212 protein-coding genes and 3 tRNA genes (2 of these 215 cut by a window edge) are annotated in these 224,258 nt (G+C 63.7%); 106 read left to right on the top strand and 109 right to left on the bottom strand.

Features of this window, described 5'->3' with window-relative positions; genetic code table 11:
* Positions 1 to 503 carry the 3' end of a Y-family DNA polymerase gene (locus MRBLMC3_RS05570; protein WP_363826458.1) on the top strand. 1,087 nt of this gene lie to the left of the window's left edge, so the window shows 503 of its 1,590 coding nt (coding positions 1,088-1,590); the start codon falls outside the window, past its left edge; its stop codon occupies positions 501 to 503.
* Positions 500 to 4,078, top strand: a complete 3,579-nt coding sequence (locus MRBLMC3_RS05565; protein WP_363755173.1) for an error-prone DNA polymerase — start codon at positions 500 to 502, stop codon at positions 4,076 to 4,078. Before MRBLMC3_RS05570 ends, MRBLMC3_RS05565 begins: the two co-directional genes overlap by 4 nt.
* Positions 4,079 to 4,164: 86 nt before the next feature.
* Here the strand turns inward: MRBLMC3_RS05565 and MRBLMC3_RS05560 are convergent.
* Both MRBLMC3_RS05560 and recJ read right to left on the bottom strand, forming a co-directional pair.
* Positions 4,165 to 4,240, bottom strand: a tRNA-Glu gene (locus tag MRBLMC3_RS05560).
* 120 nt (positions 4,241 to 4,360) lie between these two features.
* Positions 4,361 to 6,127, bottom strand: coding sequence for a single-stranded-DNA-specific exonuclease RecJ (gene recJ / locus MRBLMC3_RS05555; protein WP_363826455.1), 1,767 nt, complete (start codon positions 6,125 to 6,127; stop codon positions 4,361 to 4,363).
* A gap of 137 nt (positions 6,128 to 6,264) precedes the next feature.
* Here recJ and MRBLMC3_RS05550 point away from each other — a divergent pair, with 137 nt between their 5' ends.
* Both MRBLMC3_RS05550 and MRBLMC3_RS05545 read left to right on the top strand, forming a co-directional pair.
* Positions 6,265 to 8,358: an autotransporter assembly complex protein TamA gene (locus MRBLMC3_RS05550; protein WP_363826452.1), complete on the top strand. Its 2,094-nt coding sequence runs from the start codon at positions 6,265 to 6,267 to the stop codon at positions 8,356 to 8,358.
* Positions 8,358 to 12,545 carry a translocation/assembly module TamB domain-containing protein gene (locus MRBLMC3_RS05545; protein ID WP_363826449.1) on the top strand — a complete coding sequence of 1,396 codons (4,188 nt, stop codon included), beginning with the start codon at positions 8,358 to 8,360 and terminating at the stop codon, positions 12,543 to 12,545. Before MRBLMC3_RS05550 ends, MRBLMC3_RS05545 begins: the two co-directional genes overlap by 1 nt.
* 66 nt (positions 12,546 to 12,611) lie before the next feature.
* Here MRBLMC3_RS05545 and MRBLMC3_RS05540 read toward each other — a convergent pair whose 3' ends face one another.
* Positions 12,612 to 13,250 carry a hypothetical protein gene (locus tag MRBLMC3_RS05540; protein ID WP_363734457.1) on the bottom strand — a complete coding sequence of 213 codons (639 nt, stop codon included), beginning with the start codon at positions 13,248 to 13,250 and terminating at the stop codon, positions 12,612 to 12,614.
* A gap of 103 nt (positions 13,251 to 13,353) precedes the next feature.
* Positions 13,354 to 14,802, bottom strand: a complete 1,449-nt coding sequence (locus MRBLMC3_RS05535; protein WP_363734458.1) for a sigma-54-dependent transcriptional regulator — start codon at positions 14,800 to 14,802, stop codon at positions 13,354 to 13,356.
* 170 nt (positions 14,803 to 14,972) lie between these two features.
* Between MRBLMC3_RS05535 and MRBLMC3_RS05530 the strand changes: the two genes are divergently transcribed.
* The 7 genes from MRBLMC3_RS05530 (at position 14,973) to MRBLMC3_RS05500 (ending at position 20,559) form a co-directional block, all read left to right on the top strand.
* Positions 14,973 to 15,080, top strand: a complete 108-nt coding sequence (locus tag MRBLMC3_RS05530) for an aa3-type cytochrome c oxidase subunit IV (RefSeq protein ID WP_363734459.1) — start codon at positions 14,973 to 14,975, stop codon at positions 15,078 to 15,080.
* A 214-nt stretch (positions 15,081 to 15,294) separates the two neighbouring features.
* Positions 15,295 to 15,564, top strand: a complete 270-nt coding sequence (locus tag MRBLMC3_RS05525) for a proton-translocating transhydrogenase family protein (RefSeq protein ID WP_363826447.1) — start codon at positions 15,295 to 15,297, stop codon at positions 15,562 to 15,564.
* Positions 15,561 to 16,373, top strand: a complete 813-nt coding sequence (locus MRBLMC3_RS05520; RefSeq protein ID WP_363826444.1) for an NAD(P)(+) transhydrogenase (Re/Si-specific) subunit beta — start codon at positions 15,561 to 15,563, stop codon at positions 16,371 to 16,373. The genes MRBLMC3_RS05525 and MRBLMC3_RS05520 overlap by 4 nt, the downstream gene beginning before the upstream one ends.
* 59 nt (positions 16,374 to 16,432) lie before the next feature.
* Positions 16,433 to 17,125 (top strand): aspartate/glutamate racemase family protein, encoded by a 693-nt coding sequence (locus MRBLMC3_RS05515; protein WP_363734462.1) that lies wholly within the window; start codon positions 16,433 to 16,435, stop codon positions 17,123 to 17,125.
* A gap of 159 nt (positions 17,126 to 17,284) precedes the next feature.
* Positions 17,285 to 18,742: an IMP dehydrogenase gene (gene guaB / locus MRBLMC3_RS05510; protein WP_133652362.1), complete on the top strand. Its 1,458-nt coding sequence runs from the start codon at positions 17,285 to 17,287 to the stop codon at positions 18,740 to 18,742.
* A 45-nt stretch (positions 18,743 to 18,787) separates the two neighbouring features.
* A complete protein-coding gene (locus MRBLMC3_RS05505; RefSeq protein WP_363826441.1) occupies positions 18,788 to 19,963 on the top strand; it encodes an RsmB/NOP family class I SAM-dependent RNA methyltransferase in 1,176 nt (391 codons plus the stop codon).
* A 77-nt stretch (positions 19,964 to 20,040) separates the two neighbouring features.
* Positions 20,041 to 20,559, top strand: coding sequence for a tetratricopeptide repeat protein (locus tag MRBLMC3_RS05500; protein WP_363826438.1), 519 nt, complete (start codon positions 20,041 to 20,043; stop codon positions 20,557 to 20,559).
* A 54-nt stretch (positions 20,560 to 20,613) separates the two neighbouring features.
* Here MRBLMC3_RS05500 and MRBLMC3_RS05495 read toward each other — a convergent pair whose 3' ends face one another.
* Together MRBLMC3_RS05495 and MRBLMC3_RS05490 are read right to left on the bottom strand one after the other, a co-directional pair.
* Positions 20,614 to 21,765 (bottom strand): hypothetical protein, encoded by a 1,152-nt coding sequence (locus MRBLMC3_RS05495; RefSeq protein WP_363826435.1) that lies wholly within the window; start codon positions 21,763 to 21,765, stop codon positions 20,614 to 20,616.
* 65 nt (positions 21,766 to 21,830) lie between these two features.
* The gene (locus MRBLMC3_RS05490) at positions 21,831 to 21,989 is read right to left on the bottom strand and encodes a hypothetical protein (RefSeq protein WP_363826432.1); all 159 of its coding nucleotides are present in this window, start codon (positions 21,987 to 21,989) and stop codon (positions 21,831 to 21,833) included.
* Here MRBLMC3_RS05490 and crcB point away from each other — a divergent pair.
* From crcB to MRBLMC3_RS05460, 6 genes are all read left to right on the top strand, one after another.
* Positions 21,988 to 22,371: a fluoride efflux transporter CrcB gene (crcB, locus tag MRBLMC3_RS05485; protein WP_363755057.1), complete on the top strand. Its 384-nt coding sequence runs from the start codon at positions 21,988 to 21,990 to the stop codon at positions 22,369 to 22,371. The genes MRBLMC3_RS05490 and crcB overlap by 2 nt on opposite strands.
* Positions 22,368 to 23,690 (top strand): RluA family pseudouridine synthase, encoded by a 1,323-nt coding sequence (locus tag MRBLMC3_RS05480; RefSeq protein ID WP_363826429.1) that lies wholly within the window; start codon positions 22,368 to 22,370, stop codon positions 23,688 to 23,690. Before crcB ends, MRBLMC3_RS05480 begins: the two co-directional genes overlap by 4 nt.
* Positions 23,687 to 24,361: an HAD-IA family hydrolase gene (locus tag MRBLMC3_RS05475; RefSeq protein ID WP_363734468.1), complete on the top strand. Its 675-nt coding sequence runs from the start codon at positions 23,687 to 23,689 to the stop codon at positions 24,359 to 24,361. The genes MRBLMC3_RS05480 and MRBLMC3_RS05475 overlap by 4 nt, the downstream gene beginning before the upstream one ends.
* Positions 24,358 to 24,615 carry a hypothetical protein gene (locus tag MRBLMC3_RS05470; RefSeq protein ID WP_363826426.1) on the top strand — a complete coding sequence of 86 codons (258 nt, stop codon included), beginning with the start codon at positions 24,358 to 24,360 and terminating at the stop codon, positions 24,613 to 24,615. The genes MRBLMC3_RS05475 and MRBLMC3_RS05470 overlap by 4 nt, the downstream gene beginning before the upstream one ends.
* Positions 24,612 to 25,307 carry an ATP12 family chaperone protein gene (locus MRBLMC3_RS05465; protein ID WP_363826423.1) on the top strand — a complete coding sequence of 232 codons (696 nt, stop codon included), beginning with the start codon at positions 24,612 to 24,614 and terminating at the stop codon, positions 25,305 to 25,307. The genes MRBLMC3_RS05470 and MRBLMC3_RS05465 overlap by 4 nt, the downstream gene beginning before the upstream one ends.
* Positions 25,308 to 25,380: 73 nt before the next feature.
* Positions 25,381 to 26,130, top strand: coding sequence for a hypothetical protein (locus MRBLMC3_RS05460; protein WP_363826420.1), 750 nt, complete (start codon positions 25,381 to 25,383; stop codon positions 26,128 to 26,130).
* Between the two features lie 99 nt (positions 26,131 to 26,229).
* Here the strand turns inward: MRBLMC3_RS05460 and MRBLMC3_RS05455 are convergent, their stop codons facing one another.
* The 3 genes from MRBLMC3_RS05455 to MRBLMC3_RS05445 all read right to left on the bottom strand — a co-directional run bounded on the left by MRBLMC3_RS05455 (position 26,230) and on the right by MRBLMC3_RS05445 (position 28,809).
* Entirely contained in the window at positions 26,230 to 26,910 is a 681-nt protein-coding gene (locus MRBLMC3_RS05455; RefSeq protein ID WP_363826417.1) for a murein L,D-transpeptidase catalytic domain family protein, read from the bottom strand.
* Positions 26,911 to 27,049: 139 nt separating this feature from the next.
* A complete protein-coding gene (locus MRBLMC3_RS05450; protein ID WP_363734473.1) occupies positions 27,050 to 27,334 on the bottom strand; it encodes a hypothetical protein in 285 nt (94 codons plus the stop codon).
* A gap of 5 nt (positions 27,335 to 27,339) precedes the next feature.
* Entirely contained in the window at positions 27,340 to 28,809 is a 1,470-nt protein-coding gene (locus MRBLMC3_RS05445; RefSeq protein WP_363826414.1) for a L,D-transpeptidase family protein, read from the bottom strand.
* 58 nt (positions 28,810 to 28,867) lie between these two features.
* Between MRBLMC3_RS05445 and MRBLMC3_RS05440 the strand changes: the two genes are divergently transcribed.
* Complete coding sequence (locus MRBLMC3_RS05440; RefSeq protein WP_363826659.1) at positions 28,868 to 29,791, top strand: histone deacetylase family protein; 924 nt, start codon at positions 28,868 to 28,870, stop codon at positions 29,789 to 29,791.
* Between the two features lie 98 nt (positions 29,792 to 29,889).
* Here the strand turns inward: MRBLMC3_RS05440 and MRBLMC3_RS05435 are convergent, their stop codons facing one another.
* The 7 genes from MRBLMC3_RS05435 to hisB all read right to left on the bottom strand — a co-directional run bounded on the left by MRBLMC3_RS05435 (position 29,890) and on the right by hisB (position 34,021).
* Complete coding sequence (locus MRBLMC3_RS05435) at positions 29,890 to 30,465, bottom strand: hypothetical protein (protein WP_363734475.1); 576 nt, start codon at positions 30,463 to 30,465, stop codon at positions 29,890 to 29,892.
* 76 nt (positions 30,466 to 30,541) lie between these two features.
* A complete protein-coding gene (locus tag MRBLMC3_RS05430; protein WP_363755049.1) occupies positions 30,542 to 30,862 on the bottom strand; it encodes a phosphoribosyl-ATP diphosphatase in 321 nt (106 codons plus the stop codon).
* Positions 30,863 to 30,904: 42 nt separating this feature from the next.
* Entirely contained in the window at positions 30,905 to 31,144 is a 240-nt protein-coding gene (locus MRBLMC3_RS05425) for a PEP-CTERM sorting domain-containing protein (RefSeq protein WP_363735353.1), read from the bottom strand.
* A gap of 160 nt (positions 31,145 to 31,304) precedes the next feature.
* Entirely contained in the window at positions 31,305 to 32,069 is a 765-nt protein-coding gene (gene hisF / locus MRBLMC3_RS05420; RefSeq protein WP_133652348.1) for an imidazole glycerol phosphate synthase subunit HisF, read from the bottom strand.
* A complete protein-coding gene (gene hisA, locus MRBLMC3_RS05415; protein ID WP_363755047.1) occupies positions 32,066 to 32,803 on the bottom strand; it encodes a 1-(5-phosphoribosyl)-5-[(5-phosphoribosylamino)methylideneamino]imidazole-4-carboxamide isomerase in 738 nt (245 codons plus the stop codon). Before hisA ends, hisF begins: the two co-directional genes overlap by 4 nt.
* Before the next feature lie 16 nt (positions 32,804 to 32,819).
* On the bottom strand, positions 32,820 to 33,437 hold the full coding sequence (gene hisH / locus MRBLMC3_RS05410; RefSeq protein ID WP_363826411.1) for an imidazole glycerol phosphate synthase subunit HisH: 618 nt from the start codon (positions 33,435 to 33,437) through the stop codon (positions 32,820 to 32,822).
* On the bottom strand, positions 33,434 to 34,021 hold the full coding sequence (gene hisB, locus MRBLMC3_RS05405) for an imidazoleglycerol-phosphate dehydratase HisB (protein WP_133652346.1): 588 nt from the start codon (positions 34,019 to 34,021) through the stop codon (positions 33,434 to 33,436). The genes hisH and hisB overlap by 4 nt, the downstream gene beginning before the upstream one ends.
* 99 nt (positions 34,022 to 34,120) lie before the next feature.
* On the opposite strand from hisB, the gene MRBLMC3_RS05400 reads away from it, so the two are divergent.
* From MRBLMC3_RS05400 to gmk, 4 genes are read left to right on the top strand one after another with little or no spacing between them, the layout of a single operon-like run.
* Positions 34,121 to 34,597 carry an SspB family protein gene (locus MRBLMC3_RS05400; RefSeq protein WP_133652345.1) on the top strand — a complete coding sequence of 159 codons (477 nt, stop codon included), beginning with the start codon at positions 34,121 to 34,123 and terminating at the stop codon, positions 34,595 to 34,597.
* 52 nt (positions 34,598 to 34,649) lie between these two features.
* On the top strand, positions 34,650 to 36,050 hold the full coding sequence (fumC, locus tag MRBLMC3_RS05395; RefSeq protein WP_414714621.1) for a class II fumarate hydratase: 1,401 nt from the start codon (positions 34,650 to 34,652) through the stop codon (positions 36,048 to 36,050).
* A gap of 49 nt (positions 36,051 to 36,099) precedes the next feature.
* Entirely contained in the window at positions 36,100 to 36,441 is a 342-nt protein-coding gene (locus MRBLMC3_RS05390) for a hypothetical protein (RefSeq protein ID WP_363826406.1), read from the top strand.
* Between the two features lie 53 nt (positions 36,442 to 36,494).
* Positions 36,495 to 37,160 carry a guanylate kinase gene (gmk, locus tag MRBLMC3_RS05385; protein ID WP_363734479.1) on the top strand — a complete coding sequence of 222 codons (666 nt, stop codon included), beginning with the start codon at positions 36,495 to 36,497 and terminating at the stop codon, positions 37,158 to 37,160.
* Between the two features lie 17 nt (positions 37,161 to 37,177).
* Here gmk and MRBLMC3_RS05380 read toward each other — a convergent pair whose 3' ends face one another.
* The 4 genes from MRBLMC3_RS05380 to MRBLMC3_RS05365 form a co-directional block, all read right to left on the bottom strand.
* The gene (locus MRBLMC3_RS05380; RefSeq protein ID WP_363826403.1) at positions 37,178 to 38,245 is read right to left on the bottom strand and encodes a class I SAM-dependent methyltransferase; all 1,068 of its coding nucleotides are present in this window, start codon (positions 38,243 to 38,245) and stop codon (positions 37,178 to 37,180) included.
* Complete coding sequence (gene lgt, locus MRBLMC3_RS05375) at positions 38,235 to 39,137, bottom strand: prolipoprotein diacylglyceryl transferase (protein WP_363734481.1); 903 nt, start codon at positions 39,135 to 39,137, stop codon at positions 38,235 to 38,237. The genes MRBLMC3_RS05380 and lgt overlap by 11 nt, the downstream gene beginning before the upstream one ends.
* Before the next feature lie 228 nt (positions 39,138 to 39,365).
* Entirely contained in the window at positions 39,366 to 39,965 is a 600-nt protein-coding gene (gene wrbA / locus MRBLMC3_RS05370; protein ID WP_363734482.1) for an NAD(P)H:quinone oxidoreductase, read from the bottom strand.
* Between the two features lie 125 nt (positions 39,966 to 40,090).
* Complete coding sequence (locus MRBLMC3_RS05365) at positions 40,091 to 40,810, bottom strand: pirin family protein (protein ID WP_363826401.1); 720 nt, start codon at positions 40,808 to 40,810, stop codon at positions 40,091 to 40,093.
* A 108-nt stretch (positions 40,811 to 40,918) separates the two neighbouring features.
* Here MRBLMC3_RS05365 and MRBLMC3_RS05360 point away from each other — a divergent pair, with 108 nt between their 5' ends.
* Positions 40,919 to 41,812, top strand: a complete 894-nt coding sequence (locus MRBLMC3_RS05360; protein WP_363826398.1) for a LysR family transcriptional regulator — start codon at positions 40,919 to 40,921, stop codon at positions 41,810 to 41,812.
* A 209-nt stretch (positions 41,813 to 42,021) separates the two neighbouring features.
* On the top strand, positions 42,022 to 42,729 hold the full coding sequence (gene ctrA / locus MRBLMC3_RS05355; RefSeq protein ID WP_025549663.1) for a response regulator transcription factor CtrA: 708 nt from the start codon (positions 42,022 to 42,024) through the stop codon (positions 42,727 to 42,729).
* A 111-nt stretch (positions 42,730 to 42,840) separates the two neighbouring features.
* Here the strand turns inward: ctrA and MRBLMC3_RS05350 are convergent, their stop codons facing one another.
* The 3 genes from MRBLMC3_RS05350 to MRBLMC3_RS05340 all read right to left on the bottom strand — a co-directional run bounded on the left by MRBLMC3_RS05350 (position 42,841) and on the right by MRBLMC3_RS05340 (position 45,569).
* Positions 42,841 to 43,185, bottom strand: coding sequence for a hypothetical protein (locus MRBLMC3_RS05350; protein ID WP_363734484.1), 345 nt, complete (start codon positions 43,183 to 43,185; stop codon positions 42,841 to 42,843).
* Between the two features lie 349 nt (positions 43,186 to 43,534).
* A complete protein-coding gene (locus tag MRBLMC3_RS05345; RefSeq protein WP_363826395.1) occupies positions 43,535 to 44,218 on the bottom strand; it encodes a hypothetical protein in 684 nt (227 codons plus the stop codon).
* Between the two features lie 100 nt (positions 44,219 to 44,318).
* Positions 44,319 to 45,569, bottom strand: coding sequence for a S8 family serine peptidase (locus MRBLMC3_RS05340; RefSeq protein ID WP_363826392.1), 1,251 nt, complete (start codon positions 45,567 to 45,569; stop codon positions 44,319 to 44,321).
* A gap of 163 nt (positions 45,570 to 45,732) precedes the next feature.
* Between MRBLMC3_RS05340 and MRBLMC3_RS05335 the strand changes: the two genes are divergently transcribed.
* Positions 45,733 to 46,221 (top strand): RNA polymerase sigma factor, encoded by a 489-nt coding sequence (locus tag MRBLMC3_RS05335; protein WP_363755029.1) that lies wholly within the window; start codon positions 45,733 to 45,735, stop codon positions 46,219 to 46,221.
* The gene (locus tag MRBLMC3_RS05330; RefSeq protein ID WP_363826389.1) at positions 46,218 to 46,916 is read left to right on the top strand and encodes an anti-sigma factor family protein; all 699 of its coding nucleotides are present in this window, start codon (positions 46,218 to 46,220) and stop codon (positions 46,914 to 46,916) included. Before MRBLMC3_RS05335 ends, MRBLMC3_RS05330 begins: the two co-directional genes overlap by 4 nt.
* A 19-nt stretch (positions 46,917 to 46,935) precedes the next feature.
* Here the strand turns inward: MRBLMC3_RS05330 and MRBLMC3_RS05325 are convergent, their stop codons facing one another.
* From MRBLMC3_RS05325 to MRBLMC3_RS05305, 5 genes are read right to left on the bottom strand one after another with little or no spacing between them, the layout of a single operon-like run.
* Positions 46,936 to 47,700 carry a metallophosphoesterase gene (locus MRBLMC3_RS05325; protein WP_363826386.1) on the bottom strand — a complete coding sequence of 255 codons (765 nt, stop codon included), beginning with the start codon at positions 47,698 to 47,700 and terminating at the stop codon, positions 46,936 to 46,938.
* A gap of 43 nt (positions 47,701 to 47,743) precedes the next feature.
* Positions 47,744 to 48,298 (bottom strand): dCTP deaminase, encoded by a 555-nt coding sequence (dcd, locus tag MRBLMC3_RS05320; protein ID WP_133652330.1) that lies wholly within the window; start codon positions 48,296 to 48,298, stop codon positions 47,744 to 47,746.
* 6 nt (positions 48,299 to 48,304) lie between these two features.
* On the bottom strand, positions 48,305 to 48,763 hold the full coding sequence (locus tag MRBLMC3_RS05315) for a cytidine deaminase (RefSeq protein WP_363826383.1): 459 nt from the start codon (positions 48,761 to 48,763) through the stop codon (positions 48,305 to 48,307).
* On the bottom strand, positions 48,760 to 49,425 hold the full coding sequence (locus MRBLMC3_RS05310; protein ID WP_363826380.1) for a glycoside hydrolase family 25 protein: 666 nt from the start codon (positions 49,423 to 49,425) through the stop codon (positions 48,760 to 48,762). The genes MRBLMC3_RS05315 and MRBLMC3_RS05310 overlap by 4 nt, the downstream gene beginning before the upstream one ends.
* 32 nt (positions 49,426 to 49,457) lie before the next feature.
* The gene (locus tag MRBLMC3_RS05305; protein WP_025549400.1) at positions 49,458 to 49,940 is read right to left on the bottom strand and encodes a UPF0262 family protein; all 483 of its coding nucleotides are present in this window, start codon (positions 49,938 to 49,940) and stop codon (positions 49,458 to 49,460) included.
* 135 nt (positions 49,941 to 50,075) lie between these two features.
* Between MRBLMC3_RS05305 and MRBLMC3_RS05300 the strand changes: the two genes are divergently transcribed.
* Positions 50,076 to 51,557, top strand: coding sequence for a replicative DNA helicase (locus tag MRBLMC3_RS05300; RefSeq protein ID WP_363734492.1), 1,482 nt, complete (start codon positions 50,076 to 50,078; stop codon positions 51,555 to 51,557).
* A 38-nt stretch (positions 51,558 to 51,595) separates the two neighbouring features.
* Here MRBLMC3_RS05300 and MRBLMC3_RS05295 read toward each other — a convergent pair whose 3' ends face one another.
* From MRBLMC3_RS05295 to MRBLMC3_RS05260, 8 genes are all read right to left on the bottom strand, one after another.
* Positions 51,596 to 51,991, bottom strand: a complete 396-nt coding sequence (locus MRBLMC3_RS05295; protein WP_133652326.1) for an MAPEG family protein — start codon at positions 51,989 to 51,991, stop codon at positions 51,596 to 51,598.
* Positions 51,992 to 52,167: 176 nt separating this feature from the next.
* Positions 52,168 to 52,959 carry a phosphoadenylyl-sulfate reductase gene (locus MRBLMC3_RS05290; RefSeq protein ID WP_133652325.1) on the bottom strand — a complete coding sequence of 264 codons (792 nt, stop codon included), beginning with the start codon at positions 52,957 to 52,959 and terminating at the stop codon, positions 52,168 to 52,170.
* Entirely contained in the window at positions 52,952 to 53,392 is a 441-nt protein-coding gene (locus MRBLMC3_RS05285) for a DUF934 domain-containing protein (RefSeq protein ID WP_363734494.1), read from the bottom strand. Before MRBLMC3_RS05285 ends, MRBLMC3_RS05290 begins: the two co-directional genes overlap by 8 nt.
* A complete protein-coding gene (locus MRBLMC3_RS05280) occupies positions 53,385 to 55,016 on the bottom strand; it encodes a nitrite/sulfite reductase (RefSeq protein WP_363755018.1) in 1,632 nt (543 codons plus the stop codon). The genes MRBLMC3_RS05285 and MRBLMC3_RS05280 overlap by 8 nt, the downstream gene beginning before the upstream one ends.
* A gap of 3 nt (positions 55,017 to 55,019) precedes the next feature.
* Positions 55,020 to 55,316 carry a DUF2849 domain-containing protein gene (locus MRBLMC3_RS05275; protein WP_133652322.1) on the bottom strand — a complete coding sequence of 99 codons (297 nt, stop codon included), beginning with the start codon at positions 55,314 to 55,316 and terminating at the stop codon, positions 55,020 to 55,022.
* On the bottom strand, positions 55,313 to 56,101 hold the full coding sequence (gene cobA, locus MRBLMC3_RS05270; protein WP_363755016.1) for a uroporphyrinogen-III C-methyltransferase: 789 nt from the start codon (positions 56,099 to 56,101) through the stop codon (positions 55,313 to 55,315). Before cobA ends, MRBLMC3_RS05275 begins: the two co-directional genes overlap by 4 nt.
* A 108-nt stretch (positions 56,102 to 56,209) precedes the next feature.
* Positions 56,210 to 57,643, bottom strand: coding sequence for a succinylglutamate-semialdehyde dehydrogenase (astD, locus tag MRBLMC3_RS05265; protein ID WP_363826377.1), 1,434 nt, complete (start codon positions 57,641 to 57,643; stop codon positions 56,210 to 56,212).
* A gap of 62 nt (positions 57,644 to 57,705) precedes the next feature.
* Positions 57,706 to 59,100, bottom strand: coding sequence for a protein adenylyltransferase SelO family protein (locus tag MRBLMC3_RS05260; RefSeq protein WP_363826374.1), 1,395 nt, complete (start codon positions 59,098 to 59,100; stop codon positions 57,706 to 57,708).
* Between the two features lie 40 nt (positions 59,101 to 59,140).
* Here MRBLMC3_RS05260 and MRBLMC3_RS05255 point away from each other — a divergent pair, with 40 nt between their 5' ends.
* The 5 genes from MRBLMC3_RS05255 (at position 59,141) to MRBLMC3_RS05235 (ending at position 63,597) form a co-directional block, all read left to right on the top strand.
* The gene (locus MRBLMC3_RS05255) at positions 59,141 to 60,010 is read left to right on the top strand and encodes an alpha/beta fold hydrolase (protein ID WP_363826372.1); all 870 of its coding nucleotides are present in this window, start codon (positions 59,141 to 59,143) and stop codon (positions 60,008 to 60,010) included.
* Between the two features lie 15 nt (positions 60,011 to 60,025).
* Positions 60,026 to 61,177, top strand: a complete 1,152-nt coding sequence (locus MRBLMC3_RS05250; protein ID WP_363826369.1) for a glycosyltransferase family 4 protein — start codon at positions 60,026 to 60,028, stop codon at positions 61,175 to 61,177.
* Between the two features lie 94 nt (positions 61,178 to 61,271).
* A complete protein-coding gene (locus MRBLMC3_RS05245) occupies positions 61,272 to 62,675 on the top strand; it encodes an NAD(P)H-dependent flavin oxidoreductase (RefSeq protein ID WP_363735355.1) in 1,404 nt (467 codons plus the stop codon).
* The gene (locus MRBLMC3_RS05240; protein ID WP_133652316.1) at positions 62,675 to 62,887 is read left to right on the top strand and encodes a DUF2093 domain-containing protein; all 213 of its coding nucleotides are present in this window, start codon (positions 62,675 to 62,677) and stop codon (positions 62,885 to 62,887) included. The genes MRBLMC3_RS05245 and MRBLMC3_RS05240 overlap by 1 nt, the downstream gene beginning before the upstream one ends.
* A gap of 554 nt (positions 62,888 to 63,441) precedes the next feature.
* On the top strand, positions 63,442 to 63,597 hold the full coding sequence (locus tag MRBLMC3_RS05235; protein WP_166666310.1) for a hypothetical protein: 156 nt from the start codon (positions 63,442 to 63,444) through the stop codon (positions 63,595 to 63,597).
* A gap of 310 nt (positions 63,598 to 63,907) precedes the next feature.
* Here MRBLMC3_RS05235 and rplI read toward each other — a convergent pair whose 3' ends face one another.
* The 3 genes from rplI to rpsF are packed head-to-tail and all read right to left on the bottom strand — an operon-like array spanning position 63,908 to position 65,166.
* On the bottom strand, positions 63,908 to 64,504 hold the full coding sequence (rplI, locus tag MRBLMC3_RS05230; protein WP_133652315.1) for a 50S ribosomal protein L9: 597 nt from the start codon (positions 64,502 to 64,504) through the stop codon (positions 63,908 to 63,910).
* 13 nt (positions 64,505 to 64,517) lie between these two features.
* Positions 64,518 to 64,742: a 30S ribosomal protein S18 gene (rpsR, locus tag MRBLMC3_RS05225; protein ID WP_004212076.1), complete on the bottom strand. Its 225-nt coding sequence runs from the start codon at positions 64,740 to 64,742 to the stop codon at positions 64,518 to 64,520.
* A gap of 13 nt (positions 64,743 to 64,755) precedes the next feature.
* On the bottom strand, positions 64,756 to 65,166 hold the full coding sequence (gene rpsF / locus MRBLMC3_RS05220) for a 30S ribosomal protein S6 (RefSeq protein WP_363734501.1): 411 nt from the start codon (positions 65,164 to 65,166) through the stop codon (positions 64,756 to 64,758).
* A gap of 326 nt (positions 65,167 to 65,492) precedes the next feature.
* Here rpsF and MRBLMC3_RS05215 point away from each other — a divergent pair, with 326 nt between their 5' ends.
* Positions 65,493 to 66,896: a GntP family permease gene (locus MRBLMC3_RS05215; RefSeq protein ID WP_363826366.1), complete on the top strand. Its 1,404-nt coding sequence runs from the start codon at positions 65,493 to 65,495 to the stop codon at positions 66,894 to 66,896.
* 73 nt (positions 66,897 to 66,969) lie between these two features.
* Here MRBLMC3_RS05215 and MRBLMC3_RS05210 read toward each other — a convergent pair whose 3' ends face one another.
* From MRBLMC3_RS05210 to MRBLMC3_RS05190, 5 genes are all read right to left on the bottom strand, one after another.
* Complete coding sequence (locus tag MRBLMC3_RS05210) at positions 66,970 to 67,329, bottom strand: RcnB family protein (protein ID WP_363826363.1); 360 nt, start codon at positions 67,327 to 67,329, stop codon at positions 66,970 to 66,972.
* A gap of 166 nt (positions 67,330 to 67,495) precedes the next feature.
* On the bottom strand, positions 67,496 to 68,701 hold the full coding sequence (locus tag MRBLMC3_RS05205; RefSeq protein ID WP_363734504.1) for an ABC transporter permease: 1,206 nt from the start codon (positions 68,699 to 68,701) through the stop codon (positions 67,496 to 67,498).
* A gap of 64 nt (positions 68,702 to 68,765) precedes the next feature.
* Positions 68,766 to 69,467, bottom strand: coding sequence for an ABC transporter ATP-binding protein (locus MRBLMC3_RS05200; protein ID WP_363826360.1), 702 nt, complete (start codon positions 69,465 to 69,467; stop codon positions 68,766 to 68,768).
* Positions 69,468 to 69,472: 5 nt separating this feature from the next.
* Positions 69,473 to 71,026: an efflux RND transporter periplasmic adaptor subunit gene (locus MRBLMC3_RS05195; RefSeq protein ID WP_363826357.1), complete on the bottom strand. Its 1,554-nt coding sequence runs from the start codon at positions 71,024 to 71,026 to the stop codon at positions 69,473 to 69,475.
* Positions 71,019 to 72,488, bottom strand: a complete 1,470-nt coding sequence (locus tag MRBLMC3_RS05190) for an efflux transporter outer membrane subunit (RefSeq protein ID WP_363826354.1) — start codon at positions 72,486 to 72,488, stop codon at positions 71,019 to 71,021. Before MRBLMC3_RS05190 ends, MRBLMC3_RS05195 begins: the two co-directional genes overlap by 8 nt.
* 127 nt (positions 72,489 to 72,615) lie before the next feature.
* On the opposite strand from MRBLMC3_RS05190, the gene fabD reads away from it, so the two are divergent.
* The 13 genes from fabD to MRBLMC3_RS05125 all read left to right on the top strand — a co-directional run bounded on the left by fabD (position 72,616) and on the right by MRBLMC3_RS05125 (position 82,732).
* The gene (gene fabD, locus MRBLMC3_RS05185) at positions 72,616 to 73,551 is read left to right on the top strand and encodes an ACP S-malonyltransferase (protein ID WP_363755264.1); all 936 of its coding nucleotides are present in this window, start codon (positions 72,616 to 72,618) and stop codon (positions 73,549 to 73,551) included.
* Positions 73,548 to 74,378, top strand: a complete 831-nt coding sequence (locus MRBLMC3_RS05180) for a crotonase/enoyl-CoA hydratase family protein (RefSeq protein WP_363734507.1) — start codon at positions 73,548 to 73,550, stop codon at positions 74,376 to 74,378. Before fabD ends, MRBLMC3_RS05180 begins: the two co-directional genes overlap by 4 nt.
* Position 74,379: 1 nt before the next feature.
* A complete protein-coding gene (gene fabG / locus MRBLMC3_RS05175) occupies positions 74,380 to 75,120 on the top strand; it encodes a 3-oxoacyl-[acyl-carrier-protein] reductase (protein ID WP_363734508.1) in 741 nt (246 codons plus the stop codon).
* 220 nt (positions 75,121 to 75,340) lie between these two features.
* Complete coding sequence (locus MRBLMC3_RS05170) at positions 75,341 to 75,574, top strand: acyl carrier protein (protein ID WP_007689016.1); 234 nt, start codon at positions 75,341 to 75,343, stop codon at positions 75,572 to 75,574.
* Between the two features lie 179 nt (positions 75,575 to 75,753).
* A complete protein-coding gene (gene fabF, locus MRBLMC3_RS05165) occupies positions 75,754 to 77,013 on the top strand; it encodes a beta-ketoacyl-ACP synthase II (RefSeq protein WP_363734509.1) in 1,260 nt (419 codons plus the stop codon).
* Positions 77,014 to 77,023: 10 nt separating this feature from the next.
* Positions 77,024 to 77,995 (top strand): endolytic transglycosylase MltG, encoded by a 972-nt coding sequence (gene mltG, locus MRBLMC3_RS05160; RefSeq protein ID WP_363826351.1) that lies wholly within the window; start codon positions 77,024 to 77,026, stop codon positions 77,993 to 77,995.
* Between the two features lie 183 nt (positions 77,996 to 78,178).
* A complete protein-coding gene (locus MRBLMC3_RS05155) occupies positions 78,179 to 78,457 on the top strand; it encodes a hypothetical protein (RefSeq protein ID WP_363826348.1) in 279 nt (92 codons plus the stop codon).
* 49 nt (positions 78,458 to 78,506) lie between these two features.
* Positions 78,507 to 78,962: a periplasmic heavy metal sensor gene (locus MRBLMC3_RS05150; RefSeq protein ID WP_363826345.1), complete on the top strand. Its 456-nt coding sequence runs from the start codon at positions 78,507 to 78,509 to the stop codon at positions 78,960 to 78,962.
* A complete protein-coding gene (locus MRBLMC3_RS05145; protein WP_363826342.1) occupies positions 78,959 to 79,540 on the top strand; it encodes an RNA polymerase sigma factor in 582 nt (193 codons plus the stop codon). The genes MRBLMC3_RS05150 and MRBLMC3_RS05145 overlap by 4 nt, the downstream gene beginning before the upstream one ends.
* A gap of 31 nt (positions 79,541 to 79,571) precedes the next feature.
* Entirely contained in the window at positions 79,572 to 81,326 is a 1,755-nt protein-coding gene (locus MRBLMC3_RS05140) for a copper resistance system multicopper oxidase (RefSeq protein WP_363826656.1), read from the top strand.
* Positions 81,323 to 82,255 carry a copper resistance protein B gene (locus MRBLMC3_RS05135; RefSeq protein WP_363754998.1) on the top strand — a complete coding sequence of 311 codons (933 nt, stop codon included), beginning with the start codon at positions 81,323 to 81,325 and terminating at the stop codon, positions 82,253 to 82,255. Before MRBLMC3_RS05140 ends, MRBLMC3_RS05135 begins: the two co-directional genes overlap by 4 nt.
* Positions 82,256 to 82,336: 81 nt before the next feature.
* Positions 82,337 to 82,525, top strand: a complete 189-nt coding sequence (locus tag MRBLMC3_RS05130) for a DUF1328 domain-containing protein (protein ID WP_007688211.1) — start codon at positions 82,337 to 82,339, stop codon at positions 82,523 to 82,525.
* Between the two features lie 3 nt (positions 82,526 to 82,528).
* The gene (locus MRBLMC3_RS05125; protein ID WP_363754996.1) at positions 82,529 to 82,732 is read left to right on the top strand and encodes a DUF5818 domain-containing protein; all 204 of its coding nucleotides are present in this window, start codon (positions 82,529 to 82,531) and stop codon (positions 82,730 to 82,732) included.
* A 22-nt stretch (positions 82,733 to 82,754) separates the two neighbouring features.
* On the opposite strand, the gene MRBLMC3_RS05120 is transcribed toward MRBLMC3_RS05125, so the two are convergent.
* Positions 82,755 to 83,021: a hypothetical protein gene (locus tag MRBLMC3_RS05120; RefSeq protein ID WP_363734515.1), complete on the bottom strand. Its 267-nt coding sequence runs from the start codon at positions 83,019 to 83,021 to the stop codon at positions 82,755 to 82,757.
* Positions 83,022 to 83,432: 411 nt separating this feature from the next.
* On the opposite strand from MRBLMC3_RS05120, the gene acnA reads away from it, so the two are divergent.
* The 3 genes from acnA to MRBLMC3_RS05105 all read left to right on the top strand — a co-directional run bounded on the left by acnA (position 83,433) and on the right by MRBLMC3_RS05105 (position 87,352).
* Positions 83,433 to 86,102, top strand: coding sequence for an aconitate hydratase AcnA (gene acnA / locus MRBLMC3_RS05115; RefSeq protein WP_363734516.1), 2,670 nt, complete (start codon positions 83,433 to 83,435; stop codon positions 86,100 to 86,102).
* A 126-nt stretch (positions 86,103 to 86,228) separates the two neighbouring features.
* A complete protein-coding gene (locus MRBLMC3_RS05110; protein ID WP_363734517.1) occupies positions 86,229 to 86,468 on the top strand; it encodes a CBU_0592 family membrane protein in 240 nt (79 codons plus the stop codon).
* A 173-nt stretch (positions 86,469 to 86,641) separates the two neighbouring features.
* Positions 86,642 to 87,352: a glutamine amidotransferase gene (locus MRBLMC3_RS05105; RefSeq protein WP_363734518.1), complete on the top strand. Its 711-nt coding sequence runs from the start codon at positions 86,642 to 86,644 to the stop codon at positions 87,350 to 87,352.
* 42 nt (positions 87,353 to 87,394) lie between these two features.
* On the opposite strand, the gene MRBLMC3_RS05100 is transcribed toward MRBLMC3_RS05105, so the two are convergent.
* Positions 87,395 to 88,051, bottom strand: coding sequence for a glutathione S-transferase (locus MRBLMC3_RS05100; protein ID WP_363826339.1), 657 nt, complete (start codon positions 88,049 to 88,051; stop codon positions 87,395 to 87,397).
* Positions 88,052 to 88,178: 127 nt separating this feature from the next.
* Between MRBLMC3_RS05100 and MRBLMC3_RS05095 the strand changes: the two genes are divergently transcribed.
* Complete coding sequence (locus MRBLMC3_RS05095) at positions 88,179 to 89,402, top strand: polyhydroxyalkanoate depolymerase (protein ID WP_363826337.1); 1,224 nt, start codon at positions 88,179 to 88,181, stop codon at positions 89,400 to 89,402.
* A 49-nt stretch (positions 89,403 to 89,451) separates the two neighbouring features.
* On the opposite strand, the gene MRBLMC3_RS05090 is transcribed toward MRBLMC3_RS05095, so the two are convergent.
* From MRBLMC3_RS05090 to MRBLMC3_RS05070, 5 genes are all read right to left on the bottom strand, one after another.
* On the bottom strand, positions 89,452 to 89,805 hold the full coding sequence (locus MRBLMC3_RS05090; protein ID WP_363826334.1) for a YbaN family protein: 354 nt from the start codon (positions 89,803 to 89,805) through the stop codon (positions 89,452 to 89,454).
* Positions 89,805 to 91,109, bottom strand: a complete 1,305-nt coding sequence (locus MRBLMC3_RS05085; protein WP_363826653.1) for a sensor histidine kinase — start codon at positions 91,107 to 91,109, stop codon at positions 89,805 to 89,807. The genes MRBLMC3_RS05090 and MRBLMC3_RS05085 overlap by 1 nt, the downstream gene beginning before the upstream one ends.
* 162 nt (positions 91,110 to 91,271) lie before the next feature.
* Complete coding sequence (locus MRBLMC3_RS05080) at positions 91,272 to 91,937, bottom strand: response regulator transcription factor (RefSeq protein WP_044662519.1); 666 nt, start codon at positions 91,935 to 91,937, stop codon at positions 91,272 to 91,274.
* A 50-nt stretch (positions 91,938 to 91,987) separates the two neighbouring features.
* A complete protein-coding gene (locus MRBLMC3_RS05075) occupies positions 91,988 to 92,326 on the bottom strand; it encodes a hypothetical protein (protein ID WP_414714620.1) in 339 nt (112 codons plus the stop codon).
* A 139-nt stretch (positions 92,327 to 92,465) separates the two neighbouring features.
* A complete protein-coding gene (locus MRBLMC3_RS05070; protein WP_414714619.1) occupies positions 92,466 to 93,206 on the bottom strand; it encodes an SIMPL domain-containing protein in 741 nt (246 codons plus the stop codon).
* Positions 93,207 to 93,344: 138 nt separating this feature from the next.
* Here MRBLMC3_RS05070 and MRBLMC3_RS05065 point away from each other — a divergent pair, with 138 nt between their 5' ends.
* The 4 genes from MRBLMC3_RS05065 to MRBLMC3_RS05050 all read left to right on the top strand — a co-directional run bounded on the left by MRBLMC3_RS05065 (position 93,345) and on the right by MRBLMC3_RS05050 (position 97,151).
* A complete protein-coding gene (locus MRBLMC3_RS05065; RefSeq protein ID WP_363826331.1) occupies positions 93,345 to 95,123 on the top strand; it encodes an ABC-F family ATP-binding cassette domain-containing protein in 1,779 nt (592 codons plus the stop codon).
* 71 nt (positions 95,124 to 95,194) lie between these two features.
* Positions 95,195 to 95,920 carry a VIT1/CCC1 transporter family protein gene (locus tag MRBLMC3_RS05060; RefSeq protein WP_363734523.1) on the top strand — a complete coding sequence of 242 codons (726 nt, stop codon included), beginning with the start codon at positions 95,195 to 95,197 and terminating at the stop codon, positions 95,918 to 95,920.
* 36 nt (positions 95,921 to 95,956) lie between these two features.
* Positions 95,957 to 96,502 (top strand): glutathione peroxidase, encoded by a 546-nt coding sequence (locus tag MRBLMC3_RS05055; protein ID WP_363734524.1) that lies wholly within the window; start codon positions 95,957 to 95,959, stop codon positions 96,500 to 96,502.
* 16 nt (positions 96,503 to 96,518) lie between these two features.
* Positions 96,519 to 97,151 carry a trimeric intracellular cation channel family protein gene (locus MRBLMC3_RS05050; protein WP_363826328.1) on the top strand — a complete coding sequence of 211 codons (633 nt, stop codon included), beginning with the start codon at positions 96,519 to 96,521 and terminating at the stop codon, positions 97,149 to 97,151.
* Positions 97,152 to 97,205: 54 nt separating this feature from the next.
* Here the strand turns inward: MRBLMC3_RS05050 and MRBLMC3_RS05045 are convergent, their stop codons facing one another.
* A complete protein-coding gene (locus MRBLMC3_RS05045; RefSeq protein WP_363826325.1) occupies positions 97,206 to 97,511 on the bottom strand; it encodes a plasmid stabilization protein in 306 nt (101 codons plus the stop codon).
* A 128-nt stretch (positions 97,512 to 97,639) separates the two neighbouring features.
* On the opposite strand from MRBLMC3_RS05045, the gene MRBLMC3_RS05040 reads away from it, so the two are divergent.
* The 5 genes from MRBLMC3_RS05040 to MRBLMC3_RS05020 all read left to right on the top strand — a co-directional run bounded on the left by MRBLMC3_RS05040 (position 97,640) and on the right by MRBLMC3_RS05020 (position 101,094).
* A complete protein-coding gene (locus MRBLMC3_RS05040) occupies positions 97,640 to 97,981 on the top strand; it encodes a hypothetical protein (RefSeq protein WP_363826322.1) in 342 nt (113 codons plus the stop codon).
* Complete coding sequence (locus MRBLMC3_RS05035; RefSeq protein WP_363734528.1) at positions 97,978 to 98,226, top strand: hypothetical protein; 249 nt, start codon at positions 97,978 to 97,980, stop codon at positions 98,224 to 98,226. Before MRBLMC3_RS05040 ends, MRBLMC3_RS05035 begins: the two co-directional genes overlap by 4 nt.
* A 133-nt stretch (positions 98,227 to 98,359) precedes the next feature.
* A complete protein-coding gene (locus tag MRBLMC3_RS05030) occupies positions 98,360 to 99,289 on the top strand; it encodes a DUF808 domain-containing protein (RefSeq protein WP_363734529.1) in 930 nt (309 codons plus the stop codon).
* A 3-nt stretch (positions 99,290 to 99,292) separates the two neighbouring features.
* Entirely contained in the window at positions 99,293 to 100,669 is a 1,377-nt protein-coding gene (locus MRBLMC3_RS05025) for an MATE family efflux transporter (protein WP_363734530.1), read from the top strand.
* A 104-nt stretch (positions 100,670 to 100,773) separates the two neighbouring features.
* Complete coding sequence (locus tag MRBLMC3_RS05020) at positions 100,774 to 101,094, top strand: hypothetical protein (RefSeq protein WP_133652280.1); 321 nt, start codon at positions 100,774 to 100,776, stop codon at positions 101,092 to 101,094.
* A 132-nt stretch (positions 101,095 to 101,226) separates the two neighbouring features.
* On the opposite strand, the gene rnr is transcribed toward MRBLMC3_RS05020, so the two are convergent.
* Together rnr and sppA are read right to left on the bottom strand one after the other, a co-directional pair.
* On the bottom strand, positions 101,227 to 103,536 hold the full coding sequence (gene rnr, locus MRBLMC3_RS05015) for a ribonuclease R (RefSeq protein WP_363826650.1): 2,310 nt from the start codon (positions 103,534 to 103,536) through the stop codon (positions 101,227 to 101,229).
* Between the two features lie 274 nt (positions 103,537 to 103,810).
* The gene (sppA, locus tag MRBLMC3_RS05010; RefSeq protein WP_363826319.1) at positions 103,811 to 105,709 is read right to left on the bottom strand and encodes a signal peptide peptidase SppA; all 1,899 of its coding nucleotides are present in this window, start codon (positions 105,707 to 105,709) and stop codon (positions 103,811 to 103,813) included.
* A gap of 155 nt (positions 105,710 to 105,864) precedes the next feature.
* Here sppA and gpmA point away from each other — a divergent pair, with 155 nt between their 5' ends.
* From gpmA to MRBLMC3_RS04970, 8 genes are all read left to right on the top strand, one after another.
* Complete coding sequence (gene gpmA / locus MRBLMC3_RS05005; RefSeq protein ID WP_363734532.1) at positions 105,865 to 106,551, top strand: 2,3-diphosphoglycerate-dependent phosphoglycerate mutase; 687 nt, start codon at positions 105,865 to 105,867, stop codon at positions 106,549 to 106,551.
* A gap of 125 nt (positions 106,552 to 106,676) precedes the next feature.
* Positions 106,677 to 107,171 (top strand): 5-(carboxyamino)imidazole ribonucleotide mutase, encoded by a 495-nt coding sequence (gene purE, locus MRBLMC3_RS05000; RefSeq protein ID WP_363754982.1) that lies wholly within the window; start codon positions 106,677 to 106,679, stop codon positions 107,169 to 107,171.
* A 1-nt stretch (position 107,172) separates the two neighbouring features.
* Positions 107,173 to 108,243: a 5-(carboxyamino)imidazole ribonucleotide synthase gene (locus tag MRBLMC3_RS04995; RefSeq protein WP_363754980.1), complete on the top strand. Its 1,071-nt coding sequence runs from the start codon at positions 107,173 to 107,175 to the stop codon at positions 108,241 to 108,243.
* Between the two features lie 98 nt (positions 108,244 to 108,341).
* On the top strand, positions 108,342 to 108,875 hold the full coding sequence (locus MRBLMC3_RS04990; RefSeq protein ID WP_363826316.1) for a dihydrofolate reductase: 534 nt from the start codon (positions 108,342 to 108,344) through the stop codon (positions 108,873 to 108,875).
* An 8-nt stretch (positions 108,876 to 108,883) separates the two neighbouring features.
* Positions 108,884 to 109,822 (top strand): bifunctional riboflavin kinase/FAD synthetase, encoded by a 939-nt coding sequence (locus MRBLMC3_RS04985; protein WP_363826313.1) that lies wholly within the window; start codon positions 108,884 to 108,886, stop codon positions 109,820 to 109,822.
* Between the two features lie 33 nt (positions 109,823 to 109,855).
* Positions 109,856 to 112,747, top strand: coding sequence for an isoleucine--tRNA ligase (ileS, locus tag MRBLMC3_RS04980; RefSeq protein ID WP_363826310.1), 2,892 nt, complete (start codon positions 109,856 to 109,858; stop codon positions 112,745 to 112,747).
* A gap of 143 nt (positions 112,748 to 112,890) precedes the next feature.
* Positions 112,891 to 113,403, top strand: coding sequence for a signal peptidase II (gene lspA, locus MRBLMC3_RS04975; RefSeq protein WP_363735363.1), 513 nt, complete (start codon positions 112,891 to 112,893; stop codon positions 113,401 to 113,403).
* Positions 113,403 to 113,813, top strand: coding sequence for a DUF3035 domain-containing protein (locus MRBLMC3_RS04970; RefSeq protein ID WP_133652272.1), 411 nt, complete (start codon positions 113,403 to 113,405; stop codon positions 113,811 to 113,813). Before lspA ends, MRBLMC3_RS04970 begins: the two co-directional genes overlap by 1 nt.
* A 14-nt stretch (positions 113,814 to 113,827) precedes the next feature.
* Here MRBLMC3_RS04970 and MRBLMC3_RS04965 read toward each other — a convergent pair whose 3' ends face one another.
* From MRBLMC3_RS04965 to MRBLMC3_RS04930, 8 genes are all read right to left on the bottom strand, one after another.
* Positions 113,828 to 114,157: an ArsR/SmtB family transcription factor gene (locus MRBLMC3_RS04965; protein WP_363826307.1), complete on the bottom strand. Its 330-nt coding sequence runs from the start codon at positions 114,155 to 114,157 to the stop codon at positions 113,828 to 113,830.
* Positions 114,144 to 114,599, bottom strand: a complete 456-nt coding sequence (locus MRBLMC3_RS04960; protein ID WP_363826304.1) for an SRPBCC family protein — start codon at positions 114,597 to 114,599, stop codon at positions 114,144 to 114,146. Before MRBLMC3_RS04960 ends, MRBLMC3_RS04965 begins: the two co-directional genes overlap by 14 nt.
* A gap of 64 nt (positions 114,600 to 114,663) precedes the next feature.
* Positions 114,664 to 116,598 carry a 1-deoxy-D-xylulose-5-phosphate synthase gene (gene dxs / locus MRBLMC3_RS04955; protein ID WP_363826301.1) on the bottom strand — a complete coding sequence of 645 codons (1,935 nt, stop codon included), beginning with the start codon at positions 116,596 to 116,598 and terminating at the stop codon, positions 114,664 to 114,666.
* A 46-nt stretch (positions 116,599 to 116,644) separates the two neighbouring features.
* On the bottom strand, positions 116,645 to 117,112 hold the full coding sequence (locus MRBLMC3_RS04950; RefSeq protein ID WP_363826298.1) for a Fur family transcriptional regulator: 468 nt from the start codon (positions 117,110 to 117,112) through the stop codon (positions 116,645 to 116,647).
* Between the two features lie 52 nt (positions 117,113 to 117,164).
* On the bottom strand, positions 117,165 to 117,491 hold the full coding sequence (locus MRBLMC3_RS04945; RefSeq protein ID WP_363826296.1) for a DUF423 domain-containing protein: 327 nt from the start codon (positions 117,489 to 117,491) through the stop codon (positions 117,165 to 117,167).
* Positions 117,488 to 119,308 (bottom strand): monovalent cation:proton antiporter-2 (CPA2) family protein, encoded by a 1,821-nt coding sequence (locus MRBLMC3_RS04940; protein ID WP_363734543.1) that lies wholly within the window; start codon positions 119,306 to 119,308, stop codon positions 117,488 to 117,490. The genes MRBLMC3_RS04945 and MRBLMC3_RS04940 overlap by 4 nt, the downstream gene beginning before the upstream one ends.
* The gene (locus tag MRBLMC3_RS04935; protein ID WP_363734544.1) at positions 119,308 to 119,730 is read right to left on the bottom strand and encodes an iron-sulfur cluster assembly scaffold protein; all 423 of its coding nucleotides are present in this window, start codon (positions 119,728 to 119,730) and stop codon (positions 119,308 to 119,310) included. Before MRBLMC3_RS04935 ends, MRBLMC3_RS04940 begins: the two co-directional genes overlap by 1 nt.
* Positions 119,731 to 119,851: 121 nt before the next feature.
* Positions 119,852 to 121,930, bottom strand: a complete 2,079-nt coding sequence (locus MRBLMC3_RS04930) for a transglycosylase domain-containing protein (protein WP_363826293.1) — start codon at positions 121,928 to 121,930, stop codon at positions 119,852 to 119,854.
* 109 nt (positions 121,931 to 122,039) lie between these two features.
* Here MRBLMC3_RS04930 and MRBLMC3_RS04925 point away from each other — a divergent pair, with 109 nt between their 5' ends.
* On the top strand, positions 122,040 to 122,234 hold the full coding sequence (locus MRBLMC3_RS04925; protein ID WP_363734546.1) for a hypothetical protein: 195 nt from the start codon (positions 122,040 to 122,042) through the stop codon (positions 122,232 to 122,234).
* A 75-nt stretch (positions 122,235 to 122,309) separates the two neighbouring features.
* On the opposite strand, the gene MRBLMC3_RS04920 is transcribed toward MRBLMC3_RS04925, so the two are convergent.
* Positions 122,310 to 123,605 carry an MFS transporter gene (locus MRBLMC3_RS04920; protein WP_363734547.1) on the bottom strand — a complete coding sequence of 432 codons (1,296 nt, stop codon included), beginning with the start codon at positions 123,603 to 123,605 and terminating at the stop codon, positions 122,310 to 122,312.
* 157 nt (positions 123,606 to 123,762) lie between these two features.
* Here MRBLMC3_RS04920 and pgsA point away from each other — a divergent pair, with 157 nt between their 5' ends.
* The 3 genes from pgsA to MRBLMC3_RS04905 are packed head-to-tail and all read left to right on the top strand — an operon-like array spanning position 123,763 to position 125,027.
* Positions 123,763 to 124,326, top strand: a complete 564-nt coding sequence (gene pgsA, locus MRBLMC3_RS04915) for a CDP-diacylglycerol--glycerol-3-phosphate 3-phosphatidyltransferase (protein WP_133652261.1) — start codon at positions 123,763 to 123,765, stop codon at positions 124,324 to 124,326.
* A gap of 3 nt (positions 124,327 to 124,329) precedes the next feature.
* Positions 124,330 to 124,590, top strand: a complete 261-nt coding sequence (locus MRBLMC3_RS04910) for a MoaD/ThiS family protein (RefSeq protein WP_363826291.1) — start codon at positions 124,330 to 124,332, stop codon at positions 124,588 to 124,590.
* Complete coding sequence (locus tag MRBLMC3_RS04905) at positions 124,587 to 125,027, top strand: molybdenum cofactor biosynthesis protein MoaE (RefSeq protein WP_363734549.1); 441 nt, start codon at positions 124,587 to 124,589, stop codon at positions 125,025 to 125,027. Before MRBLMC3_RS04910 ends, MRBLMC3_RS04905 begins: the two co-directional genes overlap by 4 nt.
* A gap of 84 nt (positions 125,028 to 125,111) precedes the next feature.
* Here the strand turns inward: MRBLMC3_RS04905 and MRBLMC3_RS04900 are convergent, their stop codons facing one another.
* Positions 125,112 to 126,038 carry a hydrogen peroxide-inducible genes activator gene (locus MRBLMC3_RS04900; RefSeq protein WP_133652258.1) on the bottom strand — a complete coding sequence of 309 codons (927 nt, stop codon included), beginning with the start codon at positions 126,036 to 126,038 and terminating at the stop codon, positions 125,112 to 125,114.
* Positions 126,039 to 126,077: 39 nt separating this feature from the next.
* Positions 126,078 to 126,851, bottom strand: coding sequence for a sulfite exporter TauE/SafE family protein (locus MRBLMC3_RS04895; protein ID WP_363734550.1), 774 nt, complete (start codon positions 126,849 to 126,851; stop codon positions 126,078 to 126,080).
* Between the two features lie 160 nt (positions 126,852 to 127,011).
* On the opposite strand from MRBLMC3_RS04895, the gene epsC reads away from it, so the two are divergent.
* The 3 genes from epsC to MRBLMC3_RS04880 all read left to right on the top strand — a co-directional run bounded on the left by epsC (position 127,012) and on the right by MRBLMC3_RS04880 (position 129,236).
* On the top strand, positions 127,012 to 127,722 hold the full coding sequence (gene epsC, locus MRBLMC3_RS04890; protein ID WP_363734551.1) for a serine O-acetyltransferase EpsC: 711 nt from the start codon (positions 127,012 to 127,014) through the stop codon (positions 127,720 to 127,722).
* The gene (locus MRBLMC3_RS04885; RefSeq protein WP_363826289.1) at positions 127,722 to 128,081 is read left to right on the top strand and encodes a DUF2794 domain-containing protein; all 360 of its coding nucleotides are present in this window, start codon (positions 127,722 to 127,724) and stop codon (positions 128,079 to 128,081) included. The genes epsC and MRBLMC3_RS04885 overlap by 1 nt, the downstream gene beginning before the upstream one ends.
* 225 nt (positions 128,082 to 128,306) lie before the next feature.
* Positions 128,307 to 129,236, top strand: coding sequence for an NAD(P)H-dependent flavin oxidoreductase (locus tag MRBLMC3_RS04880; protein WP_363754964.1), 930 nt, complete (start codon positions 128,307 to 128,309; stop codon positions 129,234 to 129,236).
* Between the two features lie 71 nt (positions 129,237 to 129,307).
* Here the strand turns inward: MRBLMC3_RS04880 and MRBLMC3_RS04875 are convergent, their stop codons facing one another.
* Both MRBLMC3_RS04875 and MRBLMC3_RS04870 read right to left on the bottom strand, forming a co-directional pair.
* Complete coding sequence (locus tag MRBLMC3_RS04875; RefSeq protein WP_363734554.1) at positions 129,308 to 130,180, bottom strand: alpha/beta fold hydrolase; 873 nt, start codon at positions 130,178 to 130,180, stop codon at positions 129,308 to 129,310.
* Positions 130,181 to 130,317: 137 nt separating this feature from the next.
* Positions 130,318 to 132,273 carry a hybrid sensor histidine kinase/response regulator gene (locus MRBLMC3_RS04870; RefSeq protein WP_363754962.1) on the bottom strand — a complete coding sequence of 652 codons (1,956 nt, stop codon included), beginning with the start codon at positions 132,271 to 132,273 and terminating at the stop codon, positions 130,318 to 130,320.
* A 164-nt stretch (positions 132,274 to 132,437) separates the two neighbouring features.
* Between MRBLMC3_RS04870 and MRBLMC3_RS04865 the strand changes: the two genes are divergently transcribed.
* Together MRBLMC3_RS04865 and MRBLMC3_RS04860 are read left to right on the top strand one after the other, a co-directional pair.
* The gene (locus MRBLMC3_RS04865; protein ID WP_363826287.1) at positions 132,438 to 133,370 is read left to right on the top strand and encodes a sugar kinase; all 933 of its coding nucleotides are present in this window, start codon (positions 132,438 to 132,440) and stop codon (positions 133,368 to 133,370) included.
* 62 nt (positions 133,371 to 133,432) lie between these two features.
* Positions 133,433 to 133,506, top strand: a tRNA-Gly gene (locus MRBLMC3_RS04860).
* 57 nt (positions 133,507 to 133,563) lie between these two features.
* On the opposite strand, the gene MRBLMC3_RS04855 is transcribed toward MRBLMC3_RS04860, so the two are convergent.
* Both MRBLMC3_RS04855 and pobA read right to left on the bottom strand, forming a co-directional pair.
* A complete protein-coding gene (locus MRBLMC3_RS04855; RefSeq protein ID WP_363754855.1) occupies positions 133,564 to 134,616 on the bottom strand; it encodes a RelA/SpoT domain-containing protein in 1,053 nt (350 codons plus the stop codon).
* A 188-nt stretch (positions 134,617 to 134,804) separates the two neighbouring features.
* Complete coding sequence (pobA, locus tag MRBLMC3_RS04850) at positions 134,805 to 135,974, bottom strand: 4-hydroxybenzoate 3-monooxygenase (protein WP_363826284.1); 1,170 nt, start codon at positions 135,972 to 135,974, stop codon at positions 134,805 to 134,807.
* Between the two features lie 108 nt (positions 135,975 to 136,082).
* On the opposite strand from pobA, the gene MRBLMC3_RS04845 reads away from it, so the two are divergent.
* Complete coding sequence (locus MRBLMC3_RS04845) at positions 136,083 to 136,967, top strand: helix-turn-helix domain-containing protein (protein WP_363826281.1); 885 nt, start codon at positions 136,083 to 136,085, stop codon at positions 136,965 to 136,967.
* On the opposite strand, the gene MRBLMC3_RS04840 is transcribed toward MRBLMC3_RS04845, so the two are convergent.
* The 8 genes from MRBLMC3_RS04840 to MRBLMC3_RS04805 all read right to left on the bottom strand — a co-directional run bounded on the left by MRBLMC3_RS04840 (position 136,962) and on the right by MRBLMC3_RS04805 (position 143,906).
* The gene (locus MRBLMC3_RS04840; RefSeq protein WP_363826278.1) at positions 136,962 to 137,978 is read right to left on the bottom strand and encodes an aldo/keto reductase; all 1,017 of its coding nucleotides are present in this window, start codon (positions 137,976 to 137,978) and stop codon (positions 136,962 to 136,964) included. The genes MRBLMC3_RS04845 and MRBLMC3_RS04840 overlap by 6 nt on opposite strands.
* A gap of 52 nt (positions 137,979 to 138,030) precedes the next feature.
* Positions 138,031 to 138,969 (bottom strand): Gfo/Idh/MocA family oxidoreductase, encoded by a 939-nt coding sequence (locus tag MRBLMC3_RS04835; RefSeq protein ID WP_363754849.1) that lies wholly within the window; start codon positions 138,967 to 138,969, stop codon positions 138,031 to 138,033.
* Between the two features lie 30 nt (positions 138,970 to 138,999).
* On the bottom strand, positions 139,000 to 139,374 hold the full coding sequence (locus MRBLMC3_RS04830) for a hypothetical protein (RefSeq protein WP_363734562.1): 375 nt from the start codon (positions 139,372 to 139,374) through the stop codon (positions 139,000 to 139,002).
* Between the two features lie 94 nt (positions 139,375 to 139,468).
* Positions 139,469 to 140,365 (bottom strand): class III extradiol dioxygenase subunit beta, encoded by an 897-nt coding sequence (locus MRBLMC3_RS04825; protein ID WP_363754847.1) that lies wholly within the window; start codon positions 140,363 to 140,365, stop codon positions 139,469 to 139,471.
* Positions 140,365 to 140,787, bottom strand: coding sequence for a protocatechuate 4,5-dioxygenase subunit alpha (gene ligA / locus MRBLMC3_RS04820; protein ID WP_133652244.1), 423 nt, complete (start codon positions 140,785 to 140,787; stop codon positions 140,365 to 140,367). The genes MRBLMC3_RS04825 and ligA overlap by 1 nt, the downstream gene beginning before the upstream one ends.
* Positions 140,784 to 141,806: an amidohydrolase family protein gene (locus MRBLMC3_RS04815; RefSeq protein ID WP_363826275.1), complete on the bottom strand. Its 1,023-nt coding sequence runs from the start codon at positions 141,804 to 141,806 to the stop codon at positions 140,784 to 140,786. The genes ligA and MRBLMC3_RS04815 overlap by 4 nt, the downstream gene beginning before the upstream one ends.
* Complete coding sequence (locus MRBLMC3_RS04810) at positions 141,803 to 142,690, bottom strand: NAD(P)-dependent oxidoreductase (protein WP_363826647.1); 888 nt, start codon at positions 142,688 to 142,690, stop codon at positions 141,803 to 141,805. Before MRBLMC3_RS04810 ends, MRBLMC3_RS04815 begins: the two co-directional genes overlap by 4 nt.
* A 64-nt stretch (positions 142,691 to 142,754) precedes the next feature.
* Entirely contained in the window at positions 142,755 to 143,906 is a 1,152-nt protein-coding gene (locus tag MRBLMC3_RS04805; RefSeq protein ID WP_363754843.1) for a LysR family transcriptional regulator, read from the bottom strand.
* A gap of 105 nt (positions 143,907 to 144,011) precedes the next feature.
* Between MRBLMC3_RS04805 and ligK the strand changes: the two genes are divergently transcribed.
* Genes ligK through MRBLMC3_RS04790 form a run of 3 tightly spaced genes read left to right on the top strand, consistent with a single transcriptional unit; the run spans position 144,012 to position 146,627 of the window.
* Positions 144,012 to 144,686 carry a 4-carboxy-4-hydroxy-2-oxoadipate aldolase/oxaloacetate decarboxylase gene (gene ligK / locus MRBLMC3_RS04800; RefSeq protein ID WP_363734568.1) on the top strand — a complete coding sequence of 225 codons (675 nt, stop codon included), beginning with the start codon at positions 144,012 to 144,014 and terminating at the stop codon, positions 144,684 to 144,686.
* Entirely contained in the window at positions 144,679 to 145,743 is a 1,065-nt protein-coding gene (locus tag MRBLMC3_RS04795) for a 4-oxalomesaconate tautomerase (protein ID WP_363826272.1), read from the top strand. Before ligK ends, MRBLMC3_RS04795 begins: the two co-directional genes overlap by 8 nt.
* Positions 145,740 to 146,627, top strand: a complete 888-nt coding sequence (locus MRBLMC3_RS04790; protein WP_363826270.1) for an amidohydrolase family protein — start codon at positions 145,740 to 145,742, stop codon at positions 146,625 to 146,627. The genes MRBLMC3_RS04795 and MRBLMC3_RS04790 overlap by 4 nt, the downstream gene beginning before the upstream one ends.
* Positions 146,628 to 146,683: 56 nt before the next feature.
* Here MRBLMC3_RS04790 and MRBLMC3_RS04785 read toward each other — a convergent pair whose 3' ends face one another.
* Positions 146,684 to 147,808 (bottom strand): mannitol dehydrogenase family protein, encoded by a 1,125-nt coding sequence (locus tag MRBLMC3_RS04785; protein ID WP_363826267.1) that lies wholly within the window; start codon positions 147,806 to 147,808, stop codon positions 146,684 to 146,686.
* A 430-nt stretch (positions 147,809 to 148,238) separates the two neighbouring features.
* Here MRBLMC3_RS04785 and MRBLMC3_RS04780 point away from each other — a divergent pair, with 430 nt between their 5' ends.
* A complete protein-coding gene (locus tag MRBLMC3_RS04780) occupies positions 148,239 to 150,131 on the top strand; it encodes an NPCBM/NEW2 domain-containing protein (protein ID WP_363826265.1) in 1,893 nt (630 codons plus the stop codon).
* 200 nt (positions 150,132 to 150,331) lie between these two features.
* Here MRBLMC3_RS04780 and MRBLMC3_RS04775 read toward each other — a convergent pair whose 3' ends face one another.
* A complete protein-coding gene (locus MRBLMC3_RS04775; RefSeq protein ID WP_363826262.1) occupies positions 150,332 to 151,402 on the bottom strand; it encodes a glycoside hydrolase family 5 protein in 1,071 nt (356 codons plus the stop codon).
* A 705-nt stretch (positions 151,403 to 152,107) separates the two neighbouring features.
* On the opposite strand from MRBLMC3_RS04775, the gene MRBLMC3_RS04770 reads away from it, so the two are divergent.
* From MRBLMC3_RS04770 to MRBLMC3_RS04740, 7 genes are read left to right on the top strand one after another with little or no spacing between them, the layout of a single operon-like run.
* Positions 152,108 to 153,124 (top strand): aldo/keto reductase, encoded by a 1,017-nt coding sequence (locus MRBLMC3_RS04770; protein ID WP_363826259.1) that lies wholly within the window; start codon positions 152,108 to 152,110, stop codon positions 153,122 to 153,124.
* Positions 153,125 to 153,129: 5 nt separating this feature from the next.
* Complete coding sequence (locus MRBLMC3_RS04765; RefSeq protein ID WP_363826256.1) at positions 153,130 to 153,960, top strand: amidohydrolase family protein; 831 nt, start codon at positions 153,130 to 153,132, stop codon at positions 153,958 to 153,960.
* Positions 153,953 to 154,264, top strand: coding sequence for a UxaA family hydrolase (locus MRBLMC3_RS04760; RefSeq protein ID WP_363734576.1), 312 nt, complete (start codon positions 153,953 to 153,955; stop codon positions 154,262 to 154,264). Before MRBLMC3_RS04765 ends, MRBLMC3_RS04760 begins: the two co-directional genes overlap by 8 nt.
* Positions 154,261 to 155,484, top strand: a complete 1,224-nt coding sequence (locus MRBLMC3_RS04755; RefSeq protein ID WP_363826253.1) for a UxaA family hydrolase — start codon at positions 154,261 to 154,263, stop codon at positions 155,482 to 155,484. The genes MRBLMC3_RS04760 and MRBLMC3_RS04755 overlap by 4 nt, the downstream gene beginning before the upstream one ends.
* Positions 155,481 to 156,227: an SDR family oxidoreductase gene (locus MRBLMC3_RS04750; protein WP_363826250.1), complete on the top strand. Its 747-nt coding sequence runs from the start codon at positions 155,481 to 155,483 to the stop codon at positions 156,225 to 156,227. Before MRBLMC3_RS04755 ends, MRBLMC3_RS04750 begins: the two co-directional genes overlap by 4 nt.
* Positions 156,228 to 156,278: 51 nt before the next feature.
* The gene (gene fucP / locus MRBLMC3_RS04745) at positions 156,279 to 157,586 is read left to right on the top strand and encodes an L-fucose:H+ symporter permease (RefSeq protein ID WP_363826247.1); all 1,308 of its coding nucleotides are present in this window, start codon (positions 156,279 to 156,281) and stop codon (positions 157,584 to 157,586) included.
* Positions 157,586 to 157,930 (top strand): L-rhamnose mutarotase, encoded by a 345-nt coding sequence (locus tag MRBLMC3_RS04740; protein WP_363826245.1) that lies wholly within the window; start codon positions 157,586 to 157,588, stop codon positions 157,928 to 157,930. The genes fucP and MRBLMC3_RS04740 overlap by 1 nt, the downstream gene beginning before the upstream one ends.
* A gap of 180 nt (positions 157,931 to 158,110) precedes the next feature.
* On the opposite strand, the gene MRBLMC3_RS04735 is transcribed toward MRBLMC3_RS04740, so the two are convergent.
* Positions 158,111 to 158,890, bottom strand: a complete 780-nt coding sequence (locus MRBLMC3_RS04735) for an IclR family transcriptional regulator (RefSeq protein ID WP_133652229.1) — start codon at positions 158,888 to 158,890, stop codon at positions 158,111 to 158,113.
* A 243-nt stretch (positions 158,891 to 159,133) separates the two neighbouring features.
* Here MRBLMC3_RS04735 and MRBLMC3_RS04730 point away from each other — a divergent pair, with 243 nt between their 5' ends.
* The 5 genes from MRBLMC3_RS04730 (at position 159,134) to MRBLMC3_RS04710 (ending at position 168,471) form a co-directional block, all read left to right on the top strand.
* A complete protein-coding gene (locus MRBLMC3_RS04730) occupies positions 159,134 to 160,579 on the top strand; it encodes an alpha-L-fucosidase (protein WP_363826242.1) in 1,446 nt (481 codons plus the stop codon).
* Between the two features lie 57 nt (positions 160,580 to 160,636).
* Complete coding sequence (locus tag MRBLMC3_RS04725; RefSeq protein ID WP_363754829.1) at positions 160,637 to 161,647, top strand: zinc-binding alcohol dehydrogenase family protein; 1,011 nt, start codon at positions 160,637 to 160,639, stop codon at positions 161,645 to 161,647.
* A 264-nt stretch (positions 161,648 to 161,911) separates the two neighbouring features.
* Positions 161,912 to 165,313 carry a TonB-dependent receptor gene (locus MRBLMC3_RS04720; RefSeq protein ID WP_363826241.1) on the top strand — a complete coding sequence of 1,134 codons (3,402 nt, stop codon included), beginning with the start codon at positions 161,912 to 161,914 and terminating at the stop codon, positions 165,311 to 165,313.
* Between the two features lie 114 nt (positions 165,314 to 165,427).
* Entirely contained in the window at positions 165,428 to 166,957 is a 1,530-nt protein-coding gene (locus tag MRBLMC3_RS04715; protein ID WP_363826239.1) for a tryptophan halogenase family protein, read from the top strand.
* Entirely contained in the window at positions 166,954 to 168,471 is a 1,518-nt protein-coding gene (locus MRBLMC3_RS04710; protein WP_363754823.1) for a tryptophan 7-halogenase, read from the top strand. Before MRBLMC3_RS04715 ends, MRBLMC3_RS04710 begins: the two co-directional genes overlap by 4 nt.
* 218 nt (positions 168,472 to 168,689) lie before the next feature.
* Here the strand turns inward: MRBLMC3_RS04710 and MRBLMC3_RS04705 are convergent, their stop codons facing one another.
* Positions 168,690 to 169,412, bottom strand: coding sequence for a hypothetical protein (locus tag MRBLMC3_RS04705; protein WP_363734586.1), 723 nt, complete (start codon positions 169,410 to 169,412; stop codon positions 168,690 to 168,692).
* Between the two features lie 71 nt (positions 169,413 to 169,483).
* Between MRBLMC3_RS04705 and MRBLMC3_RS04700 the strand changes: the two genes are divergently transcribed.
* From MRBLMC3_RS04700 to MRBLMC3_RS04690, 3 genes are all read left to right on the top strand, one after another.
* Positions 169,484 to 170,242 (top strand): hypothetical protein, encoded by a 759-nt coding sequence (locus tag MRBLMC3_RS04700; RefSeq protein ID WP_363826236.1) that lies wholly within the window; start codon positions 169,484 to 169,486, stop codon positions 170,240 to 170,242.
* A 314-nt stretch (positions 170,243 to 170,556) separates the two neighbouring features.
* Positions 170,557 to 173,172 carry a glycoside hydrolase family 2 protein gene (locus tag MRBLMC3_RS04695; protein ID WP_363826234.1) on the top strand — a complete coding sequence of 872 codons (2,616 nt, stop codon included), beginning with the start codon at positions 170,557 to 170,559 and terminating at the stop codon, positions 173,170 to 173,172.
* 20 nt (positions 173,173 to 173,192) lie between these two features.
* Positions 173,193 to 174,770: a GH39 family glycosyl hydrolase gene (locus MRBLMC3_RS04690; protein WP_363826232.1), complete on the top strand. Its 1,578-nt coding sequence runs from the start codon at positions 173,193 to 173,195 to the stop codon at positions 174,768 to 174,770.
* A gap of 10 nt (positions 174,771 to 174,780) precedes the next feature.
* Here MRBLMC3_RS04690 and MRBLMC3_RS04685 read toward each other — a convergent pair whose 3' ends face one another.
* Positions 174,781 to 176,304: a carboxylesterase/lipase family protein gene (locus tag MRBLMC3_RS04685; protein WP_363826230.1), complete on the bottom strand. Its 1,524-nt coding sequence runs from the start codon at positions 176,302 to 176,304 to the stop codon at positions 174,781 to 174,783.
* A gap of 29 nt (positions 176,305 to 176,333) precedes the next feature.
* On the bottom strand, positions 176,334 to 178,238 hold the full coding sequence (locus tag MRBLMC3_RS04680; RefSeq protein ID WP_363826227.1) for a sialate O-acetylesterase: 1,905 nt from the start codon (positions 178,236 to 178,238) through the stop codon (positions 176,334 to 176,336).
* 259 nt (positions 178,239 to 178,497) lie between these two features.
* On the opposite strand from MRBLMC3_RS04680, the gene MRBLMC3_RS04675 reads away from it, so the two are divergent.
* Positions 178,498 to 180,072, top strand: coding sequence for an alpha-L-fucosidase (locus tag MRBLMC3_RS04675; RefSeq protein WP_414714626.1), 1,575 nt, complete (start codon positions 178,498 to 178,500; stop codon positions 180,070 to 180,072).
* Positions 180,073 to 180,147: 75 nt separating this feature from the next.
* On the opposite strand, the gene MRBLMC3_RS04670 is transcribed toward MRBLMC3_RS04675, so the two are convergent.
* The 4 genes from MRBLMC3_RS04670 to MRBLMC3_RS04655 form a co-directional block, all read right to left on the bottom strand.
* Positions 180,148 to 183,006: a TIM-barrel domain-containing protein gene (locus MRBLMC3_RS04670; protein ID WP_363754809.1), complete on the bottom strand. Its 2,859-nt coding sequence runs from the start codon at positions 183,004 to 183,006 to the stop codon at positions 180,148 to 180,150.
* 20 nt (positions 183,007 to 183,026) lie between these two features.
* Positions 183,027 to 184,670, bottom strand: a complete 1,644-nt coding sequence (locus MRBLMC3_RS04665; RefSeq protein ID WP_363826225.1) for a DUF5597 domain-containing protein — start codon at positions 184,668 to 184,670, stop codon at positions 183,027 to 183,029.
* A 24-nt stretch (positions 184,671 to 184,694) separates the two neighbouring features.
* Positions 184,695 to 187,124 carry a glycoside hydrolase family 3 protein gene (locus MRBLMC3_RS04660; protein WP_363826222.1) on the bottom strand — a complete coding sequence of 810 codons (2,430 nt, stop codon included), beginning with the start codon at positions 187,122 to 187,124 and terminating at the stop codon, positions 184,695 to 184,697.
* A 147-nt stretch (positions 187,125 to 187,271) separates the two neighbouring features.
* Entirely contained in the window at positions 187,272 to 189,149 is a 1,878-nt protein-coding gene (locus tag MRBLMC3_RS04655) for a glycoside hydrolase family 97 protein (RefSeq protein ID WP_363826221.1), read from the bottom strand.
* A gap of 406 nt (positions 189,150 to 189,555) precedes the next feature.
* On the opposite strand from MRBLMC3_RS04655, the gene MRBLMC3_RS04650 reads away from it, so the two are divergent.
* Complete coding sequence (locus tag MRBLMC3_RS04650) at positions 189,556 to 190,296, top strand: FadR/GntR family transcriptional regulator (RefSeq protein WP_363826219.1); 741 nt, start codon at positions 189,556 to 189,558, stop codon at positions 190,294 to 190,296.
* Between the two features lie 284 nt (positions 190,297 to 190,580).
* Positions 190,581 to 192,110 (top strand): alpha-N-arabinofuranosidase, encoded by a 1,530-nt coding sequence (locus MRBLMC3_RS04645; protein WP_363826216.1) that lies wholly within the window; start codon positions 190,581 to 190,583, stop codon positions 192,108 to 192,110.
* Positions 192,111 to 192,286: 176 nt separating this feature from the next.
* On the opposite strand, the gene galA is transcribed toward MRBLMC3_RS04645, so the two are convergent.
* Together galA and MRBLMC3_RS04635 are read right to left on the bottom strand one after the other, a co-directional pair.
* Positions 192,287 to 195,181 carry a beta-galactosidase GalA gene (gene galA, locus MRBLMC3_RS04640; RefSeq protein WP_363826213.1) on the bottom strand — a complete coding sequence of 965 codons (2,895 nt, stop codon included), beginning with the start codon at positions 195,179 to 195,181 and terminating at the stop codon, positions 192,287 to 192,289.
* A gap of 53 nt (positions 195,182 to 195,234) precedes the next feature.
* Positions 195,235 to 196,188 carry an alpha/beta hydrolase gene (locus tag MRBLMC3_RS04635; protein ID WP_363826644.1) on the bottom strand — a complete coding sequence of 318 codons (954 nt, stop codon included), beginning with the start codon at positions 196,186 to 196,188 and terminating at the stop codon, positions 195,235 to 195,237.
* 314 nt (positions 196,189 to 196,502) lie between these two features.
* Between MRBLMC3_RS04635 and MRBLMC3_RS04630 the strand changes: the two genes are divergently transcribed.
* Positions 196,503 to 197,180: a polysaccharide deacetylase family protein gene (locus tag MRBLMC3_RS04630; protein ID WP_363826211.1), complete on the top strand. Its 678-nt coding sequence runs from the start codon at positions 196,503 to 196,505 to the stop codon at positions 197,178 to 197,180.
* Positions 197,181 to 197,220: 40 nt separating this feature from the next.
* On the opposite strand, the gene MRBLMC3_RS04625 is transcribed toward MRBLMC3_RS04630, so the two are convergent.
* The 6 genes from MRBLMC3_RS04625 to MRBLMC3_RS04600 all read right to left on the bottom strand — a co-directional run bounded on the left by MRBLMC3_RS04625 (position 197,221) and on the right by MRBLMC3_RS04600 (position 204,911).
* The gene (locus tag MRBLMC3_RS04625) at positions 197,221 to 198,450 is read right to left on the bottom strand and encodes a glycoside hydrolase family 27 protein (protein ID WP_363826208.1); all 1,230 of its coding nucleotides are present in this window, start codon (positions 198,448 to 198,450) and stop codon (positions 197,221 to 197,223) included.
* A gap of 33 nt (positions 198,451 to 198,483) precedes the next feature.
* The gene (locus tag MRBLMC3_RS04620; protein WP_363826205.1) at positions 198,484 to 201,414 is read right to left on the bottom strand and encodes a TIM-barrel domain-containing protein; all 2,931 of its coding nucleotides are present in this window, start codon (positions 201,412 to 201,414) and stop codon (positions 198,484 to 198,486) included.
* Positions 201,415 to 201,671: 257 nt separating this feature from the next.
* Complete coding sequence (locus tag MRBLMC3_RS04615) at positions 201,672 to 202,031, bottom strand: Arm DNA-binding domain-containing protein (RefSeq protein WP_363735366.1); 360 nt, start codon at positions 202,029 to 202,031, stop codon at positions 201,672 to 201,674.
* Positions 202,032 to 202,178: 147 nt separating this feature from the next.
* A tRNA-Glu gene (locus MRBLMC3_RS04610) sits at positions 202,179 to 202,253 on the bottom strand.
* Between the two features lie 290 nt (positions 202,254 to 202,543).
* Complete coding sequence (locus tag MRBLMC3_RS04605) at positions 202,544 to 203,332, bottom strand: SapC family protein (protein WP_363754793.1); 789 nt, start codon at positions 203,330 to 203,332, stop codon at positions 202,544 to 202,546.
* Between the two features lie 139 nt (positions 203,333 to 203,471).
* Positions 203,472 to 204,911, bottom strand: coding sequence for an FAD-binding oxidoreductase (locus MRBLMC3_RS04600; RefSeq protein ID WP_363826202.1), 1,440 nt, complete (start codon positions 204,909 to 204,911; stop codon positions 203,472 to 203,474).
* 78 nt (positions 204,912 to 204,989) lie between these two features.
* Between MRBLMC3_RS04600 and MRBLMC3_RS04595 the strand changes: the two genes are divergently transcribed.
* Together MRBLMC3_RS04595 and MRBLMC3_RS04590 are read left to right on the top strand one after the other, a co-directional pair.
* Entirely contained in the window at positions 204,990 to 205,424 is a 435-nt protein-coding gene (locus MRBLMC3_RS04595) for a hypothetical protein (protein ID WP_363754789.1), read from the top strand.
* Positions 205,425 to 205,534: 110 nt separating this feature from the next.
* Positions 205,535 to 206,869 carry a DEAD/DEAH box helicase gene (locus MRBLMC3_RS04590; RefSeq protein WP_363826199.1) on the top strand — a complete coding sequence of 445 codons (1,335 nt, stop codon included), beginning with the start codon at positions 205,535 to 205,537 and terminating at the stop codon, positions 206,867 to 206,869.
* Between the two features lie 84 nt (positions 206,870 to 206,953).
* Here MRBLMC3_RS04590 and MRBLMC3_RS04585 read toward each other — a convergent pair whose 3' ends face one another.
* The 7 genes from MRBLMC3_RS04585 to cyoA are packed head-to-tail and all read right to left on the bottom strand — an operon-like array spanning position 206,954 to position 213,715.
* The gene (locus MRBLMC3_RS04585; RefSeq protein ID WP_133652204.1) at positions 206,954 to 207,484 is read right to left on the bottom strand and encodes a response regulator transcription factor; all 531 of its coding nucleotides are present in this window, start codon (positions 207,482 to 207,484) and stop codon (positions 206,954 to 206,956) included.
* Positions 207,481 to 208,803: an ATP-binding protein gene (locus MRBLMC3_RS04580; RefSeq protein WP_363826196.1), complete on the bottom strand. Its 1,323-nt coding sequence runs from the start codon at positions 208,801 to 208,803 to the stop codon at positions 207,481 to 207,483. Before MRBLMC3_RS04580 ends, MRBLMC3_RS04585 begins: the two co-directional genes overlap by 4 nt.
* The gene (locus tag MRBLMC3_RS04575; RefSeq protein WP_363826194.1) at positions 208,800 to 209,525 is read right to left on the bottom strand and encodes an SURF1 family protein; all 726 of its coding nucleotides are present in this window, start codon (positions 209,523 to 209,525) and stop codon (positions 208,800 to 208,802) included. The genes MRBLMC3_RS04580 and MRBLMC3_RS04575 overlap by 4 nt, the downstream gene beginning before the upstream one ends.
* Positions 209,522 to 209,959, bottom strand: coding sequence for a cytochrome o ubiquinol oxidase subunit IV (gene cyoD / locus MRBLMC3_RS04570; RefSeq protein WP_363734608.1), 438 nt, complete (start codon positions 209,957 to 209,959; stop codon positions 209,522 to 209,524). Before cyoD ends, MRBLMC3_RS04575 begins: the two co-directional genes overlap by 4 nt.
* Positions 209,956 to 210,579, bottom strand: coding sequence for a cytochrome o ubiquinol oxidase subunit III (cyoC, locus tag MRBLMC3_RS04565; protein WP_133652200.1), 624 nt, complete (start codon positions 210,577 to 210,579; stop codon positions 209,956 to 209,958). The genes cyoD and cyoC overlap by 4 nt, the downstream gene beginning before the upstream one ends.
* 5 nt (positions 210,580 to 210,584) lie before the next feature.
* Entirely contained in the window at positions 210,585 to 212,588 is a 2,004-nt protein-coding gene (cyoB, locus tag MRBLMC3_RS04560) for a cytochrome o ubiquinol oxidase subunit I (RefSeq protein WP_363826191.1), read from the bottom strand.
* Positions 212,589 to 212,593: 5 nt separating this feature from the next.
* Positions 212,594 to 213,715, bottom strand: a complete 1,122-nt coding sequence (gene cyoA / locus MRBLMC3_RS04555; protein WP_363826188.1) for a ubiquinol oxidase subunit II — start codon at positions 213,713 to 213,715, stop codon at positions 212,594 to 212,596.
* Between the two features lie 188 nt (positions 213,716 to 213,903).
* Here cyoA and MRBLMC3_RS04550 point away from each other — a divergent pair, with 188 nt between their 5' ends.
* On the top strand, positions 213,904 to 215,235 hold the full coding sequence (locus MRBLMC3_RS04550) for an MFS transporter (protein ID WP_133652197.1): 1,332 nt from the start codon (positions 213,904 to 213,906) through the stop codon (positions 215,233 to 215,235).
* Between the two features lie 125 nt (positions 215,236 to 215,360).
* Here MRBLMC3_RS04550 and MRBLMC3_RS04545 read toward each other — a convergent pair whose 3' ends face one another.
* From MRBLMC3_RS04545 to MRBLMC3_RS04535, 3 genes are all read right to left on the bottom strand, one after another.
* Positions 215,361 to 216,215, bottom strand: coding sequence for a glycosyltransferase (locus tag MRBLMC3_RS04545; protein WP_363826185.1), 855 nt, complete (start codon positions 216,213 to 216,215; stop codon positions 215,361 to 215,363).
* Entirely contained in the window at positions 216,212 to 217,489 is a 1,278-nt protein-coding gene (locus MRBLMC3_RS04540; protein ID WP_363826182.1) for an ammonium transporter, read from the bottom strand. Before MRBLMC3_RS04540 ends, MRBLMC3_RS04545 begins: the two co-directional genes overlap by 4 nt.
* Positions 217,490 to 217,589: 100 nt before the next feature.
* Complete coding sequence (locus tag MRBLMC3_RS04535) at positions 217,590 to 218,291, bottom strand: head GIN domain-containing protein (protein ID WP_363826179.1); 702 nt, start codon at positions 218,289 to 218,291, stop codon at positions 217,590 to 217,592.
* Between the two features lie 121 nt (positions 218,292 to 218,412).
* On the opposite strand from MRBLMC3_RS04535, the gene MRBLMC3_RS04530 reads away from it, so the two are divergent.
* The 3 genes from MRBLMC3_RS04530 to MRBLMC3_RS04520 are packed head-to-tail and all read left to right on the top strand — an operon-like array spanning position 218,413 to position 221,637.
* Complete coding sequence (locus MRBLMC3_RS04530) at positions 218,413 to 219,993, top strand: M28 family metallopeptidase (RefSeq protein WP_363734614.1); 1,581 nt, start codon at positions 218,413 to 218,415, stop codon at positions 219,991 to 219,993.
* A gap of 47 nt (positions 219,994 to 220,040) precedes the next feature.
* Positions 220,041 to 221,036 (top strand): porphobilinogen synthase, encoded by a 996-nt coding sequence (gene hemB / locus MRBLMC3_RS04525; RefSeq protein ID WP_363826176.1) that lies wholly within the window; start codon positions 220,041 to 220,043, stop codon positions 221,034 to 221,036.
* A 1-nt stretch (position 221,037) separates the two neighbouring features.
* A complete protein-coding gene (locus MRBLMC3_RS04520) occupies positions 221,038 to 221,637 on the top strand; it encodes a gamma carbonic anhydrase family protein (RefSeq protein WP_363826173.1) in 600 nt (199 codons plus the stop codon).
* Between the two features lie 40 nt (positions 221,638 to 221,677).
* Here the strand turns inward: MRBLMC3_RS04520 and MRBLMC3_RS04515 are convergent, their stop codons facing one another.
* The 4 genes from MRBLMC3_RS04515 to edd form a co-directional block, all read right to left on the bottom strand.
* Positions 221,678 to 222,190: a hypothetical protein gene (locus MRBLMC3_RS04515; RefSeq protein ID WP_363826170.1), complete on the bottom strand. Its 513-nt coding sequence runs from the start codon at positions 222,188 to 222,190 to the stop codon at positions 221,678 to 221,680.
* 37 nt (positions 222,191 to 222,227) lie between these two features.
* Positions 222,228 to 222,845, bottom strand: coding sequence for a bifunctional 4-hydroxy-2-oxoglutarate aldolase/2-dehydro-3-deoxy-phosphogluconate aldolase (eda, locus tag MRBLMC3_RS04510; protein WP_363754767.1), 618 nt, complete (start codon positions 222,843 to 222,845; stop codon positions 222,228 to 222,230).
* Positions 222,845 to 223,810, bottom strand: a complete 966-nt coding sequence (gene glk / locus MRBLMC3_RS04505) for a glucokinase (RefSeq protein WP_363734619.1) — start codon at positions 223,808 to 223,810, stop codon at positions 222,845 to 222,847. Before glk ends, eda begins: the two co-directional genes overlap by 1 nt.
* A gap of 104 nt (positions 223,811 to 223,914) precedes the next feature.
* A protein-coding gene (edd, locus tag MRBLMC3_RS04500) for a phosphogluconate dehydratase (RefSeq protein ID WP_363826167.1) crosses the window boundary here: on the bottom strand, positions 223,915 to 224,258 show its 3' portion. It continues 1,498 nt past the right edge of the window; 344 of the gene's 1,842 nt are visible here — the last part of the coding sequence; its start codon lies off the right edge, out of view; its stop codon occupies positions 223,915 to 223,917.

Here is a 224,258-nt window from a genome sequence, read left to right as displayed (position 1 = left end):
GTGGAGAAGCACGTCGCGAGGAAAGCGTCTCCGCCCTGGTCGACCGGCTGTCGATCCGGGCGGGCCGGGCGCGCATCCAGCGGCTTCATCCGAGGGACAGCCATATCCCCGAACAGGCCCAGCTTGCACTGCCCGCAGTGGAAAGCCGGGCGCCCATGAACTGGCCGCAAGGCGCGCAGGAGGAGCCGCCCATGCGCCCGCTCCATCTGTTCGATCCGCCCCAGCCGATCGATGTGGTGGCAGAGGTGCCCGACGGCCCGCCCCATCGTTTCCGGTGGCGCAAGATATTGCATGAAGTGACGCGCTATGAAGGCCCCGAACGCATCGCGCCCCAGTGGTGGACCGCCAGCAATGGCGCGCTGGGAGGCGAAAGCGTGGGGCTGACCCGCGATTATTACCGGGTCGAGGATGCGCGCGGACGGCGTTACTGGATTTTTCGTCATGGACTTTACGGCGCCGAGGCAGAGCATCCCGGCTGGTACATCCATGGCCTGTTCGCATGAAACGGCATGGCAAGGGGCCTGATCCGTCCAGGCCCAGATCCATCGACAGGCGCGAACGGAACGCGCTGGAAGCCGGGCGGGAAAAGGGGCGGCGCAAATCGCGCGGCGAGCCTCCGCCGGTCGGGCCGGAGGCGCCGCCCTTTGCCGAGTTGGTGGCGGCCACCAATTTCTCCTTCCTGCGCGGCGCGTCCCATCCGCAGGACATGGTGACATGCGCTATTGCCCAGGGGCTTGAAGGGTTGGGAATAGCCGACCGCAATAGCGTCGCCGGAGTAGTTCGCGCCCATGTCGCGCGCAAGCGTTGGCCCGAACGGATGCGCGCCGGCTTGCTGGAGGCGCGCAAGGAAGCGGGACAGCCGCTGGAACTCGATGCAGAGGAGGAGCGCGCCTGCCGGACCGACCTGCGGCTGATCGTCGGCGCCAGGCTGGTCTTCGTGGACGGCACGCCGGACATCGTCGCCTATCCGGCGACGCGGCGGGGCTGGGGCGAACTCACCAAATTGCTGACCGTCGGCAATCTCCGATCGGTGAAGGGCGATTGCATCCTGCGTTATGAGGATCTGACGGCCTATCTGGATGACCTGCTGCTGATCGTAATGCCTGGCTCGACCGCGACCCGGCAGACCGCGCATCGCCAGCCGGTGAAATATGATTATGACGACCGGCCGTCGAAGGAAGCGATCAGGCAGGGTCATCTCAGCCTCGTGCCGCCGCCTGCTCCGTCCGACCTGGAAGGATTGCTGGCCCGATTGTCGCGCCTTGCCCCGCGCCGGGTCTGGCTGGCGGCGGCATTGCGCCGGGACGGACGGGACGCGCGGCGGCTGGCGCAGTTCAAGGCTTTGTCCGTGGCGACGGGCGTACCATTGCTGGCGACCATGGACGCGCTCTATGCCGGCGCGGCGCAGCGCCCCTTGCAGGATGTGCTGAGCTGTATCCGCGAAGGCACCGGCATCGCCAAGGCGGGACGCTTGCTGGAGGCGAATGCGGAAAGGCATATCCATAGTCCCGCCGAAATGGCCCATCTGTTTCGCGATTGCCCCGAGGCGGTGGCGGAAAGCATAGGGTTCCTGAACCGGGTGCATTTCACGCTGGATCAGCTTTCCTACGAATATCCCCATGAGCCCGTGCCGGAAGGATGGACGGCGCAGCAATGGCTGGAGGAATTGACCTGGTCCGCCGCTCACGCCCGCTATGGCGCGCGTCTTCCCCGGAAGGCGCGCCAGTTGCTGGAAGAAGAGTTCGGTCTCATCGCCAAGCGCAACTATGCCTATTATTTCCTGACCGTGCATGACATCGTCGCCTTCGCCCGGACGAAGGGAATCCTTTGCCAGGGACGCGGATCGGCGGCGAACAGCATGGTGTGCTTCCTGCTGGGCGTGACGTCCATCGACCCTCTCAGGCACGATCTGCTCTTTTCGCGCTTCGTATCCGAAGAACGCAATGAACCGCCCGACATCGACGTCGATTTCGAGCATGAGCGGCGCGAGGAGGTCATGCAATATATCTATGAACGCTATGGCCGCCATCGTGCCGGGATCGCCGCGACCGTCATCCATTACCGTTCGCGCAGCGCCGTGCGGGAAGTGGCGAAGGTGCTGGGCCTTAGCGAGGATGTGGCCGCCCGCCTCTCCAGCACGGTCTGGGGCAGCTATTCCAGCGACATGAACGATGCGCGGATCGTGGAGGCGGGTTTCGCGCTCGACAATCCGCAGATCGCGCAGTTGAAGGCGATCGTCGACCAATTGCTGTCCCAGCCCTTTCCGCGTCATCTCTCGCAGCATGTGGGGGGATTCGTGTTGACGCAGAACCGGCTCGACGAGACGGTGCCGCTGCACCATGCGGCGATGGAGGATCGCAGTTTCATCGAATGGGACAAGGATGACATCGACGCCCTTGGTCTGATGAAGGTCGACGTGCTGGCGCTGGGGATGCTGAGCTGCATCCGCCGGGCGTTCGACCTGATGCGGGAACAGGGGCTGGGCGACCATCAGCTGACGGTCGATCTCGATGCGCAGGACGAGGCCGTCTACGACATGCTGTGCAAGGGCGACAGCATCGGCGTCTTTCAGGTCGAAAGCCGGGCGCAGATCAACATGCTGCCGCGCCTGAAGCCGCGTTCGATCTATGACCTGACCGTGCAGGTGGCGATCGTTCGCCCCGGACCGATCGAGGGCAATATGGTCCATCCCTATCTGCGGCGGCGATGCGGGGATGAGAAGGTCAGCTATCCGCGACCGTCGCCGCATCATGGGCCAGCCGATGAGCTGGAGAAACTGCTTGGCGAGACCTATGGCGTGCCGCTGTTCCAGGAGCAGGCGATGAAGCTTGCCATCGTTGCGGCGGATTTCACCCCGACGGAAGCCGATGCCCTGCGCCGCGCCATGGCGACATTCCGCAATGTCGGCACCATTCACCATTTTCGCGAGAAGATGATCAGGGGCATGGTGAAGCGGGGTTATGAAGCGGAATTCGCGGAACGCTGCTTCAGGCAGATCGAGGGTTTCGGCAGCTACGGCTTTCCCGAAAGCCATGCGTTGTCCTTCGCGCGGCTGGTCTATGTGTCGGCCTGGATCAAATGTCATCAGCCCGCGGTGTTCGCCTGCGCGCTGCTCAATTCGCAGCCCATGGGCTTTTACGCTCCCGCTCAGATCGTGCGGGATGCGCGGGATCATGGCGTCACCGTGCATGATGTCGATGTGAATATGAGCGGGTGGGACAATGCGCTCGAACCGCTGCTGCGGTCGCGGGACAGCGGGCGGGGCGAGGGGGAGGGACGGGCTCTGGCGCTGCGTCTGGGACTGCGTCAGGTGGATGGTTTTCGCCAGGATTGGGCGAAGCAACTGGTCGCGGCGCGGAAGGAAGGGCTGTTTTCCACCATGGAAGAACTGGCGCGGCGCGCGGGATTGCCGGCACGGGCGTTGCGGTTGCTGGCAGATGCCGATGCCTGCCGGTCGCTGGGACGGGACCGGCGGGCCGCCCTCTGGGAAGCGCGGCGGACGCCCGCGAATGAACTGCCCCTGTTTGCCGCCGCCAAGGCGCAGGAATTGGGGGAAGAGCCGGATGCGATGCTCCCCGCCATGGCTCTGTCCGAACATGTCGAGGCCGATTATCTGGTGACGCGCCTGTCGCTCAAGGGGCATCCGATGCAATTCCTGCGCCCGGTCTTCGCGGCGGAGGGGGTGCTGAGCTGTGCCCGGACTTCGGCGGCGAAGAATGGGACGCTGGTGAAGACCGCCGGCGTGGTGCTGGTGCGGCAGCGGCCGGGCAAGGGCAATGCGGTCTTCATCACCATCGAGGATGAGACGGGGATCACCAATGTCTTGCTGTGGGCACGGCTGTTCGAACTGCAGCGGCGCCCGGTCATGGCGTCGCGACTGATGCTGGTCGAAGGGGAAGTGCAGCGCAGCAAGGAAGGCGTGGTCCATCTGATGGCTTCCCGCGTGCACGACCGGACTGCGGAATTGTCTCGGCTTTCTCAAACCGATGTGCAGGAACCTTCCCGCATGCGTCACGATCACGCCCGCGGACATCCGCGCGATGTTCGGATATTGCCGCAATCACGCGATTTTCATTGAGGGAAGGCTGTCGCAACAGGCCGCAGGAATGCGCCACGGCACTTCTGCTTCTTTCCGCCCAAGGAGTATCAACTCCTTGAGTTTATTGGTGACCCCTACGGGAATCGAACCCGTGTTTCAGCCGTGAAAGGGCCGCGTCCTAGACCGCTAGACGAAGGGGCCACAGCAGGTTCGCTTGGGCGTCGCTGCGAAGCGAGGCGGGCATTAGGCGGTGGCTCCGGAACGGTCAACCCCCTTTTCGTCATGAAAATGACGCGGGGCAAAAAATTGCCGATCCGCTGCTCAATCGGCCCAGGCGGCATCCTCCAGATGCAGTTCGGCGGCAGGGCGCGGACCCCAATCGTCGATCTTCGCCCGGCCCGCGATCCACAGGCGCCGGTCGCGGGGCGCGCCAAGAATGGCCTGACCCAGATCGGATTCCGCCTGACGGAAGGCGATGGTCTTGATCGAGCGGCCGTCATCGCCCGCCATGATGGCGCGCAAATGTCCGTTGCCGACGATGTCCGCCTTTACCACCCGCATCGGTCCGGACGCGATGAGCGGTGCAGGCCATCCCGCGCCATAGGGACCGCCGGCGTCGATGGCGGCGACGAAGTCCGGATTGACGCCCGCAGGCGCCAGCACGGCGTCGATCAGCAACGCGCGGTCGTCCCGGGCCCTCGCCACCGCATCGGCAAGGCGCTCGTCGAGAAAGTCGGCCAGCGCATCGATCTTGTCCGCCGCGACCGTCAGGCCGGCAGCCATGGCATGGCCGCCGCCCGCGACCAGCAGGCCGCTGTCCTTCGCCGCCAGGACCGCCGCGCCCAGGTCGACGCCGGAGATGGAGCGGCCCGATCCCTTGCCGGTCCCATCCTCATCGATGGCGACGACGATGGCGGGACGTCCGGCCTTCTCCTTGATGCGTCCTGCGACTATGCCGATCACGCCGGGATGCCAGCCTGCGCCCGACACCACCGCCACCGCCCGATAGCCCTGCGCGGCAAGACGCTCTTCCGCCTCCGCCTGCACGGCCGCCTCTATGACCCGGCGTTCCTCGTTGAGCTGATCCAGTTCCCGGGCGATGCTGGCCGCCTCCGCCGGGTCTTCGGTGGTGAGCAGCCGCACGCCCAGATCCGCCTTGCCCACGCGTCCGCCGGCGTTGATGCGGGGGCCAAGCGCGAAGCCCAGATCATGGCAAAGCGGCGCCCGCGTCAGGCGGCTGGCGTCGATCAGGGCGGAAAGGCCGATATTGCGGCGCTTCGCCATGATCTTGAGGCCCTGCGCGACGAATGCGCGGTTGAGCCCCTTCAGTTGCGCCACGTCCGCCACCGTGCCGAGCGCGACGATGTCGAGCAGTTCCATCAACGGCGGCTCCGCGCGCTGGGCGAACCAGCCGCGCCCGCGCAGCACGCGGATCAACGCCGCACCGAGCAGGAAGGCGACGCCCACAGCCGCCAGATGACCATGCGCTGCTGCTTCTTCCGCTTCGTCAAGGCGATTGGGATTCACCAGCGCCAACGCTTCGGGGAGGGCGGCGGCACATTTATGATGGTCGACGACGACGACATCGACGCCCGCCGATTTGGCCATGGCAAGCGCGTCGAACGCCTGCGCGCCGCAGTCCACCGTGACGATCAGCGTCGCGCCCTCTCGCGCCAGCCTGACGAGCGCCTCGCCGGATGGGCCATAGCCTTCCATCAGCCGGTCGGGGATATAGGGTCGCGCCGCAAGTCCCAGATCGCGCAGCAGGCGGATCAGCAGCGCCGCGCTGGTCGCGCCGTCCACGTCATAATCGCCGAAGATGCGCACATCCTCGCCGCGCACCACCGCATCGGCCAGCCGTTCGGCGGCGGCGTCCATGTCGCGGAACAGGCTGGGGTCGGGCATGAAATGGCGGATGGTGGGGTTGCGATGCGCCTCTACCGCATCGCGCGGGCAGCCGCGCGCCAGCAGCAATTGCGTGACCAGATCATCCGGGCGATAGCCGGGATCGCGCCCGTCGCCATTGCCCCCGCGCCACCGCCATGGCTGGCCAAGGATAGAACGGGTGATGTTGAGCGCGATGGTCATGCGGCCGGTCTAGACCGGTTGGGATTCGGAAGGAAGCACCCCTCTTCATGACGCGGGCGGAACTTTGGCAACCCGCTGCGCGTATTGGCTGTTCCCGCCCTGCATGGGCAAAGGGCAAAAGGGGCAAAGCGGTTTCCATGGGTTCAAGGCAGAAGCGGGTCCGGCGAGCCTTGGGTCTGATGATGATGGCGTCCTCTTCCCTTCCACTGATGGCGCAGACGCCGCCTCCGTCGCAACAGCAGGAAGAACCGATCCTGCCCGATAGCGAGTTCGAGGCGCGCCTGCCCGGCGTGGAAGAGGCCCCCGCTGACAAAAGCGCGCCTTTGCCCTCGATCGATCAGTGGATCGATGAACAGATGCCGACAGCCGGCGCTGCGCAGCAATTGCCTCCGCCGACCGAACCGCAGGAGGAGCGTGAACTGGCGCAGCCGCTGCCCCCGCTCGACAGCGTGCAGGTTCCGGTACAGGTCGCGACCGACAACAACCCTGATGAAAAGACGCAGGCGGTACGTTATTCGGTCGTGGTGGATGGCTTCGGCAAGACAGGTCTGGAGCCGGCGTTTCGCGATTCTTCCGCCCTGATCGATGGCGACGGCAAGGCTGATACGGCGGCCATGGTGCAGGCCCGCGCCCATGAGGATGAGGCGTTGGCCGTACGGCTGCTCTATTCGGAAGGCTATTATGATGCGACCGCGCTCGCATCGCTCGACCAGGCGAATGACGGGGCGTTGAAGGCGGTCATCTCGGTTACGCCGGGCAAGCGCTACCGGATCGGGGACATTGTGATCAATGCCGGGCAGACCGTGCCGCCTGGCCTGATCCGCGACAGCCTGCCGCTCAGGACCGGCGATTATATCGTCGCGGCCGCGGTCGAGGGGGCGGAGGCCAATGTCGGCGTCAAGCTGCCGGAAAATGGCTATCCCTTCGCCAAGCTGGGGCAGCGGGACATATTGCTCGATCCCGCAACCACGACGGGAGACTATACCCTGCCGGTGGAGACAGGACCGCGCGGATCGTTCCGGGGGATCACCACCACGGGCGAAAGGCAGGCGTTCGGCGCCGATCATATGAAGGTCATCAGCCGCTTCAAGCCGGGCGAGCTCTACGACAGCCGCAAGGTGGACGACCTGCGCCGGGCGCTGGTGGCGACGGGGTTGTTTTCCAGCATCTCGGTCGATCCGGTCAGGACGAACGAGCCGGGGCCGGACGGCACCGAATATGTCGACCTGGCGGTCGCGCAGGAGGCGGGCAAGCCGCGCACGCTGGCGGGCGAGCTGGGCTATGGCACGGGCCAGGGCTTCCGCGCCGAGGGAAGCTGGACCCATCGCAACCTTTTCCCGCCGGAAGGTGCGCTGATCGCCAGCGTGATCGCCGGAACGCAGGAACAGGGCGCGTCGGGCACCTTCCGCCGTTCCAATGCGGGCAAGCGCGACAAGACCTTCCAGGCTGGCGTCACGCTCAACCACCAGAATTACGATGCCTATGAAGCCTATACGGCGGGCCTCAATATCGGCTGGTCGCGCCAGTCGACGCCGATCTTCCAGAAGCGCTGGACCTACAGCTATGGCGCTGAAGTCCTGCTGACCAACGAACAGGTGGTTGTCGATCCAGCGACGGCGGACAAGGTGCGGCGGACCTATTTCATCGGCGGCCTGCCGCTGCAGCTTGGTTACGACAGGTCCAACGACCTGCTCAATCCCACACGGGGGTTCCGCGCCAATCTGCGGGCCGAGCCGGAGGGATCGTTGCAGGGCAGCTTCTCGCCCTATCTGCGCGCGACTTTCGACCTCACCGGCTATTATCCCTTGTCGGACAGCCTGGTGATCGCTGCGCGCACGCGCGTCGGCACCATCAGCGGGGTGAACCGGGATGACGTCGCGCCTTCCCGGCGCATCTATGCGGGCGGCGGCGGGTCGGTCCGCGGCTATGGCTATCAGGAACTGGGGCCCAAGGACGCGAACAACGACCCCATAGGCGGCCGGTCCGTCAACGAATTCGCGGTCGAGGGCCGCTACCGCTTCGGCGATTATGGCGTGGTCGCCTTCGTCGATGCGGGCCAGGTCTATGAAAGCTCCATGCCGCAATTTTCCAACATCCGTTACGGCGCGGGCGTGGGCGGGCGCTTCTACACCAATTTCGGACCCTTCCGCGCCGACATAGCCATGCCGATCAACCGGCAGCCGGGCGAGTCCAAATTCGCGCTCTACATTGGCATCGGGCAGGCATTCTGATGGTTGAGGAAACCCCGACCGTCGTCGTCAGTCGCCCGCTGTGGCAGAAGATCCTCCTGTGGGTCGTCGGACTGGTCGCAGCCCTCGTCCTGCTGGTCGCCGGGCTGCTGCTGTTCCTGAACACCCAGCCGGGCAAGGCCTTCCTGATCCGTCAGATCGCCGGGCTGAAGCTGGAATCCGGCATGGGCATATCGGTCGGCCGGATCGAGGGGTCGATCTACAGCGACATGGTGATCCACGACCTGGTGCTGCGCGACCCGAAGGGGCCGTTCGCCGCATCCCCGCGCGTCCATATGGTGTGGAGTCCCTTTCGCTACATCAACAACCATATTTCGGTGCGGCTGCTGGAAAGCCCGCTGGTGGTGCTGGCGCGCAGTCCGCAGTTCAACGTGACGCAGAGCGACCCCAATGCGCCGATCCTGCCGGACCTCGACATCGATGTCGACCGGCTGAAGATCGCAAGGTTCCTCGTCGCCAGGCCAGTGATCGGCCAGAAGCGGGAGATTGCGATCGACGGCGTGACTCATATCGCCGACGGCCGCGCCATAGTGTCGGCCAATGCGGTGGTGGACAGTGGTGACCGTCTTCAGGCCAGGCTGGACGCCGTGCCCGCGCAAAATCGCCTGTCCATGAAGGGTATGCTGACCGCGCCCAGGGGTGGCGTGATCGCGGCGATGAGCGGCCTTACCGACGGATTCACCGCGACGCTGGACGGGAAGGGGACCTGGCAGGCGTGGAACGGGCGGCTGGTCGCGACGTCGGGCAAAGGCGAGCTGGCGAATGTCGCGCTTGCCGCCCGCGACGGCAATTTCACGGCGAAGGGACCGCTGCGGCCGGGACTGGTCTTCGCCGGGACGGTCGATCGTCTGACGGTGCCCGCGCTCGACCTCGACATGTTCGCGGGACTGAACCAGCGGCGCGTGAACCTCAAGGGTTCATTGAAATCCCGCGCCTTGTCCGCCACCGCGCAGGGTCTGGTCGACCTGGGCCAAAGTCGGTTCAGCGCGCTCAGGATCGACGCCACCCTGCTCACGCCCGGCGCGATCATGGAGAAGGTGAGGGGCCGGGACGTACGCGCTTCGGTGATCCTGGACGGGCCGATGGCGACGCCCTTCATCGATTATGACGTCACGGCGAAGGAGATTGCCTTCGACGCCACGGGCATCGAAAACCTGAAGGCCAGCGGGCGCGCGGTGATCGATGCGGACCGCATCCGCATTCCGGTAAGCGCCACCGCCAGCCGCGTCACCGGCCTCAATGCGGCGGCGGGCGGCCTGCTCAACAATCTGCGTGTGAAGGGCGATTTCGCCTATGCCGCGGGCAAGCTCATCAGCGACAATCTGAAGATCGACAGCGACCGGGTGGACGCCACGGCCATCGTTCTGGCGGACATGGACAATGCCATCTATCGCGGCGCGCTCAAGGGCCGGGTCAACGACTACAGGATCGACGGGGTCGGCATCGTCAATCTCAACACCGATGTGAAACTGGTTCCAGGGCCCAAGGGCGGCTTCGGCCTGTCCGGCCGTTTCGGCGTGCGCACGGCGCGCTGGGACAATGCATCGGTTCGCGACTTCCTGGGCGGCAATGCCGTTGCTTCCGGCACCATCGGCATGACGCCGGAGGGCAGGTTCACGCTCAACGGCCTGAAGGGCGCAGCGCCCAACTTCCGGATCCACAGCGGTTCGGGCAGCTATGACACCGACGGTCGGATCGCCTTCGACGCCAGGGCGACATCGAACCAATATGGGCCGCTGGCGCTGACCGTGCGCGGCACGATGGAGCGGCCCAATGCCGTGCTCCGCGCCGCAAGGCCCAATGTCGGCGTGCAACTTCATGACGTGGTGGCGAAACTGAATGGCGAGGCGGCGGGCTATCGGCTCGAAGCGACCGGCGGGTCGGCCTATGGCCCGTTCTTCGCCAATGTGCTGATCCATACCGCCAAGGGGCCGCTCACCATCGACATAGCCAAGGCGCGCTTCGCCGGTATCGACATGAACGGTCGCGTGCAGCAGAGCGCCGCCGGTCCCTTCACCGGGCAGCTTGCCATGAGCGGTTCCGGCGTGACCGGCGCGGTTCGCCTGACGGCGGTGGGTAAGGCGCAGGGCGCGCAGTTGAACGCCACCGCCAGCAATGCCAAACTGCCGGGCGAAGCGGATGTCGTGATCGGCCGGGCGTTGATCACGGCGAACATGGTGCTGGCCGACCAGCCGCAGATCACCGCCGATGTGCAGATGGCGAATGCGGCCTATGGCGATTATGTCGTGCGCAAGGCGCGGGCGCGGGTCGACTATCGCGGCGGGCGCGGACGGGCGCAACTGGTGGCGGACGGATCGACCGGCGTGCCTTTCTCCATCGCGATGAATGCCGCGCTGCGACCCACCCTCTATGCCGTCGCGCTGGAGGGGCGGGCGAGCAACGTCCCCTTCCGCTTCGCCCGGCCGGCGATCATCCACGTCGAGAAAGCCGGATATCGTCTTGACCCGGCGACGCTGGTGCTGCCGCAGGGGCGCGTCGACCTGGCCGGGCATTTCGGCCAGCAAATGGCGATGCAGGCGCGGTTCAAGGATTTTGACCTGGCCATCGTCAACATGGCCTCGCCGGGACTGGGGATTGGCGGGAAAGCGACCGGCACGCTGGATTTCGCGCAGAATGGGTCCGCCTTCCCGACCGCGACCACGCGCCTTGCGATCACCGACTTCCGCCGGTCCAGCCTGACCGCCGTTTCCGATCCAGTATCCATGGCGATCGAAGGCAAGCTGTCGAGCGCGGGCGGGGACATGCGTGGACTTATCCGGCGGGGCAATGCGACGCTTGGGCGCTTCGTCGCGACCCTGGCGCCGCCGGGACCGGGCGCCGGCTGGGCGGAACAGCTTGCGTCCGCCCCCCTGGGCGGCGGCATCCGCTATGCCGGGCCGGCCGATGTGCTCTTCTCCTTTGCGGGCTTGGCCGACCAGCAGTTGACCGGGCCGATCGCGGTCGCGGCGGATTTTGGCGGACGGCTGACCGCGCCCAGCCTCAACGGCATCGTCCGCGCCAATGCGCTGAGTTATGAAAATGAGACGTTCGGGACGCGCGTCACGCAGATGCGGCTGGACGGGCGCTTCACCAATGACCGGCTGGACCTGCGCGATTTTTCCGGGCGGGCGGGCGAAGGCACGGTGCAGGCCAGCGGCACGGTGGGACTGGCGGCGGAAAGCGGCTATCCGATAAACATCGCCGTGAAGCTGAACCGCGCCCGCCTGGCGCGCAGTGAGGCGATCACCAGCGTCGTCAGCGGCACGCTCTCCATCACCAACGGCCCGACCACCGGCGGCCTGATAAAGGGCGACCTGTCGCTTCCCGAAACCCGTTATCGCGTCGCCTGGCAGGGGGGCAGCGACATCCGGCAGTTGACAGGCGTGCGCCGCAAGGGCGAGGGGACCGACCTGCTGGACCGCCGCGTGGCCGCACGGCAGGCGGCCGCCAAACCGACGGCGTGGAATCTGGACGTGCGCGTGCGGGCCGATAACGAAATCTACGTGACCGGCATGGGGCTCGATTCCGAATGGAAGACGAACATGCGCGTCACCGGCACGGCGACCGATCCGCGCGTGGTCGGCAAGATAGAGGTTATACGCGGCCGTTACAGCTTCTCAGGCCATCAGTTCGATCTGGAGCAGGGCGTCATCACCTTCAACGGGCCGATGATGAACCCGACACTGGCGATCCGCGCCGAAACGCGGATCGACGATGTGACGGCGGGCATCGCCGTGGGCGGTTCGGCGCAGCGGCCCGACATCGCCTTCGTTTCCACGCCGACGCTGCCGCAGGACGAGATATTGGCGCGGATCCTGTTCGGGGACAATGTGGCGAATCTGTCAGCCACCCAGGCGATCCAGTTGGCGGCGGCACTCAATGGGCTGCGCGGCGGCGGCGGCGGACTCAATCCGATGGGCAAGCTGCAAAATGCGTCGGGCGTGGACCGCATCGGCATTGTCGGTGGGGATGAGGCGACCGGGCGCGGCACGTCGCTCGCGGTCGGGCAGCATATCTCCAACAACATCTATGTGGAGGTGATCACCGATCCCAAGGGCTTCACCGCCACCCAGCTCGAAATCTCCCTGTCCAAGACGCTCAGCCTGTTGTCGAAGACAGGCACGAATGCGGGATCATCGGCCAATTTGCGCTATTCGAAGGATTATTGATGCCGTTTCAGGGTCGGGTGCGGCTGGATCAGCCTTCCACGGCTGGTCATGGCATGACCGGCCGGCTCAGCGCGTGCCTGCATTGTCCGCCGCCGCCGGAACCGCGGCGCCCTCGGGCGTCTGGGCCTTGGACGCGAAGATTCGCAGGCTGTCGAGCGTCTTTTCCGCCATGGTCTGATATTGCTCGCTCAGCATTTCGGGATAGACGAAGCTGGCCGTGACGATCGAACCGTCCGGCTGTTGAATCATGCGCAGCGCGACATTGTTGCCTTCGCCGTCATTGGCTGTCCCGCGATACTCCCTGTCGCCGATATAATCGCCGCTCACCCCTTCGGAGCCCTCGCTCACGGTCGAGACGATCTGTTGCAGTGTCTGGTCGCCGTCCTTCTTCTGCCAGAAGATGCGGACGTCCGCGCCTGCGCCGGGATCCTGGTAGACGACGCCGTCCGCATTGCTGGAAGCCGCATCCTTCTGCCAGCCTTCCGGGAAGGTGATGGAGAAGCCCCGTTCGACATTGACGTAATTGCGCGATTCGGGCGTGTCCGCCTTCGCCTCGGCCATCGCCTTGGCGGCGGCGGCATTGGCGGCGGCGGCGAGTTGGTCCTGGCTCGGCAGATCCTCCACCGGTTCCGCGCGGCCGCAGGCGACCAGCAGGAGCAGGGGCAGGACGAGCGACGAGGTGGCGGCGAGGGTGGCGCTTTTCATCGCTCTCCCAAAGCATAGGTGCCGCGATAATTCAACGCCGCAACCGATCACGGCGCGATGGGGTGATGGCGGTGCGGGGCGTTCAGTCCGAACCGGTGGCCGGTCAGGCGGCGCTGTCGATGCCCAGTTCCGCCAACTTGCGATAGAGGGTCGAGCGACCGATACCCAGCCGCCGGGCCACTTCGGTCATGCGCCCGCGATAATGGCCGATGGCCAACCGAATGACGTCCGCCTCGATCTCCGCCAGTTGGCGGATATGGCCGTCCCCTTCGAACAGGGTAATGCCCGCGACCTCCCGATGCGGCTGCGGCACGATGCGCAGCCGACCGTGGGGCGCGTCGCCATGGGCGCGCCCGCGGATCTGCGCGGCGATCTGCGGAAAATCCTGGGGTGTCAGGGCATCGCCCTCGCACAGCACGGCGGCGCGGAACAGCGCGTTCTGAAGCTGGCGCACATTGCCCGGCCAATCATGCTGCATCAGCAGGGCCAGCGCGTCGTCGGTCAGGCCAAGGCCGCGCAATCCCGGCTGCGTCGCGATGCGGGCGAGCAAATGGCGGCACAGCGCCGGCACGTCGCCCAACCGCTCGCGCAGCGGCGGAATGGTGAGTTGCACGACGTTGAGGCGGTAATAAAGGTCTTCGCGGAAGCGCCCTGCTTCGATCTCGTCATGCAAGCGCTTGTTGGTGGCGGCGATGACGCGCACGTCGACATGGATCGGGCGGCGCGCGCCGATCGGCTGGACTTCGCCGTCCTGGAGCACGCGCAGCAGCTTGACCTGCGCGTCCAGCGGCATTTCGCTGACCTCGTCGAGGAAGATCGTGCCCATGTCGGCGGCAACGAATTTGCCGATCTGCCGGTCGAATGCGCCGGTGAAGGCGCCGCGTTCATGGCCGAACAGGTCGGATTCCACCAGATTGGCAGGGATGGCGCCGCAATTCACGGTGATCATGGCCTGCTTGTGGCGGGGCGACGCCGCGTGGATGGCGCGGGCGATCACATCCTTGCCGACGCCGCTTTCCCCCTCGATCAGCACGGGCACGCGGGCGCGGGCCGCCTTGGCCGCTATGGCGAGCGCGGCGCGGAACTGCGGTGCGGCGCCGACCACATCCTCGAAGGAGAGGGCGGCGGGGATCTTCTCCGTCAGCGGGCGCAACTCGCCCTTGCCATGCTCCCCGTTCAGCGTGGCGTTGAGCGCGGCGAGCAGCCTTTCAGGCGCGATCGGCTTGGCAAGATAGTCGGTCGCGCCGGCCCGCATCGCTTCCACCGCTACGGCGACATTGTTGTGCGCGGTCAGGATCAACAGGGGGAGTGCCGGGCGACGGGCCCGCAATTCGCGGATCAGGCCTGCCGGCTCATAATTCGGGCTCCATTGATCGAGCAGGACGGCATCCAGCCGCATTCCGTCCTGCGTGCCCAGCATCGCGATCGCGGTATCGCCGTCATTGACGAAGATGGTGCGCCATCCCGCCCTGGCGGCGAGAGCGGACACCAGCCTGCGCTGTGCCGGCTCGTCGTCGATCAACATCAGCATGGGAATGCCGTCGCGCGCCATCCTTACCCCTCATATGCGAACTGGCGCTGAAGTTAGGGAGGAGGGGTAAAGACCGCCTTAACCGCAAAAATTTTCTTGTTCGCTGAAGGCTTGAGGGGGACAAGGCTTGACGATAAGAGGATGCCCGCGAAACGGACAGAGAGGGACAGTGCATGGCTTCGGACGGCAATATGAAGAGCGCAACTCAGACCTATGAAGGGTTTGTCGCCCTCATCAAATGGGGAACCATCGCCTGCGCCCTGGTCGCGGCATTGGTCATATTGCTGATCGCCAGGTAGGGCATTCTGCGCAAAAGCGGGCATCGAATGTCCGCTTGAAACTGATGCGACGACTGGATCCGGAGCGTGTCGCCTGCAGTTCGCGCAATACGGTCCCAGTCCCCCGGACATCTGGCCTGTTCCTGAACAGGGCGGTTCGTTCCTCCACCTGACCGCTGCGGTTCCAGAGCAACAGGACCGCCAGTCCCGGAATCCCGTCATGAGGGGGGAGCAGATGACCCCGTTCCTTCTCCTTTCCTTTTTGGCGGCTTCCATTGTCGGGGCGTTCGTCTCATTGCGGGCGCGGCCTGATGACGGCTGGGCGCTCGTTTTCGTGCTTCAGTTGCTCTCGTCCGCCATTCTTGTCGGCGGATTGATCGTCTCGGCGGAAGCGGGCAGCAGCATCGCTCGAACACTGGGCCTCCTGTCGATCGTCGCGGGCAGCGCCGCGTTTTGTGGGGGTTTCGTGGCAGCGCGGCGGCTGGACGTGCCGCCGGGGCCATGATGGAAGGCGCGAACGCGACGATCCTCGTCGGTTGGTCGCTGTCGGCCATGTTATCGGCGGCGGCGTTGCTGATCTCGATTGCGGGTGATCTCCGGCGGGGCACGCATCTGGCGGCTGCCGCGTTGCTGGTCGCAGCGGCCTTGGCCCTCTATACCCATGACGTCATGGCTCTACCGCAAATCTGCGCGGCGTTGATCACCGGAGGCGCCGTGGGCCTTGCATTGGGGCGAGGCATTCCCCGATCCCGGATCCCCTTGCTGATGAGCGGTCTTGTCGGCCTGGCCGGTCTGGCTGCCGTGCTGGTCGGAGGAGCGGCTTTGCGCGATCCCCACGCCTTCGGCCTGCTGGACGATGTGTCCGATCGACTGCGCATCGTGGGCGCCGCCGGCATTGGCGCTGGCGTCTCGTGCGGGGCGATGGCTTGCGGAGGGGCGACCGCCATGTTGCGCGGCGGACGGGCGGATCGCTGGCATATTCTCATTATCGCCGTCCTGCTGCTGGCGGCGGGCGGAGCCGCAGCAGCCTTTATCGTGGCGCCGGATCCGGCCCGGCTCCTTGCCTGCATCGGCGTCGCGCTGGTGGCGGGCTGGGCGGTCACGAAACGAGCCTTGCTGGCGGGAATGGGGCCAGCGCTGGCGGTAGTGAGCGGCTTTGCCGGCTGGGCCGTGGCGGCATCCGCTTTCCTGATGGAAAACATGCCGATGGCTGTCGCGGGCGGACTGGCGGGCGCGGCGGGCAGTCTTTTCGGTATCCGGCTTTGCGTCTTTGCGGAGAGGAAGGGGCTTGCCCATGCGGGGCGCCGTCCCTAACGGTTTGCGTCAAGGGACAGGCCCGTCCGGCCTTGTCGGCGTATGGGATAAGCGGATTCATGAAGAAGCTCGGTCTGATAGGCGGTCTTAGCTGGACGTCGACGGCGCGCTATTATCAGATCATCAACCAGGCCGTTTACCGCGCCCGGGGTGGCCAGCACAGCGCGCCGCTGCTGATCGAGAGCCTGGATTTCGCGGACATAGGCCGCTCCACCACAGAGGAGGAGTGGGCCCATGCTTCCGACGTGTTGACCGCGTCGGCCCGGCGGCTGGAGCAGGGCGGCGCGGCAGCGTTGCTGATCTGCGCCAATTCCATGCATCGCGTCTATGACGAGGTGCAGGCGGGCGTCGGCATTCCGATCATCAACATCGCCGATGCCGTGGGGCGCAAGATGAAGGCCGACGGCATCGAAAAGGCCGCGCTGATCGGTACGCGCAATGTCATGACGGAGAAATTCTACCGCCAGCGGCTGGTGGCGCATGGCATATCATTGCTGCCGCCCGACATGGAACTAGCCGAGAGAATCGACCGCATCGTCTATGATGAGCTGACCATCGGGAAGGTCAGCCGCGAGTCCGAACGCTATATGAAGTCGGAACTCACCGATATCGCCAAGGAGAATGTGCAGGCGGCGATCCTGGCCTGCACCGAACTGGAGATGATCGTCGACGTGCGGGCGAACGTCCTGCCGATTTATGACGGCACCAGCATCCATGCGCGGGCGGGGGTCGACGTGATCCTGGGCGATTGAATCGGTCGGCGCATGCCGCGCGGCGCCGATCTTCCCCAGCAATAAAATGCTTTCGGGGGTCTGGCTGTTTTGCCGCTTAATGGTTACATGGGCCGCCACGAATCCCCCCAGCAATCATGCCCAGCCCCGCATGAGACGCGCAACAGAAAGTGGCTTTACATGGACATCCGCCTCGGCCTCACCTTCGACGACGTGCTTTTGCAGCCCGCCGAATCCGACGTGCTGCCCAGTCAGGCGGATACCAGCACCCATGTGACCCGCGCGATCAAGCTGAACATCCCGATCCTCTCGTCCGCCATGGACACGGTGACGGAGGCGGACATGGCGATCGTCATGGCGCAGCTTGGCGGCCTTGGCGTCCTGCACCGCAACCTGTCCGTCGAGGAACAGGCCGATGCCGTACGGGCGGTCAAGCGCTTTGAAAGCGGCATGGTGGTGAACCCCATCACCATCACGCCCGACGCCACGCTGGCCGATGCGCAGATGCTGATGACCCGGCACAAGATCAGCGGCATTCCGGTGGTCGAGGCATCGGGCAAGCTGGTCGGCATCCTCACCAATCGTGACGTGCGCTTTGCCGAAAATCCGGCGCAGCCGGTCAGTGAACTGATGACCCATGACAATCTGGCCACGGTGAAGACTGGCGTCGGCCAGGACGAGGCGAGGCGCCTGCTGCACCAGCGCCGGATCGAAAAGCTGCTGGTGGTGGACGATAATTATCATTGTGTCGGCCTGATCACCGTCAAGGACATTGAAAAGGCCGTCACCTATCCGCAGGCGACCAAGGACGCATCGGGCCGCCTGCGCGTGGCGGCGGCATCGACCGTCGGCGACAAGGGGCTGGAACGCAGCAAGGCGCTGATCGATGCGGAATGCGACCTGATCGTCATCGACACCGCCCATGGCCACAGCCGGCAGGTGGCCGTCGCGGTGGAGGCGGTGAAGAAACTGTCCAACCATGTTCAGGTGGTCGCCGGCAACGTCGCCACCGCCGAGGCGACCAAGGCCCTGATCGGGGCCGGTGCCGACTGCGTCAAGGTGGGGATCGGGCCAGGCTCCATCTGCACCACGCGGGTCGTCGCTGGCGTCGGCGTGCCGCAGTTGACCGCCGTCATGGATTCGGCGGAGGAAGCGGCCAGGCACGGCGTTCCGGTGATCGCGGATGGCGGCCTGCGCACCTCCGGCGACGTGGCGAAGGCGCTCGCTGCGGGCGCGGGCTGCGTCATGGTCGGATCGCTGCTCGCCGGTACCGCCGAGGCGCCGGGCGAAACTTTCCTCTATCAGGGCCGTGCCTATAAGAGCTATCGCGGCATGGGCAGCGTCGGGGCGATGGCGCGCGGCTCCGCCGACCGCTATTTCCAGGCCGACATCAAGGACCAGATGAAACTGGTGCCGGAGGGGATCGAGGGCCAGGTTCCCTTCAAGGGGCCGGCCAAGGACGTCATCCACCAGCTTGTCGGCGGCGTGAAGGCGGCGATGGGCTATACCGGCAGCGCCACCATCAAGGATTTGCAGGAGCGGGCGCGCTTCGTCCAGATCACCAATGCGGGCCTGTCGGAAAGCCACGTCCATGACGTGACCATCACGCGGGAAGCCCCCAATTATCCGACGCGGTAATCCCATTTTGAATGCTGTTCCCTTCGCGGGACAGGGGCATGGCGCATGACCCCGTCCGCGCGAGTCCAGGCCGCGATCGAACTGCTCGACGCCATCATATCGTCGGCGCGGGATGGCGGCCCGGCCGCCGACACGCTGATCGCGCGCTATTTCAAGGATCGGCGCTATGCCGGGTCGCGCGACCGGCGGGTGGTGCGCGACCATGTTTATGACGCCGTGCGCCGCGTGGCGGAGCGTCCGGACAATGGGCGCGCTGCGATGGTCGGGCTGGCTCGCGAGCGTCCGGAACTGGCCGCGCTGTTCGACGGATCGACCCATGCGCCGGCGCCGATTGCCGATGATGAAGCGGGATCGGCGGCGGGCGTCGTGCCCCGCTGGATCGACCCGTTGCTGGCGGCGCCCGTGGAACGGGACGCCTTGTTGGGCCGGGCGCCCGTCGATCTGCGCGTCAACAGGTTGAAGGCCGATCCTGACAGGGTTGCGCCGCTCTATCCCGATGCAGTGAGATTATCCGGCCTGCCCGACGCGCTGCGCCTGCCCGAAGGTGCGCCGGTCGAGCAGAGCGACCCCTGGAAATGGGGGCAGGTCGAGGTGCAGGACGCCGGGAGCCAGCTGATCTCCGCCGCTTGCGGGGCGCAGCCGGGGATGACCGTGATCGATCTCTGCGCCGGGGCAGGGGGCAAGACGCTGGCGCTGGCGAGCGCCATGGCGGGCAAGGGCATGCTGATCGCCGCCGACACCATCCGATCGCGGCTTTCGCGGCTTGATCCGCGAGCGGAGCGGGCAGGGGCCACCTTCATCGAGACGCTGCTGCTGGATCAGGGGCATGAGGCGGGCGCGCTGGAAAGTCTGCATGGCCGCGCAGACGTGGTGCTGGTCGATGCGCCCTGTTCGGGCACCGGCACCTGGCGCCGCAATCCGGAGGCGCGCTGGCGGCTGACTCCCGCGCGGCTCGACCGGCTGGTGGCGGAGCAGGCGCGGATACTGGATTTTGCCGCGCCCTTGCTGGCGCCGGGCGGCCTGTTGGTCTACGCTACCTGCGCGCTGACGGACCGGGAGGGGCGGGATCAGGTGCGGGCATTCCTGGCACGGCATGATGGATGGAGGGCCGAACCCTTCGATGCGCCGATGGGCCGGCCCCATGGCGACGGATTGCTGCTGACGCCGGGGCATGACGGGACGGACGGTTTCTATTTCGCGCGGCTGCGACGGGCAGCGTGAAAGAGTCGATGGACAAGCGCCCGCAAAATCGCGAGACTTGGACGGAATCAGCGCCTGAAACATGGCTGGAGTTGTGCATGCGTTTTACCCCCGCCTCGATCGCCCTGGCACTATTGTTGACCACCGTTTCCAGCGTTGGGCTGACGCAACGGCCGGATTCGCAGATTTCACCGCTGTCCGTCGAATGGCAGAAGGCGGGGGAAGCGGCGCGCAAGACGGGTAATTATCAGGGTGCCACGGATGCACTGGAAAGCGCGCTGGCCGTCGATCCGCGCAACCGCATGGCCTATATCGAACTGGCCGAAGTGGCGCGGGCGCAGGGGCTGCAAGGCAAGGCGATCCGCCTGTATCGCGAAGCGCTGCTGCTGGAGCCCAATGACATCGCCGCCCTGGTCGGCCAGGGCGAGGCGATGGTCGAGAAGGGCGCCATTGCCAAGGCAAAGGAGAATCTCGCGCAGGCACAAGGGCTGTGCAAGGCCAATTGCGCGGCTGTGGGCCAACTGGCGGTGGCGATAGAGAAAGGTCCGCCCGCTACCGTGCTGAGCGCCAAGGACAAGGTGCCCGCGCCCAAGGCTGCCGAAACCGAGACGCCTTGATGCGTTTGTCGGGAGTGTTTTTGGCCATTTGTCCTTGTCGGGTGGATTCAAATTTCACTTCTGCGATGATACAATCGAGGTAGCCCAGAAACCCAAGGTCAGCCATTTGGCGGGCGGTCGAAAATCAGCTTCTGTCAGCTTGCCGACGGAAGCGGAGGCGGCGGTCAGCTCCGTCACTTGGCTGATATATCGGTCGGCATTTTTCAGCAGCATGCCGTTAGCTGTCCTGCACTCACGGGTGTCGCCTTCGGAAGCACGGATGGTCGTTCGCCAACTACAGCTGTAGCCGCGAATAAACTCGGATTTCCTGGGATTTTCGGCCTCCCATTTCGAAGGTGAGTACAGCAAACTTCCTCCGGTTCGCGATATCGCAAGTTCAAGTGGAACCCCGTCTTCATCGCTGTCGAACCGCACCATAGCGCCGGGCCATTTCAGCAGCATCTGTCGGAGATTTCGCTGTTCCCATTTCCAGGTCGCGATGTTGTCTCCCAAGCGTCTTATCATTTGCGCCTTTGACGCTCCGTTCCAGGCGTTTCGCCCATAAAGGATGACCTGGTCATTGGGGCCGTGCTTCGCATCCGGATCGAGGGGAGCCATCCATGTATGCCATTCCAGCAGGTCGACAGGAACAGAAAGCTCATCTCGGCCCAAAGCGCGGCGAACCAATGAAACCGCCCTGTAATGCCTTTCGATTGACCCTCGGCGATCATAATTTTTCTGCCAAAGAACAATCCCATCGTCCGTCAAACATTTGTCACTATACCGATCGGTTCCGTCGAAGGACCAGATATGGCATTTTTCATCAAGAACCGTATCTTCACCCTTGCCAAGATAAACCGTTGTTCCACGAGATTTTGCGGATCCACTGATTATCAGCGTCTCTCGATGCCTTGGCGGGCCAGAATATTGAATGGATATCCCGCCTTTCAGGTCCGTTATATTGGTGTGGGTCCAACCAAACTGATATCTATCTTCTCTCAGGACATTCGCGGACCGATAGACGATAACCTTGTCATCAGGCGCATCCGTTCGTTCCATAACGGCAACATAGTCGGTTGCGCCGGGGCTGCTGAAGACTGTTTTGTCTCCCTCTTTGATGAAGAACGGGCCATTGCCGGAGAATGTGCCGAAGCTTGTGTCTCGGGGCAGCATATCCTTGCCAGACGAACCGCTACACCCGGCGACAGCCAAGGCGATGATGATCATTCTCAACAAACAGGCCCACTTCGATAAGTTGTTCGTTATCTACGCAAACTTGAATTACCAAATCCTCACTCCGGCTGACCAAGGACGTTTGGCAGGCTGATACGATTCAGTTCGCCATCACCCATAGCTGCCGCTGCTGCCATCCACTTCATGAGCGCGGTGGCCATCCTCAGGCCAATGACCGCTTTCCAAGCCTTGCAAAAATGCTCTAGGGCGGGCGGCATGACCAATATCTTTCTCGTCATGGCAGGGGGCGCTGTCGGATCGGCCTTGCGCTATCTGACCGGGCGTCTTGCTTTCCACATGATGCCCGGTGCGTCCTGGCCATGGGGGACGTTCGCCGCAAATGTCGTTGGCGGGTTCGCCATGGGCCTGCTCGCCGGGTGGCTGGCGCGCTTCAACACCTCGGCGGGCGAGCCGATCCGTCTGCTGCTGGCGGTCGGTCTGCTCGGCGGCTTCACCACCTTTTCTTCCTTCAGCCTGGAAACCGTGCTGATGATGGAGCGCGGGCAGATGGGCGTCGCGCTCGCCTATGTGGTCCTTTCCGTCATCGGTGCGGTGGGCGCGTTGGCCGGCGGCCTGGCCTTTATGAGGAGCATCGCATGAAGGGCCGACCTCCCGCCAAGGGCTCTGGCCCTCGCAAACCGGGCGCTGCGGCTCCGGGCCGTGCGCGCGGCGCGGCGAAGGCCGCTCGCGCCCGCAAGCCAGATGCGCCCAAGGCTGCCGCCCGATCCGCTGCAAAGGCGCCGGCCGCCAAGGCGTCCGGGGCAAAGCCCGCCGCCCGGCCCGTCGCCTCTTCGCCGGCGAAGGGCGTGTCGCTGGACGTGCGGCAGTTCCGCGTGGCGGCGGATGACGATGGCATACGGCTCGACCGCTGGTTCCAGCGGCATCTGCCCGACATCGGCTTCAACAGCGTCTCCCGCTGGGCGCGCACTGGCCAGTTGCGCGTCGATGGCGCCCGTGCCGCGCCGGGCGATCGCGTCGCCGAGGGACAGACCATCCGTGTCCCTCCTGCCGAGCCCAAGGCCCCCGAAACCGCGAAGCCCAGACGCGTCCGCCCGCAACTGACGGACGATCAGGCGGCCTTTGCCCAGGGGCTCGTCATCCATCGCGACGCGCAGGCCATCGTCATCAACAAGCCGCCTGGTCTTGCCACGCAGGGCGGCACGAAGACGGAAGATCATGTCGACGGCCTGCTCGACGCGCTGGAGTTCGACCTTGACCAGCGGCCCAAGCTTGTCCACCGGCTGGACAAGGACACGTCCGGCGCGCTGCTCATCGCGCGCACGGCCCGCTCGGCCGCCTTCTTCGCCAAGGCTTTTTCCAGCCGTACGGCGCGCAAGGTCTACTGGGCCATCGTCATGGGCGTGCCCTCCATCGAGGATGGCATGATCGAACTGCCGATCGCCAAGCAGCCGGGCACCGGCGGCGAGAAGATGCATGTGGATGAGGAGGAGGGGCTTCCCTCCCGCTCGCGCTATCGCGTGATCGAGCGTGCGGGTAATCGTGCCGCCTGGGTCGAACTGCAACCCTATACCGGTCGCACCCATCAGTTGCGCGTCCATATGGCGGCGATCGGCCATCCCATCGTCGGCGACGGCAAATATGGCGGCAAGGAGGCCTTTCTGAGCGGCACGATCAGCCGCAAGATGCACCTTCACGCCCGTCGCATCCGGGTCGATCATCCCGACGGTGGCCGGGTCGACGTGCGCGCCGACCTGCCCGATCATTTTGCCGCCAGCCTTGCCTCGCTGGGCTTTGACTTCTCCGCCGGTGACCTGCCGCTGGACGAGGAAATCGCCCGCGCGCCCACGCGGGAGGATGAGAAGAAGGCGGCCCGCGCCCACGCCAAGCAGATCCGCAAGGACCGCAAGGGCGAACGGCGGGCCCGTGGTTCTGGCGGAGCGCCACGCAGGAAGTCATGACCAACAAGCTCGCCGTATTCGATTGCGATGGCACGCTGGTCGACAGCCAGCACAGCATCTGCGCGGCCATGATCCGCGCATTCGAGGGCGAAAATCTGGTCGCGCCGGATCGCGCGACGATCCTGTCGGTGGTCGGCCTTTCGCTTCCGCTAGCCATGGCGCGCCTGCTTCCCGATGCGGAGGTCGATTATCATGATCATCTGTCGGACCGCTACAAGCTGGCATTCCAGCAGCTTCGCCACGAAAATGCGGTGTCGGAACCCCTTTATCCCGGCATTGCGGAACTGATCCGCGAACTGGATGCCGATGGCTGGCTGCTGGGCGTGGCTACCGGCAAATCGGATCGCGGATTGCAACTCTGCCTTGGGCATCATGGCATCCACGCCCATTTCGTGACGTTGCAGACCGCCGATCGCCATCCCTCCAAGCCGCATCCCTCCATGCTTCTCACCGCCATGGCAGAGGCGGGGGCGACGCCCCAAAGCACGGTGATGATCGGCGATACCAGCTTCGACATAGACATGGCGCTGTCTGCCGGTACGCGCGCTCTGGGCGTCGGCTGGGGCTATCACACGCCGCAGGAACTGGTCAGCGCAGGGGCGCACAGCGTTGCCATGGACAGCGCCGAACTGCGCGGCCATATCCACGCTTGCCATATGGATGCCCGATGACAGGCACGCCGCCCGTTCCGCCCGTGGACCCGGACCGGGTCGCGCGCCAGCGCTTCTTCGCGCTTGGCCTGTTCCGCCTGTCGGGCGCGCTGCTGGTGATGTTCGGCTTTCTCGTGCTGATGCAGCGCTTTCATTGGGTGCAGGGAAACAGGGCGAAGGCCATGGGCGCGATCTTCGTCATCGTCGGCCTGTTCCAGTTCGTCATCGTTCCGCGCCTGCTGCTCGCATTGTTCAGGAAGCCGCCGCAATCATGAAACGCTTCTACCAGGATGCTGCTGTCGTTGCGGGCGAATCCGGTTTTGAAATCCACCTTGACGGCCGCCCGGTCCGTACGCCGGCTCGTGAGCCGCTGGCGTTGCCCACCCATAGGCTTGCAGAGGCGGTTGCGGAAGAATGGCGCGCGCAGGGCGATGTGGTCGACCCCCGGTCCATGCCGTTCACCGGCCTCGCCAACGGGGCCATCGACCAGATCGCGCCCAATCGGGAGAGCTTTGCCGCTGGGATTGCCCGCTATGCCGAGAGCGACCTGCTCTGCTATCGCGCGGAAGGTCCGACGGAGCTTGTCGTCCGGGAGTCGGCGGCCTGGGACCCGCTGCTGGAATGGGCGATGGCGCGCTACGACGTCGCCTTTCGGGTGACGCAGGGTATCATTCCGGTCGCTCAGCCCGACGAGACGCTGGCACGGTTGACGGGGGTCGTGACGGCCTTTGATCCTTTCACCCTTGCAGGCCTTTCGACGCTGGTGACGCTGTCCGGCTCGCTGGTCTGTGGTCTGGCGGTGGTGGAGGGCGGCCACGATGCCGACCTGATCTGGACGGCTGCCGAGATCGACGAAGCATGGGAAGTCGAACAATGGGGCGAGGACAAGGAGGCGGCGGCCCGGTCAGCGCAGCGCAGGCACGAATTTGCCATGGCACGAGCCTTTTGTGAGACGACTCGCGCCTGACCGGGTGGGAATGACGCGGCGTCTTCGTTCAATATCAACAGGCGGGCCATCCCCTCGCGCCCGCATTCGTTGCATGACCGAGGAGTGCGCCATCTTGCTGTCCCGTTTTTCCCTCTTTGCCCTGATCACCCTGTCCGCGCCGCTCGCGCTATCGGCCCCTGCGCTGGCCCAGCAGGCGGCCCAGGCCGCTCCCGCCGCGGGGCAGATGAGCTCGGCACAGATCGCCGCCTTCAACCAGGCCGTCACTGATTTCACCGCCGGACAGACCGCGCAGCAGGCTGGCGACAATGCCGCCGCCGCCGCGAAATATGAAGCCGCACTGCCCGCCATCCGCACGGCGGTGCAGGCCGATCCCGCCAGGATCGACAATGTGAATTTCCTCGCCAATGCGCTTTATGCAGATGCGGCGGCGCAGGGCGCGCTTGGTCGGATGGACAAGGTGATCGCGTTTTACACCGAATCCGCACCCTATTGGCGCAAGCTGGTGGAAGCGAAGCCGACCGACGCCGCCAGCCGCAATATCTTCGCTGGCATATTGATCCAGATGGGCAATCAGAAGCTGGTCGGCGGTGACAAGACGGCTGCGGACCCGCTCTATGAGGAGGCCCTTGCCCTCGCGCGCAAGTCAGTCGCGGAAAATGGCAAGGATGCGGTGTCCCGGAACATCCTGCTGTCCGCGCTGATCGGTGCCAGCCAGACCGCAAACGACCCGGCCCTGTCCGCCGAGGCGCTGACCATGGGCAAGGCCATGCTGAGCGACGGCACCATCGATGCGATGAACAAGCCCTCGATCGAGGCGATGACGGGTACGAAAGCGGGCTGACGCCGCTTTCGTACTTTGGTTCAGTCGTGCTCCCGCATCGGCTTGCGCCGTAGCGCGGGTCGCGGGAGCAGGCCGTATTTCAACCAGGTCAGTCCCGCTTCAAGCCGCTATGCCCACGATCTTGTCGGCATAGAGCAGGCGACCGGGACCCATCAGGCCGATAAATTGCGGAAGCATATGGCGGGCAAGCGCGAAACAGCCCTCGCTGCGGCCAATCTTGCCCCAGGTGGCGATATGGTTTTCGCTGACATAATCGGCGCCATGTACAACGATGGCGCGCATTTCCGCATTGTTGTTCTGGGGATCCAGGCCCGCCAGGCGCATTGCCCGGCCATGTTGGCCCTCATAGATTTCGCAGGTCTTGAAGGCACCGGAACTGCTCGCCATCGAATTGGGCTCATTGGAAAAGCTCTGGAGCCAGCCCGAATGTTCCGGGTCGGAACCGCGGCCATGGGCGACGAGATAGGAGCTTGTCTGGCCGCCGATCAGATCGACGACATGGAAGCGCAATTCGCGTGACGGCGCGTTGAAATCGGCCAGTGCGACCCGGTCGCGCAGGGTGAACATGTGACCGTGCTGATCCAGAGCAGCCTTTGCGCGCTCCAGCAGTTGTGCATAGGGCTGGGTAGCGAGCGGTCCGGTCGATGCCGGGCGTGGCGCAGGGGGAACAGCCGGTTGCGGCTGCATTTCGCCCAGCGGAGCGGCACGCCCCGCACTGTCGGCCAGAAACGAAAAAGCCAGCCCGCTCAAAGCGAGCTTGGTAAAACTGCGACGATCCATGAATCGCAATATAGCAAAGGAGCAGCGCCAGTCCAAGGGCGGGGCAGTGTCGTCCCCGCCGTCAGTCCCGGCAATGACCGTAAAACCGCCGTCCCGCCTCCTTTTCGGGGCGGGGCGATCGCGAAGGGGACGCCGGGTCCTATTCCGTGGCGTTGGCGCCTTCGTCTCCGCCGAGGCGCGCGGTCATGCCGGTCGCGGCGGCATCGTCCTCGATTTGCTGCTGTTCGGAAATGCTGGGCGGCGGCGCGGGTTCCGGCGCGGCATTGTTGCTCGGCTCAGGCGCCGGCGCGACGGGTTCTTCCTGGATGACGTTCTCCGCAGGCGGCTCGACCAGATTATTGGTCACTGGCGCCTCTTCCTCCTTCTTGCCGCAGGCGGCGAGGACGAGCGTGCCGGCGAGGGCGACAAGGGCGAATTTGCGCATGAAGATCAATCCTTGGATGCGATGGAGGTGGCGGGCGCGGCGGTCGGATCCACGCGGCGGCTGGACGCTTCGATCTTCTCGGCCAGCAGCTTGTCCCAGCCATAGGGATCGGAACGGAAGCTCATCGTGCCGTTATTGCCGGCAAAGGCTGTCCAGTAGAGCAGGTACACGGCCACTTCCTTGGGCAGCGACACCCTCTGGGTCTTGCCGGTATCGATCAGCGACTGGATCTTGCCCGCCAGATCGGGATTGCCGGCCACCATCAGTTCCGCCAGCGGAACGGGCTTTTCCAGGCGGATGCAGCCATGGCTCGCCAATCGGTCATAGCTCGAAAACTTCGCCCGTGATGGCGTATCGTGCAGATAGACGGCGAACGGGTTGTTGAAGTCGAACTTCAACCGGCCCAGCGCGCTGTTGGGGCCCGCCGGCTGCACGATCCGCTCGCCAGTCTCCGGCGTGCCGACAATCTTGTAGCCTTGCCGGATCAGCGTGGCGCGCCCCTTGGGCCACAATTCGCGCTTCGCGATGGAGGCGGGGACGTTCCAGGGCGGATTGACGACGATCGAATGGATGCTGGACGACAGCATCGGCGTCGCATTGTCCGGCGCGCCGGTGACGGCGCGCATCGACGTCACGGGTTCATCCCCCTCGAACACTGTCAGCACCGCCGCGGCGATGTTCACCTGCACCCGGTTAACCGGCAACTCGCGGGGCATCCAGCGCCAGCGTTCCATATTCGCCATGATCGCGGCGATGCGGTCGTCCACCGGCACGTTCAATTCCTTGAGCGTCCGCGCGTCGAGCAGGCCGGTGGGATTGAGGCCATAGCGCCGCTGCGCCCGCTGTAGAACATCAACCAGCTTCTCGGTGGGCGTGACGCTCTTGTCCTCGATCGCGATGCGCGCGCGCACGACGTCCGGGGAGGAGTGCGCCGTCAGGGTCGGCCAGCCTCCCGCGTCGCGAATCCGCTCGTAATTGGCCAGGCCCTTGCGAAGTCCGTCATAGCCGGCATAGGGCGGCGTCAGGCTGAGCGCCCATTGCGGCAGCCTGTCCTCGCTGATCGCCTTGGCAAGGCCGGGGCGAGGATCGAAGCGCGCCGGCCGCAAAGCCCAGATCTCTAGGAAATCGGCGGTGTCCACGCGGCCCGTGCTCAACGCCTTCGCTCGATCCAGCACGGCGGACAGAAGGGCATCGCCCTTGAGCGTCTCGGTCGCTCTGGCCCGCGCCATCAGCCCCTGAACCGCGCCACCCCTGAGCCAGTCGTTCAGCCATTTTTCCTGCGCTGCCGTCGGTTGCGGTAGTGGCACGGGCGGCGGCGTCACCATCGCGGGCGGCAGTATCACCTGAGGCGCCGGCGGTTGAGACGAGGGCGCCGGGATGGTCGGCGCGACTGCCGGCGGCTGCGCCACTGTCGGGCTCGCGACAGCGCTCAGGAGGGAAATAATGGAAAAACGGATCAATTCGGGACGGTTCATGCTGGACCAGATAGCGCAAAGCCCGCATCGTTCAAACTCGAAGATAGCGGAAAAGATGATGCTGCATGTCGTTCACCATCCGGCTTATGTCTCTCCGGCAACAGAGGGCAGTTCCTTTCGCTTCGACAAATATGGGCTTGTGATGGAAGCGCTGAGCATGGCGGCGACAGCCTTTACCGTGCATGAACCCGCCCCGATGCCGCGCGCGTGGATAGAGGCGGTTCACGATCCGGCCTATGTCGAAGAGGTGGCGACGCAGACTGTTCCTCGGGAAAAGGAAAGGCGCATCGGCTATCCGGTGACGGAGCGGGTGTCGCGCCGCTCCATGCTGTCGCCCGGCGGCACGTGGCTGGCGGCGCGGCTCGCCATGCAGCATGGCTATGCTGCCAATGCGGCGGGCGGCAGCCATCACGCGCTGCCCGACAGCGGGGCGGGATATTGCGTGTTCAACGACCTTGCCATCGCCGCCCACCGGCTGATCGAGGAGCGGGGGGTGAACCGCATATTGATCCTCGACCTCGACGTCCATCAGGGCGACGGCACGGCGGTGATGACTGGGGGACGGAGCGAAATCTTCACCCTCTCCATCCATGCGGAGCGGAATTTCCCCGTGCGCAAGGCTCGCTCGACACTTGATATCGGCCTTCCCGATGGAACGGGCGATGAGGCCTATATGGATGCGTTGATGAAGGTTCTCCCGCGCACGCTCGACGATTTCCAGCCCGAGCTGATCCTCTATCAGGCCGGCGTCGACCCGCATGTGGATGACCGGCTGGGGCGGCTGGCGCTCAGCGACGCAGGGCTGGACCGCCGGGACCGCGCGGTGATGCGCTGCGCGCGCAGTCGCGCTATTCCGCTGGCCAGCACCATGGGCGGCGGCTATGGCGAGGATCGAATGGCCGTTGCCCGCCGACATGCGGAATGCATGATCCGCCTGGCGGAAGAGGCGATGGGGGCTGGGGGCTATAGCCCGACCCTTTAGAGCGGATTTCGATCTGATTGAATCAGATCCCCGCTCTGGTTTCCTTGTTTTCCGCGATTTCTTAACCAGCGATCGGTTCCGATCGCTTGGAAATCGCTCTAATGCACCGTATCGGGGTTCACCGATTGGGCTTCGGGCGCATGCCGGCTTTCCATGATTTTCGCGGCAACCAGTCCCGCCGCGACCAGGGCGACGAAATCGCTGAAGGCTAGATAAAGAATGTAGCCCCACGGCGCATGGTTGAACACGGCCTGGCCGATATGCAGCCACAGCACCGCCGCCAGTGCGAACAGGACCGTTGCTCTCATCCTGCTGTCTGCGTCCACGAACCGCAGCATCAGCGCGATGATGACGCCGACGACCAGCGCCAGGATCAGGCCGCCGATCAGCGCGCTGGCGTCAGTCACGGGAAATCCGCCATTATTGTAGAAGATCGTTGCGACCGGACCCTTGCCATAGAGGATGGTGCCCTGGGCGGTGGACGGATCGGGAATCACATAGACGCCGGTGCCGGATGGCGTCAGCGCCTGCGCGAGGGCGGCCTGCAGGTTGCTGCCCGCGGCGGCCTCCGCACGGTGAAAGGCGAGGGCGCTGAGCGGCGTCCCCCAGAAGATGAAACCGACAATATAGAGTGTGACGCCGCCGATCAGGCCGCCCAACAGGGTCTTGAACATATGCCCTCCTGTCCTCTCAATGGCTGAGAGGCTGACGGACAAACGCCAAAGCCGCAATATCTTTCCCGACGGGCGATCAGTCGGCCGTGCGGGAAGCCTTTTCGGCGATGCCCGACACGCCCTCTCTCCGGTCGAGTTCGTCCAGCACATCGTCCAGGGAAATGTCGAGATCGGCCAGCAGCACCAGCAGGTGGAACAGCAGGTCTGCGCTTTCGCCTATCGCTCCGTCGCGATCCGACGCCATGGCGGCGATCACCGTCTCCACGGCCTCCTCGCCGACCTTCTGCGCGATCTTGGCCCGGCCGCGTGCGGTCAGCCTCGCCACATAGGACTGGTCGGGATCGGCCTTCCGCCTTTGACGGATGGTTCGTTCAAGGTCGAAAAGGGTCGCGCGCATGGCGCCATGAAGCGCCACGCGCGCGAGCCGTCAAACGAAAATTTACTTGCGCTTGCGCCGGGCAACGAAAACCCGTGCGCCGAGCGCTGCGGCGCCAAGGCCGAACAGCGCCATCTGCTCCGGTTCGGGCACTGGCGTCGGCGCGCCGCCGGACGACGAACCGCCGCCGGAGCTGCTGGAACCGCCGCACTTCTTGCCCCAGCACCACGTCGCTTCCGCCGGAGCCGCCGCACCCATCAGAGCGACCACGCCGGCGGCCAGAAGCAGCTTGTTCACATTCATCATCTTCACCCCGCTGTTGATTAGGTCAGGTGGGCGAAGAGATGCAGGCATCGTGCCATTCGAGCGAATTGCAGGCCTCGCGGGGCCGTCATGGTTAATACCGATCTGCCTTCATTGGTTAATGTAAAGGCAACCGACATTTTCGGAGCAACCGGGTCGATCAGGTGGCCCGAACGGCGATGCCCGCGGCAGCCAGCGCCTGATGCGCTTCAGCAATGCTATGTTGACCGAAGTGAAATATGGAGGCCGCGAGCACCGCGCTGGCATGCCCCTCGACAACGCCTTCGACCAGATGATGCAGGGTGCCCACGCCGCCGCTGGCGATCACGGGTACCGACACCGCGTCGGCGATGGTACGGGTAAGGGCAAGGTCATAGCCCGCCTTGGTGCCGTCCCCATCCATGGACGTGACCAGCAGTTCGCCGGCGCCCAGTTCGGCAAGACGCACCGCATGCTCCAGCGCATCGATGCCGGTGGGCTTGCGGCCGCCATGGGTGAAGATTTCCCAACGGCCGTCGCCCACCCGTCGCGCATCGACCGAGCCGACGATGCACTGGCTGCCGAAGCGGTCGGCAATGTCGGCCACCACCTCCGGCCGGGCGACCGCCGCACTGTTCACCGCGACCTTGTCCGCGCCGGCCAGCAGCAAGGCGCGGGCATCCTCCGGGCTGCGCACGCCGCCACCCACGGTCACCGGCATGAAGCAGACCTCCGCCGTGCGCCGGACCACGTCGATGATCGTGCCGCGCGCCTCATGCGTGGCGGTGATGTCGAGGAAGCAGAGCTCGTCCGCACCCGCCGCGTCATAGATCTTTGCCTGCTCGACCGGATCGCCCGCATCGCGCAGATCGATGAAGTTCACGCCCTTGACCACGCGGCCATTGGCGACGTCCAGGCAGGGGATGACGCGGGTGCGGACAGTCATGCCGCCGCCTGCGCCACCGCCAGCGCGGCCTTCAGGTCCAGCCGCCCGTCATAGAGCGCGCGGCCCGTGATCACGCCCTCAATGCCCTCGTCGGCATGCAGGCTCAGCACGCGAATGTCCGCGATCCCGGCGACGCCGCCGCTGGCGATCACCGGAATGTCGGTGGCGCGGGCCAGATCGACGGTCGCGTCGATATTGCAGCCCTTGAGCAGGCCGTCGCGGCCGACATCGGTGAACAGCAGGCTGGCCACGCCCGCATCCTCGAACCGGCGGGCAAGGTCGACCACCGGCATGTCGGACTTCTCCGCCCAGCCATCGGTCGCGACGAAGCCGTCGCGCGCATCCACCGCCACCACGATCCCGCCGGGGAAGTCCCGCGCGGCCGCCTTGACGAAGTCCGGATCCTTGAGCGCCGCCGTGCCGATGACGATGCGCGATACGCCGAGGTCGAACCAGCGTTCCACCGCCTCCCGATTGCGGATGCCGCCGCCCAGTTGCACATGGCCGGGAAAGGCCGCGACGATCGCCTCGACAGCCTCGGCATTGACCGCGCGGCCCGCAAAGCTGCCGTCCAGGTCCACCACATGCAGATGCTGCGCGCCCGCTTGCGCGAACAGCACCGCCTGGGCGGCTGGATCGTCGCCATAGACGGTGGCGCGGTTCATGTCGCCCTCGGCCAGGCGGACGACCTGGCCGCCCTTGAGGTCGATGGCGGGGAAGACGATCAGGCTCATATTATCCTCGGCGGTTTCAGGGACGCCAATCCAGAAAACGGGACAGGAAGGAAAGGCCATAGCCCTGGCTCTTTTCCGGGTGAAACTGGCAGCCGATGATCGTGTCGCGCGCCACCGCGGCGACCAGCGGCCCGCCATGATCGGTGACGGCGGCGACATCCGCCTGGTCGGCCGCTTCGAAATGATAGCTGTGCAGGAAATAGGCCTCGCCCGCATGTAGCAGCGGCGGCGTGCCGCGCAGCATCACGTCGTTCCAGCCCATGTGCGGCACCTTGATCGCGGGGGCGCTCGGCTCGATCAGCCTGACGGTGCCGGCTATCCAGCCCAGGCCTTCATGGCAGCCGAACTCTTCCCCGGCATCGGCCAGCAACTGCATGCCCACGCACACGCCCAGGAAAGGCACGCCGCGCTTGTGGACGGCTTCGTTCATCGCCTCCACCATGCCGGGGATCGCGACCAGCGCGTCGCGGCAGGCGCGGAAGGCGCCGACGCCGGGCAGGACGATGCGATCCGCCCTGGTTACGACTTCCGGATCGGCGGTGATGACGGCGTGATCCGCCCCCGCCTTGCGCAGGGCGTTATGCACCGAATGAAGGTTGCCCGCGCCATAGTCGATCAGGGCAAGCGCGGTCACAGCATCCCCTTGGTCGAGGGAATGGCGTCTGCCTTGCGCGGGTCGATCTCCACCGCCTGCCGCAACGCGCGGGCGAGGCCCTTGAAGCAGCTTTCGACGATATGATGATTGTTGCTGCCGTAGAGATTTTCGATGTGCAGCGTGATCCCGGCGGCCTGGGCGAAGCTGTGGAAGAAATGCTCCACCATCTCGCTGTCCCATTCCCCGATGCTCTGGACGGTGAGGCCCACCTTGAACACCAGCCAGGGGCGGCCGGAAATGTCCAGCGACACGCGGGTCAGCGTCTCGTCCATCGGGGAATAGACGCTGCCGTAGCGGGAAATGCCGCGTTTGTCGCCAAGCGCCTTCGCCACCGCCTCGCCAATGGCGATCGCCGTGTCCTCGGTAGTGTGATGCTGGTCCACATGCAGGTCGCCGACCGTCTTCACGTCCATGTCGATCAGCGAATGACGAGACAGCTGCTCGATCATGTGATCCAGGAAGCCAATGCCCGTCGAAACGGTATAGATGCCGGTGCCGTCCAGGTTGACGGTCACGTCGATCTGCGTTTCCGCAGTATTGCGGTGAATGTCGGCCGTGCGCATGGCTGCGCCCTATAGCGCACTGTGCCCGTCTTGCAATGTGCTCGGGCAATCTTTGGCGCGGACTTGACCCGCGCCGCTGCGCCGTTAGGACATTGGCGCATGAGCGACGACCTGCCCGACAGCCTGATTCCCTATGATGAAATCGTGCAGGAGGCCCTGCGCGCAGTGGTTGGCCGCGTGCTTGGTGAGATCGAGCGGTCCGGTGGCCTGCCGGGGACGCATCATTTCTACATCACCTTCAAGACTCAGGCGGCCGGAGTGGATATTCCCCGCCATCTGGTCGAGCGCTTTCCCGACGAAATGACCATCGTGCTCCAGAACAAATTCTGGGATCTGAAGGTCAGTGACGACGAATTCGGGGTCAGCCTGACCTTCAACCAGGTGGCGGCGCACCTGACGATTCCGTTCGCCGCGATCACCGCCTTCGTCGATCCGGCGGTGAATTTCGCGCTTCAGTTCCAGGCGCAGGCCGACATTGCCCCAGAACCGCATGAAGAGGCGGAAAATGACGCGCCGCAGGTGACGACGGAGGACGGCTCCAACGTCGTGACGGTTGACTTCGGCAAGAAGAAATAAGGCTGGAATAACGGGTCGAGCCTCCCCAGATTGACGGCACTCCGGCGATTTCATGGGAGTGCCCGACTTGAACGACAGCCGCATCGAAACCGACAGCATCGGCGCCATTGACGTGCCGGCCAGCGCCTATTGGGGCGCGCAGACCCAGCGAAGCATCGAGAATTTTCCCTTCGGCGCGGGCGAACGCATGCCGATCGGCATCATCCATGCGCTGGCCATCGTGAAACAGGCGGCGGCGCGGGTGAATCGCGGCCACGGGCTTGAGTCGGGCTTGGCCGATGCCATAGAGGCTGCCGCGGCCGAGGTCGTCGCAGGCAGGCATGACGACCAGTTCCCGCTCGTCATCTGGCAGACCGGCAGCGGTACCCAATCCAACATGAACGTCAATGAGGTGATCGCCGGCATCGCCAACGAGGGCATGACGGGCAGGCGCGGCGGCAAGAGCCCCGTCCACCCCAACGACCATGTGAACATGGGCCAGTCGTCCAATGACAGCTTTCCGACCGCCCTGCACATCGCGGCGGCGCGGGCCGTAACGGCGGAACTGTTTCCGGCGCTCGACCGGCTCCACGCCGCGCTCGACGCCAAGGCGAAGGCCTGGGACGGCATCGTCAAGATCGGCCGCACGCATTTGCAGGACGCGACGCCGCTCACGCTGGGTCAGGAATTTTCCGGCTATGCCCATCAACTCTACCGCGGCCGTAAGCGGATCGAGCCGGCGGCCATGCACGGCATGATGGCGCTGGCGCAGGGCGGTACGGCGGTCGGCACCGGCCTCAATGCGCCCAAGGGCTTCGACGTGGCGGTGGCGAAGGAGATCGCTGCGCTGACCGGCCTGCCGTTCCGGGCCGCCGACAACAAGTTCGAGGCACTCGCCTCCAATGACCCGCTGGTCCATCTGTCCTCTACCCTCGCGACGCTGGCGGTGGCGCTGACCAAGATCGCCAATGACATCCGCCTGCTCGGCAGCGGGCCGCGCTCCGGCCTTGGCGAACTCGACCTGCCGGCCAATGAGCCGGGCAGCTCTATCATGCCGGGCAAGGTCAATCCCACCCAGTGCGAGATGCTGACCATGGTCGCCGCACAGGTGATCGGCAATCACCAGGCGGCGACGGTAGGCGGCCTGCAGGGGCATCTGGAACTCAATGTCTTCAAGCCGATGATCGGCGCTGCGGTGCTGCGGTCGATCCATCTGCTGAGCGTGGGGATGAAGAGCTTTGCCGAACGCTGCATCGATGGGCTGGAGGCGAATGAGAGGCGGATTGCCGAGCTGGTCGACCGCTCGCTCATGCTGGTCACTGCGCTGGCGCCGGAGATTGGCTATGACAATGCCGCCAGGATCGCGAAACATGCGCATGCCGAAGGGCTGACGCTGAAGGAGGCGGGCCTGCAACTGGGGCTGGTCGACGAGGCAAGCTTCGACCGGCTTGTTCGACCGGAAAATATGGTTTGATCCACATCACCATGGTGGAACCCGACGCGCTGCGGTACATTCATGTCCCATGAGGAAAAAATCGTCTGACAAGCCCGTCATCGCCGTCCGCTCGCCCCGCAAGGACGGGCTGCTGAGAAAGGTAGCCCGCGTCGGCGCGACCGTCGTTGCTGCGCGTGTGGCCGCCGATACCGGCAAGAAGGGCGTGATCGGTCTGTTGGCGGGCATGGGCGCAAAACGGCTCATCATGCGCCATCCCATGGGCACGCTGTTCGTGACCGGCGCCTATATGGCCGGCAAGGTCTATGAGGCGAAGCGCGAGGCGGACCGCAAGCGCATGGCCAAGGCCCTGCCGGACACCAGCCCGCCGCCCATCCTGATCGAGGAGGCGCGCAAGGCTCGCAAGGGCTGACGGCGCGACAGAGTCCCCCTTGCCAAATCCCGTCCATGGCGCCAAGAGCGGCCATGGCCGACAGCAGCTCCATAGAGACGCCCGATTTCAAGCGCCGCGGCGTCCTGTTCGTTCTTTCCTCCCCGTCCGGCGCCGGTAAATCGACCATCGCGCGCAAGTTGCTGGCCGCCGAGCCGGATCTTGCCATGTCCGTGTCGGCGACGACCCGCCCGATGCGGCCGGGAGAGGTCGACGGCAAGGATTATCATTTCGTCGATCTGGAGGAATTCCGGCGCATGACCGCCGATCATGAGTTCCTGGAATGGGCGCATGTCTTCGGCCAGCGCTATGGCACGCCCCGCGCTGCGGTGGAGGCGATGTTGAAGTCGGGCCGCGACGTTCTGTTCGATATCGATTGGCAGGGCGCGCAGCAGCTCCACCAGATTGCGGGCGGGGACGTGGTGCGGGTGTTCATCCTGCCGCCGTCGATGGAGGAACTGGAGCGTCGCCTGCGCGGACGGGCGACCGACAGCAATGAGGTGATCGAGGGGCGCATGTCCCGCGCCGCTGGAGAGATCGCGCATTGGGACGGCTATGATTATGTCCTGTGCAATGTGGATGCGGACGATTGTTTCCAACGCGTCCAGACCATCCTGCATGCCGAGCGCATGAAGCGCAGCCGGCAGACGGGCCTCATCGGCTTCATCCGCAGGCTGAGCCGCTATCACCAGGAAGATTGAGGGAAGCCAGGCCAGGCCTATCCCTCAAAACCTGCTGGCTCCGCCCAATCGGGATGGACCCAGGCCATCGCCTTGAACAGTGTTCCCATTGCATCGTCGGCGGTCAGCCGCAGGCGCGCTGCCTCCACCTCTTCCGCGCGGGCCGGCGTCGTGCGGGCCAGTTGATCGGCCCGGGCGTCGATGCCGAGCTGACGCAGGAAGGCGCCCTGACCGACCGGTCCCAGCACCCGCAGCCCTGCCTGTCGCGCCATGTTGCCGATCATGGTGAAGTCGACATGGGTGGTGAGGTCGCTTTCGCCCGGCTCGATGAAAGGGTCCGCGAAACGGTGCGCGCGCACCGCCTGCAACGTATCCCCCAGCGCCGGCCCCTCATAGCCATAGTCTATGATGATAGCTGCGCCGCCCTGCCGCGCGATCCTGTGTGCGAGTTCCAGCGCGATCGCCGTGCCCGCCAGCGGCATCTCCAGTACCGCACCTTCCGGCGCTTCGGTGGCAAGGGGCGGGATGCCCGATTCGACGCGGCGATAGCCGGTGACGGGCGCGAAGCGATCGGGCTGGTCCGGATCGGGGCAGATCACCACCCGTTCGCGCCATTCCCCGCCGCTGCGCACGATCTGCCGCACGGGCAAGGCGTCGAAAAATTCGTTCGCGACGACCAGCAACGGACCCTGTTCTGGCAGGCCGGAGACGGCATCGTGATGCAGGACATTGGGGATCAGCGTCCTTTGCCGTTCACGCAGGCTGGGGCTGGTCTCCACGAAATGGACCCGGGGGACGAAGGATATGCTGGCCATCGCCCGTAGCGCGTCGGAGGCGAGCGTAGCGCGACCGGGGCCGAGTTCGACATAGCCGATATCCGGCCGGCTGCCCGACCGCATCCAGACGTCCGCCAGGCACAGCCCCACCAGTTCTCCGAACATCTGGCTGATTTCCGGCGCGGTGGTGAAGTCGCCAGCGGCGCCCAGCGGGTCGCGCGTGCCGTAATAATGCTGGTTCGCCTCCGCCATATAATGGGCGATGGAAATCGGTCCGCCTGACGCGATCTGGCGCGCCAGGCGTTCCGACAGGCTCAGCTCAACTGACACTCGCGCTGCCCGCTATCGGTTCCACGCGTATGCGGCGGCTCCGGGCGGTGAAGATCAGGTACAGGCCGCCCAGGATCATCGGCACGCACAGCCACTGGCCCATGTGCAGGCCGGTGCGGGCCGCGAATTCCATGAGCTGCGCATCGGCTTCACGGAAATATTCGACCCCGAAGCGGAAGATGCCATAGCAGAGCAGGAAGATGCCCACCAACATGCCGGGCTTGTAGCGTGCGCGGGTTTTCCAGAAGGCAAAGGCAAGGATCAGGAACAGCACGATGCCCTCCAGGAAAGCCTCGTAGAGCTGGCTGGGATGGCGGGGGAAGGGGCCGCCGGTCGGGAAGACGATCGCCCAGGGCACGTCGGTTTCCTTGCCCCACAGTTCCCCGTTCACGAAATTGGCGAGCCGGCCGAAGAACAGGCCGAACGGTACGCAGCAGGCAACGAAATCATGGATGCGCAGCCAGGAGAGCTTTTCCTTGCGCGCCATGTAGAGAATGCCGAGCGACACGCCGACCGCGCCGCCGTGAAAGGACATGCCGCCGTTCCACAGCTTGAAGATGTCGAGCGGATGGCGAAGGATCTCGGGCTGGTAGAAGAACACATAGGCCAGCCGCCCGCCGATGATGATGCCCAGCGTCGCATAGAAGATCATGTCGTCCGCATGGCGGCGCGCCATGGGGGAACCGGGCTGGGCAATCAGCTTCAGCAGGTACCAGTAGCCGATCAATATGCCCGCCAGATAGGCGAGGCTGTACCATTTCAGCGTGAAGAAGCCGAGGTCGAGGGCAACCGGGCTGAGGCCGAGCTGGTCGAAGCGGATGGCCCCCGAAGCGGCGGCGGCAAGGTCAAGGATCAAGTTGGCGTTCCCCTTGGGAAATTCGGTCCCCGCCATAGAGCAAGGTGGGGGACTGAGGGAAGGGAGGAAGTTGATCGACCTGCTTCAGGAAGGCTGCATGTCGACCGCAGCCATGATGGGGCGCAACCGCAATGACATGTCCCGTCGCATCCCGGATGCAGAAAGGGAGCCGACGCGCAGTCCAATGCGCCGGCTCCCTCTGCGTTGATGCCCTGCGACCCAAGGCTCTCAACGACTGCACCGCCAAGACGGCGCAGCGATGTGTTACCCGTGCAGCTTCAGCGCCGTTTCCGCTATGCGGCGGCCCTGGTAGCGCGCGCCTTCCAGTTCTTCTTCGCCCGGCTGGCGGCTGCCGTCGCCACCGGTCAGTGTGGTCGCGCCATAGGGCGCACCCCCGCGTACCTTGTCGACGCCCATCTGCGCGGCAAAGCCATAGTCGAGGCCGACGATGACCATGCCGAAATGCAGCAGGTTGGTGATGATCGAGAACAGCGTGGTTTCCTGTCCGCCATGCTGGCTTGCCGTAGAGGTGAAGGCGCCGCCCACCTTGCCGTTCAGCGCGCCGCGTGCCCAAAGGCCGCCGGCCTGGTCCAGAAACGCCGCCATCTGGCTCGACATGCGGCCGAAACGGGTGCCGGTTCCGACGATGATCGCGTCATAGTCGGCCAGATCGGCGACGCTCGCAATCGGGGCTTCTTGATCGAGCTTGAAATGAGCAGCCTGCGCGACTTCCAGCGGCGCCGTTTCGGGCACGCGCTTGATGTCGACCTGCGCCCCTGCGGCGGCGGCGCCTTCCGCCACGGCCTTCGCCATCGTCTCGATGTGGCCGTAGGAGGAGTAGTAGAGAACCAGAACTTTAGCCATGTGCGTCTCCATTTCATCTAATGCATTGTTAATAAAAAGGTTTCAAAACAGTTGGCCGCCTGCGCCGGGGGAGGGGAAGAGCGCAGGCGGCCTTTCGGCCTGCCCAGAGGGAGGAAGGACGGGCCTTATTCGCTGTCCACCAGGACGATTTCGGCGTCCTCGATGGCGGTGATGACGATGGGCGCGCCGCCGATGATCGCAGCGCCGTCCCGCGCCTCGAAAATCTGGCCGTCAATCTCGATCCGGCCGGTTGCCGGAACCAGATAGAGGTGGCGCCCCTCGGCACTGTCGTAGGTCACGCTCTCGCCCGCCTTGACGGTTCCGCCGAGCAGCCTGACGTCGGCGCGGACGCGCAACGCCTCGCCATCCTCGGCGTGGCCGCTTGCCAGAACGACCAGCCCGCCCGATCGGTCGCCCTTCGGAAAAGGCTTGGCGCCCCAGCATGGCTGACCGCCCTTGGAGCGCGGCATGACCCAGATCTGAAAGAGGGTCGTCGTCTCGTCTTCCAGATTATATTCGGCATGGCGGATGCCGGTGCCCGCGCTCATCACCTGGACGTCGCCGGCCTCGGTACGACCTCTGTTGCCCAGGCTGTCCTGATGGGTGATCGCGCCCTTGCGGACATAGGTGATGATCTCCATGTCCGCATGCGGATGCGGCGGAAAACCCGAACGGGGGCGTATTTCATCATCGTTCCAGACGCGGATCGCGCCCCAGTTCATGCGGGCGGGATCATGATAGTCGCCAAAGGAAAAATGGTGACGCGCATTCAGCCAGCCATGATCGGCATGACCGAGGGACGCGAAGGGGCGACGCTCGATCAGGCTCCCTACTGTCATACTCATGATCAATGCCTTTCGATTGCGATGCCGGACGGTTCCGGCTTGCTTAATCCCCATCTAGCGATCAGGATCGTTTCTTGAATAAGCAGCATTGAAACGGATTGTTTCCTTATGCGTCTTCCGGATTTCGAGGCATGGGCGATGTTCGCCGCCGTGGTCGAACATCGCAGCTTCACCGACGCCGCCAAGGCACTGAGCGTGTCCAAGGCCACCGTGTCCAAGGCCGTGACGCGCCTGGAGCAGCATCTGGACACCAGCCTGTTCAGCCGCACCAGCCGTCGCCTCGCGCTGACTGAGAGCGGCAGGCGGCTGGCCGATCATGCGGCGCGCATCCTGTCCGAGGGGCAGGCGGCGGAGGAAGCGGCCAGAGATGAAACGGCCGAACTTTCCGGCGTTGTCAGGCTCGGCGCGCCGATGACCTTCGGCTTGCTCCGCATCGCACCGCTGGTTGCCGAGTTCACGAAGCAGAACCCGCTGGTCGACATCGACCTCCACCTCTCCGACGCACGCATCGACCTGGTGGAAATGGGCCTGGACGCCACCATCCGCATCGCCGACATGCCCGACAGTTCGCTTCGGGCCCGACGCCTGGCCGATGTCGAGCTGCACGTGGTGGCGTCGCCTGCCTATCTGGCGGAACGGGGACGCCCCGCCCATCCGTCCGACCTGGGTAGCCATGATTGCCTCTGCTATTCCAACACGCCGACGCCTGAGGTCTGGCGCTTTTCGGGGCCGGGCCAGCAGAATGTCGTGGTGCAGGTACGCGCCCGCCTGACCGTCAACAGCGGCGAGGCGATGCTGCCGGCCCTGCGTGTCGGGGTCGGCATTGCCCGTCTGCCCGACTTCATCGTCGGGCAAGCGCTGGCCGCTGGTGAACTGGAAGAACTGTTGGTGGACTGGCGGCCGCCGCCGATCGGCATCCATCTGGTGACGCCGCCGTCGCGGTTGCGGCCCGCGCGGGTCGATGCGGTGCTGGATTTCCTCACCCGCCATCATGGCTGCTGAGTTCTCGTTTCGAAGACGAATCCATATTGACTCCATCTGAATCATTTCGTGCTCAAAACGTTGAAAACAGATTCAAAATAGCACGACTCGTGGAATTCTGCCGGTTAGCGAAAAATTAACCTTTGTCCTTCAGAAGTTTTTTGGTTAATGAATTGGAGCGGTCGTCGTTCTCTGGGGGTGAACGGAACCGCTACGCAAAGGGGCTTCACATGCGCGTGCTGCTAATCGAAGACGAACCGACGACGGCCAAGGCGATCGAGCTGATGCTCACCACCGAGGGGTTCAACGTCTACACGACCGACCTGGGCGAAGAAGGTCTCGACCTCGGCAAGCTCTACGACTACGACATCATCTGCCTCGACCTGAACCTGCCGGACATGCACGGCTATGACGTGCTCAAGAAGCTCCGTGCGGCGAAGGTGCAAACGCCCGTGCTGATCCTGTCCGGCGTGGCGGAAATGGACAGCAAGGTTCGCTCCTTCGGCTTCGGCGCCGACGATTATGTGACGAAGCCCTTCCATCGCGAGGAACTGATCGCCCGCATCCATGCAGTGGTCCGTCGGTCCAAGGGGCATTCGCAGTCGGTTATCCGCACCGGCAAGCTGGCGGTGAACCTGGACGCCAAGACCGTGGAAGTGGACGGTAACCGCGTCCACCTGACCGGCAAGGAATATGCGATGCTGGAGCTGCTCTCGCTCCGCAAGGGCACGACGCTGACCAAGGAAATGTTCCTGAACCACCTTTATGGCGGCATGGACGAACCCGAACTCAAGATCATCGACGTCTTCATCTGCAAGCTGCGCAAGAAACTGGCGCTGGCCTGCGGCGGGGAAAATTACATCGAGACCGTATGGGGCCGCGGCTATGTGCTGCGCGATCCCGACGAAGCCGAGGAATTCGCGACCAAGGTCGCCTGACCGTACCATAGCGACGGAAGAAAAGGCTGCCGGTTCCAGTGGGATCGGCGGCCTTCTTCATTCATGTGTTCTGCGACGGGCAGAACCTGATGGCTCCGGAAAGATGCGAAATCATCGCCACTTATTATCGGTGTCCGGCCCCTGTGCACGCGTCCGAAAGCCAGGCCGTTTCGTTTCGATCGAGGGACGGAATGCGTCAGGCACATGATATCCTTCGGTCGGCCGATCGATAGTGACGCGGTTTCTGACCGCCTCCGGATTGATCTCGGCCGTCAGTTGCACGCCAAAGCTCTGCCCCTTGCGCCACGCGATCCGACCATGGGCAGGCCGGCAGTCGGGCAGGAGGATGACCACGCTCTCTCCCACGGCGAGTTCGCGGTCGCACCGCCCGCCCAGGCCCATTTCCGAAACGTCGCGGACCAATATGTCGATCTCACCATGATCTGGATGACGCATACGTGCCTTCAGCAGTCTGCGCTGGCGATCATGAAGCCGCTTGGAAGCAAAATCGGAATCCGAAACGGACATTCCGTACCGTATCTCTTCAATATGGTGCCGCGACGCACCTTTGGCGACCTTCGGTTCCGTTCGACATGGCCGAAGGAACCCTATGATGTGCAATCTAGACCTTTAGGCGCGCCATGAAAAGCGCGATCATCTTAAACCATTTATATCAAAGGCTTTTGATGCCCGGTTCAGAAAGCGTGAAGGCTGGCGATCCGGTGAGGATCGCCAGCCTTCGATCAGGCGGGGAGGCGGCAATAGGGCTGAAAGCCGGGCGGGGACATGCCGCCTCCGGGCGAGGTCAGTTGGCCGCCTGATCCGAGTTTGTCGAACTGGCTGAACCGGACGCCTGTCCGCTGCCCGACAACTGCCCGGAGGCATCAACGGATGCCAGGCCGTTTGCGCTGTTCGCCGCGCCGTTGGCGGCGCCCGCAACGCTCCCCGCGGCATTGCCGGCTACCGTACGGGTGCGGTTCGCGGCATTGGCAGCGTGGTCACGCGCTGCCCCTGCGGTGGCGCTGGCGCGGTCCCTGGCCTCGCCTGCGGTTGTGGCGGCGCGATCCCGCGCTGCGCCGACGGTGCTGCCGGCCTGGTCGCGCAGGCCACCCACGGCGTTGCGCACGTCGCCGGTGCCAAGCGTGTCGGCCGTCAGGCTGCCGCTTGCCGATCCGCTGGCAGAACCCGAAGCGTTGCCGCTGTGGCTCTTGCCGTGGCGGCTGACCGATCCGGAGGCAGAACCGTTGCCGCTGCCATGGCCGGAACCGCTGGCGCCGACGCGGCCATTCTCCAGGTCGATGCTGCGGTCGAGGCCAACGCCGCCCGAACCGCTCAGCGTACCGCCCAGCGATCCGCCCACGCCGCCCAGCGCGCCACCCAGGCCGCCGCCGAGCATGCCGCCGCCACCGCCACCCAGCAACTGGGCAGAGGCGGGCGCGGCGGTGAGAGCAGCGAGAGCGGCGGTAGCAATCAGGAATTGGACTTTCATCGATCGTCTCCTTGTTCGTTGTCGATCCGATGGCAGGACAACGGAAGGGCGATCCACTTTAATCCCCGAATGTCATGAAAATTTTTCAAATATTTGAAAATCAATCATTATTTCTGCAATTGCCGCAAATGACGCTGAGCCCGGCATTGCGCTTTGCTTCCGCGCGCAAGGCCTGCACGCTGCCGGCAGCGAACAGCCGCCCCGCCACCAGCGGCGCCGCGAAGGACGTGCCGCGAACCTTGCCCTTGCCGCCATCGACTCGCGCTGCATTCATGTCGGCCCCCGGCGCTGCGAAGTCGACGTGACGCGCTCGCCCGGCCTCGGGCAAGACGCGGCCGCGCCCGTCTATGCCGGTGACGGCGACTACCCCGGCATAGGAGGCGGGATAGGCCGGAGGGGCCGCCGGACCGTCATTGCCCACCGCCGCGACAATGGACAGGCCGCGTTCCCGTGCCAGTCGGATCGCGCCGGCGAGCAGCGGATTGTCCGGCCCCACCAGGCTGACCGTCACCACTTCGGTCCCGCGCGCCACCATCCAGCCCAGCGCCCGCGCGATCGCGAAGGCGCTGCCGCCCGCGGGATCATCGCCATAGACATCCGCCACCAGCAGCGGCGCGCCAGGCGCCGCACCCCTGATGCTGCCTGTCCCGCTGATCAGGGAGGCTACCGCTGTCCCATGTGCGCTGGCGCGAGGAGCGCCGCGGGCGAAGCCCCGCTGCTCGATCACGCCGCTCAGCGCCGGGTGGCGGGCGACGCCGCCGTCGATCAGGCCTGCCACCTTGCCACGCGCCGTCCCGCCCTCAGCCAGTGCGGCTGCGGAAATGCCGATCGAAGGCCCGCTGGGGAAATAGAGATTGTCGGCGCTGGCCTGTGCCTCCGGCGCGAGTGATCGGACCTGTTTCAACGCGCGCGACAGGCTTCGGCCCTGCGGCACGGTCAGACGCGCGATGTTTAGGTCCAGCCCTTCTATGGCCGCATTTTCCACGCCATAGCCGGCTGAACGCAGCGCCTCGACGCTTTCCGTCCGCGCTCCGGTCAGCAATATCACCCCGCGCCGCGCCGGTTGGCGCCGGTCGTCCAGTTCCACTTCATCCGCATGCCGCCGCAGCAGATCGTCGATTCGCGCTGCGCGCGCCGCTACCAGCCGGTCGGCCAGCCGCGCGGGCGACAATTGGTCGAGCCCAGCCTGATCCAGCGCGCCGTCCACCCGGTCCAGCACTTGCGGCACGATGCCGCCCACTGGTCCGCTGACCTGACCCAGGGTGCCGCCGGTCGCGGGCAACAACTGCGCCTGCGCGCCCGGTGCGGTCAGCAGCAGGCCTGCGACGATCCATGGACGCGTGAATTTCATCTCGACCTCTCTACCACCGACCTTTTCACAATCGGACTGCTTTACGGTCCTTTCGCTCTCAAAATGATTCATCGCGAAAAAATTTCCGATACAAGTTCCGTGCTCAGGGATGAAACGTGCGGCGATGGTCGTTTCATCCTTCAGGAAGCTGAATGGAGACCGGATGTCGTTCGAAAGCGATCTGTTGGCGATCCTGCCCCGGCTGCGCCGCTTTGCCGCCAGCCTGTCGCGGGACCGCGCCGATGCGGACGATCTTTGCCAGGCGGCGTTGGAAAAGGCGCTCCGGGCACGCGATCAATGGCAGCCGGGGACAAGACTGGATAGCTGGATGTATCGGATCATGCGCAATCTCTGGATCGACGAGGGCCGCTCCCGGCAGCGCGCCGCCCGCACCTTCGCGCCGGAGGAGGCCGGCGAGCATGTCGGCCATGCGGGCGACCGGGATGTGGAGGCGCATGTCATGCTGTCCGACGTCGACCGCGCCATGCGCAGCCTCCCCGACGAACAGCGGGAGGCGATCGCGCTCGTACTGGTGGAGGGGCTGTCCTACAAGGAGGCGGCGGAGGTGCTGGACATTCCGATGGGCACGTTGACGTCGCGGCTGGTACGCGGGCGCGGCGCGCTCATCGAACTGCTGGGGGAAGCGGCATGACGGATATCGACGAAACCATGCTGATCGCCCTGGTGGATGGCGAACTGGACGAGGTGAGCCGGCGGCGCATCGAGCGTGCGGTGGCGGAAGACCCGGCTTTGGCGGCCCGGCTGGATATGCATGTCCGCCTGCGGGAGCGGTTGGCGGATCATTATGCGCCGATCGAGGCCGAGCCTGTGCCGGCTGCGATGCGGGCCTTGTTGCAGGCGGAGGCGAAGGTCGTCCCTCTCGCTCGTCCGGTGGCGGCGCGGCGGCACGCCTGGATGACGGGCGGCGCGATTGCCGCGAGCCTGTTGCTGGGTCTTGGCATCGGACATTTTTCTGGCGGCGGCGGCGACAGTCCGGTCGCGGTGGAGCAGGGCACCATGGTCGCGCAGGGCGAACTGGCATCAGCGCTTGAAACCCAACTGGCTTCCGCTCAGGACAGCGCGCCGATTCGCATCGGCCTCAGCTTCCGGCGCAAGGGCGGCGGCTGGTGCCGCAGCTTCGAAGGGCAGGCCATTTCGGGCGTCGCCTGTCGCCAGGAGCAGGGCTGGCAAGTGCAGCAGCTTGTGCCGGGTTCGGGGCAGGAGACTGCCTATCGGCAAGCGTCTTCGGGCGATGCGCGCCTCATGGCGACTGTCGATGCCCTGATGGATGGCTCCCCCCTCGATGCCGCGCAGGAGAAAGCGGCCAAGGCCAGGCGCTGGCAATAGGACAGGCCGGGAAAGCTGGTCAGGCCCCGGTCTGCAGAAACCAGCGTCTGTCCTTTTCCAGCCCGATGGCGGTCAACAGGCCGCTGCGGAAGGCGCCGGTGTCGATGCCGATCCGGTTGGGCTGCGCGTCCACATCGTCGCTGATGCTGTGGCCATGAACGATCATCTTGCCGAAATGGTGGCGATGGTTCAGGAAATCGCCCCTGATCCATCGCAGATCGGCGGCAATCTGCGCGTCGAGGGCGATCCGCGGCCGAACCCCGGCATGTACGAAGAGATAGTCGCCAAGCGGCAGCATATCGGGGAAAGCGTCGAGAAAATCGACATGATCGCGGGGGACATGCGCCAGCATCCATTGCGCGATCGCCTCGTCGTCCATCCCGGCGCTCTGCCCCGGCTCCAGGCCGTAGCTTGCCAGCGTCTCCACCCCGCCATAACGACGGAAGGGGGCGGCGGCCCGCACATTTCCGCGTGCCGCCGCCACGAACATTTCCTCATGATTGCCCTTGAGGAAATGGACGTCCTCGCCCGCATGCGCCAGGTTCATCGCCCGTTCGACCACTTGCCGCGACTGCGGTCCCCGGTCGACCAGATCGCCCAGCAGGATCAGCAGCCGGGGCAAAGGGCGTCTGTCCGCCTCGTCCAGCGCGATCCTGTCGAGCAATTGGGCAAAAAGGTCGTCGCGGCCGTGAACGTCACCTATGGCATAGACGCGCCTGTCCGGGCCCACGCTGGGGGAGGGCGCGTCGTCCGGCGCCTTCCGCCTGCGGAAGGGGATCAGCATGGCGGGCCTGCCTCACACATCATGCCGCCAATGTCGCACAGCGTTACAGGCGCGGCAATGTCACGCCCTGCTGGCCCATATATTTGCCCGCCCGGTCGGCATAGCTGGTCTCGCACGGTTCGTTGCCCTTGAGGAACAGGAACTGGCACGCGCCCTCATTGGCGTAGATCTTGGCGGGAAGCGGCGTCGTGTTGGAAAATTCCAGCGTGACATGCCCTTCCCAGCCGGGTTCCAGCGGTGTCACGTTCACGATGATGCCGCACCGCGCATAGGTGGATTTGCCAAGGCAGATCACCAGCACGTCGCGGGGCACGCGAAAATATTCGACCGTGCGGGCCAGCGCGAAGCTGTTCGGCGGGATGATGCAGACGTCGGTCTTGCGGTCGACGAAGCTGTTGGCGGCGAAATCCTTGGGATCGACCACGGCGCTGTCGACATTGGTGAAGATCTTGAACTCGTCCGCCACCCGCGCATCATAGCCGTAGGAGGAAAGGCCATAGCTGATGCAGCCGTCGCGCCGCTGGCTCTCCACGAACGGCTCGATCATGGCGTTGTTTTGCGCCTGTTCGCGAATCCACTTATCCGACAATATCGACATGGCTGTTCAGCTCTTTCCGGGGGTGATGCCCAAATCGGCAGGACCGAAGGCAAGGGGCAGAAGGTCGGCGACGCGATGTTCGACCAGCGCGTCTCCTTCCGGTGCAGCGCAATAGATGGCGAGCGTCCGCCCGGCCATCTGCTCGGCTTCGTTCATGACCTGGCGGCATCGGCCGCAGGGGGTGACGATGGCCTCGCCCGATGCGACGCCGTCCGCGCCCATGGCGCCGCCCACGACCGCGATCGCCTCGACATCGGCAAGGCGGCCCTGGGCATTCGCCGCCGCCAGCGCCACCGTTTCGGCGCATAGTGACAGGCCGTAACTCGCATTCTCGAAATTGCAGCCGGTCACGACCTGCCCGTCGGTCAGCCGCACCGCCGCGCCGACGGCGAAGCGGCTATAGGGCGCATGCGCATGGCGCATCGCTTCCCTTGCCGCCTCGATCAGCTTTTCCGTCGCATTCATCGTGCCATCACATCCCATCGCACCGGACCGTCGATGCCGTCGATATGCCGCATATCATTGGCTGTCCACATCACCCATCTGCGCTTCCCGCTATCGGGCGCGAAGAAATTGCGGTCCAGCCACAAAGTCCGGTTGATCCCCGATGCAATGGCATATCGGGCATCGAAATCGTCGCTGACATTCAGCAGGACCGGCGTGCCCGCATGACTTTCGATCAGGTTGATGAGCGTGTTCAGTTCCGAAAGCACTGCATCCTGCCCCGGCCGGGCGCGGCAGCCCGGCTCGAACGCCAGCCTGATGACCGGCGGCAGGGCGGCATTGTCGCGCGGCACCATGGCCATGAAGCCGGTGGCCTGTTCCGAGGCACTGGCGCAGAGGCTGAAATCGAGCGCAGCGCCATAGCGCATCCCTGCCGCGCGCGCTGCGGCCCAGTTCGCCTCGAACGCCGGATCGCGAAAGCGCCCGCCGCGCGAGGCGCGGATATAGGCGAAATCGGTTCCCTGCGCCGCCAGCGTGCCCCAGTCGATCGAGCCATTGTCCGATGATACCGACACGCCCTGCGTCGGGAACGCCTCCCGATCGGGGGCCCATTCGCGCGCGTAGAGCCATCCGCCCAGCGCCATCAGGCCCAGGACGGCAAGAAGCAGGCAGAAACGAACCATGAAATGGCCGGCGCTGATGATACGGATGCCCCTTACCCCTTGATATGCAGGACGCAGATCAGCGTGAACAGGCGACGGGCCGTGTCGAAGTCGACCTTGATCTTGCCGTCCAGCCGCTCGATCAGTGTCTCGGCGGCGGCATTGTGGATGCCCCGGCGTGCCATGTCCACCGTTTCGATCTGTTGCGGTGAAGCATTGCTGATCGCCTGGTAATAGCTGTCGCAGATCGCGAAATAATCGCGGATCGGGCGGCGGAACCGCCCAAGGCTCAGAATGATCGCCTCCAGCGGGTCGCCATTTTCACGGCGTATCTCTATGACCAGCCGGCCTTCCTCGACGCGCAGATGCACCTTGTAGGGGCCGGCATAGCCGTCCTCATGGCTGCGCTGCGGCTCGAAATAATTATCCTCCAGCAGGTCGAAGATGGCGATGCGCCGCTCCTGCTCCACATCGGCATTGCGCCAGAGGATCGTCCGCTCGTCGAGCGTGATATCGATGATGCGCGGATCGGCCATGAACGCTATGGTCAGTGCGGCGGAGCACAGGGAAATGCAACCGGGAAAAGCAGGGCGCCGGGTTGTCCACAGCTTTTCCCAATCGTTTCAATGTCGGACCTTGCGCGCCGCCGTCAGCGAAGCGATGAGGGGGCAATGGTCGAACTCGTGCAAATCAACCCCGCCGCAGAAACCGGCATCACCGAACTCCCGCGCAACGTCGAGGCGGAGGCCGCGCTGCTGGGCGCGCTCATGATCGACAACCGCATTGCCGAGGATGTGCAGCTCAAGCTGAAGCCAGAGCATTTTTTCGAGCCCTTGCACGGCCGCATCTACGAAGCGGTGATGCGGCTGGTCGAACGCGACATGGTCGCCAACCCCGTGACGCTGAAACCGATGCTGGAGCAGGATCCGGCGCTCAAGGAACTGGGCGGTGTCGGCTATCTGGCGCAATTGACGGGCAATGGCGCCGCGTTGCTGGGTGCGCGCGACTTCGCGGCGCAGATCTATGACCTCGCCCTGCTGCGCCAACTTGTCCATGTCGGGCGCGAACTGGTTGAAAGCGCTCTCGACACCAGCGAGGACGTGAATCCACGCGAACAGATCGAGCAGGCTGAGGTCGCCCTTTACAAGGTTTCCGAAGGGGAGGGGGAAACCGGCTCGGTCAAGAGCTTCGCCACCGCCACGACTATGGCGGTCCAGATCGCGGAGCGGGCGCTCAACAGTGGCGGGCATGTGTCCGGCATCACCACCGGCATCAACAGCCTGAACGAAAAGATCGGCGGCATGCACAATTCGGATCTCATGATCCTTGCGGGTCGTCCGGGCATGGGCAAGACATCGCTGGCGACCAATATCGCCTATAATGCCGCCTCGCGCTGGCTGCGCGACAATGCGGACGGCATTTCGCCGGAAAAGAATATGGGCGCGAAGACCGCCTTTTTCAGCCTGGAAATGTCCGCCGACCAGCTCGCCACGCGCGTGCTGGCGGAACAGTCGGGGATCAGCGGCGAAGCGCTGCGCATGGGCAAGATCAGCCGGTCAGACTTCCAGAATCTTTCGCGGGCAGCGCGCGAGTTGCAGGAATTGCCGCTGTTCATCGACGACACGCCTGGCCTGACCATCGCCGCGCTGCGCACGCGCGCCCGCCGTTTGAAGCGGCGGCATGACATTGGTTTCGTCGTGGTCGACTATCTCCAACTGCTCCAGGGCACGGGTAAGGGCGACAATCGCGTCAACGAAATTTCGGAAATTTCCCGCGGCCTCAAAACCTTGGCCAAGGAACTCAACTGCCCGGTTCTGGCGCTGTCCCAGCTCAGCCGCGCCGTCGAACAGCGCGAGGACAAACGGCCCCAATTGTCCGACCTTCGCGAATCAGGCTCCATCGAACAGGACGCGGACATGGTCTGGTTCGTGTTCCGCGAGGATTATTATGTCGCCGCGAAGGAGCCGGGGAACAAGGAGAGTTCCGAGCATCTGGAATGGGCGCAGGAGATGGAGCGCATCTACGGCCTTGCCGAAGTGATCATCGCCAAGCAGCGCCATGGCTCGACCGGGCGCATCCGCATGAAGTTCGATGCGAAGATCACCCGCTTCTCCGATCTGGCGGAGGGCAGCTACATGGACGATTATGAATAGCGGCGCGATGTGCAGGAAAATGGGCGCAGGAAAATGGTTCAGCCCGAAACGAAGGCCTGAAAGACCAGCGCGAGCCCGATCATGCTGACCAGATAGGCGATCGTCCGCACCACGGGCACGCCCATGCCGTAGAGCGGGAGATACACGGCCCGCGCACCCAGCCAGAGCCAGCCGCCGATCGCCGTCATCCCGCTGGTTTTCCCCGCGATCACCACGCCGATCAGGGTGATGATCGCGATGGGATAGGTTTCCAGGAAATTCGCCTGCGCCCGCACCAGCCGCCCACCGACGGGATCGAGCGGCGGCAATTCCTCATCCCGCGCACCCATATTCCACTTGGTGCCATATTGCCGCGTCTTGATATGCGCCGCCGCGAAGATGTGGACCAGCAGCAGCACGCAACTCCACGCCAATATCTTCAGCTCGACGGCCATATCCTGTCCTCCGCTCGGTCTGTCATGAACGGCGACCATATCGCGCCTGAAGGGCTCGCGCCATCAGTCTCCGTTCCGGCATAAGACGATGGCTCGCTCCGGGGCCGGCTCCGGGGTTGCTGCCCGGCTGTCAGGTCAACCGGGCATGCGCGTCGCGGGCAGGATGTCCTTTTCGGTCAGAACACCGGCTGGTTGGCCGGATCGTCCGGATCGGCGATGGGGGAGGGGATTGGCGTCACCGGCGTGTGAATGCCGCACTCCACCTTGTCCCAACCACGCCAGCGGCCAGCGCGCGGGTCTTCGCCCGGCAGCACCTTGGACGTGCACGGTTCGCAACCGATGGACAGATAGCCTTGCGCCTCCAGCGGGTGGCGCGGCAGCTTTTCCGCCTCGAAATAGGCCTCCAGATCGTCCTTCGTCCAGTCGCCCAGCGGATTGATCTTCAGACGGCCGTCTTCGATCTCGAAACGGGGCAGGTTCTGCCGCGTCACCGACTGAAACGCCTTCCGTCCGGAAATCCAGGCATCCAGGCCATTTTTCGCGCGGCTCATCGGTTCGACCTTGCGGATCTCGCAGCAGCCATCGGGGTCGTAGGACCAGCGCAGGCCCGTCTCGTCCTTCTTCGCCAGCACGTCCGCATCCGGCACGACCGTCCGGCTGTCGGTAAAGCCCAGCGTGCTGATCAGCGTTTCGCGATAATCCAGCGTCTCGCGAAACATCTTGAGCGTGTCGACGAAGATCACCGGCACGGTCCTGTCCGCCTTCGCCACCAGCGACAGCAGAACCGCGCTTTCCGTGCCGAAGGAGGAGACGACGGCGACATTCCCCGCCAGCCCCTCGGCAAAGACGGTCCTGAGCATCGAAAGCGTGTCGACGCCACTGAAGCGCGCATTGAGCGCATCCGCATCCGCCTGGGTAAAGGCGGGGCGGGCATCGATCACGTCAAGCTTGCGGGCAGGTTCAGCCATTTGCAGTCTCCGGGTGCCGCTTCGCCCAGACTGGGCGGCGGCCGTCGATCGTCTTCTGATAGACATCGTCATAACGGCGGAGCGCGCGCTCCACGGCGGCATCGTCCAGCGCCTTGTCGGGCCGGAAGCTGTCGAAGCCGCAGCGGCGCATCGCGACAATCTGGTCCACCAGCACATCGCCCACGGCGCGCAGCTCGCCGATATAGCCGGCCTCGCGCAATATCCGCGCCGCCGAATAGCCGCGCCCGTCGCCGAACGCCGGGAAATTCACCTCCACCAGCGACAGCCTGTCCAGATGGGGCAGCAATTCGCGGGCATCCTCGCCAGCTTCGATCCGGACGGCGGTCGAATTGGACTGGCCGGTGAAGGATTCGACCGTGACGGCCGGTTCCTGGCCGACTTCGCCTTCGCGGAAGGAGAGGAACTCAACCATAGATCGCCTCCTTGAAGGGCTTCATGCCAAGACGGCGATAGGTGTCGAGGAAGCGTTCACCTTCCTCCCGCTGCGCAAGATAGATGTTGGTGACCTTCTCGATCGCGTCGACCACGCCGTCCTCCGAAAAGCCGGGTCCGGTGATCTGCCCGACGCTTGCATCCTCCGCACCCGATCCGCCGAGCGAGAGCTGGAAATTCTCCACGCCCTTCCGGTCCACGCCCAGCACGCCGATATGGCCGGCATGATGATGGCCGCAGGCATTGATGCAGCCGGAAATCTTGACCTTCAGCTCGCCCAGTTCCTTCTGCCGGTCCGCCGCGGCGAACCGTTCCGACAGCTTCTGCGCCAGTGGGATGGAGCGGGCATTGGCAAGGCTGCAATAATCCAGGCCAGGGCAGGCGATGATGTCGGTGATCAGGTCCAGATTGGCCTCCGCCAGCCCGGCCTCGTCCAGCTTCTGCCAGACGGCGTGGAGGTCCGCCTTCTTCACATGCGGCAGGACCAGGTTCTGCGCATGGGTGACGCGCAGTTCGTCGAGCGAATATTGCTCGGCCAGGTCCGCCACCAGGGCGATCTGCTCTGCCGAGGCATCGCCCGGAATGCCGCCGCGCGGCTTCAGGCTGATGTTGACGATGGCATAGCCCGGCTGCTTGTGCGCCGCGACCTGCCGGTCCACCCACAGGGCAAAGGCCGGATCGTTGCGATCGACGCTGTCGTCCAGGCCCGTTTCATAGGCGGGACCAGCGAAATAGGCGCGGATGCGGTCCAGTTCCTCGGTCGGCGGGTTGAGGCCCAGCGTCCGCATATGGGCGAATTCTTCCTCGACCTGCCGCTTATATTCCTCGACACCCAGCTCGTGGACCAGGATCTTGATCCGCGCCTTGTACTTGTTGTCGCGCCGGCCATAGCGGTTATAGACGCGCAGGCACGCCTCCAGATAGGAGACGATCTCCTCCTCGGGCACGAAATCCCTGATGAGCGGGGCAACCATCGGGGTGCGGCCCATGCCGCCGCCGGCATAGACCTCCGCACCGATCCGGCCGTCGCGCGACACCAGCTTCAGGCCGATGTCGTGCAGCCGCATGGCGGAACGGTCTTCCTCGCTTGCGATCACCGCGATCTTGAACTTGCGCGGCAGGTAGGTGAATTCGGGATGGAAGGTCGACCATTGGCGCAGCAGTTCCGCCCAGGGGCGCGGATCGGCCACCTCGTCCGCCGACACCCCGGCATATTGGTCGGAAGAGATGTTGCGGATGCAATTGCCGCTGGTCTGGATGGCATGCATCTCGACCGTCGCCAGTTCGGCAAGGATGTCCGGCGCGTCGGCCAGCTTGATCCAGTTATATTGCAGGTTCTGCCGCGTCGTGAAGTGGCCGTAGCCCCGGTCATATTTCGCCGCGATCTCTCCCAGCTTGCGCATCTGGCGGGCGCTCAGCGTGCCATAGGGAATGGCAACGCGCAGCATATAGGCGTGAAGCTGGAGATAGAGGCCGTTCATCAGCCGCAGCGGCTTGAACTGGTCCTCCGTCAGTTGCCCGGCCAGACGGCGCTGGGTCTGGTCGCGAAATTCCTCGACGCGGGCGTCGACGATGGACTGGTCGTAGCTGTCGTAACGATACATGGTTCAGATCACCCAGTTGCCGGCATCGGCGTCATTCGGTTTCAGCGTCAGGTCGGGGCGCACCGTCGGCCCCAGGGCGCGGATGCGGTCCTTGATATGCGCGGGGCGCACGCCCTCTCCGGTCACGGTCGCATCGATCACATAGGCGCCCACGACCCGCAACGCGGCTTCCTCCGCGCGGGCCAGATCCTCGCCCTTGTCGCTCACGTCGACGGAATCGCCGACCTGCCGCGACCAGCCGTCGCCCGCCCACCAGATCACGTCCCCGGTGCCGAGGTCATTGCCGGTCAAAATCTTCACTTGTCAGTCTCCGCCCCAAATGTCTCCTGCGCGACCCAGCCGGCCAGCACATCTTGCGCCAGCGCATAGGCCGCAACCTCTCCCACCACAATCAGGGCGGGACTTTTCACCTTTTCCCGCGCCACCATCTCGCCCAGATCGGCAAGCAAGGTGCGCAGCGTCCGCATGTCGGCGCGCGTGCCGTTTTCCAGAACGGCCACGGGAATAGCCGGGGACACGCCGTCGGCGATCAGCTTGTCGGCAATGTCCGCCGCCGTCGCCACGCCCATATAGATGACGAGCGTGCGCCCAGCGCCGGCCAGGCCCGACCAATCCTGATCGGTCAGCCCCTTGCATTGCCCCGCAACGAAGCTGACCGCGCTCGCCGCCGCGCGGTGGGTGAGGGGCAGCTGCGCCTGCGCGGCACAGCCGACGGCGGCGCTGATGCCCGGCACGATCTCCACCGGCACCCCGGCGGCGCGGCATGCCTCCATCTCCTCGCCGCCGCGGCCGAAGATGAAGGGGTCGCCGCCCTTCAGCCGGACGACCCGGCGCCCGGCGAGCGCCAGTTCGACCAGCAGGGCATTGATCCCGTCCTGCGGCACCGAATGACGGCTGCGCTGCTTGGCGACCGAGATCAGTTCGGCTTGCGGGGAGGCAAGCGCCAGTATCTCGGCGGAAACCAGCCCGTCATGCACGATCACCTCGGCCTCGCCGATCAACCGCGCCGCGCGCAGCGTCAACAGTTCCGGATCGCCCGGACCAGCACCGACAAGGGTGACAGTGGCAGTGGGAGTTTCAGCCATGCTGGGCAGATGGCGAAATCGGCCCGTGGTTTCAATTCAGAATGCATTGGCCAGGGCGAAGGAAAATTTGGGAGGGGTCGATCTGACGCCGTCGCCCCGACCCGACGCTCAATCGCCCATCGTGCTGGTGTCGATGTCCTTCAGGCCGACGCCGATGGACGCGCGCGGCTGCTCGATTTCCACCGACACGACCGGATAGGCGCAATAATCCGCCGCATAATAGGCGCTGGGCCGATGGTTCCCGGAAATGCCCACCCCGCCAAAGGGCGCGGAGGAGGATGCTCCGTTGGTGGGGCGGTTCCAGTTGACGATGCCCGCCCGGATATTGGCCCAGAACTGGTTATATTGTTCCGGCGATCCCCCGATCAAAGCCGCGGACAGGCCGTAGCGGGTGTTGTTCGCCTCCCGGATCGCGGATTCGAAATCCGGGACGCGGACGACCTGCAACAAGGGGCCGAACAATTCGATGTCGGGCCGTTCGGCCATGGCGGTCACGTCGATGATCGCTGGCGTGACGAAGGGCAGCCCCTTGGTCGTGCGGACCATATGCTTGATCGGCTTGCCGCCGTTGCTCATCAGGTAGAGGAAGCTCTCCGTCAGCTGATCGGCCGCCTGATTGTCGATCACCGGGCCTATATAGGGCGCGGGGTCGGCATGGGGATGATCGACGATCAGCCGGTCGGCCAGCTTCTTGACCTCTCCGACCAGCGTGTCTGCCAACTCGTCCTTGACGATCAGCCGGCTCGCCGCGGTGCAGCGCTGCCCGCTCGACAGGAAGGCCGACTGCACGATCAGCGTCGCGGCGCTGGGGACGTCTGCCGTATCCCAGGCGACGATCGGGTTGTTCCCGCCCATTTCCAGCGCCAATATCTTGCCCGGATTGGCGGCGAACTGCCGGTTGATCGCAATGCCCGTCTGGGCCGACCCGGTGAAGAGGATACCACCCACATCGGGATGGGCGGCCAGCGCCTTGCCCTCATCCGGGCCACCCAGCACCAGCCGGACGGCGTCCTCCGGCACGCCGGCCTCATGGTAGAGGCGCACCAGCATTTCACCTACCGCAGGCGTCTTTTCCGATGGCTTGAAGACGACGGCATTGCCCGCCAGCAGGGCAGGGACGATGTGACCGTTGGGCAGATGCGCCGGGAAATTATAGGGTCCCAGCACCGCCATGACGCCATGGGGCTTGTGCCGCACGGACTGGCGAGCGCCCATTGCCGCCTCCAGCCGCCTTTGTCCGGTGCGTTCGGAAAAGGCGGCGACGGAGATATCGACCTTGTTCATCACCGCCGTCACTTCGGTCCGCGCATCCCACAGGGGCTTGCCGGTCTCGCGCGCGATCAGGTCTGCCAGCGCCTCTTCATTGGCGCGCACGACATTGACGAAGCGGCGCAGCGTTTCGATGCGATAGGCGATGGGCTGGGCGGCCCATCTGGGCCAGGCGGCACAGGCGCGGGCAACCTCCGTCGCCACATCGCTGGCAGTCCCCTGCCACAGAAGTTCGCCAGTGGCGGGTTCGAACGAAGTCAGCGCGGCGGACATGCTGCCGATATGGCAATTAATTTCGCTTTAGGGAAGAGCCTGGCTCCCGATAGAAGCTCCGCTCAAGGCACGCTTGGCGCCTCCCCCAAAGCATCGCCCATGCGCCGGATCGCAGCCACCTTGGCATGCAGCGGCGTCCAGTCATCATCCCTGTCGATGGCGCTCCAGATCGCCTCCACCTCATCGATATGCATGGAGCAGGGCAGCGGATCGGCCCAATAGCCATGATCCTTCGGCCCCTTTGCCTCAAATCCGGCAATGGCCTCGCGAAAAGCGGCCCATTCTTCCCCGGCATAGGGCGCGCCGTCGCGCGGATCGCCGCCGCGCCAGTCGTGGAAGAAGATGTCGATGGGCCTTTGGCTGGCGATCATGCCTCGCACGGCCGCCTCGATCATGGTGGAGGCGTCATCCGTCGGCTCCACGCCCAGCCGCCAGCAGAAGCGGCGCGCCATCGCCTCGGCATAGAGTGCCGGAAAACGCTCCAACTGCTCGACCAGCGGTTCCGCCTCCACCAGCGGACGCAGCGATACGGCAAGCTGCGCCGCGTCCCAATGGATCGCCTCCGCCTGCCGTCCGAAGGCATAGAGGCCGGCATGGTCGAAATAGGCGGCTGTGAATCCCGGCTCCCATAGCGGCGTGAACCGCCACGGGCCATAGTCGAAGCTTTCGCCCGTCACATTGATATTGTCGCTGTTCAGCACGCCATGGACGAAGCCCGCCACCATATAGCTTGCCGCCAGATCGGCCGTGCGCTCCACGACCCGGCCCAGCAATTGCGCCGGCGGATTGTCCCCTGGCACTTCGCCATACAGCTTCGTCAGCGCATAGTCGACCAGCCGCTCCAGCAGCGCCCTGTCGTCGAAATAGGCGGCGCGCTGGAATGACCCGATGCGGATATGCGAGTGGCTGAGCCGCACCATCACCGCGGCGCGGGTGGGGGAGGGTTCGTCATGGCGCTCCAGCGCCTCGCCCGTCTCTATGATGGAAAATGTCTTGGAGGTGTTGACGCCCAGCGCTTCGAGCATCTCCGTCGCCAATATTTCCCGCATGCCGCCCTTCAGCGTCAGCCGTCCGTCGCCGAAGCGGCTGTAGGGCGTCCGGCCCGAACCCTTTGTGCCCAGGTCCAGCAGCCGACCCGCCCGGTCGCGCAGTTGCGCGAACAGGAAGCCGCGGCCGTCCCCGATATCGGGATTGTACACGCGGAACTGATGCCCATGATAACGCAGCGCCAAGGGCTGGGGCAGCGATCCCTCCAAAGGCCGGAATTGCCCGAAATGCGCCAGCCATTCCTCCTCGCCCAGCTCGCCCAGGCCCACCGCATCTGCCCAGCGATCGTTGCGGAAACGCAGGATGGCCTGGGGAAAGTCGGCGGCCGCGACGGGGTCGGCGAAATCGGGCTGCAGCGCGGCGATTTCATTCGCGGGGCTGAATTTGGCGGGTTGCAGGGCAGGGCGCATGCGGCGATATGGGGGATGCAGGGTGGAAGGATCAAGCAGCTTGAGCAGCTATGGCGACGGATACTGGTGGTCCCCCGATGGGCTGAGGCTCCATTATCGCGATTATGCTGGCGGAGATGGCGGTCGTCCGCCCTTGCTCTGCCTGCCCGGCCTGACGCGCAACGCCCGCGATTTCGAGCCTCTCGCCGCGCGCCTTGCCGGACAATGGCGTCTCATCTGCCCCGACATGCGCGGCCGCGCCGAAAGCGCGCAGGCGAAGGATCCGATGACCTATGTCCCGCTCACCTATCTGCAGGACATCAGCCGCCTGCTGGCGGATCTGGGCATCACCCGCTTCGTCGCCATCGGCACGTCGCTGGGCGGCATCATCACCATGCTGATCGCGGCTACCCACCGCGAGTGGCTGGCGGGCGCGCTGCTCAACGATGTCGGGCCGACGCTGGAGGAGGCGGGGCTTGCGCGTATCCGCACCCATGTCGGCATCGGCCAGTCCCATCCAAGCTGGGTTCACGCCGCCCGCGCATTGGCGGAATCCAATCGCGACATCTATCCCGGCTATGGCCTCGACCAATGGCTGGCCATGGCCAAGCGGCTCTACCGCCTGAACAGCTCGGGCCGGATCGTCCTTGACTATGACATGCGCATAGCCGAGCCGCTGCGGGTCGCCGGCAGCGAGGCGAGCGTCGACATGTGGCCGGTCATGCAGGCCTTCCGCGGAATCCCGACGCTGGTGCTGCGCGGCGAGCGCTCCGACCTGCTTTCCGCCGCCACTGCCGCCCGAATGGTGGAGGAGATCGGCCCCGGCGCGGAGTGCGCGGTCATCTCCAATGTCGGTCATGCCCCGGTCCTCGACGAGCCTGAATCCGTTGCCGCCATCGACCGGCTGCTGGAGCGGGTCCTGAATGGCTGAAGCGGCTTGAGCTGGATGGAGCGTTTCTCCGCGCGGCAGTCTCGGCAGATCGACGGCCCGCCCCGGTTGCTGCATGTCCACGGCAGCTTCTCCCTTGGCGGCAAGGAGGCGCGCGCCGTGCGCCTGATGAACCTTTGGGGTGATCGCGCCCGTCACAGCATCGTCAGCGCCGCGCCCCGATTGATGAGCGCGCGCGACGCCATCGATCCCGCAACGCCCGTCGATTTCCCGGAGGCGCCACCGCTGGCCGGCAGGCCGAGCATGGCGCGGTTCAGGGCCATTGCGGCTTTCCTTGCGGATTATGACCTTGTCCTCAGCTATAATTGGGGCGCGATGGATGCGGTGATGGCGCAGCGTATCCATGGCGGCCCGCCGCTGGTTCACCATGAGGACGGCTTCAACGCGGATGAGGCGGGCGGACTCAAGCCTCAGCGCAACCTCTATCGCCGCCTGGCGCTTCAGCGGGCCCATGCGCTGGTTGTCCCGTCCGTCCGGCTCGACGGCATTGCGCGCGATGTGTGGCGTCAGCCGCCTCGCAAGGTCCATCTGATCCGCAACGGCATAGATACGGCACGCTATGCCCTGCCGCCCCTGCCGAACGCCATTCCAGCCCTCGACCGGACGGCCGGCAAGCTGCTGGTGGGGACGGTGGCCGGCCTGCGCCCGGTCAAGAATATCCGTCGCCTCGTCCGCGCCGTCGCGCCGCATCGCGACCGGCTTCAACTGGTTGTGGTGGGGGAGGGGCCAGAGCGCGAGGCCATATTGGCGGAAGCGAGAAATCATGGCCTGGCCGACATCTGCATGGCCGGGTTCCTGCCGGAACCCTGGCGCTTCATGGGTCTGTTCGACATCTTCGCCTTGTCTTCCGACAGCGAGCAATTTCCGATCTCGCTGGTGGAGGCGATGGCGGCGGGCCTCCCGGTCGCATCTACCGATGTGGGCGACGTCGCGACCATGGTCGCGCCCGAAAACCGCCCGTTCGTCGTTCCGAACGAAACGGCCCTGTCCTCCGCGCTCGGCACGCTCGCCGACGATGCCGACCTGCGGCAACGGCTTGGCGAGGCGAATTGCCACCGCGCCCGGCGCGATTTCGCCGAAACGGCGATGGTGGATGCCTATGCCGCCCTTTATGGCCAGGCACTATCCAGCTCCCATATTTTGCGGTAGGGCGCGCCCAACTATTCGTCATCTGACCGTAAAGCTGCTATAGGGCGGCGTTCATGTGGTCGGGGGCCACGGGATTTTTGCGCGGGAGATTGCGTTGTTCAAGGGGTTGAAGCCCATCGTTTACGGCGGCCGGGAAGTCTGGCCCTTGGTAGAAGGCGGCAAGGGGGTGGCCGTTTCCAACCATGCCAGTTCCGGCGCCTGGGCGGCCGCCGGCGGCATCGGCACGGTGTCGGCCGTCAACGCGGACAGCTATGACAGCTTCGGCAACGTCATTCCCCAGATCTATCACGGCCGCACCCGTCGCGACCGCCATGAAGAACTGATCGCCTATGCCATAGACGGCGCGGTCGAACAGGTGAAGCGGGCCTTCGAAATCGCGGGCGGCAAGGGCGCGATCAATATCAACGTGCTGTGGGAGATGGGCGGCGCGCAGCGCGTCCTCCACGGTGTGCTGGAAAAGACCAGGGGAATGGTCGCGGGCGTGACCTGCGGCGCGGGCATGCCCTACAAGCTGTCGGAGATCGCAGCCTCCTACGGCGTCAACTATCTGCCCATCGTCAGTTCCGGCCGCGCCTTCCGCGCGCTCTGGAAGCGCGCCTATTCGAAGGCGTCGGAATGGCTGGCGGCGGTGGTCTATGAAGACCCGTGGCTGGCGGGCGGCCATAATGGCCTGTCCAACGCCGAAGATCCCAAGGTGCCACAGGATCCCTATCCTCGCGTCCGCGACCTGCGCGCCACCATGCGGGAGGGAGGCATTTCCGACGATGTGCCCATCGTGATGGCCGGCGGGGTGTGGGCGCTCAAGGATTGGAACGACTGGATCGACAATCCGGAACTAGGCGCGATCGCCTTCCAGTTCGGCACCCGGCCGCTGCTGACGCAGGAAAGCCCGATCCCGCAGGCGTGGAAGGAAAGGCTGATGCAGCTCGAACCCGGCGACGTGCTGCTCCATCGCTTCTCTCCCACCGGCTTCTACAGCTCAGCTGTGCGCAACCCCTTTCTGCGCCAGCTTGAAGCCCGTTCCGAACGGCAGATTCCGTTCAGCACCGAACAGGCGGGCGACCATACGCATCAGCTTGATGCAGGCGTGAAGGGCAAGAATTTCTGGGTGACGCGTGGCGACCTGCTGCGCGCTCGCGAATGGGTGGGGCGTGGTTTCACCTCAGCGCTCAAGACGCCGGACAACACGCTGGTCTTCGTCACCGAGGACGAAAGGGCCGAAATCCGCAAGGACCAGACCGATTGCATGGGCTGCCTCAGCCAGTGCGCCTTTTCGAGCTGGATGGATAGCGAGACCAACTCGACCGGCCGCCTGGCCGATCCGCGCAGCTTCTGCATCCAGAAGTCGCTGCAGGAGGCGGTGCATGGCGGCGACCTTGACAAGAACCTGCTCTTCGCCGGCCATGGTGCCTATAAGTTCAAGCAGGATCCCTTCTATTCCAACGGGTTCGTGCCGACCGTGAAGCAGCTTGTCGATCGCATCCTGACGGGCGACTGATGGCGGACATTCAGGGATTGGCGGTGCTGCATTACGACACGCCGCATTTTGATGTCGTGCGTCCGGGACAGTTCGTCCTTTGCGCGGTTTCGGGCGCGCGGATCGATCTGGAAGACCTCAAATATTGGAGCGCGGAGTTTCAGGAGGCCTATCGCGGGCCGGAGGAAGCAACCCGCTCCTTCCTGAAGCATCGCGGCGCGGATTTTCGCTAGGCGCCATAATCAGCCTGATTGCCGTAAATCCTGCTGCGCGGCCTCATTCCGGTTGGGCTCTGGCCCTTCAAGGCCGTGTTTTTTCCTTTTGGCGCGCTAATGGCGCAGCTTGCCGCACTTATCCTGTTCCTTTATCCGCGCTGATGGTTTATCCTCTGTGAACGAAGCGGCGAAGATCGCTCGAACAAGGAAGGATGGTAATGATGTCGCGGATCGACATTTTTGGTGATCGCATTTGTGTCGTGACGAGCCTGCTGATCGTGGGCTGGTTCATCTACAACGTTGCATTCTGATCGGCGTTTCACCTTCATCCTCGAACATAGTGCCCTGACTCGTCGGCGGATGCCGGACTTGGTATCGGTGAAACCTGCCGCTTGACTGCCCCTAAGCAAAACTATCTTTCATATATCTACAATAGAAGTAGAGATAATGGCGAGCGCAGTGCTCCGCGGCTTTTGAAGGATGTCAGCTTGCTCCGCGTCACCAACGGCTAAAGCGCACGGTACCGAAGCGACGACGCCAGGTTTCGTGTTCCTCCTCGACAGGAGAAGACGATGACCCAGAATGCCATTCGCACCCGCCGACAGCGCCCGTTCGGCGCCAGCCCGCAGATCCATATCCCGCATTCCTCCTGGAACCGCGCCAATCGTTCAGCCGAAGGTGCGGCTCCGTTCAAGCCGGACGAATTCTGGAGTCGGCTCGGCCTTTGAACGGCGAGTGGGATTTTCCCGCGCAATCAGCTTTCGGGAGCGCGGGCATTCATGCTTGCGCTCCCGTCCTCATTTGCCGTCGGGCAATGCCTGTCCTCTTCCCGGCGTCCTGCTCGTTGCCTGCCGGAAGGGAAGGCTGGCTGTCCCGCTACACCCCCGGCCGCCTTGTCAGAATAGGGTTCATGTATGCGCCCTGTCGATCCGTCGACGTTCGAAAATCCCTTTCGCTATTCCATGTCGATGCCGACGACCCAACAAAAAAGCCGCCCGGTGAGGGGCGGCTTCTCTGTTTTGGTCCGGAAAGGGAAACTCAGGCTTCTTCGGCCGGCGCTTCTTCGGCTTCCACGGCGATTTCGCCGGGTTCCGCATTCGGATCATAATCTTCGGTAAAGCCGCTCTCGTCCTTTTCGAACAGATCGGCCATCACGTCGACGCCCTGCGACTGCAGTTCGGCTTCTTCGGGCGAGCGGGCGACGTTCACCGTGATGGTCACGGCGACTTCGGGGTGCAGCGCGACCTTGACGTCGAACACGCCCAGCGTCTTGATCGGGCGTTCCAGCACGACCATCGCCTTGGTGACGTTGGTGATGCCTTCGGCATGCAGCGCTTCGACGACGTCACGGACGGCGACCGAGCCGTAGAGGTGGCCGGCGTTCGACGACTGGCGGATCAGGACGATCTGCTTGCCATTCACGCCTTCGGCAGCCTTTTCGGCGTCCGTGCGGCGGGCGGCGTTGTCGGCCTCGATCTTCGCGCGGTTGGCTTCGAAGACCTTCTTGTTGGCGTTGTTGGAGCGCAGCGCCTTCTTGTTGGGCAGCAGGTAGTTACGGGCGTAACCGTCCTTCACGGTGACGACGTCACCAATGGCGCCCAGCTTCTCGATCCGTTCGAGGAGAATGATTTCCATGAGTCTTACTCCCTCACTTCACGATGTAGGGCAGCAGGCCCAGGTGACGGGCGCGCTTGATGGCCTGGGCCAGCTCGCGCTGCTTCTTGGCGGAAACCGCGGTGATGCGGCTGGGGACGATCTTGCCGCGCTCGGACACGAAGCCCTGCAGCAGACGGACGTCCTTGTAATCGATCTTCGGCGCATCCTTGGCGGCGAAGGGGCAGCTCTTGCGGCGGCGGAAAAACGGGCGTGCCATGATTCAGATCTCCTTATTCGCCGGCGGCTTCTTCGCGCTCGCGGCGCGGGCCACGATCGCCGCGGTCACCACGATCGCCGCGCGGACCGCGCTCGGCGCGTTCCTGCTTGCGCATCATGACCGACGGGCCGGTTTCCAGCTCATCGACCTTGATGGTCATGTAGCGGATGATGTCTTCGTTGATCTGGGTCTGGCGCTCCAGTTCCGCCACGACGCCGGCGGGGGCATCGATGTTCAGCATCACATAATGCGCCTTGCGGTTCTTGGCGATCTTGTAGGCGAGGCTGCGCAGGCCCCAGGTTTCCACCTTGGTCACCTTGCCAGCATTTTCCTCGACGATCTTGGTGGCGGTTTCCGCCAGAGCGTCCACCTGCGCCTGTGCCAGATCCTGGCGCGCAAGGAACACATGCTCGTAAAGAGCCATGGGTATTGCCTCATCTGTTGGCCGATCGCTGACGCCCACCCCATGTGGAACGCCCCTCCGGCTGTCGTCCAAATGCATTCATCCGCGCGGCCGCGAGTCACCCCAAGCCGTGCGAAGCGGCGCCTATGACGGAAATGCGGTGGAAAGGCAAGGATGGATTGGCGCAGAAGGATACGGCAAATACGCCGTTGGCCTTGAGCTTGTCGAAGCCGTCTACTTCCCCTTATCCTTGTCGGCAAGAAACAGAAAGCACTTCGGCGTTCCGTCGAGGCGGTGGCCCGATCGAGCGATAGGAACGAATGCGGGTTGGCAAGGGGGGAATGTAGATGGCGGTCGGGATCGCGGCGCTTTCGCTGATTTTGCTGATGATCGCGGCCTATCGGGGGATGAGCGTCATCGTGATGGCGCCGCTGCTGGCGATGCTGGCCGTCTTCCTGACCGATCCTGCTGCCGTGCCCGCGGTCTTTTCCGGCCTGTTCATGGACAAGGTCGGCAGTTTCCTGAAACTCTACTTTCCCGTTTTCCTGCTGGGCGCACTGTTCGGGAAGCTGATCGAGATTTCGGGCTTCTCGCGGGTGATCGTGACGGCCGTGATCCGGCTGGTGGGCGCCGACCGCGCGATCCCGGCGATCATGCTGGTGACCGCGCTGCTGACCTATGGCGGCGTGTCGGTCTTTGTCGCGGTGTTCGCCGTCTATCCCTTCGCCGCGGAGATGTTCCGGCAAGGCGACATTCCCAAGCGGCTCGTGCCCGCGACCATCGGACTTGGCGCCATCACCTTCACCATGGATGCGATGCCGGGAACGCCGCAGATCCAGAACATCATTCCCACCAGCTTCTTCGGCACGACCGCCTGGGCCGCGCCGGTGCTGGGGCTGATCGGATCGGCCTGCATCATGGGGCTGGGCCTCGCCTATCTGGGCTGGCGTCGGCGGACGATGCACGCGGCGGGGGAGGGCTATGGCGCGCCCGAGACGCTGGTGAACGAACCTGAAGCAGTGGACATGGGCGAGAGGGCCGCGCATCCGCTGATTGCCCTTCTGCCGCTGCTGGTGGTGGGATTGGGGAATCTGACGTTGACCATGCTGATCCCGCGCCTGGTGCCGGGGGCGGATGTCAGCGTGTCGCTGGCCGGCCTGACCGATCCCGTCACCGTGAAGGTGGCGCAGGTCGCCGCCCTCTGGGCCGTGGAGGGCGCATTGCTGCTGGGCATCGCAACGATCCTGCTCTTCGCCTTCGCGCAGGTGGCGCGGCGATTTGCTGATGGGGCAAAGGCAGCGGTGGGCGGCGCCCTGCTGGCGGGGATGAACACGGCGGTCGAATATGGCTTCGGCGCGGTGATCGCCGCGCTGCCGGGCTTTCTGATCGTGAAGGAAGCGTTGAAGGCGGTGCCCGACCCGCTGATCAATGAAGCGATCACCGTGACCTCGCTCGCCGGGATCACCGGCTCGGCTTCGGGCGGGCTGTCCATCGCTCTGGCGGCCATGGCGGAACAGTTCGCCGCGGTGGGCGATGCGGCGGGCATCCCGCGCGAGGTGCTGCACAGGGTGGCATCTATGGCCAGCGGGGGCATGGACAGCCTGCCGCATAATGGCGCCATCATAACCTTGCTCGCCGTGACCGGCCTGACCCACCGGCAGGCCTATAGGGACATTTTCGCCTTGACCCTGATCAAGACCTTCACCGTGTTCATGGTGATCGCGGTCTATTATCTGACAGGGTGGGTTTAGACGGACCCCGAAGCATGGCTCCGGAGTCCGACCTTATCGACCGGCGATCGGTTCCGATCGCCTGGAAATCGCTCTAGCGGATCGCGCCGGTGATGACCGAGGCGATGATGCCGCTGGTGACCGCGACCAGAAGGGCGTCATTGCCCGACCGGACCCAGTGATAACCGCGCGGCGGCGTGCGCAGGCGATAGCCGCGATAATTGTCGATCACGCGATAGTTGCTCGCATAACGGCGGTCGAAGCGCTGGCCCTTCGCCCAGCGGCGGTGATTGTCCTTGCGGACCACCGTGGTCCTGGTGACGGTGCGGCCATGGGGGCCATGCTTCACCACCTGATGCACTTCTCTCTGGGGTGCTGCCTGCGCCTGGCTGGCGGCCATGGGGCTTGCGATCATGGTGGTGGCGGTCAGGGCCGCCAGAAACTTCCTGAACATGGACTTGCTCCTTTTTCTATCTTGCCGCCGACTGTCCCGGCGTTGAAGCAGAAGTAGGACTCATTTGTCGCACGCTTGTGCCATCGACCAGCAAGGAGTGTCGGAAATTGTAACAGAAAGGGAATAGGGCTGAACTTCCATTCAGGATTATTCTGTTGGCCTCGACCTATTCATGGCGCAGCGCGTCTATGGGATTGAGCGCGGCGGCACGGCGCGCCGGGAAATAGCCGAATACAACCCCGATCGCCGCAGAAAAGAGGAAGGCGATCGCATTCACCTTCACGTCGAAGATGAAGGGCACCTGCATCAGCGGTGCTATGGCGACGGAGGCGACAAGCGCAAGGAACAGGCCGATCAACCCGCCCAGGCAGGACAGCACGATCGCCTCCACCAGAAACTGCATCAGCACTTCGCGCGCGACCGCGCCGATGGCAAGGCGGATGCCGATCTCGCGGGTACGTTCGGTGACGGACACCAGCATGATGTTCATGATGCCGATGCCGCCGACCAGCAGGGAAATCGCCGCCACCGCCGCCACGATCTGCGTCAATATGGTGGTGGTGCCGGTCAGCGTGTCGCTGATCTGCTTGGTATCGAAGACGTTGAAATTGTCCTCCGCCCCTGGCTTGATCTTGCGCCGCTCGCGCATGAGCTCCTCCAGGCTCGTCTGGACGACACTGGTGTCATAGGCGTCGTCCACGGCGACCATGATCTGGCTGATGTCGCGGTCGCCGGTGAAACGGCGCTGGACGAACTTGATCGGCATGACGACGACGTCGTCCTGATCACCGAAGCCGCCCTGGCCGCGCGTGGCGAGCGCGCCGATCACCTGGCAGGAAACGCCCTTGATCCGCATGCGCTTGCCGACGGGATCATTGCCCTGGAACAGGTTGGTGCGCACCGTGTTGCCAATGATGCAGACGGGCTTTCCCGCCTCTTCCTCCTCCGGCATGAAGAGGCGGCCCGTATCGGCCTTCCAGCTTTGCACCTCGAAATAGGCGGCGGTGGTGCCATAGACGGTGGTGGACCAGTTGCTGCCTTCATAGATTGCCGTGCCGCTCGACTGCACCATCGGCGCGACCGCGCGGACGCCGGTCAGCTGATTTTCGATGGCGGTGAGGTCGGCCGGCTTGAAGTCGGGCGGGCGCGGGCCACCGCCGCCCCGGCCGAAACCCTGTCCCGGGCGAAGCTGCAGCACATTGGCGCCCAGCGAACTGATCTGCTCGCGTACGGCGGCGGTCGCGCCATTGCCCAGCGTCACCATGGTGACGACCGCCGCCACCCCGATGATGATGCCCAGCGTGGTGAGGAAGCTGCGCAGCTTGTGCCGGTTGATCGCCCGGAAGGCGAGGATGACGGTGGTGCCCAGCATCTTCAGCGCGCGCCCTTGCGCAGTTTCGTCACCCTTGCGGGAACGACAGATAGAGCGAAGCCGGTCACGCCGCGACCCCCTGCTCGACGCGTTCCACCAGCCCGTCCTTGAAATGGACGATGGTCCGCGCAAAGGCGGCCATGTCCGGTTCATGCGTGACCATCAGCACGGTGATGCCGCCATTGCGGTTGAGATCGGTCAGCAGTTCCATGATCTCCACCGATCGTTCGGAATCCAGATTGCCGGTCGGCTCGTCGGCCAGCAGCACGTCGGGCTGGGTCACGATGGCGCGGGCAATGGCGACGCGCTGCTGCTGGCCGCCGGACAGTTCGGCGGGCGTGTGGTCCCACCAGTCCTTGAGGCCTACCTTGTCCAGCGCGGCCATGCCCGCCTCATAACGGGTCTTCTTGTCCTCGCCGCGATAGAGCAGCGGCAGCTCTACATTCTCCAGCGCGGTGGTGCGGGAAAGAAGGTTGAACCCCTGGAACACGAAGCCGAGATAACGGCGGCGCAGCAGGGCGCGTTGATCGCGGTCCAGCGTTTCGACATGGCGGCCCTTGAACAGGAACGATCCGCCGGAAGGCACGTCGAGGCAGCCCAATATGTTCATCGTCGTCGACTTGCCGGAACCGGACGGCCCCATGACCGCCACGAAATCGCCTTGCGTGATGTCGAGGTCGATGCCCTTCAGCGCCTGAAACGCCGTGGGGCCGGATCCGTAGATCTTGGTTACACCGCGAAGGGAGATGATGGGGTCTGTCGCCATGGGCGTCAGGTTCCGCTCTGGCGGCCGGAGCCACGCGGTTCGCGGGCCGGGCCCTGGGGCGCAGCCGGAGCGACGGGGGCGGTTTCCGGCTTCCCGTCGCCCGAATTGCCGAGCTTGCTGACGGTGGCGGGGCTGCCGTCGGTGGACGCGCCACCGTCTGACCTGCGGTTGCGGTCACGCGGCGCCCCGGCCTGCGATCCGCCATTGGCCTGATCCTCTGCCGGGGCCTGCTGGCCGCTGGCAAGCTGGCCCGTGATGACGCGCACGCCGGGCTTGAGGTCGCCGCCGGTGATGACGGTACGCGCGCCATCGCTCGCGCCGACGGTCACCTGCACCGCCTTGGGGTTGCCGTCCTCGCCGATGACGTAGACGGTCTGGCTACTGCCCATTCCGAAGCTGACCTGCCGGCTCGCCCCGCCCCGGCGGAAACGGCGGGGACCGGGGATGATCTGGCTGGTGATGCCGCCGTCATTCTTGCCCGCGCTGGGCTTGAAGCGGAGCGCGCTGTTGGGGACGAGCAGCACGTCATGCAGTTCCTGCGTCACGATGTCGGCGGTCGCGGTCATGCCGGGGCGCAATATCTCGTCCTTGTTGTCCACTGACAGCACCGCCGTATAGGCCACCACCGTTCCCGCCGTGCTGCTGGCCGTGCTGCTGCCCGACGAGGAGGACGAACTGCTGCTGGCGCTGTTGGAGCCGACATTGACCCGCGTTACCCTTGCCGGAAAGGTGCGGCCGGGGAAGGCGTCGACGGAGAAATTGGCGCTCTGGCCATCCTTCACCTGTCCGACATCCGCCTCGTCCACCGAAACCTCGACCTCCATCTGCGTCAGGTCTTCCGCAATGGTGAAGAGCACCGGCGCGTTGAGCGAGGCGGCGACGGTCTGGCCCGGCTCTATATCGCGGGACAGCACGACGCCGGTCACCGGCGATACGATCTGCGCGATGGAAAGATTGGTCTGGGCCGTGGAAAGCTGGGCCTGCGAAACGTGCACCTGCGCCTGCGCCGAGCGCAGATTGGCGAGCGCGGAACTGTAGTCCGCGCGGGCGGCGTCCAGTTCCGTCTTGGCGGGAACGCGTCCGCCCGAGAGCCTGAAGACGTTGAGCTGGCGGTCCAGCGTCGCCTTGGCCAGCGCCGCCTGCGCTTCCGCCTGCGCCACGCTGGCCTGCGAGGAAGAAAGCTGCGCGCGGTTCTGGTTGATCGCGTCGACCAGCCGCCGGGTGTCAAGTTCGGCCAGCTTCTGTCCCTTGGTCACGCGATCGTTCACATCGACATAGACCGCCGTGATCTTGCCCGACTGTTCGGAACCGACATCGACCTGGTTGATGGGCTTCAGATTGCCGGTGGCGGATACGGAGACGGTAAGGTCGCCCTTTCGCACCTCGCGCGTCGCATAGCTCGGCTTGTCGTCCCCCGAAAAGCATCGCGCAAGCAGCAGGACGAGGATCAGCAGGGCGACGCCGATGGCGCCGCGCACCGCCCATTTGCGCCACGGCTTCTGGGGACGCGCCCCCAGAAAGTCGTTGAGGTCCTGATCGCTGGTCACATCGTTACTCATTGGGGCGATTTTCCATGTTCTGCCAGCCGCCGCCCAGCGCATTGTAGAGCTGGGCAAGGCCAAGGACCTCGTCGGATTGCGCGCTGGCAAGGCTGTTGCGCGCGTTCAAAAGGCTGTTCTCGCTCTGGGACAGCGTCTGGAAGTCGATCAGGCCCGCCTGATACTGGCTGCGCGCCAGGATCGCGGCGTTGTTCGACGCTTCATAGGCGGTCGCGAACTCCGCCTTGCGGGCGCGGGCGCTCGACAGCGATGCCATGGCATTCTCCACATCCTCCAGCGCGGTCAGCACCGTCTGCTTGTAGGCGGCGAAGGCAGCGTCGGTGGCGGCCCGCTGCGAACGCACCTGCGACGCCAGGCGGCCGCCATCGAAGATGACCTGCGCCACATTGGCAAAGACGCCGCCGGTGACGAGGCTGAACAGGTCTTTGAAACTGTTCGAAGTGGTGCCGATATTGCCGCTCAACCCCAGCGAAGGGTAAAGCCGCGCCTGCGCCACGCCGATGCGCGCGGTCGCGGCTGCCAGCGCCCGCTCGGCGGAGCGCACGTCGGGGCGCTGGCGCAGCGTGTCCGCTGGAATGCCGGTTGTGATCTGCGTGGAGGCAGCGGGGATCGGGGCGGGGGTTTCAAGGCTCCGGGTCGCCTCGCCGGGAGCCTGGCCCGTGAGCACGGCAATGCGGTTGAGGCTGCCCCGGAGGCTGGCTTCAAGCTGGGGCACGGTTGCGTTGGTCTGCGCCAGTTGCGCCCGCGCCTGCTCCGCGTCGAGCGAGGAGACGAGGCCTGCCTGGAGCCGCCAGTTGGCGATGTCGTAATTGTCGCGCTGGATCGCCTGCGTCTCGCGCGCGACGCGCAACTGCGCCTGCGCCAGGCGCGCCTGCACATAGTTGGTGACGAGTTCGGAAATGATCGTCGCCCGCACATTGGCGAGGTCGTAGCCGGAGGCAGCGAGATCGGCCCGCGCCGCTTCGGCCGACCGGGAAAGCTCGCCGAACAGGTCGACCTGCCAGCTTGCACTGGCGCTGACCGAATAGCTGCTCGACCAGTTGGACCCGCCGCCGCCGATGGGATTGCCGCTGGGGTCGAGCCGCCCGCCCGCGTCGCGGCTGCTGTAATTGCGTCCGCCGCTGGCCGAACCGTTCACCTGCGGCAGGAAGGCGGCGCGCGCCTGCCGCAACGACTCCCGCGCCTGGCGAAGGCGCGCCTGCGCCTGCACGATATCCAGGTTGCCGGCGATCGCCTGGTCGATAAGGGCACTGAGCGCCGGATCGTCGAGGCGCCTCCACCAGGTGGCAAGCTCCGCCTCGTCGACCGGAGCGGCGGCGCCCTCCATATAGGTGGCCGGCACGCCAAGCGACGCGGGAGCGGGGGCGCGATAATCGGGACCGGCCGCGCAGCCCGACAGGACCAGCGCGGTTCCCGCGATCCATGCAATGCGATATCGCACCTTTTCCTTAAACTCCGTCATCGTTAAAGGCGGTCCACCAAATAGAACTGCCGAATTGGGCCGGGTGCCTCAACGGTGTTTGTGTCTCAAAGTGTAACGACTTTGAAAAATTGCGCTTTTGCAGGCGCGCGCATGTAGAAGGTGGATGATGAGGGCATTTCTTTTTCCGGGGCAGGGCAGTCAGTCGGTCGGCATGGGCAAGGCGCTGGCAGACGCGAGCCCGGCCGCGAAGGAGCTGTTTCAGGAGGTCGACGACGCTCTGTCGCAGCATTTGTTCCGCATCATGGTGGAAGGTCCGGAAAGCGACCTGACGCTCACGGAAAATGCGCAGCCCGCGATCATGGCCAATGCATTGGCGACGCTGCGGGTGATGCAGAAGGAAGGCGGTTTCTCCCTGGCCGAAAAGGGCGATTTCGTCGCCGGCCACTCGCTGGGCGAATATAGCGCCCTCTGTGCCGCCGAAGCGTTCGATATCGGCACCACTGCCAGGCTGCTGAAGCTGCGCGGGCAGGCGATGCAGGCCGCCGTGCCGGTTGGCGAGGGCGCCATGGCGGCGCTGCTGGGCGCCGACATCGAAAAGGCGCAGGCGCTGGCGGAGGCCGCCGCCGAGGGCGAGGTTTGCACCGTCGCCAATGACAATGATCCGACGCAGGTGGTGATTTCCGGCCATCGCGGCGCGATCGAGCGCGCCGTCGCCCTGGTGAAGGAGCATGGCATCAAGCGCGGCGTGCTGCTGCCCGTGTCAGCGCCCTTCCACTGCCCGCTGATGCAGCCGGCCGCCGATGTGATGGCGCAGGCGCTGGGCAATGCCCCGATCAACACGCCGCTGCTGCCGGTCTATGCCAATGTGCTCGCAAGCGCGATCGCCGATCCGGAGGAAATCAAGCTGCGCCTCGTCGAGCAGGTGACGGGCCGCGTGCGCTGGCGCGAATCCGTCGCCGCCATGTGGGATGCGGGCGTCACCGAATTCGTCGAGCTGGGCGGCAAGGTGCTGGGTCCGATGGTCAAGCGGATAGCGCCCGACGCCACGGTCCGCAGCATCGTGACGATGGACGATGTAGAGGCGGCATTGGGGGCATTGTGAGCAACGACAAGGGAAGCGATGCGAACGCCGCTCCCATCCTGACCAGCCGCGACGGGGCCGTGCTGACGGTCACGCTGAACATGCCCGATCGGCGCAATCCGATCTCCGATCCGGCGATGGTCGATGCCCTTTGCGCCTTGTTCGAGGAGGCGGAGCGCGACCTGTCGGTGCATGTGGCGATCCTGACAGGCGCGGGAAGCGCCTTTTCCTCAGGCGGGGACCTCAATGCGATGCGCCCCGACGCCGGCGGCCTGCGCGCATCACTGCCGGCGCAGACGCGGCGCAATTACCGGGTGGGAATCCAGCGGCTGCCGCTGTTGTTCCAGGCGCTCGAGCTGCCGGTGATCGCGGCGGTCAACGGCCCGGCCATGGGCGCGGGCTGCGACCTGGCCCTGATGTGCGATGTCAGGATCGCGGCGCAGTCGGCCAGATTCGCCGAGTCCTTCGTCAAGCTGGGCATAATTTCCGGCGATGGCGGCGCGTGGCTGCTGCCGCGCATCATCGGCTTTTCCAAGGCTTCGGAACTGGCGCTGACAGGCGAGACCATCGATGCCGAAGAGGCGCTGCGGATCGGGTTGGTGAGCGAGGTGGTGCCGGATGGCGATCTGCTCGCCGCCGCCCGCAAGGTCGCCGACAGGATCGCGGCCAATCCGCCCCATGCGACGCGGATGACCAAGCGGCTGCTGCGCGCGGCGCAGACGGCGGAATTGAACCAGATCATGGAAATGGCGGGCGCGATGCAGGCGCTGGCCCATGCGACGGCGGATCATGATGAGGCGATCGACGCCTTTTTCGAACGCCGGGCGCCGAACTTCAAGGGAGACTGACATGTTCGATCTGACAGGCATGACCGCGCTGGTGACTGGCGCTTCGGGGGGCATCGGCTCCGCCATTGCAAGGGCCCTCGCGGCGCAGGGCGCCACGCTCGCCCTTTCGGGCAGCAATGAGGAGAAGCTGAAGGCCTTCGCCGCGGAACTGGGCGGCGATCACAGGACGCTGGTCTGCAACCTCGGCGATCCCGCGGCGGTCGACGGACTGGTCGGCCAGGCAGTGGAGGCGCTGGGCGGCAAGATCGACATCCTCGTCAACAATGCCGGCATCACCCGCGACAACCTGATCCTGCGCATGAAGGACGATGAATGGTCCGACGTGATCGCCGTCAATCTGGAGGCTGCCTTCCGTCTGGCCCGCGCCGCCGCCAAGCCGATGATGAAGGCGCGTTTCGGCCGCATCATCTCGATCACCTCGGTCGTGGGGGTCACCGGCAATCCGGGGCAGGCCAACTATGCCGCGTCCAAGGCGGGCATCATCGGCATGTCCAAGTCGCTGGGCCAGGAACTGGCGAGCCGCGGGATCACCGTGAACTGCGTCGCGCCCGGCTTCATCCGATCCGCCATGACCGACGCGCTGAACGATGCGCAGAAGGGCGCGATCCTGGCCAGGATCCCGGCCGGCGATCTGGGCACGGGCGAGGATATCGGCGCGGCCGTCGTCTATCTCGCCAGCAAGGAAGCGGGCTATGTCACCGGCCAGACGCTGCACGTGAACGGCGGCATGGCGATGATCTGAAGGGCACGGAAGCGCAAGACGCGGGCTCATGTCCATCGCCCGGAAATTTTCGGCATTTGCAAAATGGCGGCCTTGTGCCATCGGGACCGGCGAGTCGAATGCAGGTGGGGCGATGCCATCCGATTGTTTCTTGCCTCTTGCCTCTCGTTGGGCTTGCCTCTAGGGCATGCCTTAACAAATATTCAGAACCATCAACGATACCCAGTAAGAAGGACCACTCATGAGTGAGACCGCGGATCGCGTAAAGAAAATCGTCGTCGAGCATCTGGGCGTCGAAGCCGAAAAGGTGACCGAGGATGCAAGCTTCATCGACGATCTGGGCGCTGACAGCCTGGACATCGTTGAGCTGGTGATGGCGTTCGAGGAAGAGTTCGGCGTCGAAATCCCTGACGATGCGGCGGAGAAGATCGCCACCGTCAAGGACGCCATCGATTATATCGACAGCAAGCAGTAAGAACGTCTGGCGGCCTGCCCGACATCGGGCGGGCGCAGCGTTTTAAAAGGAAATGGCTCCTCCTGTCCGGCAAAACCGGGTCTTGGGGAGCCTTTTCGTATCTGCTCCCCGTTCACAAGACCGTCTTGAATGGCTAGATGAACGGCGTTGAGCCAAAGAAGAATTTTCGGAGCAAGCATATGCGTCGTGTTGTCGTCACCGGCCTTGGCATGGTCAGCCCGCTTGGCGGGGATGTGGAAACGACCTGGAAGAATATCATCGCTTCCAGATCCGGCGCGGCGACGATCACCCGCTTCGACGCCAGCGAATATAAGTGCCGCATCGCCTGTGAGGTGAAGCCGGCCGATCATGAATATGGCTATGACGCCGGCCTTGATGTCGATCACAAGATCCAGCGGCAGGTCGACCCGTTCATCGTCTTCGGCATTTCCGCCGCCAGCCAGGCGCTGCGCGACGCCGGCCTTGACAATATGAGCGAGGAGGAGCGGCTGCGCGCCGGCTGCTCCATCGGTTCTGGCATTGGAGGCCTGCCGGGCATTGAAAGCGAATCGCTGGTGCTGGCGAACAAGGGACCGGGCAGGGTCAGCCCGCATTTCGTCCATGGACGGCTCATCAACCTGATCTCTGGGCAGGTGTCGATCAAATATGGCCTGATGGGCCCCAATCATGCCGTCGTGACGGCCTGCTCCACCGGCGCCCATTCCATTGGCGATGCCGCGCGCATGATCGCGATGGACGATGCCGACGTGATGCTGGCAGGCGGCGCGGAAAGCGCGATCTGCCCGATCGGCATCGCCGGCTTCGCGCAGGCCCGCGCGCTGTCGACCGCCTTCAACGACGCGCCGGAAAAGGCCTCGCGGCCCTATGACGTCAACCGCGACGGTTTTGTCATGGGCGAGGGCGCCGGCGTCGTCGTTCTGGAAGAATATGAGCGGGCCAAGGCGCGCGGCGCGAAAATCTATGCGGAGGTGATCGGCTATGGCCTGTCGGGCGACGCCTATCACGTCACGGCCCCCCATCCCGAAGGCAGTGGCGGCTATCGCTCGATGGAAATGGCCCTCAAAAAGTCGGGCCTCAGCCTTGCCGACATCGACTATGTAAACGCGCACGGCACCTCGACCCCGCTGGGCGACGAGCTGGAACTGGGCGCGGTGAAGCGGCTGTTCGGCGAACATCTGGGCACCATGTCGATGAGTTCGACCAAATCGGCGATCGGCCACCTGCTGGGCGGCGCGGGCGCGGTGGAGAGCATCTTCTGCATCCTGGCGCTCCGTGACCAGATCGTCCCGCCGACGTTGAACCTCGACGAGCCGAGCGAAAGCTGCAAGGGCGTCGACCTGGTTCCGCATGTCGCCAAGGAGCGCAAGGTGCGCGCGGTGCTGAACAATTCGTTCGGCTTCGGCGGCACCAATGCCTCGCTCATCATGAAGGCGGTCTGAGGCACCCGGGATGCGGCGGCTTGGCTTTGGCATGGTGCTGATCGGCCTGGCCGTCGCCGCTTTCATCGCTTTCCGATTTGTCTATGGCTGGACCGAGGCAGGGCCGGCGACGAAGGACATCACCATCGTCGTGCCCGAAGGTGCGACCATCGCGGACGCGGCCATTCTCCTGAAACAGAAGGGCGCGGTGCGCTCGGCCGACGCGTTCCTGACGCGGGCCAAGGTCTTCGGTCGGGGCAAGTCGATCAAGGCCGGGGAATTCCTGATCCCCCAGGGTGCCAGCAACTCCGACATCTTCCGTATCCTGGGCGGCGGCAAGACGCTGACCCGGCTCGTGACCATACCGGAGGGGATGCCCTCCATATTGGTGCACGAACGGCTGATGGCGAATGAGGAACTGACCGGCGACATATCCGTGCCGGCGGAAGGCAGCGTGCTGCCTGACAGCTATGCCTTCGACAAGGGCGAAAGCCGGGCGGTGGTTCTGAAGCGGATGCAGGATGCGATGAACAGGACCCTTGCCAGAATGTGGGCCGAAAGGGCGCCGAACACCGCCGCCAGGACACCGAAGGAAGCCATTGTCCTGGCCAGCATCGTCGAGAAGGAAACGGCGGTGCCCGCGGAACGGCCGACCGTCGCCGGTGTATACGGCAATCGGCTGAAGGCGCGCATGATGTTGCAGGCCGATCCGACGATCATCTATCCGATCACCAGGGGCAAGCCGCTTGGCCGGCGGATCAGAAAGTCGGAAATCGCGGCGGTCAACGATTATAATACATATGCGATGATCGGCCTGCCCAAGGGACCGATCGCCAATCCCGGACGCCTGTCCATCCTGGCGGTCCTGCACCCGGCGGAGACGAAGGCGCTCTACTTCGTCGCGGACGGGAAGGGCGGACATATCTTCGCGGATACGCTGCAGGAGCATAATGAGAATGTCCGCAAATGGTTCGAGATCCGCCGGGCGAGGGGGGAACTCTAGGACGGGTCGCCTGATGTTCCGGCGACCTCCTTCATTAAATTGCGGGCCGCCGCATGCGAATTTGCATGAGGGGTCTTTGCCCGGCCTGCGTATTGTCGGCGAGACTATTTTGTTGTGCATCGAGATTTTCCCCACTGCCGGATGAGGCCGGCCGGCCGGAAATCGCCCTGTGGAGTGCAAGTGATGAGCGACCTCGATCAGCTGCTGGGCCAGGTGGCCGCCCGCAGGCGGCATATCCCCGCCGACCCCCGTCTGGAAGCGCTGGAGGATGCGGTGATGGCCGGTGTCGCCCGGCGCCGCGAACGGGCCGTGGCGCGCCGCAGCCTCGCCCTGGCCGGGATAGTCGCGATCGGCATCGGATGGGCGGGCAGCCTGGTGCCGGGCAGTCCCGCGCAGGCCGCATCACGGCCCGCGATCATCGGCATGTCGGATTACGCGCCATCGCGCCTGCTGGGGCAGTGAGCCATGCGCGGGCGGCACATGAGGGGCGGGGCATGATGGGCTTAGGGTCATGAAGGGAATCGCCCGCTACGGGCTGGTGGCGCTTGTCGCCTTTGCAGCGGCGCTGGCGGCGGTGCTGGTGGCAAGGGTCTGGATAGCACCGGAACCGCGCGTGGAGAGCGAGGTCCACGCCCTGATCCACGAAAAGCTCAGGCTCGATCCGGCGCAGGAGCAGCGCATTCACGCGTTGGAGAGCGATTTTGCCCAACGCCGCGCGTCGTTGGAGGCGGAGATGCGCGCCGACAATGCGCGACTGGCGCAGGCGATCGCGGCCGAACATGGCTATGGCCCGAAGGTGGCGGAAGCCGTCGATCGCTCGCACCATGTCATGGGAATGCTGCAGAAGGAAACGCTGAAGCATATCTTCGCCATGCGTGCCGTGCTGCGACCGGATCAGGCGGCCCAGTTTGATGCCGCTGTCGTCAATGCGCTGACCCGGCCAGCCGCGGTTCCGCCGGATCGGTGAACGCTTCGCTGGCCCGATGCAGCGATGCGGAACTGGCCGCGCTGGCGCTCGCCGGGCAGCAAAGCGCCTATGGCGAATTGATGCGCCGCCATCGGGAAGCTGTGTTCCGGGTGGCGCGGGGGCATGTCGGTGATGCGACAGAGGCGCTCGACATCACGCAGGAGACGTTCATCTCCGCCTTCACCGCCCTTGCCCGCTATGACGGCACGCGACCCTTTCGGCTGTGGATAGCGCGGATTGCCGTCAACAAATGCCGTGATTGGGCGCGGCGCAGGGCGGTGCGGCGCTTCTTCACCTTCGCGCGGCCGATCGAGGAAGCGACCGCCGTCGCGGACAACCTGCCGACGCCCGAGGAGGCGGTCGGATCGCAAGCGGAACTGGCGCATATCCACGCGGCCATCGCGTCTCTCCCAGGCAATCTCAAGGATGTGCTGGTGCTGCGCGCGATAGAGGGGGTGAGCCAGGCTGAGGCCGCGCAGATATTGGGCATCAGCGAGAAGGCGGTCGAAACGCGCCTCTACCGCGCACGCAACAAATTGGCCGAAGGGTTGAGGGATGGAGCGGCTGACCGCGTATAAGGGGGAAACCGCCCTTATTGCAGAGCTTTCCATGTCCTTCTCTCTTCCCGACGTCGATCGCCGCACCCTTGTCCGCAGCCTCTCGGGCCTGGGTGGCGCGCTCGCCCTGGGCCGGGTTTTCCCCGCCTGGGCGCAGAGCGGAACGGCGGGCCTGTCCCCGGCGCCGGGCATGTTGCAGGGCGAGACGATCGCCCTCACCGTGGCGGAGGGGCATTTTTCGGTTGGCGGCCGTTCGGCCCATGCCGTGCTGATCAACGGCACGCTGCCTGCTCCCCTCATCCGCCTTCGGGAAGGGCAGAATGTCCGGCTCTCGGTCACCAACCGGCTGCGGGAGGATACCTCGATCCACTGGCACGGCCTGATCGTGCCCTTTCAGATGGACGGAGTGCCGGGGGTCAGCTTCCCCGGCATTCGCCCCGGCGAGACCTTCACCTATGAATTTCCGGTCCGTCAGTCAGGCACCTATTGGTATCACAGCCATTCCGGCATGCAGGAGGCGGTCGGTCACTATGGTCCGATCGTGATCGATCCGGCCGGGGCCGACCCGGTGGAATTCACGCGCGAGCATGTCATCGTCCTGTCCGACTGGAGCCCGATCCACCCGCATGTCCTGTTGAAGCGCCTCAAACAGGCGGGCGGCTATTTCAACATGCAGAAGCAGACATTGTCGGGACTGCTCGCCGGAAAGGACCAGGGCACCAAGGATCGCCTTGAATGGGGGGCCATGCGCATGGACCCGACCGACATATCCGACGTCACCGGATCGACCTACAGCTTTCTGGTGAACGGCCATGGCACGGCGGAGAACTGGACGGGCCTGTTCACGCCGGGCGAGCGAGTGCGGCTTCGCATCATAAACGCGGCGGCGATGACCAATTTCAACCTGCGCCTGCCGGGCCTGCCAATGACGGTCGTGCAGTGCGACGGCCAGCATGTGCAGCCGGTCGAAACCGACGAGCTGCAGATCGGCATTGCCGAAACCTATGACGTGGTGGTGCAGCCCCCGGAAGCGAAACCCTATGCCCTTGTCGCGGAGGCGATAGACCGTTCGGGCCTGGTGCGGGCGACGCTGGCGCCCCGCATGGGCCTTGCGGCGGATGTGCCGCCGCTGCGCGACCGGCCGCTGCTGGGCATGAAGGACATGGGCATGGACATGTCGGGAATGGACATGGGGCAGGGCGGCGTCATCGACCTCAGCCAGCCCGCCAATGAGAGCATGGCCGGCCATTCGATGAAGATGCGCGACAAATCGGTGGCGCCGCAGGTGAAGATGGGGCCTGGCGTCGCGACGCTCTCGCCCATGCCTGCGGACCGGACCGCCGATCGTCCTACCGGGCTGGAGAGCGTCGATCATCGGGTGCTGACCTATGCTGATCTGAAATCGCTGACGCCCCATGCGGACACGCGCCCGCCGACGCGAACGCTGGACATCCACCTGACCGCGAACATGGAACGCTATATGTGGTCCTTCGACGGGGTGAAACTGTCCGACGGGGCAGCCCCCATTCCCTTCCGTCACATGGAACGGGTGCGGGTCAACCTCATCAACGACACGATGATGCCGCACCCGATCCATCTGCACGGCCATTTCTTCCAGCTGGTGACCGGGGCGGGCGACCATGATCCGCTCAAGCATACGGTGAATGTGCTGCCGGGAGGAAAGGTGAGTTTCGATCTTACGGCGGACGCGCTTGGGGATTGGGCCTTTCACTGCCACATGTTGATGCACATGCACGCAGGGATGATGCGGGTCGTGACCGTCCGGCATGCGGAGGAAGCAGCATGAAGCCGCTGCTTGCCGCCACGGCGCTGCTGCTTGCCGCCGCCGCCTTTCCCGCCCGGGCACAGGACCACGGTCAGATGGATCATGGGCAGATGGACCATGGCGCGATGGAGCAGGAGGATCATTCGGCCCATCAGGCGCCGGCTGCGGACGCCCATGCCGGTCATGACGGGCCCGCGTCCGGTGGCGACATTCCCACCGGTACTGTGCCCTCCGTCCCGGCTGATCATGCCGCCGATGCCTTTTACAACTCCGCCGAAATGGCACGTGCCCGCGCCGCCATGCTGAAGGAAAGCGGCGGCATGGCCTTTTCCCAGATCATGCTCGACCGGCTGGAATATCGGATGGGCAAGGGCGCGGACGGCTATCATTGGGAGGGGGAAGGCTGGATCGGCGGCGACATCAACCGCTTCGCCTTCAAGACGGAGGGGGAGGGCGCGTTCGGCGGTCCGCTGGAACGCGCGGAAGTGCAGGCGCTCTACAGCCGCGCCATCGACCCCTGGTTCAACCTGGAAGCAGGCGTCCGCCACGATATCCGCCCCGATCCCCGGCGAACCTATGCGGTGGTTGGGATCGAGGGCCTTGCCCCCTATTGGTTCGAGGTGTCGGCCCAGGCCTTCCTGTCGAACAGGGGCGACGCCCATCTGCGGCTGGAGGGCAGCTATGACCAGCGCATTAGCCAGCGGCTGATCCTGCAACCCGCCGCGGAGATCAACGTCGCGGCCCAGGACGTGCCCGAACTCGGCATCGGCTCGGGCGTGTCCGATGTCGAGCTGGGACTGCGGCTGCGCTATGAATTCGCCCGCGAATTCGCGCCCTATGTCGGCGTCAACTGGGAACGAAAGCTGGGCGACACCGCCCGCTTTGCCCGTGCTGATGGAGAGCGGGCTTCGGCCACCAGCCTCGTGATGGGCGTGCGATTCTGGTTCTGATCGCTCCCTGATCGACAACAGGAACCGGCGGTCTCGCCATCCGTTGGAAAGGGCAGGTCTTTCAACGGAAAGGAGTGCCGCATGATCCGTCTGGCCATCATTTCGCTCGTGATCGCCGCCGTGCTCGCCATATTGGGCTTTGGCGGCGCGGCGGGCACGTTCGTGGGTATCGCGAAGTTCCTGTTCGTGCTGGCGATCGCGCTGTTCGTCATCTTCCTTGTCCTTGGCCTGATGGCTGGCAAGGGCATCAAGAATGCGATAGATCGATAACCCATGACGCAGATCGGTGCTGGAGTGGACGAAACCGGGCGGTTGATCCGCGACGAGGCAGGGTTTCTGCTCCAGCGCGATCTGGGCGGCAGCTTCCGCCTTGTCCTGCTGCGCGTCCCCGTCGACCATGTGGAAAAACGCGTGCGGGTGCAGGGCTATTATGCCGGCGACGGCATAGTGGAGGTGGAGGGAGTGGCTGCGGCCTGACGGCGCGCAGCCCTCCATCCGTTTACGGAGTAAACGACTCGCGGGGGTCGGGCGACGTCATGACGTCATGCGTGCTGACGAAACGGGCGCACGCCCCGACACCTCGGTTATTCTCCAGCGGCAGTGCGGTTTCGCAATAGGCGCACTCCGCCATCAGGCGTCCGACCATCCACTGGCTGCGACCGCAACTGGGGCAGTGATTGGCTTCCCCCGGATGATAATGAATGATGTAACCCCTTAAGGCCGGGTCGAAAGACCTGCCGGTGGCGAGGGTGGAAACTGGGCGCATCGTCTCTTCCTCCTCAGACATATATCTCGGCATCGATATGAAATCCGGAATTGCCCCCGAGCTTCACACCAGCATTGATGCAACGACGAACGTCAGAGCGAGCGACCCTTTATCATCTCTGCCAGGCCCGCTCCTTGCACCAGAACGCGACCGCAGCCCAATGTATCCCGCGCTTGATCGCGCCGTCTACAAGAAAGATTCGCCCGGCCTGTGCCATTTCGCGCCTTCGCATTTGACTTGAGGCGCGCAGGCGCTATGGCGGCGCGCATCGGGACATATTCGCTTCGGCCATGAGTGGGGGCGCATCCCGCCACCTTGCCGTCCGGTATTTTCGCCGTCCGGCGAGCTTCTGGTGGAATAGCGTCATCCTGCCTGCTCCTGGCCCGGCAACTGCGAGGAGACGCACGACTCATGACCGCCATCGGACAGGATACACTTGGCACGCGCGACACCTTGAAGGTGGGCGGCAAGGACATTGCCTATTATTCGCTGAAGAAGGCCGCGGCCAAGCTGGGCGACGTCTCGCGCCTGCCCTTCTCGATGAAGGTGCTGCTGGAAAACCTGCTCCGCTTCGAGGACGGCGTCACCGTCACCACCGCCGACATCCAGGCGATCGTCGACTGGCAGAATGACAAGGGCAAGGCCGAACGGGAGATTCAGTATCGCCCCGCCCGCGTGCTGATGCAGGACTTTACCGGCGTTCCCTGCGTCGTCGACCTCGCCGCGATGCGCGATGCGATGACCGCGCTGGGCGCCGACGCCAGCAAGATCAACCCGCAGGTGCCGGTCCACCTCGTCATCGACCACTCGGTCATGGTCGACGAATTCGGTACGCCCAAGGCGTTCGAGCAGAATGTGGAAATCGAATATCAGCGCAATATGGAGCGCTATGACTTCCTGAAATGGGGTTCCAAGTCGCTCGCCAATTTCTATGCCGTGCCCCCGGGCACCGGCATCTGCCATCAGGTGAACCTGGAAAATATCGCGCAGGCCGTCTGGTCGAGCGAAGGCCCTGACGGCGTCACCGTCGCCTATCCCGACACCTGCGTCGGCACGGACAGCCACACCACCATGATCAACGGCCTGGGCGTGCTGGGCTGGGGCGTCGGCGGTATCGAGGCTGAGGCCGCGATGCTGGGCCAGCCCGTCTCCATGCTCATTCCCGAAGTGGTCGGCTTCCGCTTCACCGGTGAATTGAAGGAAGGCGTCACCGCCACGGACCTCGTCCTCACCTGCACCCAGATGCTGCGTGCCCGTGGCGTGGTCGGCCGCTTCGTCGAATATTTCGGCCCCGGCCTTGCCACCCTGTCGCTCGCCGATCGCGCGACGCTGGCCAATATGGCGCCGGAATATGGCGCGACCTGCGGCTTCTTCGGCATTGACGACAAGACGCTGGACTATATGCGTCTCACCGGTCGCACCGAAGAGAATATCGCGCTGGTCGAAGCCTATGCGAAGGAGCAGGGCTTCTGGATCGATCCGGCGGTCGAACCGGTTTTCACCGACACGCTGGAGCTGGACCTCTCGACCGTCGTTCCCAGCCTTGCAGGGCCGAAGCGCCCGCAGGATCGCGTTGCGCTGCCGGACGTGGACGATGTCTTCAACGCCGACATGGAAAAGGTGTACAAGAAGGCCCAGGCTCGCGTTCCGGTGGAAGGCAAGGATTTCGACATTGGCGACGGCGACGTCACCATCGCCGCGATCACCAGCTGCACCAACACCTCGAACCCCGGCGTCCTCGTCGCGGCCGGCCTCGTTGCCAAGAAGGCGAACGAACTGGGCCTGAAGCCCAAGCCCTGGGTAAAGACCTCGCTGGCGCCGGGATCGCAGGTGGTTACCGACTATCTGGAAAAGGCCGGGCTTCAGTCGCATCTCGACGCCATAGGCTTCAACCTGGTCGGCTATGGCTGCACCACCTGCATCGGCAACTCCGGTCCGCTGGCCGAGCCGATCAGCAAGGCGATCAACGAAAACGGCCTGGTCGCCGCCGCCGTCATCTCCGGTAACCGCAATTTCGAAGGCCGCGTGTCTCCCGACGTGCGCGCCAACTTCCTGGCCTCGCCGCCGCTGGTCGTCGCCTATGCGCTGAAGGGTACGGTGGTCGAAGACTTCATCACCACGCCGATCGGCACGGGCAAGGACGGCCAGCAGGTGTTCCTGAAGGACATCTGGCCGACCAATGACGAAGTCGCCTCGACCATGGCGGGCTGCATGGACCGCCAGATGTTCCAGGCGCGCTACGCCAATGTGTACAAGGGCGACGCCCACTGGCAGGCGATCAACGTCACGGGTTCGGCTACCTATAGCTGGCGCGCTGGTTCGACCTATGTCGCCAACCCGCCCTATTTCGAGGGTCTGACCATGACCCCGAAGCCGGTCACCGACATTGTCGAGGCCAAGCCGCTGGCCATTTTCGGGGACTCGATCACCACCGATCATATTTCGCCGGCCGGCTCGATCAAGGCGACCAGCCCCGCGGGCAAGTGGCTGCAGGAGCGTCAGGTGGCGCAGGCCGACTTCAACAGCTACGGCGCCCGCCGCGGCCATCACGAAGTCATGATGCGCGGCACCTTCGCCAATATCCGCATCAAGAACCTGATGCTGGACGGCGTCGAGGGCGGCATGACCCGTTATGAAGGCGAAGTCATGCCGATCTACGACGCGGCGATGAAGCACAAGGCCGACGGCACTCCGCTGGTCGTCATCGGCGGCAAGGAATATGGCACCGGGTCGTCGCGCGACTGGGCGGCGAAGGGCACCAACCTGCTGGGCGTGCGCGCGGTCATCGTGGAAAGCTTCGAGCGCATCCACCGTTCGAACCTGGTCGGCATGGGCGTCCTGCCGCTCCAGTTCAAGGACGGTCAGAACAAGGACACGTTCGGCCTGACCGGCGACGAAACCTTCACCATCCAGAATGTCGCCGGCCTGAAGCCGCGCCAGGATGTGGAAGTGATCGTGAAGCGCGCCGACGGTTCCACCTTCACCTTCACCGCGCTGTGCCGCATCGATACCGTCAACGAACTGGATTATTTCCTGAACGGCGGCATCCTGCAATATGTGCTGCGCAAGCTGGCCGCCTGACCGGCGCACGCATGACTGAAGGAAAAGAGGCTCTCTCCGCAAGGGGGGAGCCTCTTTCCTTGGGAGAGGGGCCTGGAGCGGTTTCCAAGCGACCGAGCCAGACCATCATTATCCATGGGGGATGGATTGCCGATCCTGATTGAAATCGCCGGCTGGGCGGGTGCGCTGTTGATCCTGGGCGCCTATCTGCTCGTATCGAGCGGCCATGCCTCGGGCAGGTCCACCCTCTTCCAGGGGATGAACACGCTGGGTTCCGGGCTGTTCGTCATCAACACCTGGTGGCACGGCGCCATCCCGTCGACGGTCGTCAACATCATCTGGTTCGCGATCGGGACCAGCACATTGATCCGCATCGCCCGCCGATAGCCTTCATTTCAAAAACCCAAGAAAGGCTGGGGTGGCCGGCCATGCCGTCTTTGGCTAGAGCGATTTCCAAGCGATCGGAACCGATCGCTGGTCAAGAAATCGCGGAAAACAAGGAAACCAGAGCGGCGATCTGCTTCAATCAGATCGAAATCCGCTCTGGCAGCATGGCGGAAATGAAAACAGCGCTGATTGTCCGACATGTGCCGCGAGAGGGTGCGGCAGGCTATCTCCAGCCGATCGAAGCTGCCGGCTATCGGATCGAGCGGATCGACGTCGCCAGCGCCGACTTTGCCGATGTCGATCTCTGCACCCCTGACCTGCTTATCATGATGGGCGGCCCGATGGGCGTTTACGAACATGATCTGCACCCCTGGATTCCGCTCCAGATCGCAAAGCTCGCCGCCCGGCTGGAACAGGATCTGCCGACCCTGGGCGTGTGCCTGGGCAGCCAGATGATCGCCGCGGCGCTCGGCGCGTCCGTCTATTCCGGCGGGCGGATGGAACTGGGTTTCGCGCCGGTCATGTTGAACCGGGCGGGAGCCGAATCGCCGCTGCGCCATCTGGACGGGGTTCCCGTTCTGCATTGGCATAGCGACACGTTCGACCTGCCGGCCGGCGTCGAACTGCTGGCCTCCACCGAAAATTACGCGCATCAGGCCTTTCGCCGCGGATCCAAGCTGCTGGCGCTGCAATTCCACGCGGAAATGGGCGAAGATCCGCGTTTCGAGGATTGGCTCACCCATTTCTGGGCTGATCTCGACATAGCGAAGCAATGCGGCATCGCCTTGCGGCAGGACCATGCCGACCATGGCCCGGCGGCCGTCGCAGCCGGTCGCGCAATGATCGCCGAATGGCTGAGCGGGATCGAGAGCCGGACGTCGTGATTTCCTGACCAGCGATCGGCTTTGATCGCCTGGGAAATCGTCCTAAAACTCGACCTCCAGTTCCTCGACCTCATCCTTCTCCCGGCGGGCGGCGTCGATCCATTCGCGCATCAGTTCCCAATCGTTGCTCCAGTTGCAATAGGCCGCCGATTGCGCCGACAGCGCCACCGCGTAGGTCAGGAAGCGCTGCGCCACCGGCGCGAACATGGCGTCGGCCACGCTCGCCCTTTCCCCGAACAGCCAGGGGCCGCCATAGGTGTTCAGGCATTCGGTCCAGATTTCCTCGATCCGTTCGATGTCCTGCTTGGCCCCTGAAAAGACCGGAAATTTGTCGTGCCGTACCTTGAGGTTCATCGGCAGCGCCGATCGCAGGTTGATGAAGCCGGAGTGAATCTCGCCCGAAACCGATCGGCAATGCGCCCGCGCGATCCGCTCTTCGGGATAAAGCCCGGCATGCGGGTAAAGTTCATGCAGATATTCCGCAATTGCGAGCGTGTCCCAGACGCTCGCCGCCTCATGGGTCAGGCGGGGAACCAGAACCGACGGCGACAAAAGCAGCAATTCCGCCCGGTTTTCAGGATCATCGAGCGCGATCGTCTTCTCGACGACTTTCAGGCCCGCCATGCGGCACAACAACCATCCGCGCAGGGACCAGGATGAATAAGTCTTGCTGGAAATGGTCAGTTCGGCGTCGGCCATGGCATTCCTCCCGCTTCATCCCTATGTTCCCATCAATCATGATGCGGTGCAATATGGAAAACCTGTATAACGGTTTTTGCATGGGACCGAATCGGCACCGGAAGAGCTTAGGACGCGTTTGAGCAAGATGATGATGCTATATAGCGGCTATCAGGCCTGGAACGACATGATGGCCCCTGCGCGCTTGGGTGCTCAGATCGCACTTTCCTTCAGGGACAAGATGGGTCCGGTGGCGGATTGGGCCATGCCGCGCCGCATGTTCGCGTTGATGGACGTGTTCCAGGGTGCGAAGCTGACCCATCATCGGCCTGCCTATGGCATAACGCAGGTGCACAGCGGCAATGCCGTCGTGGCCGTGCGGGAAGAGGTGGCGCTGGATCTGCCTTTCGGGAACCTGCTGCATTTCGTGAAGGACGATGTGGAGGCGCCCCAGCCCAAGGTGCTGATGGTCGCGCCCATGTCGGGCCACTTCGCGACCCTGCTGCGCAACACGGTGCAGACGCTTCTGCGTGATCATGACGTGTACATCACCGATTGGAAGAACGCTCGCGACGTGCCGCTGAGCGCCGGAAGGTTCGGCTTCGACGACTATGTCGACTACATAATGATGTTCATGCGGGAAATCGGGCCGGGATCGCATCTGGTTTCGGTCTGCCAGCCCTGCGTGCCGGCCATGGTGGCGGTGTCGATCATGTCGGAGGACAAGGATGCGGCGACGCCGCGGTCCATGACTCTGATGGGCGGGCCGATCGATACCCGCGCCGCTCCGACCGTGGTCAACGAACTCGCCAATGAACAGTCGATCGAATGGTTCGAGGATAATCTGATCAGTCTGGTGCCGATGCGCTATGCCGGACGCGGCCGGCGCGTCTACCCCGGTTTCCTTCAGCTTTCGGCCTTCATGTCGATGAACATGGACCGGCATGGCTCGGCCCATCGGGAACTTTACCAACTGCTGGCCGATGGCAAGCAGGTCGAAGCGAACAAGATCAAGACCTTTTACGAGGAATATTTCGCCGTGCTCGACATGACGGCGGAATTCTATCTGGAAACGGTCGACAAGGTGTTCCAGCGGACATTGCTGGCCAAGGGCGAGCTCACCTATCGCGGGCGGAAGGTCAATCCCGGCGCGATCCACAAGACCGCGCTGCTGACCGTCGAGGGTGAAAAGGATGATGTCTGCGCCGTGGGCCAGACCGCTGCCGCCCATGTGCTCTGCACCGGCCTGCGCCCGCATATGAAACGCCATCATCTTCAACCCGGCGTCGGCCATTATGGCGTCTTTTCCGGCAGCAAATGGGAAAAGCAGGTTTATCCTCAGGTGCGGAACATGATCCTGGCCATGAACTGAGGGCTGTCGGACGCCGTCTGCGTCCCCTTTTGAGGGAGCATCAAGGGCCTCAGCCCTCGGGGCGGGTCCAGATCCATGTGCCGCCGATCAGGGCCGCGGCCAGCGGGATCAGAAACCAGGGAAAGGGCGATAGCAGCAGCGCCAGCACCGTGCTGAACACAAAGGCGGCCAATGCCGCCTTCTTGCCCCGCCGGCTGATCGCTCCCTTTTCCCGCCAGCGCCGGATATGCGGGCCAAAATGGCGATGCTCCAGCAATCGGGCCTCCAGCGCCGGGCTGGATCGCGCAAAGCAGAATGCCGCCAGGATCATGAACGGCACGGTCGGCAGGAGAGGCAGGAAGGCGCCGATCGCGCCCAGCCCCAGGGACAGGAAACCGCAGGCAAGGTAGAAGTGCCGCCGCATCAGGCAGCGGGCAGCCGCAGCCGGACCAGCAGGCCGCCCAGATCCTCGCTCTCCTCCAGCGCGACCGACCCGTCATAGATTTCCGCGACGTCCCGCACGATGGCAAGGCCAAGGCCCGTCCCCGGCTTCCCCGAATCCAGCCTGACGCCCCGGTCGAAAATGCGCGTGCGATCTTCCTGCGGAATCCCCTTGCCGTCATCCTCGACCAGGATTTCGACCATGGATCCCTTGCGTCCGACCGTCGCAAACACGCTGCCACCGCCATATTTTGCGGCATTCTCGATCAGATTGCCCAGCATTTCGTCCAGATCCTGCCTTTCGACCCGCACGGCGGCCTCCTTGTCGCCGTCCATGTCGATGCGCACTTCGGGATAAAGCCGCTGGACGGCGCGTTCTACCGCGTCCAGGCTGGCCCATACTTCCGCCCGGCTATGCGCCGCGCCGCGCCGCCCGACCGCTCGCGCCCGCGCCAGATGATGGTCGACCTGGCGGCGCATCGTCGTCGCTTCCCGGATCACGGTGTCGCCCAGGTCGGGCGATTGCGCGGTCGCCGCGTTCATGATTACGGTCAATGGCGTCTTCAGCGCATGGGCAAGGTTGCCCGCATGGGTCCGCGCTTCCTCCGCCTGCCGTTCATTATGGGCGAGCAGCGCGTTGAGCTCCTCCACCATCGGCAGCACCTCGGCGGGCATCGGCTCGGTCACGCGGTTCTTCTCACCCGCGCGCATCCGCACGATCTCGTGGCGAACCTTGCGCAGCGGGCGCAGCCCGTAGATCGTCTGCAGCGTCGCCAGCACGATCAGCCCCAGCGCCAGCAGGGCAAAGCTCTCGAACAAGGTCGAACGCAGCGTTTTTATCTGCGCGTCCAGCCCCTCGCGCGCCTGCGCCACCATGAACATCCATCGCGTGTTTGACCCGGGCAGGATGATGCTGCGTTCCATGACGCGCAGGTCTTCGCCCGGAAACTGGTTGCTGTCATAGATATGCGGCGCGTCGTCATGATGCTCCGGATTGACCTTCAGCGCCCGGTCCCACAGCGAACGCGACCGCCAGTCCTCATGCCCCTTGCCGCTGATCTGGTAGTAAATGCCGCTATTGGGCTCCAGGAAACGCTGATCGGCGGGCTCGCGGTTGAACAGCACCTCGCCGTCCGGCCCGATCTCCGCCGATGCGATCATGGCGGTCAGGACATAGTTCATCCCGTCGTCGAAATTGCGCGTGATCGCATCGGACAGCACGCGGTCGAGCGCCAGCCCGCCGCCCAGCAGCAGCAGGCTGATCCACAGCGCCGCGATGCCGATCATGCGGCGGCTGAGCGATCCGGTGGAACGGACCTGCGGAGGGGAGGGGGGATCGGTCAAAAAAAGCCGAAACCTTCGTTTCCGTTCGCCCTGCGCTTGTCGAAGGGCTTCATTTTCCTTGAAGAACCAGGCTTCGACAAGCTCAGCCGAACGGAAGGAGGGGGTTTATCGCCCCGGCTCGTCCAGGCTGTAGCCCAGGCCCCGGATGGTCGTGATGACATCCGCGCCCAGCTTCTTGCGGATGCGGGTCACGAATACCTCGATCGTGTTGGAATCGCGGTCGAAATCCTGGTCGTAGATATGCTCGATCAGTTCGGTGCGGCTCACGACCTTGCCCTTGTGGTGGAGGAGGTAGGACAGCAGCTTATATTCCTGCGCGGTGAGCTTCACCGGCTCGCCCTTCAGCGTCACCTTGCCCGATCGCGTGTCCAGCCGCACGTCGCCCGCCGTCAGCTCGCTCGACGCATTGCCCGATGCGCGACGGATCAGCGCGCGCAGCCGGGCGATCAGTTCCTCGCTCTGGAACGGCTTGGCCAGATAATCGTCGGCGCCTGCGTCCAGTCCGGCCACCTTGTCGGACCAGCTGTCCCGTGCCGTCAGCACCAGTACCGGAAAGCTGCGCCCTTCCTTGCGCCAGCGGTCCAGCACGGTAAGGCCGTCGATGGTGGGCAGGCCCAGGTCCAGGACGACCGCATCATAGCTTTCGGTCGCGCCCAGGAAATGCCCGTCCTCGCCATCGTCGGCCAGATCCACGGCATAGCCCGCGCCCTCCAGCGTGTTCCGGAGCTGTTGCCCCAGGCTAGGTTCATCTTCGACGATCAGCAGACGCATATGGCCCCGTTTCTGTTGTTATGTCCAAAGGACAAGGCGGCACGCGCCTGTCAGCGCGCCCAGCCGATTATATCGCCCGTGCGACCGTCCGCATCAACCCATACCACCTTGCCGTCCTTCACATATTTGAGGCGGTATCGATTGGTGGACGGGTTGAATTCGCTGCCCAGATAGGTGGCGCCGCCCATGGCGGCATCCACCCGGCGCTTGATGACGGAAAACGGCATGACCTGCCCGTCCAGCATCGCGCGGCGCGCGGCATCCTGCTCGTCGCGCTGGCTGCTGGCCTGGGCAGGCGGATTGGCGGCGAAAAGCGCCGCCATGACCCCCATGGCTGCTATCAGTCTTAACCGCTTCATTTCCATGACCTTGGCATAGCGGGCAGCCATTGAACAGGTGGTGAATGACGATGAGGGGGGTCGGGTTCCGGTATATGCCCCCTCCCGCAGGGTGGGAGGGGGCAGGGGGCGGGCGCTACATCAGCGATGATCTTCCAGGATGATCTTCGGCGATGAGGCTATCCGGCGCTTATTTCTCCAGTGCATATTGCACGGTCAGCGTCACCGATGACCCGACCTGTCCCGGTTCCACGGGCGTGGCAGGCGCTGAATCCGCCTTGAACCGCGCCGCCGCCATCATCGGCACGGGCGGCTGCCCGCCGCTGTTGCTCTCCGTCAGCGAAACCAGCCGTGCCGAGCGGTATCCGGCCGCCTGCGCGTAGAAATCCGCCTGCGCCCTGGCGGTCTTGAGTGCGGCCGAGCGTGCCTGCGCCAGCATCGGCGCCGGATCGCTGATCGAGAAGCTGGGCCCGCTCACATTGGTCGCGCCCGCATCGACCATGGTATCGAGCAGCCCGCCCACCTTCCGGATGTCGCGCAGTTTCACCGATAGCTGGTTCGACGCCTCATATCCGATGAAGCGCGGCGCGGAAGCCTGGCCGTCGCGGTTGCTATAGTCATATTGGGCGCTCAGATTGATCCCGCTGGTCTGGATATCCTTCTTCGGAATGCCCGCCTTCACCAGCGCCGCGATCAGCTTGTCCATCTGCGCCGCATTGTCGCGCATCGCCTGCGCCGCGGTCTGGGCGCGGGTCTGGACCCCGGTGCCCACCGTCGCCATGTCGGGCGCCGCCTCCACGGTTTCGGTGACGTTCAACGTCACCACCGGCGCGGTTTCTGCAATGGTCACGCTGGTCTGCGCAGCGGCCGCGACGGGCAGGGCAGCGGCGGCAACGACAGCAGAGGCCATCAGGGCGAACATGGATTTCACAGGGCTTTCTCCTCAAAAAGCGATGCAGCGACATTGTGACGGCTGCGATGAATGGACGCTGACATGCGCTGAAAGCCGTCAGACAGCTTCCGGTTCCCCCTCTTGCCCCAGCTTTCCAGAACGCCTAGCTGCACGGCCATGGCGGCTCCCATTCTCTCCTTCGAAAATCTTGGCCTCTCACAGGGCACCCATTGGCTTTTCCGCAATCTCGACATTTTCGTCGGGGAACGGGACCGGCTGGCGCTGATCGGCCGCAACGGGGCGGGAAAGACCACGCTGCTCAAGCTGATCGCCGGTCAGATCGAACCGGACGAGGGCACCCGATCCTTCCGGCCCGGCGCCCGCGTCATCATGCTGGAGCAGGATCCGGATGTTTCCGGCTTCGCCACGCTGCGGGACTTCGCGCTGGCCGGCCAGTTCGCCCCGCCCGCCCATGAGGTCGACGCCATCGCCAGCCAGCTCGGCACCGATCTCAACCGTGAAGCCGCCACCGCATCGGGGGGCGAACGCCGCCGCGCCGCCATTGCCCGCGCCCTGGCGAGCGAGCCGGATCTGCTGCTGCTCGACGAACCGACCAACCATCTCGACATCGACGCGATCGACTGGCTGGAAGGGTGGCTCGGCCGCTATAACGGCGCCTTCATCGTCATCAGCCATGACCGCGCCTTCCTCACCCGCCTGACGCGCCAGACGCTCTGGCTCGACAGGGGCGGCATCCGCCGCAATGAAATCGGCTTCGGCGGTTTCGATGAGTGGATGGAGGCCGTCTATGCCGAGGAAGCCCGCGCCGCCGAAAAGCTGGACGCCAAGCTGAAGATCGAGGCGCACTGGCTGGAACGCGGCGTCACCGCCCGGCGCAAGCGCAACCAGGGCCGCCTCGCCAAATTATGGGAAATGCGCGCCCAGCGCGCCGCCATGGTGGGTCCGCAGGGCGTCGCGAAAATTGCCGTCGCCAGCGACGACAACAAGACGAAAAGCGTCGTCACCGCCGAACATGTCACCAAGCAATTCGGGGATCGCACAGTCATCAAGGACTTCTCGCTGCGCATCCAGCGCGGCGACCGCATCGGCATCGTTGGCGGCAACGGCGCGGGCAAGACCACGCTCCTGAAACTGCTGACCGGCGAACTCGCACCCGACAGCGGCGAGATTCGCCAGGCCAGGTCGCTCGACATGATCTTCATCGACCAGCAGCGCAGCCTGATGCAGCCCGACCGGCGGGTCCGCGACGTCCTGGCCGAAGGCGGCGACTGGATCGACGTGCGCGGCACGCGCAAGCATGTCCACGGCTATCTCAAGGAATTCCTCTTCGACCCCTCCCTGGCGGAGGCGCGGGTCGGCACCTTGTCGGGCGGCGAACGCTCGCGCCTGCTGTTCGCGCGCGAATTCGCCCGCGAATCGAACCTGCTTGTGCTGGACGAGCCGACCAACGACCTCGACCTCGAGACGCTCGACCTGCTTCAGGAGGTCATTGCCGATTATGAAGGCACCGTGCTGATTGTCAGCCACGATCGCGACTTTCTCGACCGCACCGTGACGGTCACGCTCGGGCTGGATGGTTCCGGCACCATCGACGTGATCGTCGGCGGCTATGCGGACTGGGTCGCCAAGCGCCAGCCGAAGAACGCGCCGAGGACGGAGAAAAAGAGTGCCGCGCCGCCCCCGCCGAAAAGCGCATCGACCAAGCTCAGCTACAAGGACCAGCGCGACTTGGACCTGCTGCCAAAGCGGATCGAGGAGATAGAGGCGGCCATTGCGCGGGACGAGGACGCGCTGGCCGATCCCAATCTCTACGGCCGCGACCCCGGCAGGTTCGACCTGCTCACCAGGGCGATCGAAAAGGCCCGCGCCGAAAAGGAAGCGGCGGAGGAACGCTGGTTGGAACTGGCGGAAAAGGCTGAAGGGCTGGGCGCCTGAAGCGATTTCCAGGAAGCCCTTGCGCCGATCGCCTCATCTGTTAGCCAAGGGCAGCCAGAGGGGAAAGGCGCATGGAACAATCCGCGACGATGCAGGACGAGGATGTGATCGACGGCCATCATGCGGTCCATTATGTCAATCGCGTCGGCTGGCTGCGCGCTGCCGTTCTGGGGGCCAATGACGGCATCGTCTCCACCGCCAGCCTGCTCACCGGCATCGCGGCGTCGGGGGCGGCGCGGGACACCATCCTTCTGTCGGGCATTGCCGCGCTGGTTGCGGGCGCCATGTCGATGGCGGCGGGCGAATATGTGTCCGTCAGCGCCCAGTCCGATACGGAGCGCGCCGACCTGGCCAAGGAGAAGAAGGCGCTGGCCCAGCAGCCCCATGTGGAATGGCAGGAATTGCGCGACATCTATGTCGATCGCGGCCTGACTGCGGAGCTTGCGGGCCAGGTGGCGACGCAGTTGATGAATGTCGACGCGCTCGCCGCCCATGCGCGGGACGAACTGGGCATTTCCGACATCAGCACAGCGCGCCCGGTTCAGGCGGCGCTGACCTCTGCCGCGACTTTCTCCGTCGGCGCGATCGCCCCCGTGCTGGCCGCCGTCGCCAGTCCGGGGCACGCGATCGCCGCTGTCGCCCTCGTATCGCTGCTGTGCCTGGCGGTGCTGGGCTATGTCGGCGCGCGCCTGGGCGGCGGCGGAATAGCGCGGGCAGTGGCGCGCGTCGTCTTCTGGGGTGTTTTCGCGATGCTTGCGACATCCGGGGTAGGCAAGCTTTTCGGCGCGGCCATATGATGGGGGCAAGCCATCCGGTCCGAAGGAGAATATGACATGACAGATATCCAGCAGATTCCGCTCAAGACCATCAAGGGCGCCGACGCCAGCCTGGCCGACTATGCGGGGAAGGTGGTTCTGGTGGTCAACGTCGCCTCCAAATGCGGCCTGACCCCGCAATATGAAGGGCTGGAACAGCTTTATCGCGACTATAAGGACAAGGGGCTGGTCGTCGCTGGATTCCCCGCCAATGATTTCGGCGCCCAGGAACCGGGCAGCAACGAAGAGATCGCGACCTTCTGCACCACCAATTTCGGCGTCGATTTCCCGATGTTCGAAAAGATCGTCGTCACCGGACCGGAAAAGCACCCGCTCTACGCGGCGCTGACCGGCGCGCAGCCCGCGGCGCGGGGGGAAGGCGCCCAGTTTCGCGAAAAGCTGGTCGGCTATGGCATCACGCCCAATCCCGAACCTGAAGTGCTCTGGAATTTCGAGAAATTCCTGATCGCGAAGGACGGCAGCGTGGCGGCCCGCTTCGCACCCACGACCGCGCCCGATGATGCGGATCTGGTGGCGGCGGTAGAGGCCGAACTCGCGAAATAACGCCCAGCGCCGCCCCATGAACCAGACGCTGCTGCCGCAGATCGGCCCGGTACTTGAGACGCTCAGCATCGTCGGCACTTTCGTCTTCGCGGCATCCGGCGCGCTGGCGGCGGCGCGCCTGCGGCAGACGCTGGTCACCTTCGCCTTCTTCGCACTGGTGACGGGGGTAGGGGGCGGAACGGTTCGCGACCTGTTGATCGGCGCGCCGGTCTTCTGGGTCCGCGACGCCGTGCCCGCGATCGCATGCATGTTGGCCGCGCTGCTCGTCTGGTGCACGCCGCGCCGCTGGTGGAGCGACAGCGCGCTCGACTGGCTGGACGCGGTGGGGCTCGCCGCCTTCGCCGTCTATGGCGCGGCCAAGGCGATGAGCTATGGCGTGCCGCCGCTGGTGGCGGCGATGATGGGCGTCGTTACCGGCTGCGTCGGCGGCATCATGCGCGACCTGCTGGCGGGGGAGCCGTCCATAGTGCTGCGTCCGGAACTTTATGTGACGGCCGCGGCGCTTGCATCGGGGCTGTTCGTCTTCCTGCGCTGGCTGGGGCTCGACGTTCCCGTGGCCGGTTTGATCGCCGCCTGCCTTGGTTTCCTGTTGCGGGCCGTTGCGATGCGCAGGGGGTTGGCGCTGCCGCACTATCGGTCTCAGGACTGAACCGGCGCCGGCGGGTTCATCCGCCGCGCGCCGGACAGCCATCCTCCGGACAGGTCAGCCATGCGCCTTCCTGCGCCGGGTTTCCCAACCCTTTCTGGCGGCTGCGGAGCGATCGGCCGCCGGTCGCCGCGCCGATGCCGCGCCGCCCTTCTTCCCGCCCTTGCGCGAAGAGACATGGCTGTCGGGCTTCTCCCGGCCGGATCCGGATTTGTTGCCGCCGCCCGATTCCTTGTTGACGGTGGCCCAGGCGCGCCGTTCCGCTTCCTTGCGGGATACGCCGCGATCCTCATAACCCTGTTCGATATGCTCCGCCTTGCGCTTCTGCTTGCCGGTATAGCTGCTCTTGTCACCCTGGGGCATGATCTTCTCCTTCTCCTTGCAACTGTTCCTTGCATGCGGCGTCAACGATCGATGCGGCGCGACGTTCACTTCGCTGCACAGGCGTCACGATAAGGGAACAGAGCGGTTCGGCCGGCGTTCATCAGCACATGGAGCAGCGCAATCTTCTGGAACGGCTGGCGCGGCATCTGGCGGCCGCCAATCCCGCCCTCGGCCCCGATCACTGGCAGGAGCAGGTGGAGGCCGCCGCTGGTCTGCTCGCCATCATCAAGGATCCCGACGATGTCATGTCGCAGGCGGGCGACGACCACGTCTGGCGGGCGATGATCGATGCGGCACTGCGGCAGCGCTGGGCGATCGCATCCGCCCCGGCCGCGGAACCGCCGGGCGGCACCGATGAGGAGGGCGACATCCCGCTGACGCCCGACATCGTCAGCGGCAATCGGGCCGAATGGGTCCATCTGCATGAACCACAGGAGAAGCCGAAATGAAGGGGTTGTTGAAACTGGCATTTCTCACCGGGCTGGGCACCGTGGCCTGGCGGGGTTGGAAGGAATGGCAGGCCGGCCGCAACGCATATGACCATCGCGGGACGGGCTTCTCTTCCGGCCCGGTGCGCGACGCCGGCCCGCACGAACAGCATATCGACGCGCGCGATTGGGACATGGTGGACGAGCAGGTGGATGAAAGCTTCCCTGCCAGCGACCCGCCGGGCAATTATCGCGGACTGCATTGAGGCGCGGGGCCGCCGCCCTGTTCGGTCCGCCTATATCGATCCGACCCTTTGCCAATCCATTGCGCCAGGCATGCCCCGCCTCTATTGAGGCGGCTGCCGGTCCCACGCCGGGGCCAACAGGGGAATAACATCAATGCCTTCGGGTCTGATCGCGCTGCTCGATGACGTAGCGGGGATTGCCAAGCTTGCGGCCAGTTCGCTGGATGATGTCGCCGCTGCCGCGGGCAAGGCCGGGTCGAAGGCAGCGGGCGTGGTGATCGACGATACGGCTGTAACGCCGCGCTATGTCATGGGCCTGACGGCGGACCGCGAACTCCCCATCATCTGGAAGATCGCCAAGGGTTCGCTGCGCAACAAGCTGCTGTTCCTGCTTCCCGCCGCCCTGGTGCTGAGCGCCTTCGCGCCCTGGTTGCTGCCTCCCCTGCTGATGCTGGGCGGTGCCTTTCTCTGTTTCGAAGCGGCGGAAAAGCTGCTCGAAGCGGTGCAGGGCGGTCATGACCTGGTCGAAGAAGCGCTGGAAACGCACAGCTCCAGCGAACTGGAGGAGCAGAAGGTTTCCGGCGCGATCCGCACCGACTTCATTCTGTCGGGCGAAATCATGGCCATCGCCCTCGGCACCGTCGCGGCGGAACCGATCTGGGAACAGGCGATCATCCTGATCGTCGTCGCCTTCCTGATCACCGCGGGCGTCTATGGCGTTGTCGGCTTCATCGTGAAGATGGACGATATCGGCCTGCATCTGGCGGAACGGCGTTCGGCTGGCGCGCGGGTGCTGGGGCGGGCGATGGTGAAGGCCATGCCGGTGCTGATGCGGATGTTGGGCGTTGTCGGCACCGCGGCCATGCTCTGGGTCGGCGGCGGGCTGATCGTCCATGGGCTTCACGAATTTCATTGGGATCTCGTTCCCGGCGCCATCCACCATGTCGCGCAAGGCGCGGCCCACGGCCTGCCCGCCATCGCTCCGGTGGTGGAATGGGTGGTGAACGCTGTGGGCGCCGGCATTGTCGGGCTGATCGTTGGCGGCATCGTCGTCGCCCTGTTGCACCTCTTCAAAAAGCACTGACCGATGCGTTCACCCTGGCGCCTGGAGGCCGGGGCGCTGACGGCGCTCGCACTGCCGATGATCGCGGGCAACATCGCCTGGGCCGGCATCGCCGCGACCGACCTGCTGCTGCTGGGCCGGCTGGGTGCGGGCGCGGTGGCGTCTGGCGCGCTGGCGATCAACCTGTTCAATGCCTTGCTGATCTTCGGCATGGGGCTGGTGACCGCCGCCGCGCCGCTGATCGCCACGGAGCGGGGGCGTCGGCGGCATTCGGTGCGCGACGTCCGGCGGACCGTGCATCAGACGCTGCGCGCGGCCACCCTGTTCGTGCTGCCCGCCTGGGCGCTGCTGTGGGAAAGCCGATCCATCCTGCTGCTGATGGGGCAGGATGCGGAACTGGCGGCCCAGGCGGGCGAACTGATGCGCGGCCTGCAATGGGCGCTGCTGCCCTTTCTGGGATTTACCACGCTGCGCAACTTCATCTCCGCGCTGGAACGGCCCGTCTGGGGCCTGATCATCATGGTCTGCGCGATCCCGTTCAATGTGCTGGTGGGCTGGACGCTGATCTTCGGCCATTTCGGTTTCCCCGCGCTAGGGATCTTCGGCGCGGGAATCGCCAGCAGCCTGTCCTCCTCCTTCCTGTTCATCGGGCTGCTTGCGGTCATACTGATCGACCGGCGGTTCCGTCGCTACCGCCTGCTGGGGCGATTCTGGACCCGTGACCGGGAACGGCACCGGGCCGTCTGGGCGCTGGGCCTGCCGATCGCGATCACCCTGGGGCTGGAGACGACGGTGTTCAACGCCTCCGCCTTCCTGATGGGATTGATCGACCGCGACTCGCTGGCGGCACACGCCGTCGCGATCCAGATCGCCGCGCTGGTCTTCATGGTGCCCATGGGCATTGGCCAGGCGGCGACCGTGCGCGTGGGCCTCGCTTATGGGAAGGGCGACCTGGCGGGGGTCGGTCGTGCGGGCTGGCTGGCGCTGGCGATCGGGACGGGGTTCGCCCTGATCGCGGCGGCGATGCTCATCGCCTTTCCGCGCCTTTTGATATCCGCTTTCCTGGACCTTGCCGATCCCGCCAACCGGCGGACCGCGACGCTTGCGGTCAGCTTCCTGGGCGTCGCGGCGCTGTTCCAGCTGGTGGACGCGGCCCAGGCCGTGGGGGCAGGGGTGCTAAGGGGCATTCGGGATACGCGCGTGCCGATGATCTTTGCCCTGATCGGCTATTGGGTGATCGGCATCGGAGTCGGCGTCGTCCTGGCCTTTCCGCTGGGGTTGCAGGGCCTTGGCATCTGGCTGGGCCTTGCAAGCGGGCTGGGCGTGGTCGCGCTGTTGCTGGTGGCGCGCTGGGTCTTGCGGGAGAGGCTGCACCTTGTGTCGCACAGGCGAAACGCCTGATCCCGCCTGGCGTGCAAGTTGTATGGCAAGTTGCACGGCGAGGTGATGGTGCGACGCACAAAGCAATTGAACCGGCGCGTCAAATCGGTAATGAAAAGCAGATTATGACCGCTCCTACCATGTTCTTCGAGGCGATTGCGCTTCAGAAATGTCTGATGGCGACCTACAACAAGATGGTCGTGAAGCTGGCCCCGCATATCCTCTATACGCGCCATGACGAGATGTTCATCGACGCGGTCACGATCGAGCGTGACGGCCGCCCCCCCAGGGAACTGAAGCTGGGCACGTTCAAGCTCGCCGGATTGAACGACGTCAGCCTGATCGACGAAAAGTTCGAGGCGATGCACGGCCTCTATGATCAGGGCGACAGCAAATATAAGGGCGTGACCCTGTTCGCTGTCGAGCCGGAGAGCGCAGCGGCCTGAAGCCGACGCGGGCATGAAAACGGAAAATGGGGCGGTCCTGCGGGACTGCCCCGTTTTCGTTCGGGCCCATTTTCGTTCAGGCCATTTTCGTTCACTGGCATGCGGTAACAGGTTTACAGCGCATAGGGGCCTTCACCGCCGGTGCTTGCCCCGCTTCGCCCCCATGTGCCGTATGTTGGCCGGCCGCCCGCGCCAGACGCTGCCGGGCCTGACGCGATCCTTCTTGAAGCTCGGACGCTGGGGCAGGGCATCGGGCAGTTCGAAGCGCAAGGCCCCGTTGATCGGGTCCGCTTCGGCCAGCCGCAATTGCAGCCGCTGGCCGATCGTATATCGGTCCCCGCTCTCCACGCCCTCCAGCGCCCGCCCCGCCTCGTCAAAGAAGAAGCGCTCGTCGCCCAGGGTCGATACCGGCACCAGCCCGTCGCCGCCCAGCCCCTCGACCGTGGCGAAGAAGCCGAAGCTCTGCACCCCGGTGATCCGCGCTTCCACCAGGTCGCCGACATGCGCCGCCAGGAATGCCGCGACATAGCGATCGATCGTCTCGCGTTCCGCCTCCATGGCGCGGCGCTCATGCTGGCTGATCATCTCGCCGACGCGGGCCATATTCTCCATATCCTCCCCGCTCAACGAGGATCGGTCGGGTATATCCCCCTTGGGCGCGGGCAGCTCCAGCCCATAGGCGCCCACCAGCGCCCGATGCACCAGCAGGTCCGCATAGCGCCGGATCGGCGAGGTGAAATGCGCATAGGACCCCAGCGCCAGCCCGAAATGCCCCTGATTGGCGGGTGCATAATAGGCCTGCGTCTGGGTGCGCAGGATCTGCTCCATGATCTGGGGCTTCTCCTCCGCTTCGCCGACCCGGGCGATCAGCCGGTTGAAGGTGGCGGGCTTCACCACCTGGCCCAGGGCGAATTCGATGTCGAAGGTCGCAAGATAGTCCTTCAGCGCCACCAGCTTGTCCCGGCTCGGCGGTTCATGGACGCGGTACATGACCGGCGCCTTCTTCGCCTCCAGCGCCTTTGCCGCCGCGACATTGGCGGCGACCATATAATCCTCGATCAGCATATGCGCGTCGAGCCGCTCGCGCACCGCGACGCTGACGATCTTGCCATATTCGTCCAGCACCACCCGCCGCTCCGGCAGGTCCAGCGCCAGCGGCTCGCGCTTGTCCCGCGCCTTGCGCAGCAGCGCCCAGCAGGCCCAGAGCGGCTTCAGCGCCGTTTCCAGAAGCGGCTCATCCCGCGTGCCGTCCATCGCCGCCTGCGCGTCCTCATAGGCCAGCACCGCCGCCACACGGATCACCGCGCGGGAAAAGCGCCAGCTCTTCATCTTGCCCGCGGCATCCAGCACAAAATGACAGGCCAGCGCCGCCCGGTCCTCCCCCGCGCGCAGCGAACACATGTCGGAGGAAAGCTGGTGCGGCAGCATGGGCACCACCAGATCGGGGAAATAGACGCTGTTGCCGCGCTTCCGCGCCTCCCGGTCCAGCGCGCTGCCCGGCCGCACATAATAGCTGACGTCCGCGATCGCGACGATGGCCTTGTAGCCGCCCTCATTGGCCGGATCATCGTCCGGCGCGGCCCAGACCGCATCATCATGGTCCCGCGCGTCGACCGGGTCTATGGCGACGATGGGCAGGTGCCGCAGGTCCTCCCGCTTCTCCTCATGCAGGGGGAGTCTGGAAGCCGCCACCGCCTCTTCCTCGACCCGCTCGGAAAAGACGTGGGGGATGCCGTGCTTGTGGATGGCGATCAGGCTGAAGCTGCGCGGCGCGAAGGGATCGCCCAATATGTCCGTCACCCGCGCCGTGATCCGGGGCGGGCGCCCCACCGGCTCGGCGAGCACCAGATCGCCCTTCTTCGCCGTGCCGGGGTCCGATATCGGCGTGTCCCGCCGAATGCGCTTGTCGACCGGGCGCAGCCACAGCTTGCCGCCGTCCGCCTCCTCGACCACGCCCAGCAATTCCTCGCTCGCCTTGGCAAGCTTCTTCATCGGATGCGCGACCCAGCCGCGCCCCGCTTCCTCGGTTCGCGCCAGGATCCGGTCGCCGATCGTCAGCGCGCCCCTCTTGCCCCGCTCCACGATGCGCAGCCGGGGTGCGGGCTGCCCCTCCGCCTCCCAGCGTTCCGGCGTGGCGATCAGGGTGGTGTCGTCGACATCGACGATGCGCAGCACGGTGACCTTCGGCACGCCGCCCATCTTGTGGAAGGCCCGCGCCGGACCGATGTCGATCAGCCCTTCGTCCGCCATGTCCTTCAGCAGCGCCTTGAGCGCGATCTTCTCCTGCCCCTTGAGACCGAACGCCTTTGCGATCTCCCGCTTTCCGGCCGGCTGGTCGGACGTGGCGATGAAATCCATCACCTGCTCGCGCGTCGGGAAACCGGCGGGCCGGACCTTGGTCCGGGCGGGATCGGATTTCTTCTTCTTTTCGGTGGATGCCATGGACCAGCTATAGGGAGAGCGGTTCCGCCGCGCCAGTGCGGACCGCTTCAAAGTGCGGACCGCTTCAAATCGGGGCGGCAAGATCGGGAAGCGGATTTCGTGGAGTATCCGGCCGGGTGGACAGGGAAGGCCTGAAGGGCTGCCTTCTCTCAAGCGCGCACCGTGCTCCTGCGCAGGCAGGAGCCCAGTCCTGCCCTTGGTGAATCATCGCAACAGCTGAACTGTACTCCTGCCTGCGCAGGAGCACAGGACGCTCAATGGCCAATAACGCCCATCACCGCCAAAGCCCCAGCAACAGCGTCGCCAGTCCGTGCTCGTCGGGTTTTGCGACCCGCGGCGCGCCATAGCCCCGGCACTCCAGGCAATCGGCCCGCACGCCCGCGCCGCTCACCAGCGCGCGCACATCGGCAATGGCCTGCAATGCCCAGTTCCGCTGCACGATCGCCTGCCGCCCCAGCAGGTCGCGTCCGACCATGGCAGACGACGTCCCGGCATCATCCTCATCCTCCCGATCGATGATCGACTGGACGAATTCGGCGAACTTGTCGGGTTCCTTGGCGATGCGATAGGGCTTGGCCTTGGCCGGATCGACCTTTGCCAGCTTCGCCGCCTCGGCAATCGCCTCCTCCAGCCCGCCGAAGCGATCCACCAGCCCGATCTGCCGCGCCGTGCCGCCGTCCCAGACGCGACCCTGCGCGATGGCGTCGATCTGCTGGGGGGTCTTGCGCCGCGATTGCGCGACCAGCCCGACGAAGCGGCCGTAAATATCCTCGACCCCCATCTGCATGATCCGGTCGAATTCCGGCGTCGTGCCGCCGGCAATGTCCGGCTGGCCCGACAGCGGCGTCGTCTTCACCCCGTCCGTGGTGACGCCCATCTTCGCCAGCGTTCCCTCGAAACTGGGTATGATGCCGAACACGCCGATCGATCCGGTGATCGTATCGGGCTCCGCAAAGATCACATCGGCAGGCGTCGACACCCAATAGCCGCCGCTCGCCGCCACATTGCCCATCGATACCACGACGGGCAGCCCCTCGGATTTCGCTTCCATGATGGCGCTGCGGATCTTCTCCGACGCCATGACCGATCCGCCGGGCGAATCGACCCGGACCACCAGCGCCTTCAGATCCTTTTCCGCCAGCGTCTTGCGCAGCAGCGCCGAAATCGTGTCGCCCGCCGCCGTGCCCGGCCCGGCCTCGCCATCGACGATGTCGCCGGCAATGGTCAGCACGCCGATATCCCCGCCATTGGCGGGCTTGTGCGCCTTCATGTAGTTGCCAAGGTCGATGGCCGCGAAGTCGCCCGCCTTGTCGTCCGGTGCATCGCCCACGATCTCGGCCACCCGCGCGCCGAACGCCGCTTCGTCGCCCATCCTGTCGACCAGCCCGGCGCCCATCGCCGCCTTCGCCAGATTGCCGCCAGCGGCCTCGGCCAGGCTCGCAGGATCACGCACATAGGCCGCCAGCCTGGCCTTGGGCCGGGCCTTTGCGACTTCCTGCTGCCAATCTTCCCAAAGCGCGTCCGCCAGCGCCTGGTTGGCCTGTTTCGCTTCGGGGGACTGATCGGTCCGCGTGAAGGGCTCGACGAAGCTCTTGTAGGTGCCGACGCGATAGACATGGGTGTTGACGCCCAGCTTGTCGATCAGCCCCTTGTAATAGAGCCCCGAACCGCCGCGCCCGACGATGGCGACGCCGCCCAGCGGGTCCACCCAGCTTTCGCTCGCATGCGCGGCCAGTTGATAGCTGTCGTCGCTGTAGATGGTCGCATAGGCGAAGACCGGCTTCTTCGCCGCGCGCACCGCGTCCAGCGCCTTGCCGACCCGCGCCAGTGCGACCTGGCCGCCGCCCATGAAGCCGTCCAGGTTCAGCACGACGGCCTTCACCTTCCGGTCGTCCCGCGCGGCATCCAGCGCGGCGACGATGTCGGCCAGCCCATATTCCTTCGCCCGGTCGTTCCGGCCGGTCAGCAGCGCCATCGGATCGACTTCCGACGGCTGCTCGACGATGGTCCCGTCCAGTTTCAGCAGCAGCGCGCCGCTGCCGACGCTCTGCGCGGGTTTGGGCGACCAGGACAGGGCGGCATAGAGCGCCCCGAAGAACATCAGCAGGAACAGCAGCACCAACCCGTCCTTGATGGCGACCAATATGCGCCACATGCCCTTCACAAATGCCAAGTTGCCGGTTCCTTCCTTCAGCTCCTGCCTGGGCTATCCCATCGACGGACCGACTGCAATGTGGGGGCGTGCGGGGGCCGCGCAAGCTTGCGTCGGATATTTCCGGCGCTATGGGAGGGCGCAATTCTTCGCTTCTCGTGCAGGAGACACGCTTCATGCCCACGCTCGTCCTCATCCGTCATGGCCAGTCGGCCTGGAACCTTGAAAACCGCTTCACCGGCTGGTGGGACGTGGACGTGACCGAAAAGGGCGCGGAGGAAGCCCGCGCCGCGGGCCGCCTGCTCAGGGAAAAGGGGCTGGATTTCGACCAGTGCTACACCTCCGTCCAGACCCGCGCGATCAAGACGCTGAACCTGGTGCTGGAGGAAATGGGCCGCCTGTGGCTGCCGGTCGAGAAGGACTGGCGCCTCAACGAGCGTCATTATGGCGGCCTCACCGGCCTCAACAAGGCGGAGACGGCGGCCAGGCATGGTGACGATCAGGTGAAGATCTGGCGCCGCAGCTTCGACACGCCGCCGCCGCCGCTGGAGGCGGGCAGCGAATTCGACCTGTCGAAGGACCGCCGCTATGCCGGCATCGCCATTCCGTCCACGGAATCGCTGAAGGACACCATCGCCCGCGTCCTGCCCTATTGGGAGGAGCGCATCGCCCCCGACCTCAAGGCCGGCAAGCGCGTCGTCATCTCTGCCCATGGCAATTCGCTCCGCGCTCTGGTGAAGCACCTCTCCAACATTCCGGACGATGAGATCACCGAACTGGAAATCCCCACCGGCCAGCCCATCGTCTACGACCTCGACGACGACCTGGCGGCCAGGGACCGCTATTATCTTTCGGAGCGGTAAAAATCCGACCTGCTTCCGCGCGGGGCGGCTGATGGGGTGGAACGAACCAAAATCCCGCATTGCCCCCCGCCAGTCCTCCCGCTAAGGGGCTTTGCTTTCCGCATTGGCAGGGAAGTGCGAAGCGAATGACCGGGGCAGTCGAAGCCGTGCAAGTCGGTATCATCATGGGCAGCCGATCCGATTGGGAAACGATGCGGCACGCGTCGGAAACGCTCGATGCGCTCGGCGTAACCCATGAATGCAAGGTCGTCTCCGCCCACCGCACGCCCCAGCGTCTCTACGATTATGCCACGGGCGCGGTCGACCGGGGGCTGAGGGTCATCATCGCCGGCGCGGGCGGGGCGGCGCATCTCCCCGGCATGACCGCCTCGATGACGCGCCTGCCCGTGCTGGGCGTGCCCGTGGAGTCCAAGGCGTTGAAGGGCATGGACAGCCTGCTGTCCATTGTCCAGATGCCGGGCGGCGTTCCCGTCGGCACGCTCGCCATCGGCAAGCCGGGCGCGATCAACGCCGCGCTGTTCGCCGCCTCCATCCTCGCCACGACGGATGCGGCGCTGGCGCAGCGTCTCGACGCCTGGCGCGAAAAGCAGACCAACGACGTAGCGGACACGCCCGAATAAGATGACCACCATCCCGCCCGGCTCCACCATCGGCATCCTCGGCGGCGGCCAGTTGGGCCGCATGATCGCCATCGCCGCCGCGCAGCTTGGCTATCGCACGCACATCTATGCGCCGGAAGGCAGCGGCCCGGCCGCCGATGTCTCGCCGCGCTGGACCCAGGGCGCCTATGAGGATGCCGCCGCGCTGGCGGCCTTCGCCGACAGCGTCGACGTCGTCACCTATGAGTTCGAGAATATCGATCCCTCGGCGGTCGAAGTCCTCGCCACCCACGGCCTCGTCCGCCCCGGCGCCCATGCGCTGCGCGTCGCGCAGGACCGCGTGGCGGAAAAGCGCTTCGTCTGCGGCCTGGGCGGCCTGACGGCGCCCTTCGCCCCGGTCGACAGCCTCGACGACCTTGAAGAGGCGCTCGACCAGATCGGCAGCCGCGCGATCCTCAAGACCAACCGCATGGGCTATGACGGCAAGGGGCAGGCGCGCCTCTCCGATCCCGGCGACGCGGTCGGCGCATGGAACGCCATCGGCCGCCAGAGCGCCATATTGGAGGGCTTCGTCACCTTTGCCGAGGAATTCTCCGTCATCCTCGTCCGCAGCGCCCATGGCGACATCCGCTTCTGGGACAGCGCCGCCAATGTCCACAAGGACGGCATTTTGGACAGCTCCACGGTTCCTGCCGGTACGCTGATCGAGGGACAGCTTGCCGAAGCCCGCTCCCTGGCGTCGAAGGTCGCCGAAGCGCTCGACTATGTCGGCGTCCTGACGCTGGAATTCTTCGCCAGCGCCGACGGCCCGGTCTTCAACGAAATGGCCCCGCGCGTCCACAATAGCGGCCACTGGACCATCGAAGGCGCGGTGACCAGCCAGTTCGAAAACCACGTCCGCGCGATCTGCGGCCTGCCGCTGGGCGCCACCGGCCTTGCCGCGGCAAGGGTCGAGATGCGCAACCTGATCGGGGTCGAGGCCAATGACTGGCTTCAGATCCTGTCCGACCCGGCCAACCATCTGCACCTCTATGGCAAGCATGAGGCACGCCCTGGCCGCAAAATGGGCCATGTCACGCGCCTGACCCTCTGATCGACCAGCCGCTCTCGCCCGTGTCTGGCGGGCAAATACCCGGTCCTGTCCCCCGTCAGGGCCCTTCTCTTCTTCCTGAAGGGCGTTAGGTAAGGCCCATGACCAGCTCATCCGAAATCGTCCTCATCCTTGCCCGCGCCGACAATGGCGTGATCGGCAAGGATGGCGACCTGCCCTGGCGTCTGCCCGCCGACCTCCGGCATTTCAAGGCGCTCACCCTTGGTCACCCGATGATCATGGGGCGCAAGACCTTCGACAGCCTGCCAGGCCTCCTTCCCGGCCGCCGCCATATCGTCCTCACCCGCGACCAAAGCTGGACGGGGGAGGGGGCGGAAACCGCCCATGGCCCGCACGAAGCCATCGCCATGGCCGGCGCCTCCACCGCCGCCGTCATCGGCGGCGCGGATATCTACGGTCTCTTCCTCCCGCTCGCGCACCGCATCGAACTTACCGAGGTTCATGTCGATGCGGACGGCGACACCCGCATCGCCTATCCCGACCCCGCTGAATGGCGGGAAAGCGCGCGGCAGGACCATCCGGCCGAAAATGGCCGCCCCGCCTACAGCTTCGTCACTTTCCATCGTAGAGCAGGGGCCGCCGCGCATTGCCAGCGGCCGGACGCGCCCCTATAGCGCCCCCCATGGAGCGGCTGCACAGCAGCGCCCCGATGCCCGCCCATCTGCGCGGCAGCATCATGGCGCTGGGGAATTTCGACGGATTTCACGCTGGGCACCAGGCCGTGGCCCGCCGCGCCATGGAGCTTGCCCGCGCGCAGGGCCGCCCGGCGATCATCGCCACCTTCGATCCGCACCCGATGCGGCTCTTTCGCCCGGAAACACCCTGGTTCCGCCTGACCAGCCTGAACCAGCGCGAACGCCTCTTCGCCCGGGCCGGCGCCGACGCCATGCTGGTGTTCGACTTTACCCGCGAACTGGCCGCGCTGGACCCGCTGTCCTTCGTCCGCTTGCTGGTCGAATGGGGCGTGGCCGGCGTCGTCACCGGGGAGGATTTCACCTTCGGCAAGGATCGCGCCGGTTCCACCCAGACACTGGCGGAACTGGGCGGCCCGCTTGGCCTCGTCGCCCAGGCCGTGCCGCCCGTCACCGGCACGGACGGCGGGATCATCTCCTCCACCGGCATCCGCAAGGCGCTCCAGTCCGGCGACTGCGCGACCGCCACCCGCCTGCTGACGCGCCCCTTCGCGATTGAAGGCATGGTCCAGCATGGCGACAAGCTCGGGCGCACCATCGGCTTTCCCACCGCCAATATTGACCTCGGCCATTATCTGCGGCCCCGCTACGGCATCTACGCGGTGCGCGGGCTTCTCCCCGACGGCAGGGTGCTGGACGGCGCGGCCAATCTGGGCATCCGCCCCAGCTTCGATCCGCCCAAGGAACTGCTGGAGCCGCATTTCTTCGACTTCGCCGAAAACCTCTATGATCAGGTCATCGAGGTCCAGCTCATCCACTTCCTCCGACCCGAAGCCAGATATGACGGCCTCGATCCGCTGATGGCGGCGATCGCGAAGGATTGCGCGGACGCACGGCAAATCCTTGCGGGAACGCCCCACCTCGCCTAATGCCGCGCGATTAAATCCATATGCGCGGACCCCATGACCGACCAGCCCAGCCAAGAAACCAAAGATTATAAGAGCACTGTTTTCCTGCCCGTCACCGACTTTCCGATGAAAGCCGGCCTCGCGCAGAAGGAACCGGCCATTCTTGCGCGCTGGGAGGAAATGGACCTTTACGGCAAGCTGCGCGAACGGCGGAAGGGCCGGACGCGCTTCATCCTCCACGACGGCCCGCCCTATGCCAATGGCGACATCCATATGGGCCATGCGATGAACAAGGTGCTGAAGGACATCATCGTCCGCAGCCAGTCCTTGCTGGGTAAAGACGCGCCCTATGTCCCCGGCTGGGACTGCCACGGCCTTCCGATCGAATGGAAGATCGAAGAGGAATATCGCAAGAAGAAGCAGAACAAGGACGAGGTTGCGCCCCAAGAATTCCGCGCCCAGTGCCGCGCCTATGCGGACAAGTGGGTGGGCGTGCAGAAGGAGCAGTTCAAGCGCCTTGGCGTCATGGGCGATTGGGACGATCCCTATCTCACCATGAAGTTCGACGCCGAAGCTACCATCGTCGGAGAGCTGCTGAAATTCGCGGAAAGCGGCCAGCTCTACCGCGGAGCCAAGCCCGTCATGTGGTCCCCGGTCGAAAAGACCGCGCTGGCCGAGGCGGAGGTCGAATATGAGGACATCGTATCGACCCAGATCGATGTGGCGTTCGAGATCACCGAAGCGCCCAACGCGCCGGAACTGGTCGGCGCCCATGCGGTGATCTGGACGACGACGCCATGGACGATCCCGGTCAATCAGGCTTTGGCTTATGGCGACGATATTCGATACGAAGTTTGGAAGCTGCTCGACTTAGATCGCGAGGTCGTGATTGCCGCCGCTTTGGAGAAGGCGTTCTTCAACCGCTCTGGATACAAATTCGAGCGCGACGCCTCAGGTGTCCAGCAATTTGACGAGCGGCTGTCCTTCGTTCGAGAGATCAAAGGCACCGACCTCGCCGGAGCCGTCGCCCGCCACCCGATGCACGCCCTCGGCGGCTTCTTCGCCAAGCCGCGCCCGTTCCTCGCAGGCGATTTCGTCACCACCGATGCGGGCACTGGCCTCGTCCACATGGCGCCCGACCATGGCGAGGACGACTTTGCGCTCTGCAAGGCGAATGGCATCAACCCGGTCTTCGCCGTCGAGAATGACGGCAAATATCGCGAGGACTGGCTCTGGCTCGGCGGCCAGGGCTCCGTCATCAACCCCAAATTCGTCAGCAAGGACGGCCCGATCTGCACCGACCTGCGCGAAGCCGGCGGGCTGCTGGCCGCGTCCGACGATTTCAAGCACAGCTATCCCCATAGCTGGCGCTCCAAGGCGAAGATCATCTTCCGCTGCACCCCCCAATGGTTCATCCCGATGGACCAGCGGCAGGCGGGCGCGGTGGTCGAAGCGGGCGAGGGCATCCTGCCCACCCCGATCGTCACCAACGACCCGACCCTGCGCGAACTGGCGCTCGACGCGATCGAACACACCCGCTGGGTGCCGGAACGCTCGACCAACCGAATCCGCTCGATGGTGGAGGGCCGCCCCGACTGGGTCATCAGCCGCCAGCGCGCATGGGGCGTGCCCATCGCGCTCTATGTTCATCGTAAGACCGGCGAATATCTTGTTGATAAGGCAGTCAATGCCCGCATCATAGAGGCATTCAAGGGCGCAGGTGCCGACGCCTGGTTCGGCGCCGACCATCAGGCGCTGCTCGGCCCCGATTACGACCTCAACGACTATGAGGTGGTGAACGACATTCTCGACGTCTGGTTCGACAGCGGCTCCACCCACAGCTTCGTGGTGGAAGGCCGCTATGGCCCCGATGCCCGCGCCGACCTCTATCTCGAAGGCTCCGACCAGCATCGCGGCTGGTTCCAGTCGTCCCTGCTGGAAAGCAGCGGCACCCGCGGCCGCGCACCCTATGACGCCGTCCTCACCCACGGTTTCGCGCTTGACGGGCAGGGCCGCAAGATGTCGAAGAGCCTCGGCAATGTGGTCGACCCGCTGAAGATCATCGCCGAAAGCGGCTCCGACATTCTCCGCGTCTGGGTCGCCAGCACCGACTATTTCGACGACGTCCGCATCGGCAAGGAAGTGCTGGCCGGCTCCTCCGACGCCTATCGGAAATTACGCAATACTTTCCGGTACCTCCTCGGCGCTCTTTCTGATTTCTCCGAAGAGGAGAGGTTGCCCGTCGCTCAGATGCCGGAACTGGAGCGCTACATGCTCCATCTGCTGGCAAAGCTCGACGCCGATCTCCGCAGCGTGGTCGACAAGGCGGCCGACAGCGAGAACTGGCTGGAATTCAGCCGCTACACCCGCGCGCTGATGGATTTCGCGAACAGCGACCTCTCGGCCTTCTTCTTCGATATCCGCAAGGACTGCCTCTATTGCGACGCGAAGGCGGACCCGAAGCGCCGCGCCTACCGCACCGTGCTCGACACGCTGTTCCACGCACTGGTCCGCTACGCCGCGCCGATCATCCCCTTCACGGCTGAGGAAGTGTGGCAAAGTCGCTATCCAAACCCCGAAGAAAGCGTCCATTTCCTTGAATGGCCGGAGGTCGATGCCGCCTGGCTCGACCAGGGTCTGGATGACAAATGGGCCGAAATCCGCAACCAGCGCGATCAGGTCAACGAAGCCATAGAGCCGCTGCGCCGCGAAAAGATCATCCGCTCCAGCCTGGAGGCCGATGTCACCATGGGCCAACTGGTTCCCAGTGACGGTGTGAACTTCGCCGAAATCGCCATCGTTGCCCGTATCGAAACGGGCAAGGGAGACGGCATCATCGTCCAGCCGAGCGAATGGCACAAATGCGGCCGCTGCTGGCGCCTGCTGCCCGAAGTCCAGGAAGACGGCACGCTTTGTCAGCGTTGTGACGAGGTGCTCGCCGGATAAAACTTCCTTCTGTCCTACAGCCGGATTCCTCGGCTATAGCCCTGACGACGCAGGCTGTGGCGAGTGAACAAGACAATAATGGCGTTTTTCTGGGGTTCTATCGTGTCACCTATGTCGCTCAAATCCGTGCCGGTTCAGCGCTGATGGCCGCCGTCAACCACCGCCCCCTGGGCCTGGCCGTCGCGATCGTCACGCTGGTGCTGGACCAACTGGTCAAATATACCGTCACCTATCCGCTGGCGCTGAAAAGCCGGATGGACGAGGGCATAGAGATCCTGCCGATCTTCCGCCTGCGCTGGCTGGAAAATCGCGGCGTTTCCATGGGCTTCTTCCACGCCGACACCAACCTGATGCGCTGGATATTGGTTGGCATGACCATGCTGATCGCGGGCTTCGTGGCAGTGTGGATGTGGCGCGAAAAGGCGCGTCAGGACGTTGTCGCGCTTGGGCTGGTGCTGGGCGGCGCCATCGGCAATATCGTCGATCGCATGCGCCTTGGCTATGTGGTCGATTATGCCGACCTGCATTTCGGCGAGTGGCGACCTTTCCTGATTTTCAACCTGGCCGACGCGGCCATCACTTTCGGCGTGCTGATCCTGCTTGCGCGGGCGCTTCTGCTGCGCGAGAAGGGCGCAAAGACGGAGTCAATGAACTGATGCGTAAACTGATCCTCGCCGCTGGCCTGATTTCGATGCTGTCCGCTTGCGGCGGTGGCGGCGGCCTCTTCAACCGTTCACGTCCCGACGAATTCGCCGTTTCGCGTCAGGCTCCGCTGGTGATCCCGCCTGACTTCGCGCTGGTTCCGCCCGCGCCCGGCACGCCTGCCGCGGCCTCCGTCGATTCGAGCAAGGCTGCGATGGAGGCGATGTTCGGTGGTCCCGCCGCCCGCAGCCCGGGCGAAAGCGCCACGCTGAACGCCGCCGGGCGCGCCAACGCGGCTGCCGGCATCCGTTCTTCCGTCGGTGATCCTGCAACCGAAGTGGTCGACAAGGGCGCCACTACCCGCGACATCATTGCCGCTCCTGAAGGTGACGGCCAGGACGCGCGCGCGGCCACGCCGCAATAATCGGTCAGCGGGATTCAGGGCTGGTTCTCGACGAAATCCTTGAACCGGCCCAAAGTCCCGTCCCACTGGCTTTCGACCTTCGCGAGCCAATCCTTGGCCTCTGCAACGCCCTCGGGCCGCAAACGGAACAGCGCCTCCCGTCCCGACCTGGTCCGGTTGACCAGCCCGGCGCCGAGCAGGACGTCCAGATGCTTGGCCACCGCCTGACGGCTGATCGGCAATCCGTGGCCCAACTGACCGATCGAACGCTCTCCCCCATCGGAAAGGCGGCCGATCAGGTCCAGCCGCGTCGCATCGCCCAGGGCCGCAAACAGCCGGGCCGGCGCAGCGTCAACGTTCGGCATAATCGCGAATATTCTTCACCTGCTCAGCCCAGCCGCCGTCATTGTCCCGCATGACATTGCTCCGGCGTGGTTCGGGTACCCCATCGAACCCACTTTCCCTGACGGTCAGCCGCGTGCCCGCCGCGACCGGCTCCAATATGAACTCGACCAGCGTCCATTCGGCCACGGCTACGCCGCTTTCCATCAATTGCTTGTCGCCTCCGGTCGCCGGCCATTCATAGGCGAATCGCGTCATCGGCTCGATCGCCACGACCCGCGCTTCCCAGCGATAATCCTCATATTCCGGATAGGTCATGTGCCCGGTCGATGCCTGACCCACGACAAAGGGCTGGTCCAGCGCAACCCGGAACCAGCTCCCGAACTTTTCATGATCGATCAGCGCATCCCACACCCTCTCGACGGGCGCAGCGATCTCTATCGTCTTGATGATGGAATCAGGCATATAGGCAACCTCCAGATTGCCTATATAGACTTTCAAGCAGATCATGCAACCTTATGGTTGCTTATTACGCCCGAACTTCGCTCCCTATGCCAGCGCTGTTGTGACGCAGCGCGGTCAGCACGGTGTCGACAATGGCACTCGCGTCCAGCCGCGCGTCGGCATATTGCTTTTCCGGCTTGTCCTGGTCCTGGAAGACGTCAGGCAGCCGCATGGTCCGCAATTTGAGGCCGTTGTCGATCAGTCCCTGGTCGCTGGCCAGCGTCAGTACATGGGCACCAAGGCCGCCAACAGACCCTTCCTCGATGGTCACGGCGACCTCATGCGTGGTCAACAATCTGCGGATCAGCGCTTCGTCCAGCGGCTTGGCAAAGCGCAGATCCGCAACGGTAGCCGACAGCCCCTTGGCCTCCAGCGTTTCCGCGGCCTTCAGCGCTTCCTCCAGCCGGGTACCGAGCGACAGGATCGCTACCTGTCGCCCCTCCCGCACGATCCTGCCCTTGCCGATTTCCAGCCTTTCCGGCGTGGCGGGCAGGGCGACGCCCGTGCCGTTGCCGCGCGGATAGCGCACCGCAATCGGCCCCTCGTCGTACAGAGCGCAACTATGCACCATATGGACCAGTTCCGCCTCGTCCGCTGCCGCCATCACGACGAAATTGGGCAGGCTGGCGAGATAGGTCACGTCAAAGCTGCCGGCATGGGTCGATCCGTCGGCGCCGACCAGGCCGGCGCGGTCGATCGCGAAGCGCACCGGCAGATTCTGGATCGCCACGTCATGCACGACCTGATCATAGGCGCGCTGCAGGAAGGTCGAATAAATGGCGCAGAAGGGCCGCATGCCCTGCGCGGCAAGCCCGGCTGCGAAGGTTACGGCATGCTGTTCGGCAATGCCGACGTCGAAGGTCCGGTCGGGAAAGGCGGCACCGAACTTGTCCAGCCCGGTTCCCGAAGGCATGGCCGCCGTGATCGCGCATATCGTCGGGTCGCGTTGCGCTTCAGCGATCAGCGCCTGGGCGAAGACGCCGGTATAGCTCGGCGGGCCGGGGGGAGCCTTGTCCTGCGCGCCGGTGACGACGTCGAACTTCTGAACGCCATGATATTTGTCTGCCGCTGCTTCGGCCGGGGCATAGCCCTTGCCCTTCTGCGTCACGACATGGACGAGGCACGGCCCCTCCGCCGCGTCGCGGACATTTTCCAGCACCGGGATCAACTGGTCGAGATTATGCCCGTCGATCGGCCCGACATAATAGAATCCCAGTTCCTCGAACAGCGTGCCGCCCATCGCCATGCCGCGCGCAAATTCGTCGGTCTTGCGCGCCGCGTTGTGAAGCGGGCGCGGAAGGCGCCGCGCGAGCCGCTTGGCAAGGTCGCGCAGGCCCAAAAACTCCCGGCTGGACACCAGCCGCGCCAGATAGGCGGAAAGGCCGCCGACCGGCGGTGCGATCGACATGTCATTGTCGTTGAGGATCACGATCAGCCGGTTGCCGGCCTCCCGGGCGTTGTTCATCGCCTCATAGGCCATGCCCGCCGACATGGAGCCGTCGCCAATGACGGCGATCGCCTTGCCGGGCTGGCCCTTCATCCTGTTCGCCACGGCAAAGCCGAGCGCCGCGCTGATCGAGGTGGAGCTGTGCGCCGCGCCGAACGGATCGAACTCGCTCTCCGCCCGCTTGGTGAAGCCGCTGAGGCCGCCGCCCTGCCGCAGCGTGCGGATGCGGTCGCGCCGCCCGGTCAGGATCTTGTGCGGATAGCATTGATGGCCGACGTCCCACACCAGCCTGTCGTTCGGCGTGTCGAACACATAATGGATCGCCGTGGTCAGTTCCACCACGCCAAGGCCGGAGCCCAGATGACCGCCCGTCACGCCGACGGCGGAAATCATCTCCTGCCGCAATTCATCGGCCAGTTGCCGAAGCTGACCCGATTGCAGCTTTCGCAGGTCCGCGGGCCAGACGACCTGGTCGAGCAGCGGGGTGGAAGGACGATCGTTCATATAAGACATAGACTCCCGGCCGCGCTAAGCCGTTCCGATCCGAAGCGCAACGCCATCACGCGGCGCATCTGGCGCAGAGGCCCAATATCTCGATGACGGGTCGATCCGGGTGAAAACCCTCGCCGCGGGCGACGGCGCGGACCTTGTCCGTCACCTTGTCGTCGTCGACATGCGCCGCCTGCTTGCAGCGGGTGCAGACGAGGAAGATGCAGTCATGGTGACAGCCCGGATGCGCATTGGCGATATAGGCATTGGCGCTTTCCACCCGCATCGCGATGTTGTTGTTCACGAACAGGTCGAGGATGCGATAGACGCTGTTGGGGGCGACCCGCTTGCCACGCGCCTTGGATACGCTGTCGGCGATGTCATAGGCCGATGCCGGGGTATTTTGCGCCGCCAGAGCGTCGAAAATGGCTGCGCGCATCGGCGTCCATTGCTCCTGGCTCGCCTCCAGCGTGGCGCGGGCTGCATCCGCCAGGCTGTCGCCTGACGGTTCAAGATGGTCATGATGATGATCGGCCATGGGTTCAATCTAAGCCTGGGTTGGTGCGGGGGCAAGTGGCGGCCTGGATCTGTCATCCCCGCCAGTAGATCCAGGCAGTCCATATCCAGCCTGCGATCATCAGCGTTCCGCCGATGGGCGTGACCGCGCCCAGCCATTTCGGCGCGCCGAGCGCCATGGCATAGAGAGAGAACGCGAAGATCGCCGCTCCGCCCAGTTGCAGCGCCGCCGGACCCCGCGCCACCCCCATGATGGCAAGCGCGCCGATCGCATGGATCAGTTGATACAGCCCGCCGGTGCGCAACCATTCCGCTGCCTGCGGATTGGCCGCGCCATGCGCGCCAAAGGCGCCTGCCGCTATCGCCACGGCTGCCGACAATGCCGCCAGAACACCGATCATGCTTCTTCCTCCCCGTCGCCGCGCGCCAGCAGGCGCATTCGCCTGCCTGGTCGATACATTAATTCCTTCGCAGCCATCAGAGTGCCATGCTCGATCTGCAGTTCCATGCGCTGCTCGTCATTGCGGCGATACTGCCGCTCCACCTCCTCCACCTCACCGGCCGGAACGCCGAGCGCTTCCATCGCCTGCACGCCCATGCAGATAGCCGATTCGAACACCTCGCGCACGACCCCGGCCAGATCCATGTCCCTGAGCGCCAGCAATTGCCGGCGGTCGAAGGCGCGTACCAGCAAGGCCGCCTGGGGAAAGGCCTCGGCTATGGGTTCCAGCACCCGCGCGTCGAGCGAAGGATCATCGATGCAGAAGGCGATCAGTCGCGCCTCTTCCCCGCCCGAACGGCGCAGCAGGTCGATGCGCGTGCCGTCGCCATAATAGACCTTCATGTCGAAGCGGCTGGACACCTCGATCTGGGACGGCTTCTTGTCGATCAACACGACGCCGAAGCCATGGCCCATCAGCATCTGGGCGACCGTCTGCCCGAACCGGCCATAGCCCACGATGATTGCGGTGCCGCGCGGCGCGTCTTCGGGAACGGAAAAGTCCCCCTTCACCTTGGGTTTGGCGAATTCCAGCTTGCGGGCGAACAGCATCAGGAAGGGCGTCGTCGCCATGGAGAAGGTGACGATCGCGCTGAACAGGCTGGCGGCCTGGGGCGCGATCAGCAGGGCGCCCTGCGCCTGCGCGAACAGCACGAAGCCGAATTCGCCGCCCTGGCTCAACAGCAGGCCCGAGCCGATGGCCTGGTTCCATTCCATGCCGAACAATCGGGCAAGGCCGGTGATCAACGCGGCCTTGGTCAGCACCAATATCACCGCCATGCCGATGACGAACAGGGGATTGGCCGCCACCGCATGCAGGTCCAGCACCATGCCGACTGCCAGGAAGAACAGGCCGAGCAGGATGGACCGGAAGGGTTCGACATCCGCCTCTATCTCGTGCCGGTAGGGCGAATCCGCCAGCATCACGCCGGCCACGAAGGCGCCGAGCGCGGTGGAAAGGTGCAGCGCGTGCATCAGCGCCGCCGCTGCCAGCACGGTGAACAGGCCGACCACGACGAACAGTTCCCGCTCGCCCAGACGCCCCACCAGGCGGAGCAGCGGGCGCAGGATGAACCGGCCGGCCAGCACCAGCCCGGCGATGGCGGCCACCGTATAGCCGGCCATCATCCATCCCGGCGGACCGCCCACATCGGCCGGATTGCGGGACAGGGCCGCCACGATCGTGATCAGCGGGACGATCGAGAGATCCTGGAACAGCAGGATCGAGAACACCTTTTCACCAAAGGGCGAATTGATCCGCCCGCTGCTTTTGAGGCCCGGCAGCACCTGCGCCGTGGAGGACAGCGCCAGGGGCAGTCCCAGCGCGATGGCCGCGCCCCAGGTGAAGCCCGTGGTGTAGAAGATGATCGCCGTCAGCGCGCAGCCGCACAGCACCACCTGCGCCGCGCCCAGGGCAAAGATGTCGCGCTTCAGCCGCCATAGGCGGGCCGGATGCAATTCGAGCCCGACGAGGAACAACAGCAGCACGATGCCGATCTCGGCTATGGCGAGCTTCGATTCCGCTCCGCCGACAAGCCTCAGTCCCTGCGGCCCCACCAGCGCGCCCGCGACCAGATAACCGAGCACGGCCCCCAAGCCCAGGCGGCGGAACAGGATGACGAACAGGACCGCCGCGCCGAGCAGGATAACGCCTTCGGACAATAATATGTCGGTAGCGGACACGGGAACCACGGCTGTCGACGCAAGCTGATCCTGCATCAGGCGTCGGCCATGCGCGCCGCTTCGGCAATGGCTTCGAAGCCCAGCCGGATGGAGGCGTGGCGAGCCGGATAGTCGCGGGCAGGGGCAAGGACAGCCAGCCCCGGCCAGAAATCCAGTTCATCGCTCTCCCCCGCCAGATAGGCGGTGAGCCGGTCCCGCGCGTCCGCCAGTTCGTCAGCGGTAAGGCCGATCGCCTGCGCAGCCATCAGTGCCGCGGATGCCTGCCCCAGGGCGCAGGCCTTCACGTCCAGCCCGATGTCGGCGATCCGGCCATTTTCCATCCTGACGTCAGCGGTCACCCGCGACCCGCATGTGGGCGACCGCTTCTCGACGCTCGCCTGCGCGTCGGGCAGCCGCCTGTGATGGGGTATGTTCGCGGCCAGCCGCAAAATGTCCTTGTTGTAGAGGGGGGCGCTCATGCCGATCCATGTAGGGCAGGAAGCGCGCCGGAGAAAGGGCGGATGGGGCCGCGAATGGCGCGGACGGTGAAAATAGTGTCGCGCGCCGGCGCAGGCAGAAGCGCATCATCGCCCGCCGCCATCAAGGTTGTTGATCGGCGGCGGCGGGCGCGGTCGGAACGATGATGCGCGGCGGGGGCGTGCCCGGCTGTGGTCCGGGCACGGCCGGCTGCGGCCCTTGCGGCTGGTCGATCGGAAGGCGGATCTGGCCGTTCCCGACGTTCACCGTCACCCCCTGCGTGTCCAGGCCCACGCTCATATTGCCCAGCCCCGCCTCCGTAGCGACATTGGCGATGGCGTTGACCAGGTCGCTGTCCTTGCTTTCCTCCGGCGCATCCTCGACCGGCTCGTTGATCGCTCCCGCCATGAAGTTGCGCCAGATGCGGGCCGGCACGCCGCCTCCCGCCGCGCCGCCGGGCAGGGGGCTGTTATCGTCATTGCCGATCCACACCGCCGTCACCAGCCCGCCTGCATAGCCGACGAAGATCGCATCGCGGCTGTCCTGGGTCGTGCCGGTCTTGCCGAAAGTGCTGGTGCGAAGGGCGGCCGCGCTGCCGGTGCCGCGATTGGCGGCGGAAGACAGGAGGTCGCGGATCATTTCCAGCTGGTCGTCGCTGAAATGCTTCTGGCGGCTCAGCAGCCGGTCGAACCAGCCCTGTTCTTCCGGAGGCAGGCCATGGGCCGGCACCGGATATGCGCCCGCCGCCACCGCCGCATAGGCTTCCGTCAATTCGACGAGCGGTATTTCCGACGTGCCGAGCGCCAGGCTCAGATCCTCCGTCAAGGGAGCGGTCACGCCCAGATCGCGCGCCACCTTGATGACATTGTCGACGCCCACCTTCTGCGTCAGCCTGACCGCCGCGACATTGCTCGATGCGGCGAAGGCCTGCCGCAATGTGATGCGCCCACGATATTTGCCGCCATGATTTGCCGGGCGATAGCTGCCCGTGGTGATCGGCGTGTCCTCGATGAAGTCATCGGGCGTCATGCCGGCGCGGAAGGCAGCCAGATAAACGAACAGCTTGAAGGTCGAACCCGGCTGCCTCCTGGCCTGAACGGCGCGGTTGAAGGCGCTTTCGCCATAGTTCCTGCCGCCGACCATCGCCACCACGCTGCCGTCCGGCTTCATCGCCACCAACGCGGCCTGCGCCTTGCCCAGCGGCGCGCGGCGGATCGCGGCCTCCGCCAGCCTCTGTATGCGCCAGTCCAGCGTAGTCGTCACATTCTGCGCACCATAGACCGCGCCGGCCCGGTCCCGCGCCTCCGGCAGCACCCAGTCCGCGAAATAGGTACCGCTGGTCGGATCGGGCGCATCTTGCACATTGAGCCGCGCCGGGGGCAGGGCGTCGCGTTCCGCCTTGCTGATATAGCCCGCCTCGACCATGGCCTGCGTCACCAGGGCGGCACGATCGCGCGCGCCCTTCAGGTTGGTGGTCGGGGCAAGCCGGGACGGCGCCTTCAGCAATCCTGCCAGCATCGCGGCCTGGGGGATCGTCAACCTTTCCGGCTGGCGGTTGAAATAGTGCAGCGATGCCGCGCGCAGGCCATAGACATTGTCCCCGAAATAGACGTTGGACAGGTATCGCTCCAATATCTGGTCCTTGGTCAGCCATGCCTCCAGCCAGAAGGCGATCAGCGCTTCGCGCGCCTTGCGTCCGAAGGTGCGGTCGCTGGAAAGGAACACCCCCTTGGCAAGCTGCTGCGTGATCGTGCTGCCGCCTTGGGAGGAACCGCTGGACCAGAGATTGTGCCAGGCCGCGCGCGCTATGCCGCGAGGGTCGACGCCCCAATGGTTATAGAATCGTCGGTCCTCGATCGCCATGAAGGCCTGCGGCACATGCTTGGGCAGGGCAGCGATGGTAACCGGCTTGTCGATGATCGCGCCGCGCCGCGCAATCAGATGGCCGTCCGCCGACATCAGGCTGATGCTGGGCGGCGCGATCGGCTTGAGCGATCGCGACATGGGCGCGGTGACCGCAAGCCAGGCGACAAGGATCATCAGCAGCGCCAGCAGCGCCGCGACGACCCACCCGGCTATCTGCACCCGGCGCTTCCACGGCCGGGGCGGCGCGAAGGCGCTGGGCGGGCCGACGCCGAAGGCGCGCTCTGGCAGGGCATCCGGGTCGGGAGTCGTCAGGGGGTCGTTCATTGCTTCGGCCATGCTGTGTTATTTGCTTGATACGGTCAAGCATGTCCCGTGGCGGGACAGGCATGGATTAACCGTAAACAGCGGTCTTTCCGATGGTAAAGAATCCGTTAACCTGCTGCCCATGAGAAGAACTCTGGTCCTGACGAGCGAGTCGACCCGCCACCCGTTCCGCCAACGGTTGCCGCGCCATGTGCTGCGCCCAGCCGTTGCAGAGGCGAGCCGCGATCGCGCTCCGCCGTCCGACGACAATGACTGGAAGCTGTTCATGCTGAGCTTCGGCGCCTTCTTCACGGCTTTCTACAGCTTCATTTTCTAGTTTTTCGGCGACCTGCCACCGGGAAGAGCGTCCGCGCTTCCGCCCGAAGGCAGGAGATTCGCCGGTATCGCCGTCTCAATCGCACGCCTTGTGCAATGTCCATGCGATCCACGCGCAGGGCAGGCACAGCGCCGCCACCAGCAGCAATTGGTTCACCACCGACAGGCCGGCGATGCTGAGGCTGATCGTCAGCAGCGATCCCAGCACCATCGCCCCTGAATTGACGATGTTGTTGGCCGCGACGGTCCGTGCCGCCTCGCACTTCTCGACGGTCGTGGTGAGGAAGGCGTAGAGCGGCACCACGAACATCCCGCCGAACGTCGCCACGCAAAGCAGGCAGAGCGACAAGGGGATCGCCAGCGGATGATGGAGGAAACCGGACAGGCTGAGCATCCTGCCGTCCGACCCGGCCATCCATAGGTCGCATATGATGTGGAAGGCGATGATGCTGATGCCCATGCCGATGACGGACGCAGGCGCATATCGGGCCGAGACATGGCCGCTCAGCAAGCGATTGATCGCCACCGATCCAATGGCGATGCCGATCGAAAAAATGCCCAGGAACAGGCTGGCTACCGATTTGTCGGCGCTCAGCACATTCTTGACCAGCGGCGGAAACTGGATGAACAGCACGGTGCCGACCGCCCAGAAGAAGCTGATCGCCATGATGGCGAGATAGAGCCGCCGGATGTGCATCGTTCCCCGCACCAGCGTGATCGAGGATCGGATGATGTGGAAGTCGATCGGCTGCCGCTCCAGCAGGGATGGCGCCGCGGGCACGTTGCGCCCTGTTAGCCAGCCGATAATGGCCGTCAGGATGATGCAGGCCGCTGCCGCCTGCACCGGGATGATCCCTGCCAATATCGTCCCGGCAAGGATGGCGATGTAGGTTCCGGCCTCGACCAGTCCGGTTCCGCCCAGCACTTCCTCGTCATGCAGATGCTGGGGAAGGATCGCATATTTGATCGGGCCGAAGAAGGTCGAATGGACCCCCATGGCGAACAGCGCGAGCAGAAGGAGAGGGATGGCGAGCAGATGCACGGCCACCCCGCTCCAGATGAGCGCCAGCCCGACCGCACCGACCGTCATGATGACGATTTCGGCCGCCTTGACGATGCGGATGATCGCGGCCTTGTCGCGTTGGTCGGCAAGCTGGCCGGACAGGGCGGACATCAGGAAGAAGGGGAGGATGAACACGCCGGTCGCCAGCGCGCTGAACCAGGTTTCCGACTTCTCGTCATTGTAGACGGAATAGACGACGAACAGCACCATCGCATTCTTGAACAGGTTGTCGTTGAACGCGCCGAGGAGCTGAGTGATGAAAAGCGGCAGAAAACGTCGCTTGTTGAGGAGCCTTAGAGAGGCTTGCATGGGCGAGGGGGTCTTCTTCGCTGTGGATGAGCGTGGCGGGGTCTAGCGACAGAAGACGGGTAAGCACAAGCCCTCCGCGCCGAATGTCGACGCCCGATCATCCCGTCATGTTGCACGCCTGCTTGTGCGGCGGCCCCGACTGTGGCAGTTCGCCGCCATGCTGACGCTGCCTAATCTGCTGACGCTTTCGCGCATATTGACGGTGCCGCTGCTGGTCGCGCTGCTGTGGCCGGCGGAGGTCGGTGCGCGCTGGACGACCGGCTACATGCTGGCCTTCGCGCTTTACTGCCTGATGGGGATCACCGATTATTTCGACGGCTATCTGGCAAGGGCGCAGGGCGCCGTATCGAAACTGGGCATTTTTCTTGATCCCATAGCGGACAAGATCATGGTCGGCGCGGTGATCCTGATGCTGGCCGCCACCCGCGATATTTCCGGCATCCATATCGCTGCGGCGATGATCATCCTGCTGCGGGAGATCGCGGTGTCGGGCCTGCGCGAGTTTCTTGCCGGACTCCAGGTTTCCGTGCCGGTGTCGCGCCTCGCCAAATGGAAGACGACCTGCCAGCTCATCGCGCTGGGTGCCCTGATTCTAGCCGGCGCAGTGCCGCAATTCCCCTTTGTTCAACTGGTCGGCATCGCCACGCTCTGGGCGGCGGCGATCTTGACCCTCGTTACGGGTTGGGACTATCTGCGCGTCGGCATCAAGCATATGGATTGAACCGTGTCCGACCTGACGCTCGTCTATTTCGCCTGGGTTCGTGAGGCCATTGGCCGCGATGAGGAACAGGTCGAACGGCCTGCCGCCGATGTCACCATCGGTGCGCTCATCGCTACGCTGGCCACGCGGGGGGCAGGCTATGCCGAAGCCTTTGCCCGTCCGGAAAAGCTGCGCGCGGCGCTGGACCAGCATTTCGTGCCGCTGGACAGCGTGATTGGCGAAGCAAAGGAACTGGCCATCTTCCCCCCGGTAACGGGCGGATGAGCCGCATCTCCATCCAGCTTGGCGATTTCGATCCCGGCGCGGAACTCGCCGCGCTGGAGGCTTTTGGTGGTGGCGGCGTCGCCAGCTTCACCGGCATCGTCCGGGGGGATGGCGATCTGGTCGCGCTCGAACTTGAACATTATCCTGCGATGACGACGGTACAGGTCGAACGCATCGTGGCGGAGGCATGCGAGCGCTGGCCTCTGCTTGGCGTGCGAGTGATCCACCGTTTCGGACGGCTGGTTCCGGGCGAGAGGATCGTGTTCGTGGGCACGGCATCCCGTCACCGAACAGCGGCGCTGGAGGCTTGCGCCTTCCTCATCGACTGGCTGAAATCCCGTGCGCCCTTCTGGAAGAAGGAACATTTTGCCGAGCGCACCGCCTGGGTGGATGCCCGCGCCGAGGATGATGAGAAGGCGGAGAGCTGGCAGCGTTGAGCCTGTCATGCACCTGTCTTGTTTTCCGCTATTTCTCGACCAGCGATCGGTTCCGATCCCCTGGAAGTCGCTCCAGGATCCGTCCTAGGCAGCCGCGCTGATCTCCTGCAGGTCCGCTGCGTCGCGCAGCAGTTCCGCCAACAGCCGAAACTCCTTGTCGCGCGGGCTGTTCTTCCGCCAAACCAGCGCGATGTCCCGATGCGCGCGTTCCGAACGAAGCGGGCGAGCGGTAATCTGCGTGTGGTTGAGCAAACCGCTGGCTATCGCCATTTCGGGCATGATGGTCATCCCCAGACCGTTGTCGACCATCTGGACCAGCGTATGCAGGGACGTTCCCATCATCATCGCGCTCGCGCGAATTTCCGGCCGGTTGCACGCCGCCAACGCATGGTCCTTCAGGCAGTGCCCGTCCTCCAGCAGCAACAGCTTGGTCTCGTCGATCATCTCGGGTGAGATCCATTCGGGCGGATCGCGCGGGTCGTCGCGGGGAAAGGCGACATAAAGCCGGTCCTGGAACAGAAATTCGCTGTCCAGTTCCCCAGTCGGAAAGGGCAGGGCGAGCAGCACGCAATCCACATTGCCGTGCCGCAGGGACTCGATGGCCGCCTGCGTTGTTTCCTCGCGCAGATAGAGTTTCAGTTCCGGTCGCTCGCCACGCAGCCGGGGCAGCAGCCGGGGGAGCAGGAAGGGGGCGATGGTGGGAATGACGCTCATCCGCAGTTCGCCCGTCAACGGCTTGCCCGACGCCTCGGCGATGGCGGCCAGTTCTTCGGCCTCGCGCAGCACCCGATGCGCCTTTTCAACGATACGATCGCCCAGAGCGGTGAAGCGGACGACCCGCCGCGTCCGCTCGACCAGCGTGATGCCGATCAGCGATTCCAGCTCGCGAATACCGGCGGACAGCGTCGACTGGGTGACGAAGCAGCTATCCGCGGCCTTGCCGAAATGGCCATGCTCCTTCAGCGCGACAAGATATTGAAGCTGCTTGAGGGTGGGCATGTAACTGGACATTGATCGCTTTCCTCGATTGGAAAGCCCAATATAATTAACTCAACCAATATATCCAAGCCATTTGGCCACGCCGAACAGCGATGTGAGGGTCAGGATCGATCCCACGGCGATGAAGAGGGTTCTGGGCGCGACATGCCGGGCCAGCATCGCGCCGAAAGGTGCGGCGATCACGCCACCGATCAAAAGGCCGACCGTGTAGGTGGTGAAGGTTTCCCAGCCCAGATGCAGCAGGAAGGTCAGGCTGATGGCGGTCGTCAGGATGAATTCGACGCTGTTCACCGTGCCGATGGTATGGCGCGGGCTGGATCCCTGGATCAGCAGGTTCGACGTCACCACAGGCCCCCATCCGCCGCCGCCCGTGGCATCCATGAAGCCCCCGACCAGGCCGAGCGGTGCCACCCATTTGGGATTGCGCGCCTGGGGCGGATAATGGAAACCGCGCCATATCAGGTAGACGCCGATCGCCGTCAGATAGGCCTGCACAAAGGGTTTGATCACCGCCCCGTCCACATTGGACAGCAGATAGGCCCCGGCCACGCCCCCGACCACGCCCGGAATGATGAGGCGCGCGAACAGGCGCCAGTCGACATTTCTGTGAAGGATGTGGCTGATGGCCGACACGCCCGTCGTGAAGGTTTCGGCCGCATGGACGCTCGCCGACGCCCTGCTGGGCGGCACGCCCAGCGCCAGGAGGAGCGTGCTGGAAATGACGCCATAGGCCATGCCGAGGGCGCCGTCGATCATCTGGGCGCCGAAACCGATGAGAATGAAGGGCAGGACTTCGCCGAAACGGGCGATCAATATGTCGATCATTCACTGGTCCCTGTTACATTGTCTACCGCTTTGATTGGTATATCACGGGCCGCCAAGAAACTTTCTGTTTTATCGGACGAAGCCGAAATAGCCCACCATCTGGAAAATTCATCCTTTTGCGCTTATGTACCGCCTGGTCGGTTTTCATCAGGGGCGCTTCATGCTGCGCAATCTTATTGCCTATCTGGATTCGGTCAAAGCTCGCGATCCTGCTCCGCGTTCGCGCGCCGAAATTCTCCTCTATCCGGGTGTCTGGTCGCTGGCCTTTCACCGGGTCGCGCATCGGCTTTACCGGGCGCGGCTCTATTTCCTGGCCCGCGCGGTGAACCATTTTTCCCGGTTCCTGACCGGCAACGACATTCACCCCGGCGCGCGCATCGGCAAGCGCTTCTTCATCGATCATGGCTTCACCGTGATCGGGGAGACGGCCGAGATCGGGAATGACGTCACCCTCTACCAGAATGTGACATTGGGGGGGACGGACCCCGCCAATGGCATCGCCGGGAAGCGCCATCCGACGCTGGAAGACGGCGTGATCGTCGGTTCCGGTGCCCAGGTGCTGGGTCCGGTGCGCGTGGGCGCCCGTGCCCGCGTCGGCGCCAACGCCGTCGTGACCAAGGATGTGAAGGAGGGCGCGACCATGGTCGGCATTCCCGCGCGTCCCATGCTGGTCGACGTGACGGCCTATCAGCGGGAATTCCTGCCCTATGGCACGCCTTGCTCCGACTGCGTCGACCCGGACAAGCAGAAGCTGGAAATGCTCCAGCTTGAAATCGACCAGTTGCAGAAGCGCCTCGCCGACCTGCTGGCTGAACGGAGCAATGCGCCTGCGGATCATCTTGCCGAGCTCAGGGAGCGTGGCCGCGCCTGATGAGCAATGTGACGCCGTTTCCGTCGCAAGCGGCCCGGGGCGCGGCTGGCTCGGCCGGTCAGACCGGGTTCGATCGCCTCGAACTTCAGCGTATCATGGATCTTTACGGCCGCATGGTCGCGGCCGGGCATTGGCGCGATTACGCCATTGACATGGGGCGGGAAGCGGCGATCTTCTCCGCATTCCGCCGGTCCGCCGAGCGACCGGAATTCCGCATCGAAAAGCGGCCCTCGCTGCGTCATCGCCAGGGCATGTGGGCCTTGATCGGGGAGGCAGGCCATGTGTTGAAGCGCGGCGCCGAGCTTCAGGGCATACTCGCGCCCGTGGAACGCCGGCTGCTCAAGATCGTGGGGGATTGATCCGCTGCCTCGTGAAGGCGCGGATGGATCGTTCCCTATAATAATGCGGCTTTTCCCTGGCCCGTCTCTCAGACCCGTTCATCTTTATCGAAACATACGCATCGTTGACGCTACGGCGTTCGACGGCCATGCGCCCGCCGCCGCAAGGTCGCCAAATTCGATCTTTTGTCGCGCTGTGCGAGGTGATAGCGCGTTTCCGTAAATCATGAAGGAGGGGCCTGGCCCATGAGTTTGCCGGCATTTTTGGAAGGCCGTTTGTCCCTGCCGCTGATCGGCTCGCCGATGTTCATCATCTCGCAGCCGGCGCTCGTCATCGCCCAGTGCCGCGCCGGGATCGTGGGCGCCTTTCCTTCGCTCAACGCCCGTCCGTCGGGCGTGTTTGAACAATGGCTCCAGCAATTGGGGGAAGCCCTGACGGACAGGGACGCGCCCTTCGCGGTCAACCTGATCGTGCACAAGACCAACAGCCGGCTGGAGGAGGATCTCGCTCTCTGCGTCAAATATCGCGTGCCGATCGTGATCACTTCGCTGGGCGCGCGGGAGGATGTGAACGAGGCCGTACACAGCTACGGCGGCATCGTCCTTCATGACGTCATCAACAATGTCTTCGCGCGCAAGGCGATTGAAAAGGGCGCGGATGGCCTGATCGCCGTGGCCGCGGGGGCAGGCGGTCATGCCGGCACCCTCTCGCCCTTTGCGCTGGTTGAGGAAATCCGCGCCTGGTTCGACGGGCCGCTCGCTCTCTCAGGCGCGATCGCGACCGGCCGCTCGATCGCGGCGGCGCGGATGATGGGGGCTGACTTCGCCTATATGGGGTCATCCTTCATCGCGACCGAGGAAGCCAATGCCGAACTTGCCTACAAGCAGATGATCGTCGACAGCGGGTCGGCCGACATTGTCTATTCCGACTATTTCACCGGCGTGCTCGGCAATTATCTGCGCCCCAGCATCACCGCTGCCGGGCTGGACGCAGACAATCTGCCCAAGGCTTCGCAAATGGATTTTTCCAGCGCTTCAGGTGGTGCAAAGGCGTGGCGCGATGTCTGGGGCGCGGGCCAGGGCATTGGCGCAATCCGCGGCGTCCAGCCTGCCGCCGACTTCATCGCCCAGCTCCGGTCCGAATATCAGGCCGCCATTGCCGCCTTCAAAGCATAACGGGGCCAGGCCCTTCGCAGGAAAAACTAGGCCCCAGGACGTCCCACCCAGCCTTCTGCCTTATGGCCGGATCAGAGGAAGTCCCGCAGTTCCGCGATGAAGCGGTCGAACTGGTCATGATGCAGCCAATGGCCGGCATCCGCGAATTCGACCAGCCGCGCATCCTGGAAATGCGCGGCGCGTCCGTCCTTCACCGGATTGGAGGCCCAGCTATCCAGCCCCAGGCACAGGAGCGTGGGGCATGCGATCCGTTCCCAGAACTGCGGCAGGCTGATGTCGGACCAGGCCTGCGGCGCGGGGTCATGGAGATAGGGGTCGAATTTCCAGCGATAGCTGCCATCCTCGTTGCGATTGACGCCATGGATGGTGAGATGCATCGCCTGCTCGACCGACAGATGGTCGTTGCGTTCCCGCATGCGCGCGACCGCGGCCTCGATGGTCGGGTAATGCCGCCGCGTCTGGCGCGCGCGCCCTCGCCGCTTCTCGATCCACTGCAGCCACTGGTCCGGTTCGGCCTTTTGCGCCTGCTCCTCGATCCGGCCCGGCGACAGGCCCAGCCCTTCAATGGCGACGACCTTGGCGACCCTTTCCGGGAAAAGCCCGGCATAGCGGAGCGCGATCGAGCCGCCCAGCGAATGGCCGACCAATATCACCGGCTCCCGGCCCAGTTGCTCGATCAATTGCGCCAGATCGTAGACATAGTTCGCCGTCATATAGGAACCCTCGGCCGACCAGGCGCTGTCGCCATGGCCACGCAGGTCCGGTGCGATGACATGATAATCCTTCGCCAGCGCCCGCGCCGTCCAGTCCCAGCTGCGGGCGTGGTCGAACCCGCCATGCACCAGGATCAGCGTCGGGGCTGCACTGTTGCCCCAATCCAGATAGTGGAGGCGCATGCGCAGCGACGTGTAGAAATGGGAAGTCGGCGCGGCTTGCCTGTTCATGCGATCCTGCGGAAGAGGGTACGGGGGAGGGACGACGTTCATGTCTCTTTGGCGAACTTCCCGACGCATGCAAGGGGCTAGGGCAAGGAAATCCTTGCTTTACGCCTGTTTCGTCAAGCTTTGGTAAAGATCGCCGCCTACAGGTTGTCGGACGGCGGGGCCAACCGCACGAGCTTCTGGCCGCCCTGCGTCACCGCTGTCACGATGCGCGCCAGCTCCGCCTGCTTGAACGGTTTGTCCAGCCGGGGCCGTCGCGTCATGTTGGGCGGCAATTCGGCAAAGCCGGTGATGATCACCACGGGCAGGCCGGAGAATCGTTCGTCGATCTGATCGGCAAGCTGGGTTCCCGTCATGCCCGGCATGGCATAGTCGGTGATGACCAGGTCGACGCTGCCTTTTTCCAGCACGCGCAGCGCGTCCCGTCCCGACGTCGCCTGGAATACGGTATGCCCCAGTTCCTCCAGCATGCCGGCGGTGTTCGTCAGCACCAGGTCATCGTCGTCGACCGCGAGGATCACCAGCGGCTCGGCCAGCGCCAGCATGTCGGGTATGTCCGCGACATCCTCCCTGACCTCGTCGGCCGGCGCCCAGGGCAGCCACAGCGATACCGTGGTCCCCTTGCCCGGCTCGCTGGCGATGGTCAGCAAACCGCCGCATTGTTCGGCAAAGCCATGCACCATCGACAGGCCCAGGCCCGTGCCCTTGCCGACCCCCTTGGTCGTGAAAAACGGTTCGCGCGCGCGTTCCAGCGTGGCTGCGTCCATGCCCTCGCCTTCATCGATCACGGACAGGCGCACATAGCGACCATCCGCCAGGTCGGGGCGCTGCGCCTTCGACAGCGTAGCCTCCGCGCCCTCTATGATGATCCTCCCACCGTCCGGCATGGCGTCGCGGGCGTTGACCGCCAGGTTGAGCAGAGCCAGTTCCAGTTGCGCCGGATCGGCATGGGCGGCGCTCAGTTGCAGGGGAAAGCGGGTCTCTATGGCCACACCGTTGCCCAGGGTCGTCTTCAACAGGTCCGCCATGTCCCGGACCAGCGTCACGCAATCCACGCTTCGCAGCTTCAGTTCCTGCTTGCGCGCGAAGGCGAGCATGCGCTGCGTCAGCGTCGCGCCGCGCTCCGCCGCCGTCATCGCATTGTCGATATAGCGGGATATGTCCGCCCCGCTCGCCAGCCGCTGCCGCGCCAGGTCCAGACTGCCGACGATCACGGCCAGAAGATTGTTGAAATCATGGGCGACGCCGCCGGTCAGCTTGCCGATGGCATCCATCTTCTGCGCCTGGAACACCACTTCCCGCGCTTCTTCCAGCGCCAGTTGCGTCTCCCTTCGCTCGGTCAGGTCGCGCGTGATCTTGGCAAAGCCGATCAATTCACCCTGCGCGCTGCGGATCGTGTCGATGATGACATGCGCCCAGAATCGGGATCCGTCCTTGCGGATGCGCCACCCCTCGGCCTCGAACCGGCCTTCGCGCGCCGCCGTATCCAGCGCTCTGGAGGGCAGCCCCGCCATGCGGTCCTCCTCCGAATAGAAGCGAGAGAAATTCTGACCCAATATCTCTTCGGTCTTGTATCCCTTGAAGCGTTCCGCGCCCGGATTCCAGCTCGTGATCGTCCCCACGGGGTCGAGCATGTAGATCGCATAGTCGGTGACGCCCTGCACCAGGACACGGAAGCGTTCCTCGCTGCGCCGCAATTCCTCCTCGGCGGCGCGGCGCTCCGTCAGGTCGCGGGTGACCTTGGCGAAGCCGATGAGCCGGCCGCCGGGTTCGCGGATGGGATCGATGACGACATGCGCCCAGAAACGCGATCCGTCCTTGCGCACGCGCCATCCCTCCGCCTCGAACCGCCCGGCATGTTCGGCAGTCTCCAGCGCCCGGGCGGGAAGTCCGGTCGCCTGATCCTCCGCCGTGTAGAAGCGGGAAAAATGCTGGCCGATGATCTCTTCGGCATCATAGCCCTTTAAACGCCGCGCGCCGGCGTTCCAACTCGCGACGATGCCGGTTTCCGACAGCATGTAGATGGCATAGTCGGTAACATTCTGGACCAGCAGCTCGAAGCGGTTTCCAGATCCTTCCGGCGCCGCCGTGTGCATTTGGGCATTCCCGTCGAATAGCGTGTCCGTTTCCTGCAACGCGCAGCCGCAGGGGACGTTCCGTTTGCGAAAGAAATTGTCGGCATGGGCGGAGCCCGCGCGGCATTGACTTGCCCGTGCCCTAAGCGCCAAGGAGGCGCCCATAGCAGCAGGATGGGACGCATATGGGCATGACCGAAGGGGTAACCGTCGTCGGCGAAGCGATGCTGGAGTTGAGCCGCGCTTCGGGGGAGGGCGGCCCGGACGGCGGCTGGAATTTGCGTTATGGCGGCGACGTCATCAATACCGCGATCCATCTGGCCCGCTGCGGCGACCAGGTGCGCTTCGCCAGCGCGATCGGCGCCGATCCCATGAGCGTGGAACTGCGCGCCGCATGGGAGGGGGAGGGGGTCGACACGTCCCTGCTGCTCGCGGCGGAGGGAAGGCTACCCGGCCTCTATGCCATAGAAACCGATGCGCAGGGCGAACGCAGCTTTCACTATTGGCGGGGAGAGGCGGCCGCCAGGCGCATGTTCGACCTGCCGGGAAGCGCCGCCATGATGGAACAGGCGGCCCGGTCGAAACTGCTGTATTTCTCGCTGATCACCCTGGCCATATTGCCCGAAGAGGCGCGCGAGAAGCTGCTTGGCCTGTGCGGCGCGGTCCGCGCCAATGGCGGCAAGGTGGCGTTCGACGGCAATTATCGCGCCCGGCTCTGGCCCGATGCGGACACGGCCCGGCAGTGGCGGGACCGGGCGATCGCCGTCAGCGACATGGGCCTGCCGACCCTCGCTGACGAAGTGGAGATGGGCGAAGTCGACGATGCCGGGGACGCCGCCCGCCGCTGGGGGGCGGATGAAGGCCGGGAGGTCGTTGTGAAGCTCGGCGCGGAGGGATGCCTGGTGGACGGGCGGATCGTTGCTCCCCCGGCAAAGCTGAGCGTCGTCGATTCGAGCGGCGCGGGCGACGCGTTCAACGGCGGCTATCTCCACGCCCGCCTCGCCGGCCGCACCCCCGGCGAAGCGGCGATCGCCGGGCATCGTCTGGCCGGCTGGAATATCGGCCGCCGCGGCGCCATACCGGCCCGCGATGCCGAGGCGCCCTATGCCGATCTCTGAAATTCTCCGCCGCGATCGCGTTGACGGCACCAGGATCAAAGGCTAAGCCGCGTTCCACCCGGGCGGGTGTAGCTCAATGGCAGAGCAGAAGCTTCCCAAGCTTACGACGAGGGTTCGATTCCCTTCACCCGCTCCATAAAATCCCTAACTCAATAACTTGTGAGGCGTTTGTGATCGTGTTGCGCGGCGCAAATTAGAGTTGCATTACTCGGCTGCCCACGAGTTTTTTGCAACCTTCATCAATCAATTGAATGAAGTCGGTCGCATCTGAAAAGTAATTTTTGAACGCGATGCGCACATCGTCTGAAGAATCTGCCTTAACAAGGACGATATCTTTTCCAGGATTTTCTTTCTCAAGCTGGAATAGTGCTCGCAAAGCATCGGTTGCGTCTCGATAGGATAGCGTTTTCAGTTTGTCATCTGGGTTGTCATTTTCCCCAAATATTAGAATTACGTTCTTCTTTTCTGTAACCTCGCTATTTGCAGAATTCAGTGCTCGAAGCATGCGCATGAAGCCTAATTCACCGTCGATCTGGAGAAAAGTGTCTACCAATTTCTCATCACTCAGATCAGCATGGCAGGAGTTTGAATCTTCAAAGGTCCGCGCGATGATTTCGCTGGCTAGCGACAATGCGAGTTCGAATCGCTTGTCACCTTGACGGAATTTAGGTTGACTTTCAGTAATGAAGCCAACCACTTCTACTGCTGTAGCCCACGCATGCTGATAACGAGTTCTATATTGAAGCTCTATCAGCAATCCCTTGTACGCCCGGCCATGGAGAGAATTGACGTTGTAAATATAAACATCGTGCACGCCCCGATATCCAGTATCCTTTGGGTGTTTGATGTAATCGTACTTGTCTGGCTGATTTCTCAACTGGTGCTGGAAGTTGGCGGCATGAAGTTTGTGACGAAATTCATAAAGCGATTGGGTGTCAGGGAAAATGAGACGGCATCCGGCGACGTCATCCATTCTAGCCAAGAGCATTGTCGGGAATCGACGAAGCTTTCCGAAAATCGTATTTCTACGCTTGTGGCGTTGAGCCACGATGATGCCGGATCCTCGGGTTCTGTTGCGCAGAATCGCCTGAAAGGTGTTCAAGACGGCTCGGTGAGCAGCTCTCCAGCGCTCAATGACTACATAGTCCTCGAAGGAGGCAGTGCCTGCCCGCACTGCGGCGCCGGCATTGGAAACCCGCTGCTTCGATCCGCCCGGAAACTCATTCTGCTCCGGCTTCGATGCCATTGCCACCCCGCATATGTTAAATCAGTTGCACCATGGGGCAATTAGATGGGCGCGTCCATCTTGATGGCCTTTATCCTGTCAATTTCCCGACCTTAGATGCGCAGCGAACTTTTAAGCTGCATCACTGTCCGCGTTGGCCCGCAGCCGTTGTTCGCGCGGATATCCTCCCGCCGTGCAGGTCTGCCGCATCAAAGCGGCAGGCCGACATAATTTTCGGCGATGGTCGTCTGCGCCGCGACGGACGAGGCGATATAATCCAGGTCCGCGAGCTGCATCCGCCTGTCAAACGCGTCATTGTCCGGGAAGCGGTGCATCAGCCCCGTCAGTTGCCAGGAGAAGCGCTCCGCCTTCCAGATCCGGGCGAGGGCGCGGTCCGAATAGCCGGCAATGGCGTCATTGTCGCCGCGCCGGAAATAGGCGACCAGCGCCTCCGAAAGATAATGGACGTCGGATGCCGCAAGATTGAGCCCCTTCGCCCCGGTCGGCGGCACGATATGCGCGCTGTCGCCAGCCAGCATGAGGCGGCCGTGACGCATCGGTTCGAACACGAAGGATCGCAGCGGCGCGATCGACTTTTCCAGCGATGGCCCCCGGACGATCTGCGCGCCCGCTTCCGGCCCCAGCCTGACGGCCAGTTCATCCCATAGCCGCTCGTCCGGCCAGTCCTCGACCTTCTCGTCCAGCGGAACCTGGATATAATAGCGGCTGCGCGTCTCCGAACGCATGGACGCCAGTGCGAAGCCGCGATCATGATTGGCGTAGATGAGTTCATGATTGCAGGGCGGCACGTCGGCCAGGATGCCCAGCCAGCCGAAGGGATAGATTTTTTCGAAGGGCTTTCCCACCGACGCCGGAATGGCGGCACGGGAAGGGCCATGAAATCCGTCGCAGCCGCAGATGAACTGCGCATCGATCCGCCGGGTTGCGCCATTTTCGGTAAAGCTGAGATAGGGCGCGTCCCCCTCCAGGTCGTGGAGCGCCACGTCCCCCGCTTCGTAGATCACGTTGAGGCCGCGTTCGGGCGCCGCGTCCATCAGGTCACGCGTCAATTCCGTCTGTCCATAGACCATGACCTGCCGGCCGGTGAGCGCGGCGACGTCGATGCGGATGAGGCGTTCGCCATCCGCCAGATGGAAGCCGTCATGCGGCAGCCCCTCCCGGTGCATCCGTTCGCCCAGGCCCAGCCGGTCCATCAGATCGGTCGTCGTCCGCTCCAGAACCCCGGCGCGAATGCGTCCAAGCACATAATCGGCCGAGGCCCGCTCCACGACGACGACGTCCAGCCCCTCGGCGCGCAGCAAATGGCCCAGCAAAAGGCCGGCCGGTCCCGCGCCGACAATGGCGACTTGCGTTTTCATGGCCCTGTTCCTCTCATGCCTTGTCCGGCTTCTTCTGGCGCGGACGGGGCTTGCCTGCCATGGCTATGCCAGCATATAGATTGGACGATCCAACAGCTTTTGGGCGTCATGGGCACAGCCGTTCCGACCTTCTACCTCTATGGTGAGCCGCAAAGGGCAGTCGAAGCCGGCTTTGTCCATGTGGAAAGCCTCGACGATCGATCGCGGCCCAGCGAATGGACGATCCAGCCGCACATCCATCGCGATCTCAACCATGTCATCCTGATCTGCGAAGGCGGCGGGGCCATGCGCGCCGACGGCGACACGGTGTCGTTCGATGCCCCCTGTCTGCTGCTCGTCCCCGCCGGGATAATCCACGGCTTTACCTGGCTTCGCGAATCTCTCGGCTGGGTGACGACGATTTCCGACAGCTACCTGCAACATCTCCTCAGCCGCGACGATGATCTTCAACCGCTGTTCCGCGCTCCGCATGCGGTCTCACTGCCGCCAGCCGATTTCGCGGACGCGGAGGCGGCCATCCAGCGCATGGCGAGGGAACTTGCCTGGTCAGGCCCCGGCCAGCGCGGCGCGGTGGAAGCGCTGCTTCTCGGCCTGCTGGTTCAGGCGCTTCGCCATGCGGCCCCCGGCGATGCTGGTGCCGCCAGCAGCGGCAGGCAGGCCCGCCTCGTGGCCCGCCTGCGCGAACGCATCGAACAGCGCTTTCGGGAACGGGATCCGGTTGCCGCCCATGCCCTCGCGCTCGGCGTCAGCGAAACGACGCTGCGCCAGGCCTGCTCCCATGTCGCGGGCATGTCTCCGGCCGCCATGGTCGATGAACGCGCCCTGCTGGAAGCGCGACGCCTGCTCATCTATTCCAATCTTTCGATCGCGGAAATTGCCTATGCGATCGGCTTTGACGACCCGGCCTATTTCTCCCGCTTCTTCACCCGCCATGTGGGGCGCCCGCCCAGCGACTGGCGAGCCGGTGGAGGCGGGGCCAGCCGGTCGTCATGAAACGTCCAGCGGTTCGCCTTCCCAGATTTCCGTATCGACCTGCGCCTGGGCGGATTGCGGATAGCGCGGGCCGGAAACTGCGCCTCGGCTGAACAGGGCATCCGCCTGCGCCAGCGCGTCCGCTGATATGGACATGGACAATGTCGCCATATTCTCCGCCAGATGGTCGGGACTGGCGGTCCCCGGAATAGGCAGGACATGGTCTCCACGCGCCAGCAGCCACGCAAGGCTGAGTTGAGATGTCGTGCAGCCCGCCGATCGCGCAATGGCCGCGAGTTTGCCGGCCAGAAGCAGATTGGCCTCGACATGAGGCGACCTGAAACGCGGCAGCGTGGCCCGCAGGTCGGGCGGTTCCACTGCGGAGGGCGGCAGGGATCCCGTCAGCATCCCCCGTCCAAGCGGCGAGAACGCAACAAAGGCGGTTCCCAGCTCCCTGCACGCATACAGGACCGCAATTTCCGCATTGCGGGTGAGCAGCGAATATTCCGTCTGCATCGCGGCGATCGGGTGCACGGCATGGGCGCGCCGCAATGTCGCCGCCGACATTTCGGACAGGCCGATCGCCCCGATCTTCCCGGCCTCGACCGCCCGCGCCAGGGCGCCGACCGAGTCCTCTATCGGCACCTTGGGGTCCAGCCGGTGCAGATAGTACAGGTCGATATGGTCGGTGTTCAGCCGCCGCAGCGAATCCTCAAGAACACGGCCAATGGCCTCCGGCGATCCATCCAGACCACGTTTCCCGTCGATCTCCGCGAGCACGCACTTGCTGGCCAGGGTGAATTCGGAACGGCGATGCATGATCGCGCGCCCCAACAATTGCTCGTTGGCGCCAAAACCATAGAGCGCGGCCGTGTCGAAGAATGTGACGCCCAGGTCCAGCGCGCGAAGCAACAGGCGCTCGGCATCGGCCGGTTCGGGCTTGGGCAGATAGGCGTGCGACAGGCTCATGCAGCCCAGCCCGATCGCGGACACGCTGGCTGAACCGACCCTGCGCTGCGGCAACTGGACCACGGACCTTCCTCCTTCCTCGGGAGCAGGGACAATGCCCCGCTCCCCGATCATCCTATGCGAGCTGCTTTTCCAGTTCGCCCAGTACGCGATAGCAGTCAAACACCTTGGCGACGCTGGAATTGGGTTCGCGGCCTTCGCGGATCGCGCTGACGAACTCGCGGTCCTGCAATTCGATGCCGTTCATCGACACGGCGACCTTGCTGACGTCGATCGGTTCTTCCTTGCCGTTCACCAGATCGTCATACCGCGCGATATAGGTGCCATTGTCGCCAATATAGCGGAAGAAGGTGCCGAGCGGCCCGTCATTGTTGAAGCTCAGCGACAGGGTGCAGATCGCGCCGGTTTCGCTCTTGAGCTGGATCGACATGTCCATGGCGATGCCCAGCTCGGGATGGATCGGCCCCTGCATGGCATGGGCATCGACGATCCGGCCGGCCTGATAGGCAAAGAGGTCCACGGTATGCGCGGCATGATGCCACAGCAGATGGTCGGTCCAGCTGCGCGGCTCGCCCTTGGCATTGATGTTCCTGCGGCGGAAGAAATAGGTCTGGACGTCCATCTGCTGGATGTTCAGCTCGCCCGCGCTGATCAGATTATGGACATATTGGTGCGACGGATTGAAACGGCGGGTATGGCCGACCATGCACACCAGGCCGGTTTCCTGCTGCTTCGCGAGCACGGCCTGCGCATCGGCCCAGCTGTCGGCCAGCGGGATTTCGACCTGGACATGCTTGCCCGCATTCATGCAGGCGATCGCCTGGTCCGCATGCATCTGCGTCGGGGTGCACAGGATCACCGCGTCGACATCGTCGCGGGCCAGCGTTTCATCAAGGTTGGTGGTGGCATGGCCGATGCCATATTTGGCGGCGATCGCCTGGGTCGGTTCCAGATTGCGGCCGACCAGCGAGGTGACGGTCACGCCGTCGATATTCCTGAGGCCATCGAGATGCTTTTCGCCGAACGCTCCGGCGCCCGCCAGGGCAATACGCATATCTGTCATTCCTTCTTCACTTGGTTCGTTTCACCCGCTCTCCAGCCGGCGAAAACTCTCATCCATATTCTCGTGCGCGCTGCGAAGCCTGGTGACGGACTCGACATAGGCCGGGTCTCTCGTATCCAGCAGAACGGCGGGCCATTGGGCCTGATGTTCCGCCACCGCCGTCCGAAATCGCGACACCGCCTTGCGGAAGCCGTCGAACTGCGGCGTATCGCAACCTGGCCGGCCCGCACTCACCAGCGGAATGAGAGCCCCGATCTGCTCTGCCATCCGCCGTCGCAGTCGCACCACTTCCTGCCGCCACCCATCCGTCCCGGCGCTTGAAGCCGCGGCGATCTGCCGGTGAAGGAGCTGTACCTCGGCAAGCACCTGCCCGATGTCGAAGAAACGGCCGGTCACCCGATCGTTCCCACGCAACCCCGTAATGCCTGTGTCATATGACCCTCCCTTGACGCCCGTCTCCCTCTTGCCGGGGATTTTCGGGCGATGTGCCTCATGTCGGAGCGATAGGCGGTCCTCCTTCGCTGCCGGTCATGTCATATCCTTCGCCATTATCCGGCCGCAGCACAAGATGGCCGATCGCGGTGTTGGAACAGGGCACATGATAATGGCGGTGGAGCGCGCGGGTCTTGCTGCCCAATGCGCCGCGCATGATGAGCCACATCACCATCTCGATGCCCTCGCTGCCTGTTTCGCGCAGATATTCGATGTGCGGGATGCGGCGCAGATGGTCGCTCTCCCCGATCAGGCCGTCAAGGAAGCGATTGTCCCATTCCCTGTTGATGAGGCCCGCACGCGCCCCCTGAAGCTGGTGGCTCATGCCGCCCGTGCCCCATATCTGCACGTTCAGGTCCTCGGGGAAGCTCGCCACCGCCCTGGCGATCGCCTCGCCCAGCGCCCAGCAGCGATTGCCCGACGGCGGCGGATAGGTGACGACATTGACCGCCAGCGGAACGACCTTGCACGGCCAGGCGTCGGGCTTGCCGAACATCATGGAAAGCGGGACGGTCAGGCCGTGGTCGACATCCATCTCGTTGATGATGGTCATGTCGAACTCGTCCAGGATCAGGCTCTGGGCGATATGCCAGGCGAGGTCGGGATGCCCCTCCACATCGGGGACGGCGCGCGGCCCCCAACCCTCGTCGGCGGGCTTGTAGCGTTCGCCGCAGCCGATGGCGAAGGTCGGGATGATCTTCATGTCGAAGGCCGACGCATGATCGTTGTAGACCAGGATCACGACGTCGGGTTTCTCCGCCTTCTCCCATTCGCGGGTCCAGTCATAGCCGGCGAAGATGGGCCCGAAATACTCGTCCCGATCCTTGCCGAAATCCGACGCGACGCCCAGCAGCGGCACATGGCTTGATGCGACGCCTGCGGTAATGCGGGCCATCAGCGTTTCTCCTTGATGGACCGAAGCCCTTCGGGGGAGCGGCCCCCTTTGTTCATCATCTCCCGATATTCGGGAAAGCTCATGTCGGTCATCGTGCTGACCGCCTCGGCAAAGGGCAGGCCATCCGTCGAGAACAGCTTGGACAGGAAATAGATGTTCCCGCCCAGGTCCAGGCACGCATTATAGTCGCGCGCGAGCAACGCCTGCTTCTGCGCCTCGGTCAGCGGCCATTCGTCCATATAGGCGCGCTCGTCCGCCTTGAACCGCTCGCGATTCTCCGCCTTCATCAGGCTCATGGCGAACTGGTTCATGTGATAGCCCTGCCGCGCGCGCTTCGCGGTAAAGACGCGCGTGCCCGGAATATCCTCGAACTCGGCGAGATATTCATGAATGTCCTGATGCGCGGGGTGTTCGGTCGTCATAGTCCCCGCTCCCTCAGCATCGCGTCCAGCCGCGAGAAGACGCGGCGGGCATTGCCCTCGAAGATGGCGTGCTTTTCCTCCGCGCTGATGTCGAGCGCGTCGACATAGCGCTTGGTGTCGTCGAAATAATGACCTGTGGTCGGGTCGATCCCGCGCACGGCGCCGACCATTTCGGATCCGAACAGGATATTCTTGTTGTCGATCACATCCGCCAGCAGGTCGATGCCCGGCTGGTGATAGACGCAGGTGTCGAAGAAGATGTTGTTCATCAGATGCGTGTCGAGGCTGGGTTTCTTGAGCATGTCGGCCAGCCCGCGATAGCGCCCCCAATGATAGGGCACGGCGCCCCCGCCATGCGGAATTATGAAGCGGAGAGTCGGGAAATCGGCGAACAGGTCTCCCTCCAGCAACTGCATGAAGGCGATCGTGTCGGCCGCGATATAATAGCCGCCGGTCGCATGCATCGCCGGGTTGCAGCTCCCCGAAACATGGATCATCGCCGGCACGTCCAGCTCCACCATCTTCTCGTAGAACGGGTACCAGTAACGGTCGGTGAGCGGCGGATGCCGGAAATGCCCGCCGCCCGGATCGGGATTGAGGTTGCAGCCGATGAAGCCCATGTCGACGCAACGTTCCAGTTCCGCGATGCTGTTCGCCATGTCGGCCTGCGGCGACTGCGGCAACATGCACACGCCGGCAAATGTGTCGGGGAACATGGCCACGACCCTGGCGATCAGGTCGTTGCAGCGGATCGCCCATTCCCTGGCGACTTCCGCATCCCCGAAATGGGGCGCCATGGCCGATGCGCGGGGGGAGAAGATGGTCAGGTCAGCGCCGCGCTCCCTGATCAGGCGCAGCTGGTTGGACTCGATGGTGTCGCGGATCTCGTCGTCGGAAATTTCCGGATAGGCGGGGGCGGGCACGCCTGCCTTGTATGCCGCCTTCTGTTCCTCGCGCCAGGCGTCATGCCCCTTGGGCAATACGGTATAATGGCCGTGACAGTCGATGATCAGGCTCATGCGGCATCCGCCTTTCGTGCATTTGATTGAATGATCTGGCTGATCTTCGCGCCCAGCCCCTTGCCCGGCGCTTTCACGCCCAGCGCGCCGATCGCGTGCTGCCGTTCCACCGTGCCCCGGCTCATCGCGGCGCCGGTGCCCAGCCCGTCGAGCGTGCGGACCACCTCTTCCATTTCGGCGGCGCGGCGCAGGCCATGGATCATCATGCGATCCAGATTATAGTCCGCCCGGTCGCCCCATGATTGCGCCTTGTCGCTGGCGTCCAGGGAAGCGAGCACTTCCTCGCGCACGCCCGCCGCCTCGGCCGCCAGCACGCATTCGGCGGTCAGCGCCTCCAGCCCCTTCACCATGACGGATCGGATCATCTTGATGGAGGAAGCGCGGCCGACGTTTTCGCCGACCAGATTGATGTTCGAAAAGCCAAGGGCCGCCAGCCGGGACGCGGCCTGCGCGGCCATGGACCCGCTCAGCAGCAGCGGAACGGACAGGCGCGCCGGGTTGACCGGCGCCATCACCGCCACGTCGACATAATGGCCGCCCGCCGCCTCGACCAGGCGCGCGGCCTGCTCCTTCGTCTGGGGGGCGACGCTGTTCATGTCGCAATAGATCGATCCGGCGCGCAGCCATGCCGCCGCCGCCTCCGCCACGGCCAGCGCCTGGTCCGCGGTCACCAGCGACACCACCAGATCGGCGCCGGACAAGGCCTGCTCCAGCAACGGCGCACATGTCACGCCGGCTGCGGCATAGGCCTCCCGCATCGCCTGCGCGTCGGCGGGATCATCCGTCTTGCGGTCGAACACATGGGCGCGCGCGCCCCATTTGCCTGCCCCTGCAAAGGTGGACCCTGCCTCGCCAAATCCGATCAGACCCAGTTCCTGCTCCATCCTGCGGGGCATGGCGCATAGCCCGGCGGTCCGCCAATCGAATCCATGCGCCCCTTATAAGAATTTACGAATATATGTTGCCGGCCTCGGTTTCCACGGCGTCCAGGAAGCGGGCCTGCAGGCGCGTCGGACGCCAGCCCGCCCGAATGGTGACGCCGATGGTCCGGCTGACCGAACCGGGTGCCGGACCGATGCCGGCGACAATCCCCACCTCCAGTTCCAGCGCGAGCTGGTCGACCGACAGCAGCGTCAGATAATCGCCTCCCAGCAGCAACTGCCGGATCGTCATCACCGAACCGCACTCGATCGGCACGGCCGGCAACGCTCCGCCCAGCGCGGCGAACATGCGTTGCCACAATTGTCGCAGCGGTGCGCCCTCGGGCGGCAATATCCAGGGAAAACGGCGCAGGTCATCGGGGGTCCACCCACCTGCCAGCGGATGTCCCGCCCGCCCGATGATGATCGGCCGATCCTCGAACAGCGGCCGTTGCACCAGATCCTGCCCGATCGAAGGGTCGCGCAGCGCGCCGATCATCATGTCGATCTCCCCGTCGCGCAACGGCCCGACAAGCTCCGCATGGGAGCCTTCATGGACGCTGATGTCGACATGCGGGAAGCTTGCGCGGAAACTCGCGATCGCGGCTGGCAGAAGGCGCGCGCGCGACAGCGGCATGGCGCCGACGATGATCCGCCCGCCTTCCTGCCCGCCTATATCGGCCATGTCTTCCAGCCCGGACCGCAGCTCCGCCAGCGCCAGCCGCAACCGTCGCGCCAGCGCCGCGCCCTGCCGCGTCAGCACCAGTCCTCGACCCCGCCGCTCGGCCAGCCTGTAACCCATGGCCAGGCCCAGATCGCTTACCGCCCGGTGCAGCGAAGGTTCGGTCACGCCCGCTTCGGCCGCCGCCGCCGGGTAGCTGCCCGCCCGCGCCAGCGTCACGAATGCGCGGATCTGCGCCGCCGTGACCCGGCTGCTGCCGATCAGGCGCAATGCCGCGTCCACGCGCGGCGCCAGCGCCAGCGCCGCCTCGGTCGGGGCCATGCCGCCCGGCTGCCGTTCGAACAGCGGCAGTCCCAGTTGCGCCTCCAGCTTGGCGATGCCCTGGGTCACGGCGGGCTGCGTCAGATTGACCGCGCGGGCGCCCAGAGAAACGCTCCCCCGCTCGACGACGGCGGCCATGGCCGCAAGATGACGGATATTGAACTGGTCAGGAGCCATGGTGGATAATTAGCAAAAATTTATGGCCGGCGCATAGATCGGATTTGTCCCCATTCACCGCCTCGTTCATGGAAATGCGAATTGCATTGCATGGGGAGCAGGATCATGTCCGGCGTCGTTGTCCAGAATATCGAGCGGGCGGACCTCTCCGTCATTGACGGCCTCGCCCGATGCGGCGTCGCTACCGTGCACGAGGCGCAGGGCCGCACCGGCCTGCTGGCGCCCTATATGCGCCCCATCTACCCCGGCGCGCGGATCGCGGGCAGCGCGGTCACCATTTCGGCACCGCCGGGCGACAACTGGATGGTCCATGTCGCCATCGAGCAGTTGAAGGAAGGCGACGTCCTCCTCCTCGCGCCCACCAGTCCCTGCACCGACGGCTATTTCGGCGATCTCCTCGCAACCTCGGCACTGGCGCGGGGTTGCCGCGGGCTGATCATCGACGCCGGGGTGCGTGACGTGCGCGATCTGAAGCAGATGGACTTCCCCGTCTGGTCGAAGGCGGTACACGCCCAGGGCACGATCAAGGCGACGCTCGGCAGCGTCAACGTGCCCGTCGTCTGCGCCAACGCCCTGGTCAATCCGGGCGATGTCGTGATCGCGGACGATGACGGCGTCTGCATCGTGCCGCGCGCGAATGCCGCAGCGGTGCTGGAAAAGGCGCAGGCGCGCGAGGCGGCGGAGGAGGCGAAGCGCGTGCGGCTGGCGGCCGGGGAACTAGGTCTCGACATCTACAACATGCGGCCGCGCCTGGAAGAAATGGGGCTGAAATATGTCTGATCCCCATCGGTCCGCCCGCGTGATGTGGATGCGCGGCGGCACGTCCAAGGGCGGCTATTTCCTGAGCGAAGACCTGCCCACCGACGTCGCCGCGCGCGACGCCTTCCTGTTGCGGATCATGGGTTCGCCCGACCCGCGCCAGATCGACGGCATGGGCGGCGCCGATCCGCTGACCAGCAAGGTTGCGGTGGTGAAGAAGTCGGAGCGGGAGGGTGTCGACGTCGATTACCTTTTCCTTCAGGTCTTCGTGGACCAGGCCATCGTCAGCGACGCGCAGAATTGCGGCAACATCCTTGCGGGCGTCGGCCCCTTCGCCATCGAGCGCGGTCTCGTCGACGCGCTGGACGATGAAACCCGCGTCGCCATATTCATGGAGAATACGGGGCAGATCGCCATTGCCACGGTGAGCACACCCGGCGGCAAGCCGTGCTATGACGGTGCAGCCAGGATCGACGGCGTGCCCGGCTCCGCAGCGCCCGTCCCACTGGAGTTTCGCGACACGGCCGGCTCATCCTGCGGCGCGCTGCTACCCACCGGCAATGCCTTCGATGTGGTGGAGGGCGTGCGCGTCACATTGATCGACAACGGCATGCCCTGCGTCGTGATGAAGGCGCAGGACGTCGGCATCAGCGGCTATGAGGACCGCGAGACGCTGGACAATGACGCCGCGCTCAAATCACGGATAGAGGCGATCCGCCTGGCCGTGGGCGAGCGGATGAACCTGGGCGACGTCCGGGAAAAATCGGTCCCCAAGATGATGTTGGTCGCGACGCCCCGCAGCGGTGGCGCGGTCACGGTGCGCAGCTTCATCCCGCATCGCGCCCATGCTTCGATCGGCGTGTTGGGCGCGGTCAGCGTTGCCACGGCCTGCCTGATAGAAGGTTCTCCTGCCGCCGAGGTTGCAAGCGTTCCTTCCGGCCCGCGCAAGATATTGTCGGTCGAACATCCGACCGGCGAAACCACCTGCGTGATGGAACTGGACGAAAGCGGCGCCGTCACCAGCGCGGCCATGCTGCGCACCGCTCGCAAGTTGATGGATGGAGAAGTTTTCGCATGAGCGCCCCAGAAAGCAACCGGATCGTTTCCTGGCACGCAAACCCCTCTGTCCCCAGCTTCATCCCGCCGGCGGGGGCGGTCGACGCGCATTGCCATGTCTTCGGCCCGATGGCGCAGTTCCCCTTCAGTCCCAAGGCCAAATATCTTCCTGAAGATGCCGGCCCGGACATGCTGTTCGCGCTGCGCGACCGGCTGGGTTTCGCACGCAACGTCATCGTACAGGCAAGCTGCCATGGCACCGACAACAGCGCGACCCTGAACGGCATCGCAAGGTCGGCCGGCATGGCGCGCGGCGTCGCCGTGGTCGATCCCGCCATCACTGACGCCGAACTCGAACGACTGCACGAAGGCGGTATGCGGGGCGTGCGCTTCAATTTCCTCAAGCGGCTGGTCGACGACGCGCCCAAGGACAAGTTCCTGGAAATCGCAAAGCGTATCCAGTCGCTCGGCTGGCATGTGGTGGTCTATTTCGAAGCGGACATATTGGAGGAAATGCGTCCCTTCCTGGACGCGATTCCGACCCTGATCGTGATCGATCATATGGGACGGCCCGACGTCAGCCAGGGCCCGGACGGCATGGACATGAAGGCGTTCCGCCGCCTGCTCGACAGTCGTGATGATATATGGACCAAGGTGACCTGCCCTGACCGGCTCGATCCCAAGGGCGCGCCCTGGGACGATTTTGCCCGCTCCGTCGCGCCGCTGGTGGCGGACTATCAGGATCGGGTGCTGTGGGGCACCGACTGGCCGCATCCCAATATGGAAAAGGCCATTCCCGACGATGGCGCGCTGGTCGACATGATCCCCCGCATAGCCCCGACCGTAGAGTTGCAGCGCAAGCTGCTCGTCGACAATCCCATGCGCCTTTACTGGCCGGAAGGCTGACGGCGATTTTCCCGGTCAGGCCGGGTGGTTTGATTGCGGTCTCGGCTTGCGGAGGATCAGATGTTTGCGGCTCTTACGGCTCGTAATCGCGGCATGGGAAGATCGCCATCGGCTGTTTGCGATATCCAGTCGATGAACCCGCCGATGCGTTTCGCGACCTTTGCGCCGTGGCCCTGGTGAATATCGGCAAGCCGATGGGCCAGATATGGGTTGGAAAAGCGATCAAGCGTCGTTGCGACATAGTCCCTGGCCTCATCACCCATTCCGTGCCGTGCGAAGCCGGGGATCACTTCGTCGTTGAAAACATCGCGTAGCGCAGCGGCTTCGTCCGGGTCGTGCATGGCATCGAGAACCGTCATCTCCCCCCGGGCGCCTGCTCGCGCCCAACGGTCGGCAAGCCAGCTATGGCCGAGATTCAGAATGTGTAACTTCAGGCGTTCGAACCGTTCCAGTTCATCGGTGATCACGATTGCGGGGTGGCTGAAGGGCAGGGCAAGGCCAGGCCGGCTCCCGATCGCCCATAGTGCATAGGGTTCGGCAATCGCGCCCAGCGGTTCCAGCGGCTCGCTGACGATGCGGTCGACGAGCGTATCGGGCCAAAGGCAATCTGCATCGAGCCACCGAAGAAAGTCGGCAGACAAAGCCGATACGCGGGCCAGTTCGGCCACAGAGCGATGCAGCGTCTGGCCATTCGACGGAACCAGTTCGCAAGGCAGGATGGTGATGCCCCCCATAGCAGCGGCCCAGCGGCGGTACAGCAGTGCCAGCAGCAGCAGGGCAAAACCGCCGCGAGGCGGTTCATCGCCCACCAGGGCGGCCGCAGCGGTTTCAGTGTCGCCCGGCGCGACATAGCCGCTGTCGCCGGTGTTCGAGACCACATGCGTCGCTTTGGTTGTGAAAAGGTCGCGGATTTTCGTCCAATCCGTCGCAACTGCATAGCCCGCAACCACACTGCGCACCCGCGTCGTACCCTCGATCGGGCTGCCGTCGATCAGCCCGCGTATGATCACGTCGAAACCGGCCGGGTCGCCAAAGGCCGTGACGCGGCTGGTGCGGGCAGCGTCGCGCGTGGTCTTGACCACGACAATGGGGGGCACGTCCGCGCCAGCGAGGCGCGCTTCATGCGCGAACAGGTCGACATGCGCCTGCAGGAATCGGCTTGTTCCAAACTGGATGATCACGCCGTCTCATTGCATGAAAGAAAATGAAATAACATATATAAAAATAGACATGAGATTCTTCAGCCTGAAAAGGAGGGGAATGGAAAGGCTCCATTCATAATTACTCATACATAAAATCACTCTTCGGCGAATTATCACGCCTTTGACCAGGGCAGCTTGTGAAGCCGGCTTACGCATCATCGCTCCGGCAAGTCAGGATAAACCTTGTGCCGGTTAAGGCGTGCGCATCCATGGAAAATCCGAACCCGGCGCCAGCGCATGGTCATAGAGCGCTTGCCTTCTTCAATATTGTATGACTAATAAGCATGCCTTGATCGAACGCGGTCTTTGGATCGCGCTTGAATGGGCAGCGCGGTGGAAGCCAGCCATCGGCATTGTTCTGGCAACGGATTCCGTCGCGCGACGATCGATAATCAAAAGGGGTGAAGGAATGCTGCGTTCGCTTTATTGGGCCAGTGCCGGATTGGCCATGATCGCCGCAGGGCCGGCATTCGCGGACGATCTTGCCGCAACCGGCGGATGGAGCGCTAATACCAAGGGTCAGGCTGCAACCCCACCGATGGGCTGGAACAGCTGGAACGCTTTTCATGGCGACATTGACGAGGAAAAGGTTCTCGCATCGGCGAACGTCATCGTTAACAGCGGACTTGCCGCCAAGGGCTTCAAGAGCATCAATATCGACGACGGCTGGTGGTTGAAGCGCGATATGGCGACAGGTCGCGTGATAATCCGCACAAAGACATTCCCGTCGGCGGCGATGCCGGACGGCTCCACCAGCTTCAGGCCGTTGACCGACCGGCTGCACGCAATGGGACTTCGGGCGGGGATTTATTCGGATATCGGGCGCAACACCTGCGGGCAGGTCTTTGGCAACGGTTCGAGCACGAACCCGGAGGGGTCTGTGGCCGAGCGCGAAGTCGGGCTTTACGGCCATGTGGATCAGGACATCGGGATCTTCTTCAAGGAATGGGGTTTCGACTACATCAAGGTCGATGGTTGCGGCATCCGCGCCCTGCCGACTTCCAGTCCGTTGGTGAAGAACGGCACCTATCGCGCCTTTCCGCCCTTGATCGACTTCGATTCCATCCAGCGCACCGATGTCAAGGCGGTCCGCGGGTTGTTCGAGGAGGTTGCGCAGGCGCTGGACCGGCATAATCCGGACGGGCAATATACCTTCTCGCTGTGCATCTGGGGATCGGCGGACGTCCGCAGCTGGGCAGCCAAGGTTGGCAACCTGTCGCGAACGAGCGAGGATATCACCCCCCAGTGGAGCCGTATGCTTCACAACATGGACACGGCGGCGCGGCGCGAGCTTTATGCGCACCCTGGGTCTTGGAACGATCCCGACATGCTGTTTATCGGCAGCGGCGAGTTCGACGCCGCCCATATGACCGAAGCGCGCAGCCATTTCAGCATGTGGGCCATGCTCAACGCACCGCTGATCATCGGATTCGATCTTCGCAAGGCCAATGCCGAACAGCTTGCCGTCCTGGGCAACAGCGCGATCATCGCGCTCAACCAGGATCCTGGCGGACATCAGGCCGTCCTGGCTTATGATTCCAACGATCTGCAAATCTACGTCAAGACGCTGGCGAACGGCGACAAGGCGGTTGCCCTCCTCAATCGGACCAGCGCCCCGATCGAAGCGGACCTGACGGCTGCACAGCTTAAGCTGGCCTCCGACGCGCAGATCGGCATGACCGATCTGTGGAGCGGCAAGACCATGCAGTTCGTCGGAGAGACCAAGCTGCCGGTGGGCCCCCGAGAGACGCTGGTCTATCGCGTCTCGGGCCAGCATTTGCTCCCCAATGGATCTTATCTGTCGGAGCTGCCCGGCAACGTCTATCCGGCGGCCGATGGCGTCACGGCGCGCCAGCTCGATCCCATGATTCATCGCGGGCTGGGGCCGTGGACTGGCACGCGGGGCGGGGGCGAACCGCCGCGTTACGCCGGTTGGGGCGGCGCTCGCGCCGATCGCGCTCCATGGGGCCAGGAACTGAGCATTTCCGGCACCAAATTTCCGTACGGTATCGGAATCATGGCCAATTCCCGGATCGAGGTGCGCAATCCGGGCAAGCGAAAGCTGGTTGCACAGGTAGGGATCGACGATTCAGGTGATGCCGGCGGGCGCCGGGTTCGGTTTGAAATTTATGGTGACCGAAAGCTCCTGTCCCAATCAGCATGGCAGGCTGCGGGAACAGCTCCAGCATCGATTGAGGCATCGGTTGCCGGTTATCGCATCATTGAACTGGTTGCCCGGACTGACCGGCCCGGCGGTGGTGATTTCCCGGTAAGCTGGGGCAGCGCGGCCCTGACTGACTGAGGGATGGCATAGCCGCGTCCTGCCGGTTCAGGGTTGGTCGTCATCCCTGAACCGGCAGGCGTGATATGCGCCCATCCCGATTTCAGCAGCTCCCGCCTTACATCAATGAACGGGGCGTTCCCGTAGACCGATAGAGGGAGGAGGCGGACAGCCAATTAGGCCATCCGCCGGGAATGATTTCGATCACGAGGCCGGATGGATCACTTCTTGCCGGCACCCTCCAGCAGGGCGTCGAGACCTTGCTGGTCCTTGATCTCGGTCGTCCAGCGGTTGATGAGGTCACCTGTATCCCACAGGAAGGGACGAAGGCCGTTCTCCAATGCCTTTTGGGTCACATATTTCATCCAATGTGCCCGCGAGGCCAGGTGCTTTTCCAGATCCAGCGGCGTCGTGCGCCGTGGCGCGCCATATTCGCCCAGCATGACCTGTATGCCCTTGCTTACGAACATCTGGTTGGCAAGCGCCATATGGTCGTCGACAGTGGGCTCTTCACCCCAGGTGGCGTTGCGATCCGGCTCGATCGTCGAATGGAAGTCCTTACCCCAATAATAGAACATCCGACCCCATGACGCGTCCTCGGACAGGATGCAGAAATTGGGAGGACTGTAGAAATGGGGTTCCACCATCAACCGGTCGCTCACAGTGTCGGTCGGCATATGCGTCCACAAGGTCTTGGACAGGTCCATGTTGACGTTGGGAAGCTGTAGTACCAGCACGCGATAGGCGTTCCTTCCGCCGGTGGAGCGGACCGCGTCGATGAAGCTTTGGTGATAGCTGTATAGAACGTCCATCTGCGTGGCCGTGTCGCAGTTCGGCTCGTTCGCGCTGGCGAAGATCAGCCGCTCGTCAAAGTCACGCATATGCGTGGCGATCTGCTCCCAGAACGCCTTTTGTTTCGCGTTGACGGCATCCTTCTTTTCAACCGTGACGTTGTTTTCGAGCCAGCCGCCGTCCCAGTGGATGTTGAGCATGACGTACATGTCGGCGTTGATGCAATATTGCACCACTTCCCTGACGCGATCGAGCCAGCTCGCCTTGATCTTCGCCGTGGCCTGATCTGCATATTGATCCCACGCGCAGGGCAGGCGGATCGCATCGAAGCCGGATGCCTTGGCCTTGTCGACAAATGCCTGGGTGATCATTGGATTGCCCCAGAAGGTTTCCCCGCCCGTGGCTTCCAGCGTGTTGCCGATGTTCAGCCCGAGCTTGAACTTTGCGGCGACCTCTGCGGCGGTTCCCATGCCGGTCGAGATCGCGGAGATCGGGTTCACATTGTAGCTGGGGTAGAGGCTGGGCGGAGGGGGTGGTGGAGGCGGCGGAGGCGGAGGAGGTGGCGACGGCGGCGGTGGTGGGGGCGGGGCTAATCCTGATTCGCTGCCGCCGCCGCAACCCGCGGTTGCCAAGGCAAGGGCTGACACGACTAGCTCACGACGCCGCAGTTTCACACGCTCTCTCCATGGTTTAGCTCATGATGGAACGCCGCCTGTTCGGTTGATGGCGTCCCGATTTTATGCCCTATCACTCCAAAACCGTCAGAGAGGGGATTTTGCGTATATAAAAATAATAGTTCACAATTGCAAAAGAAACTCATACAAATTATGCTTTGGAGGATGATCGCGGAGGTCCTCGCATCGCGATGCCAGCGGGATACCGAAAGATGCATTGCTACATTTCTCGCGATCTGCAATGATTACTCAGACAATAATGCGAATCCGGCCGAGGAGCATGTGCAATTCGCGTTGCCGCCAGAATTTCCCGGGTCGCCATTGGTGGGATCGCAAATTGCAGGGATGGGTGATCGCCGCGATTAGCCGGGTGGAGAGAAGGGTGCCGAGTGGAGCATTGTGACGAACATCGTGGTCGCTATCGATCTTGGGATCCAGCGCGATTGCTGCACAGCAGTGCAAAATTTAAAAATCAACTTGCATATATGCAAAAACCTTCCCTAGTTGTGAATCATGGGAAAGGATAAGAATTTGTGGGGCAATGCACGGCTTGCGCCAATCGGCTTTGGTGGGGCGGTCATCGGCAATCTCTACCGGGCTGTGCGCGACATTGACTCGGTCCACGCGGTGCACCGTGCGTGGCGAAGCGGTGTTCGGTATTTCGACACGGCGCCCTATTACGGCATGGGTTTGTCGGAGCAGCGCCTAAGAGTGGCCCTTTGCGATCTGCCGCGCGATCAGTTCGTCATTTCGACCAAGGTCGGGCGCCTGCTCGACCCGACAAGCGAAAGCCTGCACCCCATGCGCGACGGATTTGCCGACCCGCTGCCGAACAAGGTGCACTTCGACTACAGCTATGATGGGGTGATGCGCTCGTTTGAAGAGAGCCTGCGCCGGCTGGGGTTGGATCGCATTGAACTGCTCTACGCGCATGATCTGGGATCGTTGACGCACGGAGCGATGCATTCGCACCATTTCGCGCAGTTCGCGGAGGGCGGTTACCGGGCCATGGACGAACTGCGCGCCAGCGGGGCGGTGGAAGCGATCGGGCTTGGCGTCAATGAGACCGCGGTGATCGACCAGGCCATGGCGGTCGGACGCTTCGATTGTTTCCTGCTGGCCGGGCGTTACACCTTGCTGGAACAGGAACCGCTGAACGGATTTTTCGATCGTGTCGCAGCCCATGGGGCGCGGATCGTGGCCGGCGGCGTCTACAACAGCGGTATTCTGGCGACTGGAACGCGCTCGGGCCAACCCGTCTATTTCGACTATGCGCCTGCGCCGCCCGAGATAATCGCGCGGGTCGGTCGGATCGAGGCGCTCTGCTATGAGGCCGGAGTGCCCCTGGCTGCCGCGGCGCTGCAATTCACCCGCGCGCATCCTGTTATCGCGTCGGTTCTGGTCGGGCTTGGCAGCGCCGATCTGGTCGACCGCACGCTGGCCCTCGCGAGCGCCCCGATCCCGTCATCTTTCTGGACGGCGCTGAAGGATGAAGGAGTTATTCCGGACAACGCGCCGGTCCCTGTTGTCCAAGAGTTGCAAGGCTGACGCGGATGATCGATGCGCATCAGCACTTCTGGCAGTTGGCCAATCCGTTCACTGACTGGCCAACCCCCGACCTGGCGTTGATCCACCGGGATTTCCTTCCTGCCGACCTCGCGCCGCTGCTGGCTGATGCCGGCGTGACCGGAACCGTTCTCGTCCAGGCGGCTCCGGCGGTTGAGGAAACCCGCTTCATCCTGAAACTTGCCGAGCGGGCCGCCCATGTCAAAGCGGTGGTCGGCTGGATCGACTTTGCCGCGACGGATGCACTGGACCAGCTATCCGCGCTGGTTCGCCGTCCCCTGCTCAAGGGATTGCGCCCGATGATCCAGGGCGAGCCTGAACCGGGCTGGATATTACAGTCGGCGTTCGGCCCCTTGCTGGAGGCGATGGCCGTCGCCGGGCTGCGCTTCGATGCGCTGGTGCTTCAGCACCAGATCGACGATATTGTCGCGCTCGCCGCGCAGCATCCCGATTTGCTTATCGTGCTCGATCATTGCGGCAAACCGGCCATCGCTTCCGGCGACAGCGCTGCATGGCGGAATTCCATCGCGCGGCTGGCGGCGCAACCGAACGTCTATTGCAAGGTTTCGGGCCTGTGGACCGAGGCAGGCGATGATTGGTCGGCGGCGACGATCGCCCCTTATGTCGAGGCGGTTCGCGCCGCCTTCGGTACGCAGCGGCTGATGTGGGGCAGCGACTGGCCGGTATTGAATCTGGCCGGGGGATATCGGGACTGGCTCGACCAGGCCCTGGCCCTGTTCGATGATCTCGACGCTGGCGAACGCGCCGCCGTGTTCGGCGGCAACGCGGCACGCTTCTATGGATTTTCTTATGACTGATCGCGTCCGTGTCATTGCCCTGCACCCCGCCGACAATGTGGTTATCTGCGTCGCTCCCATCGATGCGGGAGAGCAGGTGGAAATAGATGGGGCACCAGTGATCGCGGCAGGCGCGGTCGGCCTGGGGCACAAGCTGGCGCGCCGCGATTTGGCGAGCGGCGACAAGGTGATGCGCTATGGCATCCCGATCGGCACCATGACCAGCCCTGCAGCAAGAGGAGAACATGTGCACCGGCACAACCTGCGCAGCGACTATATTCCGTCGCACGAACGCGACGTGCTGCGGGACGGAGATCCGACATGAACGATGCTCCTGTCCTTTGGAATGGCTATCTTCGGCCCGACGGGCGCAAGGGCATTCGCAACGTCGTGCTGGTCGCCTATCTGGTCGAGTGCGCGCATCATGTCGCGCGCCGGATCGTGACGGAGGTGGCGGACGATAATGTCCAGCTAATCGGTTTTCCCGGCTGCTTCCCCAATGCCTATGCCGATACGATGATGACCCGACTGGCGACCCATCCCAATGTGGGCGGGGTCTTGTTGCTCTCGCTGGGCTGCGAGGGGTTCGACCGCGAAGGGTTGGCGGAACGGATTGCCCGATCCGGCCGCCCGGTGGAGACGCTGGTCATCCAGCAGCAGGGCGGCACGCGCAAGACGATCGAAGCCGGCGTGGCCAAGGCACGCGAACTGCTCGCCGTCAGCGCCGAAAGCACGCCACGGGTGCAAATGGGGATTGTCGATCTCGTCGTCGGGACGATTTGCGGCGGGTCCGACGGGACCAGTGGCATCACCGCCAATCCGGCCGTTGGTCGAACCTTCGACCGGCTGATCGCGGAACAGGGAACCTGCATCTTCGAGGAAACCGGTGAACTCATCGGTTGCGAACAGATCATGGCCGAACGAGCGATCACGCCCGAACTTGGTGTCTTGATCGAACAGGTAGTGGAAAAGGCCGAGCGCTATTATACCGTCCTTGGTTATGGCAGCTTTTCGCCCGGCAACGCCGAAGGCGGGCTGACGACGCAGGAGGAAAAGTCGCTCGGAGCCTATTCCAAGTCCGGGAACAGCCCGATTTCGGGCTTGCTCAAACCCGGCGATCATCCTTCCGGACCTGGGCTTTACCTGCTGGACGTGGTGCCTGATGGCGAAGTCCGTTTCGGCTTTCCCAATATTTCGGACAATGCCGAAATCGTCGAACTGATTGCCTGCGGTTGTCATCTGGTCCTGTTCACCACCGGGCGCGGTTCCGTGGTCGGATCGGCGATCAGCCCGGTCATCAAGATCTGCGCCAACCCCGAAACCTATGCCCGCATGTCGAGCGACATGGATGTGGACGCAGGGCGCATCCTGGCGGGTGCGGCCGATCTCGATCAGGTCGCCGACGAGATCTACGACGCTGTGGTCGATATCGCAGGAGGCAGGCAAAGTCTTTCAGAAGAACTCGGCCACCAGGAATTCATCCTGACCTACAAGCAGTTCGAGGCGGCAGGTCCGGCCTGCCTGCCGAACAGGAGTCGAACATGACCCCCAGTCCCTTCGGCCTCACTGGCAAGAGGGCGCTGGTGACGGGCGCCGGGCAGGGGATCGGCAAAGCCTGCGCCGAATTGCTGGCAACGCAGGGCGCGGATGTCCTGGCGATCGACCGCAATGCCGAAACATTGGCGGCGCTGGCGGGATGCCGCACCCGCCTTGTCGATGTGACCGACCCTGAATCAATCGCCGCGCTTTTCGCGCAGGAGGGTGCGGCCTGGGACATTCTGGTCAATTGCGTCGGCAAGGTTCATGGCGGCACGCTGCTTGACAGTACCGAGGCCGATCTTGACGAAGCCTATGCGATCAACGTGGCGGCGATGGTCCGGGTGATCCGCGCCGTCCTGCCCGGCATGGTCGGCGCGGGGGGTGGTTCGATCGTCAATATCGCCTCGGTCGCCGGCGCGATCATCGGCGTGCCCGATCGCTTCGTTTACAACACGACGAAGGCCGCCGTCGTCGGCCTGACCAAAGCCATCGCCGTGGACCATGTTGCCGAGGGCATTCGCTGCAATGCGGTTTGTCCAGGCACGGTCCGTTCGCCCTCGCTGGAGGAGCGGCTGCGCGTGACGGGTGATTTCGACGCTGCGCTTGCCCGGTTTTCAGCGCGGCAGCCAGTTGGGCGATTGGGCAAGCCGGAGGAAGTGGCGGCGGTCGTCCTGTGGCTGGCCAGCGATGCGGCGGCTTTCGTGACCGGGCAATGCCATGTCATCGACGGAGGCTGGTCCAACGCCTGACGGCAGGTGATCAAAGGAAAAGCAAAAAGGGGAGGGTGCGCAGTGTCATCCATGCATTACGAAGCAGCAGAGCCGTCAAAGAGCCATGCCGATGGCCGGGCGACCCTGGTAGAGCGCCGCTTCCTGGTGGCTTTCGCGGTGGTTACCAGCCTGTTCTTCATGTGGGCAATAGCCAATAATTTCAATGATATCCTGATCAAGCAGTTCCAGAAGGCGCTGGAACTGTCGCGGATGGAGTCGGGCCTGGTCCAGACGGCCTTCTACTTCGGCTATTTCACCTTCGCCCTTCCTGCCGGATGGTTCATTGCCCGGCACGGCTACAAGGCAGGCATCATCGCGGGGCTTGGCCTTTACGCGGCCGGCGCGCTGCTGTTCTGGCCGGCGGCCGGAGTGCGCGCCTTCGGCTTTTTCCTTGTGGCGCTCTACATCATTGCAGCGGGCCTCGCCTTTCTGGAAACCGCGGCCAATCCGCTGATCGCTGCCATGGGTCGGGAGGAGAGCGCGGCGCAGCGCCTGACTTTTGCACAAAGCTTCAACGGGCTTGGCGGCGTGATCGCGCCCTTCCTGGGCGGCGCCCTGATCTTTTCGGGCATCGAGCACAGCGCCGCCGAATTGTCGGCCATGCAACCCGCGCAGATCGAAGCCTATCGTGCGGCCGAAGCCCTTGCGGTACGGCTGCCCTATCTTGCGCTGGCTGCCGTTGTCCTCACCCTTGCCGCGATCGTGGCGCTGACGCGTTTTCCCGTGATCGCCGAAGGGCAGGGTACCGATCAATCCGGTGGCGGACTGGGCGCTGCGCTGCGCCGCCCACGCCTGCGGGCGGCGATCCTGGCCCAGTTCTTCTATGTCGGCGCACAGGTGACGGTGTGGAGCTATTTCATCAATTTCGCTCAGGACCAGACCGACATTGGTGAGAAACTGGCCGCGCAATGGCTGGGCATCAGCCTGTTTCTGTTCATGGTCGGGCGGTTCGCCGGCGCGGGGCTCATGCGCTATGTCCCGGCACCGCGACTGCTGACGGGCTATGCATTGATCGCGGCGGTGCTGTGCGGCGTCGCGATGAGCGCGGGAGGAATGATCGCGGTCGTCGCGCTGGGACTGACCAGCCTGTTCATGTCGATCATGTTCCCGACCATCTTCACGCTCGGCCTTGCCGGACTGGGGCCGAACAAGCGAATTGCCTCTTCGCTGATTGTCATGGCTATTATCGGCGGAGCCATCTTCCCGCCGCTGACCGGCCTTATGGCGGAGCGGCTTCATTCGCTGGCAATGGCGATGTTCGTGCCGCTGGTCTGTTTCCTGGTGATCGCCTGGTTCGGTCGCCGGGTCACCCGTAACATGGCGATGGGAGGAGCCTGATGGCACGGCAGGTCTATGTGCTCGATCTCAGCGACGAGGCGCTGGCGGAAGAATATGAGCGGTGGCATCGACCGGGCAACGTGCCCGCGCGGGTGTTGCAGGACATCCTTGATGCCGGCAATACGCTGATGGAGATTTATCGTACCGGCGACAGGCTGGTGATGATTACGGAGACTGCGGGCGACGTGGAGCCTCAGGATCGGACTGGCAGCGCGGAATCCCAGGCCTGGGAGGCGCAGATGGACCGGTTCCAGAAACCGGTGCCGTCAGCCGGCAATGGCGTGAAATGGCAGCCTGCCGAACGCATTTTCATGCTGGCTGAACATCTGCGGAAGGATGTTTGACGCGATGGTTTCCGCTGGGGAAGCGCGCAAGCACGGTTAGGACGGATCGACATTCAGCCCTGACGGCCTGCAAATGTTGGCCTTTCGTGCTTCCGGTGCTCACCTACTGGAAGTAGGCTGCGCGCCGGGTCACGAAAAACCACCATTTTCGGCTCGTCATCATCTGAATGTCGATCCGTCCTAGGGCTGGTAGCCCAGCCGATCGGAAATCCGCTCCGTCGTGCGGCGCAGCATGTCGCGCGCCGCGTCCATTTCGACCTTCTGCGACCCGTCGATCAATGAGAGGAACGGAATGGTCAGGGCCGCAACCACATCCTTGTCGAAACCGAAGATGGGGAAGCTGATGTCGGTGACGCCGTAGGTTATCGGGCTGGGACGACTGTCGAAACCGGCCAGGCGGATCGCCTCCCGCCGCTCCGCCAGCCATTCGCGGTCGACCGTCACATGCCGTTCTTCCTCAACCTCGCGCACGATCCGGTCGACCCGTGCCTGGTTGGAATAGGCCAGGATCACCTGGCCCGAACAACTTTTGAGGATGTCAACGATCGTACCGACCTTCAGGGAAAATCCTCGCGTGCCAGGCTGCTCCTCACGCGCGACGACCATCCCGTGACCCGTGGCGGGCACCACCAGATGGCAGGATTGGCCCGTTTCCAGCGCCAGCCCCTGCATTTCAGGTAAAGCGGCCCGCACCAGATCCTGCGATGGCGTGGCCCGGAACGCAACGTCCAGAAGCTTGTAGCTCACCGTGTATCGGTCTGTTGTCTGGGACTTACGCAAATATCCCAGATTCTCCATCACGACGATGATCCGGAAAAGCTCGCCCACCGTTCGCCCCAGATCGGCGGCGATTTCGCTGACCAGCGCCCCTTTGGGGTGGGTGGCGAGGTATTCGAGAACCTCAAAGGTCTTTTCGACTGCTGGTGCCGCGTAGGCGCGCTTGAGTTCGGATCGCGGCACGTTCGTTCATCCCCCTGGCATTCGATGGCGGCACCGTCATCCGATTTCGTCAATCGAAGGTTCAATTGCAACTTGAAAATATGTTTGTAAATATGCAAACAGATGCAGACGATCACCTCATAGAGGTGCGCATCAGGGGAGAATCGGATGTCGGGCTTTACCAAGCGCCAATTACTTGGGGCACCGTTGGCGGCTGCCTTGGGTTCGGCGCTCCCTCCTGCGAGCGCCAGTGCGCGGCAGGGCGTGGCTAGGATCGCCGGCGGCCGTTTTGATTCGTCGGTCGCAAGTCTGAACAATTATGAAGTCCCTTCCTGGTTCGCCGACGCCAAATTCGGGATCTGGGCACATTGGGGTCCCCAGGCGGTTCCGGGGCAGGGCGACTGGTATGCGCGCTTCATGTATGTTCCCGGCCATCCGCATTACGACCATCACCTCAAGGCCTACGGTCATCCTTCGGAAAAGGGCTATAAGGACATCATTCCGCTCTGGATGGCGGAGAGGTTCGATCCCGATGCGCTGATGACGAAATACAAGGCGGCGGGAGCCAAATATTTCGTCTCCATGGGTGTTCATCACGACAATTTCGATCTGTGGCGCTCGCGCCATCACCGCTGGAATGCGGCGGAGATGGGGCCGAAACGCGACATTGTCGGTGCATGGCAGGCGGCGGCAAAGCGCCAGGGGCTGCGCTTTGGCGTGTCCGAGCATCTGGGGGCAAGCTATACCTGGTGGCATCCCAGCCACCTATATGATCAGTTCTGGCCTATGCTCGGCCGATCCTATGACGGTAGCGACGCCCGCTTTGCCGACCTCTACCACGACAACCGGGGTGAACCGTTCATCAATACCCCGGAGTCCTGGTATACCAAGAATCCGGCCTTTCACCGCCACTGGTTCGACCGGATCAGCGATCTGATCGACAGCTACCAGCCCGACCTGTTGTACAGCGACGGCGGCCTGCCGTTCGGGGAGACCGGGCGCAGCCTGCTCGCCCATCTCTATAACAGCAGCATAGCGCGGACCGGCAAGCTTGAAGCGGTCTATAATTGCAAGCAGACCGGCTCCGGTGAATTCCATCGCAACGCGGTGGTGCAGGACGTAGAGCGCGGGGTGCTCAAGGGCATTCAGGATCGGCCCTGGCAGACCGATACGTCCAACGCGGACTGGTTCTTCAGCGAGAACTTTCCCCATAAATCGACAGCGACGGTCATCGGCCTGCTGGCTGACATCGTCAGCAAGAACGGCAATCTCTTGCTGAACGTCACGCTCTATCCCGATGGCAGCCTGCCGCCGGAATCCGACCAGCTGCTGGTCGAACTGGCCGCATGGATGAAGGTCAACGCCGCCGCTATCCATGGCACGCGCCCGTGGAAGATCCACGGCGAGGGGCCGACCGAAACGCAGGACGGGATGTTTCGGGAAGACGTGGCCTATACGGCGCAGGACATACGGTTCACCACAGGTGGTGGGGCCCTCTATGCGATCACTCTGGGCGAACCGCGCGGTCGCGTTTCGATCGCGTCGCTGGCCGCCGGCAATCCCCATGACCAGCGTCGGATCAGGCGCGTCACATTGCTGGGCAATCCTGCGCAACTCCATTTCCAACAGGACAGCGCGGCCCTGACGGTGACGCTGCCGGACCGACTGCCGAGCCGCCTGGCAAGCGCCCTGCGGATCGATTTCGCATGATAGGAAGGAAAGTTTAGTGAAGATGGGTGGTGAAGGGTCTTGTCCGGGACGCGGCCATTGAAGGCGATTCTGTGCGACGCGCCATTCGCGCTTTCGGTGATAGAACGAGCCCGGCCTCAGCCCGGTCCGGGTGAAGTTCTGCTGAAGATCGCGCGGGTCGGTTTGTGCGGTACCGATTATCATATTTATTCGGGGACCCAGCCTTACCTCTCCTACCCGCGGGTGATGGGGCACGAGATTTCAGGCACGGTTGCCGCGACCGGGGAAGATTCCGCCTTCGGCATTGGTCAGTTGGTGACCGTCAATCCCTATCTGGCCTGCGGCGAATGCCGTGCCTGCCGCCGCGGCAAGCCCAATTGCTGCAGCAACATCTCCGTTCTTGGCGTGCACCAGGACGGTGCAATGAGCGAATATGTGCTTGTGCCGGAAAGGGCACTGATAGACGCTACCGGGCTGTCGCCCGACCACGCTGCGATGGTTGAGTTCCTCGCGATTGGCGCTCATGCAGTGTCTCGCGCGGCTGTGCGCCGCGACGATCGTGTGCTGGTTGTCGGGGCAGGACCGATCGGCGTCGCAGTGGCGCTGTTCGCGAAGCTCGACGGTGCGGATGTGACCTTGATCGACACGCGGCAGGCCCGGCTTGATCATGCGCGCGAGAAGGTTGGCATTGCTCACACATTGTTGGTTTCCGATCAGTTGAAAGCTGATCTGGCGGCGGCAACGGACGGAGAATTCTTTGACTGCGTTTTCGATGCGACGGGTAACATCCAGGCGATGTCCGCAGGACTTGCCTATGTTGCGCACGGCGGCACTTATGTGCTGGTGAGCGTCGTCAAGGATGACCTGATTTTCCCGGATCCCGAATTTCACAAGCGTGAAACGACCTTGCTGAGCAGCCGAAACGCCACTGCGGGTGATTTTGACAGAGTAATAGCTGCCATATGCAGTGGAAAGTTGCCGATGCGTGCTCTTCATACGCACAGCGTGGCGATGAACGACCTGCCGCGCGATCTGCCCAACCTGATCGATCAGGCTGATTCCGTCCTCAAGGCAATTGTGGTCATGTGAGTCATAAATATTTGATTTATCGACAATTTAATCAGTCTGATGGTTCGAACTACAACGCTTTAAACGCCAGGAGGGTAGAAATGTCTGAGGATTATTTTTCTTGCAGAGCCTTGCGCTAAACGACCAATTTGGTTACCTATTCAATTACTCGGACAAAATGATTCGAGGGTTCGTCTGGCGTGATATCGGCTTGATCCGATGCGCGATTGTCTAACGGATTTTATAACTGATGGCTCGGTTGGGGGCCAACCTCGTGGAGGGGGCATGATGGGAAAAGTTTCCATGCATTCAAATGGGATGCTGTTTGCGGGCGCGTCGTCGCTCGCGCTGGCCATTTGTGCGACAAGTACGCCGGCATTCGCGCAAAGCACGGACGCGGCAACCAGCAAAAAAGCCGAAGATTCGGGCTCGGATTCCACGATCATCGTGACCGGCTTGCGCGGAGCGTTGCAGACGGCTGCCGTGCGCAAGAAGAATGCGGACACCGTGATGGACTCCATCACGGCGACGGATATCGGTGCCTTCCCCGACAAGTCGGTTGCGGAGGCTTTGCAGCGCGTGCCCGGCATCACGGTCAACCGTTTCGCAGTGAGCAGTGACACCGCGCACTTCTCTGCCGAACCTAACGGCGTGATCATCCGCGGCCTCCCGCAGGTCCGCAACGAGTTCAACGGCCGCGACACCTTCTCTGCGAACAGTAGTCGAGGCCTGTCGTGGAGTGACGTTCCGGCGGAGTTGCTGGGCGGCGTCGACATCTACAAGAACCAGACGGCGGACCTGATCGAGGGCGGTATCGCCGGTTCGGTCAACTTGCGTACGCGCGTTCCCTTCGACGCGAAGGGGGAACTGATACAGATCGGTGCCAAGGCCAATTATGGAGACGCGGCCAAGAAATGGTCACCGGATCTCAACGCATATTACAGCAATCGCTGGAACACCGGAATCGGTGAAATCGGTATTATGGGGCATGTCGCCTACTCGCACGTCAATACTGCATCTCTGGGTCTGCAGTCCTACCGCGCGGGCGTTTTTACTGGAGGTATGATTTCCGGCAGCCAGGACGTCAACGCCCAGTTTGGACCAGGTGCTGTCGTCATTCCGACTGGCGTAAATATGCTGGACACCACATATGAGCGTAAGCGGACGGGTGTTGCTGCGGCCGCGCAATGGCGAAGCAACGACCAGAAATGGCTAGCGACTTTCCAGTATATTCGCTCGAACTATAACAATGTAATGCGCGAGCATGGCGTTGGCGTCAACATGTTCGGAATTCCCAGCTCCGATCCGAATTACCGTTTCCAGCCGGGCTACAGCGACATTCCAGTGCCAGCCCCGGGGACCGACCCGTTTACCTTCGGGCAGGATGGCTTCATTGATCGCGGCACATTCAACATGGCTGGCGGCTGGTGGGGTCCTCCGGCGGATGAAGCCAACATGGCACTCAACTCGGATGGCACCGCCATGATCCGTAGCTGTTATGGGTGGAACACCTACCCTGAGGGCTATTGCTCGGCATCTGACCAGCACGGTGTAGGCGTCAATGCAAGCAACCGCTATTCCAAAGGTCAGAATATGACCCAGGAAGGCGGGTTCAACCTCAAATATGAGGCGACCGATAATCTTCGGTTCAATTTCGACGCACAATATGTCGATTCGACTATCAAGTTGTACGATGCTGCACTGACTTTATCGTCATGGGCAGATGTCGAACTTGACAACCTCGGTACGCACCCGCGTATTTTGGCATTCAACGCGCCGACGAACATCGCCCAATCTCCGGGCGGACTTTCGAATCCAAACAACTATTATATCCACGACCTTGCGGACAATGTTCAGGACAGTTCGGGTCAGGAAGTGGCCATGCGCTTCGACGGCGAATGGAATACTCCGTTCGACTGGGCAGATACCGTCAAGTTCGGCGTACGCTATGCCGATCGCGATCAGCGGGTGCAAGGCAGCTCCTATAACTGGGCCAACATTGCCAATACCTGGACGCAAGGCTGCCAGTACATCTACTTCAACGCGGATTCGAAGCCGGGATCGTGCACCAGCAATGGCGTTACGACGACGTTCAACGGCTACCCCGCGAATTTCTACAAGGTGGGAGAGTTTGGCAATCCGTTCTTCGGCGGCTCGCTTGGCATGTTCCCACATGTTCCTTTCTCGTTCCTTGCCAATCACCAGCTTGACCTGTTCAGCCGCGACAAGATTTCAAATCCTGATCCAGTTACCGGCGCGGGTGGTATCGGTTCCTTTATCCCGGTCTGTAGCCGTAATGGTCAGCCAGGCACTGGCGTTCCGACGGAAATGCCCAACAGCTGTTTCGCGCAAAACGAAATCGCCGACGTGTCGGAAACGACCCGCTCTGCTTATCTGATGGTGAAGTTTGGCGGAAACGACACCTTGCACATTGGTGGGGTAAGGGTTAGCGGCAATATCGGCGTGCGTTACATCAACACGCGTGTAAAGAGCTTGGGCTTTGAACAGTATCCGCGGCTTCAGGCCAGCCCGGAAACTGCCTGTCCGTCCACTCCGCTCGTTCCGGGCGGGTTGACCGGCAATGCGTCGCCGCCGCCGCCGCCGCAACCAGGCCAGCCTGTCCAGGTACCCTATAGCTCCATCTGCTATATGTCTCCTGAAGATGTCCAGTTTGCCATGGGTGACGGGACAGGCAAGCCCATCAACATCAAGGTGTCGCAGAATCATATCCTGCCCAGCTTCAACCTGCGCTTTGATTTCTCGCCCAAATGGGTGATGCGTCTTGCCGCGTCGAAGGCAATGTCACGACCCGATATGGGACTGTTGAGAAGCTATCTGAGTGTCAGTCAGAACTTGCCCGGCACTTCGCCTGATGATCCGCGGTGGATCAAGGACGCGCAGGGCAATATCATAGGCGCGGCACCTGAATATATGGCCAGCGCGTTCAATGCGCGTCTGAAGCCAACCACTGCTTGGCAATTCGACGTGTCGCTTGAGCATTATTTTGCCAATGCCGGCATGTTCAGTCTCGCGCTGTTCCATAAGCAGTTCTATGACTATATCCAGTTCGGGCGCTTCTTTGCTGAAGTTACCAATAACGGCGTGACCCGGACGGTTCAGGTCAGTGGCCCTGCAAACGGCAAGGGCGCGAAGATCCAGGGCGCCGAGGTCGCTTATAACCGCTTCTTCGACTTCTTGCCCGAACCGTTCAATCACTTCGGCATACAGGCCAACTACACCTTCATCCGTAACAAGGGTGTGCCGAATTCGAACCTGGCGTCCATGTGGCCGGGGGTTTACACGCCCAGCACGATCAATCCGGGATCGCTCGAAGGGCTGTCGAAGCATTCCTTCAACCTCGTCGGCCTGTTTGAGAAGGGGCCGTTCGGCGCAAGGCTCGCATACAACTGGCGGAGTCGATATCTTATCACCGCCGCCGACTGCTGCGTCGGCTTGCCGGTCTGGTCGAAGGCCTTGGGCTATCTCGATGGATCGATCCGCTACAGCGTGAACAAGAATATCGAATTGAGCATCGAGGGTAGCAATCTGCTCAATACCAAGACTGTAACCGAGCAGCAGATGTCCGATTCACAGAGCCCTGAAGGCAAGATGATCCTGATGCAGAATAGCTGGTTCCGGCAGGATCGCAGGTTCACCTTCGGCGTGCGGTGGAAGATGGGCGGCTAAGACAAGCGGAGCGGGAATAGGGGGCGCTCCTGCGGGTGACGCCCCCTTTCTTTTTTGGCCATGAATTTGTAGCCAGAGATTTCACAACGGCCTCATGCGGACGGATGGTTTAGGATGAGCGAACCTCTGGATATCGTGATTTTGGGTGGTGGGACGGCTGGTTGGATGGCAGCAACCGCTCTCGTGACATTTCTGTCTTCGTCCCGTTGCCGCGTGCGTTTGGTTGAATCAGAGGAAATCGGAATTGTTGGCGTCGGCGAGGCGACGCTGCCGCAAATGAAGAATTTCAACGACGCGATTGGCGTCAATGAAGCGGAAATGATGCGGGCCACCAAGGGCGCGTTCAAACTTGGCATCGAATTTGTCGACTGGGGTACGAAGGGTTCGCGTTATATCCATCCCTTTGGCGCGCACGGAACGGCCGATACGGCCCACGTCTTTCATCATCGATGGGTAAGAGCCCTGCGCAGCGGCTGGGAATCCGATATTCAGGAATATTCGTTCGCCGTGCAAGCAGCGCGAATGCGCCGATTCAACTTTCCGAGCACGGATCAGGCGGCGATCGAGTCGACCTTTTCCTACGCCTACCATTTCGACGCCAGTCTTTATTCCGTGTTTCTTCGTGGACTTGCCGAACAGCGCGGGGTAATCCGCACCGAAGGCAAGGTCCGGGAAATCGTTCGCGATCCGCAAAGCGGCGATGTCCGTTCGCTGACACTAGAATCCGGAGAGTCGATTACTGGCGACCTGTTTATCGATTGTTCCGGCTTTCGCTCACTGCTGCTCGACAAGACTCTTGGGGTGGCGTGGGAAGACTGGTCCAAGTGGTTGCCATGCGATCGTGCCTTTGCCGTTCCCAGCGAGCGCGGCGAGTTTACTCCGTTCACGCGTTCCACGGCAATGGAGGCCGGCTGGCGCTGGCGCATCCCCTTGCAGCATCGTACCGGCAATGGTTATGTCTGCTCATCGTCCTTCATCAAGGAGGAGGACGCGGCCGCTTCGCTGCTACGCAGCCTGGACGCCAAACCTCTGGCAGAGCCGCGCATGCTCAGGTTCCAGGCGGGCAGGCGCGTCGTCAGCTGGGAAAAGAACTGCGTTGCCATCGGCCTTGCCAGCGGATTCCTGGAACCGTTGGAATCCACCAGCATCTACCTTATTCAGGTCGCGGTCCTCCAGCTTCTGCCATTACTCCCGATAAAGCGGATCGACCCGCGGCTGCGGGATGAATTCAACCGCCTGATCGACATGGAGTATGAACGGATCCGGGATTTCCTGATCCTGCACTATAAGCTCAACACGCGCGATGACGCCGAAATCTGGCGTTATTGCGCCGCCATGGAGGTTCCTGACAGCCTAAACCACAAGATCGAGATCTTCCGCCACAGCGGGATCATAAAGCGCTATCATGGGCTGTTTTCGCCGCCGAGTTGGCTGAGCGTGTTCGTTGGTCAGGGTCTTGTTCCTGAGGGCTATAGCCGGCTGGCAGATACAGAGCCGGAGGATGACATGATCGCCGGTCTGGATGCCTTGCGCACCATGATCCGTGACAAGGTCGGGCAAATGCCCAGCCACGATGATTTCATCGCCGATTATTGCGCGCCGGAATCCCCGCTGGCTGCGGTTACCGAGGAGGTCAGACCGTGAGGCCGGTAAACGATGTGGTGGTGATCGGCCGCGATGCTCCCGTCTGGATGGCTGCCGCGGCAATTGTTCGCTCGCTGGGCGCCGCAGGGGTCAAGGTGCGGGTGATCGAACTGCCCAGCCTGTTGAAAGCGACCGATTGCTATTCCGCGCTTCCCGCTCTGGACGGCTATCATTTGCGTGTCGGCCTGAACGATCGGCTCGTGTGGACAACGTGCAAGGCCGTGCCTGTGGCGGGCCAGCGTTTCAATGGCTGGGGCGGCGCTGGCGCCCCGTTTCTCCACGGCTATGATCGTGAAATCGCTGATGCGCCCCTCGAGTTTACGCATTTCTGGACCAAGGCCCGCCAGGATGGACTGCGGTCCGAGTTCGAGGCTTTCTCGCTCGCTGCCATGGCAGCGCGGGCTGGCCGTGTCCCTGTCCCGCAGGACGGCGCCTCCCTCCGCGCGACATTCGGCTATAACATCGATGCCCGCTCCTATGCCGTGCTGCTGCGGCATTGCACGCTCGGGCTGGGCATTGCAGCGAAGGAGGCCACGCTTGCGGACGTCGAGGTCGACGGGGACCGGATCGCGGCTGTCGTGCTTGATGACGGTGAACGGGTGGAGGCCGACCTGTTTGTCGATGCCTCCGGACCGGAAGGGCGGCTGATCGGTCGCTTGCCGGGCACCGAACTGGAGTCCTGGCGTGAATGGCTGCCATGCGACCGTGTCATGGTCGCGTCGGCCAGAACACTTCAGCCGCTACCCTCGTTCAGCCAGATTTCGGCATTCGCGCAGGGGTGGATCGGGCTCTTTCCGATGCAGAATCGCACGAGCGTCGTTGCCGTATATGACAGCCGCCAAATATCCGACCAGGAAATGGCGCAAAGCCTGCCAAGCCTCGCGCGGGCGCCGGTTAACAGCGAGGTGGCAGTGTCGCCGCTCAACCAGGGCATTCGTCGTCGCTGTTGGGTAGGGAACTGCGTAGCCATCGGCGAAGCCGCCTTTTCACTTGAGCCGCTTGATGCCGTGCAGTTGCATATGACTCATAATTGCATCTCGCAACTGATGGCGCTGTTTCCAGTCGAAGCGGGGCAGTTTCCCGAAGCGCAGACCTATGACGACATCATTCGTTGTGTCGCTTCCAATCTGCGCGATTTCCAGATCTTGCATTACAAGCTCAATCACCGGATTGGAGAGTTGTTCTGGGACCGTTGTCGCGAAACGGCCGTACCTGAAACTTTGCAACGCAAACTCGATATCTTCGCCGCGCGAGGGCATGTTCCGCTCAATGATTTCGAGACGTTTCAGACGAGTAGCTGGGCCAGTTCGTTCATCGGTCACGGGTTGATGCCGCAAAGCTTCGATCCCCGGCTTGATGCAATCGAAGAGCGCGAGCAGATTGCCGAAGTGCACCTGCGAATGAAAGCTGTCATCAGCCAGGTCGAAGCTTTTCCATCAGTGGAAGATTTTATCGCACCGACACAACAGCAAGGTCAGGCGCGAGCTGCTCCTTTGCGACAGGAACAGTTGTGAACATCCGCAGCGTGTCCGCCTTCGAAGTCGTTCGTCGCCCCGGTGCGTCAAAGTGTTCGGGCGTGCGCCGGCTTGATGCTCCCCGACGAGCGGATCATAGAAAGGGGTGGAGGCGAGGTGCTTTGCCCGAAGGCACTCGATCCAAGTCCTCCGCATGCGATCTGGTCGGACCGACCAGATCGCATGCGGGCTTCGGGGTTGCGGTTGATCGTAGCCGATCAGCTCCGCTTGAGTACACCTGTGAAGTGATGGATGCTGTCGCCGGTGCGAACGGTAATCGTGATCGGAAGATCGGCATCGGCCGTGGACTTCTTGTTCCGTTTCGGCATCTCGAACACCAAATATCCTCCCGAAGCAGCCTGAGGAGCCACCTGGTCTGGCATCAGCAGCTGATAAAGGGCGTCCAGTGTCTTGCCGCCGGGTTGCAGATATTCGTCATCGAGATTGCGCCTGAGCGATTCGAAATCGGTCTGGCGCGTTCCGATATTTGGAGCCGCCGCGGGAGAGTTGCCGGGCATCCCCGATTGGGTTTGTCCCATCAGCGACGACAGCGTGCTGTTGTTCTGTGCGGTGACGGCTGCTGCGCGGTTCTGCTCCCGCTTGATGAGGCCATAGCCACGATCAAACTCCGCGAGCGGGACCTTCTTGAGTTCGGAACCATCGGCCAGGGTGAGAGTCACATCATCCGGGCCGAATTCAAACGGCTCGGTTCCGAGGTTCATGACGAGAACCCGGATGGTTCCCCGTTTGTCGGCTGCAAGGCCGGGGGCGACAATTCGTACAAGGGCGCGATCGGTCTTGTCATCCACCGCGTGGAGGCCGGCGTGGCCCTTCACCGTAGCGCCATTCGCAGGCTGCAGGTTCACCATGTAGCCATTGGCCAGCGCCGCGCCAGAAACCGAAAGTGCCGCCGCAGCCAAAAAGAGTTTTCGCAAACGCATGAACTTGCTTCCTTCGGTTGTGCAATATGGGGTGCTGCTGTTACAGGTACAAAAATCAGACAATTGCGTCAATGATCCGGCTCGCCAGTGGAACTGCCGAAAAATCTGCCTGGACCGCTGAGAAAATGAGAGAGGAAACAGAACCGATGACATGGAAAATCCTTACCGCAGCAACCTTCGCGGCGGCAATGGTTGAACCAGCGATCGCCCAGACCATACCTACGGGGCCGTTGCCGGGAACGGTGGACAGCACTGCGGCCGCCCGCAACGACAGGGCTCAGGTCGAAGGATATAACCGGATCGTCAATGAGGGCGTAAAGGTTTCCAGTCCAGGCGACCGTCGCGCGGCAAAAAGGAAAAACGGCCCGATTCTCGCTACTCCGGCCGATTTCGTCCCTGGGGCGGCCGTGCGGGACAAAAATGGCGTCCAGGTCGCAACCATCAAGGAACTCGATGAGGATGGCGCTGTTGTCAGCGCCGACAACAGGTTGGCCAAGCTGCCCATCAATTCTTTTGGCAAGGATTCCGCCGGGTTGATGATCGGCATCTCGGCCGACGAATTCCGGGCCGCCATTGCAAATACCTCGGTTCCCGCTGTGCAGGAATCCAAGATCGTCGACGCAACGGCCGCGGACATGACGCCGGGTGCCGTCATTCGTGACAGCGAGGGCGTGCCGATTGGCACGGTCGAAAAAGTGCTCGACACCGGCGTTGTCGTGGTCACCGATGGGAAGAAGGTCAAAATGGCGCTCAACTCCTTCGCGAAGGACGAGAAGGGCTTGATGATCGGCATTACGGCCAGCGAACTGAAGGCGGCGATCAACAAATAGCATCGCTCGCCGGCAGCGTTGCCCAAATTGGAACGATGGATTTGGAGGGGTATTGCCCTGGCGTTGTGGTTGCGCCTCCAATCCGTGGCGGCGGCGACTGCCTTATGGGATTTGCTGATGACCCTGGACCATTTTCGTTTGTCGGATGGACAGGCGAAGGTGGGGCGGACGCGGCACCGAAAATCAGCGTCAGGACAAGTTGTGCGTCGCTCAGTTGCCATCGGGCGGCGAAAGTTTTTGCGTTCGAAATAAGGTGTTTGGTCAGGCGATGGCGGCGACCGTCGCGGGCGAAGCAGGGAGCAAGAGTTTCAACCATGTTACGAAGTTTGAGGCTGCTGCTTTGCGTTGTCGCTGCAACCATGTCGTTCGTATGTCCGATGGCCTTTGCCAAGGAAGCGAAGACGGTAATCGCCATTCCGGAAGGACGGACACGGACCATCTTTAATGCCGATTGGCATTTCGCTTTGGGATCGCACTGGGGGGCAGAGGCGGCCAATTTCGATGATGCAGCATGGGCACGGATTGGATTGCCGCACAGCTTCAGCATGCCTTATTTTCGGGCGCCCGACTTCTACACCGGCGACGGATGGTACCGCAAATCCTTCCACCTCGCCAAGATTCCCGTGGGACGGCGCCTGGAATTGGAGTTCGAGGGCGCCTTTCAGGACGCGCGGATTTATGTGAACGGCGTCGAAATCGAGCGGCACAAGGGCGGCTATACCGGTTTTCCGGTAGACATCACCAAGGCGGTGCGCCCAGGACGCAATGTAATCGCGGTATTGGTCAACAACGAATGGCAGCCAACATTACCGCCCAGGGCGGGTGAGCATGTGTTCAGCGGCGGCCTCTATCGCGACGTCTGGCTGGTCACGACCGACGAAGTGCATGTGCCCTGGACCGGAACGAGGATCACCACACCGGAACTGTCGGAGTCCTCCGGCCGGGTCGCGGCCGAGACCGAGGTTCGCAATGCTGGAGCGACGTCTGCCGACGTCACGGTGCGGACGAGCGTGGTCGACGGCCATGGTCGAGCCATATCGACATTGCCCGACCAGCGGTTGACGGTAGCCCCGGGCAGCACGGCGATCGCTCGGCAATTGTCCGCGCCCATAGCGTGGCCTGGCTTGTGGAGCCCGGAAAGTCCCGTGCTGTACCGGGCGATCACCAGCCTGATCGTGAATGGCCGCGAGCGGGATCGGTTCGACACCGAATTCGGCTTCCGATGGTTTGAATGGACCGCGGATCGCGGCTTCTTCCTGAACGGCAAGCACCGTTACTTCCGCGGCGCCAACGTTCATCAGGATCAGGCGGGCTGGGGGGATGCGGTCACCAACGGCGCGATCGAACGCGACGTCAAAATGATCAAGGATGCGGGGTTCGATTTTATCCGCGGCTCACATTATCCGCACGATCCCCATTTTGCTGAGGCCACCGATCGCCTTGGCGTGATGTTCCTGTCGGAAATGAATTTCTGGGGAACGGCGGGGTTCCGCAATCCGTGGGGTGCTTCCGCCTATCCGACTGATCCCGCTCATCGCGCAGAGTTCGACGCGAACGCCAAGCAGCAATTGACCGAGATGATCCGCATCAACCGCAATCGGCCTTCGATCGTGGTTTGGGGGATGGACAATGAAGCGTTCTTCACTGCGCCCGAAACCATGCCGGACGTGCGGCGGCTGCTTTCGGAAATGGTCGCGCTGACGCATCAGCTTGATCCGACCCGTCCTGCCGCGATCGATGGCGCGCAGCGCGGCGACATCGACAAGCTGGGCGACATTGCCGGCTATAATGGCGACGGCGCCAGCCTGTTTGCCGATCCCGGCATTCCCAATTTCGTCGCCGAATATGGCACCACCATGACCAATCGGCCGGGTAAATATGAACCGGGCTGGGACGATCTGGTCAATACCCGCGGCGCGGACAAGACCAAGGAAGGTTCGTGGCGGCTGCCCTGGCGGTCGGGCGAGGTGATTTGGGCGGGTTTCGATCATGGCTCGATCGCGGGCAAACGGTTCGGCGGCATGGGTATGATCGATTATTTCCGCCTGCCCAAGCGGCAATATTACTGGTATCGCAACGCCTATGCCGGAGTGCCACCGCCGGTCTGGCCCGTTGCCGGGGAACCGGCGGCCTTGCGGATCACGACCAGCGCCCCCACCATCACGCGCGGCGACGGCACCGACGACGTGCAGGTGATCGTCAGCGTGGTCGACAGCCAGGGACGCCGGCTGAGCAACAGCCCGCCGGTCCGGCTGAGCATAGAGGCCGGGCCGGGCGAGTTGCCCACCGGGCGCAGCATCGACTTTGCTCCCGATAGCGGCATCGAGATCCGCGATGGCGAGGCGGCGATCGCCTTGCGCAGCTGGCAGGCCGGGATTACCCGGCTGCGCGCAACTTCGCCGGGGCTCAAGGACGGGCTGGCGACAGTGCGAACGCTGAAGGGCCCGCCATTCGTGCCCGGAAAGACCGCGCTTGCCGCGCCGCGCCCCTACACGGCCTTTGTCAGGCAGCAGAGCGAACGCCCAGGAGATGGCGAATTCGGGCTCAACAACCCGACCTTCGCCAGCAGCAGTGCGCCGGCGCACAGCTCGCGCCTGGCAAATGACGGCGATCCGTCAACCTATTGGAGTCCGGCACCGGGCGATGGCGAAATGACCCTTGCGATCGACCTGGAACGGGTGGTTGAGGTGCATTCCCTGACCATCACCTTCCCGCAATCGGCGCCCTATGGCTTCATGGCTGAAATTCTCGATGAGCAGGGGCAGTGGCGCAAGCTTGCCGAGAATTTCCCGGGCATGGAAGACGCGATCACGCGGAAGCTCGAAACCGAGCCCGTCATTGGACGACGCGTGCGCATCCGTTTCTGGCCGCCCAAGGACGCGATAGTCGGGATCTCTGAATTGCGGGTCACTGGCGCCCTGCAGAACTGACAAGAACAAGGGGAATGTGGATGATGAAAATGGTCAACCGGCGCGCGCTGCAGCCGTCTCTGGCTCTGGCTTTGGCCGCGGCGCTGCTTGCCGGCACGCCGGCACAGGCGGACCGGCGAGTGGCGGCCGATATGAGCGCAATCGCGGGCGACACCAACCAGATGTGGCGCGACAGCGTGGGCGCGGACCATGGCGGACTGTTGTTGCGGCGTGAAAATGTCGATCAGTTGGAACTGACTCAGCGCGAGATCGGATTCCGCTATATCCGCTTCCACGCGATCTTCCTGCATGACACCGATGCCTATCGCGAGATCGATGGACGACCCTATTATAATTTCGACCGGGTGGCACAGGTCTATGCCAACGCGCTCAAAGCGGGGATCAAGCCGTTCGTCGAGGTCGGCTTCATGCCGACCGACCTCGCCAGCGACAGCCGCACGATCTTTCACTGGAAGGGCAACGGTTCGCCGCCCAAGGACTGGCAGAAGTGGTCGGATTTCATCACCGCATTCACCAGGGACATGGAAGCACGGTTCGGCCGCGAGGAAGTGCGCAGCTGGCGTTTTGAGGTGTGGAATGAGCCGAACCTCGACGGCTTCTGGACCAAAGGGGATCAGGCCAGTTATTTCAAACTCTACGACACGACCGTCCGCGCGATCAAAGGCGTCGATCCCGAATTGAAGGTGGGCGGCCCGGCGACTGCCGGGGCAGCCTGGGTTCCTGAGTTCCTTGCGCACGCCAGGCAGGTCGGTTCACCCGTCGATTTCGTGACGACCCATACCTATGGCGTTGCCGGGGGCTTCTTCGATGAGAAGGGTGAGGGCGACAACCGGCTCGTGCTCGATCGCCGTGCGGTCATCAACGATGTCGACAAGGTGCGCGGGGAGATCGACCGTTCGCCCTTTCCCGGCTTGCCTCTCTACATCACCGAATGGAGCACCAGCTACAATCCGCGTGACCCGATACACGATACCTATCTCAACGCGGCGTTCATTCTCAACAAGCTGAAGGGCACCGAGAAGACGGCGCAGTCGATGAGCTATTGGGTCTATAGCGACCTGTTCGAGGAAGCAGGGCCGCCGCCGACACCCTTTCATGGGGGCTTCGGATTGCTCACGCGCGAGGGTGTGCGCAAGCCCTCCTACTTCGCCTATCGCTACCTTTCGCAGCTGGGCAAATCCGAGTTGCGGAACGGCGATGAGGAAAGCTGGCTGACCCGTGATGGCGACAATTTCTCCGGACTGATCTGGAACTACACGATCCCCGATCAAAAGCTGTCCAACCGGCCTTACTATACGCGGATTCATCCTGCGCAGAAGCTGGAGCCGGTGCGCCTGTCGCTGGCAGCAATAAAGCCGGGCTCCTATCGCTTGCGCGTGTACCGAACCGGATACCGGGCTAACGACGCCTACACCACCTATATGGAATGGGGACGGCCGGACAAGCTGACCGACCAGCAACTGGCCCGCCTGCAAGCTCAGACCCGAGACACGCCGGAATTGGACCGGACCGTCAAGGTCGGCGTCGATGGTCGGTTCGAGCAAAAGCTTGATATCCGGACGAACGACATGTTGCTGGTGAAACTCGACCGGCAGTAACCGCCCTGGCTTAAGGCAAAGGGGCAAACAGAGAAAAGTCTGGCAGGGGATGCGCCTTCAGTTCCGGCGCATCGCCAATCGCATGGATCGATGCGTTCGAGCCATCGAACGCAGGCCATTTAGGGAGTCCCTTGCGGCCCGGCTTGCCGGTGCTGGCAAAGGCAATGACGGTTTCGGCGAGCTGGTCCGCAAGTTTTCGATCCTTCTCGCTCCACGCGCGCGGATCGACCGAGAGGTTGTCGAACAGATACTGGATTTCGGTGCCGTGCCCCGCACCGCAAGCATAATAGCATGGGCCAGCCGCTTTGGTTGGCTGGTGCGCGAAATAGTAGACATAGGGTGCGGAGCGTCCGTACCGGGCCTGCAACCGCGCCCAGTGCACCATCCGCCAACCCCACCAGTCATTGACGAACCGGACCATCGATTCCCGCGCCTGCGCATCGGTCGTGGCGGGGTAGGCGGCCAGCATCGCGGGTGAAGGGGACTGGGGCAAAAGCTCGCCCATCAACCCGGCGCTATTCCTGGCGTCGAAAGTGGTTCCGCCGGTCAGGTCTTTGCTTTCTTCCGCATTCCAACCGACCAGGAGCGGCACGTCGTTCTGCACACCGTCGCGGTAGGTCGTGGTCATGTCGGAACGGAGCAGGTGCCCGTCAATGTGGACGTTCGGTTGCCAGATGTGCTGTTGCAACTGTTCCACGCTCATCGCGCGCAAGGCTGTCAGATTGGTGGCCCCAGCCGTCCTGGCGAACACCTCGCCATTTGCTTCGGCGGTACGATTGTCGGTAAAGCGATGACTGTCCTCCGGGTTGATCGGCAGTGCATCGTTCCCGCTTTGGGCGATGGCCCTGTGGAATAGGCCTTTGGCAAGCGGCGAAGCGACCAGCACGGCGACCGATTCTCCGCCGGACGAACTGCCCATGATCGTCACCCGGCCCGGATCGCCGCCAAAGGCAGCGATATTGTCCTTCACCCAGCGCAAGGCGGCGATCTGATCGTGGATGCCCTGATTGCCCGAGACATTATCTGGCGATTCGCGCCTGAGCTCAGGGTGGGCAAAGAAACCGAAAACGCCGACCCGATAATTCAGGCTGACCACGATGGCACCGCGCTTTGCCAGATTGGCGCCATGCTGGTTGGGCTGGGTGGGTGTGCCGCCTTTCATGGCGCCACCGTGGATCCACACGATGACAGGCAGGTCTTTCGCCTCACGCGGCGCCCAGACGTTCAGGTAAAGGCAGTCTTCGCTCTTGGGGTTGGAAACCCAGGTCACGGTCTGTGCACAGGCGGGTGAAAAGGCGCGCGTCTCACGCTGGCCTGTCCATGGCACGACCGGTTGGGGCCTTCGCCAGCGCAAATCGTCCAAGGGAGGCGCGGCGAAGGGCACGCCCAGATATTCGTCAACACCCGCCTGCCGCGTTCCGACAATGGCCCCGCCGCTGACCTCAAGCGGCGGGGTTGCGGTTTGCGCGAGAGCGGAGCCGGGCCAGACCGGCGCAAGCAGTCCCGCCACCAGCAGGGCTTTCAATTTGCGCATGGGCTGCTCCCCTGATCTGGCGTTCCGGACTATTTCTGGTCGATCTTCAGCGAGAAACCCGAGGCCGGGAGACCTGCGGGGTTATAGAGGTTGACGATAGGACTGGCCTGCCAGAGGTAGCGCACCTTGACCGCCTCCGGGTCGGCGGGCAGGGTCACCGTGTCGCCCGCAACCTCGCCGTGGACGAAGCGGCACTGCGCGGCGGCATTACACAGTTCGAAACCGATCGCGCCGGCTCCGGCCATGGCGACCAGAGGTCCATGGCCAAAGCGCACCTCGATGCCCTTGGCGGTGCGCGATATGCCTGTCGGCGAAGGCCCCCGATCCTCGACCGCTTCGCCAAGCGCCAGATGGCGTGCAGCCAAGGCAAGCCTGCGCCCGACGTCCTGCTTGTTGGTCGGATGGATATCCGCGACCTGGCCGATATCGACCGCGCTGGCCATGCCGACCTGGGGATCGGCGTCGGCAACCTGACGCTGAACGTCGCGCAATTGGCCCCATGGGTCGTCCGTCGGTGTGGAAACCAGCGGCCCCCAATTGGCGAGTTGAACCATGATGAAGGGCGTCGCGCCAAATCGCTTGCGCCAATCGGCAATCATCAGCGGCATGAGCTTGGCATAGCCCTTGGCATCGCCAGCATTGGCCTCCCCCTGATACCATGCGAAGCCCTTGACCGGGTAGTTGTGGAGCGGGGCGATCATGCCGTTGAACAGCGTGGTTCGTCCGGCGCCGCCCGTCCACGGCGCAGAGGGGAGCGTGCCAATCTGGTTTATCGGAGCGCCGGCTGCAAAACTCCATTTTTCCAGCGGGATGCTGGTTCCATCCGCCAGAGTGAGATTGCGTGGACCATCGCCCCACAGACCGCCGCCGCCGCCGCTGTCGACCACCGTGATGTCGATCAGATTTTTGCCCGACTTAAGTGAGCCGCGCGGAACGGGGTAGTTGCGTAGGGTCGTCCATCCGCGCTCCACTCCCACGCTTTTGCCGTTGACCCGCGTGAAATCCGCGTCGTCTATGGCGCCGAGCGAAAGTTTCGCGCCTTGCTTCGCCTGCGCCGCGGTCAGGGTGATCGTGGCGCGATAATAGCCAATCCCGTCGAAGTTCGCGAGCGACGGCACCCCCCAGCTTTCCCACAAGCGCAGGCCCGGCACATCCTGCCATTTCGCGTCGGCGGGCGCGGTCTCCCTTTCGCCCAGCGCATTGCGGGTCATGCTAGTCCACTGTACTGATGCCGCCTGCGGATCGCGGGCGTAGGTATCGAGCAGCGCAAGTTCGCCGGTGTAGCGAGGGATCGTCTGCAAGGCCTCACGGCTGATCCACTCCTCGATCGGCGATCCGCCCCAACTGGCGGCGACAAGGCCGATCGGTATTTGCTGGTGAAGCTGCAATTCGCGCCCCATGATGAAGCAGGCGGCCGAGAAATCGGCAGCTGAGGCGGGTGTTGAGACCTGCCAGGGGGTGGGGGCGGTAAACCGGTCCTGCGGCCGCGGGCTGGATTGCCGCGGAACGTTCAGCAGGCGCAGCATCGTGTTGCCTGCGCTGGCCACTTCGGCGTCCGAATTGGTCACGTGGCGCAGCGTGAATTCCATGTTCGACTGGCCCGAGCAGAGCCAGACATCACCGACCATGATGTCGTCCAGGCTGATGACCTCGGTGCCGCTGCGCAGCGTGACGGCATAGGGACCACCAGCCCCGCGCGGTGGAAGGGTGATGCGCCAACGCCCTTGCGGATCGGCATTGGCCGAATAGTTTTCGGCTCCGATCGCAACCGTCACCTTACTGCCAGGCGCGGCCTGGCCGCTGATAGGGATCGGACGATCGCGCTGAATGACCGCGTGGGAGGAAAGGGGCGTATCGAGTTCCAACGTCTGTGCGGATGCGATTGCAGGCATTGCAGATGCAGACAGCAGGAACAGGGCAGGGATCAGCTTCATTTCGGGCCTTTCAAGTTCGGGCGGAGGTTCCGGAAGGCAGATCGGCTCTCTCGTCTGGCCGTCCTCCGCCGCCGCGACATGGCAGCACGCCCTGACAGCTGGATCGCCCCATGCATTTTCCGGATCGATGCCCCTTCCTCTCGGTTGATGTCATGGCTAACGAAGGATAATAAATCAGACAATAGAGATTCGAGGGAGAGATGACTTGTTCAGTCTTGAACGGCGCAACCTGCTTGCCGGAGGCCTCGGCCTTGGCGCCATGATGTCGGCTTCGGCCCCGGCGGCAACCTTCCAGCCGAACTGGACGTCGCTGGTAGATGGCTGGGAAACCCCGCAATGGTTCCGTGATGCCAAGTTCGGCATATGGGCTCATTGGGGACCGCAATGCCAGCCGGAGGCGGGCGACTGGTACGGCCGGTTGATGTATCTTCCTGGCAGCGGCGCCTACCAGCATCACCTCTCCAATTACGGCCATCCTGCCGACACCGGATTCATGGAGATCATCAATCGCTGGAAGGCGGAGGCCTGGGATCCGGCCGCTCTTCTGAAGCGCTACAAGCAGGTGGGCGCCAGATACTTCATGGCGATGGCCGGCCACCACGACAATTTCGACCTTTACGACAGCAGTCATCACTCGTGGAACGCGACGCGCGTGGGGCCGAAGCGGGATATTGTAGCCGGGTGGGAAAAGGCGGCCCGCGCCGAAGGCCTGCCCTTTGGTGTCAGCAATCATATCGCCCATGCCTGGCACTGGTATCAGCCCGCCTATGGCTATGATCCCGAAGGCCCGCGCGCGGGACAGCGCTATGATGCTTTCCGCCTGCGCAAGGAGGACGGCCAGGGCAAGTGGTGGGAAGGGCTCGACCCGCAGGAGCTTTATGTCGGGCCAGCTTTCGTCGCTCCGGACGGCATTGCCAGCAACAAGGCGATGGAATCCTGGCACGACGTCCATGACGGGCGCTGGCTGGAACAGGCGGCGGCAAAGAACCCCGCCTTCGTCCGCAACTGGCTGCTGCGCCAGAACGAACTGGTCGATCGGTACAAGCCCGACATGGTCTATTTCGACAACACGCGGATACCTTTCGGTTCAGTGGGCCTGGAAGCCGTGGCTCATTACTATAATCGTGCGATCGAATGGCATGGCAGCCCGAACGTAGTGCTGACGTCGAAGATTCTGACCGACTATATGCAGGGCGGCCTGATGAACGATGTCGAACGCGGCTTCTCTCCGGTCATGCGCGAGCAGCCCTGGCAGACCTGCACCTGCATCGGTGACTGGCATTACAACCGCGGACGGTTCGACCATAAGAGCTACGTACCGGCGCAAAAGGTCATCCAACGCCTGAGCGACATCGTGTCGAAGAACGGCAACCTGCTGCTGTCTGTGCCTGTGCGCGGTGACGGAACGATCGACAGCGAGGAGGAGAAGATCCTCGACGGCATTGCCGCCTGGCTGAAGGTCAATGGCGACGCGGCGATCTTCGGCAGCCGTCCCTGGCGCAGCTTCGGCGAAGGGCCGACCAGCGTACCCGGCGGACGGATGGATGAAGGCAGCGCGAGCGACTTCACCGAGCGGGACGTGCGCTTCACCACCAACAAGGGCGCGCTTTATGCCATCATGCTGCTGTGGCCGACCGGCACGGCGCGGATCGAGTCCCTTGGCAGGCGCGCGCTGGGTGGTGCGACCATAGCGAAGGCCGAACTGGTGGGCGGCGGAAAGCTGGCTTGGAAGCAGAACGACGATGCGCTGGAGATCAACTTCCCCAAGCCAGCGCCGGGGCAGATGGCGCCGGTGGTGAAGCTGCAAGGGGCGGGGCTGCTCTCTGCATCCTGACCGCAATGAAAAAGGCCGGCCCTGACAGGATCAGGGCCGGCCTTTTGCATGTCGACGGAGATTTGCCCGGTCGCCTCACCGCATGGTGATGGTGACCGGATTGCCGTCGTAGACGATTGAATATTTGCCGTTCTCCGCGAAGTCGATCGGCTGCCGCGTCGCCTTGTCGTAGAAGCGGACCGAGATTGCGCGCTTCCCCGGCATGCCGGAGAATTCGCCTTCGCGCTTGCCGATGGTCAGGCTGTGCGCGGCGTCGTTCCACTGGATCGCGACGCGCGAGAAAGCGCCCTTGCGGTAGCCTTCGCTGGTCCCATCGTCTTCGTAGAGCGAATAGCTCCCGTCCGCACCTGTAAAGACGTGCAGCACGATGGGGCCATCCGGCTCTTCGCCCGTGTGTTGGATCGCCGGCCCGGTCGGCACGATGGATCCGGCACGAACGAACAAAGGCATGCGCTCATAGGGCGCAGCGGCGTCGATCTCTTGCCCGCCGGTATGGAAGGCACCGCTATTGAAGTCGTACCAGCCCGAACCGGCGGGCAGGTAGACCTTGCGGCTACGCGCCTTGAAATCGGTGACCGGAGCGACGAGGAATGCCGGGCCGAACATATATTGATCGTCGATGTTCCAGACCTTGCGGTCGGAGCCGAAATCCTGGACCAGACCGCGCATTATCGATCCATCCTTGAACCAGGTATCGGCTGCGGTGGTGTAGATGTAGGGCAGCAGCCGGTAGCGCAGCTTGTCGTACCAGATCATCGATTCCTGCATCGCCGGATCCTTGTCCGAGATCAGGTAGATTTCCCGGAACGGCGTTTCCCCGTGGCTGCGGAACAATGGCGAGAAGGCGCCGAACTGGAACCAGCGCAGGTTGAGTTCGCGCCATTCCGCCAGATGCGCGGGGTCCTGGTTGGTATAGCGATCTTCAACCGCAAAGCCGCCAATATCATGCGTCCAGTTGGGCAGGCCGGACATCGAGACGTTAACGCCAGCCGAAATCTGCTCGCGCAGATTGTCCCACCGCGCGGCCACATCGCCCGACCAGATCGCCGCGCTGGCGCGTTGCAGGCCACCAAAACCCGAACGGGTCAGGATGAAGGGGCGAACGTCCGGCCGTGCCTCGCGCAGCCCCTCGGCAACGCCGTCGACATGGACAAGCGGATAGCTGTTGAACAGCGGTTCCGCAGCGCCGATCGCCGTCGGCCCCATGGTCTTGATGCGCTGTTCGATCGACAGGTTGGAGTGGATATCCGGTTCGGTCGCGTCGAGCCACCAGGCGTCGAAGCCCTTCGATACCAGTTCGCGCTTGATCTGGTCGAAGTACATCTTGCGCGCGCCGGGCGAATAGGCATCGTAGTCGGTGTTGAGATATCCCGGCCCGACCCAGTCGAGATTCTTCATTTCAAGATTGCCGTGATAGAGCCAGCCGTTCTTGTCCAGCTCCTTGGCGTTTTCGGTGTTGGGATAGAATTTGGGCCAGACTGAAATCATGACCCGCGCATCGAGCGCGTGGATTTCATCGACCATGCCCTTGGGATCGGGGAATCGCTTGGGATCGAACCTGTGGCTGCCCCATTGGTCCTGCGGCCAGTAGAACCAGTCCTGCACGATATTGTCGATCGGGATCTCGCGTTTGCGATATTCACGCAGCACGCCAAGCAGTTCTTCCTGGGTTTCGTAACGCTGCCGGCTTTGCCAGAAGCCATAGGCCCATTGGGGCAGCAGCGTCGCCTTGCCGGTCAGCTTCCGGTAGCCTGCAATGGACTTGTCGATCGTGCCGCCACCAACGAAATAATAGTCCACCGCCTTTCCGGTATCCGATGTCATCCAGAGCGAATGCCGATCCTTCCGGGGCAGGGGATTGTTGTGCAGGAACGCCATATATCCGGCGTTGGGGGTCCATTCGATGCGGATCTTGACCGGCTTTCCGGCAGTCATCGGCAGTTTGAAATTATGATACCAGGGGTTCCAGTTCTGACGCCAGTGATCCATGACCAGCTTGCCGTCGGCATAGACCTTGAAATAGCTTGATCCATATATCTGGAATCGGTGCTCGCCGGTCGTGTCCGCCGTCACGTCGCCCGTCCAGACCACCTGCTGTTCCTGGGTCACGACGCCTGCGGTGTTCTGCCCGCTGTCGGCTGACGCCTTGGTCGTGGCCTTTGCCGCCGTCGGCCATTTCGCCTGGTCCTCGATATATTGATAGTCGATGACATCTTCCTGACGCAGCGCGGCGCGCGACTTGCCCAGGAAATATTCGGCCTTCCAGCCCGGCTTGCCGTCGCTCGTGACCTTCAGATCCTTGCCGACGAATTCATAGGGGCGTGGATTGCCGAAGCGGGTGATGCCGTCATTGTCCCACAGCAGGCCGTATCCCCGCGTCGAAACGACATAAGGCACGGCTATCGCCATATTGTGCTGGGCGAGTTCCACGTCCTCGCCATTATAGTTCATCTGGCCGTTCTGGTGCTGGCCCAGGCCATAAAAGCCCTCGTCGGTGCCGGGATTGAACTGCTGGGACACGGTGAACCAGCGCTTGCCTTCCACGTCACGCGGGCGAAACGCACTACGCCCCGATTCCGTCAGGACAGCTTTGCCCGCGCGATCCAGAAAGCTGACCTGTCCACTGGCCAGATTGATCACCGCGCTCGCGCCGGGCAGCTTCAGCGTGACGCTGCCTTTGGACTGGGTGACCACCGGCTTTCCCGCTGGTTTGGCATTGACCATGAGGCTTTCGGGGACCTCGTTGAAATCGCCGGTGGGTACCGCAGTGACGCGGAAGCTGTCATCGCCATAGGCGATCACGCGGACCCGCTTGGCGGCACCGGCGTCAGGAGTGACCACAACGCCGTTGTCGATGGGTTGATAGCTGCCGGCGATGGCCGAGGTGCTCGCAGTGGCGAGCAGCGCAAACAGCGCGATACGGGAAAGGGACATGGCTGTATTGCTCCGGCTGATCAGTTGGGATTGCCGACGGGTATCGGCGGCGTGCCTTTGACGGCGGCGAACGTGATGCGCAGCACCTGCTCGCGATCGGTGAAGTTGAGGCCGTAATCGATCGAATCGCCGTTCCAGACGCGACGGAAAATCCATTTGCCGTTGTTGTAACGACCTTCTTCGACGCGCAGCATCATCATCGATTCAAACGGCGCCGGTTTGGAAAGGCCGAAATAGACGCGCGCCTTGAAGCCGGTGACGAGGAACTCGTTTTCGGCGATCTGGGCAACTGCGAGACCGCCGACCGGCTCGGCATTGCCGGTGGGCTTGTCCGTGCCGAACTGCCACTGACCGAAGGTAACGGTCATGTTGTACTTGCCCATGTCGACCTTCTGGCTGTGCTCGGCTTTCAGGTCGGTCGGTTCAGCCACGCCCCAGGTCTTGCCCTGCGCTGCCCAGGCGGCCCATTCCCGCTGCATCGGCGCGAACAGCCGATAGTTGCGGGCGAATAATTCCATCGTCGCGTCGTCGAGATCCTTGGCGCCGAGCGGATAATTATAATAGCCTGTGTAGTCCATGCCGAACGGGGCGAAGCCAATCGAACCGCGGCCGACGACCGGGAAGAAAAACCTCGCAAAATCCCGGTCGTTCCCGGTTTCCGGGACGATCAGCGCGTTGTCAGGCCGGTCGTAATAGTCGAGATACGCCATGTAGGCCGCGTGGTCGCGAGTGTAGATATCCGGCGCCACGATATCGATCGCCGGAGCGGCGGCCTTGTACACGTCGATGACAAAGTGCACCGGACCTCCGCTCGAATAGGTGGTCGCAGGCTGGCGGCCGAAGGCGCCGGCCAGCGCCGCGTTCACGTACATCGGCAGGGGCTTTACTGCCTTGCCGGCAGCGGCGATCTCGTCGATGTAGCTGGCGATCGACCAGGCATGGAAGAATTCGTCGGCATCGCCGCCGAAAACCTGACGCCATGTGCCGGGCTGCTTCTTCATCTGCTTGAGTAGTGGGGCGGGCACCTGCCCATCAAAGAGCTTTTGCGCGACCGGGGAAAAATCGCGGACCGATCCATAGGAACCGACCTCATTTTCAGGCTGAACCATGATCACGGTGTTCTGCGGGTCGTTCTTCTTGAGATATTCCATCAGCTTCACGAAGGCCCGCTTGTCGGCCTCCAGCGTCGATCGATAGTGCGGCGAAAGGGCGTAATGGACCTCGCCTTTGGCATTGATCATGTGCGGGAAGCGCTTCTGGTCGAGCTTGACCCAGGCCGGCGCGTAAGCCGGCGCGGTGTTCTTCCAGGTTCCGAACCACAGCAGGACGAGCCGAACATTGTTTGCCCTGGCCTGGGGCAGGAGGGCGTCGAGAAAGGAGAAGTCGAATTTCCCCTCCACAGGTTCGATCTGTTCCCATCCGACCGGGACTTCGACCGTATTGGCGTGCATCTTTCGGATCGCAGGCCAGACCTCGGGAAGCATGTCGGGGTAGTTGGCCGAATTGTTGACCTGTGCTCCCAGCATCAGGAATGGCTTGCCGTCCACAATGAGCGCATGATTGCCGCCCCTGCTTTCCAGGCGCGGGATCGGATGCTCTGTCTGGGCCGCGACCGGCGCCGCGAGCAGCGCAAGCAGCGCAAGGCATTTCTTCACGCTTTGCATGACATTTTCCCTTTCCAGGCGTCGTCAGTTTCGCGGCGGGCAGAAGCCGCCGGGCGCCTGTGTCGTCAATTCCACATTGGCGATCGATACAGTCAGCGGGCCGGTCGCGGACAGGCTCCATGCGGGGTGGACATGCGCCATGTCGCCGCCGCCGCGCTGGGCGAAGCATTTGAGCGGGATGCGCACCGTTTTCCATCCCCCGGCCGAGCGGAACAGGTCGGTTGCATTGATCGTGCCCCAACCCATTGTAAGCGTGACCGGGCCGCTTGCGGGGCGATCGACCCGGTAGACCATCTGCAACATCATTTCGGCATTGGTTTCAAAGCCAAGGTCGATATCCTCGCCGTCGATCGTCGCCTTCCCGTTGGCCGCCGATCGCCAGCCCAATTGCATCGCGCCCTCCTGGCGCATCGCCGAATCCACCGCTGTGCGGGTGATCGCGGGATCGATCTGCAGCGTAAATGGCTTTTGGACGTGCCCATCGATATAATAGCGGCTCTTGTTGATCGGGGTGCCATCGATTCCGGGAACCTCGTCGAGCGATCCCACCTTGCCCGGCTTCGCGTAACTCAGCCCATATCCGAAGGGGAACAGCGGGTCGTAGCCCGGTTGGCCCCGGTTGAGGAGAAACTGCGCTGCTGTCCTGGGCCAGCTGAAGGAAAGCCGGCCGGTAAAGTCCTGGCGTGGCTGACCCTCGGCATCGCCGACCAGCACATCGGCTATCCCGCCCCCCTCGCTTCCGGGCAACCAGGCGGCAACAAAGGCGTCGGACTGGTTCAGTTCCGGATTGACCCACATCGGACGGCCGGACAGGAATACGGAGACAACCGGGATACCGGCAGCCTTGAACTTCTTGAGCAGCGCGAGGGCTTTCTTGTCGCCAGGCTCGAATTCCAGGGAGCGGATATCGCCGCTGCCCTCGGCATAGGGCTTCTCGCCGAACACGACGATCGCCAGGTCGGGCCTGGTGGCATAGCTTCCGTCCGCGCTGAAGGTCGCGCTGCCGCCGCTCGATTTCATGGCTTCCGCGATCCCGGAAAAGATCGACTGGGCATTGGGGAAATCGGCATTGGTGTTGCCGTCCCCCTGCCAGGAAAGCGTCCAGCCCCCGGATTGCTGGCCAATGTCGTTCCCGGCGCTTCCCGCGATCAGGATATTCGCAGCTGCTTTCACCGGCAGCACGCCATCATTCTTCAGGAGAACGAGCGATTTGCGGACCGCTTCCCGCGCCAGTGCCCGGTGTTCCGGCGACCCGATCATATCGCTGCGTTGTTCGAACGGTCGGGCCGGGTTGAAGAGTCCGGCCTTGAACTTGACGCGCAGGATCCGCCTGACGGCATCGTCGATCCGGGCCATCGGGATCACCCCCGCACGCACCTGCTTCACGGTATTATCGAACAGCCCCTTCCAGCTGTCGGGTGCCATTGCCATGTCGAGCCCGGCATTGAAGGAGGCCGGGCAGTCTGTCGCGGTACAGCCGGGAATCTGGGCATGTCCGTTCCAGTCTCCGACAATGAAACCGTCAAAGCCCATCCGTTTCTTGAGAACATCGGTCAGCAGGGACTTGTTGCCATGCATCTTGACGCCTTGCCAGCTGTTGAAGCTCGCCATGATGGTGTGCGTTCCGGCGTTGATCGCCGGAGGATAGCCCGCCGCATGAATGGCGATCAGCTGGCCTTCAGGGATATCGGTGTCGCCCTGGTCGATACCGTTGGTGGTACCGCCGTCGCCCAGAAAATGCTTGGCGCTGGCGGAGACATTTCCGGTCTGGATGGAGCCCGTTCCCGGCTTGCCTTGCAGTCCCTCGATCATGCGACCCGCATAGGCGGCGACGAGAGAAGGATCCTCCGAATAGCTTTCGTAGGTCCGACCCCAGCGATCATTCTGCGCGACCGCCAGCGTTGGAGCAAAGGCCCAGTCGATCCCGGCCGCCGTGATCTCCTTTGCAGTGGCGTCCCCGATGCGACGGATCAGGTCAGGGTCGTTCGCGGCGCCCAGCGCGATATTGTGGGGAAACAGCGTTGCCCCGACCACATTGTTGTTGCCATGCACCGCGTCGATCCCGAACATGATCGGGATGGGCACGTGACCCGGACGCTTCTGCATTGCGATCTGGTTGAAGGCGTGCACAGTCGCGATCCACGGCCCGGCAGGAGAACGGTCAGGCGCGTCGATCGGTGGTGAACTGCCGCCAGCAAGGATCGAACCGAGCGGGTATTTGACAAGGTCCTCCGGCTGGATCGCCGACGTATCGGCCTGGATCATCTGTCCGACTTTTTCTTCCAGCGACAGCTTGGCCAATAATGCGGTGATCTTCGCTTCCGTCCGGTCGTCGATCAGGCCCGCGCTGCGTGCCTGCGGCCATTTGGCAGGATCGGCCACGCCCCGTGTTTCGGCTTGGGCAGGCAGAGCGTTAGTCGCCGCCAACAAAAGTGGCAGCGTCAGGCCTGACATTGCGGCCCGCTTGTGGCTAACTCTCATTTCAGACAATTCCTCCCAAATAACCATTTCTATTTGTCATACAAAATAGATTCCCGCCTATCAAGATCAGGTCGCAGGCGGGCTGAAGATTTTGCTCGCGGATTGCGCAATGCGGTAACATCAGTCGATTGGACGGATCCGAATTGCCGCACCACCACCGTCGGTCATTGTGATGGTCAGGGAATCGCCGCTGGCGACGGTGATGGATTTCGAAGTCACTTCGTTGGGCGTCGCGCCGTCCTGCCAGATTTGCGCCTCGAACCGGCCCGTGCCGAGCAGGGTGAGCGGGACGATCACGTTTCGTGCACCGCCGGCGTTCATCGCGCCGATGAACCAATCACGCCCCTTGCGTCGCGCGAGAACGATGTGGCTGTCGGGCGTGCCGTCGATGAAGCGGGTCTCGTCCCAGGCCGTCGGGACGATCCTGATGAAGTCGAACCCGCTCGCATTGGCGTATGCTTCCGGCGCGTCGGACACCATCTGGAGCGGGCTGTCGTAGACCACATACATGGCGAGCGCCTGACCCCGGCTGTTCTGGCTTACCGGCATTGATCCGTCGCTGGGTCCGGCGGCTTTCCCGCCGTTGCGGAAGCCGCCGGGGGTGTAGTCCATGGGACCCGCGAGCATGCGCGTATAGGCCAGCTTGACATTGTGCGCCGGCGTGACGGCGCCCCAGCCAATCTTGTCATACTCCGCACCCATCACCCCTTCCTGGGTGATATAGTTGGGATAGGTCCGCTGCATCCCTGCAGGCAGGAAAGCGGCATGCATGTCGAGCAGGAGTCTGCGCTTGGCGGTCTCGCGCGCCGCGCGCGTGTAGAATTCGACCATCTGCTGATCCTGCCGGTCCATGAAGTCGACCTTGATCCCCTTTATGCCCCAATTCCTGTAGTGGTCGAGCACCTCTTCCATCCGCGGTTCGAGATGTTCCCAGTGAACCCACAGCAGGAGGTCGACGCCCTTGCCCTCGGCATATTTGACGAGCGCTGGTATATCGATCCCGGATTCGGCGCGCAGGATGTCGGTGTCCTTGTTGGCGGCGCAGCAGCCGCCGGAATTCAGGGCCCAGCCGGCGTCGATCAGGAAATAAGGCAGCCCGGAATCGGCAGCGAAGTCGATGAACTTGCGATAGCGTTCCATGGTGGGCTTTTCGCTTTGCGTTGGGCCTGACCACCAGTCCCAGGCGGCCTTGCCGGGCTTCACCCACGAAAAATCTCCGCTCGGCTGGTGCGCCAGGTTGCCGACGAGCTCGGAGGATATGAGGTCGCCGGCCCGGTCGCCCAGCATCATCACCCGCCAGGCCGTTTCAACGCCATTGCTTGACTGAACGGCAACCGAAGGACGGTCCTTGCGCGGGGTCAACTCCACTTGCAGCCTATCTCCGGAACGGCGCAGGGTTGAACCGGTATATCCTTCTATCCCCGACTGCAGAATGGCGAAATGATTGCGGCCCGAAGGCGTGGCGCAGGTTGCCAGATGGTCGTAGAGCTTGTTGGGGTCGAGTGCGGAGACCGGGATGTCTTGCCATTCCCGCTCATGCGAGCCGCTGGTTTCGGTGAAAAGACAATGTGTACCGACGGGCAGGCGATAGCCGGTTCGCTCGCCGGAGATGGCGACCGGTCTGCCGGTGGGGATGACATAGCGAAACGCAACGCCGTCATTATAGGCGCGCGCCTCTATTTCGAGGACGCGTCCCCCTGCGCCGGTTTCCTGGAAGCGGATGGTCGCACCATTGTAGTGATCGGTCGCCTGGCTGGCCTTGGTCGCAATCAATGGCAAGGTGCGATTGACCGAGCGACGTTGAACCTTCATCGATTCAAGGGCTCGGTATGGTGGCGCGTCGGCCAGGACAATGCCGAGCGGGGCCTCGTTGGCGATGGTTTCGCCGTTGCGCGTGATCGAATAGGTCGTGCCGTCCGTAGCGATACGCATTTCAACGGATCTGTCGGGCGAGGTGATGGCGATCGCCGATGTGGCTGCGAGGGCGAGAGCGAGCACTGTCTGATCTCCATTTACGATTCATTCTTATCGGGACGGATTTGCTGCGCGCCGCACCAGCGGCTCCATCGCAATCCATCTGTCCGTGGATATGTCAGACATAAAATTCAGGCAATCGTGAATTTTTCTTACGGCCTTTAAGGCAGTCGGGCTATTCTGGCCGCATGACCCGTTCGACCGCGCAATCATGGGTCCAGTGGATCGCATACCTAACTGGTCTATCACATATAAAAATTCATTTTCATCAGACGAACCATAATTGTCTGATTGAAGGGGGATTCTGTCGATCCCTTGCATAGAATAGCGAATGTTCTAAGAGTTATTCCATTATTGGGTGAAAGCGCGTAACCGGCTGGTCAGCAGGGCTTCTGTGGACGTTGTGTTCTGTGCGGTGGAAAGGTAATTAATGAAAAAAATCGCCGCCCGGAAGGATGCCGTCAATGACGGCAAGAGATTACGCATACATGGTACGATCGCGCGCGACATCGGCATCGCTATTGTATCGGGCCGCTATAAGCCGGGAGAATTGTTGCTCGGCGAAGTCGATGCCAGCGAGCGATTGAAGATTTCGCGGACGGCCTATCGCGAATCACTGCGGATCCTGTCGGCCAAGGGCCTGGTCGAATCTCGCCCGAAGACCGGAACCAAGGTCTGTGCGCACGACAAATGGCACTTGCTGGACCCCGATGTGCTGCAATGGATGTTCGAGTTCGAACCGAGCGATTTCCTGCTTGAGAGCCTTTTCGAACTGCGCCGCTTTGTCGAACCTGAGGCTGCAGCCTTGGCCGCCATACGGCGGAACAACGAACAGGTCGCCCGGATGGAGACGGCGATCAACAACATGGCCAAGCACACTCTTGGAACGGAGGCGGGTCGTGAGGCTGACAAGGATTTCCATTCTGCCTTGCTCGAGGCCACCGGAAATCCGTTCATCATGACGCTTACTGGCGGAGTCAGCGCGGCCGTTGCCTGGACGACCGTTTTCAAGCATCGCGTGGCGCCGCTGCGCCGCGATGCCATTCCCGATCACCGCCGGGTTTTCGAATGCGTCAAGGCCGGTGATCCGGACGCTGCACGCAAGGCCATGGCTGATCTGGTTCATCTTGCCCTGCTTGATACCAAGCCAATGGCGACCCAAACCCGATAAATCAGCACGCGGCCGGAACTGGTGTTGGAAATTTGCTGTCAGCCGGCAGCAAAGCCATGCCCTTTTGCGACGTCATCGCAGTCAGATTGACTTGTCTGACTTAATCCTTCAAATGATGGGCGAGTGACGCTGTCAACCTGTGGGGGAAAGCCGGATTTCGTTCCAGCCAGCTCGGCTGCATAATCTGGTTCATGGCTGCTGCGGAGCGTCGCGGCGATGGCCTCTGCTCCCCCGAAGGCCGCAGCCTGCCGCCATGCAAGAAAATGGACGATGGGAGAATGGGAATGAAGTGGTTGCATCGCGTGACGATGGGGGCCGCTGCCTTGATGGTTGCCTCGGGCGTCGGCGCACAGGTTGCGGTTAACGTGTCGGTGGATACGACCAAAGCCGGACCGAAGATCGAGCGCGCGGTTTACGGTCAGTTTGCAGAGCATCTGGGCCGGGGGATCTATGAAGGCATCTGGGTCGGCCCTGACTCGAGCATTCCCAATATCAACGGTTACCGCAAGGATGTGGTTGACGCCCTGCGCAGGATCAAGGTGCCCGTGATCCGTTGGCCCGGCGGTTGCTTTGCGGATGATTATGACTGGCGCGACGGCATCGGGCCGACCGCGCAGCGGCCTGAGCGGATGAACAAGTTTTGGGGCGGTGTGCCGGAGAGCAATACGTTCGGCACGCACGAGTTCATGAACTTTTCCGAATTGATCGGCGCGGATGCCTATGTTGCCGCGAACATGGGTTCTGCCACGCCGCGCGACACCGCGCAGTGGATGGAATATATGACCGCCGGCGGAACCTCCACTCTTGCCAGGGAGCGCCGCGCCAATGGCCGGGACAAGCCCTGGACAGTGAAGTATATCGGCGTCGGCAATGAAAGCTGGGGCTGCGGAGGGGAAATGCGTGCCGAATTTGCCGCAGACCTGAGCCGCCAGTTCGGTTCCTATGCGCGCCTTCACGTACCCGGAACCTTCCGCGTGGCGAGTGGCGGTAGCGCTGATGATTTCAACTGGACCGACGTCATGATGGAACGGGCCGGCAAGATCTTCGATGGGATCGGCCTCCATTATTATACGATCCCGGGAGACTGGGCGAAGAAGGGTCAGGCGACCGGCTTCACCGAACGGGAATGGGCCGTGACCTTGCGCAACGCCATGGCTCTGGATGGCATGATTGCGAAGCACGAAGCCATCATGGACAAGCATGATCCGAAGAAGCGCGTTGCCCTGGTGGTTGACGAGTGGGGCACCTGGTACGATCAGGAGCCGGGATCGACGCCGGGCTTCCTCTATCAGCAGAACACGATTCGCGATGCTGAGGTGGCGGCGCTGACGCTCAACATCTTCCATCGTCATACCGAACGTGTGAAGATGGCCAATATCGCCCAGATGGTGAACGTGTTGCAGGCGATGATCCTGACAGACAAGGGTCGGATGACCCTGACGCCGACCTATCATCTGTTCGACCTTTATCTTCCATTCCAGGGAGCGACACCGTTCCCTGCGACGGTAAGCGGCCCCCATTATGAGCTGGGTAATGTCGATCTGCCGATGGTCGACGCTTCCGCGGCGAAGGATGCAAACGGCAAGATGTGGCTGGCGCTGGTCAATCTCGATCCGAATAAGTCGGCACGGGTCACCACCAATCTCACCGGCAAGGGGCAGGGCCGGGTGTTGAAGGGCGCGGCAATGGATTCGCACAACAGCTTCGACAAGCCTGAAACCGTAAAGCCGGTCGCCTATTCCGGGCGCATGTTGAACGGCAAACTTGTCTTCGATCTGCCTGCAAAGGCTGTTGCGGTGGTCGCGATCGACTGAACTCGCCCATGCACGGCGGTCGGCGTTCGTCCAGCGGGGACGAGCGCCGACCGCCGGGCCAGAGCATTTCCACTATGAGTGGAAATGCTCTGGCCTTCTGGTGCCAAATTTTCGAAGCCGTTGACCGTAAACGGTCACCTTGAAAATATTCCAAGTCCGCCACCGCGCAGGCGGCATCATCGCGCGCCAACTGTCGCCGGTTGCGACAGGCCGCCTATCAGGCCCGGTCGGCTTTCTACCAGCAGCGTGACGACATGTTCCTCGCTGCTGGCGGGCACTGCCACGGCCAGCGGAGCCTCCGCGAAGTCAGGCTTCTCCGCGACCTTGCGCCCGTCCAGCCAGATCTCCGCACGCCCGACGATCCCGCCGAAGCGCAATATTCCGCCATTGGCCTGTACGCGGCGTCGGGCGACGAAGGTGGCGCGCAGCGAGATCCAGTTGCCTTCGCCCTGCGCTGCTTCGATCTGGCCCGTGCCGAGCCATAGCCAGCTGTTCATGTCGGAATCTATCGGTTTCCGCATCGGATCCGGCTTGTCCGGGGACGCCGGGGATTGCCGCCAGCCTTCAAGCGTCTGCACCGAAGGGGTTGGGGCAGCCTGTGCGCGCGGGGTGGTTGCGACGCGCGCGATGCTCACCTGTCCGGTTCTGAGGTCCTCCGCCTGGGCAGTCAGGCGAAGCGGCCCCGCTCCGGAATCGGCGCGCACGATGACCTGTGCAAGCCCGTTGAACAACTTGCGGCTATCGCCCTTTTCGGGCTCGTGGCTGTTCGGATCGCCATTGCCCAGACCGATGATCGCGCCGCCCGAGATCGCGAATTGGACAGGAAGTTGCGCCGTCGGAACATGGCGGCCGCGGGCATCGACCGCATCGACGGTGATCGGCTGCGCATCCTCGCCGTCGCCCGCCATGACGGTTCGGTCCGGCGTAAGGCGCAGGGCAACGGGTGCGCCGGTGGTCTCGACAAGGGCGTGGGCTACCCGCCTTCCGCCGCGATAGCCCACTGCTTCAAGGCGGCCTGGCGCCCAGGGAACCTGCCAGCGCGGCATTTCGAAGCGATCGACCACCTTTTCGCCGAGCGGCCGCGCATTGAGGAACAGGGCGACGCGTTCGACATTGGTCATGGCTATTACTGTGATCGGCTCGCCTTCGCGCCCGGCCCAGTTCCAGTGGGGGGCAAGGTCGAGCAGCGGCCGGTCGTCGACCCATTGGGCCCTGTGCAGCCAATATGCGGTTTTGGGAAAGCCGCACAGATCCATGATCCCGAAAAAAGAGGACGCTGAAGGCCATTCATAGGGGGTGGGCTCGCCCCGATAATCGAAGCCGGTCCAGACGAAAGCTCCCGCCACGAACGGCCTCGTCGCGACCGCCTTCCATGCCTCGCGATGCGTATTGCCCCAGCTGGAACGCTCATCGTCATAGGATGCGAAGACATGATGGTCAGGATCATTCTGGAAGGCGCCGCGCGTCATGAAGGCGCTGGTGTCTTCCGAACTGGTGATCGGTAAGTCCGGATGCGCCGCATGGAAACGGTCATACAGGCCGGGCTGGTAATTGAAGCCCACCACGTCGACCGCCTGGCTGACATTATGCGGTGTGAACAGGCCGGCGTTCATGGCCGCGGTAACCGGACGGCTGGGGTCGAGCGCCTTGACCTCGCTGGCCATCCGGCGGACCATTTCATATCCGGCCTCGCTGCCCTGCATCGGCTCTTCGTTGAACACCGACCACATGATCACGCTGGGCCGGTTGCGATCGCGCCGTACCAGCCATCGCAACTGTTCGATATAGTCCGGGCTGGTGTTGAAATTGCGGTTCTCGTCCATTACTAGCATGCCAAGGCGGTCGCAGGCGTCGAGCAGTTCGACCGGCGGTGCATTGTGCGAACAACGGATCGCATTGGAACCCATGTCCTTCAGCCTGCGGATCCTCCATTCCCACAGCGCATCGGGCATCGCGACCCCGACCCCGGCATGGTCCTGGTGATTGCAGCTTCCCTTGATCTTGAGCGGCTGGTCATTCAGGAAGAAGCCCTTGTCGGCATCGAAACGGAAGGTGCGGAATCCGATCCGCAGCACGCGCTGGTCCTCCACATCCGTCGGACCCGCAAGGGAAAGCCGCAGGGTGTAGAGATTGGGATCATCGACGGACCAGAGGCGAGGGGAGGGGACCGCCAGTTCGAGTTTCGCCTCGGCGCTGCCTAGCGGAGGGACCTTGGCTTCGACCGTGCCCTTGGCGACGGTGCGACCCTCGGCATCGCTCAGCACCGCGTTAAGCGTCGCCATGGCCTCGGTCTTGAGAATGCTGGCCAGCGAAGCGGTGACTGGCACGGTCCATCGGCCATCGATGCCGCGCCGGGGATCGGCATGGACGCCGTCGGTCCGGATATGGACCGGCGGTCGCGTGGCAAGCCAGGCGTGGCGGTAAAGGCCCGCCCCTTCATACCACCAGCCTTCCATCTTTTCCGCGTCGACCCGGATCGCGATGATATTGAGATCATCGCCGAAACGCGCGGTCGGGGTCAGGTCGATATAGATGGAATTATACCCGCTCCAATTGTGGGCTGCGACCGATCCGTTGATCCAGATCGTGGCATTTGTCGCGATTGCGCCAAATTGCAGTTCAAGATATTTGCCGCGATCCGCCGGGTCGAGCCGCACCGCCCGCCGGTACCAGGCATAGCCGCGCTGGCGATAGCCTTGCGAAGGGTTGGCATCGCGGTCGAACGGCATGTCGACGGCCCAGTCGTGCGGCAGGTTGACAAGCGGCCAGTTCGAATCGTCGAAATTGACCGCTGCGGCGCCCTGAGCCTGACCCGCCTTGGCATTGGCATAGCTCCAGCCATGGCCTTTTATCGCGGGAAAGGGGATATCGCCCTGGTGAAACTGCCAGGCCCGGTCCAGCAGCAGGCGTCCGGGTTCTTCCGGCTCGGGGGGCAGGGACATCGTGGCGCGCGGGGGCGGCATCGGCAGTTGGAGACCGGCCGGCTCGGCCGGGATCCGCGCACCGGCCTTCGCGAGCGGGGCCGAGGCAGCCACGCAGCCGATCGAGGCCAGAAATTCACGACGTTCCATCGGGCGATAGTTCCCTTGTCGATTGTGGGCTGGCCTGCCTTTTCCGGGCAGGGTTATGTCGAAGATGCTGGGATCAGGCCGTGGCTGGCGGCAAAAGCCGTGAACAGCTTGGGCCAGATGGAGGCTGGCTGGGAGGGGGGCAGGCGGACGCCGAAACCATGCCCACCTGCTTCGAAGACATGTAGCGTCACGGGCCGCCTGGCGGCTCGCATCGCGTCATACATGGCCAGACTGTTCGCCGAGGGAACGGCGTCGTCGTCGATCGTGCTGAGCAGGAAAACGGGCGGCGTATCGGCTGTCACGCGCCGGTTGACGGAGGCCGCGGCCAAAGCTGCGGGGAACGCCCCCGCGCCCAAAAGGTTGTCGCGCGAGCCGGCGTGGGTGAAATCGGAATCGAGGCTGATGACGGGATAGATCAGTCCGGCCACATCTGGTCGCGCCGGCAACCTGTCGGCGGCATCGACGGGGGCATAGACGGCCTCGTCGAACCGGGTCGCCAGCGAGCCTGCAAGGTGACCGCCGGCGGAAAAACCCAGCACGCCGACGCGGCCTGGATCAATACCGAAGCGGCTTGCATTGTGGCGGATGATGCGCATGGCGCGCTGCGCATCCTGCAAAGGCACCAGGCCCCGATCATGCCAGCCTTCGCCCGGAAGGCGGTAGGAGAGGATGAAAGCGGTAACGCCCAGGGCGTTGAGCCATTCCGCCTGGCTGACGCCTTCATTGTCATAGGACAGGAAAGCATATGAGCCGCCCGGCACCAGCAGCACCGCGGCGCCATTTGGTCTGGATGGACGCCATATCTCTATGGTCGGTCGGGCGATGCCGCGTATCCAGCGATCGGGTTTGGCTGGATTTCGCGCCTGATCGTCGATCCGGTGCTCGACGGGTATTGCGGGGTTGTACCCGGGGGGCAGGTCGGGCCAGAGTTCCACCGCTTCGGACGTGCGGGACTTGGCGGCCTGTGCAAGGGTCGGGGCCATTGCAAGGGCAGCGCCGGCGCCCATGAATGTACGGCGGCCCAGCTTCACGCGTCGATCTTTCGGGCATTGGTCATGGCGATGGTGTCGGTCATAATTCCTCCCTGGCTGTTCAATTTTGTATGAGTATAAGGTAAGCGCCGTAGCGGTCAACGCGCTCCGTAGCGCTGGGGCCGGACAAGGTTCGTTATCGCCGAGAGTGATCTGTTGGGAGGATTTCAATGCGGACAGGAAAGGCTCTTTTGCGGGTCGGCTCGTTTCTGGCAGGCGCGTGCCTTTTTGCTGCGCAGGCTCAGGCGCAGGTTGACGCCGGCCCCTGGCCCGGCGGCAGGAAGACTGCCGTGGTCCTGACCTACGACGACTCGCTTGCCTCGCAACTTGAAATCGCCTTGCCCGCGCTGGATGCGGTGGCCCTCAAGGGCACATTCTTCCTGATCGGCAGCCAGATCCGTCCGGAGCAGGTCGAACGATGGCGGGCTGCCGCTGCCGAAGGGCACGAGCTTGGCAACCATACGGTTCGCCATGCCTGTCCGCAGGCCAGCTATCCCCCCGCGCGCAGGCTCGACACCAGCGACTCCTATGACGTGGAAATGATGATAGCCGAAATCCGCACGATGAACAGCATGCTGACGGCGATCGACGGCAAGCTCCAGCACGGTCTCGCAACGCCCTGCGGACAACATCTGGCGGGGGGCGTGGACTATCTGCCCGCGCTTCGTGCCAGCGGCCTCGTCCGCTATACCCGCAGCGCTGGGTCGTCGGACAAAAGGGAACTGGATCCGATGGACCTGCCGTGCATCTGGTTCGATGAAAAGGCCAGCGGCGCCGACATGATCGCCGCGGTCCACCGGGCCGAGCGCACAGGGGGGCTGCTGATAATCGGATTTCACGGTGTGGGCGGCGATTATCTCAAGGTGAACGCCGAAGCGCATGCGCAGCTACTCGCCTATCTGAAGGCAAATTCGAAAACCATATGGGTCGCGCCGCTCATGACGGTCATGGAATATGCCGCCCGCTGAGGAAGAATAGGCAAGATCCTGTCCAGCGCCGTCCTTGGAGCTAGCTGGACGGTTCGAGAATGAATATCGCAGTGTCGCGCGGCGCCAATGTGACTTTCAGTTCAGCCGCAGTGTCGCCGCGCACCGCGCCGGTCCAGGCATCGACGATCCGCATCGTCCGTCCGCCAAGCTTGGCCGAACGCTGCGAATGGTCGTCGGCCAATGGCTCCGCCTTCCAGTCGATGGCATGGCTACGCGCCGTGGACGTGCGATTGAGAATGGCCACCGCCCAACGATCGCCCGAAAGCGGGCGGGCCCAGATTTCGACTTCCGGCGTCTTGAACCAGGGGAAGCCCTGAATGCCCAGTGCGTCCTGATCGATGGCGACGATGCGCGGATTGGTCAGGATCTTGGCGATCTCGGGCTTCATCCCGACAATATCGGTTCCCGCGATCAGGGGGGCCGCCAGCATCGCCCACAGCGCGAAATGCGATCGGTTTTCCGGCAGGCTGGGAAGATTGCCGACCTCCATCATGTCGGGGTCGTTCCAGTGTCCGGGGCCAGCGGCCTTGCGCAGTGCCGCCTGCTTGTCGAGAATCTCGAGCACGCCAAGGCTGCTCCAACTGCCATGACTGACCTGGCACGACCAGCAATTGGTGATGTCGCCGGTGGTGCGCCAAAGGTGGCCGACATTCTGCGCCCATTCCCACGGCTTGTTGTCGCCCCATTCGCAGATCGAGAAAACCACCGGGCGACCGGCGCGGTACAGGGCATCGCGCATCGTGGCATAGGCCTCGCGCGGGTTGCGCTGATCAGGACCGGCACCGGTGTTGCACCAGTCATATTTCAGATAATCGACCCCCCAGCGGGCATATTGCAGAGCGTCCTGATATTCATGCCCCTGACTGCCGGGGCGGCCGCCGCAGGTCTTCGCTCCCGCGTCGGAATAAAGGCCGAACTTCAGGCCGCGGGCGTGGACATAATCCGCCAGAGCCTTCATGCCGGAGGGGAAACGCACAGGGTCGGCCTGGATGAAGCCGTCCCTGTCCCGTTCACCTTGCCAGCAATCGTCGATGTTCACATAGACATAGCCGGCATCGCGCATTCCGTTGGCGACCATGGCGTCGGCGGTCCTGCGGATCAGGGTTTCATCGATGTTGCAGCCATGGTGGTTCCAACTGTTCCATCCCATCGGTGGCGTAGGGGCCAGATCAGGAAACTTCTGCGCCAGGGCCGGGCTCGCGGCGAGCGCCAGCCCGCCGAAGGTCGCCATCAGCTTCTTTAGGATCATGTCCATTCATCCCGTTGAAACACGGATCGGTTGTCAGTTGTCGAAGCGCAGCACCGTGGCGCGGCCGTCATAGCTGATGGAGCGCGTTGCCGGAGCGGCGGCGATGCCGCCCCCATGCCCGTTGCCGATGACCACGATGTTCAGCTGGCGCTGCCGGACCATGCCCGGGAAGCTGCCCTGCCGCGCACCGATCGACAGCGTGCGTCGGGCATCATCCCACCGCAGCTTATAGCGCGCGGACTGGCCGCGTTCATAGGCGTAGGTCTCGTTGTCGTCTTCGTATATCGTGAACGTGCCGTCGGCGCCGGGATAGACCCGGATTTCCAGCGGTGCGTCGGGTTTCTCCGTGGCATATTGCACGACCGGGCCCATGGGGATGATCGAACCGGCCCTGACGTAGAGCGGCAGAATGTCCAGCGACGCGTCGCGTTCAACGGTCCGCCCGCCTTGCAGGCGCTGGTTGTTCCAGAAATCATACCAATCCCCGCCCTGGGGCAGGTAGGTCGTCATCTTCAGGTCGTGCGACGGCGTGGCCGCAGCAAGCGCCTTGAGCTCGGTCGGCGTGCGCCAGCCGAAGCGCAGGCTCCGGCCGCCGCCGGCCTGGTAATATTCGATCCGCACCGCCACCCGTTGCCCCTTGTGCAGCGTGCGCCTGGTCGAGGCATAGCGGGCGCCCGATTCCTTCCAGTCCTCGACGACCTTCTCGCCGTCCAGGAACAGGCGGTAGCCATCGTCGCCCGCCACGCCGATTTCATATTCGCCCTCTTCGGGGGCGATCAGTTCCCCCTCCCAGCGCGCCGAAAAGTCGTTGAGCGATTTCAGCCCGGCCGGCATGTCCGCCAGCGGCGGTCCCGGCCAGTTATAATCCATCTTCGTGTCGACCAGCTTCGGTCCCGCCGGCGTGGCAAGATCGCGGCCCTGGAAATATTGCACCGAAAGGCCCGGCCGGCCATCGGCCGTGCGCAGGACAGTGGCCGGCACGGTTTCAGCCGGCGGTTGCACCAGATTGTACATTGGCCGGCTGACCGGATGGACAAGCATTGACGAACCGAACATGAAGCTGTCGTTGATGTCGTAGGTGGCCTTGTCCGCGGCGAAATCCATCTGGAGCGGACGCATCAGGGTATAGCCGTCGGAGGTGACCTTCGCGCTCAGGCTGTAGATGTACGGCAGCAGTCGATAGCGCAGATGGACGGCGTTCAGCAGCGACTGATACATCGCCGGATCCTTGTCCTTGAAGATATAGGGCTCGCGCTCGATGCTGGTGCCGTGGACCCGCATCAGCGGATTGAACGCCGCATATTGGAACCATCGGGCGAACAGTTCGCGATAGGCCGGATTATTCTCCCCGCCGGGAAAGTCGTCCACGAAGAAGCCGCCGGTATCCTGCGTCCAGTAAGGGTTGCCGGTAACCGTCACGTTGACGCCGCCCGCGATCTGCTTCCTGAACGTTGCCCAACTCGCGATCGTGTCGCCCGACCAGGATGAGGCGCCCGTCCGTTGCGCGCCTGCCCAGGCGGACCGGGTCAGCGTAAGCACGCGCTTGTTGCTCGTCGCGCGCTGGCCGTCATACACCCCCTCGGTCGTCAGCAATGTGTAGGGGTTCAGGTAGCGCGAAAAATCTCCCATCGCGTTGCGGCCAAGTGCCTTGATATCCCGCACATTCTCCTGGGGATCCCACATCGCCGATGTCACCTCGACCTCGGTGCCGTCCATCCACAGCGCATCCACGCCCTTGTCGAGCAGACCCGACTTCACATATTTGAAATAGATCTCGCGGCCCTTGGCGCTGTAGGCGTCGTAGACCCGCGCCTTCTTGGATATCCAGTGCAGCGGGGCGAAGCGCAGGCCCGACTGGTCGAGTTCATGGGCCAGGGCGGTGTCGTTGCCCACCGATGGCCAGATGGAGATCATCAGCTTCAGGTTGAGGTCGTGCAACGTCTTGGTCATCGCCTGCGGATCGGGATAGCGCTCGCGATCCCAGATCATGCCCGACCAGCTGCCATCCTTGTCACTGCCCCAATATTGCCAGTCCTGGACGATGTAGTCGAGCGGGAACCCCTCGCGTCGAAAGTTGCGCGCCACTTCGATCAGCCGGTCCTGGGTGGGATAGCGTTCCTTCGACATGAACAGGCCGAAAGCCTGCTTGGGATACATCGGAGCCTTCCCGGTCAGGCGGCGATAGGCGCCGACCACCGCATCCATGTTGCCGCCCGCCATCAGATAATAATCGACGCCGCCTGGCGCGTCCTCGGCCCACAGCTTCGCGCCGTCGGCACCGTCGGAAAAGCGCATCTGCGAATAGGTGTCCCACAAAACGCCATAGCCTTCTGTCGACATCATGACCGGAATGATGATGCCGATATTGGTCTGGACCAGCAGCAGGTCCTTGCCCCGCCGGTTGACCTGTTCATCGTCGGTGAAACCGAACCCGTAAATCGCCTCATCGGGCTTCAGCGTGAAGCGGTTCTCCACTTCATAGGTCGGTGCGCCGGAAATGGTCCTGGGGCTCACTGACTGCGGCGCGCCGGCCTTTTCCCGCGTCAGCAGTTTGCCGGAGGCATCGAAGAAGCTGATGGCGCCATCGCTCTTGTCGATCATCACGCGCAGCTTTTGGCCGCTCATCGTCAGCGCGGCGGCAGTTTCCTTGATCGAAAATCCTGTTGTTGCGGGCGGGCCGAGTACGACGAGACTGGGCTGGTTCCAGTAGGAATGTCCCAGGCTGGCGTTCACGCGGACAATGTCGGGGGCATAGAACAGCACCGTCTTCACGGTCCCGTCGAGCTGATATTGCACACCGTTCGTCAGTCGGACGAACCGAAAACCCGGCTGGGCAGAAACGACGGAGTCCGCAATCTGGCCGGTCGCGGAAAGCCCGCTGCGGGGCGTATCTGCCATGGCGGGCACCGCTTGAAGCGCTGTCAACGCCAAGGCCGCAGGGCCGAAATAGGGTATGATGTTCATCCTCGCCCTCGGAAATTGTCTGAGTAGATCGCCTGTGCCACGTCGCGAGACGTTATTCAAGCATCACGCGATCTCCCCCATATCGTCGTCGATCAATATAGGCTGGCGCGGGACATCCGGTCTCTTTCGGCCAGGCGTTCGAAGCGATCGCAAACACGCCCTGAACGGCTTAAAGGATGCGCATGGCGGGGGGTATCCACGCCCCGATCATCCTGTGGTGAATGCCGTGCTTCGCCGCCAACTCGGCTAAGGTCAGTTCACCCCGAATGGCCTCGTTCGGCGTGGGCCAGCCATTCGTAAGCGACCGCCTTGAAGTTGTTGGACGCCGCCACCGTCGCCGCGATCCGGTCCAACTTGACCCGCTCGGCCGGGCGTTCTCCTCGCGTCAGCAGCTTGCGGGCGGCGTCGCGTCGTTCGCGTGCATCGCGGGCCCCCGTGTCAGGCCACACGCCGAAGGCGAGGGTCTTCTGCTTGCCGAGATAGCGGTAGTTCATCCGCCAGTAGCGCCCACCCTTGGGCGTCACATAGAGGAACAACCCGTCGCCGTCGGTGAGCTTGTCACGCCCCTTGGCGGCTTTGATAGCACCGCCGAAAGCGCTATGATGGTGTCTCCCCATCAAGGAGCGGTGGACACCGTCAAATGTACCATCGGATTATTGGTATGCGGTGATATCCAGCTACTCCGTATGATCGGAGTATGTCACAGAAACCCCCGCATGAACAGCCATTTACGAGACGCAATGGCACCTTCCGAGAAGGGAATATGGTGACCCCTACGGGAATCGAACCCGTGTTTCAGCCGTGAGAGGGCCGCGTCCTGACCGCTAGACGAAGGGGCCACAAGCCGCTCAGGCAGCGAGTGAGGTGCCGCGTTTAGGATCGCGTGCCGACGTCGTCAAGGGAAACTCGCACGCCTTATTGCGGCACATAAAAAACCACCCCATGCGATTCGCACGGGGTGGCCAAGGTTCAGGGAGGAGACGCCTCCAAAGGGGGAGGCGCCCATACGACACACCCGAAAGGGGGGCAGGTGCGCCGTATGTTCAGTAAATAGAGAAAGTCGCGCGGTGTTTCAAGTGGCACCGTGCAACCTTTTTCCTTAAATATCTGTCACAAATGCGTAATTTGCTTAAGCGTTCGCTGCTTCCGGCGCGGAGGGCACGGCAATCGGGCCCTTCCCCTGCGCGACCTGCGCCTCGAACAGTTCACGCATGAGCTGAAGCGAAAAGAGGTGCGCATAGATCAGCGGCAACATACCGTTCTGACTGATCTTGCGAAGCTGGTCGCCCCGCATGTCGCGCAGCTTTTCCTCGTTTACCATGCGAAAACCGCGATAAACGAAGGGCTGCTCATTGCCGGGCACCTGAATGGCGACTTCGCCGTCCATTAGCAGGTCGAGATCCTTGAGGTCCTTAATGAACTGACCGGTGCGCGCCGCAGCTTGCTCGAAATCCTCGCAGAATTTCAGCACGCCCTGTGTGAGTTCGCTGGGCTTGCCGTCTTCGAATAGGGGCTGGCCCTCCTCGAATGTGCCCAGCGCGTCGCTCGTCGGATCGAAGCAGAGCGAGAGTTCGTCGCTGTCGGGACGCAGCTTTGCCAGCATCCAGGGATAGCGGCGGACATAAGCGGGCACATAGGCCGGTCCGCGCAGCTTGCCTTCGTCGTCGAGGAAGGTGTTGACGCCTTCGCTGAGGCCCATCAGCGCCAGTGGAATCGACTCGTCACCGGCGGAAAAAATGATTGGCACGAAGCGTTGGGCGGCGACAAATTCGTCGACAGTCAGCGGGATGGCATGCTGCGTCGTCAGGAACGGCGCCGAATCGACCGTGCGGCTGCGCCAGGCGACGTGATCGACGCTGCTCAGCGGAATGAGGTCGTTGTAGAAGACGGGAAGACCGTTCGCGGGCGCGCTTGCCATGATGTGCTAGTCCATTTCCAACAAAAAGCGGCGCATATTTCCTTGCGCCGCGAGCTTGATACTGGGCCGAGTGGGATAAAGCCGTTGAGCGTGGGAGGCAATCGCTTTGTCGATGCCCCGTGCTCCGGCGGAGGCGTCTTCAGCCTTCGTCCGGTCGAGGGATCAGCTTGTCCGGGTTCATGATGCCCTGCGGGTCGAAAGCAGCCTTGATCGCCCGTAGCGCGTGCAGGCGCGCGGGACTGGCAAGGCGGCCCAGTTCCGCGCGCTTCATCTGGCCGATGCCGTGCTCGGCGGATATGGAGCCGCCCGCGGCGACGACCGCGTCGTGGACGAAAGCGTTGATCGCCAGCCCCTGAGCCGCGATCCAGGCCGACCCGTCGGTCGTGCCCCTTGGCGCGCGGACGTGGAAATGGATGTTGCCATCGCCCAGATGCCCGAAAGAGGAAGCTGTCGTGCCCGGAAAAGCCCTTTCCGCCGCCGCCGCCGCATCCACCATGAAGGCAGGCATGCGGGCGACCGGGACACTGATGTCATATTGAAGTGCCGGTCCCTGCGCCCGCTCCGATTCCGATAGCGATTCGCGAATACGCCAGAAGGCGTCCGCCTGCGCTTCATTGGCGGCAATCGCTGCATCGACGGCAATGCCCTGTTCCAGCGCGGTGGCCAGAGCGCCTTCCAATCGTTCGGCCGGGCCGGGATCACGCAGATCGCCATGGTCTATCTCGATCAATACATGCCAGGGCGTGCGCGTCGCGATCGGGCAACGGGTGCCGGGAATGTGCGAGAGGACATGGCCCAGTCCATCGTCGGCAATCACCTCGAACCCCTCGACGCTGTCGCCCAGATGCGCTTCGCATAGCCGGAGCAGAGCCAGCGCGTCGGTGGGCGAGGGGACTCCGATCCAGGCTACGGCGCGCGCGGCGATCGCGGGCACGAGGCGCAGCGAAGCGGCAGTGATGATCCCCAGGGTCCCCTCGGCGCCGATCAGCAATTGCTTGATGTCATAGCCGCGATTGTCCTTCTTGAGCGCGTCCAGGCCATGGAAGATGCTGCCGTCAGGCAGGACAGCCTCCAATCCTTCCACCAGAGCGCGCATGGTGCCGTGGCGCAGCACCTGCGTGCCGCCGGCGTTGGTGGAAATGAGGCCGCCGATCGTGGCCGAACCCTTGGCCCCAAGGCTCAGGGGAAAGCGGCGACCAGCCGCGGCGGCGGCATCGTGGAGGTTCGAGAGGATGACGCCCGCTTCGCAGACAGCCAGATTGTCTTGCGGGGACAGGCTGCGGATATGGTTCATCCGGCGCAGCGACAGGACCAGGGCGGAACCGTCCGGCGGAGGCGTGGCGCCGCCCACCATGGAAGTGTTGCCGCCTTGCGGGACAAGGGGCACGGAAAGATTGACGGCAAGCTGGACGGCGGCCGCGACCTGCCGTGTCGTTTCAGGCTGAAGAATGGCGGCCGCTGCGCCATGATAGCGACCGCGCCAGTCGCTGAGCCATGGGGCGATATCGTCCGCATCGGTCACGACACGCTTTTCCCCCAACAGGGTCGTGAATTGCGCGATAACATCTTGTCCTATCATGGGACCGTCCTATGCCTTGGAATTCATCGGCGGTTCAACCTCTGGCACATAGCGTCTCCGTCCCAAAAGGGGTTCGACTTGTTTCATTCTGTCCTGCTGCTGTTGACGGCGCCGGCCGCCGAGCCCGTGCAATGGGCGCAACTGACGATCGAGCAACGCGTCATCATCCGCGTGCCGATGGCGAAGAGGGGCAGGGCGCCCGCTCGTCCCGCGCCGCAGGCGAGGAACGACTGGAAGGAGAAGAAGGGGCCGCGGTGCATCGCGCTGCGCTCGATTCGGTCGGCAAGCATATTGATGGACAACGCCATAGACCTCCTGCTGGCGGACAACCACCGCTATCGCGCAAGGCTGGAGCGGGGGTGCAACAGCATGGGTTTCTATTCCGGCTTCTATGTCGAGCCCGATGAGGACGGCTCGCTCTGTTCCGGACGGGACGAGTTGCAGGCGCGTAGCGGAGCGAGTTGCGCGATCGACAGTTTCCGCAGGCTGGAGCAGGCCGATCCCGACGATTAACGCCATATCTTCGCGATTTTCTTGACAAGAGGCCGATATTTTCGCAAGGCGCGCCCGATTTCCCCTGCGCTTTTCGCGCGGGTGGAGAGCCTCCTGTCCCGGACCCCTGAATGACCTTTGCCGATCTCGGCCTTTCCGACGAATTATTGAAGGCCGTTATTGAGGCCGGATATGACACGCCCACGCCCATCCAGGCCCAAGCGATCCCTCCCGTGCTGATGATGAAGGACATCATCGGCATCGCGCAGACGGGGACGGGCAAGACGGCCAGTTTCGTGCTGCCGATGATCGACATCCTTGCCCATGGCCGTGCCCGGGCGCTGATGCCGCGATCGTTGATCCTGGAGCCGACGCGGGAACTCGCGGCACAGGTGGCGGAGAATTTCGAGAAATACGGCAAATATCACAAGCTCTCCATGGCGCTGCTGATCGGCGGCGTGCAGATGGGGGACCAGGTCAAGGCGCTGGAAAAGGGCGTGGATGTCCTGATCGCGACGCCCGGCCGCCTGATGGACCTGTTCCAGCGCGGCAAGATCCTGCTCAACGGTTGCAGCATGCTGGTGATCGACGAAGCCGACCGGATGCTCGACATGGGCTTCATTCCCGATATCGAGGAAATCTGTACCAAGCTGCCGGCGCAGCGGCAGACGCTGCTGTTTTCCGCGACAATGCCGGCGCCGATCAAGAAGCTGGCCGATCGCTTCCTCAGCAATCCCAAGTCGATTGAGGTGGCGCGGCCCGCCACCGCCTCCACCAACATCACCCAGCGGCTGGTGAAGGTGGATTCGCGCAAGAAGCGCGAGGCCCTGCGCGCGATGCTGGATGCAGAGGACGTGCTGAGCGCGGTGATCTTCTGCAACCGGAAGACGACTGTGCGGGAACTCAACAAGAGCCTTCAGCGCCACGGCTACAAATCGGGCGAGATCCATGGCGACATCGACCAGTCGGCGCGCATCGCTGAACTGGAGCGATTCCGGGCCGGGACAGTCAACATCCTGGTGGCGTCGGACGTGGCGGCCCGCGGGCTGGACATCAAGGGCGTGAGCCATGTGTTCAACTTCGATGCGCCCTGGCATCCGGACGATTATGTCCACCGCATCGGACGCACCGGGCGTGCGGGGGCGAAGGGCGTCGCCTACACCTTCGTGACGTCGGATGATGCAGAGGCGATCGACAACATCCAGAAGCTGATCAAGCAGAAGATCGAGACGATCGACGCGCCTGCCGCCGCTGCTCCTGCCGCAAAGGCGAAGGAAGAGCCGCGCCGTCCCGAAAAGGATCGCAGGCCAGACAAGCGCCGCGACGACCGTCGGGAGGAACCGCGTGCCGCAAGGTCTGTCGATAATGGCGCCCGGCCGCGGCGGCCCGAACCCGTGGACGATGGCCCCGACGAGGGCTGGAACGGACCGGTCCCGGAATTTCTTTCAGTGGGATTCGGCATTTAAGGGCGCCATTGCGGGCTGGCTCGAACTGCATACTGCTTTCATCTGCGGATCTCGGCCCATCGACGGGTATTTTAGCAGGCCCCTTTAACCCACTTGGCGTTTCGCCAGCTTCCTTGCCAGCGTTCGCCGATGCATACCCAGGCGCCTTGCCGCTTCGGAGATATTGAAGTCGCTGTCCTTCAAGACTTCGTGGATATGTTCCCATTCCAGCGTCTTGATCGATGTCGGGCGCGGCGCCAGCGGTGTGGATGGATCGCCGGCAGAGCGGGCGAAGGCCGCCTCTATATCGTCGGTGTTGGAGGGTTTGGCGAGATAGTTGGACGCGCCCAGCTTGATCGCCTCTACCGCCGTCGCGATGCTGGCAAAGCCCGTCAGTACAACAATCACCATCGCCGGATCATGGGCATGCAATGTCTGCACGCATAGGAGGCCGGACTCCGCGCCCAGCTTCAGGTCAACCACCGCGAAGCCAGGTCTGCTGCCAGCCAATATCGTTTCCAGCGCCGCATGGCTGTCCGCCGTCAGCACGCCATAGCCCCGCCGTTCGAAGGAACGTTTCAGAGTCTTGGCGAACGCCGCATCATCTTCGACAATCACCAGCAGGCGATCCGTCATGGTGCCGTCTCCTCCTCCAGCGCCACTGTACCTAGCGGCAGCCGCAGCAGGATGAGTGCACCGCCATCCGCGCCGTTGCTCGCGCTGACGCTTCCGCCGAGCTTGCGTACGACATTGACCACAAGGAAGAGGCCCAGGCCATGGCCCTGCTTGCCCTTGCTCGACCGATAGGGTTTGCCGAAATCTTCCAGCATGGCGTCGGAAAAGCCGCCGCCATTGTCGCGCACCGCGATATTGAGCGAGCTGCTGTCCCGTCCGATCAGCAGGTCGATATAGCTCGCCCCAGCTTCCCGCGCATTGTCAAGCAGGTTGCCGATGGCCTGGCGGATCACCGGATCAGCGATGATCCGCGGATAGTCATGCGGTCCGAAATCGCAGCGCAGGGGCATGCCGGGATTGGCCCTGCGCCATTCCGTGGCGATGCCTTCGATGAAATCGGGCACATTGGTCACCGCCGGCGCCTCGCCCCGCGCCTCGCCCGAGGAAAGGAGTATGCCCGTAACGATTTCCTTGCAGCGCTGGACCGCCGCCTGCATTTCCTCGACCTCTTCGATCAGCGAGGGATGGACCGTGATCTCCGGCATATGCTTCCAGTCGCCCAGCACGACCGCAAGCTGGGAGAGGGGGGTGCCCAGCTCATGCGCCGCGCCGGATGCAAGCAGGCCCATGCGAACGATATGCTCCTCCTCCGCCGCCTGTTGTCTCAGCCTGGCGAGATAGGCGTCCCGCGCCTGGAGATTGCGGGTTACCGGCAGCACGAAGAGCACCAGCAGCACTGCGATCATGGTCAAACAGACCCAGGTGCCGACGATATGCAGGTCGAACAAATGCCCTTCCAGCGCGCCGTGCAGGTCAAGCGGCCGATAGTGCAGCGCCAGCAGCCCCGCGCATAGTGCCGATACGAAGACGATGCCCCAGATGCTCCAGCGGTCCAGCAGCACCGCGCCCAGTGCTACCTGCACCAGATAAAGCGAGATGAACGGGTTGGTCGCGCCCCCCGAAAGATAGAGCTGCGCCGTCAGCAGCAGCACGTCGAACAGCAGCGACAGGAACAGTTCTGCGTGGGAAACGTCCGTCCGCTTGCGCAGCGCGCCGAAACTGAGGCCATTCATCAATATCGCCATGCCGGCGATCAGCAGCATCGGTGCGATCGGCAGGCGGATGTCCATGACAAAATGCACGGCGAGGATGGTGATCAACTGCCCCGCAATAGCCAGCCACCGCAATTGCACCAGCAGCGCCAGATTCTTGCGACCCGCCGCGTGGGCGGGCCACTGGCTGGGCTGCCAGAGGGTGCTGATCGGCAGGTTCCGGTTCATTCCCGACGGTCTTTTCGCTCCTGGCGCATAACGAAGATGTACGCGCCCGCGACCATCGCCGCCAGCGCGAACCATGTGATCGCATATTGCAGATGATTGTTCGGAAATGCGACGACGGTCAGGCCGCCGACAGGGAAGGCGTCGGGATCGGCGGCGGCATCGGCGTCGATGAAATAATTGGCCAATGGTCCCCTGATCCCGCGTGCCGCAGCGATGGCCGCGACGTCGCGGGAAAACCAGCGGTCGCTTGCCGGGTCGTTGGAGCGCAGGAAACCGCCGCCCGGCTCGCTGAGCCGCAGCAGGCCGGAAACCGTCACTTCTCCCGAAGGACGCATATAGTCGCGTCGGCGGTCGGGCGGCACGAATCCACGATTGATGATGACCGTGAACCCCTCATCGGTGATGAGGGGCGTCAACACCCAGAAACCCGCCCCCCGCACCGTGACGGCCTGCACCAGGGCAACGCTGTCGTGCACGAAGTGGCCGGAAATCCGTACCCGGCGATATTCGTCGACCCTTGCGGCCGTGCGGGGAGCGGGGATGGCGGGGGCATGAATGCGCGCGTCGACACGGGCGATCAGGTCACGCTTCCAGGCGAGGCGCTGAACCTGCCAGGCGCCGAGGGCACAAAATCCTGCAAAAAAGAAAAGGGCGATCAGCGTCAGGCCGATCAGAAAGGCCGGGGAGCGCCTGGAGCGCTCCCCGTCTTGGGCCGTTGTCACGGCATCTCGCTCATATTCTGCATGACGCGCATTTCCTGAGTCGGACCCATGTCCATCTCCATCTGCGCATGTGGCATCATGTTCGCGTTCAGATGATACATGACCCACAAGGATCCCGAGAGGACGATGACGACCAGCACCACGGTCAACATCATGGCCATGAACGACCAGCCCCCTTCGACGCGGGTGTTCATGTGCAGGAAGTAGATCATGTGGACGACGACCTGTACCGCGGCGAAGCCCATGATGACGATGCCGGTCAGTTGCGGATCGTGCAGCGCGCCGCTCATCACCAGCCAGAATGGAATGGCCGTCAGGATCACCGACAGGCCGAACCCGATCATGTAGCTGCCGATGCTGCCGTGCGAATGGGCGTCATGATGATCGTCATGATGGTGGTCATGGCCACCGTGCGGATGGACGGCGTCGTTCACCGGAGCACTCCCATCAGATAGACAAAGGTGAAGACGCCGATCCAGATGACGTCGAGAAAGTGCCAGAACATCGACAGGCACATCAGCCGCCGCTTGTTGGCCGGGATCAGGCCCTTCTTCGCGACCTGAACCATCAGCGTGATCAGCCAGACCGAACCGAAGGTGACGTGCAGTCCGTGGGTGCCGACCAGCGTGAAGAAGGAGGACAGGAACGCCGAACGCCACGGCCCCGCGCCCTCATGAATGAGGTGCGAGAATTCGTAGAGTTCGATGAACAGGAACGCCCCGCCGAACAGCAGCGTGACGAACAGCCAGCCCTGCGTCGCGCTGACCCGGTTCTTCTCCATGGCCAGCATGGCAAAGCCGTATGTGATCGAGGAAAAGAGCAGCATCGCGGTGTTGAGCGCGACGAGCGGAAGGTCGAACAGGTCCTTTGGTCCCGGTCCGCCGGCAAAGCTGCCGCCCAGCACCGCATAGGTGGCGAAGAGGATGGCGAAGATGAGACAGTCGCTCATCAGATACATCCAGAAGCCCAGCATGGTGCTGTGGCCTTCATGGAGGTGCGGTTCCTCAGGCAGGTGATAGGCCCGGGGTTCCATCGTTGCAGTGGCGCTGCTCATGCGTGTCAGACTCCCGCCGCGAGGATTTGCGTGCGCTCTTCCTCGGTGCGCGTCACATCCTCCGCCGGGATGTAGAAGTCGCGCTTGTAGTTGAAGGTGTGGCCGATGGCGACCGCGACGATCCCGATGAAACTCAGTGCCGCGAGCCACCAGATGTACCAGATGAGGGCGAAGCCGCACAGCGTCGCCAGCCCCGCCAGGATCACGCCTGCACCCGTGCTGCTCGGCATGTGGATCGGCTTGTAGCCGCTCAGCGGGCGCTGATAGCCGTTCTTCTTCATGTCCGCCCATGTGTCGCCGTCATACACGACGGGCGTGAAGGCGAAATTATACTCCGGCGGGGGTGAGCTGGTCGCCCATTCAAGGGTACGGCCGTCCCAGGGATCGCCGGTCGGATCGCGAAGCTCCTCGCGTTTCCAGATGGACACGGCGAACTGGATCAGCATGGCGCCGATGCCCATCGCGATGATGCCGGCGCCGATCGCGGCGATGACGAACCAGGGCTGCAGCGAGGGGTCATCCAGCACGCGCAGACGGCGCGTGACGCCCATCAGGCCCAGCACGTAAAGCGGGCCGAAAGCCAGCCAGAAGCCGATGTTCCAGCACCAGAAGCTGACCTTGCCCCAGAAGACGTTCAACTTGAACCCGAAGGCCTTGGGCCACCAGTAGTTGATCGCCGCGAACAGGCCGAACAACACGCCGCCGATGATCACATTGTGGAAATGCGCGATCAGGAACAGCGAGTTGTGGAGCACGAAGTCCGCAGGTGGGACCGCCAGCAACACGCCGGTCATGCCGCCGACCGTGAAGGTCAGCATGAATGCGACGGCCCACATCATCGGCAGTTCGAAACGGATCTTGCCGCGGTACATGGTGAACAGCCAGTTGAACAGCTTGGCGCCCGTCGGGATCGAGATGATCATCGTCGTGATGCCGAAGAAGCTGTTGACGCTGGCACCCGAACCCATGGTGAAGAAGTGGTGCAGCCACACCAGATAGGACAGCACCATGATAGTGCAGGTCGCATAGACCATGGAGGTGTAGCCGAAGAGCCGCTTGCCGCAGAAGGTCGAGACCACTTCGGAGAAGACGCCGAACAGCGGCAGGATGAGGATGTAGACTTCCGGATGGCCCCAGATCCAGATGAGGTTGACGTACATCATCGGATTGCCGCCAAAATCATTGGTGAAGAAGGCGGTGCCGGCATAGCGGTCCAGCGATAGCAGGACGAGCGTGGCGGTCAGGATCGGGAAGGAGGCGACGATCAGGACGTTGGCGCAGAGCGAGGTCCAGGTGAACACCGGCATCTTCATGAGCGACATGCCCGGCGCGCGCATCTTGACGATGGTCGCGATCAGGTTGATGCCCGATAATGTCGTGCCGACGCCCGCCACCTGCAGCGCCCAGATATAATAGTCGACGCCGGTCGCCGGACTGTATGCGATGCCCGACAGCGGCGGATAGGCAAGCCAGCCGGTCTGCGCGAATTCGCCCAGGAACAGCGACATCATGACCAGCACCGCGCCGCCTGTCGTCATCCAGAAGGAAAAATTGTTGAGGAAGGGGAAGCTGACGTCGCGCGCGCCGATCTGAAGCGGGACGATATAGTTCATGAGGCCGGTGATGAACGGCATCGCCACGAAGAAGATCATGATCACACCGTGGGCGGTGAACACCTGGTCGTAGTGATGGGCGTTCAGATAGCCTTCGGAGCCATTGAAGGCCCATGCCTGCTGGATGCGCATCATGATCGCGTCGGCAAAGCCGCGCAGGAACATGACGAGGCCCAGCACCATGTACATGATGCCGATCTTCTTGTGATCGACGCTGGTGAACCATTCCTTCCAGAGATAGCCCCAGAGCCTGAAATAGGTGAGCGCCGCGATCAGCGCCGCGCCGCCCAGCACCACCGCGACGAAAGTCGCGACGACGATGGGCTCATGCCATGGGAAGCTGTCCCATGTCAGACGACCGAAGATCATCTGTGCTGTTGTCATTGTGCCAGTCATGGGCCTTACCGATGCTGCGCGTGCGCATCAGCGCCGCTGTGGGAAGAGTGATCGCCCGGAATCCGAGAGGCGCCGGCGGCCGGAGCGTCGGGAGCCGTCTCCTGCCCCTTGTTCTGGTCCGACTGTTCGATCACATGGCTGTCGGGAAAGTCGTAGCGCAGGCCGTTGGTGTCGCGCGCCGATTCCTTGCCTGCGCCGCCCATCATGTTGATGTGCATCAACTCGCTCATGCAGCGCTGGCCGGGGCGCGGGCAAAGATTGACCACGGCGTCGAACAGCTTGGGATCGACGGCCGAGAAATAGGCGACCGGCGTCTTCTCGCTGGGCTTGGCCAGGGTCAGATAGACGTTGCGGTCAAGGCTGGCGCGGCTTGCCTTTACCCTGGCGGCCCAGGCGTCGAATGCGGCCCTGTCCAGCGCCCTGTAGGCGAAGCGCATGTGGGTGAAACCGGCGCCCGAATAGTTGGCGGATATGCCGGTGCCCGCGACCGGACGGTTTGCAACCGCGTGCAACTGCGTCTTCATGCCGGGCATGGCATAGATCTGGCCCGCGAGTTCAGGCACGTAGAAGCTGTTCATCACGGTGGAGGCGGTGATGTCGAACCGCACCGGGACATTCACGGGCAGCGCCAGCTCGTTGACCGTGGCGATGCCCAGTTCGGGGTAGATGAACAGCCATTTCCAATCGAGCGCGACGACCTCGACCGTCAGCGGCTTCACCTTGGGATCGATCGCGGTCCTGGCGTCGATGCGCTCCAGCGGCCGATAGGGGTCGAGCTTGTGCGTGCTGACCCAGGTCAACGCGCCCAGGCAGATGATGATCAGCAGGGGCGCCGACCAGATCAGCAGTTCCAGCTTGGTGGAATGGTCCCAATCCGGATCATAATCCTTGTCCGCCGCCTGGTTCGCTGCGCGGTAGCGCCAAGCGAAGAAGACGACCAGCGCCATGACAGGGACGACGATCAGCAGCATCAGCGCGGTCGAAATCAGGATCAGATCGCGCTGCTGCACCGCAATATCGCCCGACGGGTTCATCACGACCCAGTTGCAGCCCGTGAGCGGCAGCGCCAGAATCGGAGCGGGCCAACGGAAAATCCAGGCCCGATCAAGGGAGAGGGGGTTTGACATGATCGGGCGCCTATCGTTTCCGCAAGGAGTCGAACAGTGGGCAATTTGTCCCATAGTGCGCAGATGCAAAAAATGCTTGAAGCATGGGATACGGCTTAGATTCCGTGGGTTTTCTGCTATGTTGCCTATCCGTAGCCGCCGGCAGAACAAAAGATGGTTCCGGTGGCTTAGCCAAGGAGCGGATGCCGATGAGTTCACAGGCCATGACCTTCACCTCCCGATCGCTGGAGGATGATGCGCGCCTGATCAATGCGCGGGACCACAAGATCGCGCCGGGTGATATTTCCATTGGTGTGATCATTGGTCGCACCTCCGAATTTTTCGATTTCTTCGTTTACGCCATCGCCTCGGTCATCGTGTTTCCGAGCCTGGTGTTCCCCTATGTGGATGCCCTGACCGGCACCCTCTATTCCTTCGCGATCTTTGCCGTCGCCTTCATCACGCGGCCGATCGGTTCGCTGATCTTCATGGCGATCGATCGTCGCTACGGCCGTGGAACGAAGCTGACCGTCGCGCTGTTCCTGCTCGGCGGTTCGACCGCGTCCATCGCGTTCATGCCCGGTTATGCGACCATTGGCCATTATGCTGCGTTAGTGCTGATCATCTTGCGAGCCGCACAGGGCATTGCGCTTGGCGGCACCTGGGATGGTCTGGCTTCGCTGCTGTCGCTGAACGCGCCGCAGCATCAGCGCGGCTGGTACGCGATGGTGCCCCAACTCGGTGCGCCGCTGGCCTTGCTGGTGGCGAGCGGGCTGTTCGCCTTCTTCCTGCTTACCCTGACGCGCGCGGACTTCCTTGACTGGGGCTGGCGCTATCCTTTCTTCGTCGCCTTTGCCATCAATGTCGTCGCGCTGTTCGCCCGGCTGCGCATCGTGGTGACGCATGAATTCGAGCGCCTGTTCGAGCAGAAGGACCTTCAACCGTCCGAAATCCTGCCGACTGTCAAGGCGGAAGGGCGCAACATCATCATCGGCGCCTTCGCTCCGCTGGCCAGTTTCGCCCTTTTCCACATGGTGACGGTGTTCCCGTTGAGCTGGGTCGCGCTCTTCACCAACCAGCCGCTGGAACGGTTCCTGATCATCGAGATGATTGGCGCGTCCGTGGGCTTGCTGGCGATCGTCGTGTCCGGCTTCATCGCCGACCAGATCGGCCGCCGCTCGCTGCTGGCATGGTCGGCGCTTGGGATCGCGATCTTCAGCGTCATGGCGCCGCTGCTGCTGAACGGCGGCGACCTGGGCGAGGTAGCCTTCATGATCCTGGGCTTCATGCTGCTCGGCCTCGCTTTCGGCCAGTCGTCCGGCGTGGTCGCGTCCAATTTCGCAACGGAGGCGCGCTATACCGGATCGGCGCTGACGTCCGACCTGGCCTGGCTGGTCGGCGCCGGTTTCGCGCCTTTGGTGGCCTTGCTGCTATCGGTGAAATTCGGGCTGGCCGCATCGGGCATCTACCTGCTGTCCGGCGCGGTGGCGACGATGGTAGCCCTTTACATCAATAAGGAACTGGCGGGGCGCGATCGCTAAGACGGCGACGCCATCCATGAAAAGGGGTCAGGAAAGGAAGCTTTCTCTGGCCCTTTTCATATTCGCCGGAATTGCGCAGAGGCAGCGGTCCTGTTCAAGGGCGCCTGCTGTTCATCGGCGGGCATTCACATGTTTCGGACAGAATCCCGCATGCGCGCCAATGCCTTCCGATCGAACCAGCCTGTCGGAAGGGAGCGGGGCCGGAACTGCGGCAACCATTGGGCATATAGGCTGTCCATACGCCCCGGCAGTCCCGAAACGCCTTCGCGGGCCATGATGTCCGAAACGATCCGGTTCTGATAAAAACGAACCGAATAATTGATCATCCGTCGATATTGCATGCGCAGGGTGGAAGGCCTCAGCAGGCTGACAGGCTCGCAGCGGAAACCCGCCTCCTCGCAGGCCAGGATGAGCTCCCGCCGCCAATCGGCGTCGCAACCCAGATCGGTGTGTGCCCATGCCGCCACCAGACCGTCGTCGCCAATCATGTCCTCGGGCAGCCGCAGTCGCGTCGAACGGATCGCCGCGACGAAACGCCCCGACAGGGCGTAGAGATCGCCGAACAATCCCCGTTCCTCGCGCAACCGCTGGCGATAGGATTGTGCGGAACGCCCGTTCATCGGCATTCCAGCGGCCGCATTCGCCTCAGGCTGCGCGGCGAGATCGGACACCAGCGCGTCGATCGATCCGGCCTCGATCTCCGCATCGCCGTCCATGAAGACGACTGCATCCTCTCCGCCGCCCAGCAGGTGATGGACGAAATGGTTCCAGGTTCTTGCCTTGCCCCCAGCCGCCAGATCGTGAACGATGACATGGGCCCGCCCGCCGGATGCTTCCCGCGCTCGCGCCGCAGTATGATCGCTCGACCCGTTCACCAGAACATGGAACACGGTGTCCGCCCGATCGAGCGGCAGGGAAGCGAGGCAGAGTCCGATCCGCCGTTCCTCCTGATGCGCGAAGATGCCGACCGCGACGTTCATGATCCCTGGCGGAAATCCCAGCTTGGCTGGCCATGCCGGGTGACGTCCAGCCCCTCGGCCTCTTCGCGCGCGCTGATCCGGGCGGGACTGACCACAGACAGCATCAGCGCAATGATCGCTGTGCCGGCCATTGCCCAAAGCGCCACCGCCAAGATGCCGATCGACTGAGCTACGAAGGCGCCGCCAAGGCTGATGCCTGCTGCGAAACCGACTCCGCCCAAAGCGGGCAGCACGAAGAAGAGCAGCAGCAGCACGCCCGTCAGCCCGCCCAGTCCGTGGATCACGAAAATGTCGGCCGCGTCGTCGATGCGCCGGCCCAGCAAGGCCTTGGCCAGACGGCAGATGATGGCGGCGATCATCCCGATCGCCATTGCCCCGCCCGGCCCGACCAGGGGAGCGCAGGCGGAGATCGCCACCAGCCCTGCCAACAGGCCCGAAACCAGCCCATTGGCGGTGACGCGTCCCTTGTCGATCCGTTCTACCAGCGTCCATCCGAAGAGGCCCGCGCAAGCGGCGAAATGGCCGTTCAAAACAGCCGTCGCCGCATTGTCCGTCGCGCCGAACGACCATCCGCCCAATATGCCGGCCCAGCCGATCCACAACAGCAGGCCGCCTGAAATGCCCAGCACCGGGGCATGTCCCGAAGAGGGGGCGCGCCGTTTGCCGACGACGAGCGCCAGCACCAGCGCGGAAAATCCGGCGGTCAGATGAACGACGAGCGCACCAGCGAAATCCATGACGCCCAGATTGGCGAGCCACCCGCCGCCCCAGACCCAGTGCACCACCGGCGCATAGACCAGCAACAGCCACAGCAGCGTGAACATTGCCATCCATCCCAGCCGCACCCGCCCGGCCACCGCGCCGGGTAGCAGGCCCGCGGCAAGCATCGCCAGCGCCATCTGGAACAGCACGAAAGTCGATTCCGGCACGGTCAACCCGTCGCGGAGCGCACCCAGATTGGCCAGCAACAGATGCGCCCTTCCGCCCAGCCATCCGCTGCCCGGCGCATAGGCCAGGCTGTAGCCGACAAGCGCCCACAGCAGCGAAACGCTGGCGGCAACCACCAATCCCTGCACGCCTGTCGTCAGGGCGCTACGCATGGGAGCCAGCCCCGCATGGCGCAGCGCCAATCCCGGCAGTGCCGCCAGCAGCACCAGCAGGGCGCACAGCATCATCCAGGCCGTATCGCCGCTGTCCGCCACGGCGACTTGCGCAAAAGCGGGCTGGGGCGTCACCATGATCAGGAACAGGGTAATGGCGGGCAGGCGATGCATAAGGAAATCCGGCGGTCCATATCCTGCCCGCCCTACCGCATCTGAGGTAAAGACTTGCCTAACCCTGGCTATTTCCCGGACGTTCCGGAGTTTATGAAGCCTAATAGGCCTCCCCGCCGCAACTGATCCGGCCCGTTCCGCGATTGTCGACGCTGCAGGCGGCTTTGCCCGCCACCGTCACGTCGCCTGATCCGGACGCCGACACTTTGGCCGATACCTCCGCCGTTAGCGCCACATTTCCCGGGCCGTCATTCGCCACGGTGGCCTGGCGGACCCGCAGGCCTTCCGCCATCACCGCTCCGGGACCGGTGACCCGGATGGACGCGACGCCGGTCCGACCGGAGAGGGTCGCCCGGCCGGCTCCGGCCACGCCCAGGCTGAGTTGATCAAGATCCACCGCCGCGACGCTGATGTCCCCGTTGCCGCCCAGCACGATCTCCCCATGCAGCCCTTTCATCCGGCTGACCGACACCGATCCGCCGCCGGTCAGCACCACGCGGCCGAGATCTCCCGTCGATAGTCGCAGCACCGCGCGCCCGCCGGATTTTTCGCCCGGCCGGGGCCGCTCCATGGTGACGGAGAGGAGGCGGCCGGACACGTCCACCTTCAGCCGGTCCAGCACTCCCTGATCGCCCTCCGCCCGGGCCGAAGCGCCCGCGCCAGTCGTGATCACCACCTCAACCGGTGCATCGACGCGGATGACGTCGAAGCTGGTGATGGTGAAGCCGCGCGTGGCGGCCATGGCCGGAGCGATCCATGCCATCATGGCGCCTGACAGGAGCAGCAAACGAGGCAGCGACATGGCGATCTCCCAATCTTTAGCGTCGATTCTGATAGGGACGGGCCGTAGCGGTTCCAAGCCCCTTGTTCGTCGCACCGGATCAGGCAAGATCGTCCGGGTTTCGAAAAGGGGCATGTGGCTGATGCGCAAGTGGATTTTCGCTCTTCTCCTGGGCTTGATTAGCACTGCGGGCGCTGCCGCGCCGGATGATCGGGGCCAGGCCTGGTGGAACCATGTCCGCACCCTCGCCGACGATGGCTTTGAGGGGCGGGGCACTGGCAGGCCGGGCTATGACAGGGCGGCTGACTATGTGATCGGTCGGCTTCGGGCGCTGGGGCTGAAGCCTGCGGGAACCCACGGTTACAAACAGCCCATTGCCTTTACCGAGCAGGTGATCCTGTCGAAGGAGAGCCACGCTTCGCTGAAGGGAGCAGGTGGAGAGACTGCGCTGTCGGTGCCGGCTGACATCATTTTTTCCGGAGGAGGCGGCCCGGTCCCGGAAACCGTGACTGCGCCTCTGGTCTTCGCCGGCTATGGCCTGCACCTGCCGGAGGTGGGGCATGATGATTTTGCGGGCCTGGACCTCAAAGGCAAGATCGTGGTGGTCATATCGGGCGGCCCGGTCGGCATCTCCGGTGCGCTCAAGTCCCATGCGCGTTCGGAGCGGGCGGCATGGTTGGCAAAGCAGGGCGCGCTGGGGCTGGTCCAGCTTGTGACGCCCAGGCAGGTCGAGATTCCCTGGGACAGGCGCGTGGCGCTGGCCAGCCAACCGGCCCTGTACTTCCGCGACGCGGCCCTGCGGGAGACCCTGACGCCCTTCCTGGTCGCTCAGTTCGACCCGGCGAAATCCGCGATGCTCTTTGCCGGTTCGGGCCATGATTTCGATCAGATCGCTGCGGCTGCCGACAGTTCCGGTCCGGTCCCGGCCTTCCCGCTTGCGCAGCATCTGGACGCCAGGGTGGCGGCGAAGCGAGCGGACCTCTCCTCGCCCAATATCCTGGCAGTCATGCCCGGCGCGGACCCGCGGCTCAAAAAGGAATATGTCGTCCTGTCCGCCCATCTCGACGGATATGGCATCGGCACGCCGATCAACGGGGATGCGATCTACAATGGCGCGCTCGACAATGCATCTGGCGTGGCAAGCCTGCTGGAAATTGCGCGGACGCTGGTCGGCGGGAAGGTGAAGCCGCGCCGATCCATCCTTTTCGCGATCGTCACTGCCGAGGAGAAGGGCCTGCTCGGCTCCAGCTATTTCGTGCGGCGTCCGACAGTGCGGCAAAGGGCGATGGTGGCTGACCTGAATTTCGACATGGCGCTGCCGATCTTCCCGCTCACCAGCGTGACCCCGATCGGCTATGACCAGAGCAGCCTGGGCAAGGACGCCGAAGCGGTGAGCATGGCAATGAACCTGCCAATCACGCCCGATCCCTTCCCTGATCGGAACGTCTTCGTCCGCTCCGACCAATATAGCTTCATCCGGATGGGTATCCCCGCGCTGTTCTTCAAATATGGGTTCAAGGCGGGCACGCCCGAGGCGGTGGTCGAACGGGCATGGCGCGCCAATATCTACCATTCGCCCAGGGACGATGCGAACCAGCCGGTGATGCCGGCCGAAGCGGCCAGGCTCAACGATTATGTCGCCGCCGTCGCGCTGCGTATCGCCAATGCTGATCGGCGACCGGCCTGGAACGAAGACAGCTTCTTCCGCCGCTTCGGCAAATAGAGCGCTGCTGCTTGATCCGAGGAGGGCAGGGGCCTAAACACCGGGCCATGACCCATGCCTCCTATCCGGCGCTTCGCCTGCGCCGCACCCGTGCCTCCGCCTGGAGCCGGGCAATGCACGCCGAGAACCGCCTGACGCCCACCGACTTCATCTGGCCCCTGTTCGTCACCGAGGGACAGGGGGTGGAGGAACCGATCGGGTCGCTTCCCGGCGTTTCGCGCTGGTCGGTGGACCTGATGGTCGAGCGCGCGAGAGACGCGCAGGCGGCGGGCATTCCCTGCCTCGCGCTTTTCCCCAATACGCAGCCGGAGCGTCGCAGCGACGATGGGGAGGAGGCGCTCAATCCCGATAATCTGATGTGTCGTGCCATTCGCGCCATAAAGGATGCGGTGCCCGACATCGGCGTCCTTACTGACGTGGCCCTCGACCCCTATACCGCGCACGGGCAGGACGGGCTGCTGGACGAAGCGGGCTATGTCGTCAATGACGCCACCATCGACGTGCTGATCGGCCAGGCGCTGAACCAGGCCGCGGCAGGCGCGGACATCATCGCGCCCAGCGACATGATGGACGGCCGCGTCGGCGCCATCCGCGAGGCGCTGGAGGAGGAAGGCCACGCCAATGTGCAGATCATGGCCTATGCCGCCAAATATGCGAGCGCCTTCTACGGTCCGTTTCGCGATGCGGTGGGCTCCGGCGGGCTGCTGAAGGGCAACAAGAAGACCTACCAGATGGACCCCGCCAACAGTGCGGAAGCGCTGCGCGAGGTTGCGCTGGACATTGCGGAAGGCGCCGACAGCGTGATGGTGAAGCCGGGCCTGCCCTATCTGGACATCATCCGCCAGGTGAAGGATCGGTTCGAAGTACCGGTCTTCGCCTATCAGGTGTCGGGCGAATATGCGATGCTGGAGGCCGCCGCCGCCGTGGGGGCGGGGGACCGCGATGCGCTGGTGCTGGAAACCTTGCTGGCGTTCAAGCGTGCCGGCTGCTCAGGCGTCCTGACCTATCATGCGCTCCACGCGGCGCGGCTGCTGGGAGCCTGAAATGGCCGATCATCCCCGCCATGAACATCCCGAAGTTTCGATCATCCCCTTCAACGGCAAGACGCCCAGGATCCACCCCAGCGCCTTCATCGCGCCGGGATGCCGGATCATCGGAGACGTGGAGATCGGCCCGGACGTCAGCATCTGGTATAATTGCGTGATCCGGGCGGATGTGAACTTCGTCCATATCGGCGCCCGCACCAATATCCAGGACGGTTCGGTCGTGCATTGCGACAGCCCCGGCGATCATATCGACGGGCGGCCGTCCGAGGGTTGGCCGACGATCATCGGGGAGGATGTGCTAATCGGCCATATGGCGATGGTTCATGGTTGCGTGCTGAAGGACCGCGCCTTTGTGGGGCTGGGCGCCATCGTCATGAGCGGCGGTACGGTGGAGAGCGACGCCATGCTCGCGGCGGGCGCGCTGCTCTCGCCGGGCAAGACGGTGCCTCACCGCCAGCTTTGGGCCGGCCGCCCGGCCAAATATATGCGCGACCTGTCCGACGAAGTGCTGATCGACATGCGTGAAGGGGTCGAACATTATGTGCATAATGGCAAGGCGCATAAGGGCGCGGTGAAGGCAGCGTTCTCGGGGGAATGAGGCGCGCCTGCCGCGGAGGCGGGCCTGCCTTGCTGCGCATTTACGGTTGAGCCAGTAGCCCCTTGAGCGCATCGAGCCGGTCATTCTGGCTGTCAACAATCGCCAGCACCGATGCGCGCGCAGCATCGATCGTTTCGATGCCGCCGCTGACCTTCCCTTCGGCCGCCGCATTGCTGCGCTCGACATAGAGTACGTCCAGGCTGGCAAGCGCCGAAACGCTGCCGTTACGCGCCGATTCCAATGCGCTGAGCGCGGTCTGTGCCGCCACCCAGGCCTCGCTGGAAACCGCCGATCCCGAAGCAGCCCGCGCTGCCTTGTCCGCTGCTGGCCAGGCCTTGTCGAATGCGGTGCCGCCCGCCTGCGCCTGCGCGGTCAGCCGGTCGACACTCTGGACAAGCTCCGGTTCAGGCGCGACCGGGGAGGGCTGCGCCGCCGCCTCAGCAATGGGCGCATCCTCTATGGCGCGCTTGGCGAGTGAGGGGTAGCCCTGGAAGCTGCTGGCGCAACCAGAGAGAAACAGTGCCAGGGATGGAAGCAGCCGACGCAGATTCATGCTTCGCATCTAGGATGAGCCGTGCCGGGAGGCAAGCTTAGCGAGGCAGGGCGGCGGCTTCCCGCGCAAGCGCCTCGATCTTCGCCGGATCGACCGGCCCCTTGGGCACGACCCAGCTTCCGCCCACGCATTTGATGAAGGGCTCTGCCAGCCATTTGGGCGCGCTTTCCGCCGTGATGCCGCCGGTCGGGCAGAAGCGCGCCTGATGCAGCGGCGCCGCCAGCGCCTTGAGGGCCGGCAAACCGCCCGATGTTTCCGCGGGAAAGAATTTGAAGTGCGACAAGCCCATGTCCATGCCGCGCATGATATCGCCTGCCGTCGCCGTGCCGGGCAGGAACGGAATGCCCGCCGCGATGGCCGCCTTCCCGAGGGGTTCGGTCAGGCCGGGGCTGACGATGAAGCGCGCGCCCGCCTCCATTGCTTCATCCAGTTGCGCCGGATTGAGGACAGTGCCCGCACCGACGACTGCGCCCTCTACCTGCGCCATTTCACGAATCACGTCCAGCGCCGCTGGCGTTCGCAGCGTCACTTCCAGCGCGGGCAGTCCGCCCTTCACCAGCGCCCGTGCGATAGGCAGGGCATCCTCGACCCGGTCGACCACCAGCACCGGGATCACCGGCGCCAGTTCCATCACCTGTTCAACGCTCAAGGCCATTATTTCTTCTCCCGAAAGGCTGCAGCCGCACCGTACAGCCCGATTTCGTCATGCAGGGCGAAGCGGATCGGCACCGACTTCATCAGGCTTTCAAATCGCCCCTTGGCAGTGAAGCGCTGATGGAAACTGGATTGCGGCAATATGTCCTTCATTCGCTGGGTCAGTCCACCCGCCAGCACCACCGTATGCGGTCCCTGCGCCAGCGCCAGGTCGCCCGCGACCGAGCCGTAGGACATGCAGAACCGTTCCAGCGCCCTGCGCGCGAATTCGTCGGTTCCCTCAATGGCGGCCTGCCACAGCTCGGCATCCTCCATCAGAACGACCCGGTCGTGGCCGATGGTCGCCATCGCCTTGTAGATGTTGTTGAGGCCCGGTCCCGACACGATACGTTCGGTCGATACGCGCAGGAACTTGTCGCGCAGATAGGCGAGGATCTTTTCCTCCAGCGGGTCGAGCGGGGCGAAGTCCAGATGTCCGCCCTCCGTAGCGATGACATGCGGCTCGCCATCGTCAAAGGCGATCATCGCCACGCCCAGCCCGGTGCCGGGGCCAAGGATCGTCACCCCGCCATCGCGTGGAAAGGGCCTGTCTTCGCCGAACAGCAGCGGCAGATTTTCCTTGGGCAGGCGCGCCACGGCGTGGGCGACCGCCTCGAAATCGTTGACCAGCCGCAAATGCCGGAGGCCCAGTTCCTCGTCCAGCGTATCGGGCCGGATGACCCATGCGCTGTTGGTGAGCTTGATGACCTCGCGCCCGATCGCGGTCGCGAAGGCTATGGAAGCGGAGCTTGGCAGATTGCCGCCCTCGTCCTTGACGAAGGCCGCCCAGCAGGCCTGGAGGCTTGGATAGTCGGCTACCTTATATTTGCGCGCCTTTCCCAATGTGGGCACATTGCGGGCATCGAGCCGCGCGCGGGCGAAACGGGCGTTGGTGCCGCCAATGTCGGCGGCGATGATGTCGGTCATATCACTCTCCTCCCGTTCGGGCTGAACATGTCAGCGCCCAGCATTTCTCTTCAAGAAAATGAGCAGCCCTTCGACAGGCTCCGGGTGAACGGGAATAATTCAGTTTAAACTTCGGTTTCCATGGCTGCCAGTATGGGCGATGCGCCCGCTTCGGCAAGATCGCTATGGTGGCGGAACAGTGCGAACAATTCGCGGCCGGTGTCATAGGGGGCGGGGGGAGGTGTCGGCATTTCGCGACTGTCCCATTCGGCCGTGTCGACCAGCGCCTCGATCTGGCCGTTCTCGGCACAGACCCGCACCAGATCGCCGTCGCGCAGTTTGGCGATGGGGCCACCGCCCAAGGCCTCCGGCGACAAATGGATCGCCGCGGGCACCTTGCCCGAAGCGCCTGACATGCGCCCGTCCGTCACCAGGGCGACGCGGAAACCCCGATCCTGCAACACGCCCA

Source organism: Sphingobium sp. LMC3-1-1.1 (genome assembly GCF_040676285.1).
Classification (GTDB): Bacteria; Pseudomonadota; Alphaproteobacteria; order Sphingomonadales; family Sphingomonadaceae; genus Sphingobium.
The sequence above is the reverse complement of the archived record's forward strand: the minus strand, read 5'-3'. Positions and strand labels throughout refer to the sequence as shown.

Coding starts and splice junctions, on each gene's coding strand:
- MRBLMC3_RS05565 (WP_363755173.1), top strand. CDS start 500: ATGAAACGGCATGGCAAGGGGCCTGATCCGTCCAGGCCCAGATCCATC.
- recJ (WP_363826455.1), bottom strand. CDS start 6,127: ATGACCATCGCGCTCAACATCACCCGTTCTATCCTTGGCCAGCCATGG.
- MRBLMC3_RS05550 (WP_363826452.1), top strand. CDS start 6,265: ATGGGTTCAAGGCAGAAGCGGGTCCGGCGAGCCTTGGGTCTGATGATG.
- MRBLMC3_RS05545 (WP_363826449.1), top strand. CDS start 8,358: ATGGTTGAGGAAACCCCGACCGTCGTCGTCAGTCGCCCGCTGTGGCAG.
- MRBLMC3_RS05540 (WP_363734457.1), bottom strand. CDS start 13,250: ATGAAAAGCGCCACCCTCGCCGCCACCTCGTCGCTCGTCCTGCCCCTG.
- MRBLMC3_RS05535 (WP_363734458.1), bottom strand. CDS start 14,802: ATGGCGCGCGACGGCATTCCCATGCTGATGTTGATCGACGACGAGCCG.
- MRBLMC3_RS05530 (WP_363734459.1), top strand. CDS start 14,973: ATGAAGAGCGCAACTCAGACCTATGAAGGGTTTGTCGCCCTCATCAAA.
- MRBLMC3_RS05525 (WP_363826447.1), top strand. CDS start 15,295: ATGACCCCGTTCCTTCTCCTTTCCTTTTTGGCGGCTTCCATTGTCGGG.
- MRBLMC3_RS05520 (WP_363826444.1), top strand. CDS start 15,561: ATGATGGAAGGCGCGAACGCGACGATCCTCGTCGGTTGGTCGCTGTCG.
- MRBLMC3_RS05515 (WP_363734462.1), top strand. CDS start 16,433: ATGAAGAAGCTCGGTCTGATAGGCGGTCTTAGCTGGACGTCGACGGCG.
- guaB (WP_133652362.1), top strand. CDS start 17,285: ATGGACATCCGCCTCGGCCTCACCTTCGACGACGTGCTTTTGCAGCCC.
- MRBLMC3_RS05505 (WP_363826441.1), top strand. CDS start 18,788: ATGACCCCGTCCGCGCGAGTCCAGGCCGCGATCGAACTGCTCGACGCC.
- MRBLMC3_RS05500 (WP_363826438.1), top strand. CDS start 20,041: ATGCGTTTTACCCCCGCCTCGATCGCCCTGGCACTATTGTTGACCACC.
- MRBLMC3_RS05495 (WP_363826435.1), bottom strand. CDS start 21,765: ATGATCATCATCGCCTTGGCTGTCGCCGGGTGTAGCGGTTCGTCTGGC.
- crcB (WP_363755057.1), top strand. CDS start 21,988: ATGACCAATATCTTTCTCGTCATGGCAGGGGGCGCTGTCGGATCGGCC.
- MRBLMC3_RS05490 (WP_363826432.1), bottom strand. CDS start 21,989: ATGCCGCCCGCCCTAGAGCATTTTTGCAAGGCTTGGAAAGCGGTCATT.
- MRBLMC3_RS05480 (WP_363826429.1), top strand. CDS start 22,368: ATGAAGGGCCGACCTCCCGCCAAGGGCTCTGGCCCTCGCAAACCGGGC.
- MRBLMC3_RS05475 (WP_363734468.1), top strand. CDS start 23,687: ATGACCAACAAGCTCGCCGTATTCGATTGCGATGGCACGCTGGTCGAC.
- MRBLMC3_RS05470 (WP_363826426.1), top strand. CDS start 24,358: ATGACAGGCACGCCGCCCGTTCCGCCCGTGGACCCGGACCGGGTCGCG.
- MRBLMC3_RS05465 (WP_363826423.1), top strand. CDS start 24,612: ATGAAACGCTTCTACCAGGATGCTGCTGTCGTTGCGGGCGAATCCGGT.
- MRBLMC3_RS05460 (WP_363826420.1), top strand. CDS start 25,381: ATGACCGAGGAGTGCGCCATCTTGCTGTCCCGTTTTTCCCTCTTTGCC.
- MRBLMC3_RS05455 (WP_363826417.1), bottom strand. CDS start 26,910: ATGGATCGTCGCAGTTTTACCAAGCTCGCTTTGAGCGGGCTGGCTTTT.
- MRBLMC3_RS05450 (WP_363734473.1), bottom strand. CDS start 27,334: ATGCGCAAATTCGCCCTTGTCGCCCTCGCCGGCACGCTCGTCCTCGCC.
- MRBLMC3_RS05445 (WP_363826414.1), bottom strand. CDS start 28,809: ATGAACCGTCCCGAATTGATCCGTTTTTCCATTATTTCCCTCCTGAGC.
- MRBLMC3_RS05440 (WP_363826659.1), top strand. CDS start 28,868: ATGCTGCATGTCGTTCACCATCCGGCTTATGTCTCTCCGGCAACAGAG.
- MRBLMC3_RS05435 (WP_363734475.1), bottom strand. CDS start 30,465: ATGTTCAAGACCCTGTTGGGCGGCCTGATCGGCGGCGTCACACTCTAT.
- MRBLMC3_RS05430 (WP_363755049.1), bottom strand. CDS start 30,862: ATGCGCGCGACCCTTTTCGACCTTGAACGAACCATCCGTCAAAGGCGG.
- MRBLMC3_RS05425 (WP_363735353.1), bottom strand. CDS start 31,144: ATGAATGTGAACAAGCTGCTTCTGGCCGCCGGCGTGGTCGCTCTGATG.
- hisF (WP_133652348.1), bottom strand. CDS start 32,069: ATGACTGTCCGCACCCGCGTCATCCCCTGCCTGGACGTCGCCAATGGC.
- hisA (WP_363755047.1), bottom strand. CDS start 32,803: ATGAGCCTGATCGTCTTCCCCGCCATCGACCTCAAGGGCGGCCAGGTC.
- hisB (WP_133652346.1), bottom strand. CDS start 34,021: ATGCGCACGGCCGACATTCACCGCAATACTGCGGAAACGCAGATCGAC.
- MRBLMC3_RS05400 (WP_133652345.1), top strand. CDS start 34,121: ATGAGCGACGACCTGCCCGACAGCCTGATTCCCTATGATGAAATCGTG.
- fumC (WP_414714621.1), top strand. CDS start 34,650: ATGGGAGTGCCCGACTTGAACGACAGCCGCATCGAAACCGACAGCATC.
- MRBLMC3_RS05390 (WP_363826406.1), top strand. CDS start 36,100: ATGAGGAAAAAATCGTCTGACAAGCCCGTCATCGCCGTCCGCTCGCCC.
- gmk (WP_363734479.1), top strand. CDS start 36,495: ATGGCCGACAGCAGCTCCATAGAGACGCCCGATTTCAAGCGCCGCGGC.
- lgt (WP_363734481.1), bottom strand. CDS start 39,137: ATGGCGGGGACCGAATTTCCCAAGGGGAACGCCAACTTGATCCTTGAC.
- wrbA (WP_363734482.1), bottom strand. CDS start 39,965: ATGGCTAAAGTTCTGGTTCTCTACTACTCCTCCTACGGCCACATCGAG.
- MRBLMC3_RS05365 (WP_363826401.1), bottom strand. CDS start 40,810: ATGAGTATGACAGTAGGGAGCCTGATCGAGCGTCGCCCCTTCGCGTCC.
- MRBLMC3_RS05360 (WP_363826398.1), top strand. CDS start 40,919: ATGCGTCTTCCGGATTTCGAGGCATGGGCGATGTTCGCCGCCGTGGTC.
- ctrA (WP_025549663.1), top strand. CDS start 42,022: ATGCGCGTGCTGCTAATCGAAGACGAACCGACGACGGCCAAGGCGATC.
- MRBLMC3_RS05350 (WP_363734484.1), bottom strand. CDS start 43,185: ATGCGTCATCCAGATCATGGTGAGATCGACATATTGGTCCGCGACGTT.
- MRBLMC3_RS05345 (WP_363826395.1), bottom strand. CDS start 44,218: ATGAAAGTCCAATTCCTGATTGCTACCGCCGCTCTCGCTGCTCTCACC.
- MRBLMC3_RS05340 (WP_363826392.1), bottom strand. CDS start 45,569: ATGAAATTCACGCGTCCATGGATCGTCGCAGGCCTGCTGCTGACCGCA.
- MRBLMC3_RS05335 (WP_363755029.1), top strand. CDS start 45,733: ATGTCGTTCGAAAGCGATCTGTTGGCGATCCTGCCCCGGCTGCGCCGC.
- MRBLMC3_RS05330 (WP_363826389.1), top strand. CDS start 46,218: ATGACGGATATCGACGAAACCATGCTGATCGCCCTGGTGGATGGCGAA.
- MRBLMC3_RS05325 (WP_363826386.1), bottom strand. CDS start 47,700: ATGCTGATCCCCTTCCGCAGGCGGAAGGCGCCGGACGACGCGCCCTCC.
- dcd (WP_133652330.1), bottom strand. CDS start 48,298: ATGTCGATATTGTCGGATAAGTGGATTCGCGAACAGGCGCAAAACAAC.
- MRBLMC3_RS05315 (WP_363826383.1), bottom strand. CDS start 48,763: ATGAATGCGACGGAAAAGCTGATCGAGGCGGCAAGGGAAGCGATGCGC.
- MRBLMC3_RS05310 (WP_363826380.1), bottom strand. CDS start 49,425: ATGGTTCGTTTCTGCCTGCTTCTTGCCGTCCTGGGCCTGATGGCGCTG.
- MRBLMC3_RS05305 (WP_025549400.1), bottom strand. CDS start 49,940: ATGGCCGATCCGCGCATCATCGATATCACGCTCGACGAGCGGACGATC.
- MRBLMC3_RS05300 (WP_363734492.1), top strand. CDS start 50,076: ATGGTCGAACTCGTGCAAATCAACCCCGCCGCAGAAACCGGCATCACC.
- MRBLMC3_RS05295 (WP_133652326.1), bottom strand. CDS start 51,991: ATGGCCGTCGAGCTGAAGATATTGGCGTGGAGTTGCGTGCTGCTGCTG.
- MRBLMC3_RS05290 (WP_133652325.1), bottom strand. CDS start 52,959: ATGGCTGAACCTGCCCGCAAGCTTGACGTGATCGATGCCCGCCCCGCC.
- MRBLMC3_RS05285 (WP_363734494.1), bottom strand. CDS start 53,392: ATGGTTGAGTTCCTCTCCTTCCGCGAAGGCGAAGTCGGCCAGGAACCG.
- MRBLMC3_RS05280 (WP_363755018.1), bottom strand. CDS start 55,016: ATGTATCGTTACGACAGCTACGACCAGTCCATCGTCGACGCCCGCGTC.
- cobA (WP_363755016.1), bottom strand. CDS start 56,101: ATGGCTGAAACTCCCACTGCCACTGTCACCCTTGTCGGTGCTGGTCCG.
- astD (WP_363826377.1), bottom strand. CDS start 57,643: ATGTCCGCCGCGCTGACTTCGTTCGAACCCGCCACTGGCGAACTTCTG.
- MRBLMC3_RS05260 (WP_363826374.1), bottom strand. CDS start 59,100: ATGCGCCCTGCCCTGCAACCCGCCAAATTCAGCCCCGCGAATGAAATC.
- MRBLMC3_RS05250 (WP_363826369.1), top strand. CDS start 60,026: ATGGAGCGTTTCTCCGCGCGGCAGTCTCGGCAGATCGACGGCCCGCCC.
- MRBLMC3_RS05240 (WP_133652316.1), top strand. CDS start 62,675: ATGGCGGACATTCAGGGATTGGCGGTGCTGCATTACGACACGCCGCAT.
- MRBLMC3_RS05235 (WP_166666310.1), top strand. CDS start 63,442: ATGACCCAGAATGCCATTCGCACCCGCCGACAGCGCCCGTTCGGCGCC.
- rplI (WP_133652315.1), bottom strand. CDS start 64,504: ATGGAAATCATTCTCCTCGAACGGATCGAGAAGCTGGGCGCCATTGGT.
- rpsR (WP_004212076.1), bottom strand. CDS start 64,742: ATGGCACGCCCGTTTTTCCGCCGCCGCAAGAGCTGCCCCTTCGCCGCC.
- rpsF (WP_363734501.1), bottom strand. CDS start 65,166: ATGGCTCTTTACGAGCATGTGTTCCTTGCGCGCCAGGATCTGGCACAG.
- MRBLMC3_RS05215 (WP_363826366.1), top strand. CDS start 65,493: ATGGCGGTCGGGATCGCGGCGCTTTCGCTGATTTTGCTGATGATCGCG.
- MRBLMC3_RS05210 (WP_363826363.1), bottom strand. CDS start 67,329: ATGTTCAGGAAGTTTCTGGCGGCCCTGACCGCCACCACCATGATCGCA.
- MRBLMC3_RS05205 (WP_363734504.1), bottom strand. CDS start 68,701: ATGCTGGGCACCACCGTCATCCTCGCCTTCCGGGCGATCAACCGGCAC.
- MRBLMC3_RS05200 (WP_363826360.1), bottom strand. CDS start 69,467: ATGGCGACAGACCCCATCATCTCCCTTCGCGGTGTAACCAAGATCTAC.
- MRBLMC3_RS05195 (WP_363826357.1), bottom strand. CDS start 71,026: ATGAGTAACGATGTGACCAGCGATCAGGACCTCAACGACTTTCTGGGG.
- MRBLMC3_RS05190 (WP_363826354.1), bottom strand. CDS start 72,488: ATGACGGAGTTTAAGGAAAAGGTGCGATATCGCATTGCATGGATCGCG.
- fabD (WP_363755264.1), top strand. CDS start 72,616: ATGAGGGCATTTCTTTTTCCGGGGCAGGGCAGTCAGTCGGTCGGCATG.
- fabG (WP_363734508.1), top strand. CDS start 74,380: ATGTTCGATCTGACAGGCATGACCGCGCTGGTGACTGGCGCTTCGGGG.
- MRBLMC3_RS05170 (WP_007689016.1), top strand. CDS start 75,341: ATGAGTGAGACCGCGGATCGCGTAAAGAAAATCGTCGTCGAGCATCTG.
- fabF (WP_363734509.1), top strand. CDS start 75,754: ATGCGTCGTGTTGTCGTCACCGGCCTTGGCATGGTCAGCCCGCTTGGC.
- mltG (WP_363826351.1), top strand. CDS start 77,024: ATGCGGCGGCTTGGCTTTGGCATGGTGCTGATCGGCCTGGCCGTCGCC.
- MRBLMC3_RS05155 (WP_363826348.1), top strand. CDS start 78,179: ATGAGCGACCTCGATCAGCTGCTGGGCCAGGTGGCCGCCCGCAGGCGG.
- MRBLMC3_RS05150 (WP_363826345.1), top strand. CDS start 78,507: ATGAAGGGAATCGCCCGCTACGGGCTGGTGGCGCTTGTCGCCTTTGCA.
- MRBLMC3_RS05140 (WP_363826656.1), top strand. CDS start 79,572: ATGTCCTTCTCTCTTCCCGACGTCGATCGCCGCACCCTTGTCCGCAGC.
- MRBLMC3_RS05135 (WP_363754998.1), top strand. CDS start 81,323: ATGAAGCCGCTGCTTGCCGCCACGGCGCTGCTGCTTGCCGCCGCCGCC.
- MRBLMC3_RS05130 (WP_007688211.1), top strand. CDS start 82,337: ATGATCCGTCTGGCCATCATTTCGCTCGTGATCGCCGCCGTGCTCGCC.
- MRBLMC3_RS05125 (WP_363754996.1), top strand. CDS start 82,529: ATGACGCAGATCGGTGCTGGAGTGGACGAAACCGGGCGGTTGATCCGC.
- MRBLMC3_RS05120 (WP_363734515.1), bottom strand. CDS start 83,021: ATGCGCCCAGTTTCCACCCTCGCCACCGGCAGGTCTTTCGACCCGGCC.
- acnA (WP_363734516.1), top strand. CDS start 83,433: ATGACCGCCATCGGACAGGATACACTTGGCACGCGCGACACCTTGAAG.
- MRBLMC3_RS05105 (WP_363734518.1), top strand. CDS start 86,642: ATGAAAACAGCGCTGATTGTCCGACATGTGCCGCGAGAGGGTGCGGCA.
- MRBLMC3_RS05100 (WP_363826339.1), bottom strand. CDS start 88,051: ATGGCCGACGCCGAACTGACCATTTCCAGCAAGACTTATTCATCCTGG.
- MRBLMC3_RS05095 (WP_363826337.1), top strand. CDS start 88,179: ATGATGATGCTATATAGCGGCTATCAGGCCTGGAACGACATGATGGCC.
- MRBLMC3_RS05090 (WP_363826334.1), bottom strand. CDS start 89,805: ATGCGGCGGCACTTCTACCTTGCCTGCGGTTTCCTGTCCCTGGGGCTG.
- MRBLMC3_RS05085 (WP_363826653.1), bottom strand. CDS start 91,109: ATGATCGGCATCGCGGCGCTGTGGATCAGCCTGCTGCTGCTGGGCGGC.
- MRBLMC3_RS05080 (WP_044662519.1), bottom strand. CDS start 91,937: ATGCGTCTGCTGATCGTCGAAGATGAACCTAGCCTGGGGCAACAGCTC.
- MRBLMC3_RS05075 (WP_414714620.1), bottom strand. CDS start 92,326: ATGGCTGCCCGCTATGCCAAGGTCATGGAAATGAAGCGGTTAAGACTG.
- MRBLMC3_RS05065 (WP_363826331.1), top strand. CDS start 93,345: ATGGCGGCTCCCATTCTCTCCTTCGAAAATCTTGGCCTCTCACAGGGC.
- MRBLMC3_RS05060 (WP_363734523.1), top strand. CDS start 95,195: ATGGAACAATCCGCGACGATGCAGGACGAGGATGTGATCGACGGCCAT.
- MRBLMC3_RS05055 (WP_363734524.1), top strand. CDS start 95,957: ATGACAGATATCCAGCAGATTCCGCTCAAGACCATCAAGGGCGCCGAC.
- MRBLMC3_RS05050 (WP_363826328.1), top strand. CDS start 96,519: ATGAACCAGACGCTGCTGCCGCAGATCGGCCCGGTACTTGAGACGCTC.
- MRBLMC3_RS05045 (WP_363826325.1), bottom strand. CDS start 97,511: ATGCCCCAGGGTGACAAGAGCAGCTATACCGGCAAGCAGAAGCGCAAG.
- MRBLMC3_RS05040 (WP_363826322.1), top strand. CDS start 97,640: ATGGAGCAGCGCAATCTTCTGGAACGGCTGGCGCGGCATCTGGCGGCC.
- MRBLMC3_RS05035 (WP_363734528.1), top strand. CDS start 97,978: ATGAAGGGGTTGTTGAAACTGGCATTTCTCACCGGGCTGGGCACCGTG.
- MRBLMC3_RS05030 (WP_363734529.1), top strand. CDS start 98,360: ATGCCTTCGGGTCTGATCGCGCTGCTCGATGACGTAGCGGGGATTGCC.
- MRBLMC3_RS05025 (WP_363734530.1), top strand. CDS start 99,293: ATGCGTTCACCCTGGCGCCTGGAGGCCGGGGCGCTGACGGCGCTCGCA.
- MRBLMC3_RS05020 (WP_133652280.1), top strand. CDS start 100,774: ATGACCGCTCCTACCATGTTCTTCGAGGCGATTGCGCTTCAGAAATGT.
- rnr (WP_363826650.1), bottom strand. CDS start 103,536: ATGGCATCCACCGAAAAGAAGAAGAAATCCGATCCCGCCCGGACCAAG.
- gpmA (WP_363734532.1), top strand. CDS start 105,865: ATGCCCACGCTCGTCCTCATCCGTCATGGCCAGTCGGCCTGGAACCTT.
- purE (WP_363754982.1), top strand. CDS start 106,677: ATGACCGGGGCAGTCGAAGCCGTGCAAGTCGGTATCATCATGGGCAGC.
- MRBLMC3_RS04995 (WP_363754980.1), top strand. CDS start 107,173: ATGACCACCATCCCGCCCGGCTCCACCATCGGCATCCTCGGCGGCGGC.
- MRBLMC3_RS04990 (WP_363826316.1), top strand. CDS start 108,342: ATGACCAGCTCATCCGAAATCGTCCTCATCCTTGCCCGCGCCGACAAT.
- MRBLMC3_RS04985 (WP_363826313.1), top strand. CDS start 108,884: ATGGAGCGGCTGCACAGCAGCGCCCCGATGCCCGCCCATCTGCGCGGC.
- ileS (WP_363826310.1), top strand. CDS start 109,856: ATGACCGACCAGCCCAGCCAAGAAACCAAAGATTATAAGAGCACTGTT.
- lspA (WP_363735363.1), top strand. CDS start 112,891: ATGGCCGCCGTCAACCACCGCCCCCTGGGCCTGGCCGTCGCGATCGTC.
- MRBLMC3_RS04970 (WP_133652272.1), top strand. CDS start 113,403: ATGCGTAAACTGATCCTCGCCGCTGGCCTGATTTCGATGCTGTCCGCT.
- MRBLMC3_RS04965 (WP_363826307.1), bottom strand. CDS start 114,157: ATGCCGAACGTTGACGCTGCGCCGGCCCGGCTGTTTGCGGCCCTGGGC.
- MRBLMC3_RS04960 (WP_363826304.1), bottom strand. CDS start 114,599: ATGCCTGATTCCATCATCAAGACGATAGAGATCGCTGCGCCCGTCGAG.
- dxs (WP_363826301.1), bottom strand. CDS start 116,598: ATGTCTTATATGAACGATCGTCCTTCCACCCCGCTGCTCGACCAGGTC.
- MRBLMC3_RS04950 (WP_363826298.1), bottom strand. CDS start 117,112: ATGGCCGATCATCATCATGACCATCTTGAACCGTCAGGCGACAGCCTG.
- MRBLMC3_RS04945 (WP_363826296.1), bottom strand. CDS start 117,491: ATGATCGGTGTTCTGGCGGCATTGTCGGCAGCCGTGGCGATAGCGGCA.
- MRBLMC3_RS04940 (WP_363734543.1), bottom strand. CDS start 119,308: ATGCAGGATCAGCTTGCGTCGACAGCCGTGGTTCCCGTGTCCGCTACC.
- MRBLMC3_RS04935 (WP_363734544.1), bottom strand. CDS start 119,730: ATGAGCGCCCCCCTCTACAACAAGGACATTTTGCGGCTGGCCGCGAAC.
- MRBLMC3_RS04930 (WP_363826293.1), bottom strand. CDS start 121,930: ATGGCCGAAGCAATGAACGACCCCCTGACGACTCCCGACCCGGATGCC.
- MRBLMC3_RS04925 (WP_363734546.1), top strand. CDS start 122,040: ATGAGAAGAACTCTGGTCCTGACGAGCGAGTCGACCCGCCACCCGTTC.
- MRBLMC3_RS04920 (WP_363734547.1), bottom strand. CDS start 123,605: ATGCAAGCCTCTCTAAGGCTCCTCAACAAGCGACGTTTTCTGCCGCTT.
- pgsA (WP_133652261.1), top strand. CDS start 123,763: ATGCTGACGCTGCCTAATCTGCTGACGCTTTCGCGCATATTGACGGTG.
- MRBLMC3_RS04905 (WP_363734549.1), top strand. CDS start 124,587: ATGAGCCGCATCTCCATCCAGCTTGGCGATTTCGATCCCGGCGCGGAA.
- MRBLMC3_RS04900 (WP_133652258.1), bottom strand. CDS start 126,038: ATGTCCAGTTACATGCCCACCCTCAAGCAGCTTCAATATCTTGTCGCG.
- MRBLMC3_RS04895 (WP_363734550.1), bottom strand. CDS start 126,851: ATGATCGACATATTGATCGCCCGTTTCGGCGAAGTCCTGCCCTTCATT.
- epsC (WP_363734551.1), top strand. CDS start 127,012: ATGCTGCGCAATCTTATTGCCTATCTGGATTCGGTCAAAGCTCGCGAT.
- MRBLMC3_RS04885 (WP_363826289.1), top strand. CDS start 127,722: ATGAGCAATGTGACGCCGTTTCCGTCGCAAGCGGCCCGGGGCGCGGCT.
- MRBLMC3_RS04880 (WP_363754964.1), top strand. CDS start 128,307: ATGAGTTTGCCGGCATTTTTGGAAGGCCGTTTGTCCCTGCCGCTGATC.
- MRBLMC3_RS04875 (WP_363734554.1), bottom strand. CDS start 130,180: ATGAACAGGCAAGCCGCGCCGACTTCCCATTTCTACACGTCGCTGCGC.
- MRBLMC3_RS04870 (WP_363754962.1), bottom strand. CDS start 132,273: ATGCACACGGCGGCGCCGGAAGGATCTGGAAACCGCTTCGAGCTGCTG.
- MRBLMC3_RS04865 (WP_363826287.1), top strand. CDS start 132,438: ATGGGCATGACCGAAGGGGTAACCGTCGTCGGCGAAGCGATGCTGGAG.
- MRBLMC3_RS04855 (WP_363754855.1), bottom strand. CDS start 134,616: ATGGCATCGAAGCCGGAGCAGAATGAGTTTCCGGGCGGATCGAAGCAG.
- pobA (WP_363826284.1), bottom strand. CDS start 135,974: ATGAAAACGCAAGTCGCCATTGTCGGCGCGGGACCGGCCGGCCTTTTG.
- MRBLMC3_RS04845 (WP_363826281.1), top strand. CDS start 136,083: ATGGGCACAGCCGTTCCGACCTTCTACCTCTATGGTGAGCCGCAAAGG.
- MRBLMC3_RS04835 (WP_363754849.1), bottom strand. CDS start 138,969: ATGCGTATTGCCCTGGCGGGCGCCGGAGCGTTCGGCGAAAAGCATCTC.
- MRBLMC3_RS04825 (WP_363754847.1), bottom strand. CDS start 140,365: ATGGCCCGCATTACCGCAGGCGTCGCATCAAGCCATGTGCCGCTGCTG.
- ligA (WP_133652244.1), bottom strand. CDS start 140,787: ATGACGACCGAACACCCCGCGCATCAGGACATTCATGAATATCTCGCC.
- MRBLMC3_RS04815 (WP_363826275.1), bottom strand. CDS start 141,806: ATGAGCCTGATCATCGACTGTCACGGCCATTATACCGTATTGCCCAAG.
- MRBLMC3_RS04810 (WP_363826647.1), bottom strand. CDS start 142,690: ATGGAGCAGGAACTGGGTCTGATCGGATTTGGCGAGGCAGGGTCCACC.
- MRBLMC3_RS04805 (WP_363754843.1), bottom strand. CDS start 143,906: ATGGCTCCTGACCAGTTCAATATCCGTCATCTTGCGGCCATGGCCGCC.
- ligK (WP_363734568.1), top strand. CDS start 144,012: ATGTCCGGCGTCGTTGTCCAGAATATCGAGCGGGCGGACCTCTCCGTC.
- MRBLMC3_RS04795 (WP_363826272.1), top strand. CDS start 144,679: ATGTCTGATCCCCATCGGTCCGCCCGCGTGATGTGGATGCGCGGCGGC.
- MRBLMC3_RS04790 (WP_363826270.1), top strand. CDS start 145,740: ATGAGCGCCCCAGAAAGCAACCGGATCGTTTCCTGGCACGCAAACCCC.
- MRBLMC3_RS04780 (WP_363826265.1), top strand. CDS start 148,239: ATGCTGCGTTCGCTTTATTGGGCCAGTGCCGGATTGGCCATGATCGCC.
- MRBLMC3_RS04765 (WP_363826256.1), top strand. CDS start 153,130: ATGATCGATGCGCATCAGCACTTCTGGCAGTTGGCCAATCCGTTCACT.
- MRBLMC3_RS04760 (WP_363734576.1), top strand. CDS start 153,953: ATGACTGATCGCGTCCGTGTCATTGCCCTGCACCCCGCCGACAATGTG.
- MRBLMC3_RS04755 (WP_363826253.1), top strand. CDS start 154,261: ATGAACGATGCTCCTGTCCTTTGGAATGGCTATCTTCGGCCCGACGGG.
- MRBLMC3_RS04750 (WP_363826250.1), top strand. CDS start 155,481: ATGACCCCCAGTCCCTTCGGCCTCACTGGCAAGAGGGCGCTGGTGACG.
- fucP (WP_363826247.1), top strand. CDS start 156,279: ATGCATTACGAAGCAGCAGAGCCGTCAAAGAGCCATGCCGATGGCCGG.
- MRBLMC3_RS04740 (WP_363826245.1), top strand. CDS start 157,586: ATGGCACGGCAGGTCTATGTGCTCGATCTCAGCGACGAGGCGCTGGCG.
- MRBLMC3_RS04720 (WP_363826241.1), top strand. CDS start 161,912: ATGATGGGAAAAGTTTCCATGCATTCAAATGGGATGCTGTTTGCGGGC.
- MRBLMC3_RS04715 (WP_363826239.1), top strand. CDS start 165,428: ATGAGCGAACCTCTGGATATCGTGATTTTGGGTGGTGGGACGGCTGGT.
- MRBLMC3_RS04705 (WP_363734586.1), bottom strand. CDS start 169,412: ATGCGTTTGCGAAAACTCTTTTTGGCTGCGGCGGCACTTTCGGTTTCT.
- MRBLMC3_RS04700 (WP_363826236.1), top strand. CDS start 169,484: ATGATCCGGCTCGCCAGTGGAACTGCCGAAAAATCTGCCTGGACCGCT.
- MRBLMC3_RS04695 (WP_363826234.1), top strand. CDS start 170,557: ATGTTACGAAGTTTGAGGCTGCTGCTTTGCGTTGTCGCTGCAACCATG.
- MRBLMC3_RS04690 (WP_363826232.1), top strand. CDS start 173,193: ATGATGAAAATGGTCAACCGGCGCGCGCTGCAGCCGTCTCTGGCTCTG.
- MRBLMC3_RS04685 (WP_363826230.1), bottom strand. CDS start 176,304: ATGCGCAAATTGAAAGCCCTGCTGGTGGCGGGACTGCTTGCGCCGGTC.
- MRBLMC3_RS04680 (WP_363826227.1), bottom strand. CDS start 178,238: ATGAAGCTGATCCCTGCCCTGTTCCTGCTGTCTGCATCTGCAATGCCT.
- MRBLMC3_RS04675 (WP_414714626.1), top strand. CDS start 178,498: ATGATGTCGGCTTCGGCCCCGGCGGCAACCTTCCAGCCGAACTGGACG.
- MRBLMC3_RS04670 (WP_363754809.1), bottom strand. CDS start 183,006: ATGTCCCTTTCCCGTATCGCGCTGTTTGCGCTGCTCGCCACTGCGAGC.
- MRBLMC3_RS04665 (WP_363826225.1), bottom strand. CDS start 184,670: ATGCAAAGCGTGAAGAAATGCCTTGCGCTGCTTGCGCTGCTCGCGGCG.
- MRBLMC3_RS04660 (WP_363826222.1), bottom strand. CDS start 187,124: ATGTCAGGCCTGACGCTGCCACTTTTGTTGGCGGCGACTAACGCTCTG.
- MRBLMC3_RS04650 (WP_363826219.1), top strand. CDS start 189,556: ATGAAAAAAATCGCCGCCCGGAAGGATGCCGTCAATGACGGCAAGAGA.
- MRBLMC3_RS04645 (WP_363826216.1), top strand. CDS start 190,581: ATGAAGTGGTTGCATCGCGTGACGATGGGGGCCGCTGCCTTGATGGTT.
- galA (WP_363826213.1), bottom strand. CDS start 195,181: ATGGAACGTCGTGAATTTCTGGCCTCGATCGGCTGCGTGGCTGCCTCG.
- MRBLMC3_RS04635 (WP_363826644.1), bottom strand. CDS start 196,188: ATGGGCGCCGGCGCTGCCCTTGCAATGGCCCCGACCCTTGCACAGGCC.
- MRBLMC3_RS04625 (WP_363826208.1), bottom strand. CDS start 198,450: ATGATCCTAAAGAAGCTGATGGCGACCTTCGGCGGGCTGGCGCTCGCC.
- MRBLMC3_RS04620 (WP_363826205.1), bottom strand. CDS start 201,414: ATGAACATCATACCCTATTTCGGCCCTGCGGCCTTGGCGTTGACAGCG.
- MRBLMC3_RS04615 (WP_363735366.1), bottom strand. CDS start 202,031: ATGGGGAGACACCATCATAGCGCTTTCGGCGGTGCTATCAAAGCCGCC.
- MRBLMC3_RS04605 (WP_363754793.1), bottom strand. CDS start 203,332: ATGGCAAGCGCGCCCGCGAACGGTCTTCCCGTCTTCTACAACGACCTC.
- MRBLMC3_RS04600 (WP_363826202.1), bottom strand. CDS start 204,911: ATGATAGGACAAGATGTTATCGCGCAATTCACGACCCTGTTGGGGGAA.
- MRBLMC3_RS04590 (WP_363826199.1), top strand. CDS start 205,535: ATGACCTTTGCCGATCTCGGCCTTTCCGACGAATTATTGAAGGCCGTT.
- MRBLMC3_RS04585 (WP_133652204.1), bottom strand. CDS start 207,484: ATGACGGATCGCCTGCTGGTGATTGTCGAAGATGATGCGGCGTTCGCC.
- MRBLMC3_RS04580 (WP_363826196.1), bottom strand. CDS start 208,803: ATGAACCGGAACCTGCCGATCAGCACCCTCTGGCAGCCCAGCCAGTGG.
- cyoC (WP_133652200.1), bottom strand. CDS start 210,579: ATGAGCAGCGCCACTGCAACGATGGAACCCCGGGCCTATCACCTGCCT.
- cyoB (WP_363826191.1), bottom strand. CDS start 212,588: ATGACTGGCACAATGACAACAGCACAGATGATCTTCGGTCGTCTGACA.
- cyoA (WP_363826188.1), bottom strand. CDS start 213,715: ATGTCAAACCCCCTCTCCCTTGATCGGGCCTGGATTTTCCGTTGGCCC.
- MRBLMC3_RS04550 (WP_133652197.1), top strand. CDS start 213,904: ATGAGTTCACAGGCCATGACCTTCACCTCCCGATCGCTGGAGGATGAT.
- MRBLMC3_RS04545 (WP_363826185.1), bottom strand. CDS start 216,215: ATGAACGTCGCGGTCGGCATCTTCGCGCATCAGGAGGAACGGCGGATC.
- MRBLMC3_RS04540 (WP_363826182.1), bottom strand. CDS start 217,489: ATGCATCGCCTGCCCGCCATTACCCTGTTCCTGATCATGGTGACGCCC.
- MRBLMC3_RS04535 (WP_363826179.1), bottom strand. CDS start 218,291: ATGTCGCTGCCTCGTTTGCTGCTCCTGTCAGGCGCCATGATGGCATGG.
- MRBLMC3_RS04530 (WP_363734614.1), top strand. CDS start 218,413: ATGCGCAAGTGGATTTTCGCTCTTCTCCTGGGCTTGATTAGCACTGCG.
- hemB (WP_363826176.1), top strand. CDS start 220,041: ATGACCCATGCCTCCTATCCGGCGCTTCGCCTGCGCCGCACCCGTGCC.
- MRBLMC3_RS04520 (WP_363826173.1), top strand. CDS start 221,038: ATGGCCGATCATCCCCGCCATGAACATCCCGAAGTTTCGATCATCCCC.
- MRBLMC3_RS04515 (WP_363826170.1), bottom strand. CDS start 222,190: ATGAATCTGCGTCGGCTGCTTCCATCCCTGGCACTGTTTCTCTCTGGT.
- eda (WP_363754767.1), bottom strand. CDS start 222,845: ATGGCCTTGAGCGTTGAACAGGTGATGGAACTGGCGCCGGTGATCCCG.
- glk (WP_363734619.1), bottom strand. CDS start 223,810: ATGACCGACATCATCGCCGCCGACATTGGCGGCACCAACGCCCGTTTC.